212 protein-coding genes, 2 tRNA genes, 1 rRNA gene, 7 pseudogenes and 2 riboswitches (1 of these 224 running past the window's edge) are annotated in these 201,892 nt (G+C 50.8%); of the genes and pseudogenes, 61 read left to right on the top strand and 161 right to left on the bottom strand.

Annotation, left to right across the window (positions count from 1 at the left end; all coding sequences use genetic code 11):
• The 4 genes from KQI75_RS09590 to KQI75_RS09575 all read right to left on the bottom strand — a co-directional run.
• Nucleotides 1–101 (bottom strand): 16S ribosomal RNA (locus KQI75_RS09590); the annotation flags it as partial.
• A gap of 637 nt (nucleotides 102–738) precedes the next feature.
• Nucleotides 739–1,473, bottom strand: a complete 735-nt coding sequence (locus KQI75_RS09585; protein ID WP_216470552.1) for an ABC transporter permease — start codon at nucleotides 1,471–1,473, stop codon at nucleotides 739–741.
• A 4-nt stretch (nucleotides 1,474–1,477) separates the two neighbouring features.
• Nucleotides 1,478–2,227 carry an ABC transporter permease gene (locus KQI75_RS09580; protein ID WP_216470551.1) on the bottom strand — a complete coding sequence of 250 codons (750 nt, stop codon included), beginning with the start codon at nucleotides 2,225–2,227 and terminating at the stop codon, nucleotides 1,478–1,480.
• A complete protein-coding gene (locus tag KQI75_RS09575; protein WP_216470550.1) occupies nucleotides 2,224–3,147 on the bottom strand; it encodes an ABC transporter ATP-binding protein in 924 nt (307 codons plus the stop codon). The genes KQI75_RS09580 and KQI75_RS09575 overlap by 4 nt, the downstream gene beginning before the upstream one ends.
• A gap of 160 nt (nucleotides 3,148–3,307) precedes the next feature.
• Between KQI75_RS09575 and KQI75_RS09570 the strand changes: the two genes are divergently transcribed.
• The gene (locus tag KQI75_RS09570) at nucleotides 3,308–4,021 is read left to right on the top strand and encodes a response regulator transcription factor (RefSeq protein ID WP_216470549.1); all 714 of its coding nucleotides are present in this window, start codon (nucleotides 3,308–3,310) and stop codon (nucleotides 4,019–4,021) included.
• Between the two features lies 1 nt (nucleotide 4,022).
• Complete coding sequence (locus tag KQI75_RS09565; protein ID WP_216470548.1) at nucleotides 4,023–5,387, top strand: sensor histidine kinase; 1,365 nt, start codon at nucleotides 4,023–4,025, stop codon at nucleotides 5,385–5,387.
• A gap of 33 nt (nucleotides 5,388–5,420) precedes the next feature.
• On the opposite strand, the gene KQI75_RS09560 is transcribed toward KQI75_RS09565, so the two are convergent.
• Complete coding sequence (locus tag KQI75_RS09560; protein WP_216470547.1) at nucleotides 5,421–6,089, bottom strand: DUF6198 family protein; 669 nt, start codon at nucleotides 6,087–6,089, stop codon at nucleotides 5,421–5,423.
• A 129-nt stretch (nucleotides 6,090–6,218) separates the two neighbouring features.
• Between KQI75_RS09560 and KQI75_RS09555 the strand changes: the two genes are divergently transcribed.
• Nucleotides 6,219–7,124, top strand: coding sequence for a LysR family transcriptional regulator (locus tag KQI75_RS09555; protein ID WP_216470546.1), 906 nt, complete (start codon nucleotides 6,219–6,221; stop codon nucleotides 7,122–7,124).
• Between the two features lie 64 nt (nucleotides 7,125–7,188).
• Here the strand turns inward: KQI75_RS09555 and KQI75_RS09550 are convergent, their stop codons facing one another.
• Entirely contained in the window at nucleotides 7,189–7,551 is a 363-nt protein-coding gene (locus KQI75_RS09550) for a YccF domain-containing protein (RefSeq protein ID WP_216470545.1), read from the bottom strand.
• A 324-nt stretch (nucleotides 7,552–7,875) separates the two neighbouring features.
• On the opposite strand from KQI75_RS09550, the gene KQI75_RS09545 reads away from it, so the two are divergent.
• Together KQI75_RS09545 and KQI75_RS09540 are read left to right on the top strand one after the other, a co-directional pair.
• Nucleotides 7,876–10,416 carry a YhgE/Pip domain-containing protein gene (locus KQI75_RS09545; protein WP_216470544.1) on the top strand — a complete coding sequence of 847 codons (2,541 nt, stop codon included), beginning with the start codon at nucleotides 7,876–7,878 and terminating at the stop codon, nucleotides 10,414–10,416.
• The gene (locus KQI75_RS09540; RefSeq protein WP_216470543.1) at nucleotides 10,413–12,593 is read left to right on the top strand and encodes a YhgE/Pip domain-containing protein; all 2,181 of its coding nucleotides are present in this window, start codon (nucleotides 10,413–10,415) and stop codon (nucleotides 12,591–12,593) included. The genes KQI75_RS09545 and KQI75_RS09540 overlap by 4 nt, the downstream gene beginning before the upstream one ends.
• Before the next feature lie 66 nt (nucleotides 12,594–12,659).
• Here the strand turns inward: KQI75_RS09540 and KQI75_RS09535 are convergent, their stop codons facing one another.
• The 4 genes from KQI75_RS09535 to iolG all read right to left on the bottom strand — a co-directional run bounded on the left by KQI75_RS09535 (nucleotide 12,660) and on the right by iolG (nucleotide 16,564).
• Nucleotides 12,660–13,490 carry a sugar phosphate isomerase/epimerase family protein gene (locus KQI75_RS09535; protein ID WP_246566551.1) on the bottom strand — a complete coding sequence of 277 codons (831 nt, stop codon included), beginning with the start codon at nucleotides 13,488–13,490 and terminating at the stop codon, nucleotides 12,660–12,662.
• A 17-nt stretch (nucleotides 13,491–13,507) separates the two neighbouring features.
• Complete coding sequence (locus tag KQI75_RS09530; protein WP_216470542.1) at nucleotides 13,508–14,884, bottom strand: MFS transporter; 1,377 nt, start codon at nucleotides 14,882–14,884, stop codon at nucleotides 13,508–13,510.
• 1 nt (nucleotide 14,885) lies between these two features.
• A complete protein-coding gene (locus tag KQI75_RS09525) occupies nucleotides 14,886–15,485 on the bottom strand; it encodes a cytidylate kinase-like family protein (protein WP_216470541.1) in 600 nt (199 codons plus the stop codon).
• A gap of 62 nt (nucleotides 15,486–15,547) precedes the next feature.
• Nucleotides 15,548–16,564 (bottom strand): inositol 2-dehydrogenase, encoded by a 1,017-nt coding sequence (gene iolG, locus KQI75_RS09520; protein ID WP_246566549.1) that lies wholly within the window; start codon nucleotides 16,562–16,564, stop codon nucleotides 15,548–15,550.
• 617 nt (nucleotides 16,565–17,181) lie between these two features.
• Between iolG and KQI75_RS09515 the strand changes: the two genes are divergently transcribed.
• Nucleotides 17,182–18,045: a helix-turn-helix domain-containing protein gene (locus tag KQI75_RS09515; protein WP_216470539.1), complete on the top strand. Its 864-nt coding sequence runs from the start codon at nucleotides 17,182–17,184 to the stop codon at nucleotides 18,043–18,045.
• Nucleotides 18,046–18,199: 154 nt separating this feature from the next.
• Here KQI75_RS09515 and KQI75_RS09510 read toward each other — a convergent pair whose 3' ends face one another.
• The 7 genes from KQI75_RS09510 to KQI75_RS09480 all read right to left on the bottom strand — a co-directional run bounded on the left by KQI75_RS09510 (nucleotide 18,200) and on the right by KQI75_RS09480 (nucleotide 25,670).
• A complete protein-coding gene (locus KQI75_RS09510; RefSeq protein ID WP_216470538.1) occupies nucleotides 18,200–19,171 on the bottom strand; it encodes a transketolase family protein in 972 nt (323 codons plus the stop codon).
• Nucleotides 19,172–19,185: 14 nt separating this feature from the next.
• On the bottom strand, nucleotides 19,186–20,037 hold the full coding sequence (locus KQI75_RS09505; protein ID WP_216470537.1) for a transketolase: 852 nt from the start codon (nucleotides 20,035–20,037) through the stop codon (nucleotides 19,186–19,188).
• A gap of 25 nt (nucleotides 20,038–20,062) precedes the next feature.
• Nucleotides 20,063–21,070, bottom strand: coding sequence for a Gfo/Idh/MocA family oxidoreductase (locus KQI75_RS09500; protein ID WP_216470536.1), 1,008 nt, complete (start codon nucleotides 21,068–21,070; stop codon nucleotides 20,063–20,065).
• A gap of 10 nt (nucleotides 21,071–21,080) precedes the next feature.
• Nucleotides 21,081–22,526, bottom strand: a complete 1,446-nt coding sequence (locus KQI75_RS09495) for a 4-hydroxyphenylacetate 3-hydroxylase family protein (RefSeq protein WP_216470535.1) — start codon at nucleotides 22,524–22,526, stop codon at nucleotides 21,081–21,083.
• A gap of 42 nt (nucleotides 22,527–22,568) precedes the next feature.
• Nucleotides 22,569–23,876 (bottom strand): acetyl-CoA hydrolase/transferase family protein, encoded by a 1,308-nt coding sequence (locus tag KQI75_RS09490; protein ID WP_216470534.1) that lies wholly within the window; start codon nucleotides 23,874–23,876, stop codon nucleotides 22,569–22,571.
• A 324-nt stretch (nucleotides 23,877–24,200) separates the two neighbouring features.
• Nucleotides 24,201–24,851 (bottom strand): HAD family hydrolase, encoded by a 651-nt coding sequence (locus KQI75_RS09485; protein WP_246566547.1) that lies wholly within the window; start codon nucleotides 24,849–24,851, stop codon nucleotides 24,201–24,203.
• Between the two features lie 72 nt (nucleotides 24,852–24,923).
• Nucleotides 24,924–25,670 carry a carboxymuconolactone decarboxylase family protein gene (locus KQI75_RS09480; RefSeq protein ID WP_216470533.1) on the bottom strand — a complete coding sequence of 249 codons (747 nt, stop codon included), beginning with the start codon at nucleotides 25,668–25,670 and terminating at the stop codon, nucleotides 24,924–24,926.
• Between the two features lie 172 nt (nucleotides 25,671–25,842).
• On the opposite strand from KQI75_RS09480, the gene KQI75_RS09475 reads away from it, so the two are divergent.
• Nucleotides 25,843–26,283: a MerR family transcriptional regulator gene (locus KQI75_RS09475; RefSeq protein WP_216470532.1), complete on the top strand. Its 441-nt coding sequence runs from the start codon at nucleotides 25,843–25,845 to the stop codon at nucleotides 26,281–26,283.
• A 40-nt stretch (nucleotides 26,284–26,323) separates the two neighbouring features.
• On the opposite strand, the gene KQI75_RS09470 is transcribed toward KQI75_RS09475, so the two are convergent.
• The 6 genes from KQI75_RS09470 to KQI75_RS09445 form a co-directional block, all read right to left on the bottom strand.
• Nucleotides 26,324–27,790: a sodium-dependent transporter gene (locus KQI75_RS09470; RefSeq protein ID WP_216470531.1), complete on the bottom strand. Its 1,467-nt coding sequence runs from the start codon at nucleotides 27,788–27,790 to the stop codon at nucleotides 26,324–26,326.
• Between the two features lie 126 nt (nucleotides 27,791–27,916).
• Nucleotides 27,917–29,380, bottom strand: coding sequence for a sodium-dependent transporter (locus tag KQI75_RS09465; RefSeq protein ID WP_216470530.1), 1,464 nt, complete (start codon nucleotides 29,378–29,380; stop codon nucleotides 27,917–27,919).
• Between the two features lie 87 nt (nucleotides 29,381–29,467).
• Nucleotides 29,468–30,316 carry a serine hydrolase domain-containing protein gene (locus KQI75_RS09460; RefSeq protein ID WP_216470529.1) on the bottom strand — a complete coding sequence of 283 codons (849 nt, stop codon included), beginning with the start codon at nucleotides 30,314–30,316 and terminating at the stop codon, nucleotides 29,468–29,470.
• Between the two features lie 59 nt (nucleotides 30,317–30,375).
• Nucleotides 30,376–30,714 carry an ethanolamine utilization protein EutH gene (gene eutH / locus KQI75_RS13785; RefSeq protein ID WP_330655549.1) on the bottom strand — a complete coding sequence of 113 codons (339 nt, stop codon included), beginning with the start codon at nucleotides 30,712–30,714 and terminating at the stop codon, nucleotides 30,376–30,378.
• 112 nt (nucleotides 30,715–30,826) lie between these two features.
• Complete coding sequence (locus KQI75_RS09450; RefSeq protein ID WP_216470528.1) at nucleotides 30,827–31,690, bottom strand: fumarylacetoacetate hydrolase family protein; 864 nt, start codon at nucleotides 31,688–31,690, stop codon at nucleotides 30,827–30,829.
• Nucleotides 31,691–31,699: 9 nt separating this feature from the next.
• Complete coding sequence (locus tag KQI75_RS09445; protein WP_216470527.1) at nucleotides 31,700–31,924, bottom strand: hypothetical protein; 225 nt, start codon at nucleotides 31,922–31,924, stop codon at nucleotides 31,700–31,702.
• A 177-nt stretch (nucleotides 31,925–32,101) separates the two neighbouring features.
• Between KQI75_RS09445 and KQI75_RS09440 the strand changes: the two genes are divergently transcribed.
• The 3 genes from KQI75_RS09440 (at nucleotide 32,102) to KQI75_RS09430 (ending at nucleotide 34,625) form a co-directional block, all read left to right on the top strand.
• Nucleotides 32,102–32,593 (top strand): HD domain-containing protein, encoded by a 492-nt coding sequence (locus KQI75_RS09440; protein ID WP_216470526.1) that lies wholly within the window; start codon nucleotides 32,102–32,104, stop codon nucleotides 32,591–32,593.
• On the top strand, nucleotides 32,590–33,390 hold the full coding sequence (locus tag KQI75_RS09435; protein WP_216470525.1) for a putative ABC transporter permease: 801 nt from the start codon (nucleotides 32,590–32,592) through the stop codon (nucleotides 33,388–33,390). The genes KQI75_RS09440 and KQI75_RS09435 overlap by 4 nt, the downstream gene beginning before the upstream one ends.
• 146 nt (nucleotides 33,391–33,536) lie before the next feature.
• Nucleotides 33,537–34,625 (top strand): zinc ribbon domain-containing protein, encoded by a 1,089-nt coding sequence (locus tag KQI75_RS09430; RefSeq protein ID WP_216470524.1) that lies wholly within the window; start codon nucleotides 33,537–33,539, stop codon nucleotides 34,623–34,625.
• Nucleotides 34,626–34,703: 78 nt separating this feature from the next.
• Here the strand turns inward: KQI75_RS09430 and KQI75_RS09425 are convergent, their stop codons facing one another.
• The 7 genes from KQI75_RS09425 to KQI75_RS09395 all read right to left on the bottom strand — a co-directional run bounded on the left by KQI75_RS09425 (nucleotide 34,704) and on the right by KQI75_RS09395 (nucleotide 41,202).
• Nucleotides 34,704–34,871 carry a DUF1540 domain-containing protein gene (locus KQI75_RS09425; protein ID WP_216470523.1) on the bottom strand — a complete coding sequence of 56 codons (168 nt, stop codon included), beginning with the start codon at nucleotides 34,869–34,871 and terminating at the stop codon, nucleotides 34,704–34,706.
• A gap of 54 nt (nucleotides 34,872–34,925) precedes the next feature.
• Nucleotides 34,926–35,615 carry a peptidoglycan recognition protein family protein gene (locus tag KQI75_RS09420; protein ID WP_216470522.1) on the bottom strand — a complete coding sequence of 230 codons (690 nt, stop codon included), beginning with the start codon at nucleotides 35,613–35,615 and terminating at the stop codon, nucleotides 34,926–34,928.
• Nucleotides 35,616–35,694: 79 nt separating this feature from the next.
• Nucleotides 35,695–37,203 (bottom strand): O-antigen ligase family protein, encoded by a 1,509-nt coding sequence (locus KQI75_RS09415; RefSeq protein ID WP_216470521.1) that lies wholly within the window; start codon nucleotides 37,201–37,203, stop codon nucleotides 35,695–35,697.
• 105 nt (nucleotides 37,204–37,308) lie between these two features.
• On the bottom strand, nucleotides 37,309–38,763 hold the full coding sequence (locus tag KQI75_RS09410) for an O-antigen ligase family protein (protein WP_216470520.1): 1,455 nt from the start codon (nucleotides 38,761–38,763) through the stop codon (nucleotides 37,309–37,311).
• A gap of 18 nt (nucleotides 38,764–38,781) precedes the next feature.
• Entirely contained in the window at nucleotides 38,782–39,384 is a 603-nt protein-coding gene (locus tag KQI75_RS09405) for a stage II sporulation protein R (protein WP_216470519.1), read from the bottom strand.
• A 45-nt stretch (nucleotides 39,385–39,429) separates the two neighbouring features.
• Nucleotides 39,430–40,314: a 4-(cytidine 5'-diphospho)-2-C-methyl-D-erythritol kinase gene (gene ispE, locus KQI75_RS09400; RefSeq protein WP_216470518.1), complete on the bottom strand. Its 885-nt coding sequence runs from the start codon at nucleotides 40,312–40,314 to the stop codon at nucleotides 39,430–39,432.
• Nucleotides 40,315–40,323: 9 nt separating this feature from the next.
• Entirely contained in the window at nucleotides 40,324–41,202 is an 879-nt protein-coding gene (locus KQI75_RS09395) for a histidinol-phosphatase HisJ family protein (protein WP_216470517.1), read from the bottom strand.
• A gap of 132 nt (nucleotides 41,203–41,334) precedes the next feature.
• Between KQI75_RS09395 and KQI75_RS09390 the strand changes: the two genes are divergently transcribed.
• A complete protein-coding gene (locus KQI75_RS09390; protein ID WP_216470516.1) occupies nucleotides 41,335–41,538 on the top strand; it encodes a DUF378 domain-containing protein in 204 nt (67 codons plus the stop codon).
• A 68-nt stretch (nucleotides 41,539–41,606) separates the two neighbouring features.
• Here the strand turns inward: KQI75_RS09390 and KQI75_RS09385 are convergent, their stop codons facing one another.
• Nucleotides 41,607–42,812, bottom strand: a complete 1,206-nt coding sequence (locus tag KQI75_RS09385; RefSeq protein WP_216470515.1) for an acetate/propionate family kinase — start codon at nucleotides 42,810–42,812, stop codon at nucleotides 41,607–41,609.
• Nucleotides 42,813–42,945: 133 nt separating this feature from the next.
• On the opposite strand from KQI75_RS09385, the gene KQI75_RS09380 reads away from it, so the two are divergent.
• On the top strand, nucleotides 42,946–44,124 hold the full coding sequence (locus KQI75_RS09380) for a tRNA(Met) cytidine acetate ligase (RefSeq protein WP_216470514.1): 1,179 nt from the start codon (nucleotides 42,946–42,948) through the stop codon (nucleotides 44,122–44,124).
• A 213-nt stretch (nucleotides 44,125–44,337) separates the two neighbouring features.
• Nucleotides 44,338–44,820, top strand: a complete 483-nt coding sequence (locus KQI75_RS09375; protein ID WP_216470513.1) for a DUF2798 domain-containing protein — start codon at nucleotides 44,338–44,340, stop codon at nucleotides 44,818–44,820.
• A 35-nt stretch (nucleotides 44,821–44,855) separates the two neighbouring features.
• Here the strand turns inward: KQI75_RS09375 and KQI75_RS09370 are convergent, their stop codons facing one another.
• Nucleotides 44,856–45,071: a hypothetical protein gene (locus tag KQI75_RS09370; protein ID WP_216470512.1), complete on the bottom strand. Its 216-nt coding sequence runs from the start codon at nucleotides 45,069–45,071 to the stop codon at nucleotides 44,856–44,858.
• Nucleotides 45,072–45,221: 150 nt separating this feature from the next.
• On the opposite strand from KQI75_RS09370, the gene KQI75_RS13780 reads away from it, so the two are divergent.
• On the top strand, nucleotides 45,222–45,578 hold the full coding sequence (locus KQI75_RS13780; RefSeq protein WP_216470511.1) for a helix-turn-helix domain-containing protein: 357 nt from the start codon (nucleotides 45,222–45,224) through the stop codon (nucleotides 45,576–45,578).
• 71 nt (nucleotides 45,579–45,649) lie between these two features.
• Here the strand turns inward: KQI75_RS13780 and obgE are convergent, their stop codons facing one another.
• From obgE to yfmF, 8 genes are all read right to left on the bottom strand, one after another.
• Nucleotides 45,650–46,936 carry a GTPase ObgE gene (gene obgE / locus KQI75_RS09360; RefSeq protein WP_216470510.1) on the bottom strand — a complete coding sequence of 429 codons (1,287 nt, stop codon included), beginning with the start codon at nucleotides 46,934–46,936 and terminating at the stop codon, nucleotides 45,650–45,652.
• A 79-nt stretch (nucleotides 46,937–47,015) separates the two neighbouring features.
• The gene (rpmA, locus tag KQI75_RS09355) at nucleotides 47,016–47,300 is read right to left on the bottom strand and encodes a 50S ribosomal protein L27 (protein WP_216470509.1); all 285 of its coding nucleotides are present in this window, start codon (nucleotides 47,298–47,300) and stop codon (nucleotides 47,016–47,018) included.
• Between the two features lie 3 nt (nucleotides 47,301–47,303).
• On the bottom strand, nucleotides 47,304–47,633 hold the full coding sequence (locus tag KQI75_RS09350) for a ribosomal-processing cysteine protease Prp (protein WP_216470508.1): 330 nt from the start codon (nucleotides 47,631–47,633) through the stop codon (nucleotides 47,304–47,306).
• A gap of 3 nt (nucleotides 47,634–47,636) precedes the next feature.
• The gene (rplU, locus tag KQI75_RS09345) at nucleotides 47,637–47,948 is read right to left on the bottom strand and encodes a 50S ribosomal protein L21 (RefSeq protein ID WP_216470507.1); all 312 of its coding nucleotides are present in this window, start codon (nucleotides 47,946–47,948) and stop codon (nucleotides 47,637–47,639) included.
• A 194-nt stretch (nucleotides 47,949–48,142) separates the two neighbouring features.
• Nucleotides 48,143–49,000 carry a bifunctional methylenetetrahydrofolate dehydrogenase/methenyltetrahydrofolate cyclohydrolase FolD gene (gene folD, locus KQI75_RS09340; RefSeq protein ID WP_216470506.1) on the bottom strand — a complete coding sequence of 286 codons (858 nt, stop codon included), beginning with the start codon at nucleotides 48,998–49,000 and terminating at the stop codon, nucleotides 48,143–48,145.
• The gene (gene lgt / locus KQI75_RS09335; protein WP_216470505.1) at nucleotides 48,997–49,842 is read right to left on the bottom strand and encodes a prolipoprotein diacylglyceryl transferase; all 846 of its coding nucleotides are present in this window, start codon (nucleotides 49,840–49,842) and stop codon (nucleotides 48,997–48,999) included. The genes folD and lgt overlap by 4 nt, the downstream gene beginning before the upstream one ends.
• A gap of 3 nt (nucleotides 49,843–49,845) precedes the next feature.
• Complete coding sequence (yfmH, locus tag KQI75_RS09330; protein WP_216470504.1) at nucleotides 49,846–51,111, bottom strand: EF-P 5-aminopentanol modification-associated protein YfmH; 1,266 nt, start codon at nucleotides 51,109–51,111, stop codon at nucleotides 49,846–49,848.
• Nucleotide 51,112: 1 nt separating this feature from the next.
• The gene (yfmF, locus tag KQI75_RS09325; protein WP_216470503.1) at nucleotides 51,113–52,387 is read right to left on the bottom strand and encodes an EF-P 5-aminopentanol modification-associated protein YfmF; all 1,275 of its coding nucleotides are present in this window, start codon (nucleotides 52,385–52,387) and stop codon (nucleotides 51,113–51,115) included.
• A 220-nt stretch (nucleotides 52,388–52,607) separates the two neighbouring features.
• On the opposite strand from yfmF, the gene KQI75_RS09320 reads away from it, so the two are divergent.
• From KQI75_RS09320 to trmD, 7 genes are all read left to right on the top strand, one after another.
• Nucleotides 52,608–53,129 carry a VanZ family protein gene (locus KQI75_RS09320; protein WP_216470502.1) on the top strand — a complete coding sequence of 174 codons (522 nt, stop codon included), beginning with the start codon at nucleotides 52,608–52,610 and terminating at the stop codon, nucleotides 53,127–53,129.
• A gap of 101 nt (nucleotides 53,130–53,230) precedes the next feature.
• Entirely contained in the window at nucleotides 53,231–53,596 is a 366-nt protein-coding gene (ylxM, locus tag KQI75_RS09315; RefSeq protein ID WP_216470501.1) for a YlxM family DNA-binding protein, read from the top strand.
• Between the two features lie 9 nt (nucleotides 53,597–53,605).
• Nucleotides 53,606–54,985, top strand: coding sequence for a signal recognition particle protein (gene ffh / locus KQI75_RS09310; protein WP_216470500.1), 1,380 nt, complete (start codon nucleotides 53,606–53,608; stop codon nucleotides 54,983–54,985).
• Nucleotides 54,986–55,038: 53 nt separating this feature from the next.
• On the top strand, nucleotides 55,039–55,278 hold the full coding sequence (gene rpsP / locus KQI75_RS09305) for a 30S ribosomal protein S16 (RefSeq protein ID WP_216470499.1): 240 nt from the start codon (nucleotides 55,039–55,041) through the stop codon (nucleotides 55,276–55,278).
• 23 nt (nucleotides 55,279–55,301) lie between these two features.
• The gene (locus tag KQI75_RS09300) at nucleotides 55,302–55,532 is read left to right on the top strand and encodes a KH domain-containing protein (protein WP_216470498.1); all 231 of its coding nucleotides are present in this window, start codon (nucleotides 55,302–55,304) and stop codon (nucleotides 55,530–55,532) included.
• A 62-nt stretch (nucleotides 55,533–55,594) separates the two neighbouring features.
• The gene (gene rimM, locus KQI75_RS09295) at nucleotides 55,595–56,104 is read left to right on the top strand and encodes a ribosome maturation factor RimM (RefSeq protein WP_216470497.1); all 510 of its coding nucleotides are present in this window, start codon (nucleotides 55,595–55,597) and stop codon (nucleotides 56,102–56,104) included.
• Nucleotides 56,094–56,840, top strand: coding sequence for a tRNA (guanosine(37)-N1)-methyltransferase TrmD (trmD, locus tag KQI75_RS09290; RefSeq protein ID WP_216470496.1), 747 nt, complete (start codon nucleotides 56,094–56,096; stop codon nucleotides 56,838–56,840). The genes rimM and trmD overlap by 11 nt, the downstream gene beginning before the upstream one ends.
• 342 nt (nucleotides 56,841–57,182) lie before the next feature.
• On the opposite strand, the gene KQI75_RS09285 is transcribed toward trmD, so the two are convergent.
• From KQI75_RS09285 to KQI75_RS09210, 16 genes are all read right to left on the bottom strand, one after another.
• Nucleotides 57,183–58,223 carry a lysylphosphatidylglycerol synthase transmembrane domain-containing protein gene (locus tag KQI75_RS09285; RefSeq protein ID WP_216470495.1) on the bottom strand — a complete coding sequence of 347 codons (1,041 nt, stop codon included), beginning with the start codon at nucleotides 58,221–58,223 and terminating at the stop codon, nucleotides 57,183–57,185.
• Nucleotides 58,201–58,893: a polysaccharide deacetylase family protein gene (locus tag KQI75_RS09280; protein WP_216470494.1), complete on the bottom strand. Its 693-nt coding sequence runs from the start codon at nucleotides 58,891–58,893 to the stop codon at nucleotides 58,201–58,203. The genes KQI75_RS09285 and KQI75_RS09280 overlap by 23 nt, the downstream gene beginning before the upstream one ends.
• Nucleotides 58,890–59,969, bottom strand: coding sequence for an MGDG synthase family glycosyltransferase (locus KQI75_RS09275; RefSeq protein WP_216470493.1), 1,080 nt, complete (start codon nucleotides 59,967–59,969; stop codon nucleotides 58,890–58,892). The genes KQI75_RS09280 and KQI75_RS09275 overlap by 4 nt, the downstream gene beginning before the upstream one ends.
• A gap of 183 nt (nucleotides 59,970–60,152) precedes the next feature.
• Nucleotides 60,153–61,145, bottom strand: coding sequence for a tRNA 2-thiocytidine biosynthesis TtcA family protein (locus KQI75_RS09270; RefSeq protein ID WP_216470492.1), 993 nt, complete (start codon nucleotides 61,143–61,145; stop codon nucleotides 60,153–60,155).
• A complete protein-coding gene (locus KQI75_RS09265; RefSeq protein WP_216470491.1) occupies nucleotides 61,142–62,263 on the bottom strand; it encodes a cysteine desulfurase family protein in 1,122 nt (373 codons plus the stop codon). The genes KQI75_RS09270 and KQI75_RS09265 overlap by 4 nt, the downstream gene beginning before the upstream one ends.
• Nucleotides 62,260–63,027 (bottom strand): tRNA threonylcarbamoyladenosine dehydratase, encoded by a 768-nt coding sequence (locus tag KQI75_RS09260; protein ID WP_216470490.1) that lies wholly within the window; start codon nucleotides 63,025–63,027, stop codon nucleotides 62,260–62,262. Before KQI75_RS09260 ends, KQI75_RS09265 begins: the two co-directional genes overlap by 4 nt.
• Before the next feature lie 21 nt (nucleotides 63,028–63,048).
• Entirely contained in the window at nucleotides 63,049–64,227 is a 1,179-nt protein-coding gene (locus KQI75_RS09255) for a MalY/PatB family protein (RefSeq protein WP_216470489.1), read from the bottom strand.
• A 179-nt stretch (nucleotides 64,228–64,406) separates the two neighbouring features.
• Entirely contained in the window at nucleotides 64,407–66,101 is a 1,695-nt protein-coding gene (locus KQI75_RS09250) for a sulfate adenylyltransferase subunit 1 (protein ID WP_216470488.1), read from the bottom strand.
• Nucleotides 66,101–67,000: a sulfate adenylyltransferase subunit CysD gene (cysD, locus tag KQI75_RS09245; protein WP_216470487.1), complete on the bottom strand. Its 900-nt coding sequence runs from the start codon at nucleotides 66,998–67,000 to the stop codon at nucleotides 66,101–66,103. Before cysD ends, KQI75_RS09250 begins: the two co-directional genes overlap by 1 nt.
• Before the next feature lie 15 nt (nucleotides 67,001–67,015).
• Nucleotides 67,016–67,327, bottom strand: coding sequence for a 4Fe-4S dicluster domain-containing protein (locus KQI75_RS09240; RefSeq protein WP_216470486.1), 312 nt, complete (start codon nucleotides 67,325–67,327; stop codon nucleotides 67,016–67,018).
• Nucleotides 67,311–68,984 (bottom strand): adenylyl-sulfate reductase subunit alpha, encoded by a 1,674-nt coding sequence (locus tag KQI75_RS09235; protein WP_216470485.1) that lies wholly within the window; start codon nucleotides 68,982–68,984, stop codon nucleotides 67,311–67,313. Before KQI75_RS09235 ends, KQI75_RS09240 begins: the two co-directional genes overlap by 17 nt.
• A gap of 14 nt (nucleotides 68,985–68,998) precedes the next feature.
• On the bottom strand, nucleotides 68,999–70,075 hold the full coding sequence (locus KQI75_RS09230) for an ABC transporter ATP-binding protein (RefSeq protein ID WP_216470484.1): 1,077 nt from the start codon (nucleotides 70,073–70,075) through the stop codon (nucleotides 68,999–69,001).
• Between the two features lie 3 nt (nucleotides 70,076–70,078).
• On the bottom strand, nucleotides 70,079–70,897 hold the full coding sequence (gene cysW / locus KQI75_RS09225; RefSeq protein WP_216470483.1) for a sulfate ABC transporter permease subunit CysW: 819 nt from the start codon (nucleotides 70,895–70,897) through the stop codon (nucleotides 70,079–70,081).
• A 14-nt stretch (nucleotides 70,898–70,911) separates the two neighbouring features.
• Nucleotides 70,912–71,754 carry a sulfate ABC transporter permease subunit CysT gene (cysT, locus tag KQI75_RS09220; RefSeq protein ID WP_216470482.1) on the bottom strand — a complete coding sequence of 281 codons (843 nt, stop codon included), beginning with the start codon at nucleotides 71,752–71,754 and terminating at the stop codon, nucleotides 70,912–70,914.
• Between the two features lie 21 nt (nucleotides 71,755–71,775).
• The gene (locus tag KQI75_RS09215) at nucleotides 71,776–72,855 is read right to left on the bottom strand and encodes a sulfate ABC transporter substrate-binding protein (protein WP_216470481.1); all 1,080 of its coding nucleotides are present in this window, start codon (nucleotides 72,853–72,855) and stop codon (nucleotides 71,776–71,778) included.
• Between the two features lie 236 nt (nucleotides 72,856–73,091).
• The gene (locus KQI75_RS09210; protein ID WP_216470480.1) at nucleotides 73,092–73,421 is read right to left on the bottom strand and encodes a hypothetical protein; all 330 of its coding nucleotides are present in this window, start codon (nucleotides 73,419–73,421) and stop codon (nucleotides 73,092–73,094) included.
• Between KQI75_RS09210 and KQI75_RS09205 the strand changes: the two genes are divergently transcribed.
• Complete coding sequence (locus tag KQI75_RS09205; RefSeq protein WP_216470479.1) at nucleotides 73,399–73,599, top strand: hypothetical protein; 201 nt, start codon at nucleotides 73,399–73,401, stop codon at nucleotides 73,597–73,599. The two genes, KQI75_RS09210 and KQI75_RS09205, sit on opposite strands and share 23 nt — an antisense overlap.
• Before the next feature lie 74 nt (nucleotides 73,600–73,673).
• On the opposite strand, the gene KQI75_RS09200 is transcribed toward KQI75_RS09205, so the two are convergent.
• Complete coding sequence (locus KQI75_RS09200; protein WP_216470478.1) at nucleotides 73,674–73,985, bottom strand: DUF6506 family protein; 312 nt, start codon at nucleotides 73,983–73,985, stop codon at nucleotides 73,674–73,676.
• Nucleotides 73,986–74,145: 160 nt separating this feature from the next.
• Here KQI75_RS09200 and KQI75_RS09195 point away from each other — a divergent pair, with 160 nt between their 5' ends.
• From KQI75_RS09195 to KQI75_RS09170, 6 genes are all read left to right on the top strand, one after another.
• Nucleotides 74,146–75,513, top strand: coding sequence for an alanine/glycine:cation symporter family protein (locus KQI75_RS09195; protein ID WP_456237093.1), 1,368 nt, complete (start codon nucleotides 74,146–74,148; stop codon nucleotides 75,511–75,513).
• A gap of 257 nt (nucleotides 75,514–75,770) precedes the next feature.
• The gene (locus KQI75_RS13835; RefSeq protein ID WP_407927188.1) at nucleotides 75,771–76,022 is read left to right on the top strand and encodes a hypothetical protein; all 252 of its coding nucleotides are present in this window, start codon (nucleotides 75,771–75,773) and stop codon (nucleotides 76,020–76,022) included.
• A 25-nt stretch (nucleotides 76,023–76,047) separates the two neighbouring features.
• Nucleotides 76,048–76,716, top strand: a complete 669-nt coding sequence (sdaAB, locus tag KQI75_RS09185; RefSeq protein WP_216470477.1) for an L-serine ammonia-lyase, iron-sulfur-dependent subunit beta — start codon at nucleotides 76,048–76,050, stop codon at nucleotides 76,714–76,716.
• Entirely contained in the window at nucleotides 76,713–77,597 is an 885-nt protein-coding gene (gene sdaAA, locus KQI75_RS09180; RefSeq protein ID WP_216470476.1) for an L-serine ammonia-lyase, iron-sulfur-dependent, subunit alpha, read from the top strand. Before sdaAB ends, sdaAA begins: the two co-directional genes overlap by 4 nt.
• Before the next feature lie 95 nt (nucleotides 77,598–77,692).
• The gene (gene bioB / locus KQI75_RS09175; RefSeq protein ID WP_216470475.1) at nucleotides 77,693–78,679 is read left to right on the top strand and encodes a biotin synthase BioB; all 987 of its coding nucleotides are present in this window, start codon (nucleotides 77,693–77,695) and stop codon (nucleotides 78,677–78,679) included.
• 81 nt (nucleotides 78,680–78,760) lie between these two features.
• Nucleotides 78,761–78,836: transfer RNA gene (locus KQI75_RS09170), tRNA-Pro, on the top strand.
• A 52-nt stretch (nucleotides 78,837–78,888) separates the two neighbouring features.
• Here the strand turns inward: KQI75_RS09170 and KQI75_RS09165 are convergent.
• The 5 genes and pseudogenes from KQI75_RS09165 to KQI75_RS09150 all read right to left on the bottom strand — a co-directional run bounded on the left by KQI75_RS09165 (nucleotide 78,889) and on the right by KQI75_RS09150 (nucleotide 81,818).
• Complete coding sequence (locus KQI75_RS09165; protein WP_246566571.1) at nucleotides 78,889–79,041, bottom strand: hypothetical protein; 153 nt, start codon at nucleotides 79,039–79,041, stop codon at nucleotides 78,889–78,891.
• A 10-nt stretch (nucleotides 79,042–79,051) separates the two neighbouring features.
• Nucleotides 79,052–79,120, bottom strand: a pseudogene (locus KQI75_RS13600) (hypothetical protein); the annotation flags it as partial.
• Between the two features lie 13 nt (nucleotides 79,121–79,133).
• The gene (locus KQI75_RS09160; RefSeq protein ID WP_216470474.1) at nucleotides 79,134–80,843 is read right to left on the bottom strand and encodes a recombinase family protein; all 1,710 of its coding nucleotides are present in this window, start codon (nucleotides 80,841–80,843) and stop codon (nucleotides 79,134–79,136) included.
• Between the two features lie 91 nt (nucleotides 80,844–80,934).
• Nucleotides 80,935–81,078: a hypothetical protein gene (locus KQI75_RS09155; RefSeq protein ID WP_165860255.1), complete on the bottom strand. Its 144-nt coding sequence runs from the start codon at nucleotides 81,076–81,078 to the stop codon at nucleotides 80,935–80,937.
• Nucleotides 81,079–81,395: 317 nt separating this feature from the next.
• Nucleotides 81,396–81,818 carry an RNA polymerase sigma factor gene (locus KQI75_RS09150; protein ID WP_216470473.1) on the bottom strand — a complete coding sequence of 141 codons (423 nt, stop codon included), beginning with the start codon at nucleotides 81,816–81,818 and terminating at the stop codon, nucleotides 81,396–81,398.
• A gap of 221 nt (nucleotides 81,819–82,039) precedes the next feature.
• Here KQI75_RS09150 and KQI75_RS09145 point away from each other — a divergent pair, with 221 nt between their 5' ends.
• Nucleotides 82,040–82,300, top strand: a complete 261-nt coding sequence (locus KQI75_RS09145) for a hypothetical protein (RefSeq protein ID WP_216470567.1) — start codon at nucleotides 82,040–82,042, stop codon at nucleotides 82,298–82,300.
• A 1-nt stretch (nucleotide 82,301) separates the two neighbouring features.
• Here the strand turns inward: KQI75_RS09145 and KQI75_RS09140 are convergent, their stop codons facing one another.
• Nucleotides 82,302–83,051, bottom strand: a complete 750-nt coding sequence (locus KQI75_RS09140; protein ID WP_216470561.1) for a helix-turn-helix domain-containing protein — start codon at nucleotides 83,049–83,051, stop codon at nucleotides 82,302–82,304.
• A 276-nt stretch (nucleotides 83,052–83,327) separates the two neighbouring features.
• Between KQI75_RS09140 and KQI75_RS09135 the strand changes: the two genes are divergently transcribed.
• Nucleotides 83,328–83,687 carry a helix-turn-helix transcriptional regulator gene (locus KQI75_RS09135; RefSeq protein ID WP_216470472.1) on the top strand — a complete coding sequence of 120 codons (360 nt, stop codon included), beginning with the start codon at nucleotides 83,328–83,330 and terminating at the stop codon, nucleotides 83,685–83,687.
• A gap of 185 nt (nucleotides 83,688–83,872) precedes the next feature.
• On the opposite strand, the pseudogene KQI75_RS09130 reads toward KQI75_RS09135, so the two are convergent.
• Nucleotides 83,873–85,119: pseudogene (locus KQI75_RS09130) on the bottom strand (relaxase/mobilization nuclease domain-containing protein).
• A 233-nt stretch (nucleotides 85,120–85,352) separates the two neighbouring features.
• Here KQI75_RS09130 and KQI75_RS09125 point away from each other — a divergent pair.
• On the top strand, nucleotides 85,353–85,907 hold the full coding sequence (locus KQI75_RS09125) for a hypothetical protein (protein ID WP_216470471.1): 555 nt from the start codon (nucleotides 85,353–85,355) through the stop codon (nucleotides 85,905–85,907).
• Nucleotides 85,908–85,958: 51 nt separating this feature from the next.
• On the opposite strand, the gene KQI75_RS09120 is transcribed toward KQI75_RS09125, so the two are convergent.
• Nucleotides 85,959–86,246, bottom strand: a complete 288-nt coding sequence (locus KQI75_RS09120; protein WP_216470470.1) for a CD1845 family protein — start codon at nucleotides 86,244–86,246, stop codon at nucleotides 85,959–85,961.
• A gap of 168 nt (nucleotides 86,247–86,414) precedes the next feature.
• On the opposite strand from KQI75_RS09120, the gene KQI75_RS09115 reads away from it, so the two are divergent.
• Nucleotides 86,415–87,245, top strand: a complete 831-nt coding sequence (locus tag KQI75_RS09115) for an HNH endonuclease (RefSeq protein WP_216470469.1) — start codon at nucleotides 86,415–86,417, stop codon at nucleotides 87,243–87,245.
• A 154-nt stretch (nucleotides 87,246–87,399) separates the two neighbouring features.
• On the opposite strand, the pseudogene tnpA reads toward KQI75_RS09115, so the two are convergent.
• Nucleotides 87,400–87,834: pseudogene (gene tnpA, locus KQI75_RS09110) on the bottom strand (IS200/IS605 family transposase); the annotation flags it as partial.
• Nucleotides 87,835–88,886: 1,052 nt separating this feature from the next.
• Between tnpA and KQI75_RS09105 the strand changes: the two are divergent.
• The gene (locus KQI75_RS09105) at nucleotides 88,887–90,107 is read left to right on the top strand and encodes an MFS transporter (protein WP_002584949.1); all 1,221 of its coding nucleotides are present in this window, start codon (nucleotides 88,887–88,889) and stop codon (nucleotides 90,105–90,107) included.
• Nucleotides 90,108–90,187: 80 nt separating this feature from the next.
• Here the strand turns inward: KQI75_RS09105 and KQI75_RS09100 are convergent, their stop codons facing one another.
• Together KQI75_RS09100 and KQI75_RS09095 are read right to left on the bottom strand one after the other, a co-directional pair.
• Nucleotides 90,188–90,988 (bottom strand): helix-turn-helix domain-containing protein, encoded by an 801-nt coding sequence (locus tag KQI75_RS09100; RefSeq protein ID WP_002575858.1) that lies wholly within the window; start codon nucleotides 90,986–90,988, stop codon nucleotides 90,188–90,190.
• 78 nt (nucleotides 90,989–91,066) lie between these two features.
• Complete coding sequence (locus KQI75_RS09095) at nucleotides 91,067–91,330, bottom strand: hypothetical protein (RefSeq protein WP_002575859.1); 264 nt, start codon at nucleotides 91,328–91,330, stop codon at nucleotides 91,067–91,069.
• 228 nt (nucleotides 91,331–91,558) lie between these two features.
• On the opposite strand from KQI75_RS09095, the gene KQI75_RS09090 reads away from it, so the two are divergent.
• The 5 genes from KQI75_RS09090 (at nucleotide 91,559) to KQI75_RS09070 (ending at nucleotide 95,399) form a co-directional block, all read left to right on the top strand.
• Nucleotides 91,559–91,972, top strand: coding sequence for a cysteine-rich VLP domain-containing protein (locus tag KQI75_RS09090; RefSeq protein WP_002575860.1), 414 nt, complete (start codon nucleotides 91,559–91,561; stop codon nucleotides 91,970–91,972).
• A gap of 111 nt (nucleotides 91,973–92,083) precedes the next feature.
• Nucleotides 92,084–92,479, top strand: coding sequence for a replication initiator protein A (locus KQI75_RS09085; protein WP_002575861.1), 396 nt, complete (start codon nucleotides 92,084–92,086; stop codon nucleotides 92,477–92,479).
• Nucleotides 92,480–92,652: 173 nt separating this feature from the next.
• On the top strand, nucleotides 92,653–93,597 hold the full coding sequence (gene mobV, locus KQI75_RS09080) for a MobV family relaxase (RefSeq protein WP_002575862.1): 945 nt from the start codon (nucleotides 92,653–92,655) through the stop codon (nucleotides 93,595–93,597).
• A 4-nt stretch (nucleotides 93,598–93,601) separates the two neighbouring features.
• A complete protein-coding gene (locus KQI75_RS09075) occupies nucleotides 93,602–93,793 on the top strand; it encodes a hypothetical protein (protein WP_321118048.1) in 192 nt (63 codons plus the stop codon).
• Between the two features lie 94 nt (nucleotides 93,794–93,887).
• Complete coding sequence (locus KQI75_RS09070; protein WP_002575864.1) at nucleotides 93,888–95,399, top strand: recombinase family protein; 1,512 nt, start codon at nucleotides 93,888–93,890, stop codon at nucleotides 95,397–95,399.
• Nucleotides 95,400–95,614: 215 nt separating this feature from the next.
• Here KQI75_RS09070 and KQI75_RS09065 read toward each other — a convergent pair whose 3' ends face one another.
• The 15 genes and pseudogenes from KQI75_RS09065 to KQI75_RS08995 all read right to left on the bottom strand — a co-directional run bounded on the left by KQI75_RS09065 (nucleotide 95,615) and on the right by KQI75_RS08995 (nucleotide 107,509).
• Nucleotides 95,615–95,854 carry a hypothetical protein gene (locus KQI75_RS09065; protein WP_456237092.1) on the bottom strand — a complete coding sequence of 80 codons (240 nt, stop codon included), beginning with the start codon at nucleotides 95,852–95,854 and terminating at the stop codon, nucleotides 95,615–95,617.
• Complete coding sequence (locus tag KQI75_RS09060; protein WP_216470468.1) at nucleotides 95,835–98,210, bottom strand: VirB4-like conjugal transfer ATPase, CD1110 family; 2,376 nt, start codon at nucleotides 98,208–98,210, stop codon at nucleotides 95,835–95,837. The genes KQI75_RS09065 and KQI75_RS09060 overlap by 20 nt, the downstream gene beginning before the upstream one ends.
• Nucleotides 98,146–98,514 carry a PrgI family protein gene (locus KQI75_RS09055; RefSeq protein WP_216470467.1) on the bottom strand — a complete coding sequence of 123 codons (369 nt, stop codon included), beginning with the start codon at nucleotides 98,512–98,514 and terminating at the stop codon, nucleotides 98,146–98,148. Before KQI75_RS09055 ends, KQI75_RS09060 begins: the two co-directional genes overlap by 65 nt.
• A complete protein-coding gene (locus KQI75_RS09050; RefSeq protein WP_216470466.1) occupies nucleotides 98,514–99,089 on the bottom strand; it encodes an MT-A70 family methyltransferase in 576 nt (191 codons plus the stop codon). Before KQI75_RS09050 ends, KQI75_RS09055 begins: the two co-directional genes overlap by 1 nt.
• A gap of 9 nt (nucleotides 99,090–99,098) precedes the next feature.
• A complete protein-coding gene (locus KQI75_RS09045; RefSeq protein WP_216470465.1) occupies nucleotides 99,099–99,965 on the bottom strand; it encodes a VirB6/TrbL-like conjugal transfer protein, CD1112 family in 867 nt (288 codons plus the stop codon).
• An 11-nt stretch (nucleotides 99,966–99,976) separates the two neighbouring features.
• A pseudogene (locus KQI75_RS09040) lies at nucleotides 99,977–100,057 on the bottom strand (Maff2 family mobile element protein); the annotation flags it as partial.
• Between the two features lie 90 nt (nucleotides 100,058–100,147).
• The gene (locus KQI75_RS09035) at nucleotides 100,148–101,818 is read right to left on the bottom strand and encodes a recombinase family protein (protein ID WP_117504561.1); all 1,671 of its coding nucleotides are present in this window, start codon (nucleotides 101,816–101,818) and stop codon (nucleotides 100,148–100,150) included.
• The gene (locus KQI75_RS09030; RefSeq protein ID WP_117504559.1) at nucleotides 101,819–102,016 is read right to left on the bottom strand and encodes a hypothetical protein; all 198 of its coding nucleotides are present in this window, start codon (nucleotides 102,014–102,016) and stop codon (nucleotides 101,819–101,821) included.
• A 241-nt stretch (nucleotides 102,017–102,257) separates the two neighbouring features.
• Nucleotides 102,258–103,595 (bottom strand): virulence-associated E family protein, encoded by a 1,338-nt coding sequence (locus KQI75_RS09025; protein ID WP_117504557.1) that lies wholly within the window; start codon nucleotides 103,593–103,595, stop codon nucleotides 102,258–102,260.
• Nucleotides 103,564–104,208 carry a CHC2 zinc finger domain-containing protein gene (locus KQI75_RS09020; protein WP_117504555.1) on the bottom strand — a complete coding sequence of 215 codons (645 nt, stop codon included), beginning with the start codon at nucleotides 104,206–104,208 and terminating at the stop codon, nucleotides 103,564–103,566. The genes KQI75_RS09025 and KQI75_RS09020 overlap by 32 nt, the downstream gene beginning before the upstream one ends.
• A 64-nt stretch (nucleotides 104,209–104,272) precedes the next feature.
• Entirely contained in the window at nucleotides 104,273–105,853 is a 1,581-nt protein-coding gene (gene mobQ, locus KQI75_RS09015; RefSeq protein ID WP_117504553.1) for a MobQ family relaxase, read from the bottom strand.
• A 191-nt stretch (nucleotides 105,854–106,044) separates the two neighbouring features.
• Entirely contained in the window at nucleotides 106,045–106,368 is a 324-nt protein-coding gene (locus KQI75_RS09010) for a hypothetical protein (RefSeq protein ID WP_004613237.1), read from the bottom strand.
• A gap of 325 nt (nucleotides 106,369–106,693) precedes the next feature.
• On the bottom strand, nucleotides 106,694–106,990 hold the full coding sequence (locus tag KQI75_RS09005; RefSeq protein WP_097786106.1) for a DUF3847 domain-containing protein: 297 nt from the start codon (nucleotides 106,988–106,990) through the stop codon (nucleotides 106,694–106,696).
• Nucleotides 106,983–107,324, bottom strand: coding sequence for a DeoR family transcriptional regulator (locus KQI75_RS09000; RefSeq protein WP_117504551.1), 342 nt, complete (start codon nucleotides 107,322–107,324; stop codon nucleotides 106,983–106,985). Before KQI75_RS09000 ends, KQI75_RS09005 begins: the two co-directional genes overlap by 8 nt.
• Nucleotides 107,321–107,509: a hypothetical protein gene (locus KQI75_RS08995; protein WP_117504549.1), complete on the bottom strand. Its 189-nt coding sequence runs from the start codon at nucleotides 107,507–107,509 to the stop codon at nucleotides 107,321–107,323. The genes KQI75_RS09000 and KQI75_RS08995 overlap by 4 nt, the downstream gene beginning before the upstream one ends.
• 483 nt (nucleotides 107,510–107,992) lie before the next feature.
• On the opposite strand from KQI75_RS08995, the gene KQI75_RS08990 reads away from it, so the two are divergent.
• Entirely contained in the window at nucleotides 107,993–108,799 is an 807-nt protein-coding gene (locus KQI75_RS08990) for a helix-turn-helix domain-containing protein (protein ID WP_002584331.1), read from the top strand.
• A 118-nt stretch (nucleotides 108,800–108,917) separates the two neighbouring features.
• On the opposite strand, the gene KQI75_RS08985 is transcribed toward KQI75_RS08990, so the two are convergent.
• From KQI75_RS08985 to KQI75_RS08900, 19 genes and pseudogenes are all read right to left on the bottom strand, one after another.
• Entirely contained in the window at nucleotides 108,918–109,409 is a 492-nt protein-coding gene (locus KQI75_RS08985; protein WP_009266803.1) for a nucleotidyltransferase domain-containing protein, read from the bottom strand.
• 51 nt (nucleotides 109,410–109,460) lie between these two features.
• Nucleotides 109,461–109,838: a TnpV protein gene (locus KQI75_RS08980; RefSeq protein ID WP_002584333.1), complete on the bottom strand. Its 378-nt coding sequence runs from the start codon at nucleotides 109,836–109,838 to the stop codon at nucleotides 109,461–109,463.
• On the bottom strand, nucleotides 109,798–110,160 hold the full coding sequence (locus tag KQI75_RS08975) for a helix-turn-helix domain-containing protein (RefSeq protein ID WP_007887891.1): 363 nt from the start codon (nucleotides 110,158–110,160) through the stop codon (nucleotides 109,798–109,800). The genes KQI75_RS08980 and KQI75_RS08975 overlap by 41 nt, the downstream gene beginning before the upstream one ends.
• Nucleotides 110,161–110,350: 190 nt before the next feature.
• A complete protein-coding gene (locus KQI75_RS08970; RefSeq protein WP_006773196.1) occupies nucleotides 110,351–111,961 on the bottom strand; it encodes a recombinase family protein in 1,611 nt (536 codons plus the stop codon).
• A 111-nt stretch (nucleotides 111,962–112,072) separates the two neighbouring features.
• Nucleotides 112,073–112,261, bottom strand: coding sequence for a transposon-encoded TnpW family protein (locus KQI75_RS08965; protein WP_118736848.1), 189 nt, complete (start codon nucleotides 112,259–112,261; stop codon nucleotides 112,073–112,075).
• A 12-nt stretch (nucleotides 112,262–112,273) separates the two neighbouring features.
• The gene (locus tag KQI75_RS08960; RefSeq protein WP_118760167.1) at nucleotides 112,274–113,113 is read right to left on the bottom strand and encodes an ATP-binding protein; all 840 of its coding nucleotides are present in this window, start codon (nucleotides 113,111–113,113) and stop codon (nucleotides 112,274–112,276) included.
• Nucleotides 113,110–113,855, bottom strand: a pseudogene (locus KQI75_RS08955) (phage replisome organizer N-terminal domain-containing protein). The gene KQI75_RS08960 and the pseudogene KQI75_RS08955 overlap by 4 nt, the downstream one beginning before the upstream one ends.
• Nucleotides 113,845–114,039: a hypothetical protein gene (locus KQI75_RS13595; protein ID WP_005932484.1), complete on the bottom strand. Its 195-nt coding sequence runs from the start codon at nucleotides 114,037–114,039 to the stop codon at nucleotides 113,845–113,847. Before KQI75_RS13595 ends, KQI75_RS08955 begins: the two are co-directional and overlap by 11 nt.
• A gap of 185 nt (nucleotides 114,040–114,224) precedes the next feature.
• The gene (locus KQI75_RS08950; RefSeq protein WP_216470464.1) at nucleotides 114,225–115,841 is read right to left on the bottom strand and encodes a relaxase/mobilization nuclease domain-containing protein; all 1,617 of its coding nucleotides are present in this window, start codon (nucleotides 115,839–115,841) and stop codon (nucleotides 114,225–114,227) included.
• Entirely contained in the window at nucleotides 115,813–116,211 is a 399-nt protein-coding gene (locus KQI75_RS08945; RefSeq protein ID WP_117510506.1) for a plasmid mobilization protein, read from the bottom strand. The genes KQI75_RS08950 and KQI75_RS08945 overlap by 29 nt, the downstream gene beginning before the upstream one ends.
• Nucleotides 116,212–116,649: 438 nt before the next feature.
• Entirely contained in the window at nucleotides 116,650–117,075 is a 426-nt protein-coding gene (locus KQI75_RS08940; protein WP_005946134.1) for a hypothetical protein, read from the bottom strand.
• A gap of 42 nt (nucleotides 117,076–117,117) precedes the next feature.
• Nucleotides 117,118–117,315, bottom strand: a complete 198-nt coding sequence (locus tag KQI75_RS08935; protein ID WP_008818017.1) for a helix-turn-helix domain-containing protein — start codon at nucleotides 117,313–117,315, stop codon at nucleotides 117,118–117,120.
• The gene (locus tag KQI75_RS08930) at nucleotides 117,293–117,751 is read right to left on the bottom strand and encodes an RNA polymerase sigma factor (RefSeq protein WP_246566542.1); all 459 of its coding nucleotides are present in this window, start codon (nucleotides 117,749–117,751) and stop codon (nucleotides 117,293–117,295) included. Before KQI75_RS08930 ends, KQI75_RS08935 begins: the two co-directional genes overlap by 23 nt.
• Nucleotides 117,752–117,865: 114 nt before the next feature.
• On the bottom strand, nucleotides 117,866–119,221 hold the full coding sequence (locus KQI75_RS08925) for an MATE family efflux transporter (protein WP_216470462.1): 1,356 nt from the start codon (nucleotides 119,219–119,221) through the stop codon (nucleotides 117,866–117,868).
• A 22-nt stretch (nucleotides 119,222–119,243) separates the two neighbouring features.
• Nucleotides 119,244–120,584, bottom strand: a complete 1,341-nt coding sequence (locus tag KQI75_RS08920) for an MATE family efflux transporter (RefSeq protein ID WP_216470461.1) — start codon at nucleotides 120,582–120,584, stop codon at nucleotides 119,244–119,246.
• A gap of 368 nt (nucleotides 120,585–120,952) precedes the next feature.
• Nucleotides 120,953–121,285 (bottom strand): hypothetical protein, encoded by a 333-nt coding sequence (locus KQI75_RS08915; protein ID WP_216470566.1) that lies wholly within the window; start codon nucleotides 121,283–121,285, stop codon nucleotides 120,953–120,955.
• 12 nt (nucleotides 121,286–121,297) lie between these two features.
• Nucleotides 121,298–122,125 (bottom strand): MerR family transcriptional regulator, encoded by an 828-nt coding sequence (locus KQI75_RS08910; protein WP_216470460.1) that lies wholly within the window; start codon nucleotides 122,123–122,125, stop codon nucleotides 121,298–121,300.
• A gap of 3 nt (nucleotides 122,126–122,128) precedes the next feature.
• On the bottom strand, nucleotides 122,129–123,487 hold the full coding sequence (locus tag KQI75_RS08905; RefSeq protein ID WP_118736874.1) for an MATE family efflux transporter: 1,359 nt from the start codon (nucleotides 123,485–123,487) through the stop codon (nucleotides 122,129–122,131).
• A gap of 289 nt (nucleotides 123,488–123,776) precedes the next feature.
• A pseudogene (locus KQI75_RS08900) lies at nucleotides 123,777–123,905 on the bottom strand (Maff2 family mobile element protein); the annotation flags it as partial.
• Between the two features lie 199 nt (nucleotides 123,906–124,104).
• Between KQI75_RS08900 and KQI75_RS08895 the strand changes: the two are divergent.
• Nucleotides 124,105–124,725: a hypothetical protein gene (locus tag KQI75_RS08895; protein WP_216470458.1), complete on the top strand. Its 621-nt coding sequence runs from the start codon at nucleotides 124,105–124,107 to the stop codon at nucleotides 124,723–124,725.
• 70 nt (nucleotides 124,726–124,795) lie between these two features.
• Here KQI75_RS08895 and KQI75_RS08890 read toward each other — a convergent pair.
• From KQI75_RS08890 to KQI75_RS08865, 6 genes and pseudogenes are all read right to left on the bottom strand, one after another.
• Nucleotides 124,796–126,630, bottom strand: a pseudogene (locus KQI75_RS08890) (VirD4-like conjugal transfer protein, CD1115 family).
• Nucleotides 126,617–127,051, bottom strand: coding sequence for a PcfB family protein (locus KQI75_RS08885; protein ID WP_216470456.1), 435 nt, complete (start codon nucleotides 127,049–127,051; stop codon nucleotides 126,617–126,619). Before KQI75_RS08885 ends, KQI75_RS08890 begins: the two are co-directional and overlap by 14 nt.
• A gap of 97 nt (nucleotides 127,052–127,148) precedes the next feature.
• Nucleotides 127,149–127,856, bottom strand: a complete 708-nt coding sequence (locus KQI75_RS08880) for an antirestriction protein ArdA (RefSeq protein ID WP_216470455.1) — start codon at nucleotides 127,854–127,856, stop codon at nucleotides 127,149–127,151.
• Nucleotides 127,843–128,928, bottom strand: a complete 1,086-nt coding sequence (locus KQI75_RS08875) for a DNA cytosine methyltransferase (RefSeq protein WP_216470453.1) — start codon at nucleotides 128,926–128,928, stop codon at nucleotides 127,843–127,845. Before KQI75_RS08875 ends, KQI75_RS08880 begins: the two co-directional genes overlap by 14 nt.
• Nucleotide 128,929: 1 nt before the next feature.
• Nucleotides 128,930–129,271: a DUF7768 domain-containing protein gene (locus tag KQI75_RS08870; RefSeq protein WP_117473715.1), complete on the bottom strand. Its 342-nt coding sequence runs from the start codon at nucleotides 129,269–129,271 to the stop codon at nucleotides 128,930–128,932.
• A 279-nt stretch (nucleotides 129,272–129,550) separates the two neighbouring features.
• Nucleotides 129,551–131,017, bottom strand: a complete 1,467-nt coding sequence (locus tag KQI75_RS08865) for a ParB/RepB/Spo0J family partition protein (protein ID WP_216470451.1) — start codon at nucleotides 131,015–131,017, stop codon at nucleotides 129,551–129,553.
• A gap of 237 nt (nucleotides 131,018–131,254) precedes the next feature.
• Here KQI75_RS08865 and KQI75_RS08860 point away from each other — a divergent pair, with 237 nt between their 5' ends.
• From KQI75_RS08860 to KQI75_RS08845, 4 genes are all read left to right on the top strand, one after another.
• A complete protein-coding gene (locus KQI75_RS08860) occupies nucleotides 131,255–132,547 on the top strand; it encodes a hypothetical protein (protein WP_216470450.1) in 1,293 nt (430 codons plus the stop codon).
• 393 nt (nucleotides 132,548–132,940) lie between these two features.
• Complete coding sequence (locus KQI75_RS08855) at nucleotides 132,941–133,351, top strand: DUF262 domain-containing protein (protein WP_216470449.1); 411 nt, start codon at nucleotides 132,941–132,943, stop codon at nucleotides 133,349–133,351.
• Between the two features lie 202 nt (nucleotides 133,352–133,553).
• Complete coding sequence (locus tag KQI75_RS08850) at nucleotides 133,554–134,048, top strand: hypothetical protein (protein ID WP_216470447.1); 495 nt, start codon at nucleotides 133,554–133,556, stop codon at nucleotides 134,046–134,048.
• A complete protein-coding gene (locus KQI75_RS08845) occupies nucleotides 134,042–134,215 on the top strand; it encodes an HNH endonuclease (protein WP_216470559.1) in 174 nt (57 codons plus the stop codon). Before KQI75_RS08850 ends, KQI75_RS08845 begins: the two co-directional genes overlap by 7 nt.
• Before the next feature lie 65 nt (nucleotides 134,216–134,280).
• Here the strand turns inward: KQI75_RS08845 and KQI75_RS08840 are convergent, their stop codons facing one another.
• Nucleotides 134,281–134,499: a helix-turn-helix domain-containing protein gene (locus KQI75_RS08840; protein ID WP_216470446.1), complete on the bottom strand. Its 219-nt coding sequence runs from the start codon at nucleotides 134,497–134,499 to the stop codon at nucleotides 134,281–134,283.
• A gap of 112 nt (nucleotides 134,500–134,611) precedes the next feature.
• Nucleotides 134,612–135,796 carry an MFS transporter gene (locus KQI75_RS08835; RefSeq protein WP_216470444.1) on the bottom strand — a complete coding sequence of 395 codons (1,185 nt, stop codon included), beginning with the start codon at nucleotides 135,794–135,796 and terminating at the stop codon, nucleotides 134,612–134,614.
• A gap of 111 nt (nucleotides 135,797–135,907) precedes the next feature.
• Between KQI75_RS08835 and KQI75_RS08830 the strand changes: the two genes are divergently transcribed.
• Both KQI75_RS08830 and KQI75_RS08825 read left to right on the top strand, forming a co-directional pair.
• Entirely contained in the window at nucleotides 135,908–136,816 is a 909-nt protein-coding gene (locus KQI75_RS08830) for an AraC family transcriptional regulator (RefSeq protein ID WP_216470443.1), read from the top strand.
• 361 nt (nucleotides 136,817–137,177) lie between these two features.
• Nucleotides 137,178–137,741, top strand: a complete 564-nt coding sequence (locus tag KQI75_RS08825; protein ID WP_216470441.1) for a hypothetical protein — start codon at nucleotides 137,178–137,180, stop codon at nucleotides 137,739–137,741.
• 43 nt (nucleotides 137,742–137,784) lie between these two features.
• Here the strand turns inward: KQI75_RS08825 and KQI75_RS08820 are convergent, their stop codons facing one another.
• The 34 genes from KQI75_RS08820 to KQI75_RS08655 all read right to left on the bottom strand — a co-directional run bounded on the left by KQI75_RS08820 (nucleotide 137,785) and on the right by KQI75_RS08655 (nucleotide 174,161).
• On the bottom strand, nucleotides 137,785–138,552 hold the full coding sequence (locus KQI75_RS08820) for a DUF134 domain-containing protein (protein WP_216470440.1): 768 nt from the start codon (nucleotides 138,550–138,552) through the stop codon (nucleotides 137,785–137,787).
• A 129-nt stretch (nucleotides 138,553–138,681) separates the two neighbouring features.
• Nucleotides 138,682–139,197 (bottom strand): anaerobic ribonucleoside-triphosphate reductase activating protein, encoded by a 516-nt coding sequence (nrdG, locus tag KQI75_RS08815; RefSeq protein WP_216470439.1) that lies wholly within the window; start codon nucleotides 139,195–139,197, stop codon nucleotides 138,682–138,684.
• Nucleotides 139,198–139,212: 15 nt separating this feature from the next.
• Nucleotides 139,213–141,384 carry an anaerobic ribonucleoside-triphosphate reductase gene (nrdD, locus tag KQI75_RS08810; RefSeq protein ID WP_246566541.1) on the bottom strand — a complete coding sequence of 724 codons (2,172 nt, stop codon included), beginning with the start codon at nucleotides 141,382–141,384 and terminating at the stop codon, nucleotides 139,213–139,215.
• A gap of 301 nt (nucleotides 141,385–141,685) precedes the next feature.
• A tRNA-Arg gene (locus KQI75_RS08805) sits at nucleotides 141,686–141,762 on the bottom strand.
• A 133-nt stretch (nucleotides 141,763–141,895) separates the two neighbouring features.
• Entirely contained in the window at nucleotides 141,896–143,317 is a 1,422-nt protein-coding gene (locus tag KQI75_RS08800) for an alanine/glycine:cation symporter family protein (protein WP_216470437.1), read from the bottom strand.
• 114 nt (nucleotides 143,318–143,431) lie between these two features.
• Nucleotides 143,432–143,525, bottom strand: a riboswitch (glycine riboswitch).
• A gap of 98 nt (nucleotides 143,526–143,623) precedes the next feature.
• Nucleotides 143,624–144,190 (bottom strand): hypothetical protein, encoded by a 567-nt coding sequence (locus KQI75_RS08795; protein WP_246566539.1) that lies wholly within the window; start codon nucleotides 144,188–144,190, stop codon nucleotides 143,624–143,626.
• Nucleotides 144,191–144,201: 11 nt separating this feature from the next.
• Nucleotides 144,202–144,933, bottom strand: a complete 732-nt coding sequence (locus KQI75_RS08790; protein ID WP_216470435.1) for an ABC transporter permease — start codon at nucleotides 144,931–144,933, stop codon at nucleotides 144,202–144,204.
• A 4-nt stretch (nucleotides 144,934–144,937) separates the two neighbouring features.
• Nucleotides 144,938–145,783 (bottom strand): ABC transporter ATP-binding protein, encoded by an 846-nt coding sequence (locus KQI75_RS08785; RefSeq protein ID WP_216470434.1) that lies wholly within the window; start codon nucleotides 145,781–145,783, stop codon nucleotides 144,938–144,940.
• Nucleotides 145,776–146,468: a precorrin-2 C(20)-methyltransferase gene (gene cobI / locus KQI75_RS08780; RefSeq protein WP_216470433.1), complete on the bottom strand. Its 693-nt coding sequence runs from the start codon at nucleotides 146,466–146,468 to the stop codon at nucleotides 145,776–145,778. The genes KQI75_RS08785 and cobI overlap by 8 nt, the downstream gene beginning before the upstream one ends.
• Nucleotide 146,469: 1 nt before the next feature.
• The gene (locus KQI75_RS08775) at nucleotides 146,470–147,582 is read right to left on the bottom strand and encodes an ABC transporter ATP-binding protein (protein ID WP_216470432.1); all 1,113 of its coding nucleotides are present in this window, start codon (nucleotides 147,580–147,582) and stop codon (nucleotides 146,470–146,472) included.
• A gap of 10 nt (nucleotides 147,583–147,592) precedes the next feature.
• The gene (locus tag KQI75_RS08770; protein WP_216470430.1) at nucleotides 147,593–148,606 is read right to left on the bottom strand and encodes a FecCD family ABC transporter permease; all 1,014 of its coding nucleotides are present in this window, start codon (nucleotides 148,604–148,606) and stop codon (nucleotides 147,593–147,595) included.
• A 29-nt stretch (nucleotides 148,607–148,635) separates the two neighbouring features.
• Nucleotides 148,636–149,784, bottom strand: a complete 1,149-nt coding sequence (locus KQI75_RS08765) for an ABC transporter substrate-binding protein (RefSeq protein ID WP_216470429.1) — start codon at nucleotides 149,782–149,784, stop codon at nucleotides 148,636–148,638.
• Nucleotide 149,785: 1 nt separating this feature from the next.
• Nucleotides 149,786–150,703 (bottom strand): hypothetical protein, encoded by a 918-nt coding sequence (locus KQI75_RS08760; protein WP_216470428.1) that lies wholly within the window; start codon nucleotides 150,701–150,703, stop codon nucleotides 149,786–149,788.
• A 72-nt stretch (nucleotides 150,704–150,775) separates the two neighbouring features.
• Complete coding sequence (locus tag KQI75_RS08755) at nucleotides 150,776–151,801, bottom strand: sirohydrochlorin cobaltochelatase (protein WP_216470426.1); 1,026 nt, start codon at nucleotides 151,799–151,801, stop codon at nucleotides 150,776–150,778.
• 169 nt (nucleotides 151,802–151,970) lie between these two features.
• A riboswitch (cobalamin riboswitch) is annotated at nucleotides 151,971–152,172 on the bottom strand.
• 208 nt (nucleotides 152,173–152,380) lie between these two features.
• Nucleotides 152,381–152,899, bottom strand: coding sequence for an energy coupling factor transporter S component ThiW (thiW, locus tag KQI75_RS08750; RefSeq protein WP_216470424.1), 519 nt, complete (start codon nucleotides 152,897–152,899; stop codon nucleotides 152,381–152,383).
• Between the two features lie 131 nt (nucleotides 152,900–153,030).
• Entirely contained in the window at nucleotides 153,031–153,846 is an 816-nt protein-coding gene (locus tag KQI75_RS08745) for a Cof-type HAD-IIB family hydrolase (RefSeq protein WP_216470423.1), read from the bottom strand.
• Nucleotides 153,833–154,756 (bottom strand): RluA family pseudouridine synthase, encoded by a 924-nt coding sequence (locus KQI75_RS08740; protein WP_216470422.1) that lies wholly within the window; start codon nucleotides 154,754–154,756, stop codon nucleotides 153,833–153,835. Before KQI75_RS08740 ends, KQI75_RS08745 begins: the two co-directional genes overlap by 14 nt.
• The gene (gene lspA, locus KQI75_RS08735) at nucleotides 154,753–155,223 is read right to left on the bottom strand and encodes a signal peptidase II (RefSeq protein WP_330655538.1); all 471 of its coding nucleotides are present in this window, start codon (nucleotides 155,221–155,223) and stop codon (nucleotides 154,753–154,755) included. Before lspA ends, KQI75_RS08740 begins: the two co-directional genes overlap by 4 nt.
• An 86-nt stretch (nucleotides 155,224–155,309) precedes the next feature.
• Nucleotides 155,310–158,099: an isoleucine--tRNA ligase gene (gene ileS / locus KQI75_RS08730; protein WP_216470421.1), complete on the bottom strand. Its 2,790-nt coding sequence runs from the start codon at nucleotides 158,097–158,099 to the stop codon at nucleotides 155,310–155,312.
• A 100-nt stretch (nucleotides 158,100–158,199) separates the two neighbouring features.
• Nucleotides 158,200–158,943, bottom strand: a complete 744-nt coding sequence (locus tag KQI75_RS08725) for a DivIVA domain-containing protein (protein ID WP_216470418.1) — start codon at nucleotides 158,941–158,943, stop codon at nucleotides 158,200–158,202.
• A gap of 87 nt (nucleotides 158,944–159,030) precedes the next feature.
• Complete coding sequence (locus tag KQI75_RS08720; protein ID WP_216470416.1) at nucleotides 159,031–159,294, bottom strand: YggT family protein; 264 nt, start codon at nucleotides 159,292–159,294, stop codon at nucleotides 159,031–159,033.
• Nucleotides 159,295–159,324: 30 nt separating this feature from the next.
• A complete protein-coding gene (locus KQI75_RS08715; RefSeq protein ID WP_216470414.1) occupies nucleotides 159,325–159,825 on the bottom strand; it encodes a cell division protein SepF in 501 nt (166 codons plus the stop codon).
• Between the two features lie 35 nt (nucleotides 159,826–159,860).
• The gene (locus KQI75_RS08710; RefSeq protein ID WP_216470412.1) at nucleotides 159,861–160,571 is read right to left on the bottom strand and encodes a YggS family pyridoxal phosphate-dependent enzyme; all 711 of its coding nucleotides are present in this window, start codon (nucleotides 160,569–160,571) and stop codon (nucleotides 159,861–159,863) included.
• On the bottom strand, nucleotides 160,571–161,851 hold the full coding sequence (locus KQI75_RS08705; protein ID WP_216470410.1) for an HlyD family efflux transporter periplasmic adaptor subunit: 1,281 nt from the start codon (nucleotides 161,849–161,851) through the stop codon (nucleotides 160,571–160,573). Before KQI75_RS08705 ends, KQI75_RS08710 begins: the two co-directional genes overlap by 1 nt.
• Before the next feature lie 27 nt (nucleotides 161,852–161,878).
• Nucleotides 161,879–162,121 (bottom strand): RNA chaperone Hfq, encoded by a 243-nt coding sequence (hfq, locus tag KQI75_RS08700; RefSeq protein ID WP_216470408.1) that lies wholly within the window; start codon nucleotides 162,119–162,121, stop codon nucleotides 161,879–161,881.
• A gap of 36 nt (nucleotides 162,122–162,157) precedes the next feature.
• Nucleotides 162,158–163,102, bottom strand: coding sequence for a tRNA (adenosine(37)-N6)-dimethylallyltransferase MiaA (gene miaA / locus KQI75_RS08695; RefSeq protein WP_216470407.1), 945 nt, complete (start codon nucleotides 163,100–163,102; stop codon nucleotides 162,158–162,160).
• Complete coding sequence (gene mutL / locus KQI75_RS08690; protein WP_216470406.1) at nucleotides 163,102–165,051, bottom strand: DNA mismatch repair endonuclease MutL; 1,950 nt, start codon at nucleotides 165,049–165,051, stop codon at nucleotides 163,102–163,104. Before mutL ends, miaA begins: the two co-directional genes overlap by 1 nt.
• Nucleotides 165,052–165,104: 53 nt before the next feature.
• A complete protein-coding gene (gene mutS, locus KQI75_RS08685) occupies nucleotides 165,105–167,702 on the bottom strand; it encodes a DNA mismatch repair protein MutS (RefSeq protein ID WP_216470405.1) in 2,598 nt (865 codons plus the stop codon).
• Nucleotides 167,695–169,140 carry a tRNA (N6-isopentenyl adenosine(37)-C2)-methylthiotransferase MiaB gene (gene miaB / locus KQI75_RS08680; protein ID WP_216470403.1) on the bottom strand — a complete coding sequence of 482 codons (1,446 nt, stop codon included), beginning with the start codon at nucleotides 169,138–169,140 and terminating at the stop codon, nucleotides 167,695–167,697. Before miaB ends, mutS begins: the two co-directional genes overlap by 8 nt.
• A gap of 15 nt (nucleotides 169,141–169,155) precedes the next feature.
• The gene (locus KQI75_RS08675) at nucleotides 169,156–169,827 is read right to left on the bottom strand and encodes a TIGR03936 family radical SAM-associated protein (RefSeq protein WP_216470401.1); all 672 of its coding nucleotides are present in this window, start codon (nucleotides 169,825–169,827) and stop codon (nucleotides 169,156–169,158) included.
• Nucleotides 169,820–171,661 carry a TIGR03960 family B12-binding radical SAM protein gene (locus tag KQI75_RS08670; RefSeq protein WP_216470399.1) on the bottom strand — a complete coding sequence of 614 codons (1,842 nt, stop codon included), beginning with the start codon at nucleotides 171,659–171,661 and terminating at the stop codon, nucleotides 169,820–169,822. The genes KQI75_RS08675 and KQI75_RS08670 overlap by 8 nt, the downstream gene beginning before the upstream one ends.
• 89 nt (nucleotides 171,662–171,750) lie before the next feature.
• A complete protein-coding gene (locus tag KQI75_RS08665) occupies nucleotides 171,751–172,632 on the bottom strand; it encodes a hypothetical protein (RefSeq protein ID WP_216470398.1) in 882 nt (293 codons plus the stop codon).
• Between the two features lie 241 nt (nucleotides 172,633–172,873).
• A complete protein-coding gene (locus tag KQI75_RS08660) occupies nucleotides 172,874–173,320 on the bottom strand; it encodes a hypothetical protein (RefSeq protein ID WP_216470396.1) in 447 nt (148 codons plus the stop codon).
• On the bottom strand, nucleotides 173,277–174,161 hold the full coding sequence (locus KQI75_RS08655; RefSeq protein ID WP_216470394.1) for a recombinase family protein: 885 nt from the start codon (nucleotides 174,159–174,161) through the stop codon (nucleotides 173,277–173,279). The genes KQI75_RS08660 and KQI75_RS08655 overlap by 44 nt, the downstream gene beginning before the upstream one ends.
• Before the next feature lie 94 nt (nucleotides 174,162–174,255).
• Between KQI75_RS08655 and KQI75_RS08650 the strand changes: the two genes are divergently transcribed.
• Nucleotides 174,256–174,741 (top strand): NUDIX hydrolase, encoded by a 486-nt coding sequence (locus tag KQI75_RS08650; protein WP_216470392.1) that lies wholly within the window; start codon nucleotides 174,256–174,258, stop codon nucleotides 174,739–174,741.
• Here KQI75_RS08650 and KQI75_RS08645 read toward each other — a convergent pair.
• Nucleotides 174,668–175,207 carry a hypothetical protein gene (locus KQI75_RS08645; RefSeq protein WP_216470390.1) on the bottom strand — a complete coding sequence of 180 codons (540 nt, stop codon included), beginning with the start codon at nucleotides 175,205–175,207 and terminating at the stop codon, nucleotides 174,668–174,670. The two genes, KQI75_RS08650 and KQI75_RS08645, sit on opposite strands and share 74 nt — an antisense overlap.
• A gap of 87 nt (nucleotides 175,208–175,294) precedes the next feature.
• Between KQI75_RS08645 and KQI75_RS08640 the strand changes: the two genes are divergently transcribed.
• The gene (locus KQI75_RS08640; protein ID WP_216470388.1) at nucleotides 175,295–175,789 is read left to right on the top strand and encodes a phosphatase PAP2 family protein; all 495 of its coding nucleotides are present in this window, start codon (nucleotides 175,295–175,297) and stop codon (nucleotides 175,787–175,789) included.
• A gap of 131 nt (nucleotides 175,790–175,920) precedes the next feature.
• Nucleotides 175,921–176,679, top strand: coding sequence for a type I 3-dehydroquinate dehydratase (gene aroD, locus KQI75_RS08635; protein WP_216470387.1), 759 nt, complete (start codon nucleotides 175,921–175,923; stop codon nucleotides 176,677–176,679).
• A 57-nt stretch (nucleotides 176,680–176,736) separates the two neighbouring features.
• On the opposite strand, the gene KQI75_RS08630 is transcribed toward aroD, so the two are convergent.
• Nucleotides 176,737–177,705 carry a hypothetical protein gene (locus KQI75_RS08630; RefSeq protein ID WP_216470385.1) on the bottom strand — a complete coding sequence of 323 codons (969 nt, stop codon included), beginning with the start codon at nucleotides 177,703–177,705 and terminating at the stop codon, nucleotides 176,737–176,739.
• A gap of 268 nt (nucleotides 177,706–177,973) precedes the next feature.
• On the opposite strand from KQI75_RS08630, the gene queD reads away from it, so the two are divergent.
• The 6 genes from queD (at nucleotide 177,974) to KQI75_RS08600 (ending at nucleotide 181,588) form a co-directional block, all read left to right on the top strand.
• Nucleotides 177,974–178,405, top strand: a complete 432-nt coding sequence (gene queD, locus KQI75_RS08625; protein WP_216470383.1) for a 6-carboxytetrahydropterin synthase QueD — start codon at nucleotides 177,974–177,976, stop codon at nucleotides 178,403–178,405.
• Nucleotides 178,402–179,070, top strand: coding sequence for a putative 7-carboxy-7-deazaguanine synthase QueE (gene queE, locus KQI75_RS08620; protein WP_216470381.1), 669 nt, complete (start codon nucleotides 178,402–178,404; stop codon nucleotides 179,068–179,070). Before queD ends, queE begins: the two co-directional genes overlap by 4 nt.
• 24 nt (nucleotides 179,071–179,094) lie before the next feature.
• On the top strand, nucleotides 179,095–179,676 hold the full coding sequence (gene folE, locus KQI75_RS08615) for a GTP cyclohydrolase I FolE (RefSeq protein ID WP_216470379.1): 582 nt from the start codon (nucleotides 179,095–179,097) through the stop codon (nucleotides 179,674–179,676).
• Between the two features lie 10 nt (nucleotides 179,677–179,686).
• Nucleotides 179,687–180,373: a 7-cyano-7-deazaguanine synthase QueC gene (gene queC, locus KQI75_RS08610; protein ID WP_216470378.1), complete on the top strand. Its 687-nt coding sequence runs from the start codon at nucleotides 179,687–179,689 to the stop codon at nucleotides 180,371–180,373.
• A gap of 3 nt (nucleotides 180,374–180,376) precedes the next feature.
• On the top strand, nucleotides 180,377–180,874 hold the full coding sequence (gene queF / locus KQI75_RS08605; protein WP_216470377.1) for a preQ(1) synthase: 498 nt from the start codon (nucleotides 180,377–180,379) through the stop codon (nucleotides 180,872–180,874).
• A 132-nt stretch (nucleotides 180,875–181,006) separates the two neighbouring features.
• Nucleotides 181,007–181,588 carry a HEAT repeat domain-containing protein gene (locus KQI75_RS08600; RefSeq protein ID WP_216470376.1) on the top strand — a complete coding sequence of 194 codons (582 nt, stop codon included), beginning with the start codon at nucleotides 181,007–181,009 and terminating at the stop codon, nucleotides 181,586–181,588.
• A 45-nt stretch (nucleotides 181,589–181,633) separates the two neighbouring features.
• On the opposite strand, the gene KQI75_RS08595 is transcribed toward KQI75_RS08600, so the two are convergent.
• From KQI75_RS08595 to KQI75_RS08570, 6 genes are all read right to left on the bottom strand, one after another.
• Entirely contained in the window at nucleotides 181,634–182,257 is a 624-nt protein-coding gene (locus KQI75_RS08595) for a peptidase C39 (protein ID WP_216470374.1), read from the bottom strand.
• A 6-nt stretch (nucleotides 182,258–182,263) separates the two neighbouring features.
• Nucleotides 182,264–183,388, bottom strand: coding sequence for a M20/M25/M40 family metallo-hydrolase (locus tag KQI75_RS08590; RefSeq protein ID WP_216470371.1), 1,125 nt, complete (start codon nucleotides 183,386–183,388; stop codon nucleotides 182,264–182,266).
• A gap of 21 nt (nucleotides 183,389–183,409) precedes the next feature.
• Nucleotides 183,410–184,441 carry a [FeFe] hydrogenase H-cluster radical SAM maturase HydE gene (hydE, locus tag KQI75_RS08585; protein ID WP_216470369.1) on the bottom strand — a complete coding sequence of 344 codons (1,032 nt, stop codon included), beginning with the start codon at nucleotides 184,439–184,441 and terminating at the stop codon, nucleotides 183,410–183,412.
• 126 nt (nucleotides 184,442–184,567) lie between these two features.
• The gene (cysK, locus tag KQI75_RS08580) at nucleotides 184,568–185,497 is read right to left on the bottom strand and encodes a cysteine synthase A (RefSeq protein WP_216470365.1); all 930 of its coding nucleotides are present in this window, start codon (nucleotides 185,495–185,497) and stop codon (nucleotides 184,568–184,570) included.
• A gap of 90 nt (nucleotides 185,498–185,587) precedes the next feature.
• Nucleotides 185,588–186,883: an O-acetylhomoserine aminocarboxypropyltransferase/cysteine synthase family protein gene (locus tag KQI75_RS08575; protein ID WP_216470363.1), complete on the bottom strand. Its 1,296-nt coding sequence runs from the start codon at nucleotides 186,881–186,883 to the stop codon at nucleotides 185,588–185,590.
• A gap of 285 nt (nucleotides 186,884–187,168) precedes the next feature.
• Nucleotides 187,169–187,693 carry an NUDIX hydrolase gene (locus KQI75_RS08570; protein ID WP_216470361.1) on the bottom strand — a complete coding sequence of 175 codons (525 nt, stop codon included), beginning with the start codon at nucleotides 187,691–187,693 and terminating at the stop codon, nucleotides 187,169–187,171.
• 136 nt (nucleotides 187,694–187,829) lie between these two features.
• On the opposite strand from KQI75_RS08570, the gene KQI75_RS08565 reads away from it, so the two are divergent.
• Nucleotides 187,830–188,744 (top strand): alpha/beta hydrolase, encoded by a 915-nt coding sequence (locus tag KQI75_RS08565; RefSeq protein WP_216470359.1) that lies wholly within the window; start codon nucleotides 187,830–187,832, stop codon nucleotides 188,742–188,744.
• Between the two features lie 60 nt (nucleotides 188,745–188,804).
• Here KQI75_RS08565 and KQI75_RS08560 read toward each other — a convergent pair whose 3' ends face one another.
• The 5 genes from KQI75_RS08560 to KQI75_RS08540 form a co-directional block, all read right to left on the bottom strand.
• Complete coding sequence (locus tag KQI75_RS08560) at nucleotides 188,805–191,099, bottom strand: hydratase (protein ID WP_216470357.1); 2,295 nt, start codon at nucleotides 191,097–191,099, stop codon at nucleotides 188,805–188,807.
• 263 nt (nucleotides 191,100–191,362) lie between these two features.
• Complete coding sequence (locus KQI75_RS08555; RefSeq protein WP_216470355.1) at nucleotides 191,363–191,743, bottom strand: thioesterase family protein; 381 nt, start codon at nucleotides 191,741–191,743, stop codon at nucleotides 191,363–191,365.
• A gap of 90 nt (nucleotides 191,744–191,833) precedes the next feature.
• On the bottom strand, nucleotides 191,834–192,250 hold the full coding sequence (locus KQI75_RS08550; protein WP_216470354.1) for a YjdF family protein: 417 nt from the start codon (nucleotides 192,248–192,250) through the stop codon (nucleotides 191,834–191,836).
• A gap of 239 nt (nucleotides 192,251–192,489) precedes the next feature.
• Entirely contained in the window at nucleotides 192,490–192,834 is a 345-nt protein-coding gene (locus KQI75_RS08545) for a P-II family nitrogen regulator (protein ID WP_216470353.1), read from the bottom strand.
• A gap of 22 nt (nucleotides 192,835–192,856) precedes the next feature.
• Nucleotides 192,857–194,098, bottom strand: coding sequence for an ammonium transporter (locus KQI75_RS08540; RefSeq protein WP_246566534.1), 1,242 nt, complete (start codon nucleotides 194,096–194,098; stop codon nucleotides 192,857–192,859).
• Between the two features lie 282 nt (nucleotides 194,099–194,380).
• Between KQI75_RS08540 and KQI75_RS08535 the strand changes: the two genes are divergently transcribed.
• Nucleotides 194,381–195,100 (top strand): YoaK family protein, encoded by a 720-nt coding sequence (locus KQI75_RS08535; RefSeq protein WP_216470352.1) that lies wholly within the window; start codon nucleotides 194,381–194,383, stop codon nucleotides 195,098–195,100.
• A 131-nt stretch (nucleotides 195,101–195,231) separates the two neighbouring features.
• Nucleotides 195,232–196,290 carry a LacI family DNA-binding transcriptional regulator gene (locus KQI75_RS08530; protein ID WP_216470350.1) on the top strand — a complete coding sequence of 353 codons (1,059 nt, stop codon included), beginning with the start codon at nucleotides 195,232–195,234 and terminating at the stop codon, nucleotides 196,288–196,290.
• Between the two features lie 49 nt (nucleotides 196,291–196,339).
• On the opposite strand, the gene KQI75_RS08525 is transcribed toward KQI75_RS08530, so the two are convergent.
• Entirely contained in the window at nucleotides 196,340–196,891 is a 552-nt protein-coding gene (locus tag KQI75_RS08525) for a nitroreductase family protein (protein ID WP_216470348.1), read from the bottom strand.
• A gap of 146 nt (nucleotides 196,892–197,037) precedes the next feature.
• Here KQI75_RS08525 and KQI75_RS08520 point away from each other — a divergent pair, with 146 nt between their 5' ends.
• Both KQI75_RS08520 and KQI75_RS13830 read left to right on the top strand, forming a co-directional pair.
• Entirely contained in the window at nucleotides 197,038–197,472 is a 435-nt protein-coding gene (locus KQI75_RS08520) for a ribonuclease Z (RefSeq protein ID WP_216470346.1), read from the top strand.
• 2 nt (nucleotides 197,473–197,474) lie between these two features.
• Nucleotides 197,475–198,926, top strand: a complete 1,452-nt coding sequence (locus tag KQI75_RS13830) for an S-layer homology domain-containing protein (protein ID WP_216470344.1) — start codon at nucleotides 197,475–197,477, stop codon at nucleotides 198,924–198,926.
• A gap of 33 nt (nucleotides 198,927–198,959) precedes the next feature.
• Here the strand turns inward: KQI75_RS13830 and KQI75_RS08510 are convergent, their stop codons facing one another.
• Nucleotides 198,960–199,514 carry an ANTAR domain-containing response regulator gene (locus KQI75_RS08510; RefSeq protein WP_216470342.1) on the bottom strand — a complete coding sequence of 185 codons (555 nt, stop codon included), beginning with the start codon at nucleotides 199,512–199,514 and terminating at the stop codon, nucleotides 198,960–198,962.
• 5 nt (nucleotides 199,515–199,519) lie between these two features.
• Nucleotides 199,520–200,455: a radical SAM protein gene (locus tag KQI75_RS08505; RefSeq protein ID WP_216470340.1), complete on the bottom strand. Its 936-nt coding sequence runs from the start codon at nucleotides 200,453–200,455 to the stop codon at nucleotides 199,520–199,522.
• 133 nt (nucleotides 200,456–200,588) lie between these two features.
• Between KQI75_RS08505 and KQI75_RS08500 the strand changes: the two genes are divergently transcribed.
• Nucleotides 200,589–200,912 (top strand): winged helix-turn-helix transcriptional regulator, encoded by a 324-nt coding sequence (locus KQI75_RS08500; protein WP_216470338.1) that lies wholly within the window; start codon nucleotides 200,589–200,591, stop codon nucleotides 200,910–200,912.
• 62 nt (nucleotides 200,913–200,974) lie between these two features.
• On the opposite strand, the gene KQI75_RS08495 is transcribed toward KQI75_RS08500, so the two are convergent.
• A protein-coding gene (locus KQI75_RS08495) for a glycogen/starch/alpha-glucan phosphorylase (RefSeq protein ID WP_216470335.1) crosses the window boundary here: on the bottom strand, nucleotides 200,975–201,892 show its 3' portion. 1,464 nt of this gene lie beyond the right edge of the window; only the last 918 of its 2,382 coding nucleotides appear in the window; its start codon lies beyond the right edge, outside the window; it ends in the stop codon at nucleotides 200,975–200,977.

The raw sequence follows: 201,892 nt of genomic DNA, 5'->3' as shown, positions 1-201,892 counted from the left end.
CCACTAAGCACAAAAACCGAAGTCTCAGTGCTTCGTTCGACTTGCATGTGTTAGGCACGCCGCCAGCGTTCATCCTGAGCCAGGATCAAACTCTCTAAAAAATTGTATTATCACGAGCAAAGCTCGTTATAATCAAAAATTTCAGCTATATGCTGGCTTGCTGTCATTTCTATACCGGTTTTACAGCGCCCGGTTCTCTTTCTGAGTATAAACTTCAAAAGAATTTCAGGTTTGTAATTCGTTCAAGTTACGTTGTTTAATTTACAAGGTACAATGTTTCGCTCATTTATGTGAGCTTTTTTATTATACATCAGACATTCAAGCTTGTCAAGAACTTTTTTCATTTCTTATCAAAACTTTTCGTTTGATGTCGTCGCTGTTTTGAAGCAGCAACTTTATTAGTTTAACACAAGCATTTCATTTTGTCAAGAAGTTTTTCCAACCTCTTTTCAAACATTCTTGTGTTTTGCGCTGATTCCTCAGCGGCAACTCAATTAGAATACCATAAACGTGTCATCCTGTCAAGCACTTTTTTCTTCCGATCAGTACTTTTTTCATTCCTCTGACTGGTTTGTGATGCCCTCTCGTTGAGTGCCTGAATAGAATACACCTTTTTCGACACAAAGTCAACACTTTTTTCGCGTTTATTTGCGTTTTTTTGTGTAACTATACCGTTTTTTCTTATTTTATACACAAGACAAGCTCTTCTGCACACAAATGCAAAAGAGCTTGTCTATATTATGATTGAATCTCCCGTTTTTTCAGCAATATGCTCGCTGCAACAAATAATGCTGCAAGCCAAGCAATGCATATAACAAGGAATATCGCATACTGTCCCGCCAGCATATCTGCCTTTTGATTGGAATTCATACCAACCTGCATAAGTGAATACGGCCACCATAATCCATGCCCTCTACTCGCCATAATGGTTCCGCAGACGCCACCAAACAAGGCGATAAACACCGGCACAGCGAAGCTGCGAATCAGCATGGACAAGATCATTTGTGCCGCAATGACTGCCAATCCGCCGATAATACCCCGCAGCAAAAAAATAAGCGTATCAATCGGAGGAAGTCCAGAAAAATGTGCAAATACTTTTCCGCAAAAAATATACAGCACAAAAGTGAATACCTGCGTCAGCAATACCATCTTGACGATAACCAGAAATTTCGCAAGGAAAATATCCATCCGATGAACCGGCGCGGAGACAAGCAAATTCCAATTATGCCCAAGGTGCTCCAATCTCCACAAGTACGCCGCATAAATTCCCACCATGGTCGGAAAGAAAAACAGAGAATAGAACAAGGTGTGCTGTGTCCACAGGCTATACCAACGTTCGTGCAAAATCGAAAGGTTTTGCAAATAATTAAACGTTCCATATGCTGCTGAAATCACCGGCAAAATAAAAAAAAGAATCCAGATCGGCGAGGCATGCAGCTTTCGATTTTCCGCAAGAATACACCGTTTGAGCATCGGATTATACCTCCTTCTTTTGAATCACGCGCCAGGTAACAATAAACAGCACGCTCATGAGTACGAATACCCAGATCAACAAGGGCCATTGATAACCTTGTGCGCCATAAATGACCGTATGTGTATCTCGGCTCCAATCTTTTATATAATACCTGCTGAGCGGAATATAATATCCCCACGGCACAAACAAGCTGAATCCTTTGGGCATAAAAGCAGAAAAGAGTCCGATAAGTGCACCCGCTATGCCCACGCACACGGCTGGCAATGGATTCTTCAGTAAGATTGTCAACAGAAATTCAAAGAAAAACAACATGATATTTACAGATACGGTACACAGCAGATAGTACGCAATTTGCCCAGCCGGCAAAACGTCAGCATATTGCTGCAAGTGTCCATTTACAGCAAACAACGTCATTTCAATTCCTGTAATCAAGAATATCTCCGCGATGCCGAGCAAGGATTTCGCAGCAAACAAACTGCGTCTGCTCTGCAAAGTATATAATAATTTCGGTGCATTTCCTTTGATTTCCACATCCCACAGACGACTTGCCAGCATTGCCATGGCAACCGGCATAATGACAGCGTGCATGAGCGTTGATGTAAACAGCAAAGAAGTATATGCCATCGCCGCCTCTTGCGCTGTTTTGGGTGCGGCCTGATACTCCCACACAAATGCAACAAGCGAAACCAACACGCAAATTAAGAAATCATGCCGTCTTTTTGCCTTGTGCAGTTCACAACGAAAGCTGTTCATTTTTCCCGCACCTCCTGCGCCGATTGTGTTAAGCTCAAGAAAATATCTTCCAGCGATTTTGTGTGTCGAATGAGTTCTACCACGCCCGCGCCGCTGTCCGCCAATTCCTGCACGATTTCCGCCAAACGAAAATCCGGCATCGGCGGCAGTGTCAGCACACCGTCTTTCTGCACAGTCGGCAGTCCCTTTTCCCGCAAGATCGGCATCGCTTTCAGCACATCCAGCACGCGAAGATTCAAATCACCTTGGCTATGTTTTCGCAATTCCTGCAGTGAGCCATCAAACAATGTCTTTCCATGATTGATAATGCCTACCCGATTTACCATTTGCTCCATTTCTCCGAGCAGATGGCTGGAAATCAATACAGTAGCACCGGTTTTCTCCGGCATTCCCGCAATCAACGCACGCATTTCCTGCATGCCCGCCGGATCTAATCCATTGGTCGGTTCATCCAAAATTAAAATTTCCGGATTTCCCAGCAGCGCCATGGCAATCCCCAGACGTTGTTTCATGCCCAGCGAATACTGTCCGACCTTCTTATCTTTATCCTGCGTCAGATGAACAACGTCCAACACATGTGCAATTTCTGTATGCTTGACATCTTTTAAGTCTGCAATAATTTGCAAATTTTCCTGCGCTGTCAAATGCAGATAACCAGACGGAGATTCGATGAGACTTCCGGTATGACGTAATAGTCGAATCCGATTTTGTTCTGTCATTTCTTGTCCCATCAACCGCACACTGCCGCTCGTCGAATGAACAAGCCCCAACAGCATTTTCATGCTTGTCGATTTACCCGCGCCGTTTGGTCCAATAAAGCCGTATACACAGCCTTTTGGCACACAAAGATTTAAATGATCTACCACAGTATGATTGCCGTACATCTTGCAGAGATCTTTCGTTTCTATCATGTTTTGCATAACATTCGCTCCTTTTCTCTCGCTGTTTCTTGGAACGATGTCAGTATAACAAACGATTCTTAATCTCCGCCGTGTCCTGCCTTAAGAATACCTTAATTTTGCCGCCGCTTTCTGGCGATGCCTGCGCAGACACAGTATAATAATCATGAGGTGAACCACAGTGAGAACAATTTACGAAGCAAAACTTCTTTTGATAGATGACAATCCGGATTTGATTCAATTGTTATGCGAGCAATTGAATCACGCAGGCTATACATGGATTCAAACAGCATCCAATTGCGAAGATGCCCGCACGGCATTTTCCAAGCAGCGTCCAGACTGTATGATATTGGACATCAATTTGCCGGACGGAGATGGATTTTCTCTTTTTCGGGAGCTGCGCGCGCAGGCAAATATTCCCACCTTATTTCTCTCAGCGCGAGATGCCGATGCCGACCGGCTGTTTGGTCTCGGTTTGGGTGCAGATGACTATTTAACGAAACCGTTTTTGATGCAAGAGCTTGTCCTGCGCATCCAGCATCTATTACAGCGCACCTATCGGGCAGAATTGCGCAGAAGTATGTCCGGTTCGATACAAATCGGCTCTCGAAACATCTTATTGTCCGATGCTTTGATACAGCTGCCGGACGGCAGCACGCTGTCCTTGACAGCAACCGAACGCACCATTCTGCAAAAGCTCATCGAAAATCGCGGTCATATCGTCACATACGATGCTTTATGTGAAGCGGTTTGGGGCGAGGGATATTATGGATACGAGAACAGCTTAAATGTACATATCCGCCACTTGCGCGAAAAAATCGGAGAAAACGTCGGCAAGCCCCAGTATCTTATTACGATGCGCGGTATCGGTTATAAATTGACGGAGGCTCGCTGATATGCATACATTTGCACGGTTGATTCGGCGATATGTTCTTGCCGCTATCAGCATTTTACTATTTCTCGTCGTCCTTTTTATCACATCATTATTTTGGTTTGGATACCACGCCGGTTTCGACTGGCAAAGCCATATGGCATATGGCACTGGCGAAATTGCCGACGCCATGATACAGAAAAACAATTCCTTACAGTTAGACGATGTGCACACGCCGGAGCAATGGATGGAAGGATATTCTTGGGCGATGGTATTGGATGACAGTGGCCGAATTATTTGGCAGTATCAATTGCCGGAGCATCTAAACCATTCTTATACCACACGCGAAGTTGCCGGATTCAGCCGATGGTATTTGGACGGTTATCCGGTATTTTGTCACGCAAAATCTTATGGTCTGTGTGTCATTGCGCTGCCGCCGAACAGTATCTGGCGATACAGTGTTTCCTGCTCTCTCAGTCTCATGACCGCTGTGCTGCATGGCATGTTTCCCGCCGTTCTCACGATTGTATTTGCTATTTTATTCTGCTGTCTGCTGTTTAGTTGGCAGGGCGCGCGTTCCTTACAAAATATTGAGCGCGGGCTGGACACGCTTTCGGAAGGCGAACCGGTTTCTCTGCCGGTATCCGGATTTACCAGCGATCTGGCGAAAAAACTCAACCAAACCAGTGCGCAGCTGCAAAAGCGCAATGAAATTATCTCTCGCAGGGATACCGCCCGTACCAATTGGATCGCCGGTGTCAGCCATGACATCCGCACACCACTTTCTCTCATTCTCGGTTGGGCAGAGCAACTGGAACATGATACCGCACTTTCTGCGAAAACACAGCAAAAAGCACAGAGAATTCGGATACAAAGCGAAAAAATCCGTTCTCTCATCGAGGATTTAAATCTGACCAGCAAATTACAGTATGGAGCTCAGCCGCTTCGCTGCCATTCTGTCATCCTCGGGCCATTTTTACGCCGCATTGTTGCAGAATTTTATGATTCGCCGCTTGCAAACGGCTGTACCATGGATTTACAGCAGGCAAAAGACACAGAAAATTGCTCTCTTTGCATAGACTCCGCTCTGATGACGCGAGCCATCGAAAATCTATTCAACAACAGCATTCGGCACAATGCCGCGCCGGTACATGTCACCGTGCAAACCCAGCGTTCCCACGGCATTGTGCAAATCATCATCACAGACACCGGCACCGGTTATCCTCCCGCCGTCCTGCACGCGCTCGTGCACGGCGAGGGAGAGAACACGCCGCACATTTTAGGGCTTCACATCGTTGAGCAAATCATGGAAGCACACGGCGGCGAGGTGCGATTCACGCAAAACGTACCCAACGGTGCCAAAACCATTCTAACGCTGCCGCTTACATAACAAAAAGCCCCTGTGCAGGGGCTTTTGTTATGTTCAACCGTTTTGATGCAGCGTTCGATACGTTGCAAATTGAAAATGACGATCCATCCAATCGCCAACGATGCCAACACCTTTTCCCATTGTCAGGGCTGCAGCAACCGTGCCGATGCCGAGACCGTCCAGATGTCCCAAGAAACACACCGTCATCACGCCCGTGACCAGCAAACAGGTTGCATCAAAGCCAATCTTAATCTTCGGATAACCAATTTTCGTAATGTCCTCCAGTTCTCGCGGAAACAGGTCGGTCGGAACAATCGGCATCTGACAGCGATTGGACAGCGCAATGCCAACGCAGATAATCAAATAGCTGAGGATAAAATAGATGATTCTCCAGTGCAGCGCCGTCGGCAGAATGTCAATCCAAAGCTCATGGAAATCCAGCAATTCGCCGAAAATAAAGCCGACGACAAAGCTAAACAGATATGGCAGCACAAACCGCTTGCGCATTACCATCAAACTAAAAATCAGCAGTCCCTGAAATAAATATGTCCAAGTACCTAGCGTCAAAGCCGGCAGCACTTCGGAGAAAGCAAACGGCAAGCTGGAAATTGCTGAAATGCCCGCGCCGGAATACAGCATCAGCACAACGCCGAATGCATCAATAAAGACGGCAAAAATCAGCGCCAGCTCTCCACGAATTAAAATTTTATCTTGTGTCACCATAATATGAAAACCTCCTGCGTGTACTGTATCGCAGGTAGTCTAAAAGAGCAAATGAATAGTTTGAATAGAACGATAGTTTTTATCTATGTTTTATGGTATACTACTGTCATGCTATAGGAGGAACCGCGTATGAACTTAGATTATCTCCGATATTTTGTAAAGCTCGCAGAGGTTCGGCACTACACCAGAGCCGCGGAACAGCTATGTATTTCTCAGCCCAGTCTGAGCCACGCCATCCGGCAATTGGAAACCGAACTCGGCGTCCCGCTGTTCGAAAAAAACGGCCGCAACACGACGTTAACTCGTTTTGGCACAGATTTTTTATCCTGTGCACAGCGAACACTCACCGCATTAGATGACGGGGTAACCGCACTGCAAAAAAGCGCACGCGGCGAAGGTCTGATCCGTTTGGGATTTCTGCGCGTCCTCGGCATTCGTTATATTCCGCAGCTTGCCGCACAGTTTTTGGCTGCAAATCCAGACAAGCACATTCAGTTTGATTTCCACAGCGATCGCACACAGGCGCTGCTCGACGGGCTTTCCGCGCAGGCGTTTGATTTGGTATTTTGCTCCAAACCTGCACCCAACATGCATATGACGGCAATTCCGGTCACACAGCAGGAACTCGTCCTGATTGTGCCGCCCAATCATCCACTTTCTCATCAGCACAGCATTGATCTCTCCGAAGCGCTGCCATATCCGATGATTTATTTCGCCAAAGGCTCCGGTCTGCGCGAAGTCGTGGATGATTTGTTCGCTTCTTTCGGCGCAGTCCCGCGTATCGCGCTGGAAACAGAAGAAGATCAGGTCATTGCCGGTCTTGTCGCACAGGGATTTGGCATTGCCGTGGTTCCGTACATGGATTTGCTGCTCAAGCTGGATCTCTGTATTTTAAAAATCAGCGCGCCGCCGTACAAACGCGAATTTTTCATGATTCATAACACCGATGTGTTTCTCTCTCCCGCAGCCGATGCCTTTCGACGCTTTGTGCTCGCGCACGGACAAAGCGATCCCAGTCATGCAGTCAATCTATAATTTTATACATACAATTGATACAACAAAATCCACCGGCGTGCACCGGTGGATTTTGTTTTGATCGTCATGATATCACATCTGCGCCGAACGGCATCAGGGACAGCTTTGCCATCTTAAAGCACTGCATTCCCACCGGAATGCCAACAATCGTAATGCACCAGACCGCACCCAATGCCAGATAACCCAACGCCATTTCCCATCCGAAGAAAATCAGCCAAACGATGTTGGCAAGAAAGGAAATGCTGCCTCCGCCATATACGACATCTTTGCCAAACGGAAAAAATGCCAGCGAGGCAAATTTAAAACACTGTAATCCAAACGGTATGCCGATAATCGTGATGCACCAAATGCACCCCGCCAGCGTCCATGCCAGACCGCCGATCAGACCGCCAAATAGAAACCACAAAATATTTCCCAATGTACGCATAATTTTCCCTCCTGTTCCTGATTTGTTTTGGTATCGACAGCATACCACATCTTTCTCCCGCCTGTAAATACATCCGAAAAATTTTACAGATTTGTCATCTGAACCGGTCGGCAATCCGCGTAAAAAGTGAATAAATTATGAACAAACGCCAAGAAAACTAGCCAAACCGTCTCATTTTAAGCACTTTGATTTCCAACACTTGCTTTCTATCCAACACTTTTATGCATATTGATATTGAATTGCGTCAAACAAATACAGTATAATATGTATTACATATTATCTTCCAATCGAAGAAAGTTTTAGATACACACGAGGAGGGAGTCTATGCGATCTGTTTTTCAGATTTTTCGGCGGGATCTTCGCCGCCTGCTACGCAACCCTGCCGCAGCACTGGTCATGGCAGGCGTGTGTCTTTTGCCGTCATTTTATGCATGGTTTAATATTGCGGCCAACATGGACCCATACAGCAATACGCAGGGCATCAAGGTGGCTGTTGCCAACAATGACACCGGCGCAGACACAAAGATGCTGTCACTCAATGCAGGTGACGAAATCATAAAAAAGCTAAAAGACAACGACCAGCTCGGCTGGACATTCGTTGACACCAAGGACGCAAAAGAAGGCGTAAAATCCGGTGAATATTACGCCGCCATCGTCATTCCAAAGGATTTCAGCGAATCGCTGGTCAGCGTGTTATCCGGAAAGCTGGAACAGCCGGAGCTTGACTACTATATCAACGAAAAGAAAAATGCGATTGCGCCGAAAATCACCGACACCGGCGCATCGACCATTCAGCAGCAAATCAATGACACGTTCTCCGCTGTCGCATCGGAATCTATTTCGGATGCGATTCGCTCGTCTGTCACCAATCTCGAGGGCGATGTAAACAGCACCAACCAAGAACTGACCAGTTCCATTTCCAGCGTGCAGAACAACCTGTCGCAGTATCAAACGGCGGCACAAAACTTTCAGAACACGGTGAAACAGTCCAATTCCGTCATTGATGACACCATTGCCGCGCTGGATCAGGTGGATAAAACCGCACAGACCAGCTCGAACGCGCTGTGCAATGTTTCTGCCCAGCTGTCAAACAGCAGAACAGCCCTCGGCACGCTCTCCGGACAAATTTCTCAAAATCTGTCTAGCGGCGAGACACAGCTCAACACCATTTCTATTGCCACTTCTACCAAGCTCGGCATTTTTGAAACCAATGCAAACGATGTGCTGACTACCGTTGGAAACGGCATTGACTCCGCCACACAGCTCAACCAGAAAAATACGCAGATTATCAACGATTTATACGCCCTGCATCAGAGCATTCAGAACGATTCCTCGCTTTCCAATGCTATCACAGAGCAAATCCAAAAGCTGCAAACGCAAAACGCCTCTCTGCAGGAATTGCTGGATTCCCTGAATTCCAGCAACTCCGCCATGAAAGAGGCCGTCAGCACAGCTAAGACAACGCGCACGTCTCTGGAACAGATTGCATCCAACGGAAAATCGTCCCTGCAAAAATCGCGCGACAAGTTAAACGCACAGGTTTTCCCGCAAATCAACCAGTCTTTGGATGGTCTCTCCACCGTAAACGGCGATTTGACGGCCGCACTGTCCGGCATTCCATCGACAACCAAGCAAGTCAAGCAGGTATTGACACAGCTGAAAACCACGATGAACGACAGCGCCGATATGCTCAGTCAGGCAGGCAAAACCCTCGATTCTGTCAATGAGAAGCTGGGGACAATCTCCACCGATTTGAAATCTCTGCAAAGCTCTTATGCGTATCAGAAGCTGCTCTCTCTGGAAGGCATTGACGCCGATGCTGTTGCCGATTTCATGTCCTCTCCGGTCTCCATCCAGTCGGATGTACAGTATGATGTGAAAAATTACGGTTCCGGCATGACACCGTTTTACACAAACCTCGCGCTTTGGGTCGGCGGCTTGATTCTGGTGTCTATTCTCAAGCAGGAAGTAGACACCGACGGACTGCGCCGACGCTTTACTCCAACACAGGGATATTTCGGCCGCTGGCTTCTGTTCATCGTCTCTGGTCTCATCCAAGGCGTGATTGTCTGTGCCGGTGATCTCGTCTTGCTGAAGGTGCAATGTGTGCATCCGATTGCCTTTGTTTTCGCGGGCATGGTATGCTCCTTTGTATATGTCAACATCATTTATGCACTCGCCGCAACCTTTAAGCACATCGGCAAAGCGGTTGCCGTTGTGTTAATCATCCTGCAGATTCCGGGTTCTTCCGGCACGTACCCCATCGAAATGATGCCGGAGTTTTTCCAAAAGCTGCATCCTCTGTTCCCGTTTACCTATGGCATCAACGCCATGCGCGAATGCATCGCCGGATATTACGGCAATCTGTATGTCAAGAATCTGCTTTTCCTGTCCATCTTTGTCGCACTGTCGCTGTTTATCGGTTTGGTTTTGCGGCCGCTGCTGCAGAACCTCAACCATTTGTTTGACAGACGATTGGACACAACCGAACTGATGCTGTGCGAAACGGCCACCGCCGAGTACCAGCGTCCGACCATGCGCATGCTGATCCGGACGCTTGCCCGCGACGAGGTCGCCAAACAGCGATACTTGGATCGCTCTGTAAAGTTTGAGCGAAATTACTCCAAGCGCATCAAGTACGGCTTCCTGTGTATGTTAATTATCCCGCTCGTCTTTTTGATTTTGATGTTCAGCTTGGATTCCAAGCTCGTCTTTTTGGTTCTGTGGATTGTTTCTTTGATTGCTCTGTCGGTATATTTGATTGTCGTTGAATACATCCACGATAAGATTCAGCGACAGATTGATCTCAACGGACTGACATCGGATGAACTGATGCAGGCAATAAAGGAGAACAAGAGCAGATGAAAAATATATGGCAAATATTCAAACGGGATGTTCTGCGCATCCGCACAAACGTCATTGCCATGATTGTTATCATGGGAGTTACTGTCGTCCCCTGCCTGTACGCATGGTTTAACATTGCGGGCAGCTGGGATCCGTATTCCAACACCGGCAATCTAAAAGTAGCCGTAGCCAGCGTCGATGACGGTTACGAAGGCAGTTTGATTCCCATTCGCATCAATATCGGTGATCAGGTGTTGTCTTCCCTGCGCGAAAACACGCAGATGGATTGGGTGTTTACCAGCCAAGAAAATGCCGTGTCCGGCGTGCAGTCGGGTGAATACTACGCCGCGATTGTCATTCCAAAAGATTTCAGCAACAAAATGATGAGTATTTTTTCGGATGACATTCAAAAGCCAGACATTATTTATTATTCCAATGCCAAGGAAAACGCCATCGCGCCGAAGGTCACAGACAAAGGCGCTTCTGCGATTCAGAAACAAATCAATCAGACCTTTATCAAAACGGTTTCCAGCACTGCGCTGACTGCGTTCCAGTCGGTTTCCAACATGGCAAAAGCAACCGGTTCGGAGTCGATTGCAGACAATCTGTCCAACAATCTCAATCAGATTGCCGCTGATTTGTCCTCTGCGAGTGCCACCACGCAGTCGTTTTCCAATTTGACCTCCTCGGCGCAGCAATTGCTCACGGCAACCTCCGATTCGCTGGATCAGGCGAAAACCCAGACTTCCAGCGGCAAGAAGGCGCTGAACGACACAAAAAAGTCATTTTCCAGTCTAAGTAGCGCACTGGGCGGTGCAACGGACAGCATCAACGACGCGCTCAGCTCCGGTGCAGACTTCTACAGTCAAGTCTCTGCGACCTTGGATTCCGCCTTTGACACGCAGTCCAAGGATGTCTCCGCCGTTGCAGATACGCTTCGCACGCTTGCCAAAAAGATAGACAATGTCATTGATGCGTATACGTCTCTGCGCGATTCCATTTCTTCGATAGAAACCTCCCATCCGGAACTGGCTTCTTTGACACAGCCGATTGTCGCAAAGCTCAACAGCGCTATCACCACGCAGACCGATTTGCGCGACAAGCTCAACAGCACAGCGACTTCGCTGCAGGATTCCAGCACCGACCTCAAAACCGCGAAATCCGAGCTGGATGCTCTTGTAAAGCAGAGCACGCAGGATGTCAAGAGTGTGCAGTCGGATTATGAATCCAATCTGAAACGTTCGCTCGACAGCCTTTCGGCTTCTGTCTCAGATGCCGAGGGCAGCCTGAGCAGCTTGATGTCTCAAATCGGAAAAAGTGCAGACGGCGTGTCCGGACTGGCGAAATCGGCAAACTCTGATTTGTCACAAATCCAGTCTGCACTCAACAATTCCGGCAGCCTGCTTTCGGATGCCGCAAAGAAAATCACCGACACCACCGCCAAGCTGGATGAGATGAAACAGAGCGGCGATTATTCCGAATTAAAGACGCTGCTCAGCGACAACCAAGACGCGCTCACTGCCTTTCTTGCAACGCCGGTTTCTCTGAAAACCCATCAGGTTTACAAGATTGACAACTATGGCTCGTCAATGGCGCCATTTTATTCCACGCTTTCTATCTGGATTGGCGGCATCGTCCTCGTTGCCATGTTGAAAGTAACCGTATCGAAAAAGTGCCTTGAGGGACTGCACCGCGTCAAAACCCATCAGATTTATTTGGGACGATATATTATCTTTCTGATTGTCGGCCTCATGCAAAGCACCTTGATTGCAGCCGGTGATCTGTGGTATTTGGGTATTCAATGCGAGCATCCGTTCCTATTCTTACTCGCTTGCTGGTTCTCCAGTATTGTGTATGTCAATATTATCTACACGCTGACCGTGTCCTTCGGAGACATCGGCAAAGCCATCAGCGTTGTCCTGCTCGTCATGCAGGTAGCTGGTTCTGGCGGCACCTTCCCGATTGAAGTTGCGCCGAAGTTCTTCCAGATGGTGTATCCGCTGCTTCCGTTCGTCCACAGCATGGCTGCCATGCGCGAGACAGTCGGTGGCATGTATGGCATGACCTATTGGATCGAGCTGGGCAAGCTGGGTATTTTCCTGATTCTCTCTCTGATCGTTGGTCTGCTGCTGCGCAAACCAATCATTCGACTCAACGATGCTTTCACAGAAAAGCTGGAAGAAACCAAAATTATGTAACGCAAAAGCCGCCGCATTCACAAAACGTGAATGCGGCGGCTGCTTTATTGGAAATACAAAGAGAGATTACAGAAACGGTCGCGTGGTATCTGCGCCCATCTTGATAACGTCTTCTGCGTCCATCTGCCAATATTCCGGACGGAACAACTCCAAACAAGCTGGGCCATCATAACCGACTGCCTGAACGGCATCGGAAACTGCCTGTACCGGAATGGCACCCAGACCCGGCATCAGACGATGGCAGTGGTCGAGAATGCCAAGCGGCAGGTCTTCGCAGTCATTGATATGGAAGACAAACAGCTTCTCTTTCGGAATCTTTTTGATGTACTCGACATCTGCGCACTTATCATGCAGATACACGTTGATGCAGTCTACCGTCAAGCCTACGCTGTCGCGATTTACTGCCTGTACGATTTCCAGTGCCTGCCGCACGCTGTTGCAGCACCACTTTTTATCGCCAATCGGTTCAAAGGACAGCTTGACGCCATACGGCTCCGCAATGTCTGCGAGCTGATTGAGTACCTTCACGGAATCGTCAAAGACTTCCTTCTCATTCTTAGTGCAAATCTCCGGCGTCACAGTCGGAACGACAATCATGTACGGGTTGCCGATCTGCTGTGCGATTTCGCAGCCGAACGTAAACAGCTCAACCAGTTCCTTCCACTCCAGCTCATTGCAAAAATTGATATTTTCAATCGAGTTGAATGCGAACGGCTTCAGGTGGCTCTTGGCAAAGAACGCCTTGAGGTCATCGACCGTATGGGTCTTGAGATAGTCCTTGAGCATATCCAGACGCAGCTCGATATAGTCATAGCCATACTTTTCGCAAAGTTCCAAATCCTTTTCTACCGTAGAATTTTCCTTACAGGTAGCTTCATTATAACCAAGTTTCAACATAAACGAAGGTTCCTTTCTTACATTTCTCCGCGTGCTTCACGCTCTGCCAGATCCTTCATAACCTTCGGATAAATCTTATCCAGCTTATAGAATACCAGAACGATAATTGCAACAATCCAAACAAAAATCGGGCCAAACTTGAAGATGGTCGTAATCATGCTGATTGCGGAATCCGGCTGTACAGCGCCGCCTGCTGTCGAGCTGAGGAAGCCTGCGCCCTCCAGCATCAGCGTCATTACCGCACTTGTGATACCGGTGCCGATCTTGAAGCCCATCGAGCCTGCGCCGAACACCAAGCTCTCCTGACGCAGATGGCTCTTCCACTGACCATATTCTACCACATCTCCCATCATTCCGAAAACAACAGAAGTAAGCGGAGCCTGACCGAGAGAACGGATAATTGTCATAGCGAGCAGCCAGCCAACATTGGTCGGGTTCACCATAATCAGTGCATGTGCAACAACGACTACGATACAGCCAAACAGCGACAAGTCGCGCTTGTTGAACTTCTTCAGCAGCATCGGGCACGCAATGGCGCCGACAATCAAAGATACAATCTCTGCCGTGTAAATCAAGCTGTAAATGTTATCATTGCCCAGTACATATTTGCAGTAATACGGCAGATCGGTGCCGATGATCGTGGTATGTACACAGGTAACGGTCCAGAGAATCAGGGTTGCCCAGAAGTACGGATTGCTCAGCAGCGCTTTAATCTGGCGGCCGGCACCAACCTTTTTGGTATTTGCTGCCTGCTGCTCCAGATTCACGGTTTCCTTGCACTGGAAGAAGCAGATAAACAGAAGAATCACGGCGATGACACACCAGATACTCATGGTCTTAATCCATGCTGCTTGGTCATTGCCCATCATCTTTACAACCGGCAGGGTAAATGTAACTGCGATAATCTTACCGACCGGAGACAGTGCCATGCGGAAGATGGACAGCAAGTCACGCTCGTGAGAGGAACGTGTCATCATGGTAGACAGCGTACCATACGGAACGTTGATTGCTGTGTAGCAAACGGTGGTGCACAGGTTGTAGGTGATAAAGATGTACCAGAACTGAATCGTGTTGCTGCTCTGCGGTACACAGAACATCGAAACCGCACACACAGCATACGGGATAGCCATCCACAAAATCCACGGACGCGCCTTGCCCCACTTTGTCTTTGTCTTGCTGACTAGAACGCCCATGATGACATCCGAGAAGCCGTCAAATACACGGGAAACCAGCATGGCAAGACCAACGGTTGCCACGGCTACGCCTGCATAGTCTGTATAGAACAGCGTCAGCAGGGCACTAATCATACCAAATACAATGTTGCAGGCGGTATCACCCAAGCCATATGAAATGCGGACACCTACGTTCAATCCGCCTGTTTTCGTTTCATTCATATTAAGTCCTTTCTCTTTCCTGCTGTACAGCTCGTACCACATCCGCCAGCACCTGTGCTGTCTTCGGCCCTAATGTGCTCGTATCCATGCACAGATGATAGTTGGAAGGTTTGCCCCATTCCTGACCGGTGTGATATTTATAGTAAGCCGCACGGCGGCGATCCATCTTGACGGTTTCCGTTGCCGGATTCTGCTCCGGATGGAACTTCTTGATATTTTCCATACGTGCCTTCAGGCTCGAATACAGAAAAATACTGTAGCGATTGGGATTATCCTGTAAAACGTAATCTGCACAGCGTCCAACGATAACACAGGGCTTTTGTGCAAGCTCTAAAATTGTCTGAGATTGTAAAATAAACATGCGGTCATCGGAATCCGCTACGGCGCCAAAGCCTCCGAGACCAAACGGGAGTGGATTTTTCGACTGATTTTCCATTTCATTCAGACGATCTTCATCCAAATTGTGCTGCCGTGCGGTCATCTTCACGATTTCGCTGTCATAAAAAGGCACATCCAGCAGAGCGGCCAATCTCTTGCCAATATCATGGCCGCCGGTGCCGTATTCACGGCTGATGGTAATCACCATATCCTGTTTTTTCATATTTCTTCTCCTTTTAGAAGTGGCCCGAATAGAGCTGATGCTCTATTCGGGTCAGTTGCTTATCAGCCAATCTCGTCCAGCTTAACCGGACGACCTTCCTTCAGAGACTTAGCAGCAGCCATAGCAATCTTAACCGGCTGGATGCCATCGAAACCGTTAACCGGCGTCTCTGTATCATTGAGAACAGCCTCAGTAAATGCCTTCGCCTCAGCGATAAATGCGTTGTTGTAGCGCTCCAGGAAGAACCAAGTCGGCTTGGAAACTTCTACGCCTTCTGCGCTGGAAATCATAGCGGTGTCGTTCAGGTCGTTGGATACCTGTACGCAGCCCTTGTCGCAATGTACTTCGGTGCGCTGATCGTAACCGTAATGAGCGGCACGGCTGTTGTCGATGACGCCCAGTGCGCCATTCTCGAACTTCATCATAACGATTGCGGTGTCTACATCGTCATACTGGTCATAGCCTGCACCGGACAGCGCTGCGCCGTAAGCGGTAACCTCGGTTACTTCGCTGCCTGCCAGATAACGAACCATATCGAAATCATGAATGGTCATATCCATGAAGATGCCGCCAGAAACCTTGATGTAGTCCATGGACTGATGGTCTGGGTCACGGGAAGTTACCTTGACAATGTTCGGCTTGCCCAGTCTGCCAGAAGCAACGGTATCACGAACCATCTTGTGGTTGTGATCGAAGCGGCGAACAAAGCCTACCTGCAGCTTGATGCCGGCTTCCTTGACTGCGTCCAGAGCTTCCTGAATCTTGTCCAGCTTGGTATCAATCGGCTTCTCACAGAATGCATGCTTGCCGGCCTTTGCAGCGCGGATAATAAACTCTGCGTGGGTGCTGGTGGAAGAGCAAATAAATACTGCGTCGATGGTCGGATCGGAGAAAATCTTTTCCGGATCATCGTAACACTTTTCAATGCCCATATTTGCAGCCCATGCGCGGGTTGCATCGTTCATAAACGGATCTGCTACAGCATACAGCTCTGCTTCCGGAACGGAATGCGCCAAATTTTCACCATGCAGCTTGCCGATGCGTCCTGCGCCCAACAAACCAATGCGTACCTTTTTCATAAGAAATCTCTCCTTCTCTTGTGACTTCATGATCGTATCAGATCATCTCATTTTCGTTTTTGCACGCAAATAAATATTGCATAATACAATTTATTTTTCTCACGTGCCATATTCTTTACTATGCCTTTATTATACGGAATTTTTCAAAAAATCGTTATCGGATTATTGTGTGAAAACCCGCCGGATTTCCGAGATTTTCCGTAATTTTTTCGTTTTTATTTCAGATTCTTGCTATTTCATCCTTGCTGTCCATCCGGCATTCCAATTCTTTGTGCAATTTTCCAGCGCAATATCCCGCTATTTTCAAAAAAATCATGCCAAAAATTCACTATTTGATAATTTTATAACGAAACAGCACGCTGTGTATTTGATTTCAGCTTTCCGGTTTTGATTTTTACCACAAGAATCCGCTATTTTTCTTTTTTGGCAGCGATTGTTCTGTTTCTGTCTGTTGTGTTTTGTTGAATTTTTCTTTGATTCTCCGCAAAACAGGCGAGTAAGCTGCATCCTATTTGCGTCTTTCGGCTGCAAATCAAAACATCTTTTCGCAAGATGTTGAAAGTTCCATCAAACAGACCGTGCTATAATAAGCAAAACAGAAAGAAAGGAGCAGCAGGATGAATTCCAACCGTTTTTTATCTACCCATTTGCGCAGTGATAAAATCCCGCAATTTTGCGGCAGCCACTTAATTACCGAAGATCACAGCGCCAAACACGCCGTTCTCCCTCATACACATGAAGACTTTCTCGAGCTCTATTATGTGTACAACGGAGAGGGGCGCTACATGGTCAACAACCAGTTTTACGATGTCAAGGAGGGCGATATTGTCATCTGCAATGCCGGCGTTCTGCACGGTGAGGATCCCAGCGAGTCGCGCCGCAGCCGTTCTTACAGCATTGCTATTTCCAACGTTTGCTTTCTGGGGCTTTCTGAAAATCAGCTATGCGATGCAGAAACCGTTCCCGTGATATCCTGCGGCATGCTGGCGCCGCAAATCGGCGAGCTGTTTCACTTGATTTATTTGCTGTCCTACGACACGAAAAATCTTCACGAGACCTGCAACGGTCTATCCTTATCCCTTCTGCTTCTCACATACGAAATGATTCTCAGCCGCAGCCGCCACACTGTCATTCGCCCGCGTTCTTCTTCCTCTGCCACGGCAGACCGCGTACAGCAGTATCTCGACGCACATTACCGCGAACCGATTACCCTCGCAGTTGTCAGCAAATCGCTGCACATCAATCCGTATTATCTATCGCATGTGTTTAAAAATGAATTTGGCGTCCCGCCCATGCAGTATGTCATGAAACGCCGCATCGGCGAAGCACAGAACCTTCTGGCCGACAGCACCGTTTCCATCGGAGATATTGCGGATCACTTGGGATTCAGCAGCATTTGCCATCTCAACACCATGTTTAATAAATACGTCGGTATGCCGCCCGGAAAATATCGGCAATCGCGCAAAAATATGCAGGAATAATACAATCGCTGCCTTCTCCAAAGAGAGGACAGCGATTTGTTTTGCTCCAGTTTTACATAAAAAGCATACAGGCAGCGTCCATGCGGACGCTGCCTGTAAACCAATTCAGAATGTATAGGAAATATTCAGAGAGACGCTTGATTAAAGAATGGTTTTACTTCTCCTTGCGTGCGATTGCCTTTTCTGCTGCTGCAACGATGTCAGCTGCCAGCAGATGATACTGCTCCATCAGGTAATCCTGCGGGCCTACCTGACCAAACTGCTCCTGAATGCCGATTCGTTCCAGCGGAACCAAGCACTGATCAGTCAGTACATTGGACACAGCAGAACCCAGACCGCAGGAAACCTGATGATTTTCAGCCGTTACAATCGCACCGGTTTCCTTTGCAGCCTTGAGGATAAGTTCTGCATCCAGCGGCTTCCACGTGTGCATATCAATGACACGAGCGGAAACACCCTTTGCAGCGAGCTGCTCTTCCGCCTTGAGTGCCTCATCAACCAGAATGCCCGATGCAATAATGGTAACATCGGTACCATCTCTCAAGGTGACACCCTTGCCAATTTCAAAATCCGAGCCGTCTGCATACACTGTGGTAAAGCCCTTGCGAATCAAACGCATATAGCTCAGACCCGGAACCTTTGCCAGCTTCTTGGTCAGCGCATAGGTCTGCGCATAGTCGCAGGAATCAATGACAACGGATTCCGGCACAGACATGTACAGCGCACAGTCCTCAAACGGCATATGCGTTGCGCCGTTGAATGCGGCACACACGCCAGGGTCAGAACCGATAACATGTACCGGCAGCTTGGAATATCCAGCGGCCAAAAATGCCTGATCAAACATGCGGCGTGCAGCAAAGCAGCCGAACGAGTGAATAAATACATCCAGACCAGTAGCAGCCATGCCAGCAGCTACGCCCATGGCATTCTGCTCGGCAATGCCAGCATTAAACGTCTGTCCCGGAAAGGCTTTCAGCAGCTTTCCGGTATTGATGCAGCCCATCAAGTCGCAGTCAATATGGATGAGATCTTTATTTGTTTCCATCATTTCCAGCATAGCAGAAACATAACCATCGCGGTTTGCGCGGCTGTCCTTTTCATGCTTTCCAATCAAAGTATAGCTCATTGGTTCGTTCCTCCTTACTGTTCTGCCCGAATGGCAGCAAGCTGTGCTTCCGATGCGGCGATTGCTTCATCCCACTGTTCCTTTGTCGGCTGGGAAGAATGTGCGCCGGACGGCTCTGCAAAGGTTGCTCCCTTGCCCTTGACGGTATTGAGAATCAAGCAGGTCGGCTGTCCCTTTACCGTATATGCTTCTGCAATGGCATCGGAAATCTGTTCTACATCGTTGCCGTCCTGCACATCAATGACATGCCAGCCAAATGCATCAAATTTTGCGCCGATGCCCTTGCCATGGCTCATGACATCTGCTACTGCACCGTCCAGCTGACGCTTGTTGTTGTCTACGAGGCACACCAGATTGTCGAGCTTGTAGTGCGCAGCAAACTGTGCTGCCTCCCAAACTTCGCCTTCATCACACTCGCCGTCGCCGACTGCTACGAATACATGGTTGGTGCGTCCCTTTACCTTGCTGCCCAGCGCTGCGCCGACAGCTTCACTCATGCCCTGACCAAGAGAACCGGTGGTCAGATCTACGCCAACCGTCTTGCGGCGGTCGGTGTGGGACGGAAAATCTGTGCCCGGCTGATTCAGCGTATACGCAGATTCCATCGGATAATATCCCTTGAGGCCGAGCGTTGCGTACATAACCGGGCCGCCATGTCCCTTGGACAATACAAACCAGTCACGATCTTCCCAGCGCGGGTTCTTCGGGTCAATGTTCATGACATCGCCGTACAGTACAGCCATGGCATCTGCCATGGACATCGAGCCGCCGACATGACCAAAACCGCGCGAACCAATGATCTTCAGTGTCTCCAGACGAATTTCCGCTGCAAACACACGCAGATCATGCAATTTTTGCTTGTTCATAGTGTTCTCCTGTCTTTGTCTTGAATTATTTGTCCAACTGTTCCTCATAAGCTTCGAGAATCATCTCTGCCAGCTTGACGGCACCCGTGCAGTCTGCCGCTGTAGCACTCTGCGATTGTTCTCCCGCCTGTACTTCATTGACAAACTGCTGCAATTCCTGATAGTACGCTTCGCCCCAGCGGTCAAGATAATGATCGATGCATTCATGCACTTCTCCCTGACCAGTGAACTGTGTCACTCGCGCTCTGCGCGGCGATTCACAGATGCGAAGGGTACCCTTTGTGCCGATAATTTCGCTCTCTACATGAGATCCATGCGGCGCCGTGCGTCCGCAGTAGAAAAAGGCTGCCGCGTTGTTGTCGAACTTGACGAGGGAAAATCCATTGTCTACATCATGATTTTTTGCAAAGCCATCAAATACATAGGCGCCGCCGCAGGCAAATGCCTGTTTGGGTTCTGCGCCAAGCAGCCAGCGTGCCAAATCATAGTCATGCACGCCCATATCGACAAACCACTTGCCGTTGGCCTCTGCCCGCGCCACTTGCGCTTCACCCTGCCAGATTGGGTCTAAGCTGTAGCCGCGGAAGAAGATCGGTGCGCCAATCTCCCCTGCTTCAATTCGGCGTTTAGCATCGGCATACGATGCATCAAATCGCCGCATAAATCCAACTGCAAATATTTTCCCGTTCTGTGCTGCCAAGCGTTCGATTTCTGCACATTCCGCCGCATTCATTCCTGTCGGCTTTTCAATAAAGATGTGCAGACCCTTCTCGACTGCCATGCGAACATGCTCCAAATGTACATTGGTTGGCGAAATAATCGCCACTGCATCCAACTGTGCTTTGTCCAGCATTTCTGCAAAATCCGTATAAGTTTCCGGTGTTTCCCAATCGCGCTGCACTTCATCCAGCTTGGACTGGGTGCGCGTGCAAACAGCTGCCAGCTGTGCATTCGGAATTCGGTACATCAAATTTTCTGCGTGAACCTTACCCAGCGGTCCAAGACCGACCAAACCAACGCGAACCTTTTTCATACTACTCTCCTTAGTCGATGCGGGCGATCGCCTTTGCCAGCTTCTTCTTCATCTCAATGTTACCCTGACGAGCAATCATGATGCGCTGAGCCTGCGGAGAACCTGCGCCATGCATGGACTCCGGCAGATAACCGACAGCTGCGGTACCCATCGTCATGTTTTCAATCAGGCGCAGTACACGCATACGATCTTCCGTCGGAACAGAAGCAACGCCCTTCAGATACTTCTCGATGTAATCATGGGTCTCCGGATTGCGATAATCTGCCTCGGACGGCTGGGTTACCATCAGGCCGCCTGCCAGATCCTGTGCCAGACGCGCAATATCATACGGGAAACGGGTGACGTTCTGCTTGCAGACGTTCGCCAGCAGCAGATCAATCAGATAGTTGCCGGACTTGGTCGGTGCGCCCTGAGAGGAACATGCAATGCCGCAGGCATACAGGGTCTCATTCAGGTGCGTCATCTCGATGATTTTATCCTTAACGTGAGAAGCCTTTGCACAGCCTGCCATCTCAACCGCCAGCTGCGTAGCGCCAATCAAAACGTCGCCTACACCAACCTTGCAGCCACCGTAAGACTGACGATGATAACCGGCAAAGCGCTCTACCATCATGCCGGCAAATGCGGTCTCGCCATTCAGGAAGATCATATCATTCGGAATAAATACGCGGTCAAAGATAACCAAAACTTCGTGTCCGCCGTACTGCTTGTTGCCGACATCAATGTCGTTGTACTCCTCGGTCTTGCGGGTATCGCAGGACTGACGACCCAGAATCAGTGTGATGCCTTCTGCATCTGTCGGGCAGGCAAACGAAACAGCGTAATCCTCATCACCCTCGCGCATCGAAATGGTCGGCATAACCAGAACATAATGGCTGTTCAGGTAACCGGTCTGATGTGCCTTAGCGCCGGTTACATATACGCCGTCCGGCGTGCGCTCTACAACATGCAGGAACAGATCCGGATCAGCCTGCTTGGACGGAGACAGTCCGCGGTCACCCTTAACGTCGGTCATTGCGCCGTCTACTGCCAAATCTTCATCCTGAACCATCGTCCAGAACTTCTTAAAGTTTTCGTGATACTTGGTGCCACATGCCTCATCGGTCTCATATGTAGTGGAGTAAACAGCGTTTGCTGCATCCATACCTACACAGCGCTGGAAACAAGCTGCGGTCTTCTGACCAAGCAGACGCTGCATCTTTACCTTCTTAATCAGATCATCAGTGGACTGATGCAGATGGGTAAAGCGGTTTACCTTCTTGCCTGTCAGATTAGAAGTTGCTGTCATCAGATCTTCGTACTGCGGATCCTCTGCCAGCTCATAAGTTGTTGCAAACGAATTCAGGGACGGACGAACGATCGGATCGTCTACCACGTTTTCTACTCGCTTGCCGAAGCGATACAGCTTCAGGTGCAGCTTGCGCAGAGATTCGATGTACTGTTCTTTGGTCATCATAATAAATTCCTTCTTTCTGCTCTTTACTATCGTATTTATGTTTTACACTTCCAGCGTTTCGCCGAAGCGCTTTGCATACTCTTCTGCCAGCTCTGCACGGAATTTCGGATGTGCAATGGCAATCAGGCGTTTTGCTCGCTCGCGCAGCGTCTGTCCGCGCAGCTGTGCAACGCCGTATTCCGTCACGATGTAATTGACGTCACAGCGGCTGGTTGTAACCGGACCGCCTGTCGTAATCGTTGTGACAATCTTGGATTCCGATTCGTCCTTTGTTGTGGAGTGCAGCGCGATAATGGAACGGCCGCCCTTTGACAGATTTGCACCGCGCACAAAGTCCATCTGACCGCCAATACCGGAAATCTGCTTCAATCCAATTGCCTCTGCACAAACCTGACCCTGCAGGTCGACCTGTACACAAGAATTGATGGAAACCACGTTGTCATTCTGCGAAATAATCGCCGGATTGTTGCAGACATCAACCGGCATCATCTGAATCATTGGATTGTTGTTGACAAAATCATACAGCTTGCGGCTGCCCATCAAGAAGGTCACGCAGGCGCGTCCAACATCGCGCTGCTTGCACGAACCATTGATAACGCCTTTTTCAAACAGCGGCAGCACACCGTCCGAGAACATCTCGGAATGCAGACCCAGATTCTTCTTATCGCCGAGGAAGGAGCAAACGGCATCCGGCACGGCGCCAATGCCCAGCTGGAGACAATCGCCATCGTGCACCAAGTCCGCAATGTACTTGCCGATTTTCTTGTCTTCTTCCGTGATGCGCGGCGGCTTTGCCTCCGGCAGCGGCTCCCAAGACAGCAAAAATCCGTCAATATCTGTGACATGAATAAAACTCTCGCCAAATGTGCGCGGCATATTCGGGTTGACCTCTGCAATGACCGTCTTTGCGGATTTTGCAGCCTGCCAGCCGTAGTCACACGACAGACCGATGGACACATATCCGCGCTCGTCCGGAGGCGAGCAGGTAAATGCAAACACATCTACCGGCAGTTCACCGTTGCGGAACATGTGCGGCACATCGGAAAAGAATGCCGGCGTATAATCTGCGCGGTTTTCTGCGATGGCCTTGCGGGCAGGACCGCCTACAAACAGCGCATTGTGACGGAAATGATCCTCCATGCCCGGCTGTAAATATTCGCCGGAGCCAAGATATACCATGTGCGCTACTTCGACATTGTGAAACTGCTGTGCCATCTGCGCCATGGTACGCTGAAAGATAATCGGTTCTCCGACTGCGTGCCCAAATACAACGCGGTCACCGTCCTTGATTACGGATACAGCATCTTCCGGTTTCATCGTATGTTCTTTATAATACGTTCTCCAATCCATGCTTGATCTCTCCTTATTTCATCGTATTTCCTTAATTTTGATGTTTCTGTTTTTGTTGGCTTTAGTCTATCATTTTGTCCAAAATTATTCTTTCAACTTCTTGTTTTTTCACATTTCGAACAAACTGAACCAATTTTTTATAGATCCTTGCTTTCTTTTTCTCCGTTTTCCTGTCAGGCATTTATATTTTTGTGTATTCTTGCTTTATATGCCCGCTGCACTGCACGAAAAAAAATGTGTGATTTCTCTTACATCCTGCGAAAGCCAATTTTTTTGCACAAAAAGGGCATCGGTTCGTAAACCGATGCCCTCACTCGTGACAGCTTATATCTCGTTGTCCGCAATCGCGTTCATGGCGTCCGACAAGCTCGGATAAATGCCGGCACACAGCTGTTCCAACTGTTCATTCGGCGGTGTCAAATCCGGAATCATAATGGTCGTGCATCCGGCAGCCGCGCCCGCCCGAATGCCGTTTGTGCCGTCCTCAAAAACATAGCAATTTTCCGGTTCGCATCCAATCTGCTGCGCGGCGAACAGAAAGATATCCGGCGCCGGTTTGCCGTGCGTCACTTGATCTCCGCTGACAACGGCGTCAAAATAGGAAAGAATGTCCGCCTGCTTCAAATTATGCAGCACGGTCGCCCGCTTGGAGCTGCTTGCAACGGCAACACGGACACCGTGCTGTTTGAAATACTGCAAAATGTCCCGAACACCGGTCTTTTCCGGTACGTGCGTCTCAAGCTCTCGTTCCACGCGCAAAATGCAGTCATCCGCAAATGCCTTTGCGTCTACCTGCGGATAATATTGTAAAATAATCTCTCGCATGTGCGCGCCGCTGGAGCCGCATACTGCCCGCGGAAAATCCGGATTGTGTACCAAGCCAAACTGCTGCGCAGATTGCTTCCAGCTATCCCGATACATCCGTTCCGTGTCGAACAGCAAACCATCCATATCAAAAATTGCGCCCTGTTTCATGATGCATTCCTCATTTCTGTAATGTCATACGCAGTATAGCACAAAATGAAGAACCTGCCAACAAAAAACAAGTCATGCTTCCAGCTGATTATAGATCTCGTCTGTGACTGCCTCCAGCCATTCATTCGATGTATTTTCTCCGGGGCATTCCACTGCCAGATGGCTGAACCAGCTGTCCGCCTTTGCGCCGTGCCAGTGCTTGATTTCTGCCGGAATGGTGACTACATCGCCCGGCTTCAGGCTGCGCGCCGGTTTGCCTTCTTCCTGATACCATCCTTCGCCATCGACACAAATCAAAATCTGTCCGCCGCCGGACGTCGCATGATGAATGTGCCAATTGTTGCGGCATCTCGGCTCAAAGGTAACATTTGCAATAAATACCGAAGCAGTTTTCGGGTCTGTCAGCGGCTTCAAATAGCTGTTGCCGACAAAGTACTTTGCATATGCCGTGTTCGGGTCGCCCTGACCAAACAATCCGCCGTGTTCTTGTGCCGCGCAGTCATCTGCATACACTTCCTTTGCCATGTGAAATGCAGCCCATGCATTCGGCCAGCCCGCATAAAATGCAACATGCGTCAAAATCTCTGCCATCTCGGTTTTCGTCACGCCATTTTTTCGCGCAGTTGTCAGGTGATATTTCAGGGAATGATCCACAATTCCCTTGCTGATGAGCGATGTAATGGTCACAATCGAACGGGTCTTGAGAGACAGCTTGTCCTCTCGGGACCAAACCTCACCAAACAAAACATCATCGTTGAGCTGCGCAAATTTCGGCGCAAAATCATTCAGAGCATCTCTGCCCGCTGTCTGCTTTACCATAACCAATGTCCTCCTTGTATATACTTATTTTTCAGTGCATATTTTGCCATTGCAGTCTCCTTTTTGGTTCATTGACTTTTTATTGACTCTATGATATGGTTATTGTAATACCTAAACTCAACTTTAGGTCAAGGTTATTTTTGAATTTTTTATCATTGGGAGCGTGATAACCATGTACACCATCGGTCAGGTTGCCAAACAGGTTAATATGCCGGTCTCTACGCTGCGATACTATGACAACGAAGGATTGTTTCCACATCTGGTGCGTTGCTCCGGCATCCGAAAGTTCAGTGACAATGAAATTGAAGCCCTGCACATCATTGAATGCTTAAAGAAATCCGGTCTGGAAATCCGAGAAATCAAAAAGTTTATGGAGCTGTGCGCCCAAGGCAGCAGCACATATCCGCAGCGGCATGCGCTATTCCTTCGGCAGAAAGCAGCCGTCGAGGAGGAAATGCGGCAGCTGGAAAAAACACTGGACATGCTTCGCTTCAAATGCTGGTATTACGAACAGGCTATGCAGGACGGAAGCGAAGAACGCATTCAAAAAATGCTGCCGGATCATCTGCCAAAAGATATTCAGCAGTTATATGACCACGCGCATGAGAAATAACAGCAAAAGCCCATCGATGTGAAACCGATGGGCTTGATTTTTACTGTTTTTTTCGATTAAATGTTGTAAAGCTGAAGATCAGCGCAAGGAATGCTGCGGCGACACACATCCAGAAAACCAGCGTTTTGGTTCCAAACGGCGCGAACATATCGTAGTATCCCTTGATGTAAATAATGATAATCAACAGCGGGACGCCAAAGCGAACATAGGGATAGACAACCTTCGGATAGCGGAGACCTTCTCCGCTATCGACTTCCTGCAGGAAGCTTTTCCAGCCCCAACCGTTTTTCTTGGTGCAGAACAGCACAGCGAGCAGACTGCCCAGCGGAAGCAGATTATACGAAACCAAAAAGTCTTCCAAATCCATAATTGTAGAGCCTACGCCAATCGGCTGCAAGCCGGACAGCACATTATATCCCAGCACAGCCGGCATAGACAGCAGAATAACCAGAACAATGTTGCGCTTGACTGCCTTTTTTCTATCCCAGCCAAAAATCTCCATCGTCATAGACAGGATGTTTTCAAACACCGCAATCACTGTAGACAGCGCTGCAAACGTCATAAAGATAAAGAATGCAGTGCCCCAAATGCGTCCGCCTGCCATGTGGTTAAAGACATTCGGCAGCGTGATAAACAGCAAAGACGGACCGGAATCCGGCTGCACGCCGTATGCAAAGCACGCCGGAATGATGATAATGCCCGCCATCAGAGCGACAAACGTGTCCAATCCCATTACGCTGAGTGCTTCTCCAGTCAGCCGTCTGGATTTGTCCAAATAGCTGCCAAAAATCTCCATCGAGCCAATGCCGACGCTCAAAGTAAAGAACGCATGCGACATGGCTGCAAACAGAACGTTGCCGTAGCCAATCTCCGCGAATTTGCTGATGTCCGGAATGAGATAAAACGCCAGACCCTCCTGCATGTTCGGCAGCAGCAGCGAGTGCACTGCCAGCACGATCATCAGGCAAATCAGCAAAATCATCATGACCTTCGTGATGCGTTCCACGCCATTTTGCAGACCCAGCACGCACACGCCAAATGCCAGCAGAACAGCAACAACCATAAAAATTGTCATCTGTACCGGAGAGAGCAGCATGGTGCTGAATTTATCGGCAATCTGATCCGGCTCTAAGCCGTGCAGATTGCCGGTCAGCATGCGCAGCGCATAGTTTATCATCCAGCCCGCAACCATGGTGTAAAACATCATGAGCAAATAGTTTCCGATGACGCTGAACCAACGGAATCTATGCCAATGCGTGTTTTTCGGCTCCAAATCATGAAACGCCAGCGCTTCACTGTGACGGCTGGCGCGGCCAATTGCGTACTCGCAAATCAAAATCGGCCAGCCCAGAATCGCCAGACAAATCAAATACAGTACAATAAATGCGGCACCGCCGTTTTGTCCGCAGATATACGGGAATTTCCATACATTTCCCAATCCCACGGCACAGCCGGCAGAAACCAGAATAAATCCCAGTCTTGTGCCGAAATTTTCTCTTTTTTCCATCTCGTTTTTATCCTTTCGTGGTATTTTTACAGTATAACACAGCTTGCAAAACATTGGAACACTTTAAAGCAAAAAAGAACTTGGAAAAAATTAGAACTGACCGAAATCAGTTCTAATTCGCTATGATTACTCTTTTGGTTTTCCCGATGCAAAGCTGTAAATCAGCGCAAGGAATACAGCGGCAACGCACATCCAGAAAATCAGCGATGTCGTGCCGTACTTGGAAAACATGTCGTAATATCCCTTGATATAAATGACAATGATGAGCAGCGGAAGAACAAAGCGTACATACGGCTTGATGAACACCGGATAGCGCAGACCCTTGCCAGTATCCACCTCACGGATAAAGTTATCCCAGCCCCAGCCATTCTTCTTTGCGCAGAACAGCACAAACAGCAGACTGCCCAGCGGAAGCAGATTGTAAGAGACAATAAAGTCCTCCAAATCCATCAGCGTAGAGCCTGCACCAATCGGCTGAATGCCGGACAGCACATTGAAGCCGAGAATTGCCGGCATCGACAACAGGATAATCAGCACAATGTTGCGGCAAACGGCGGTCTTTCTGTCCCAATCGAAAATTTCCATTGTCATAGACAGGATGTTTTCAAATACCGCGATGACCGTGGACAGCGCCGCAAACGTCATAAAGACAAAAAACGCCGCGCCCCAAATATCACCGCCTGCCATGTGATTGAATACATTCGGCAGCGTGATGAACAGCAGAGACGGACCGGAATCCGGCTGCACGCCGTAAGCAAAGCACGCCGGAATGATGATAATTCCGGCAGTCAGCGCCACAAAGGTATCGAGCAGCGTGACACTGACAGCCTCGCCAGCCAGACGATTGGTTTTATCCAAGTAGCTGCCGAAAATTTCCATGGCACCGATGCCAAGACTCAAGGTAAAGAACGCATGCGACATTGCCGCAAACAGAACATTGCCGAAACCAATCTCTGTGATTTTTCCCAGATCCGGCACCAGATAGAACGCCAGACCCTCACGCATATTCGGCAGAACCAGCGAATGCACGGCCAGCACAATCATCAGGCACATCAATAGCAGCATCATCACTTTTGTGATGCGCTCGACACCATTTTTCAAGCCCAGCGCACAGATGCCAAAGGCAATCAGCACAGAAATAACCATAAAAATCGTCATCTGCACCGGAGATGCCAGCATATTGGAAAATGCATTGGCAATCTCATCCGGATTTTTGCCCTTCAGATTGCCGGTCAGCATGCGCAGCGCATAGTTAATCATCCAGCCGCAGACCATGGTGTAAAACATCATGAGCAGATAATTGCCCGCCACGCTGAACCAGCGATACCGATGCCATCGCGTGCCCTTCGGCTCCAGCACATGAAATGCCTTGGCTGTACTGTGACGGCTTGCACGACCCACTGCGTATTCACAGATGAGAATCGGCCAGCCGAGCAGTGCCAGACAAATCAAATACAGCACAATAAATGCCGCGCCGCCGTTCTGTCCGCAGATATATGGAAATTTCCACACATTGCCGAGTCCGACTGCACAGCCGGCAGAAACCAGAATAAAGCCCAGTCTCGTACCGAAATTTTCTCTTTTGTCCATTGTTGTTTTCCCTTCTATCGCCGTCTAAGTTCCTCTTTTCGACGGCATTTGTTAAAAAATACAAATATTAGTATACCATAGATTCTCTCATATGCAAGCGCAAAGGCGTTGGAATGCTTGGATTTTTTCATCGGATTCGTGTCCTGTCCAGGCAATCGCGATGCGTTTTTCCTTGCTATACAGCAGGCTCTGTCCATAGATGCCATTTTTGACAAAAAAGCTGGTATTCTTGATTGGGTAAACATCAAATCGTTCGCGTTCCATTTGCTGTACCCAAGCCGGAGAGAGTATCTGCCGCCCAGCATATCTTCCCTGATTGACATACAGCCAGCCCAGCTTTGCGACGTCCTCCGCCCGCATGTAAGCGCCCGTTGCGCCAATGGTATGATTGTCGGGGCATCTTGTCCATGCAGTCGGCGGGCATTGCAGCGGCAGCAGCAGATTTTTGCAGATATACTCATCCGCCGGTTTTCCCGTCACAGTTTCCAGCAGCAGCGAGAGCAAGTAATGCGCGCAATCCGTGTATTTTCGATGTGTTCCCGGCTGAAATTTCGGCGGATACTGTAAAATATACGCCAAATAATCCTGTGTCGGGTACGCACGCGGATCATCTCGGTCTATATCAAAGATGCCGTCATCCAGTCCCATCCGGTGCGCAAGTGCCTGCCGAATGGTCACGGCATTCCATACATCCGGATAATCCTGTCGGATATATGGCTGCAAATACGGCAGCAGGTTGTCATCCAATCGGATGCTTTTCACATCGGCGAGCATGCCAATGCAGGTGTTTACAAACACTTTGGTTATCGAATAAATCGGCTGGCAGCTGCCGGCATCCTGTACCTGCGCAGTCTCTAGCCCTTGCTCCGTGTATACTGCCACTTGATATACATGCAGCGATTGCCGTTTTATTTCTCGTAATATATCTTGTATCATAGGGTATTCTCCATACAGCAAAAGAGCAGCCGCTCGGCTGCCCTTTTTCGCGTCACACATCAATCATTTTCTGCCGCCTTTTGCGCTTTGGAAAGCAGCTGTGGTGCGAGCAAATTTGCCAAAGCCAATGCACTGAGGCCGCATGCCAGCTTGGCAAAAATCATTGGAACAATCATATCGGCGTTGACACCGGCGACAAAACCCAAATGGTCTCCGAACATAAACGCCGCGCCATATCCGTGCTTATTGCCTCGCGCTTTATCTATTGCACCGAGAAGCATAAAAATCATCATGACGGTGACAATGACCGAATTGATGGAAAGATTGGATATATATGCGTCAATACTTTCCTTCCATGGTGTCAGATCTGTTATTTCTCTCAGCAGTTCCGAGAACACACAAATCCCCTCTTTTCCTGTGATTTTTTCACCTATTAGTATAAGAGGGAATATCCTGTGTATATCTACCGTTCGTCTGGTATTTTGCGCAAAATTTCTGATATCAGACTGGTTATGCGATGGTATTTTTCAGCGTGCCAATGCCTTCAATGGTCACTTCTATCGTGTCGCCGTGTGTCAGCCATTTTTTCCGGTCATCCGGCATGCCGAGAATGACGCCGTCCGGTGTGCCGGAGTAAATCATATCTCCCGGTTTCAGCGTCATGTACTGCGACAGATAGCTGACAATCTCCGCACAGGAAAAAATCATATTGCTCGTGTTGGAATCCTGACGCAGTTCTCCGTTGACACGGCAGCTAATATGTAAATGATCCGCGTCAAGCGCATCTGCCGGCACCAAAAACGGGCCCGCCGGTGCAAAATCATCACACGCCTTGCCGAGCAGCCACTGACCGGTTTTGAACTGCAAATCGCGGGCACTGAAGTCATTTCCCGCAGTATAACCAAAAATACAGTCCTGCGCCTGTTCTGTTGTCACTTCATGCGCCTCTTTGCCGATGACAATGACCAATTCCGCCTCATAATCAAACTGTTCTCCGGTTTTTGGCAGATGAATCAGCTGTTCATGTCCTGTCAGGGAGGACGGATATTTCGGGAATACCGGCGGGAACTCCCGCTCCCGTGCAAAGCCGATTTCATCCATATGTGCCTTATAGTTTAAGCCAATGCAGATGATCTTTTCCGGCGCGGAGACTGCCGGTGCAAAGGAAATCTCACCGGAAATGGCAACCGGCTCGATGGTCTGATACGCTTCCAAGACCGTTTTCTGATCCGCATGATGCAGCACATCGGTCAGTGTGGTCGGTATCTCTGCACCGCTTTTCTGCACGCTTGCCTGTGCGTCCGCCAGCAGTTCCCCGCGGCAGAAACCCAGACGCACCTCATGATTTTCATCATAGTACTGAAAGAATTTCATAGTTGCTCCTTATCTTGCCCGTTTTTCCTGTATCGTTTTCTTGAGATATTGCTGGGTCAGCTGATTCTGCTCCTGCAATCGCTGATTTTCTTTTTTCAAGTACGCAATGTAGTCGCGTGCCAAGCGCACGCCGCCGCGCACCTGCAGGTCTTCATGTGCCGCCATCTCATCCAACCATTGGTCAAGAGAATTTTCCCGCAAATCCCGATACGTTGTATCCTCCAATTGCCACATGTCAAAAACCTCCTCTGTCTTTGTTTCAAAGCACGATGCCATATATGTAGTATACCATTCTCAAAAGCAAAACGGTACATTTTATAAAAAATTCTTGAATTTTCTGCAAAGACGCCATCTTACTGTCCAATATATGGTATGATAGAATTAGAAAAATCGGCAGAAAGGAGCTGACATATGCCATTGACTTTGACTTGGCAGGAACGCCGCGAGCTATATCAAATGCTCCGTCCTTACCTAAAAAACGAGAAAGTGCAGCAAATGAACACGTACATACAGCACGGCTCGGTATCCACGCTGCAGCACTGCAAATATGTCGCAGAGGTAAGCTGCTGGCTCAATCGCCGCCTACACATCGGCGCCAATCCCCGTGCGCTTGTCGTCGGTGCGCTGCTGCACGACTTTTATCTCTACGATTGGCACACAGATGAGAACCACGAACATCCGCTGCACGGATTTCGTCATCCAGAAATTGCCCGCCAAAATGCGCGGCGCTATTTTCACGTCGAAAAGCAGACGCAGGATGTCATTCGCTGTCACATGTGGCCCTTGACACTCACACAAGTTCCCGTCTCTCGCGCAGCCATTCTCGTGTGCATCGCAGACAAAACCTGTTCTCTGTATGAAACGCTCTTTCTCCGCAGACGAAAGGAGCGTATACACGCATGATTATCAGCCGATATTTTGTATGGTTCATTGTATACAGCTTTTTGGGCTGGTGTTTTGAGACCGTATATTGTACCGCAACACAGCGACAATGGGCAAACCGAGGCTTTTTATACGGTCCCATCTGTCCCATTTACGGCTGCGGTGCCGTTTCCATTTCCATCATCATTGAGCTATTGGACTTCCGCCACGCGCCGGATTTAAAGGTCTGGCAGGTATTTCTCATTTCCATGGTCGGCAGCGCCATCATGGAGTATTTGACCTCTTGGGTGCTGGAAAAATGGTTTCATGCCTATTGGTGGGATTACAGCGACCTGCCGCTCAATGTCAACGGCCGCATCTGTCTGCCGGCCTCGCTCCTGTTCGGCTGTGCCGGTGTATTCATTGTATTCAAGCTGTATCCGCTGATCAGCTCGCACACAACCAGCATTCCGCCGCTTGCCATAGAGGGCATTTCCTTGGGGCTGATGGCGGTATTTGCCGCCGATTTTACGCTGACGCTATCCGCACTGACGCGTTTGGATGCCCTGATGAAAGCGGCAGAGGAAAGCGTCAATCAGCACATGGAGCTGTTTGTCTCCAATCTCACAGAACGCCAGTTGGGATTCAGCCAGCGCGTCGCTGAGGAAAAGCGCCGATTTGCCCGACAGAATTTTGAGCGCATGACGCGCTCGATCAATCCGGCGCATCGCCGCGCGTTGTCCCGCATCAAGGGCTTCCGCCCCAATGTACAAAAGCACCCGCGCGAGTACTGGGATACGCTGTTCGAGACACTCAAAAAGCAAAGAAAAGACAAGTAAGATACAAACCGAAGCTGAAGCACAGAGGTTTCAGCTTCGGTCTCTTTTTTCAAAAAAACTTGTGAATATGCACCATAGATTTTTACATGCACGGGTGCTACAATAGGTTGTTAATAACAGATATGGAATAGAAGGTGTTTTATTTTATGTATTGCAGAGAATGCGGAAAAAAAGTCGACCAATGGGTCAAGTTTTGTCCCTATTGCGGTGCAGAGACCAATTTTCCCGAAGAAGAAATAAAAAAAGAGGAACAGGCAAAAGAACAAAGCCGTTCCGAACAAAAAGACGAAAGCGACAACAAGCAGAAAAAGAGAAAGATTAAGCTTTCTATCAAAAAAGACAAATCCGGCACCGCGTCTTCCGCGGCGTACAGCGGCATCACGTCTATTTGGCTGCTGATTTGCACCATAGTCCACGCGCTGTTTGGCGTACAGGCATTGATGCATGTCGCACTGGTTTCCGTTTTGCTCAGCCTTGGCTCTGCCGCCTGTTATTTCTTGCTGCGCAAAACCGGCAAATTTCCGTTGTTTTACGCAGCTTGTGCGCTCGGTGTCGCCACACTGGTTCGTTCCGGCGGCGAGATGCGCGCAAACTTTGGCATTGCCGCGCTGATTATCACATATTTCCTGCTTCGCGGCAAGCTGAAACTTCCTTCCGGCGGTTCTTCTTCCAACAACAGACCGTTTTCCTCCGGAAAGTCCTTTTCCCTGCCAACCGGTTCTTCAATCTTTGGAAAAAGCGATTTGGGCTTGATACAAATTGTCATTTCGCTGATTTGCGCCGCGCTCATCTGCTTTTTCCTGTTTCAGAATTGGCTGGGACTGGATGTTGCCTCCGCGAGCGGCACGTTCAGCTTGACCAGCATGTCTGCGCTGTCCTCTGATTTAAATTCTCTGGTCAGCTGGCTGGTGCCGCAAAGCGATCCGGCTATCGTTGCTATGATTATCCGCATTGCGCTGTTTGTGCTGTCCATTGTCGGCTACATCGTCGTAGCACTGGAGGCTCTGCACGTGGTCGCACTGTTTATCCTGCGCCCACAGGCGCGCGGCTTCGGCCACATGGCAGCCGGTCTTGCCCTGCTCATCGCCGTGATTTTCTTTGCCTGCTACATCGGCAGCAACGTCTATCTCATCACACAGATGGGCGGCTCGTTCCAGTCCGTCATTCGCACGGAGTTGGCTCCGATTGTAGTATTTTTCGCCGCCATTGTGCAGAGAATCATGACTGCACGATAACATCACAAACATACACATCCCCCGTTTCAACCAATTGAAACGGGGGATGTTTTGCGTCATGTTCTATTCAGAGAGCACTCAGCCCAGCTTGAACGAATTGCAGTCCGTGCACTTTGTCTCCGTCGGATTCATCTCATGTGTGCCAATCTGCACCCGATCCAGAGAGCAGTAATCCGAGGTGCTGCAATGATTGGCGCACTGCGTTACGCTGCAGTGAATGCTCTTGTTTGCATGACATTTTTCCATGACCATGTCCTCCTCTTTGTTGATTCGGTACTAGCATTCCCTGTCCGGCGTATTTTATGCACCGGCTTGCTGTCTCTGTGCTTTTTGCGCCGTGTAATCCTCCTGCACCATGTTTAGAAAATCCTGCCAGCGATTGGTTTCAATGATTGTCGACGGGCAGATTTTTCCGGAAAAGTCCTGATGTTTTTTGACATCGTCTATCGTCAAGTGATATTGAAGGAGCAAATATGCGGTCAGCTGTGCCGCATTGCGCATAGTCTGTTCAAAGTTTCCGCCTTGATTGACACACAGCTCAATGCCGATGCCGTTTCGGTTGCCGCCTTCCTTCCAGCTGCTGTCTCCCGCATGATATCCCACTTCATTGTCTGGCAAATGATGCCAAATCTCGTGGTCGTCTACGGTATAATGCCAGCTCTTTTGTTCTTTCCAGCAATTTTCCTGTAAGTACGCACTGTGTGCTTTTGCTGTCGCATGGGCGCCGGTGTTGTCGGTCTCATGTATGACAATATAATGAATCGCGCGGGTGCGTCCCGAACGTGCCTGTGAATCTTGCGGAATGTATTTGGTATGCACTGGAATGCCTGCAATCTGTTCCGGCACATCGGAGGGTATCTGTGTCGCCTGCTGCCGAAATGCAAAATACAGCGCACAGGCCGCGACAGCCATCAAAAAAATAGTCAGCCGCAGCATTGCCTTTGTCTTTTGGGACAGCCGTTTGCGTCTGTGTGTTCGTTTCTTTGCCAATCCATTCACCTCTGCTTTCTATCTATATGCGCCTGTTTGACAAAAAATCCCGTCCGGAAATTCCAGGCGGGATTGATGTTTATCCGTTTTTGATGGTTTTCTTTTTGCCGAACAGGGCAAAAATGCCTTTTGGCTGTGTCTCCGGATACTGCTTGATGCGTGTCAGATAGAAAATCACTGCGAGGATAACGGACAGATAAAACGATGCATTGGGTCGGCGCAGAATACCCGCCGTGTTATACGCGTTGGCAAGCGCCAGCAAAAACGCCATGCCATACGCACCCGCTTCCATTGTGAAATACTTCTGCACGTTGCGGAACAGGGCAATGACAATCAGCACGGCAAAATATGCCAAGAAAATGATAAACAATCCCAAGCCAACGGCACCATACAGGAAGTAAATGCCATGGAAGTCATTTTCTACGTCATAGCTCTCGCCCTTATACGTCATCGCATCGCGCTCGATGCCGAACAGTCTTGAGGTTTCCGGCATCTCGTCCATGAGCAGCTCACAGAAAATAATCTTTGTCTTGCGCGCAGCGGTCATCTGCGAAACATCATTTGAGAAGCCGCATTTTTCCATGACGCGCTCAACGCCAAAGCGCTGCACCAGATCCGAGCGGTAATAGCAGTAAATCTGATTCATTGTGTGCAGCAGTTCCAGCTTGGCATTGCCCTCCTCTGCGTTCTGTACTTCCTCTTTTGTGACGGTCGTGCCGCGGTCTGCACTCATGGAATTGAGCACGGTCTGCTTTTCTTCCATAAACTGCGAATAGGTCTGCTGATGCTGATACATCGGCGACTGCTTCACGCCCAGCACGCAGACAACGGCGACAAGCAGCAGCATGCCGCAGCGCAGTTTTTTGACCTCTCCGCACAGCGCGGCTACAAGAATTGTGCCGAAAATCGAGACGAAAATCGCCATATATGCCAGCCGCGTGCCGAGAAAATACAGCTGCGCACATGCGAGAACCGTTGTCGCGGCAAACAGCCATGTCCGTTTTGATTTGTATGCCATACAAATCAAAATCGGCGTCATCATGCTGACAATCGAAGCCTGCGAGTTGGTCGTGGAGAACCAGCCCAGAATGCCCATCTGGTCATCGACATATGTATACGGATTGGTTCCGGTCACCACACTGAGCAGCACAACGGCTGAGATAATCGCAAACGATACCGCGAAGCCGACACTGACCCAGTGATAGCTCTGTGTATCCGCACGCAAAAACGTAATCAGGCACAGGGCAAAAATCGGAATCTGAATGACGCGAATATAGTTCGTCAAATCTGCAAACGGGCTGATATATCCGGCGCGCATGCAGCTGACCGCATGGCACACGAAAAACACAGCACAGATTGCCGCCAAGCCCCAATAATATCGTTTTTTATCAGATAAGCAGAAGCCAATCAGTGCCGTCAAAGCAAACACCAGCATGCGGAGCAGCAGCGTCGGCGCAGTGCTCATGCCCAGCTTATCCAGCCAAAAAGAACAGATATCCATCAGCGGCTGTACCGCAAACAAAAGTACAAGGATGGCCGCAAGATGGTTTTTTAACAGTTCTCTCCAGCGTTCCAATAATGCTATCATAGTATACGTCCTGTAAATCCTTTCCATTCCGCCCGCTGACGGAACTTTTTGTTACATTTCTCTCATATAGAACGCCACACATTATACCGTTTCATGCGGCAAAAGTCAAGTTTTCGACTGCACAGGGTACTTCCGTATGGTTATCAAATAGTAAATGACCGCCAGCACAACCGAAAGATAGAACGACGCATTGGGTCTGCGCAGGACGCCCGCCGTACAGTATACGTGCAGGAGCAGCAAGCACAGAGAAATGCCAAAAGCTCCTGCCTCCGGCGTCATGTACTGTTGGAAATTGCGCAAAAGCGCCCGCACAATGAGCTCGGCAAAATACAGCAGAAACAGCAAAAACAGTGCCAAGCCGATGATGCCGTACAGATAATACATGCCGTGAAAGTCATTTTCTACGTCAAATGTCCGGTTTTCCCACACCATATCCTGCAATTCCAGTCCAAACAGCTTTGCCGCCGTTCCGGCATCCTCCATCAAATAGGTACAGTATACAATCTTCATCCGGCGGGCGTCTTTGAGCTCTGACACATCGGTGGTATAGTCATACGTCTGCATCACACGCTGCATGCCGAACCGATCCGCCATCTCGCCGAGGTATTCTTTGTACAGCGGTGTCAGACACTGTTCCGGCGACTGTTTTACCGTCGTATGATACTGTTTTTCGGCAGTCTGAATCATTTGGTCTGCTTCCAGCTGTTTTTGCTGTAAAACACCCTGATGTGCCGACTGATTGGCATACATCGGCGATACCTTGATTGCCGCTGCGCAGACAACTGCGCCGAGCAGCACCACAGCCGCCGTGCGGGTATTCCATGTGCGGCTGAGCAGCATGACGAGAATCATACCCGCCGCCGTGACAAAGATCGCCAAATACGAAAGCCGCGTCGCAAACAGATACAGCACACCGAACCCAACGATTGTACTTGCAAACAGATAGCCCATCTTTTTCTTACGCATTCCCTGCATGACAACAACGGGGACGATGGCGCACAGAATGGCGCTCTGCGCATTGGTCGTGGCAAACCAACCCAGCACACCAATCTGTTTGTTCGCATAGGTGTGCGGATCGGTGCCGGTCACCGTGCTCAAAATCTCCACCAGCACAATCAGTCCAAAATTGATGACAAAGCCGCGTTCCACGGTCTGATAACCGTCCTCGCCCGTTTCACGCAAAAATGTAATAAAACACAGCGTGAACAACGGAATCTGTACCACACGGATATAATTAGTCAGGTCATATATTGGATTTTGCCAGCCGTTATATCCTGCGGACAAACAAGCCCAGCCATGCAGCACGGCAAATATCAGCACGATACCGCCCAAAGTCAAATACACTTTTTTGTGCCTGCTCAGGGCAAATCCCAGAGCGCCTGTCCCAAACAGCACCAAAAAGCGCAGGCATAGCGATACCGTATTGCTGACGCCGCATTGTGTCAATCCAAATGACAAAACATCCATCACCGGCTGCACCACAAACAGCAGCAGCATAATCGCCGGCAAATGCCGGCGCAGCCAGCTTTGCTTTGTTTGATGTTGTTGTCTATCCTCCATAGTTTCTATTCCTTCCCATCAGGACATCATGCCGCGCAGATTGCCGAGCAGCTCTGCGGTTCGAAATCGAATCTCACATGAAGTTCCCGATTGATGAATGAAATTTCTTTCATCCTCCGTCAATGTTGTCTCTCCTTCTGCCGCGTTGAAGCACAGCGAAGGATATACGACACACCACCAATTGTGTCCGCGCGCCGCGCCGATGCGCAGCTGCAATCCGTCATACCATCCCGCCGGAAGCGAAAACGTATCATACGTCTTTGTCGGATACCAATCGCGCGCCAATTGCGCCGTGACCAATTGTGTACCGCCGCAGGCATAGACTTCTCTTTGCGCCGCATTGGTGATTTCCTGCATATGCGCCTGTAGCAGCACGCGCATGTCATCCTGATTTGCCGCTTGCTTCTGCAGCGGCTGCACAACGGTAAGTACCCGATCGCGCACCCGCAATTTGACAGCTTGGTCGGTCTGCGTGTCAGAATTTGCGACAACGCGCAGACGCAGCACGTCCTCTGACAGGTTTTCCTGCTGCGCACTGCAAAATGCAGCATAACACAAGACAAAAAACAACGTGAGTGCCAGTGTCAGCTCCCATCTGTGCCGTACATATGGTTTATTCATACTATCGACTCCCTCCAGCTTGTGATACTGGAAGTATAGCCGCTTTTACGCCCGTTTAACCTGACCCGCCCGACAGAACTTTGTCAGGAACACTTCTGCGTAGTGCGCGGCGAGGAATTTTCTTGCCTTTTCTGCACGCTCTCTGTCTGCAAACAGTCCGAACACCGTCGGACCCGAACCGCTCATGATGGCATTCATGGCACCGTGCTCCCGCATAATCCGGCAGATGTCATCAATCTCCGGATGCATGTTCGCTGTGACCGGCTGCATGACGTTGTACAGCAGTGCAGAGACCGCTTGCAGGTCTCCGTCTTTCAGCGCGCGCAGCATCGCCTGCGTGTCCGGACGGCGTGCAATGTCTACGCTGTCGATGGCTCGATAAATGGCCGGTGTCGATACCGCAACTGGCGGCTTGCACAGCACGACAAACGCCTGCGGTGCATGCGGAAGCGGCGTGAGCACCTCTCCAATGCCCTCCGCCAGCATCGTGCCGCCCGCAATGCAGAACGGAACATCGGCGCCCAGTGCCAGTCCCATTTCCATGAGCTGTTCCTGTGTCAGTCCCGTCTGATACAGGTCGTTGAGCAGTACCAGCACCGCTGCCGCATCCGTGCTGCCGCCCGCAAGACCTGCGGCAATCGGATTGTGCTTTTCGATGTGAATACGAATGCCGTCCGATTGCTTGTTGGTGCGCTGCAAAAACAGCTGTGCGGCGCGATACGCCAGATTGCTGCTGTCCGTCGGCAAATTACAATGTGAAACCGTCAGTTCAATGTCATCTGCGCCGTTTTCCGTCTGCACCGTCACAATATCATGAATGCCGATCGATTGCATGACCATGCAAACATCATGATACCCATTCGGCCGTTTGCCTGTGACGTCCAGCGTCAAATTGATTTTTGCATATGCTTCTGTTGATGCCTGTTTCATGCTATTCTCCTATGCTATTGCGTGCTGGATGATGTTCTTGTTTTCAAAGTCGGTCACAGCACGGAATCCTGCCACCCGCAGTCTTTCCAGTGCCTGCGGGATGCCACGCGCCACGGTTTCCGGCGCATGAGAGTCCGAACCAACGGTAATCAATTCGCCGCCCAATTCTCGATACCGCGTCAGCACAAAGGCTTCCGGTCCCACTTCCTGCTGCCAGCCGTACAGCCCTTTTGTGTTGCTCTCCAATGCAATATCCTTTGCAATGAGAAGCTTGAGCACTTCATCGACATAATTCATATATCCTTTGAGTGAGGGCTGATTGTGCGGCAGCTTCATGACGCGCAGCGGGTAATCCAAATGTGCAAGAATTTGGATGTGTCCAAACGCAAGTAATTCCCGCACTTCCGCAAAATATTTCTCCCAAAATTCATCCGGATGTATGGTTTCATACCGATAAAAATACAAATCCATATCATCGGACAGCTGATGAATCGAGCCGATGACATAATCAAACGGGTATGTTTGAATCAGGGCGCGTGCCTGTTCCGGCGCTGCATGCGGCTGTCCAATCTCTACGCCCGCGCGCAGTGTAATTTGCTCGCCATACACTTCCTGTGCGGCAAAAATATCCTTCTGTTCGGATGCCAAATCCGGCATAATGGTTTTTCCGGTTCGGAATGGTTCGATTTCTTTCTGATAACCAACAAAATCTACCGTCCCAGATGCAAAGTCGGATGCCTGTATGTTGTCTTTGCGAAAAAATTCAACATGCTCGGTAAATCCCAAGATGCTGACGCCTTTTTGTACGGCATGCTGTACATGGTCTATGACCGGCCTGTCTTCCGCATCATAAGAATATCGAGTATGGGTGTGCAGATCCAAAATCATTCTGTCGTCCCTCATTTCTTCAAACAATATAGTTATTATACTGCCAGATGTCCCGAAACACAAGCATAGCATGTATAGCTGCAGGGAAAATTGGAGAAACTGCAAACAGCATGGAAAAGGAGGTTTCTATATATGGATAAATTTATCCTGACACTCGTCATCATCGGCGCCATCAACTGGGGATGCATCGGTTTTTTCGGGCTGGATGTTGTCGGCGTGTTATTCGGCGGACAAGGTTCGTTTGTCAGCCGCGTGATTTATGCGCTGGTTGGGCTTGCAGGCTTGTGGGCGCTCACATTTTACGCAAAGCTGCGCAGCGGCACATCCAATTCATAAATTCGCGGGGCACAAAAAAAGGGGCAGGAAACTTTTCCTGCCCCTCATTTGTGGATTCCTATATGGAATTACTTAGCCTCGTTTACCAGACGCTCGGTATCCTCTGCAATAACCAGCTCCTCGTTGGTCGGGATAACCAGAACACGAACACGTGCGTAGTCAATGGAAATATCCATCTGACGGCCGCGGAACTTGTTCTTCTCCGGATCAATCTTGATGCCCAGATATTCCATGTGCTCGCAAACGTCCCAACGAACGGAACGATCGTTCTCACCTACGCCAGCGGTAAATACGATGGCATCAACGCCGCCCATCTCAGCGATGTAGGAGCCGATGATCTTCTTTACGGACAGGTTGAACATGTCCTTTGCCAGCTTTGCACGCGGGTTGCCTTCTTCAATCGCGGTATCCAGATCGCGGAAGTCGGAGGACACGCCGGAGATACCCAGCATACCGGACTTCTTGTTCAGGATATCAATGATTTCATCTGCTTCCTTGTGCTCATGGTCGCACAGGAAGGAGATGATAGCCGGGTCGATGTTGCCTGCACGAGTGCCCATCGGCAGACCAGCCAGCGGGGTGAAGCCCATGGAAGTATCCATCGACTTGCCGCCCTTGATTGCAGCAATAGAGGAGCCGTTGCCCAGATGACAGGTAACCAGACGCAGGTTTTCGATCGGAATGCCCAGCATCTCAGAAGCCTGCTGAGAAACGTACTTATGGGAAGTGCCGTGGAAGCCGTAGCGACGAATCTTGTACTTCTCGTAGTACTCATACGGCAGAGCGTACATGTAATGCTCCGGCGGCATGGTCTGATGGAAAGCGGTATCAAATACAGCTACCTGCGGGATATTCTCGCCCATAACGTCCTTGCACGCGCTGATACCGATCAGGTTTGCCGTGTTGTGCAGCGGAGCCAGCGGAACGCAAGCCTCGATTGCCTTGATAACTTCATCATTGATGAGGACGGAATCAGCAAAGTACTCGCCGCCGTGTACGACACGATGACCAACAGCATCAATTTCGGACATGGACTCGATAACGCCCCACTCCTTGTCAATCAGGATGTTGATGACAGCGCGGATTGCATCGGCATGATCCTTCATCGGAACGTCTGCCTTGTACTTTTCTTCCTTGTTCGGGTTGGTGTGGGTCAGACGACCATCAATACCAATTCTCTCGCACAGGCCCTTAGCCAGAACAGCCTTGTTGTCCATGTTGAAGAGCTGATACTTCAGGGAAGAGCTGCCCGCATTGATTACCAAAACATTCATTTCTCTTTGGTCTCCTTTATCCAATGATTATTTCTTGCAAGAATATCGCCAAAATAGTACAATATACTTAATTCTATTTTACACCGCTTTATCAAATTTCTCAACTGTTTTCTCAAGAAATTTGGAGGTTTTTATGAAAGTTTGTGCTGTTATCTCAGAGTATAACCCATTTCACGCCGGACATCTGTTCCAAATCCGAGAAATTTTGCGCCGTATGCCGGATTGCTACATGATTTCCATCATGAGCGGCTGCTTTGTCCAGCGCGGCGAACCGGCGCTGTGGGACAAATATTTCCGCGCCGCGTGCGCCATTCGCGCAGGCGGGCCGGATTTGGTATTAGAGCTTCCCATCTCTGCCGCGCTTTCTTCGGCGGAAGGATTTGCAGAGGGCGGCGTGCGCCTTGCGGCGGCTTTGGGCTGTGTGACACATCTGTCATTCGGCTGCGAGAGCGGAACCGAACAGACGCTGATGCAGCTGGCGCAGTGGATGGACAATCCAATTTTTGATGACGCACTGCGAAGCAATCTCACCAGCGGCGTCAGCTACGCCCAAGCGGCACAGCAGGCGGCACAGGCGCTGTGTCCGGATTTGGCTCCGCTTCTCGCCTCCCCCAATGATTTGCTCGCCGTGCAATACTGCCGCGCCATTCGCAAATACTGCCCGCATGTGCAGCCGATTGCCGTTCGGCGCATCGGCGCCGAGCACGATGGCACGCCGATAGATAATATTCCCTCTGCGAGCTATATCCGTTCACAGTTCCACAGTGAAAACATCGAGAGCGCCGCGCAATTGCTTCCGGTGGCATACCGAGAGCAAGCCTTGCCCATGCGCCGCCACAGCTGGCAGGCGCTTGCACCTGCGGTTCTCCCTTATCTGCGCCGCTTGACACCGAAGTACATTGCCACACTGCCCGGCGTGTCAGAGGGATTGGAGCACCGGTTTTATGCCGCCTGTCAGACCGCCCAGAGCTTGGAGGAGCTTTGGGAGCGCACGCGTTCACGCCGTCATCCGCTCAGCCGTGTGCGCCGCCTGACGCTGTGCGCCTATCTCGGCTTGACGCAGGACATTGCCGCCCTGTCACTGGAATACATCACGGTTCTCGGCATGAACGCCCGCGGACAGCAGATTTTAAAAGCGATGAAAAAAACTTGTCCGCTCCCTGTTATTGTAAAGCCGACACAGGCGCGAAAGCTGTCTGATTCTGCGCAAAGGCTCTGGAATTTTACCGTCCGCGCCGACGATTTGTATTATTTCCCCTCTCCCGCCGGGCAAGACTGGAAGCAGACGCCATACATTGAAAAGCAGGCATAACTGCTGCAAATATCTTCGTCAGGCGGCGTCTGCGTTATACATCCTGACGAAATTTAAAAAATTTCAAAAAATCACTTATCATGCGTATCAACTTGTGCTATAATAAGCTCAATTAATGGTAGTCGCAGTGAGCTAAACGAGACGAAAGTTTCCCGTTTGGCTCTTTTTTATTGCGAAAAACATCAAATACGAAAAGATTGGAGAAATTCAAAAATGCCTCAAAACAAATTTCAGGACGCTATTTTCACAATTATCATGGCAGGATGTATGGTATACGGCATGATCTGCTATAACGTTGCACTCAACATGGGCGGCGTTACCAATGCAACCTTCGTTGCCGCTCTGCACGAGATGCCGATTATGTGGCCGATCGCTTTCATTCTGGAGTTCTTCATCATCGGCAAGATTGCACCGATGCTCGCGTTCAAGGTCATGCGCCCGACAGACCGCCCGCAGTTCATCACCTATGCGATTTCCTTCTGCATCTGCGCAATGATGTGCCCGATTATGAGCCTGATTGCAACGATTTTGTTTAAGGATAATCCGTCCTTCGCAACCTTCATCCAGACGTGGGGAATGAATCTTCCGGCTGCATTCCTGTGGCAGTTCTGCTACTGCGGCCCGTTCGTCCGTCTGGTGTTCCGCACCATCTTCCGCAAGCAGCTCGCAAACGTTGGTGCACCGGTGGAATCATAAATTTTATACGAAACAGAAAACCATCCGGCAGGAATCTATTCCCCTGTTCGGATGGTTTTTGCTATGATAGAAGCATTTTTAAAATGGCTTCTCTCTGGATTTAAACCAAATTGATAATCGAAAATATACTGATACATAGAATCTTTTCGTAGCTTAAAAATTCTATTATCTAAAAAAGATTCTATACAGACACCTTCTTCTCTGCAAATCTCTTTTATCATTGTTGCGAAAATTCTTGTTGTATGTTTCATGTGCTCACCATAAACGCAGCTATTCTCAGATTTATACAACATATATTGTATTTATATAATTATAATACCACGTTTATAGTATTTTTACAACATCATATGATGTATTACAGTATGATTGATACAAATCCTATCTAAAAAAGGAGTGTATCCATGCGTTACTATTCGCGTCTACGTGATTTACGTGAAGACCATGATTTGACACAGACACAATTGGTAGAGCAATTGGGAATTCATAAAACAACGTATACAAATTATGAGCAGGGAAAACGGGAACCTCCTTTTGAATTTATGATCCAATTAGCAGAATTTTACCAAGTATCCTTAGACTATCTCGCAGGCTGGACAAATGACATTCACATGCAGGCAAATGCTCCTATTAAAAATCCGTCCAATCTGGAACGGCAAGCCATTCATATCCTGCATTCTCTCGCACCAGCCGATCAATTGCTCTGGCTGGAACAAGGAAAATTACTTTCAAAATTTCACAAACAAAATAACGAGCAGTAAAAGCAAAGGCATCTAAGTATTTCTACCTAGATGCCTTATTTTTATGCTTTGTGAGCAATCAGAGCGCGGGATTATCTCTCGTACTCGAATTCCATCTCGCCGATGACAACCGGATCGCCGTCCTTGATGCCCATTTCTTCCAGCTTGTCAAAGACGCCCGCACCGCGCAGGCGGCGGTCGAGATACTGGCGGGACTCGTAGTCATCAAAGTTGATGGACGCGAACAGACGGTCAATCCACTCGCCCTCTACGATATAGTACTCGTTCATGCGGCGGTACGTGATGGACTCCTCCGTAACCGGCTTGTCCACCGGCTCCGGCACGAATTCCGGCTCGTAGACGAGTACCGGCGGCAGCTCTTCGAGCGCGTGCCATGTCATGTTCATCAGCTCGCGCACGCCCTGATTGGTCGCTGCGGACATCTCCGCATACGCAAATCCGTGATCCTCTGCCCACTGGCGGATTTCGTCCAGCTTGGAGTGATCGTCGTCGTAGAACAAATCAATCTTATTTGCAACAACAATCTGCGGGCGCTTTTCGAGATCCATCGAATACTGCGCCAGCTCATCGTTGATTTTGTTCAAGTCGTCAATCGGGTCGCGGCCCTCGCTGCCCGCTGCATCGACAACGTGCAGCAGCAGACGGCAGCGGTCGATGTGCCGCAGGAAGTCATGACCCAGACCGGCGCCTTCCGACGCGCCTTCAATAATGCCCGGAATGTCCGCCATGACGAACGACTCGCCGTCACCAATGCGCACCACGCCCAGATTCGGAACCAGCGTGGTAAAGTGGTAGTTTGCAATCTTCGGACGGGCAGCGGACGCCATGGACAACAGCGTGGACTTGCCGACGTTCGGGAAACCGACGAGACCGACATCCGCCAGCAGCTTCAGCTCCAGACGAATCTCCAGCTCCTGCCCCGGCATTCCCGGCTTCGCAAACCGCGGGGTCTGACGGGTCGGGGTCGCAAAGTGCACATTGCCCCAGCCGCCGCGGCCGCCCTTTGCTGCGACAAACGGCTCGGAATCTGACAAATCCTTGATGACCTGTCCGCTCTGCGCATCGCGCAGAATCGTGCCGCGCGGCACACGAATGACCAGATTTTTGCCATCCTTGCCGGTGCAGCGCTTGCTGCCGCCCTGCTCGCCCGGCTCTGCCTTATACTTTCTCTTGTATCGAAAATCCATCAGAGTAGACAAGTTGTCATCTACCTGAAAAATGACGGAGCCACCGCGACCGCCGTCGCCGCCGTCCGGGCCGCCGGATGCAACATACTTCTCACGGTGAAATGAAACCTTGCCGTCTCCGCCCTTGCCGGACTGGATCCAGATTTTGGCTGTATCAATAAACTGTGGCATGTGGATACTCCTTTCCCTGTCCGTTATAGAAAAAGCACCTCAGACGGACTGCCCGAGGTGCCTTTTGCAATCAAATATCTTACTGCTCGATTTCGTAAACAGAAACCTGCTTGCGGTCGCGGCCCAGACGCTCGAAACGAACTACGCCGGAAACCTTTGCATAAAGGGTGTCGTCGGAACCAATGCCAACGTTTACGCCCGGATGGATGTGAGTGCCGCGCTGGCGAACCAGAATGTTGCCTGCCGGTACAACCTGACCATCAGCACGCTTTACGCCAAGTCTCTTGGACTCGGAATCGCGGCCGTTCTTGGTGGAACCTGCGCCCTTATGATGAGCGAAAAACTGTAAGCTGATCTGAAGCATGACTTACACCTCCATTACTTCGATAAAATCCTGATAACGTGCCTTGAGATTGATAAAATACAGCATCAAGGCATTGAGTGCGTTCTGCGCCTGTGTCTCCTCCGCTTCTTCCAAGCTGTTTGGAAGCTCTAAGCGGATGCGAGCGTTTTCTTCGTCGACTTCCGTTCGGATCGCTAGACCCATAACATCCTCGAGCAGACAGCTCGTGAGATCCAGATTCGCAGATACCGCCGCACAGACAATGTCCTCTCCTGCCTCTGCATATCCTGCATGCTCGGAGACCTCCACTGCGTCAATGCGGCTGCCTGTTAAATAAAAACGGGCGGTAGTCATCTCTTACGCGTTGATAGCGCCGATGGTTACCTTGGTGTACGGCTGTCTGTGGCCCTGCTTACGACGGTAGCCCTTCTTCGGCTTCATCTTGTAGACGATAACCTTCTTCTGCTTGCCGTTCTTCTCAACAGTACCAGCTACAGTTGCGCCCTCAACATACGGAGCACCAACCTTCAGCTCAGCGCCTTCGCCAACTGCCAGAACCTTGTCAAATGTAACGGAAGCGCCGTCTTCAACGCCAAGCTTCTCAACGTAGATTACGTCACCTTCGGATACCTTGTACTGCTTGCCACCGGTTACAATAATTGCATACATTGCGGTAGCACCTCTCTTTCTATAATAGAGTCACGCTCTCACGGGGGACGTCCTGTCTCGGACATACTTCACCAACCCGGTCAATGCGGCTTCTTGTATGTTACCATATCCCGCCTATGCTGTCAACAGCATTTTGGTTTTTGTCCGTCAAAATTCCACGGCGTTTGCGCGGGATTTGTGCACAGATTTCACAATCAATCGACAATGCCGTGATGCAGCTTGGCTGCCTTCAGGGTGTTCTTCATCAGCATGGTGATGGTCATCGGGCCTACGCCGCCCGGAACCGGCGTCAGATACGATGCCTTCTCGTTGACCTCGTCAAATGCCACGTCGCCGCACAGCTTGCCGTCCTTGCGGTTCATGCCAACGTCAATGACAACCGCGCCTTCCTTGACCATATCTGCGGTCACGAAATCCGCCTTGCCGACAGCTGCCACCAGAATGTCAGCCTGTGCGCAGACTTCCTTCAAATTCTTCGTGCGGGAATGGCAAATGGTTACGGTGCCATTCTTGTGCAGCAGCAGCATTGCCATCGGCTTGCCGACGATGTTCGAGCGGCCAATGACCACGCAATTCTTGCCGTTCGGGTCAATGTCATACTCCTCCAGCAGCTGCATCACGCCCGCCGGCGTGCACGGCAGAAAATCAAAGTTGCCGACCATAATTTTTCCGACGTTGATCGGATGGAACGCGTCGACGTCTTTTTCCGGAGAAATGGCGTCAATGATTGCCTGCTCATTGATGTGCTTCGGCACCGGCAGCTGACACAGAATGCCATCAATGCGCGGATTGTGATTGAGCTCATCAATCAGACCGAGCAGTTCCTCCTGCGTGGTCTCCTCCGGCAGGGCATACTTTTCCGAATAGAATCCGCACTCCTCGCAAGCGCGCTCCTTGTTGCGCACATAGACCTTCGAAGCCGGATCCTCACCGACAATGATAACCGCCAGACCCGGGCGAACACCCTTGTCCTTCAGGCCGTTAACCTCTTCCAAAATGCTTCCGCGTACCTTTGCAGAAACCATCTTGCCATCCATACGAACTGCACTCATGCTGTTTCCTCCTTGTGCTTGCTATTCTGTGCTGCGTCTTTGAGAAACGGCATCTTCCGATTGAGGAAGAATCCGCCCAAACCGATGATGACACAAATCAGTGCCACTACCTGCGATACCCGAATGCCGGTGCCCCACAGATACAGGCTGTCTGTGCGCAGTCCTTCGATAAAGAACCGCCCCAGACCGTACCATCCGAGATATAACAATGTAATCTCGCCGCGATATTTGCGCTTTTTCGAGACAACATACAAAATAAAGAATCCTACCAAGTTCCATGCCGACTCATAAAAAAATGTCGGATGATTGCCGGTTGCGCCGGCTTCCGCCAGTGTTTTGCCGATGACCATGCGCCACGGCGCCGTCGTCGCACCGCCATATGCTTCGCAGTTAAAGAAATTGCCCCATCGACCCAAAATCTGACCAATGGGAACCGCCGCCGCAAACACATCCAGCATGTCCATCAATTCAATTTTCTTGAACCGGCACACGGCGGCAACGACAACAATGCCGCCCAAAACACCGCCGTAAATCGCCAGACCGCCGTGCCAAATGGCAAAAACCTCTGACAAATCATTTTTGTATTGCTCCCATTCAAAAATGACATAATAGATGCGGGCACACACAATTCCCAGCGGCACAGCAAACAGCACGCAGTCATACATGTCGTCCTGCTTGATGCCAAAGGCACTGCATCGTCTGGAGGCATACACGACCGCCAGAATCACACCGCACATAATAAGAATACCATACCAGTAAATCGGCTTGGATGCAATATGAAATGCAATATTTGACAGATGAAATTCCAGTCCCAAGCCCGGAAATGAAACGACTTGCTGCATGTGTTATCCCTCCGTCTGCGGTGCAACGACCGCCATTGCCATTCGATTCGGCTGCGCCCACGCCTGCACGCGCGCATCCACTTCCTGCTTTGTGATGTTCTGGAAAACCTCTGCAAAGTCAAACGCCATAGCGCCTGAAAATACCGCTTCTGCCTGCATCCGGCACACGCCGCTCGCATCGCTGCTGCAGCGGATATATTTTCCATACAGCGCCTTTTTGCTTCTGCGGAACACCGCTTCGTCCAAGCCTTCCGCCGCAACGCGCTGTATTTCCTGCTCCAGCGCCTCGCGCACTGCGTCCGGCTCGCTGCTCTCGCCGCTGAACAGCGCACACGCGCCGCCCGCAAACGTAAAGTAATCCGGATCAAACGTCCGATCTGCCAGCCCGCGCTTATATAATGTATCATACAGCACGGTAGACTTGCCTCCGATGCACTGCGCCGCCAGCTCACCCACGAGTTGCTGCCGATACATGTCGCGCGGTGCCTGATCTTTGCAGCCCACCATAAACATCGGACGGGACACCGCCATTTTTCGCTCCCAGCGCGGCTGCGCGACGGCCTCCGGTTCGACTCCATATGTGCGCGATGCAATCTCTGCCGCTTCCGCCGGCGTGATGCGCTGCGCCAGCTCCACCACGCGGTCAAATGCATACTGTCCGCACACAACCAGCACCAGATTCTTCGGAGAATAAAAACCGCGATGGCACAGACGCAAAACATCCGGATCAATCGGCGCAATGCTCTGCTTGCTGCCTGCAACCGAAATGCGCACCGGATGCACGGCGTACAGTGCCTGCAGCACGCCGACATATGCCGACCAGCCCGGCGTATCTTCCAGCATATCAATTTCTTGTCCGATAATGCCTTTTTCCTTTGCTACATTTTCGTCCGTGAAATACGGCGTCGTGACAAAGCGCAGAAGAATTTCCAAATCCTCATAAAACCGATCGGTACACGTAAAATGATATGCCGTCATGATATGACTGGTAAATGCGTTGGGATGCGCACCGCGTGCGGCAAACTTTTGCAGCGCATTGCCGTCTTGTTCTTCAAACAGCTTGTGCTCCAAAAAATGCGCAATGCCCGGCGTGACGTCATGCGCCTGTCCGTCAATGGTAAAATGGCAGTCGATGGAGCCAAAATCTGCCGCCAGCATCGCAAAGGTTTTTTCGCTGTCTGCGCGCGGAACGCAGTAAATGCGCAAGCCATTCGGCAGAACCGCCGCCTGTATCTGTTCGTCCAGCTGCGGATACGAATAGATCTCCATATTATGCTCCCACTCCCTTCAAAAAATAAACGGTATCCGGCACGGCTTTGTTTGCCGCCGCCGTCACCTGCTCGATTGTCACCGCTTCAATGCGGGCAATGAGCTGTTCCAAGGTTTCTGTGATGCCCAGCAGCGCCTGTGTCTGGTAAAAATTTTCCAGTGCGAACGGCGAGTCAAACATGGTGTGCAGCGACGCACAAATCGAGCGCTTGGCGTTGTCCACTTCCTCCTGCGTCAAGCCGCCCGCCTGAATATCCACCAATTGGCGCAAAATCTCTGTGCGAGCCTGTTCCTCGCTGTCGTTTTCGATGCCCGAGGTCACAGCCATGACGCCCTTGGTCTTTTCCGTCTGGGAAGAGGCATAATAACACAGGCTCATCTTTTCGCGCACATGGCAAAACAGCCGGGATGCCGTGCTGCCGCCGAAACAGGAATTGAATACAATCATCGCCGGATATTCCGGATCTTTTGCGGTGATGCCGGTGCGCAGGCCAATGGTCAGCTTGCCCTGCGCGACAGGCTCTTCTTCCGTGATATACCGCAGCTGCTCGTGCTTCGGCACGCGCAGCACCTGCGTTTTCGGCGTAATCAGCTGGTCAATCTCCGGCCGCTCGGCAAATGCCTGCGCGAGCTGCTGCGCCGCCTGGTCGGCATCCAGCGAGCCGCAGTAAAACAGCTCCAACGGTGCCGTTTGCAAAATCTTTTGATACTGCTCCGCCAGCTGTTCCGGCGCGGCGCGGCGAATCTCCTCGATATCGCCGAGTTCTACCAGCCGAAAGGCTTCTTCGTCACACAGGTACTGATACATCCGGCGAACCGCCCATGTCCGTTTGTCATCCGGCAGCGCCGCAATGCGTGCACACAGCTGTGCCGCTTCCCGCGCGACGTTTTCCGCCGTAAATTCACCCGGATGCAGCAAAATACGCGCCATCATCTGTGCAGTATTCGCAAACAAGTCGGTATCACCGCGCATGGCAAAGTGTTCATCTATGACATCTGCAGCAAAGCCAATCAGCTGCGCTTCGCCGCGCTTGCGGATAATCGGCTCTACCCGCGCGCCATACAGCTCATCCAGCTGTGCGGCAACCGCCTGCTGTCCCGGAAAATCCCGACAGCTCACGCGCAGCACGTACGGCAGCAATGCCGACAGGCTGCGTCCCTCGCTGTTCAGCGGCAGCTGAAACATCGCGCTGAGGCAGGAGGTCTTGCACTGCGTGTTCGTCACGCAGGTCAATCCCAATCCCCTTTTTAATAAGAATCTTTTTGTACTATGCATATTATGCTCCCTACTGTCCGGTCAAATGCCGTCCGGACGTTCAGATATTACGTATTCTATCACAAACGATAGGTTTATCGCAGAATCCTTTTCCATTATACCCGCACATGCTGCAAACCGCAACTTGGATTTTTTATTTCTGTTATGTTTCACATTGCATTTCCGCACGCCGCGTGCTATGATGAATAATCAATGAAGAACGGAAAGGAGAATGTCTGGATTGAAGCAAAAAAAACATCGTTCCCGCGCTGTGACCATTTTTTTATGGGTTTGTCTGATCGCCTATTTGGCGCTGCTGCTCAAGGTGATTCTATTTAAATTTGATTTTGACACCATCATCAATATTTTAAACGATCAGGACGAACTGAAGCTCACACGCGTCAATCTCGTCCCGTTTCAAACCATTCGATTTTATTTGTTCTCCGGCCGCGTGTCGGATACCATTGCTTTTCAAAACATCGTCGGCAACATCGTGGCATTTATGCCAATCGGCGTGCTGATTCCTCTGCTTCGCCGCGACCTGAGCCTCAAGTTTACCTTTTTCTTTAGTCTGGCGCTGAGCGGCGCCATTGAAATCACGCAGTATTTGACAGGACTCGGCTCCTGCGACATCGACGATTTGATTCTCAACGTGCTCGGCGGCATGTCTGTCTCGCTGATTTTACTGCTTCTGGATGTGATTTCCTTCGTCATTTTGAAAATCCTCAAGGCATCCCGAAAAAAATCTCGAAAAAGGTCTTGACAATCGCGGCGTTTTGCGGTAAAATAGCAACCGCAATGTAAAGGCAAACACCTTTACAAAGTGAAAAGCCTTTACAACCCGCAAGCATCAAAGGAGCTGTTATGAAGAACAAAACATTTGAGATGTGCATGCTCTTCGATTTTTACGGCGACATTCTGACAGACAAGCAAAAAGAACTGTTTGATCTGTATTACAACGATGATTTGTCTCTCGCGGAAATTTCCGAGCACATGGGAATTACGCGGCAGGGCGTGCGGGACGGCATCATGCGGGCAGAACACACCCTGCGCGCCACGGAGGAAAAGCTCGGTCTGGTATCCAAATACGGTCAGACACAGGCGAATCTGGAAAAGTTGGCGGATATTGTCTGGGATCTGCGCAGCATGAACAACACACGGTATCATGACCCGAAGATTGCAGAGTTGTGCGATCAAGCATTGCAGATCGCAAGACAGCTGTCTGAATAAGGAGAAATCATGGCATTTGAAGGTCTTTCCGAAAAAATTACTTCTGCCTTTAAGAAGCTCAAAAACCGTGGTCGACTGAGCGAAGCCGATGTCAAGAGCGCCATGCGTGAGATCAAGCTGGCTCTGCTCGAAGCGGACGTCAACTTTAAGGTCGTCAAGCAGTTCACCAAGACGGTGACCGAGCGCGCAACTGGTGCTGAGATTCTTGAAAGCCTTTCCCCTGCTCAGCAGGTAATCAAGATTGTAAACGAAGAACTGACCAAGTTGATGGGCGGTTCCAATCAGAAAATTAACATTTCCCCCAACCCGCCGACGGTTATCATGATGGTTGGTCTGCAGGGCGCCGGCAAAACGACAAACGGCGCCAAGCTCGCCGGTCTGCTCAAAAAACAGCAGCAGCGCAGACCGCTTCTCGTTGCCTGTGACGTGTATCGTCCGGCAGCAATCGAACAGCTCAAGGTTGTCGGCGGAAAGTTAGATATTCCCGTTTTCGAAATGGGACAGGGCGATCCGGTCGAGATTGCTAAGGCAGGTGTCGATTACGCAAAGAAAAATGCGTATGATCTGGTTCTGCTTGACACGGCAGGCCGCCTGCACATTGATGAAGCGCTGATGGATGAGCTGAAAAACATCAAAGCCACCGTAAAGCCCGCTGAAATCATGCTGGTTGTCGATGCGATGACCGGTCAGGACGCCGTCAACGTAGCTTCTGCATTTGATGAAGCGCTGGGTATTGACGGTATTCTCATGGCAAAAATGGACGGCGACGCCCGCGGCGGCGCTGCTCTTTCCACCAAGGCTGTCACCGGCAAGCCGATTAAATTCATCGGTACCGGCGAAAAGCTGGGTGATATTGAACCGTTCCATCCGGACCGTATGGCTTCCCGTATTCTCGGCATGGGCGATATGCTCACGCTGATTGAGAAGGCGCAGGAAAACTACGATGCCAAAAAGGCAGCGGAGCTGGAAAAGAAGGTTCGCGCAAACCGTTTGACCCTGACCGACTTTGCCGATCAGCTCGGACAGTTTGAAGATCCGGAAAAAATGCAGAGCATGCTCAAAATGATTCCGGGCATGGACGCAAGCGCATTGGCCGGCGCACAGGTTGACACCAAGGCTGTCGGTCACACCAAGGCCATCATTCAGTCTATGACGCCGAAGGAGCGCGACAATCCATCCATCATTAACTTCAGCCGCAAAAAGCGCATTGCAGCAGGCTGCGGCTTAAAAATTGAGGACGTCAACCGTCTGCTCAAGCAGTTTGAGATGATGCAGAAGATGACGCGTCAGTTTAACAACATGTCCAAGAAGGGACGCAAAAAGGGCGGCATGGGCTTCCCCGGTCTCGGCAATCTTGGCAAGCGCGGAGGCTTCCGCTTCCCGTTCTAACTTAATTTCGTGTAAAGATATTTACAATAATCAATTCACAGGAGGTGAAAACAATGGTAAAAATCAGACTTCGCAGACTGGGTGCTAAGAAGGCTCCTTTCTACCGTGTCGTTGTCGCAGATTCCCGTTTCCCGCGCGATGGTCGTTTCATCGAGGAAATCGGCACTTACAACCCGCTGACCGATCCGGTTGAAATCAAGATTGACAGCGAGCGCGCACAGCAGTGGATCAAGAACGGCGCACAGCCGACCGACACTGTTCGCGTACTGCTGAAGAAAACCGGCGTACTGTAAGAATCAAGTGAGGTTGTTTTTAGATGAAAGAACTTTTGACCTACATCGCAAAGAACCTTGTTAACGACCCGGACGCCGTCAATGTAACCGAAACCATGCAGGGAGAGGAGATCGTTTTTGAGCTTCGTGTAGCTCCCGACGACATGGGTAAGGTCATCGGCCGTCATGGTCGCATAGCGAAGGAAATTCGCACCTTGATGAAGGCGGCCGGTAATCGTCAAAATAAAAAGGTCACTGTCGAAATTGTCGACTGAATCTTTTCTAGAGCCGCTGCGCGGCTCTTTTTTTCTACTCTTTTCACCCTGGAGGATTCTCGATGAAAAAGCAATATCTTGAAATTGGCAAGATCGTAAATACCCACGGCATCCGCGGTGACATCAAGGTACAGCCTTGGTGCGACTCTCCTGATTTTCTGGCCGAGTTTGACACGCTGTACCGCAAAGATCAGTCCCCGATTGTCATTACCTCTGCCAAAGTTCACAAAGGCTGCGTGCTGATGCATGTAGAGGGCGTAGACACGGTGGAGCAAGCACAGGCTATGCGCGGCATGACGCTGTACATGAACCGTGACGATGTTGAGCTGGAAGAAGGCGCCTTCTTTATTCAGGACGTCATCGGTCTGCCGGTATACGACGAGCGCGTCGGACGCGAAATTGGTGTGGTCAAGGAAATCTCCGACGGCCCAGCTGGCGATTTGTACATCATTCAGGACGGCAAAACCCAGCACATGATTCCGGGCGTGCCGGAATTTTTAAAGGAAGTCGATTTGGAAAACGGCCGTGTGACAGTTCACACGATTGAGGGACTGCTGAGCGATGAAATTTGATATTTTAACGCTGTTTCCGGAAATGATTGACGCAGTGATGCAGACGAGCATCATCGGCCGCGCCCAGCAGGCGGGTCTCGTCAGCATTCAGGCGACCAATATCCGCGATTTTACTCTAGACAAGCACAACCGCGTGGATGACACGCCATACGGCGGCGGAAAAGGCATGGTTATGCAGGCAGATCCTCTGTTTCGCTGCCACCAGCATGTGACCGGCGGCAAGCATGTGCACACGGTTCTCATGAGCGCGCAGGGCAAGCCGTTTTGTCAGGAAAAAGCGCGCGAGCTGCTAGCGTACGAGCATCTTGTCATCGTATGCGGTCACTACGAGGGCATCGACCAGCGCTTTATTGACGAGTGCGTGGACGAGGAAATCTCTATCGGTGATTTCGTGCTGACCGGCGGCGAAATCCCTGCCATGGCGGTCACTGACGCCGTGTGCCGCATGGTTCCCGGCGTGCTGGCCGAGGAGGTTTGTTTCACCGACGAAAGCCACTGGAACGGCTTATTGGAGTATCCGCAGTACACCAAGCCGGCTGTCTGGCACGACCGCGAGGTTCCGGAGGTTCTGCTGTCCGGTCATCATGCCAACATTGACAGATGGCGCAGAAAGCAAAGCCTTGCCCGCACGCGCAAGCAACGTCCAGATTTGTTCGAGCAATTTGAACCGCAAGGCAAACAGGATCAGAAGATTCTAGATGAAATTTATTTGGAGGACGGCATCGTCCGGTTTTAACCGCATAGGATTCAGACCATTCAGTTTGCGCTGAATGGTCTTTTTTTGTGCGCAAAACAAAAAAACCACTCATTTTTTCAATGAATGATTTCATATCCCGTGTTTTGTTTACTTTTCGCTGTGCGGCTGCTCATCACCGAAAATCAGATCGTCAATATCCGGTGTGTCCGGCTCGCAATGAGAATAGTCCTGAATCTGGAACATACCTATCACCTCCCATATCTCTTCTCTTTTGTTCTCCTCTATTGTGCATCATGCGTGAGAAAAAGTCAATGCGTTTGGCTGAAACCTTACTGCATGCTTACAAAGAAATTACACAGAATAACAAACGCCCTCGTTTTTTTACGAGAGCGTTTGTTTGTTGGGCTGAAGCAGCTGCCGCACGGCAACCGCGCCGCCGCTGCATGCGACAAACAAATAGAAGCTGACGCCGCGGCTGAGCAGCATTGCATATTGCAGCGCACCGCTCGGAATAAACGCGCGAAACAGCAGCAGAAACGCCCCTTCGCTCGCGCCGACGGAACCGGGCAGCGGCAGCGCAGACACACTGACATACAGCACCGCTTCCATGGCCGCAATGGCGAAAAAGGAATGCGCCGCAGCCGGATGGAGCGCCAGCACAATCCAGCACGGAATCGTATAAAACGCGACGGCCTGTACGATGGTCAGACCGACGATACCGCACAAAACGTGTCCGTTTTGCCGCAGGTACTGTGTGCCGCGCTGATATAGCGCCAGCTGTTCCGTCAATTGCTGCTGCATCTGATTGGCTTTTTTATAGTGCAGGCACGTCAGCACACGGACGAGCAAATGCAAAATCTTTTCGCTCGCCCGCTTGGAAAAAATCATCGCCAGCGTGATGGCGAGCAGCGCCGCATTGACCGCCGTGCCGAGCAAAAACGCATAGCGAAACGCGCCGCCCTCCTGTACCAGCTGTGCATACTGTGTTCCAAACCCGACCGCCGCACACGCAATGGTCACAATCTGAAAGACGGAAAACTGTACCAGCAGAGCCAACGCAGCCGTCGGAACGGCAATGCGGTCGCGATGCATATAGTACAGCTGCATCGGCTGCCCGCCGCTTGCGGACGGCGTGACCGAGCTGAAGAAAAAGCCGACCAGCGCATAAAAAATGTTGTTTTTCAATCGGCTTCGGCAGCCAAACAGACGAAGGCACTGCCATGTGACCGCGCCTTCACTGAGCACAAAGACACACATACATCCAATCGCAATGCCAATCATCGACACACGCGCGCTGCGGATTGCCTGCCATAGCTCCCGCGGATTTTGTCCGCGCAGCAAAAGAAAAAAGGTAATGGCAATCAAACCGAAAAATAACAGGAGATTGCCGAGCAGTTGTTTACGAGTCAGTTTTGTTTTCATAATGATCCACCGTATCAAATCGATATCCGCGTTCCAGCCATAACGGAATGGTTTTGCGCAACGCGGCAATGGTACGCACCGGTGCTTCGTCTTTGCCGCGGCCGTCGTGCAGACAAATGATGCTGCCGCCGGTTGTTCGCCGAAGCAGCTTGCGCTGGATGCTTTCCGCAGTTTCACCGGCACTCCAGTCCTGCGCCATGACGTCCCACAGCATCGGTTTCATTCCTGCCCGATGCATTTGGTGCACAGAGATTAGATTCCAATGTCCCCACGGCGGCCGAACATACTTGACGTTTACGCCCAAATGCCGCATGGTCTGCCGCGCTTCTTGAAAATCGCTGTATGCCTGCCATGGTGTTTGCAGCATGCCGTTTTTGTGCGCCAGTCCATGGACACCGACCAGATGTCCTTCGTCCTGCATACGCTGGATGAGTGCCGGATTTTGTTTGGCAAACTGTGCCACGACAAAAAAGCTTGCTTTGATATCATACCGTGCGAGCAGCTGCAGCAGCTGCGGTGTATATAACAAATCCGGTCCATCATCAAACGTCAAATAAAGCGTATTACCCGTTCGCTTGCGGCGCACGCGGTGCAGCAGCTTCGCCGTATACGTAGGAATCACACTGTATCCCAGCAAAACAATCGCACCTGCCCAATACCAGATGTTCATGATGCTGTCGGCTCCCTTCTCGAATTGTATGCCACCACAGGACAAATTTCTTCCCAGCTCTGTTTCAGCATGTGCATGTTTCGTTTCATTTCGTGCAAACGCGATGGTTCCTGTGCCAACGCCAAAATATCCTGTGCAATCGTCTGCGATTTTTTCCACGCCACGCAGCCAATGCGGTGCTGTTCGATATAGCGCGCATTGGCAAATTCCTGCACGAGAAACGGCTGCAAAATATACAGCGGCGTTTCGCTATGTATCGCTTCAAATGTCGTTGCGCCGCCGGATTTTGTCACCAGCACATCCGCCCTCTGCATGTATTGCGCCACCTGCTCGGTATAGCCGATGACGGTAATTTCCGGATATTTCACGCGCAGCGTATCATACAGCGCTTGATTTTTTCCTGTTATCACGGTGACATGCATGCTGTCGCACCGGCTCAAGACGGACAGGCAGTCCTCCGCCGACGGAAGCAGTCCCAGACCGCCGCCCATCAGCAAAATTTCCGTTTTGCCGCTGTGTTCCTGCCGAACCGGATGTAAAAAATCCTGCCGAACCGGAATGCCGCACACATGAATGCTGTGCGGCGCAACGCCTTTGTACAGCAAATCCAATTTAGTTTCCTGCGCACCGACAAAATACAAATCTGTATCCGGCACAATCCATTCATCCTGTGCGCCAATGTCTGTGATGTAGGTGTACAGCGCAGTGGATGCGTGATACTTCCGCTTATACATCGCCGCAAACTGCGCACACAGCGGAAACGTGGACACAACGATTTCTGCATCTTTCAGCAATTCTTTCATTTTGTCCGCAATCCACGACTGCATCGGCAGGGTGCTGCATCTGCCTGTTATTTTGTTCAGCTGATTATAAAGACTCGGACAGTAATGCACCATCTGCGCAAATCCGCGGTACAGCAGGGCGCTGCTGTTTGGAAACAGCGCATCCATCAAATCAAGCACCTGAATCTGTGCATGGGTGTGCATGGCAGCAAGCTGCTGCCGAATGGCCTCCGCCACGCAGCGATGTCCCATGCCGAAATTACCGGTTAAAATCAAAATCTTTCTCTGCTCCATATGTTTCCCCTCTTTCACCTCGTTTTCCCTATTCTATCGCATAAATATTAGCAAACTATGGAACATACCTTAAGATCATCTAAAGAAGACCTTAAGATTTTCTAAAGATTTTCCCGCACAGCAAAAGCCGGTTTGACATTTGCAACGCATGCAAACGCCAAAACCGGCTTTTTTCATCTTGTATTATTTTTTCGGAACAGTCACGCCGATTTTCTGCATCAGCTTGCGGTAGGCTTCCAGTTCATCCGTGCCGCTCTGCACTTCCTCTGACAAAAAACGCTGCATTTCTGCACGATTCATGCCGACGGATTCCTTCATCGGGCCAATCGGGGTCTTTTCATCATAAGATTCCAAGAACGAGTGTTTGATGCCGCGGCTCTTGTAGCCTGCAAACGTATCAATGGATACCGAATGAATGCCGTTGAAGATACTTTTCTCAATGTACGAATTGTCGCGCTTGAGCCGGCGAATCAGCGTCTTGATTTCCTGCCGCTTGGAACCGCCGCCTCCGTTGTCGCACATCGTACAGTTTTCTGTAAATCGACAGGCGCACTGAATAAATTCCAAATCATTGTAATTTTTCCATGCGATAACGGCATCTTCCCGAATGCCATACATCGGCCGAATGACTTCCATTCCGGGAAAGTTGTCGCTGTGCAGCTTCGGCGGCATGGTCTGAATCATCGAGCTGTAAAACATGCCCATGACAACCGTTTCGATGACATCGTTGAAGTGATGACCAAGCGCTATCTTATTGCAGCCCAGCTCCCGCGCCTTGTTGTACAGATGACCGCGGCGCATCCGCGCGCACAGATAACACGGATCTTTCTCCGTCTTATTGGCAACCGCAAAAATATTGGTCTCAAAAATGGTAATCGGAATGTGCAGCAGCTTGGCATTGCTCTCAATCTTCTGCCGATTGATTTCGTTGTATCCCGGATCCATGACAAGATATACCACATCAAACGGTACTTCGCTGTGGCGGTGCAGCTGCTGAATCAGCTTTGCCATCAGCATGGAATCCTTTCCACCGGAGATACAGACGGCAATTTTATCGCCCGCCTGAATCAAGTCATAATCTCGAACGGCATGGGTGAATGGATTCCAGATTTCTTTTTTATATTTGGTGATGATACTGCGCTCAATGCGCTGATATGGCTCAAATTCTCGGCTCATTTCGTTAACTCCTTATAGCATGCTTCAAAAGCAGACAAAAACCCGTCTATGTCGTTCTGTGTTGTTAAATGACTCAGGCTGATGCGCCAGGAGGACATTGCCGTTTTCCGGTCATGACTGACGGCAAAGACCGCTCTGGACGGCGTATTCTCCACAGAACAGGCAGATTTGACGGATACACAAATGCCCTTGGCATCCAGCGCCTGCTGAAACGCAGCGCCCTTGACGCCGCGCACGCTCAAATTTAAAATATGCGGAATCGCCTGTTTCGGGCTGTTTATGCGCACCTCCGGATAGGCGGACAGCCGCTCTCTCAGCAGATTGTTCCACGCCTGCACGACAGCTTGTCTCTTGGGCAGCTGTTCCAATGCGAGCTGCAAGGCTGTTTCCATAGAAGCCGCCAGCGCCAGCGCCGGTGTGCCGCTGCGATAAATCGTCGTGCTCGCGCCGCCGTGAATGAGCGGTTCCAAAATCACGCCTTTGCGCTTGACCAAAATGCCGCAGCCGTTGAGACCATAAAACTTGTGTGGTGCAATGCTCATAGTATCTATTCCGTCAAAGCTGACCGGCATTTTCCCCACCGCCTGTGTCGCATCGACATGCAGCCGGCAATCCGGAGCCTGCTTGACAATCTCCGCAATTTCTGCAAGCGGCTGTACCGCTCCCAATTCGCTGTCCACGGCGCACACGGCAACCATGACGGTATCCTTCCGCATCAGCTCGCGCAAATGCTCCAAATCCACCCTGCCCTCGCGGTCGATGTCCACCAAATCTATCTCATATCCGCGTTCCTGTAAAGCGGTCAAGGTTCCGCTGACGGAAGAATGCTCCAGCGCCGTCGAGATGATGTGTTTTCCCACATGGCGGCTCGCGCGCGCCATGCCCTTGAGGGCGAGATTGTTTGCCTCACTCGCGCCGGAGGTGAAAATCAGTTCATCCGGCTGTACACCCAACAGCTGTGCCGTATGCGCCAAGATTTCATCCATGCGCGCATGCGCTGCCCGTCCGGCTGCGTGGGTGGAATTGGCATTGCCAATATAGCGCTGTTCTGTCTCCACAAAGGTGCGCAGAACCGCCGGATCTGCCGGCGTGTTGGCGGAGTAATCCAGATAGATCATGCGCGGCCTCCCACGCCGGAAAGATCTTTAATCACTTCTCCTGCGATAATCAAGCCGACAACCGACGGCACAAACGCATTGCTGCCCGGAATATCCCGACGCTCCGTGCACTTGCGCTCTGCTCCCGGCGGACAGATGCAGTTCGTGCGGCAGCTACTCGCCATATCGTCTACCGGACGCATGGGCGGCTCCTCGGAGTATACCACTTTGAGCTTTTTGATGCCGCGCTTGCGCAGCTCATGACGCATAACGCGCGCCAGCGGATCGACCGACGTTTTATAAATATCCGCAACACGGAAGGCAGTCGGGTCCAATTTGTTGCCCGCGCCCATGGAACAGATAATCGGCGTACCCGCTTTGTGTGCCTGCATGACCAGTTCCAGCTTGCCGGTAATGGTGTCAATCGCATCCACAACATAATCGTACTGCGAAAAATCAAATTGATGCGCGGTGTCCGGCATATAAAACGTCTTATATGTATTGACTTGGATATTCTGATTGATGTCGCGCAGACGCTCCGCCGCCACATCCACCTTGTATTTTCCAACCGTGCTGCGCAGGGCAATAATCTGACGGTTGATATTGGTCAGACAAACCTTGTCGTCGTCAATCAAGTCAATGGCGCCGACACCGCTGCGCGCCAGTGCTTCCACGGTAAATCCTCCGACACCGCCAACACCGAACACGGCAACGCGAGCGTTTGCCAGTCTATCCATTCCGTCTTGTCCCAATAAAAGCTGTGTTCTTGAAAATTGATTTAACATAACTTCCTCACTCTGCATGATTTATCTTGTTTTGTGCACAGCGTGCTCCAGCCGCTGCATTGCTTGCTCGATCGTCGTGCGCGGGCAGGCGATATTGATGCGTTCAAATCCCTCGCCGCCCTGTCCAAATAGGGTTCCGGTATCCAGCCAAAGCTTGGCATCCTGCACGATGAGCTGCCGCTGCTGTTGTTCGGTCAGCCCGAGCTTTCTCAAGTCCAGCCAGACCAGATAAGTGCCTTCCGGCTCGATAAGCGCAATGTCCGGCAGTTTTTCGCGCAAAAATTGCCGGACATACGCCAGATTTCCGGCAAGATATTGTTTGAGCTGTTCCAGCCAGTCCGCTCCCGCCTCATACGCAGCCTGACATGCCGCCATTCCCATACAATTGGTGCCGCCGCAGCCGCAGGCGGACAGCTCTTTTTTATATGCATGCCGCAGCTGCCGATTGGGGATAAAAATGTTGGAATTTTGCAGACCTGCCAAATTAAACGTCTTGCTCGGCGCCGTACAGGTAATGGTAAAATCCGCAAATTCCGATTTTACCGACGCAAAAACATGATGTGTGTGTCCTGCATAGGTAAAATCCGCATGGATTTCATCGCTGACAACCAGCACGCCGTGTTTTTGACAGATTTCACCGACGCGAAGCAATTCTTCTTTTGTCCAGACGCGCCCGACCGGATTGTGCGGACTGCACAGCAGCAGCATTTTCACGTGATAATCCACAATCTTGCGCTCCATATCGGCAAAATCCATTTCATATCTGCCGTTTTTCAAAACCAGCGGATTGACTACCAATTGCCGGTCATTCTCTGTGACTTTATTGGCAAACGGATAGTACACCGGCTGCTGAATCAAAATCGCGTCTCCCTTTTGCGTAAATGCCCGAATCGCAATCGCAATGGCAAATACAACGCCCGGCGTGGTAACCAGCCAGCTTCGCTGTGTCTCCCAGCCAAACCGCTGCGCATACCAGTTGTGCACGGCGGAAAAATACGCATCCTTGACACCGGTATAGCCGAAAATTCCATGTTCTGCCAGTGCGTGCAGCCGTTCGAGGACTGCATGCGCCGTCGGGAAATCCATATCAGCTACCCACAGCGGGAGTACATCTTCCGGCATACCCATTTCGCGCGCAAAATCGTATTTGAAACAATTGGTTCCCCTGCGGTTCGGAACCGTGTCAAAATCAACTGGCATGGCGTCCACCTCTCCCGAAAGTCTAATGTATATAGTATACCATAATTCCCACCGCTGCAATAGGTTACTTTTCCACAAAATCCAATGTCTGTCAAAAGCGGTTTTTCACCGATGCAAAACCGGCAGCCCATCCGATCTCTCGGGCGGGCTGCCGGCAAGGAAAACCATATGATTTTCTATTAAATGACGTAATCTTCCTGCTCTCCGCTGCGGAAAACAATCTTGCGGAAGGTCTCAAAATGCAGCAGCTCGTTGAGCTTTGCTTCATCCTGTGCAACAGTGGTCAGATACTCCTGCAGTCCGTCCTGTGTCGATACGGCGATGGCATTGCCGCGTGCATCGACCAGCGGCACACCGTCCACCTGATACTGCGCGAGCGGCACAACCTCTGCGTAAATGCCGTTGATGATGCGGACAACCTGCTTGCTCTCACGAGCAATGATGTCGAAGCTGTCCGGATATGCATAGCCCTCACCGGTCAGCGGCAGCTTGTCGCCGATTTTGAACTGTACGCCCTGCGGGTCATAGCGTCCAACCAGACCGGAATCCAGCTGCATGTAAACCGTCTCAAACAGATGCGTCTTGACCGTGCCGTCCTCACTCTGGAACTGTACGGTACGATCTGCGGAAGAATCCTGTACCAGTGCTTCTACCACGCCGCACGCGGAAGTCATATTCGTCACGCGGTCGATAAACAGCACTTCACCCAGTGTCTTGTGCTTTTCAAAGGTGTCAACCGGAATTTCTTCTGCCACGGTAATATCGCAGTATGCAATTTCGTTTTTCTTGAGGCTGTGTGCCTGCACCTGCTCGCCGGTATTCACATCGGTCTTATAGCGAATTGAGCGAATCTCGCCTGCGATGGTGCGGGTGCCTACCTTGACAAAGTATTCCTTGCCTTCGGTGAGCGGCTCGTCATCCATCCACAGCAGGGTTGCCTGAAATGCCTTTGCGCAGGTGATGTGGCTGTCCTTGGTCAGCACGCGGCCGCGGGAGACGTCAATCTCTCGATCCAGCTGAATGGTTACCGGCTGACCGGCACGCGCGGTCTGTGCATCCTTATCGCCGACCAGAATCGACTTGACATGTGCGGTCTCCTCGCTCGGCTGTACATGAATCTCATCACCGACGGAAATTTCTCCGGCTTCAATTTGACCTTGGAAGCCGCGGAACGTATGATTCGGACGGCATACGCGCTGTACCGGCATATAGAAGCCTTCCTCATGTGATGCTTCGTCAATATCTACATTTTCCAGATAATTCAGCAGCGTGGTGCCGGTATACCACGGCATTGCATCGGAATGCTGGGTCAGGTTGTCGCCTGCTGTCGCAGATACCGGAATAATCTTGACGCTGTACAGCTTGAGCTCCTGTGCCAGTGCCTGAATATCCGCCTCAATCTTGCGGAACTTCTCCTCGCTGTAATCGACCAAGTCCATCTTGTTGAGCGCAAAGACGAAGTAACGAATGCCCATCAGTGCACAGATGCGTGCGTGGCGGCGGGTCTGCACAAGCACGCCCTGCGAAGCATCGACCAAAATGATTGCCAGATCGGCAAACGATGCGCCGACCGCCATGTTTCTGGTGTACTCCTCATGTCCCGGCGTGTCAGCAACGATAAAGCTGCGGTTGTCCGTGGTGAAGTAGCGATATGCGACGTCAATCGTGATGCCCTGCTCTCGTTCTGCCATCAGACCGTCCAGCAGCAGCGAATAGTCAATCTCGCCGCCGCGGCTACCAACCTTGCTGTCCAGCTCCAGCGCCTGTTCCTGATCCGTGTACAGCTTCTTGGTATCGTATAAAATATGTCCGATCAGTGTGGATTTACCGTCATCCACGCTGCCGCAGGTAATAAACTTTAACAGATTCTTCATTAGAAATAACCTTCTCTCTTTCTACGCTCCATGCTTCCGGCTGCTTCTTTATCAATCACGCGGCTGGTTCGTTCAGAGGTAACGGCGGATAATGTTTCAGAAATAACTTCGTCAAGGGTGGTTGCGGTGGATTCTACACCGCCAGTCAGCGGATAGCATCCCAAGGTACGGAAACGCACGTTCTTCATCATCGGCTTCTCACCCGGCAGCAGTCTCATGCGGTCATCATCAACCATGATGAGATTGCCGTCGCGCTCGACAACCGGACGCTCTGCCGCGAAGTACAGCGGCACAATGTCGATGTTCTCACGCTGGATGTACTGCCAGATGTCTTTTTCCGTCCAATTGGACAGCGGGAACACGCGAATACTCTCTCCCTTGTGAATCTTGGTGTTGTACAGCTTCCACATCTCCGGACGCTGGTTCTTTGGATCCCAAGCCTGTGCCTCGTTTCGGAACGAGAAGATTCGCTCCTTGGCACGCGACTTTTCTTCGTCTCGGCGGCCGCCGCCGAACGCTGCGGTAAAGCCGTACTTCTTGAGCGCCTGCTTGAGTGCCTGCGTCTTCATGATGTCAGTGTATGCAGAACCGTGGTCAAACGGATTGATGCCCTTTGCAACGCCGTCCTGATTGGTGTAAACCAACATGTCAATGCCGAGTTCCTTTGCCTTGCGGTCGCGGAAGTCAATCATTTCCTTGAACTTCCAAGTGGTATCGACGTGCAGGAATGGGAATGGCGGCTTTTCCGGATAGAATGCCTTCATTGCCAGATGCAGCATAACCGAACTGTCCTTGCCGATGGAATACAGCATAACCGGACGCTCACATTCGGCTGCCACTTCTCTCATAATATAAATTGCCTCTGCCTCTAATTGGTCGAGGTGGGAAAATTCACTCATCGTCTTCAACTCCAATCAATATTGATTCGCATTGCGGCTATCTACGGTAATGGTCTCCTCCGACGCATCCGGTCGGCTGACAATCCAGTGCAGCAAATTGCCGTCTTTGTTTACTGTCATGCGGCATCCTGCGCCGCCAATGTCTGCTCCTAAATACAGGGAAATCGCATGTGCCGGACATTCCTTGACACAGGACGCGCAGCCCCAGCATTCCATCGGATATCGCATCTCCGCCTTTTTCTGCGTCATGCGAATCAGGGTCCCGGGACAAATCTCCGCACACTGACCGCAGCCAACGCATTTTGTTCGGTCAATTTGAATGCTCATAGGTATCATACCTCCCTGTTAATTCTCGATGAATCATATGAATTTCTCCGTTTTCATATCGAGAATTGACATATTTCAGCCATCTGTCATCTGTTTCCGGATAATCCAGATTTTCCGCGAAGCAATGCCAGCGCGTTTCCTTTCGATCTGCGAGATGGGCAATGACCACGCGGCACACAAGCAGCCGTTCTTTGAGTTCAAACAAACGGGTCAGCTCCTGCATGTCCGATACCTGCACGCTGTCGCTCAGTGCAAGCAAACGCTGTATTTTTTTGTCCGCCAGCTCCAAACCGGATTCTGTAAATCCATAGTCGGTTCGAATGCCGCCCGCATACTGATCCATGACGCCCTGCATGGCTTCTTCCAATTCCTCTGTGGTAAACAGCGATGTATTGGAAAAATACGATGCAATTTCCGCCTGCTTTTCCCGAACATCCTGTTCCGGAATTTCGCCCTGTTTGCCGGCAAGATATGCAGCAGCCGCTTCTCCGGCAATTTCGCCTTCCGCCAGCGCACCGGTTACATATTTCTGCGGGCTGCCGCCTGCAACATCACCGGCGGCAAACAAGCCGTGCACGGTTGTCATGCGCTTTGCATCGACCCAATAGCCGCTCGCCGTGTGTCCGCCGATGATATACGGCTCGGTGCCTTCAATCTCTACGTTTTCTTCATCCGGTGAGCTGCCGTTTTCCAGCCACTTGAGTGTCTGGGACGGCGCCATGTTGAGATACGCTTTTTTCAGGCTGTCCGCCTGTTCCTTGGTAATTCCCTTGGTGCGCAGGTAGCAGGGACCGCGGCCCTCTCGGTTTTCCATGACCGTGCCGTACACGCGCTGTGAAGTCGTCAGACCATATTTCTGCTCGTACACTTCACCGTGCGCATTGACCTGCTTAGCACCGACGCCCTGCGCCAGTGTGCCGGTCGGTGCAATGGTGTCCTTGCATCGCAGAGCAATGAACCGCATTTCAAATGTCGTCATCTCTGCGCCGGCGCGAATGCCCATCGCATAGCCTGCGCCGGTGTTAAACGGCGGGTACCACATCTTGTGACGGGAAAATCCCGGATTGTTCGGCCGGTACAGGCCCGCTGCACCGCCTGTCGCACAGATACATGCTTTACAGCGAATGGCGTACAGCTTTTCTTCCAATACGCCGTTAGCAAACACGCCTTGTATCGTGTTGTCTTTTACAATGTAGTCTATGGCGTTGACGTGATTGAGCACCGTGACATTCGGACAATGCCGCACGGCATCCGCCAAAATCGTCTTGATGTTCTCGCCGTTGATTTTGATGTTTCGATTGCCGCGCGTGACGTAATTTCCATTCTCATCCTTCAGAATGACCAAACCCAATTCTTCCAGATGATGGGTCACCTTATTGAGACGCTCACTCATGCTGAGCAGCAAATCCTCCCGCGCAATGCCATGCGCGTCTTTCTTCGCGTAATCCACGTAAAATTCCGGCGTTTTTCCCGGAACAATATATGCGTTGAGCGCATTGACGCCCGCTGCCAAGCAGCCGCTGCGGCGGATGTCCGCTTTTTCCAGAATTAAAATCTTCGCATCCGGTGCCTGCTTCTGTACAGTCATCGCCGCGTAGCATCCCGCCGCGCCGCCGCCAAGAATCAGAATATCTGTTTCCAATTGTACTGTTGTCACAAAAACACCTCCTGTTAGATAAATACGGAATCCGGCGAAGTCAGCGCCGCATTTTCAATGACGTATGCCTTTTCTTCATCGAAGGCATAGACGCGATAAATAAATACCTTGACTTTTTCTCCCACTTCAACCGGCGTTTCATCCAGCAGTCTCTTTGCCGTCAAAACGGTATCCTTTACGCGAATTTTGAGTTCGATTTCGCTTCCGCGGAATGCCGTAGCTTCTACTGTGCCTTCCTCCGAACCAATCGGGTACTTGAGATATTCGCCCTGCTTTGTCACGGAGATGTATTCCGGACGGACCGCCGCATGGCGCGCATGAATATCCGCGTTTTCGAAACCGGAGAGTTTTTGGAAGTTCTCCACAACCGAGGACTGTCCGATAAACTGTGCCACAAACGGCGTGTGCGGGGTTCGATAAATGTCTTTTGGAGAACCAATCTGTTCAATCTGACCCTGATTGGTAATGATAATCTGGTCAGCAACTTCAATCGCCTCGTCCTGATCGTGCGTGACGAAAATGCTCGTCACACCAACGGAAGAAATCATCTCACGCAGCCAGCTGCGAAGCTCCAAGCGTACCTTTGCGTCAATCGCCGCAAACGGTTCATCGAGCAGCAGCAGCTGCGGCTGCGGCGCCAGCGCACGGGCAAAGGCAACTCTCTGCCGCTGTCCGCCGGACAGCTGATTCGGATAGCGGTTTTCCAAGCCTTCTAAGCCGACCAGCTTCAGCATCTCATACACGCGCTCTTTGATGCGCTTTTTCGGCCATTTCTGAATTTTTAAGCCAAACGCAATGTTGTCATAAATCGTCATGTAGCGAAACAGTGCATAGCTCTGGAACACAAAGCCAATGCCGCGCTTGCTCGCCGGCACATCGTTGACTACGCTGCCGTCTATCAGGATGTCACCGCTGTCCGCAGTCTCCAAGCCCGCCAGCATGCGAAGAATGGTTGTCTTACCGGAACCGGACGGACCGAGCAGACCGACGAGCTTGCCTTTTTCAATTCCAAAATTGATATTTTTTGATGCCTGAAAGCTGCCAAAGCTCTTATTAACATCTTTCATCTGCACGTAATATTGTTTTTCCATTGCTTACTCCTCGTTCTTCTTTCCTCGGTACTCCAGCACGCTGCGCAGAACCAAGATAATGATTGCCATGACAACCAAAATTGCCGACATCGCAAATGCACCGGTGAAATCATAGCCCTGATACAACAGCTCAATGTACAGCGGCATCGTGTTGGTCTTGCCTCTCAGATGTCCGGAAAGAACGGATACGGCGCCAAACTCGCCCATTGCACGAGCCGTACACAAGACGATGCCATACAACAGCGCCCACCGCATATGCGGGAACGTCACCTTGCTGAAAATAGTCCAGCCCTTTGCGCCCATCAGCGCAGCGGCTTCTTCTTCTTCGGTTCCCGCCGCAGTTAGCACCGGAATAATCTCGCGGGAAATAAACGGAAACGTGACGAATACCGTTGCCATGATAATGCCCGGAACCGCATAAATAATTCTGATGTCCAAGCTCTTGAGAAGCGGATACAAATCGCTCTGTCTGCCATAGGTCAGCACGAAAATCAAACCGGCAATAATCGGAGACACGGTGAGCGGAAGATCAATCAGCGTAGAAATGACTTTCTTTCCGCGAAACTGAAACTTTGTAATGCTCCACGCCGCGAACAATCCGAAAATCGTGTTGAGCACGACCGCGAACAGCGTCGCTTCAATCGTTAATTGCACAGATTTCAGTGCATATTTATCCGTAACGGCTGCCAGGAACGGCTGCATGCCCTGACGGAACGCCGTAACCAGCACATATACCAGCGGCAGTACCAGCATCACGGCGAGAAACAGGACGCTCACTGCGATCAGAAGCCATTTGACAGCTCCGGATGATTGTTTTTTCACAGCTTGCTTCCTCCTTACTCGATACCGCTGATAATTTTAGACGAACGGCTTTGCAAAACCGCATTGATAAACAGAATCAGGAATGCTGCCGCCAGCATAACCAGCGCGATAGACGTTGCACTTGCATAGTCAAATTCCTGTAATTTCAACATGATAAGCAGCGGGGTAATCTCTGTCTCATACGGGGTGTTGCCTGCGATAAAGACAACGCTGCCGTACTCGCCGAGGCTGCGGGCGAATGCCATCGTAAAGCCTGCAATCAGCGCCGGAAGAATTTCCGAAAAGATGACATGGCGGAATGTGTATCCGCGTGTTGCGCCCAAAATGCTCGCCGCCTCTTCAAATTGCCCGTCCAGCTTTTCCAAAACCGGCTGCACCGAGCGCACAACAAACGGAATGCCGATGAATACCAGCGCCAGCGTGATGCCCGTTCGGGTGTAGGCGATGTCTATGCCAAATGTGTGGTGGAAAAATCCGCCGATGACGCTGGTATCTACGGTCATGTGTGTCAGCGCAATGCCCGCCACCGCTGTCGGAAGGGCAAACGGCACTTCAATCATGCCGTCTATGATGCGTTTTCCCGGAAATTCATACCGCACCAGCACCCATGCAACGATGAGTCCCATCACCGCGTTAATCAGCGATGCCGTGAGTGCTGTCAGAAAGCTGACTTTATAGCTCGCCAGCACACGTGGACTGGTCACGGTCTGAATAAACTCAGCGGGAGAGAGGTGTGCGGAAAACACAACGAGGGAACACAGCGGGATGATGACGATGAAACTGAGGATCGCCACTGTGATGCCGAGCGACAATCCGAACCCCGGAATGACCCGCAATTTTTTTCTTCTTTGCTTCATAATCAAAATCCCTCTTGCTTCTTATTTTTCATAGATCTGGTCAAAGATGGCTCCGTCTGCGAAATGCTTTTCCGCCGCCTTTGTCCAGCCGCCGAAATGGCTGATGTTGGTTAAATCCAGATTGTTGGTGACAATCCACTTGCCATCCTCCGGAATTTGTGTAATCGTATTGCTGCCGTTCTGCGAGGTATATTCTTTCAAAATATCCTGATTGGACGGGCGATAGAAATTTTTCGTCTCAATGCGCTGTGCTTCATCCGAGTACAGATAGTTGAGATACTCGGTTGCCACATCGCGCGTTCCGCGGTCATCCACCACTTCGTCAACAATGGCGACCGTCGGCTGGCACAAGATGGATGCGGACGGAATGACGACTTCGTAATCATCCGGATACTCCTCCAGCGAGAGGAACGCTTCGTTCTCCCAAGCAATCAGAACATCGCCCTGCTGGTTCTCAACAAAAGAAGTTGTTGCGCCGCGCGCGCCGGAGTCCAGAACCAGTACATTCTGATACAGCTTTTTGATGCTCTGCTCAATTTGTTCCTCGGTCTGTCCCTGCTTTTCAAAATAGTACCAAGCGGCGAGGTAATTCCACCGCGCACCGCCGGAGGTCTTTGGATTCGGCGTGATAACACCGACGTCATCGCGGAGCAAATCGTTCCAATCGTGAATGTTTTTCGGATTGCCCTTGCGAACCAGGAACACAATGGTTGAGGTGTACGGTGCGCTGTCGTTGTCAAATTCAGAGGTGTAGCCGTCCTCAATAAGACCTGCATTTTTCACCGCGTCCACATCGCCTTCCAATGCCAGCGTGACGACATCGGCTTCCAGACCGTTGGCAACCTCCAACGCCTGTTTGCCGGAGCCACCGTGCGACTGAATAATGTCAACGCTCTGACCCGTCTTTTGCTTCCAATGCTGTTCAAATGCTTTGTTGTACTGCTGGTACAGCTCGCGGGTCGGGTCGTACGAAACGTTTGTAATCTCTACGGAATCACCGGAAGCGGAACCGCTGTCGCTGTTTCCGCCGCAGCCTGCCAGAAGGCCAACGCTCAGAGCCGATGCCAGAAGAATGGCAGAAATTCTTTTCTTATAATTCATGTTTCTTCTCCTTTGTATCAAATCGAATGTGTTTTGTCTCTTGCTTCGCTGTCAACAGCAACACATTCGTTTGTACAAGCTCTTGCAGCGGTGTGAATAAATCAGTTTCATGATTTATCGCCTCCCATATTCTATATATCCTATTTGTCTAATGGGATATATATGTTTTGTATGTTTGTTATTATAGCCATTCTTTCCGCATAGTGCAAGTGTTTTTTTCCAATTTCGAAAAAAAATCATGATTTTTTTTGAATCCGAGAAAATTTGCGGGAAAAATTGGCCGTTTTGTTACTTTTTATGCGCATTTTATGTGATTTTTTCCCACATTTTTCGCAAGAAGTTGATTTGACGCAGGGCTCCATCACCCGCGCCATGCTGCTGTTTGCGCTGCCGCTGTTGTCATGCGTCTGTTTTCCAGCAATGCGGCAGTCATTGATTTGAGCAGCAAAATTGTCGTGCGCCTGTTTCCCCTGTACTTTATCTATTGTATTTGTCGAAATCTTTGCCGGTGCCATCCGCGGCGCAGGAAAATCGGCTACAATTATGTGCATCACACTGCTCAACATGTTCGCCATTCGCCTGCTGTTCCTGTACATTGCCATGCAGATATTCGATACCGTATATGATGTGGCACTCATCTTCCCTGCAACTTGGGTGACAACCGCTCTGTGCGTTTCTATCTATTATTTCTCCGGAAAATGGAAGCGCGATTGGAGCGAGTCCGCCTCCCCGCGTACAGCGTGAGTGATACAGATATAACAAGAAAACGGCTCTCCCGCCAGCACACGCCGACGAGAGAGCCGTTTGTATTCTGCTGTTTACTTTCCAAAAACAGTATCGCCGCTCTTGAAGCCAAATGCCGGATGGAGATCAAACTTCACCGCTCCGACTGCAACATCCGGACCGACAACCTTCTGAATACGCGCAATGCCGTCGTTGCCAAAGCCTGCGCAAAGCTCAATGGCAGTGCATCCCTTTTCTTCGGCCAAGCTCTTCGCAACGACTTCCGCCTGACTGTATGTAGAGCAGCCATACACGTACAAATCAATGGATTCGCCCGGAATCACAGCGTTCTGCTGCTTCGGGTCGCAATTCGGCGCTACATAAATAAATCCTGCATTGAATTTCATCGTATTTGCCTCCTATAGCATTTGATACCTTGATTATACGAAAAAATTTTTTCCATTGCAACAAGATATTTGCATTTTGTTTGACCCCTCCGTCAAATCGTGTTATAATTTTTAACGCTTATATGCGTTCCAATTTATTTTTCTTTGTGAGGGGAGGCACATTGTGTCAATTATTGTTTCAATCAATTCATTTGTCAACGGCATTGTCTGGGGACCGTACATGCTGGCTCTTTTGGTCGGCACCGGTATTTTTCTGACAGTCCGTTCCGGTTTTATGCAGTTTCGCCACTTCGGTACCATCTTTAAAAACACGGTCGGCATTCTGCACACGCCGGAGGCGCACAAAAAGAACGAGTTCGGTGTATCGCCGTTTCAGGCTGTAATGACCGCACTGGCATCCACGGTCGGCACGGGCAACATCACCGGTGTTGCCACGGCAATCGCTCTCGGCGGTCCGGGCGCGGTCTTTTGGATGTGGATCAGTGCCGTTTTCGGTATGATGACCAAATTTTCTGAGGTCGTTCTTTCTGTGCATTTCCGCGAAAAAAATCAACGCGGTGAAAACGTCGGCGGCCCGATGTATTATCTGGAAAAGGGTCTGCATCTCAAGTGGCTGGCTGTTCTGTTCGCCATTTTCGCTGCCTTTGCATCGTTCGGCATCGGCAACATGACGCAGTCCAACGCCATTTCCACTGCTTTGCAGTCAACATTGGGCATCAATCCGTATCTGACCGGTGCGGTGATTGTCGTCATTGCGGCGATTGTGCTGCTCGGCGGCATCCAGAGCATTGCGAAGGTCACCTCCACACTGGTTCCGATTATGGGATGTGCATACGCCATCTTCGCTATTTTGGCGCTGATTGCCAATGCACCGGAGATTCCGCACGCATTTGCCGTCATCTTTGAGGGCGCGTTTCATCCGCAGTCCATTGCCGGCGGCGTTGCCGGTTACACCGTCCTGATGGCGATTCGCTTCGGCGTTGCCCGCGGCGTATTCTCCAACGAGGCCGGTCTTGGTAGCGCACCGATCGCACATGCCGCCGCTGTCACGGATAGTCCGGTCAAGCAGGGCTTCTGGGGAGCATTTGAGGTATTTTTCGATACATTGGTCATTTGCACGCTGACTTCTCTGGTTATCGTTTCTTCCGGCCTGTACAACAATGGCATGCAGGGCGCCGACCTGACCATTGCCGCATTCGGCAAGGCAATCGGCCCGTTCGGTACGTTCGGCGTCACGCTGGCAACCGTGCTGTTTGCCATCTCTACCATTCTCGGCTGGTCGTATTACGGCGAAAAGTCAATTGAGTACTTGTTTAAGGGCAAGAGCTATACGGAAAAACTGACCAAGGGCTATCGCGCAATCTTTGTGTTGCTGGCATTTGTCGGCGCTGTCAGCAGCCTGACGCTGGTATGGAGCATTGCGGACACGCTCAACGGTCTGATGGCAATTCCGAACCTGATTGGTCTGCTCGGTCTGAACGGCGTAATCATTCGGCTTGTTCGGGAATTTTTCAAAGAAAAACACTAACCGGCAAACGCCGGTTCACGCACACAGGGAATCCGATATTCGTATCGGGTTCCCTGTTTTTTATTTATAAAAAAATTTACATTCACGCGCCGCCGCGTATTCCGCCTGTATCATGTTGTTCAAATGTTTGTAAATTGCATTGAATCGCCCAAAATCCGGGTGCTGTACAATATGGCAGGCAAGCCGGAAGTTTCCGATACTTCCTCCTTCCGCGATGTCGGCGCTGTACAACTTTTTCAAGTAACCGACACCCAACCATGACCGCCCGCCAGCTGTTCCGCTCCGGCATGACAGTCGGACGCGACATGATGGGCACCATGTCCAATGGGTGTGATTTTGACAGTTCCGCTTGTCTCGTTCATCGGCGCATGGATGATTGCAAACCGCCGCAGGGATATTTCCTAGAACATTGCCGAGATGCATTGCTTTTTGGGTTGTCCGGCGCTATAATGTCTAATAACATATTTTGCTGCGCGTTTTTCGTCCAAAATGCGCCAAAAGTGGTATAATTCATGCACGTTAAGGAGGATTTTCATGCGTTTGTTTGATATTCTGGGACCCATTATGGTAGGGCCTTCCAGCAGTCACACCGCCGGTGCCGTGCGCATCGGATTGACCGCCCGCAAGCTGCTCGGTGAAGCTCCCGTACACGCAGATATTTCTCTGCACGGCAGTTTTGCACTCACAGGACACGGACACGGCACCGACTGCGCGCTCATTGCCGGTCTGCTCGGTATGCAGCCGGATGACCTGCGCATTCCAAACAGCTATGCCCTCGCCGAACAGGAAGGGCTGTCGTTCACCTTCTCCACCGTGCAGATACGCAACGCACATCCCAACACCGCCCGTTTGCAGCTGACAGGAGCCAGCGGCCGCACGCTGGATGTCGTTGCCGAGAGCATTGGCGGCGGACGCATCCGCGTCAGCTCCATTGACGGCATCGAAGCAAATTTTTCCGGCGAGCACAACACACTCATCGTGCACAACCAAGATACGCCAGGACACGTCGCCGCCGTCACGTCTGCCCTCATGCAGCGGCATGTGAACATTGCGACCATGCAGCTGTTCCGCAATGCACAGGGCGGCTACGCCGTGATGATTTTGGAGTGCGACCAGCCAATTCCGACAGATATTGAACAATGGCTGTCTCACATTGACGGCATTCAAAAAATTACAATTTTCAATCAGGAGGACCCGTCATGAGCTTTTCCAGTATCGCTTCCATGCTGGAAGCTGCAAAATCGGCTGACAAGCCGCTGTACACCGTCGTCTGCGAGGATGATTGTCAGGAAAACAATTATACCGAAGAAGCATCGCATCGGCAGATTCAAACGCTTTGGGAGGCGATGCAGCAATCGAGCAAGCAATATTGCGCATCCGACCGCTCCAACAGCGGATTTATCGGCGGCGATGCGGAAAAGCTGCGTCTGGCGGCACAGGCGGGTGCGCTCATCGGCGGCACGTATCTTCTCCGCGTCATAGAAGAAGCCCTCAAAGTCGCGGAGTGCAACGCCTGTATGAAACGCATTGTCGCGGCACCGACTGCCGGAAGCTGCGGCGTGCTCCCCGCCGTTCTGCTTCCGCTGACGGAAGAAAAGCAGCTGGACACGGAGGTGATCTTGCAGGCACTGTACATCGCCGCAGGCTTCGGACAGATCACGGCGATACGTGCCAATGTCGCCGGAGCGGAGGGCGGCTGTCAGGCGGAAATTGGCACTGCCAGCGCCATGGCAGCTGCCGCACTGACGCACTGCATGGGCGGCACTGCCGAACAATGCGCCCATGCGTTTGCGATGTCTCTCGGTAATTTGCTCGGCTTGATTTGCGATCCGGTTGCCGGACTCGTAGAAATCCCGTGCGTCAAACGCAATGTAGTCGGTGCGGTCAACGCAGTCAGCGCCGCCAACATGGCGCTCGCCGGCATCACGTCTCATATTCCGGCAGACGAAGTCATTGACACCATGGGAGAAGTCGGCGATACGCTTCCGGCAAGCCTGCGGGAAACCGGCTTGGGCGGTCTCGCCGCCACACCGACCGGAAAGAAAATCACCGAGCAGGTGCTGCATCACGAGCAATCGTTGTAAACCGCATTGTGAATTTGGTTGACATTCAATCGCATCGCTCGTATAATAGGAAACTAGTAGGATAAAAACAGGTTACGAACATAGGAGCGAAAGATATGGACGCATTGACACTGGCACAGGAAATTATCAACGGCAGACGAATCACACGGGAGGACGACCTTTCTTTCTTCCTCACCTGCGATCTGGATGCATTATGCAAAGGCGCAGACCAAATCCGTGCGCATTTTGTCGGAGACAAAGTAGATCTCTGTTCGATTGTCAACGGCAGAAGCGGCCGCTGTCCGGAGGACTGCAAATACTGTGCGCAGTCGGCGCATCATCACACCCAGTGCGAAGTCTATGATTTTCTGCCGGAACAGGAAATTATCGAGGCCTGTCAGATGAACGAGCGCGAGGGTGTTGACCGCTTTTCCATCGTCACTTCCGGCCGTTCGCTGACCGGAGAAGAATTTGACAAAGCGATTCATGCGTATGAGACCATGCACAAGCAGTGCAAGATTGACCTGTGCGCGTCTATGGGCTTTCTCTCCGCGGAGCAGCTGCACCGTCTGCACGAAGCAGGTGTGACGAGCTATCACCACAACATCGAGACCTCCCGCCGGAACTTTCCAAACATCTGCACCACACACACCTATGACATGAAAGTAGAAACCTTGAAAAAGGTCAAAGCCGAGGGCATGTGCGCTTGCTCCGGCGGCATCATCGGCATGGGAGAAACGTGGGAGGATCGCTTGGACATGGCCGTCAGTCTGGCAGAGTTGGGCATTGATTCGATTCCGCTCAATGCGCTGATGCCGATTGCCGGCACGCCGCTGGAGCATCTGCCGCGCCTGACCGAGCAGGACATTCTGCGCACGGTCGCTTTCTTCCGCTATATCAATCCGACGGCAAACATTCGCCTCGGTGCCGGCCGCGCCCTGCTCACCAATGACGGCGAAACCGCCTTCCAGTCCGGCGCGTCTGCGACAATTACCGGCAACATGCTGACCACCGTTGCGTGCGCAACCATCCGCAGCGACCGTGAGATGCTGCAAAATCTCGGCCGCGATGTCACGCCGGAGTATTGGGACGAAACACACTAAATCGCACTTGTTCCCCTCTGTCGAAGAATTTTTCTTGCATTTTCGGAAACTGTGTGCTATGATAGATAAGCTAAGTTGTTTCCGGGTGTAGCGCAGCTGGTAGCGCGCTTGACTGGGGGTCAAGAAGCCGCAGGTTCAAGTCCTGTCACTCGGACCATGCAGAGTGTCCTTATAGGATCTGAGTATCCTGTAATGGACACTCTGCTTTTTTATGTAGAGAATAGTGAAACGCCGGAGCTGTCGCTGCTCTCCCGTTCCCGCAGGCACAGCAGCTTGACCTTATGTTCGGTCAGCAGGGCGATGTACTGCTTTGTCATGCTCGGCGGCAACACCAACGATGGTGTACCCGGCTTGTTCCGCATAGCGGCGAAGCTCCTCGGCCTGCCGTTCCAAAGAAAAGCTATCATCGTGAGTGACGCGGCAATAGAAATAGGCTTTCATCGTGTCGTACCTCCTATACCGCAACCTGTTCCGGGGCGTAGCTGAGTGCTACGCCTTTTCTTGTTTCCATGATAATGTCGGCCTCCGGGATCTTCCGGCGATCCGGCACATCAAAGGCACCGATGCAGTTATAGTGAATAACGACGCGCTGGTTGGTAACGCCGTCCTGCTTTTCAGCGTGGTACACCTCAATATGGTCGATCAGCTCTGCAACCATCCGCTTTGTAATGGTGGTCGCGTCCGTGTATCGCCGTACCGTTTCAAGAAAATCGTCAATGTCCATGCGCTTGCTCTCGTCCTTTTTCAGTTCCAGCCGCAGCGCCTTGATCTTCTTTGCGTTCTCGCCCTGCTCCTGTTCATAGCGTTTGGACATTTTGGCAAACCGGGCATCGTCAATCTTTCCCGCTACATTGTCCTCATAGAGCCGTTCAAAAAGCATATCCAGCTCCCGGTCACGGGCGGTCAGAGCGTCCAGCTCCCGCTGCTTGCGGAGCGTAGCATTTTCCGCCACCTTTGCCGAGCGTCCGATCATGGCCTTGATAAAGTCATTTTCGTATTCGCTGGCAAAGCAGGCCAGCCGCTTGACCTCGTACAAAACGACTTGCTCTAAGAAGTCCAGCCGGATATAGTGCGTCTTGCTGCACTTGCGATAGCCGGAGTTGTGATTTTGACAACTGAAAAACTTGATGTCGTGGTTGTTCTGGTTGAAGTGGAAATTGAGGTTGCCGCCGCACTCCGGGCATTTCAGCAGGCCGGAGAATACGCTGGGTTCCTGCGTGACCGTAGGCTTTTTGCGGCGTGTCCCTTTTTGGAGCGTCTGCACCTTTTCCCAAGTCTGGCGGTCAATAATAGCCTCATGGACATTGAGGAAGATCGCCCGGTTTTCCTCCGGGTTTTCGATCCGCTTTTTCATCTTGTAGGACTTGGAGTAGCTTTTGAAGTTGATCACATCGCCGCAGTATTCCTGCAAGGTGAGGATCTTCTTGACGGTGGTGTGTCCCCATTTGGTAGGCTCTACGGTGCTTTTCGATCCGCCCCGGCTTGTCCCACGGCTGCGCCAGTAATAGGTGGGATTGACCACACCATCGGCGGCAAGGCGGGCGGCAATTTCCGCCAGCCCGTACCCCTCCAGCGCCATGCGGTAGATCCGGCGTACGACCTCGGCAGCCTCCGGCTCTACGACCCAAAAGCGGGGATCGTCTGGGTTTTTGATGTAACCGTAGGGCGGCGGAGAAAGCGGAACGCCTGCATTTCCTTTCATCTTGTTCACGATCCGGCGCTTCTTGGAAATGTCTTTCGCATAATACTCGTTCATAATATTTTTGAACGGAGTAAAATCGTCCTCGCCCTCGTCGCTGTCCACGCCGTCGGAAACGGCCACCAGCCGTATATCGTGGAGCGGGAAAAATTCTTCAGTCAGTTTGCCGACCTCAATGTAGTTGCGCCCCAGCCGGGAAAGGTCTTTGACGAACACCGCCGAGATGTACCCGGCCTCGATAGCGGTCAGCATTTTCTGAAAACCGGGACGCTTCATGGTCGTACCCGTGATGCCATCGTCTACAAAGAAAACCGTGTCGGTGTACCCCTTGTCCTTGGCGGCCTTTTGGAGTATCTTCCTCTGATTTTGGATGCTGTTGGACTCGCTGTCCATATTATCGTCACGGCTCAGTCGGCAGTAGAGAGCGGCTGTGCCGAGTTCGTGTTTTTTGCTTGACTGTTTCATATAACCTCCTCTCTGGCAGTCAAGCAAGAGGTCATTCATCCTGACTATATTATACCTCGCCTGACCACCCATGTTAAGGATGTCGATGGGGTTATACCGGCTCCAAGTCAGCCAGCATCAGCTTCAAAAGGATGTCACGCATCAGCTCTCCCGTTTCCTTATAAACAGGCGTGACGATGAAACGGATTTTTCCAATATGGTACACATATTCTTCCGCAGCGGGCTTTTCAGTCATGGCGCCCTCCTTTCACAGATGCAAAACAAAATCACAGCTCTCCCTGTTGTCCATTGGGAAAGCAAACAGGCCAGCACTCTTGCCGGGTGCTGGCCTGCGGCGTATGACCTTGGGACGAAATGTCCCAAGGTATTTTTGAAAGGTAGGAGCGCCGCACCCGCTCCCGTTGGCCTGTCATAAGACAGCTCATATTCAATGCGGCGCTCCCTCACAGCGGATAGCGACGATCCGTCACGGAGCATCAACTACCCTGCTGCGGAGAAGTGAAAACTACCTCTCATATACCAAGGACAAAAATCGGGCAAATGGAGCCTCGCTCACAGAACTTTTTTCAAATATTTTTTCATAGCAGCCATGCCGCGCTTCACCGAACGCCGGACAACGCTTTTGTCCACGCCCTGTTCCCGGGCAATCTGACGGTAGCTCTTGCCGAAAATCAGATGCGCCTCCACCCGGCCGCCCTGCACCTCCGGCAGAGAATTGAGGGCGTTCCAGAGGTGAACGAACAGCTCCATGCGCTCCAGAAGCTCCTGCGGGGTCGGCTCATGCAGGCAGGCCAAGTATTCGATCCCATCGTCACAGTCGAGGGAATACTGCGCCTTGTTGCGGGTCGTGCGCCGCTGATAGGCTGCCTCATACAGCTTGTCCGCCTTCAGCTCGGCGGCCACTTCGTCGGAAACTTCGATGTATTCATCATGGGTGTACCAAGCGTAAAAGTCCTTCAGATTGATGGTCGTCATTTGTATTTCCTCCATTCAGTTCATGTGTGGGTGGGTGAACAGAACGGAGGAGCGGCGGGGATCGACAGCCGGGACTATCTGCTTTGGGACAATTTGTCCCAAGGTGCAGGCACATAAAAACGCCCGCACAGCATGACGCTATGCAGACGCAAGCAAATAAAATTCGTGTTACATGATGTTTAGTTTCACTTTCGAGGCCGGACTGCTCCGATGGAGGGGCTATGCTTTTTTTAGCTGGTGCAGATCATGAACGCTATGGAAAAGTAAAATGGACACGGCAGATTAACCTCCAATCGGCTACCGTGTCCCTGCAAGTCGTCATCAGTTTGTGCAAGCGCAGAGAAACGGCGGCTCTGAAATTCAAAGCCGCCGTTTCATATAGGCGTGTTGATGGGACTGCTGCACGACGGCTTTTTTTCTTTTGCCGTCGTGCAGCAGATTTGGCAGAGTTAGTGCAACGCTTTATTACAGGTTATAGTTAATTTATTCATACTTCTTTCCAACCACATATATTGGCAACAGCACACCGCAAAGGAACATAGCCAAGAAAACATATTTCCCTATGTTTTCCCATACATCTGCTACAATGCTGCCCGCCACGATGTTGATAATCGGGAACAGTATCATACACAGGCACAAACTCAAGCGGAGAGTTCTCACAATATGTGGCCAGTTGCGATTATTGAATTTTACTCCCGGCACATTCATGCGGAATGGGCCATCATAAAAAATGTTTACACTGTTTTCATCATAAAAGCTTGATAACTTAGTGCGGACGAAGCAGCAAAAGTACGCGCCGAATACCGCACTTAGAAGCGCAAGTGTTTCCAAGGTCTCCATGCAGGGCTGCGCCGTTGTATAGTTCAGAAATGTACCGATACAACAAATCAAAAGGGAAAATCCGTAAAAGACAATCCACTTGCTCTTTACATGATATGCCCTTTCAGGGCTTTCGTCCGCATAAGTGATTGCCGTCTTAACAATATCCTCAACCTTATCAGGTTTTAGTACATCATTGTTCGGCAATCTCTCACACATTAAAAGTTCCGTAACGGAAACATCCAACAGATTTGCCAGCGGGATCAATAGAACGGTATCGGGCAAGCTAACTCCCGTTTCCCATTTGCTTACAGCCTTATCAGATATACAGAGTTGTTCTGACAACTCTTTTTGAGTGATTCCTTTTTCTTTGCGAAGTGCGGCGACAAATGCGCCAAATTTCTTCTTGTCAATATTGAACTTTGATTTTGGCCTCCTGTGATTGCTAAGAGCATTATCGCTCTAACGCTGCCATTTAGCAACCGAATGGCAAGCGAGTATATCATTTTGGATGTTGAATAATAGTAGAGTTGTGATATTTCTTTCGTGAAAGGTACACTATTGTTTATTTTATCATTACAGTATCACAAGTTCAACTGTGTACATGAAATGAAAAATGAGTACGAATGAAATGTAACACCGTTCAAATACTATCACCCGAAATGTAAAATTACATTAGGTGGTGATGACATGAAGAACGAAAAAAGCGAACGCAAATTTGATTTTCGTCCGATGGGGCTTGCAATCAAGAAAGCTCGCGAGAAGAAAGGCATGACACAGGAGCAATTGGCTGACATCATCGGGCGGGACACTCGTACTGTCATGTACCACGAAAACGACGGTCAACATCCGAGCTTAGATATTTTCTATCAACTGGCAACCATGTTCGACCTGTCAGTAGATGAATACTTCTACCCCGATATGGGAGCCGATGAAGCCACAAAGAAGCGGATCAACATTCAACTTAATTCTCTCAACGAAAGCGAACTGCGGCTCGTTGAGGGTATTATCAATGCAATCATAGAAAACCGTGAAACGGAGGGAGCGTAAGAAACGGCGCTGCCTCCGTTTTTTCGTGGGGTTTCCGGGGTACGCACTAACGGCAAGCAGGGCAAGTGTAGCCACACTTGCTATTTTTGCATCCCGGCGGGCTGCAAAAACGCTTGTTGGGGAGCCTCCCCAAACCCGGCTTTGGGACTTTTTGTCCCAAAGTAATTTGTCTGCGTCACCGTGCGCTATCGCTCCTGTTCCTTTTGGCGCTGGCTGTCCGTAACGCCCAGCAGATGGTCAATGTTGGCCTTAACCGCCACGGCCTGCCGCATTTTCTCCTGCGCCGAGCGGTACTCAATATAGAGCGCCTTTTTCCGCGCCGCCAGTTGGCGGCGTTTTTCTTTTAGCTCTGTCATCGTGGGCAGTTTCTCTCCGCCCAGCAGCTCTCCCATTGTGGCCTTGGCCGCCCGGTAGTCCGCCAGCTCCGCCTCATGCTCGGCAAGGTATTTCCGGCTGTACTTGGCGGCCTTGTACCCATCAAAGACAGGGCGGGTCTTGGCGTACCGCACCACGGCTCCCATCAGTTTGGATGTTGTGGACAGGTCAGCCTCCGTCCGCCGGAGCTGCTCGGTCAGGGAATGAAAACGGGAAACGGCGTCCTCGGCCTTGGCAGAGAGCTGGTCATACTCGGTGATATTCTGCTCCTGCATGAATTGAAGCGCCGCCGCCATCTGCTTGAGGTTATAAACCTTTGCCCACCGCGCATAGGCCGCGCCTTTGCCGGATCGTAGCCGTCCCCGAGGGTGGATGCCCGCAACCGGGTAGCCCGCTCCTGCCCCGGAACAAGAAAAGAGATCGTACCGCCGCGCCCATGCTTGACCGTGAAGCCGGACGCCTCCATGAGCCGGAGGAAAGCGTCAAAATCGGCGGGGCGTTTTGCAAGAGCTTCATTTATGGCACGCCGCAGCTGTTTCTTGTATGAGGGCTTCTGCTCTGTCCCCAGCCATGCCCCATAATGGAGAAAGCGTCCCTTGCTGTGCAACTTAGGATCGGTGATGACGGACAGATCATTTTCAAGGCAAATGCGGTCAGAGAGCCGCCGCACCGCACGGCCAGAGCCGATGAAGTCCCGGAACTTCCGGGTGCAGTCCAGCGAGGTCGAGTTATAATAAATGTGATTGTGGATGTGTGCCTTGTCCGTGTGAGTGGCAACGAAAAAGGCATACTTGCCCTTTGTCCAGCGCATCGCCGTTTCATAGCCAATGCGGTTGGCCTCCTCCGGCGTGATTTCCCCGGGCTTGAATGACTGGCGGATCTGATAGCATAGCACATCCGCATCCCGCCGCTGCTCCCGGCCTGTGGTGGCCTTGTACTTGGCCTTGCTTAATAGGAACTCAGCATCGGCGGTCATGTGGTCGCAGCCGTAGGACGAGATCAACTCGCCGCCCTCGGTCTTGTCCGGGTTTTGCCCGTAGTCAAACCGCTCTTTCAAGGACTGCGCGATGGTTTCGCCCTTGCTGATTTTGTGCTTCTTGTAGTAGGTCGTGGCCGTAGGCAGCCCTCCTTCCGATATGACAAACGGCGGCTGTGGTCAGCCGCCGTCGTTTCAGCTTTGGGACATTTTGTCCCGAAGTTATAACACGATGAGAACAAATACTATTTGTTGAAAGTATTGATTAATTGTGGTATGCTTTTGTTAAAAGTCAATCTATGGAGGGATGAATAATGCCTAATATAAGTGCGGAAGAATCGTTATTGTTACAATGTTTGGCTACAACTTCTCTTTTAGGTGAACTGAGTAATGCTAAATTTCTTGAAAGCGATTATTATAAAAGGTTAGCGTTTGGCAACGGAGAAATAAAAAAGGTTCTTACAATATCCGGGCTTGGGAATCCGGCAACAATGCAAATGATGTTGTATGCATTGCTGACCATTCCAAGGGAAATCTTATCAAGAACAGCGTATAGCGTGTTAGAGACCTATATCGAGAGAATAAATCCCCTTGTTTGCCATTTAGTTGAGGAAGATACTTCTTCAAGCTATGATGGCGAAGAAACTCGTGCGAATATAGATTATTTTCGCCATATAAGGAATGCTATTGCACATTCCAAATGTAGTTATCTTAGTAAAGGTGGCAAGAACTTTGTCGTTTTTAGTGACAGTAATCCAACAGAATCCAAGGCTTGCTTCATAAAAATGGAATGCTATAAAGTTGGCCTTATTTTAATGGAATTGCAAAGACTCATCATGGAGTATTACAATCATAAGCACCCAGAATAACCTCCAACATATCTCGATTTTTACGCCTTTAGGCTATTTTGTCCCAAAGTATCAGCCGGTGATGAAATCCCGCAGGGCAAAATTGGCCGTGTGCAGCTTGTCCACCAGCCACTCAGCGATGGCAGGAACGCCAAAGGGAGAAACGAGGAACGCAAGGACGAGGAACACGATTCCGCCCACCGTTTGCCCGCCGATGAACAGGATCAGGGAGAGCAGCGTCAGCACAATGCAGCCTAGCTCGCACACGGCGGATGCCACACAGAACAGAAATGTGACCATAGCGGTCAGCAGGGACAGCGCCACCATCACGGGGGCGGCAAGGATTTTGAGAACGATCATAGCAACTACCTCCATTAAAAAATCGGGTTAGTTTGTCCTTCTACCCATATTTTACCGCTGGGGAAATAGGCACGCAAGGATGTCGAACAAGCTATGTTTTGAGAAACAATTATAGCCATTCAAGCACATAAGTGATATAATTCTAAATAGTGAATTGGAGGTGTGACAATGGCAAGCAATCGAGATGACTTCAAGGCAAAAACCATCGATATTATGGCTAAGCGCGTCGGCTATCGGTGCAGTAACCCTAATTGTAGGAAACTGACTTGTGGTGCAAATGATGATCCCGAAAACTATTCTAACATTGGTGTAGCAGCTCATATTTGCGCTGCGGCTCCCGGCGGAAAGCGTTACGATACGAATATGACTTCTGCGGAACGCAAGGACATTCAAAACGGCATTTGGCTGTGCCAGTCATGCTCCAAGCTGATTGATAGCGATGACATTCGATATACAGTTGACTTGCTTCATAAATGGAAACAGCTCTCCGAAGAAGCCGCTATTTTAGAGCTGGAATCTGCTTCACCCGCCCAAAATACAGAACAGGATATTTCATTGATTAAATTCTATGTGCAGTGCTTTGACCGCCCAGCCTTCCAAGATGATATTCGGCAGGAAGGGCGTATGGAGGACTTTGACCGAGCAATCGAAGATACAATTATTGCTCTAAATACAGGTGTTCTCCGCACACGGGATGGTGACATAATTAAGCAAGCAGATGGAAAGGCTTTTGTGCAGAACCCGGAATGGCGAGAAAAATTGTATAATGTAGTGGATATTTTAACGGCTATTCGCAGGCGGTTAATGATAGCGGAGCATGACCATGTTTACTCGTTTTATAGTGACAACGGCTATGATGGGATGTATTGCTTTAATGACCGGGAACTGGAAGAATGGTTTAATTCTTCGCGGGAGGAAATCTTAAAAATAATGTCCTCGATTTGCCGAGAAATCGGAGTGCATGAGCTTCGCTTTTCACGCCGCTGCTATCGTTGGTAAAAGAATCAAAACCACCGGTTCAACCGGTGGTTTGACCAGGCCCTATAAGGGCCCCATACTTGTGGTAACCCTCTAAAGAGGGTGTTGAATAGTCTGACAACCACATCATTATTTCTGCAGTTCCCTACTCGGGGACTGTTTTTTTTACAGCTTTTTACTCGCTGCTTTTACCCGTAAACGGGTCTACAAATTCCTTTATGCTTAACTGGTCATTCATAATATCATCCTGCAATTGATTATGAATGTACTCTTTAATCGCACCTTCGTACTTTCCAACTGTATCTACATAATATCCTCTAGCCCAAAAGTGTCGATTTCCATACTTATACTTAAGATTTGCATGTCGATCGAATATCATCAAGGCACTTTTGCTCTTTAGGTATCCCATAAAGTATGATACACTTATATGCGGTGGAATCTCCACCAGCATATGTATGTGATCTGGGCAGCACTCTGCTTCTATAATTCGTACTCCCTTCTGATCACACAACTGCCGTAATATCTTCCCTATATCAGCTTTCACCTGCTTATATATCGCCATTCTTCGATATTTCGGTGCAAATACGATATGATATTTGCATCTCCATTTAGGTCAGTTTACAAGGAACTACACGCAGACCGTGAAACGGGCTGCTGACAACAAACGGCGCTATGCTCCCGGCTGGGTGCATAGCACCTGTTTGTTGCGGGGGTTTCCAAAGGGGGCAGCGCCCCATTTGGCACACGACTTTGCGGAGCAAAGTGTAGTGTGTTATACGCTCTGTCGGCGTTGCCCTGAAAATACCGTTGCCGCCGGGGAGGGCAAGGGCATTTGACGCGGCAGGAAAGCAGGGCTTTGTTTGGGGCTGGTAAGCCGGAAACAAAGGGCTGATTTCAGCAGCAGACAGGGCGTATTATGAAAGCCCCCGTCCCTCGTCCTCCGCCCCCGGCCTATGGGACAAAAAGTCCCAAAGCTCTGGACACCGTGACCAGATGTGTGGCCACACTCCGGGAAAAGTAGCAGGACGGCAGGAAACCGTCAAGGCTGAAATGAATGGGCTGACGCCCGGCCTTGACCGTTCCCCGCCGCCCCGCTGGATGGGTGGACAAGGTGGCCAATCCCTAAAAGTGTTTGGCCGCACTCGTTCATTTTGGGGCCTTTCTTCTCCCAAAATTGAAATGGGCGGGAAAGCCCTAAAATGGCTTTCCCGCCTTGATTACCCATTAGCAAAGACGGGCGAGACTGTCAACGGCGGCGCTGAAAGCGCCGTTCATCTTGACCGTTGACTGGCTCGCCTGGCTTTGCTACTGCCCGTAAGAGATGGAAAAACAAGATGGAAAACAAGGTTAAAAATGGTTGACAAGTCTATCGGATGTGTGTTATACTGTGCGACAGTTTGAGATTGGAAGGAGGCTTACGTGTGTTAATTTGTGTACGCTAATAAGCAATAAAAAGTAGAAGTACCTTTCCACATGATGGTGGGCTTTTTTTGCGTGCGTATGCAAAGGAACACGTAGGTTTGACACGAGCAGTCTTTGAACTGTATCGTGGTGTTTTTTCGTGCTTTGTTGTTATGCAGGCGTCTGCCCTCTCTGTGGGACAACGCCTGCTTTTTATTGCAGAAACAAAGGAACAATGCAATAAAAAAGGAGGTTCGCATTATGACCCAAAACAACAATTCATGGAGAAAAACTTATTTTACACTTCTTGCCGGACAAGCAATATCCTTTATTAGCAGCGGTATTTTGCAAATGGCCATTATCTTTTATTTGGTTGCGAAAACTAATTCTGCAATCATATTGACGGCGGCAACACTGATTGGATTTTTGCCGCAAGCCTGTTTAGGCCCGTTTGCAGGTGCTTTTGTTGACCGGCACAGCCGTAAAAGCGTAATGATTGGTGCGGATTTGATAATTGCCGCCGCTGGCGGTATTCTGGCGCTGGTGGCGTTTTACATGGAATTGCCCGTATGGTCTATTATGGTTGTCCTGTTAATCCGAAGTGCGGGAACTGCTTTTCATTCTCCAGCATTCAGCGCAGCAACACCTATGATTGTGCCAAAAGAGGAACTTACAAAATGCGCTGGTTACACGCAGACCATGCAAGCAGTAAGTGCGATTATCAGTCCAGCTGCCGCAGCGTTTTTATATGCTGTTTGGCCTCTTAATGCAATTATATTGTTAGATATTGTGGGTGCAATCCTTGCCTGTGTGACTGTTGCGATTTCGTCCATACCAACGCCTGAACTATGTCCAGAAACGAAAAGACAACAGTTTTTACAGGATATGAAAGAGGGGTATGTGGTATTAAAGCAAAACAGGGGCCTCTTTGCTCTGCTCTGGATTGGTGTAATTTATATGTTCTTTTATATGCCAATCAGTACGCTTTTTCCTCTCATCTGTATGTCATACTTCAAAGGAACACCGGCCCATGCCTCTGCCGCTGAAATTGCTTTTGCGGTTGGTATGCTGCTTGGCGGAGTCATTCTGAGCATTTGGGGCGGTTTTAAGAAACGGCGGTACACCATCGGTCTTTCCGTTCTCCTGATGGGCGTTAGCAATATGCTCTCCGGGCTTTTGCCGCCAGACGCATTTCTTGTCTTTGTTGTGTGCTGTACTGTTATGGGAATTTCCGCTCCATTTTACGGTGTGCAAAATGCGATTTTTCAAGAAACGGTCAAACCAGAATATCTGGGGAGAGTTTTTTCTCTACTGACAAGCGCCGCTTCCCTCGCCATGCCGTTTGGCCTTGTCATTTCCGGGCCTCTGGCGGAGCGGCTGGGAGTTGAGAAATGGTTTGTCATTTGCGGAATTGGCATTATCATCGTTGCGCTTGCCGTATTTTTACTACCCGGTTTGAGAGAGATTGACAATACGCAATAATCAACTGCACCTTTTTCTATTACTAAACAAAATGCCTGGATGGTGGTTCTGAAAAACCAGAACCGCCGTTCAGGCATTTTTTATCTTCGTCCTCTCTGCGGTTTTGGATTCTTCAGCAAGTCGGATTTTTCCGCAATCTTTTTCAGCCACTTCCGTTCTTCTACTGACAGCTTCCTAAAATTCAGCTTGAGCCGTTTGCAGATAAACGCCAAGTACGCTTGTTCCGTGTCGCTGTCCTGGCTGACGATTTCACCAGCAGTTTCCAGCATTTCTTTTAGCGGGTTATCCTCTGGGACGCTGAAAAAATCGTCCTTGTGTGTTTCCCGCAGAGCAAGGGCAATCCCGTTTATGTCCCGTTGTATCACATAGCGGCAAAACTCGTCCTCATCAATATGGGCGGTGATAAGCTGTCTTAACTGCGTATCACTCATGCCAGGATTATGCTTTTTTATAACAGTTGCGCTCATCGTGTCCACTATGGCGTTTGCACCCTGCGCCTGTTTCAGTGCCGTTCCGTTCACATAGATTTCAAGGTCAGCCATCAGCCGGGGGAAATCCGGGTGCGCCGCCAGCTCACACAGCAGGGTATTGTCTATCCTCCCGCTTTTCAGCAGGTCAATCATTTCATCACTCAAACGCAGGTCTGCAAGATCGGCGTTTGGGTGATTTTTCATTTCAGACAGCCCCAGCAGATAATCAGCGGTCACACCGTAAAACTTCGCCAGCCGGATAAGGGCATAGTGGCTGATGTCCTTGAAGTCTTCCGTTTCGTAACTGCCCAGCGCAGACTTGGAAAGCCCGGTCTGCTCCGCAAGCTGCCCCAGCGTCAAGCCACGCTCCACACGTAGGTCTTTTAATCGCTCTTGTATGGATAAAGACATATTCACCCTCCTTGCTAGCTCAACGAAAGAGAAGCCGTTATGCTATGTACTATGCTCATAGCATAACGGCATAGGCATTTACAGTTTTATTTTACCATTTGCTACATCTTCACGAAATTTATCAACAAGCTTCGCTGTCAGCTTGGATTTACCGTAGTGTTCAAGTACAAAAGTACGATAACTTTTTCCATCTACAAGCACATCACTTTTTCTGGTCAACAACCAATTTCCGTTACCTCCTCCCTGTTCTCTAATATTCCAGTCTTTCCCATATCTTTTATAGATTTCATCTTTTTTACCTTGAACAGACATTGATTCGCTTGGAATATAAACAATTTGCATAATAGCTCCTCCTTTATTTTGTGCAAGAAGACCAGAAACCTGAATTTGTCTTTTATCTTTTTTTGATTATATCACAAATCCGAGAGCGTGGAAATAGGGAGTTTTTCAGGCTGATTTCCTACCTCTTGGATATACGGCACAGGCGGTCAAAAAGGTGTAGACTTGGGATAGTTCATCGATGGACAAGCACCTTGGAAACAGAACACGCCAAAGAAAACGGAGGGACGCATGAGCAAAAGACCCTATCAACACCTGCCGCCGCTGGAACACAGGCCGGACGGCTCCCCCTACCGCATAACCCCGCCCCAGAAGAGACGAGCCAGCGGCCTGATACGCCGGGAGTGCTGCAACTGCGAGGACGGAAACTGCCTTGCGCTGGACGATGGCGACACCTGCGCCTGTCCGCAGATGATTTCGTTCTCCGTCTGCTGCAAGTGGTTCCGCTGGGCGGTCTTGCCGCTGGACAGGACGCTGGAAGCGGAGATTTACCGGGACAGGGACTTGAAACGCTGTGCGGAGTGCGGCGGTGTGTTCGTCCCGAAGTCCAACCGGGGCAAATACTGCCCGGACTGCGCCGCCAGAGTTCACAGGCGGCAGAAAACAGAAAGTGAACGGAAAAGGAGGTCTGCTGTGGACAGTTAAGAGCGGGAAAAGCCTTGATTTGCAAGGCTCCGCAAGCCCTCAACCGGGGCGGCTGGTATCATTTATCATTCGCCCCGGAAAACGGGCCTCTAACCGTCCACAAAACACGCTATGACAAACACGATTTATATTCACCAGCCGGAAAAGGCGTTCAGTTTCACCCGGCTCCCCAATTTCCTTTTTGAAGCACCCACATTCCAGCCCTTGAGCAACGAAGCGAAGGTGCTGTATGCCTTTGTCCTGCGCCGGGCGGAGTTGTCCCGGAAGAACGGCTGGGCGGACGAGTACGGGCGGGTCTACCTGTACTACCCCATCTGCGAGGTGGTCGCTTTGCTCCGCTGCGGGCGGCAGAAAGCGGTCAACACCCTGCGGGAGTTGCAGTATGCGGGGCTGGTGGAAATCCAGAAACAGGGCTGTGGAAAACCCAACCGCATTTACCCGAAATCCTATGAAGCGGTTCCAAACACCGACTTCAAGAAATCCGGTTATGGTACGCCGGAGGGCTGAAAACCGTACTTGGCGAGTACGAAAATCAATCCTCTTGAAGTACGGAAATCTGACGGTATATAGAAATACAGAGATTAAAACCATCTATTTACATTCATTCCATTCCAATCCTATCAGAGATATTTTCGGCGGGAAAACCCGCCGGAAAGGAATGGAATGGGGAAAGGAGTTCAATGGCACAACACGCAATTTTGCGATTTGAGAAGCACAAGGGCCACCCGGCGGGGCCGCTGGAAGCCCACCATGAACGGAAAAAGGAGCAGTACGCCAGCAACCCGGACATTGACACCAGCCGGAGCAAGTACAATTTCCACATCGTCAAGCCGGATGGCCGCTACTACCATTTCATTCAGAGCCGCATCGAGCAGGCCAGATGCCGCACCCGCAAGGACAGCACTCGGTTTGTGGACACGCTGATTACCGCCAGCCCGGAGTTTTTCAAGGGCAAGTCCCCAAAGGAGATAGCGGCCTACTTCCAGAGGGCGGCGGACTTCCTCATTGACCGGGTGGGCCGGGAGAACATCGTTTCGGCTATGGTACACATGGATGAAAAAACGCCCCATCTGCACTTGGTCTTTGTGCCGCTGACAAAGGACAACCGCCTGTGCGCCAAAGAAATTATCGGCAACCGGGCCAATCTGACGAAGTGGCAGGACGATTTTCACGCCTGTATGGTGGAGCAGTACCCCGACCTGGAGCGTGGGGAAAGCGCCAGCAAGACGGGCCGGAAGCATATCCCCACCCGGCTGTTCAAACAGGCGGTCAACCTCTCCAAACAGGCGAGGGCCATTGAAGCGGTTCTCTCCGGCATTACCCCGCTGAACGCCGGAAAGAAGAAAGAGGAAGCCCTCTCCATGCTGAAAAAGTGGTTTCCGCAGATGGAGAACTTCTCCGGGCAACTGAAAAAATACAAGGTCACAATCAATGACTTGTTAGCGGAAAATGAAAAGCTGGAAGTCAGGGCAAAGGCCAGCGAAAAAGGCAAGATGAATGACACGATGGAACGGGCGAAGTTAAAAAGCGAACTGGACGATATGCGGCGGCTGGTTGACCGTATCCCGCCGGAGATTTTAGCGGAACTGAAACGGCAACAGCGGCAGCATGGAAAGGAAAGGTGATCTTATAAGTAATATCAGATACAAAAAGGAAATCGAAATCGTGACTTTTCAGGGAAAGGAAATCACACTGGAAAATCTCTCCCCGGTGTTCACGCCGGAACAGGAAGCAGCCAAACGCCGGGAACTGGAACAGCAGCTTTATGAGGTGTTCCGCAAGTACGCCGACAAGCGGGAGAGTGAGGAAGCCGGGACATAAGGTTTTCCAAACCCATCATTGATTTGCGGGGCTGCTGGCGGTATAATAGAACTGTCAGCAGCTCCGTTTCTTTTTTAAGAAAAGGAGCGACAATATGAACAATCGGATAGACGCAATCTATGCAAGACAATCGGTAGACAAAAAGGACAGCATTTCCATTGAAAGCCAGATTGAATTTTGCAAATACGAGTTGAAAGGCGGTAACTGCAAGGAATACACAGACAAAGGGTACAGCGGCAAGAACACAGACCGTCCGAAGTTTCAAGAACTGGTGCGGGACATCAAGCGGGGCTTGATTGCAAAGGTCGTGGTTTACAAGCTCGACCGTATCAGCCGTTCCATTCTGGACTTTGCCAACATGATGGAGCTGTTCCAGCAGTACAATGTGGAGTTTGTGTCCTCTACGGAAAAGTTTGATACCTCCACGCCGATGGGACGGGCCATGCTGAATATCTGTATCGTGTTCGCCCAGCTTGAACGGGAAACGATACAGAAGCGGGTAACGGACGCTTACTACTCCCGCAGTCAGCGGGGCTTTAAGATGGGCGGGAAAGCCCCTTACGGCTTCCATACGGAGCCTATCAAGATGGACGGTATCAACACAAAGAAGCTGGTGGTAAACCCGGAGGAAGCGGCCAATATCCGGCTGATGTTTGAGATGTACGCCCAGCCCACAACTTCCTACGGGGACATTACCCGGTACTTTGCCGAACAGGGGATTTTGTTCCATGGCAAAGAGCTGATACGCCCCACGCTGGCGCAGATGTTACGCAATCCTGTCTATGTGCAGGCAGACCTTGATGTGTACGAATTTTTCAAAAGTCAAGGTACAGTCATTGTCAATGACGTTGCCGATTTTACGGGCATGAACGGCTGCTATCTGTATCAAGGGCGAGATGTAAAGGCCAGCAAGAAAAACGACTTAAAAGACCAAATGCTGGTACTGGCTCCCCATGAGGGTATCGTCCCCTCCGACACCTGGCTGACCTGCCGCAAGAAGCTGATGAACAACATGAAAATCCAGTCTGCCCGGAAAGCCACCCACACATGGCTGGCAGGAAAAATCAAGTGCGGGAATTGCGGGTATGCTCTTATGAGTATCTACAATCCCTCCGGCAAACAGTATCTCCGCTGCACGAAACGGCTGGACAATAAAAGCTGTCCTGGCTGTGGGAAAATCATCACTTCGGAACTGGAAGCGGTTGTTTATCAGCAGATGGTAAAGAAGCTGGCAAGCTACAAGACGCTGACAGGAAAAAAGAAAGCGGCAAAGGCAAACCCGAAAATCACCGCCCTGCAAGTGGAACTTGCCCATGTAGACAGCGAGATTGAAAAGCTGGTGGACAGTCTGACGGGGGCAAACAATGTCCTGTTCTCCTATGTGAATGTGAAGATAGCGGAACTGGACGGGCGCAAGCAGGAACTTCTGGCAAGGATAGCGGAGTTGACTGTGGAGGCCATCAGCCCGGAACAGGTCAGCCAGATTTCCGGCTACCTCGATACCTGGGAGAATGTATCTTTTGATGACAAGCGGCGTGTGGTGGATTTGATGATCACCACCATAGCCGCCACAAGCGACAGCTTGAACATCACATGGAAAATCTGACTGGCGGCACCCCTCCCGTCAGATACCTACCCTGTGTAGTCCCTTGTAAACTGTACTTTAGAATGTGATAAACTATTCACATCGTTCATAACGACGAAACCTCCTTTGCTTTCTGTTGTGGTTGCCAGACCTTTTCTAGTATAGCACAGGAGGTTTCGACTTTTCTTTAAGATTTTTTTATCAACCACTCGTTGAACGAGTGGTTTTTATCATGCCTATTCGGCGCCAACAAAACCGTGGACGCCGTGTCCGGCGGTATGGGCAAGACGCTTGACCGCACCGGGCTTTTTCGGCGGCTTCTGCTTTGCCAGCTTCTCCCGGTCGGCGTCCAGCTTCTCACCCCGGCGCTCCATCCGTAGCTTGGACGCCGCCGTCTGCTCCTGCCGGCTTTTTCTGCGGAACTTGGACTTCGGGACATTTTGTCCCGAAGTGGGGTTACTCGTCTGTTCGCTCATGGGCAAGATCCTCCGGGCGGGTCGTCAGCAGGTCATAGATCTCCCCACGGGGGAAACGGTCTACAAACGGGATGGTGACATTTCCATAGAACAGCAGGCCCTCGCCGGAATTGGAGTGCGTGATATAGGAGAGCTGATGCTCGGAAATGCCAAGCTGCTTTGCCAAGATCGCACGGTCGCTCTGCGCCTGCGACAGCAACACCATGAAATCCGTGTTGTCCAGAATGTTCTCGATCTCCCGGCTGGCCAGCAGGTCTTTCACATTCTGCGTCAGCGCCGAGGGAACACAGCCCTTTTTGCGGAGCATTTTCCAGACCGCCACAAAGTAGCTGGCCGTCAGCGGATCACGGAGCAGAATGTGGAACTCGTCAAAGTAGCACCAAGTCGCCACGCCCTCGGCGTGGTTGGCGTTCACCGCCGCCGTGACAAATTCGTTGGTGGTGTGCATGGCAATCTTGCGGAGGTTTTCACCCAAGCCCTTTAGGACAATGCAGACCACACGGGAATTGAGGTCAACATTGGTGGGATGATTGAACAGGTTGAGTGAGCCGGTGCAGTAAAGCTCCAGCGCCGTCGCCACCCGCCGCGCCTCCGGCTCGGGCTGGTGCAGCAGCTCCTCATACAGATCTTGCAGCAGCGGCGTTTTGGCCGTTTCCAGTCCCAGCGCCATCTCCCGGTACACCAGCCGCACACAGCGGTCAATGACGGTTTTCTCGATGGGCTGCAAGCCCTCCTTGCCGCCCACGATCAGCTCACACAGGGACAGCAGAAAATCCGCCTTCATGGAAAGCGGACTGTCCTCGTCGTTGATGTTCATTTGCAAATCCATAGGCGAAATGTGGTGCGGGCTGTCCGGGGCAATCTCAATGACCTGTCCGCCCAAGCGCCGCACCAGCGGGGCATATTCACCCATCGGGTCGACCACGATAATACGGTCATTGGTAGCGAGGAACACATTGATCAGCTCCCGCTTGGCGGCAAAGCTCTTGCCGCTGCCCGTAGAGCCGAGATACATTCCGTTTGCGGACTTCAGCTTTTTGCGGTCAGCCATAATGACATTGTTGGAAAGCGCGTTCATACCGTAGTAAAGCGCCTGCCCGTCCATGCGAAGCTCCCGGGTCATAAAGGGAATGAAGATGGCCGTGGAGCTGGTGGTCATGCCCCGCTGAATCTCAATGCCGTTATAACCCAGCGCCAGCGAGGACACAAAGCCCTGCTCCTGCTGCCAGTCCAGACGGCGCAGAGCGCAGTTGTATTTCTGTGCGATGCCGCTCACCGTGAACACATCGTTTTCCAGCCGCTGCCGGGTGGGAGCGAGGTTCACCACCGTAAAGGTCAGCAGGAACATTCGCTCGTTGCGGCTTTGCAGGTCGGAGAGCAGCTCGGCGGCGTCCTTGGAAAAGGTAATGAGGTCGGGCGGCAAGATCTCCATGTCGTACCCGGCACGGACGGCCTTTTTCTGCTCCTCTGCCTTCATGCGGCCTATGTCGGAGATCTTTCCCTTGATCGTCTTAATGGCCTTGAGCTGGTCTACCGTCTGAATGTGCATGGTGACGGTCAGCTCGGCGTCCAGCTCCAAAATCTCCGCCAGCAGCTTATCCGAAAGCTCCGACGCCATGATCTGCAAATAGGACGCCGCGCCCCACATCTGGCCGACACGGAAAGTCCGGCTCTGCCGGAAATCGAAGCTGTCCGGGGCGATGTAGTCCTTCGTCCCCATGCCCGTCTTGGGAATGTCTTTCCACGCAAAGCGGAACGGCTCACGCCCGCCGGGATGCATCTGCCCATGCAGCACCGCCAGCCGATCCCGGCCATCCAGCGGGCGGGACTGGACGCCCAGCCGTTTCAGATTGCCCATGACATCCACCTCCACGCGCCCCAGCCGTGGACGCGCCTCTGCCACGCCCTCGGCGGGTAGGCCAAAGGTGATGTACTTATACCGTTCAATGCCGTTATTACTCTTGGCGATCTGGCCTTTGAGCATTTCCACATACTCACCCCGGATACTGTTGAAGGCATCCTCCTGTGCCGGGATATTCACCTTGTAGCGGTTGGCGTTGCGGCTGCGGCGGTTGACAAAGGAAAGCTGGAACGGCAGGGAGCTGTCAAAATAATTCAGGCACGCGCTCCACCCGCTGATAATGGCAGTCTGATCCTCCGTGGACGCCACGGCATAATTGATGTCCTCATATTCCAGCGTCTTTGTGTAAAGCCCGCCGGGGATTTGGCAGATCCCGTCTGGGTGCATGGCGATATAGGGAATGGTCTGCTGGGCGGACAGCGCCCGGTGCTTATTTCCGTTTTTCTGCTTTTTTGCTTTGCTCAATAGGCTCCTCCTTTCGTGCAAATGGGGCATAGATATTTTCCGTTCGGTACGGTCGGATGCCGGGGCGGGTAAACTTGACCCGGATGATGTTGCGGATCACCTTTTCAAAGGGCAGGCCGTCCTTTTCGTACATGGCAAGCAGAAACGCCGGGAGCATGATCGCCAGCATAGCGAACAGCGCCCCGGTGTTGCCGATGGCCTGCCGGGTCAAAAGGTAGGTGGGAACGCCGATAGCCGCCCCAATGCCGAAGCAGATAAGCTGGCGCTTGGTGAGGTTGAACGCGATCTTTGTCTTGATCTTGGAAAGGTCGTTCGGGACATTCACATAGGGCATCAATCTGTCACCTCCAGTTTGGGACAATTTGTCCCAAAGTCCGGGATTGTCGGCTCCACCTCGTTGCCCCACACATCCCAGCCGGAAGAGGTCTGCCGTGCGAACAGCTCCACGCGGGGCAAATCGCCCATGAGGGCAACGATCTTATCACGGGTTTCGTCCGGCTTTTTGCTGTGGGCTTCGATGGGCGAAATGATAAACTGGTGGATGTCGGCGGCCTGCCGCTTCGGATGTCCCTTGGTCGCCAGCAGGCAAACCTCGGCGTTGGCCCTCGTCCAGAAGCCCAGCCCATAAAACCAGCTATCCGCCTTGCGGTTTTTCTTCAGCCAAACGAACGCCACGGATTTATAGGTGAAGCCCCATGCACGGATGAGCCGCAGAGCCTCCGGGAGCTGGGGAAAGGTTGCCCACATAAAAAGGGCGCTGTCCTTGGCCGCAAGTTCGGCCACAGGCAGCGCACACAATTCATCAATGCTCATGGTGGGGTAGTGATTTTCCGCCGCGCCCTGTACCTTCTTTGCAGAGTAGCGCCACGGCGGGTCAGCGTAAATGATGGGGTATTTTCCGATAGACACACACCTCCTTTAATGTGCGCTGAACACGCTGCGGGCGATGGAGCCGGTTTTGAACAGGCAAAAGCAGAGCAGCACAGAGTAGCCCATGCAGCCCCATATCGCGCCGATGGGGTCGCCGCCCGTGGCGATGCCCTGTATCAGCACCGCATAGATGGCAACGCAGACGAGAATCAATAGCCCTTGAAAGCCCACGGCAAACAGGGACTTCAAGTAGTTCTGTCCAGTATTGCCAAGCTCCCGGTTGGAGAGCGTGGCAACGGGGATGGGTGCTAAGCTGGTCAACAGGTATATTTCGATCATGCGGCCATAGACGATCACGAAGATCACAATATTGACCGCCCTCATGGTCACATGAATGAGCAGGGATTGCAGCCACAGCCCCAGCAGAGAGCCAAGCCCCAGCGTTTCCAGCGTGGCCTCCAAGTCGGCAAGCATGGCCTCCGAAATGTCCGTTGAACCTTGCACGATCCCGGCTGCGCTGGCGATCACGCTTTGGGACACATCGAACACGGCCATGACGATATTGAAGGTGTTGGACAAAATCAAAATGGCGCAGGCCGTTTTGAATATCCACTTGAAAAAGATCCAGTAGTCCAGATCATGCAGGTTGTTCTTCTCGATAATGAGCTGGATCAGCTCATAAGTGGCAACAAAGGTCAGCACCATTCCGGCAATCGGCAGGATCACCATTTCGGAAAGCTGTCGGATCAGGGAGAAAACCCCGGCGTGCCACGCCGCCGGGGTAGTCCCTACCTGTGCCGCAATCTCTCCGACCTGGGTATTGACGGTATCAAAAAGACCTTCGAGGTTTCCCATGATCCCGCCAATCAGAAGCTCTTTGAGCCAGTTTGTGAGCCAGTCGGTGAGAAAATCCATAAGCGCCTACCTTAAAACAGGCCAGACAGCAGAGGAATCAGTGTAGTGCCAATGACGATGATGCCGCCACCCGCCATGAGCTGTTTTATCCCCAATTAGGTGTAAAACTCTGCTCGATGGCGGGCGGCGGCGTACAAGAAATCTATATGGTGTTTTTAAGAGAACCGTCCCGGCGGGACAGGTCAGGCAGTGACCTGTTCCACCTCCGGGATGGGTTTGAGATTAAAATGAATTTCGATAGAAATGTGTCTTGTTTTATCTTCGTCTATGCGCTCATGCACGACGATTTCTTTGATTAAGCGGTTGAGGGTGGCTGCGTCCAGCTCTGTGATATTGGCGTATTCCTGAACGGCTTCCACCCATTGTTTTGCGTCATTGGCAAGCTGGACTTCATCGGACAGCCGCTTTCTGCCCTCGGACACTTTTGTTTTAAGCTCCGTCTGCTCGGTCTGTGTCTTTTCCAGCATGGTGTTGAAATTCTGCTCACTGATACGCCCTGCAATCATATCCTCATAAAGCCGCATTACCATTTTGTCCAGAACCTCAATCCGTTCCTCGTCCCTTGTAAGGGAGCGTTCCATTGCTTCCCGCTGTTCCCGCTGCTCGGCTTCACAGGTATTGGTCAGGCGGTCGGCAACCGCTTCCCCGTCCATCAGGGCAGCTCTGGCACATTCCCGGATTTTCCGCAGCACATGGCTGTAAAGGGTGTCATAGTCAATCCGGTGCTGGGTGCAGTGGTTCTTTCCAAAGGCATTGTAGGTCTTGCAGGAGTAAATCCGCTGGGGATGTTTTGCGTTTGTGTAGCGTATCGTCAGCGACTTCCCACACTCGCCGCATTTTATCAGTCCGGCAAACAGGCTGATTTCATTGGTCTGCCCCGGACGCTGGCGGGATTTCAGCTTGTTCTGCACAATATCAAAGCTCATGCGGTCAACCAGCGGTTCATGCTGTCCCTCCACCACAATCCAGTCCTCCGGCTTCTTTTCCCCAATCGTGCCGATTTTGAAACGGTAGTCCTTTTTCTGGGAAGCAATCGCCCCGGTGTAGACGGGATTCATCAAAAGGTCTTTGATAACGGAGAAGTCCCACATATACCGCCCGTTTTCCGGGTCTTTCTTTTCCCATTTGGTGCGGGTATTGCGAAGCCCCCGTTCCCGGTTCCACCATGTGGGGCAGGGGATTTTTTCTTCCTCCAGCCGTCTGCGGATATAGTTCGGACCATGACCGTTTAGGGCATATCCGAAAATCAGCCGCACAATCGGGGCGGTTTCCTCGTCAATAAGCAGATGGTTTTTGTCCTCCGGGTCTTTCCGATACCCAAACGGGGCAAGACACCCGGTAAACTGTCCTTTCTGCGCTTTCAGAAGATAAGAGGAATGGACTTTCTTGGAAATATCCTTGCTGTACATCTCGTTCAGGATATTCTTGAACGGGGCAATATCGTTGTTATCCCGCAGGGTGTCGATACCGTCATTCATGGCGATATAGCGGACACCGTTTCTTGGGAAAAAGTCCTCAATCAAATGCCCGGTTTGCAGATAGTTACGCCCCAGTCGGCTGAGGTCTTTCGTGATGACAAGGTTGATTTGCCTGCGCTCAATGGCTCTCAACATTCTCTGTAAATCAGGACGCTCCATATTAAGACCTGTGAAGCCATCGTCCTGATAGACTGCCACAACCTCCCATCCCTGCTTTTCGCAGTATTTTTCCAGCATATCACGCTGGTTTGCGATACTGGCACTTTCGCCTTGCAGGTCATCGTCCTTTGACAGCCTGCAATAGACCGCCGCACGATAGCCCCCGGCAAGTACCGAACCGATTGTTCTGTATTCCATTTCGTTCATCATAGCCATTTACCCACACAATCCAGACGGTATCTGGCTCTTTTGAACCTCATCTTCATTATACTTCAAAACTTTCTTTTTAGCAAGATATTCTTTCGTATTTGTCCTTCCATATTTCTGGGAAATCAGGCTGACGAACACATCGGTTGCGTCCAGTTCCCCGTCAAACACCGTTGTAACATGAATCTCTGTTTTGTTTTTTGCCATAGGCAGTTATCCTCCATACATGAAAATAACCAGACAGAGGGTGTCGGCAACGAAGTCCGGCAACGGGCTTCAAAAGACCTTGCAAACAATCTCAATCTGGCGATGGTTACTATTTATACTTTTCTTTTATTTTTCTGTTGTTTTGGTTGTCATAGGGGAGAAAAGCCGATAGTTTCGGGATTTTCCACGGCAACCGGCTCGGCAACGGGATAGCAACAGGGGGTGCAACGGGCTGTCATTTTCAGAATGGAAGCTCCATCTGTTCTGTGACCTCCACAAAACCGTCCATCGTTTTTTCAGACGGGTTGCCGAAGTCCGTTGCCGGGTTTTCACGCTCCCAGCCCTTTTGTCTGCCATATTCTGAAAACATTCTTGGGTTCGTGAAGTACCGCCAGCCGGAAATGCACTGGTTCATAATCTCGTTGATTTCCCGGATTTCCCATTGCTTCGGTTCGTCAAAGGCATGGTTCAAGGCTTCCTTGTAGAGCTGCTTGGAGCAGACCATGCTCCCGGTGTACTTATCAAGATACGCCTGTATCATTCCGGCTTTGGTGTCCTCCGGCATAAAATCCCGCTGGTGTTCTTTGAGATACCGCTGCATGGCGGGGCTGAAAGCCAGCTTGAACCTGCCGCTTCGGTAAATCTCCATCGCTTCCGCCCACATCTGCTCAATATAGGCTCTGGAAGCAGCTTCATCCTCCAAAATGTGAACCTCGGCTTGCTCCGGGTACACCATGACGGGGATAAAGCGGCGGTTGCCGGAACGGTCAAGGGGCAGGAAGTCAAGGGCATTGGAAGTGCCGCCAAACACGCACTGACGGGGGCGGTCTGCCGGGTGGGTTTCATAGGGTATCTTGTAAACCTCTTTCTGCCGGCTTAAAAATGACTTGATTTCCTCAATGCTCTTGGCATTGGCGGTTGCCATCATTTCCGACATTTCGATAATCCAGTGACCTTGCAGCTTGCGGTACACATTGTCATCGTCCAGCTTCCGCAAATCATCGGAGAACCACTCGTCCCGGATTGCCAACAGACGGAAGAAAGTGGACTTGCCAGCCCCCTGACCGCCGACCAGACAGAGCATGATTTCAAACTTGCACCCCGGCTGAAAGGCTCGTGAGATTGCACCCAGCAGGAACAGCTTCAACGCTTCATAGGTGTAATCGTCTGCGTCAGCCCCCAGAAAGTGCCGCAGGCAGAAACGGATTCGTTCTGTCCCGTCCCACACACGGGTATTGAGATAGTCCCGGATGGGATGGTACTTGTTTTCATTTGCCACAATCCCGATGGCGTTATCAATCTTTTTCTCATTGGTAAGCCCATAGGTTTCTTCCAGATAGAGAAGCAGATACTTCATGTCCGTATCGTTCAGGGCTGTGCTTTCCCTGTGGAAGCCGATGGGCTTTATGATGTCCTTGCGGTCGGTCAGGATGTTGTATGCGATAGCCCCGGAAAGCAGCGGGTCATGCTGGAATACGGTCAGGCAGTTCCGTATGCTCTGACGGACACCGCCTTTCTCGGTAGTTTCCAGTCCCACCTTGATTTCCTCAACGCTCTGGGGCGGCTGTATGGTGTTCATGGTGTTTTTTAGTTCTTGCTGCGTCTGCGGCTGCAAGCTCTGCCATTCGCTGTTCAAGCTGTATCACATCCTTTCCGTAGTCCGTAATCAAAGCCGCTTTTTCCTCCGTTTCCCCGAACAGCAGCACATCCAGCAGATATTCCACTTGGTCTTGCTTCTGTAAGGCTTCCACAAACCGGGGATGAAAGGCTTCCTCCGGGGAGTGCGGGGCATATTCCTTTCTCCATGCCCGGAGCAGGTGGAGATAGTCGGCAAGAATACGGAAGCAGCGGCTCTTTGCTTCCTGAAACTGTTCCTCCGGGGATTTCTGCCGGGGCTTTGGTTTTTTTGCCTTTCCCGGCGGTTTCCAGTCCTCATAGGAAAGCCCGAAGTCCTGTGCCAGTTGTACGGCGGCTTCTTTCTTTCCCAGCCCATACAGGGCGGCGGCAAAATCAATCACATCCCCATCAGCACCGCAGCCGAAGCAGTGGTAACGCCGATCCAGCTTCATGCTTGGGGTTTTATCGTTATGGAACGGGCAGCAAGCCATCCCGTTCCGACCTACATGGATTCCATAATGCTCCGCAGCCTGTCTTGTTGTGACGGACTGCTTCACAGCTTCAAATACATTCAAATCTATCCCTCCTTGAAAACAAAAAAGCACCTGACATTCTCTGATTGAAAATGGCAAGTGCCTGTTAAAGTTCCATATCCTGTTGTTTGTGTTTCGTCTGTGCCGGGACAGTTCTTTGTGCTTTTTTCTCGTCAGCCTTATCCTGCAAGACTTCCTTGATAAGCTGCTTCTTGGGCGGCTCTTTGCTTTCTTCTGTGCCGGGTGTAGCTTTCCGTACCCAGTAGCGGATGTCCCGCAGCTTCTTCAAATCAGCCTGTACCTCGGTCAAAGGTTCTTTCAGCTCTGCGATTTCGCTGAGAAGTTTTTCCTGCTCCTCTTGCAGCTCATTTTGGGTACTGTCCTTATCGTCCGGGTGCTTGGCAAGGTAGGCGGCGGCTTTCTCATACCGGGCAACCTCCGGGTGTTCCTGTTTGAATTTCTCCTTTGTTTTCTTAAAAAATATCTTCTGGTACTTCTCATAGACAGGTTTACATTCCTTGCAGTCCGTTCGGGCAGCAAGAATCCCGTCAATCACTTTGCTGCGGGCTTCCTTTGGCTTCATCTGACTGCGGTAATCGGAGGCTGATTTCCCGGAAGATTCCAGAAATGCTTCTAAGTCCTCCACAGTGGAAAGCCCCTTTTGCCGGAGATAGGACAGTGCTTCGCTGACTGCCTTTAAGTCCTGTGAAGTCCCCCGGTTCTGTCCAGCCCTTGTCCAGTCTTTCCGTTCTTCCTTTCGTATCTCCATATACTTCATCAGCAGATTAGGAAGAAGTGTCGCTTCCTCCGCCGCTTTTTGTGCAAGCAGCTCTTTCCGTTTTTCGCCCAGCTCGGTAATCCAGCCTTTGAGGTTTTGGATGAGCTGACGGATAGACTTCATCAGGCGGTTGGCGGCTTTGATTTCCCGGTTCAGGTTGCCGATATTCGTTTGGATACCCCGCTTTTCCATCTGCCGGACAGCAGCTCCCTCATGGACAGTAGGGATAATATCAAGCCCCTGTCTGGCATAAGAACGCAAGTCCACACGTTCCGGGCGGTCATTGGCTTCCAGATAGCGGTTCTGGATGACCTCCCATTTATGCCGCCAGATTTCGCAATACTTCTGGTCGTTCCAATCAACCGTATCCTCCTTGTGGCTTTTCCACCTGCCGGACGGAAGTTTTATCCGTTCCCCGTTTTCGTCAAGGTCATAAACCTTGCGGCTCTTGGGAAGCCATTTTCCATGTTCGTCCATTGCCCTCATAGTCAGCAGGACATGGGCGTGGGGATTGTGTCCCGGCGGATGGGGGTCATGGATGGCAAAGTCAGCAATCATGCCTTTGGAAACAAACTGCTGCTGGCAGAACTCCCGGACAAGGACAGCGTACTGGTCGGGCGGTATCTCTCTGGGGATGGTAAGCACCCACCGCCTTGCAAGCTGGGAGTTCCATTGCTTCTCCATCGCTTCGACTGCGTTCCATAAAATATTGCGGTCTGCATACTCCGGCGGGGCATTAGGTGGGAGCAGGATTTCATTGTGGACGATACCACGCTTTTCCGGGTAGTGCTTCACTTGCTGGTCGTATTCACAGAACAGCTTTTCGCCGCTTTGGTAAGCAGCGGCGGCAACCGCAGACTGCCGCTGGCTTCGCTGAACAATTGTGATTTCGTTGTGTGGACAGGGCATTTCGTGTCCCTCCTTTCTATGCTTGGCAGATGGGGTGGCGTTTTACCACCTCATTTTGGGCAGAAAAAAAGCAGGAGACCTTTTTCAGATTTCCTGCTCGGTGTGCCGCTGTGTGGGCGGCGGGTATTTAGTTGTAAAAGTTCGGGACAAGTTGACCCGATGTAAAGCTAACAAACTGAAATTTGACTTGCCTATTTTCTTAAAATCTCATGTGGAGCTTCTATTTCATTTGCCAAGGTATGCTCTGTTAATTCTGACATCAATTTCAATTTTTTATTAATCAATGGTCGCATACAATTAGGAACATGTTCCTGATGCGCTCTGTGGATTGCTACACATTCCTTACAGTTTCCGTGATAACGACAGGCTTTCAGGCAAGGACAGTGATCTTTGTCTTTATACTCCTTACGAAATTCCGCTGCAAATTCTTCTTGCAGTCTCAGCCCCTCGACACGGTTTCCCTTATGAAATTCTACCATTGCATCCAGTTCTTTCTGGTTCCCTTCAATCTTCATGTTATTATAGCGCCTCCATTTCAACTATTCCTCATTTTCTGATAAATTACGATTTATTGCTGACTTTATTATACTTTATTGCCTATCAAAAAGATAGCATATTTTATGAAACTTGTCGGCTGGGAACAGCTTGCAACGCAAGGTGTCCCCAGATGGCAAGTCCACAAAAGGGTAGCTGGCGAAAGCCAGCGCAGGGGAAGCGTAGCGTCCCCTGTTTGATTTGGAGCAGACCATGACTGCGGAAAATCACAGCCCTCCGGCGAGGAGCCTTCGGAGAACGCAATGCACCAACCTCTGGGTGGTGTATAATTGCGCCCTTAGTAAACTAAGGGGTTTCCGGCTTCTTCCGTTCCAGCAGTTTTTTCAATAGTTCCTGCGTGTCCTGCCTGTGAAAAATGAGTTTTAACAACAGCATGACATCATCGTCTGTCAGGCGTTCCGGCTCTTGCAGAAAACTTTCCAGCATACCGCCACGAGTGCAGAGCCGGTGCGTCCGTTCCTTTCGGGTAAGCTGCTTCAACTGGTGTTGTAATGCCTTTTCATCATTGATAGCTTTCCGCAGTTTCTTTTCGCTTTTTTCCAGCTCCCGGTTGAGTTTTTCCAGCTTTGAGGTATCAGGCAAGGGCAGCGTCCTCCTTTCCCGGTATCAGCACATAAATTCGGTTCGGTTCTCCAACACCCTGATGCACCCGCATGATAAGTCCGGCGGCTTCCAGTTCATTCAAAGAACGCTTGACCGTCATGGGACTGCGGGACAGGACTGCGGCAATGGCTGTGACAGGGAAGCAGACAAACAGGATTCCGTTCTCGTCCTCCTGTCCTTTAGAGAGTATAGCATCCAACATCCGGCAGTACATGACCTTTGCGGTGCTGCCGACTGGAAATCCTGTCAACGCTCTGGGAAATGGCATACATGGCGGCAATGGTGTGTCTATCGTCATAAATTCAAAATTCATTCGGTGTGTCCCTCCTTTTTCTTTGCTCGTTTGGATAAATAACGGGGGCAGTCAATCACAACCGCCCGGAAGCTCTGCTTGCACCCATGCTGGCATTTCCGGCATAATTCGTTGTAAGTGACACGCCCCCGGTCATTAAGGTAAAAGGAAAGCTCATGCTTCCTCTTTTTGCTCATTCTCGGCATATTGCACTTCCTCCCGTTTTAGTGTATGGTTTCGGGGCGATTTTCGGCAAAATTACAGCCATAGAGCCGCCTAAAATCTCCCGAAGTATCAGCGATAGGGTAGACTATCCCCCTATCAGATTGTCGTGTTTCGGTATCATTTCGGTATCAGTTCGCCAGTTCTCCCCGGTGTCGTTCCTCCCCTGAATCTCACAGCGGCGTATCGCTCCCTTTGGTACGCTCGTTTCGGTCAGGGTTCCTCCATATCCCTGCCAAAAGTCATGGCGCTACATCGCCGGGGAAGCATATCCCACACAGGCTGGTCATTCGATTGGAATAATCCATCGATGAACTACCTGTATCATAGAACATTTTTGTGCCCTGTGCCGTATGTCCACAAAGTAGGAATTAAGGGTAAAAATCAGAAATTTCCACGATTGCGGAAAGTATGATATAATCCAGTTAAGCGGCAGTAATGAAACCGCCGGAAAGGAGCGTGCGCCCATGAAAGGAGCGACAAGCATACAGGAACGCCTTTGGGAACTCCGCAAGGACAAAGGCTTAAATCTGGAAGAATTATCAGAGCTGACGGGCATTTCCAAATCAGCTCTTGGCAGTTATGAAAAAGAGGATTATAAGGAAATCAATCATGGCAACCTTATCACGCTGGCAGACTTCTATGGGGTTTCCGTTGATTATCTGCTGTGCCGGACAGAGAACCGGGAGCAGATCAACACGCCACTAACAGAGCTGCATTTGAATGATGAGATGGTGGCACTTCTGAAAGGCGGTCGGATTAACAACCGTCTGCTCTGTGAGCTTGCCACTCATAAGGACTTTATCAAGTTTCTTGCGGACATTGAGATTTATGTAGATGGGATTGCCACCATGCAGATTCAAAACCTCAACGCCCTTGTCGATACTGTCCGGCATGAAATCATTGAACGGTATCGCCCCGGCGAAGACGACCCGCATTTGAAAGTGCTGCAAGCCGCCCATATCAGCGATGATGAATATTTCAGCCACATGGTTCTTGATGACCTCAATCTCATTATCCGGGATATTCGGGAAGCCCACAAAAAGGACAGCGAGAGTGCGCCCCAGACCACCGTTGCCGATGAATTGAAAGAAAATTTGGAAGCGGTTGAAAATTTCAAGGGCAGTCGGGATGAAAAGCTGGTTGTCCTTTACTGCAAGCAGCTCGGCATCAACTATAAAAATCTGTCAGACGAAGAATTTCGCTGGCTCATTCGGATTCTACAAAAATCAAAGAAAACAGGAACTCCTATCAGTCAAAGGAAAAAACGGTAAAGAAAAACCGCTGTTGCATGGTTGTGTTTGCTTCCATGTAGCAGCGGTTGGTGCTATACTTATTCAGTTAAAATTTCAAAGCGATAAAGTGGAATTTATCTTAGAAATTACAGCAATGTTATTTTGATAAACTTTCAAGAATTGAAATATCATGCTTATCTTTATCTCTTAATTCATAACCTGAGTGGAAAACTCTTTGGCCTTTTAAGGATATACAAGGAATTGTTTTTCCTTCAAAAAAAGCACTACCAAAGTAATCTTTTTCAAACTCATACCAGCCACCCTCTAAATCAGCTTGTTTTGAAGTTCCGTCCTCATTTAAAACGAACGGGTGAATGTCTAAGTAACCAAGTTCATCACTATATAACTCTATTCTAACCGGTTTCCAGTCTGTATCAATTTTATAGCCCAGATTCAAAAGCACATTTAACAATTTTTCCGTATGTTGAGCATCAAAATTTATATCTATATCTCTATGAATTCTTGTTTGTTTACCAGCTAAAATATCTACACCCCATCCGCCATCCAACCAGTATGTAATTCCAGTATTTTCGAATAATTCTATTACTTTCATTAAATCTTCTTTTGTTGTTATTTCTTTTCTACCCATACAAAGTCTCCTTTACAACTTCTAATTTGTAATAATCATTCTACCATACCGTTATGAATAAATCATCTCATGTAAAACAATTTCTTCTGCCCGGTTGTGAATGTTATTGCAACGCTGCACCCATTCCATTTGACGGGTACGCTTCAATTCCTCGGTCACGCCCTCGGCAGCTTTCATCTGCTCCATGATGGTGTCTAACCGTTTCTGTGCCTGTTCGTTCAGGTCTGCAAGATATGTCCACAATTCCCCGGTCAGGGTCAATGTGTGTAATCTGGCTGGGCAGACTTCTCTTAAATATTCCCGGTGCATCCGTCCGTACTTTCCGATGGGGCGGTGTTCCTCCGGCAACTTCAAGTCCGGGATGTAGTAATCTCCAACAAGGATATAATCAATTCCGTTTTCTTTTATTCTTGGTTTCAATTCGCTCATGTTCCTTACCTCCTGTGGAAGCAGGCTCGTCTGGTACTAACTCAATCACATCGGTAATCTCACAATTCAGCGTTTCGCAGATACGGGCTAATGTATCCATGCTGATGTGCTTTCCCTCTTTGCTCATGTTGGCAATCATATTTGTTGTCATACCAGCAGCAAGCCTTAAATCCTCTTTTCTCATATCACGCTCTAACAGTGTGTGCCAGAGTGGTTTATAGCTGATGTGCATATTGTTTTCCTGCCTTTCTATCCATACCACCGGAGCGGCTGCCCCGGCAGGCACTTTTCTCTTATTATAGCACCAATCTTGTGAAATCACAATTTATTCTTGTAGCCTGCCGCTGATACCGTCTGGATTGGCTTTTCCTTTCTTTTTGTTCCCTTTAATTAGCCATGAACTGCTTCATGCCCTGGGACTTTACTGATGTGCGATAAAGAAGTAATAGAAGTGTAAAAAATTTTGCCGTTCCTATCCAGCACTTGCGCATTGTGTCGGACAGGTCGGGCGGTTATTCGGGCAAGTCCACCTTGCCAACAAAAGAATAATAAATCTCAATGTCCTGCCTACGGGTCTTGTTCTCGTCATAGCTGCACTCATGCACAACGATTTTCTCTACAAACTCCCGCAACAGAGTAGGGGTAAGTTCTTCAAAGCTGGTATGCCGCCGGACAACATTCATAAACTTTTCTGCGTTCACGGTGGCTTCCTGTGCTTTGGAAAGCTCCGCTTGGATAGCAGCGGCTCTTTCTTTCAGCTCCCGTTGTTCTGCTTCATAGTCTGCCGACAGCTCTGTGAAACGCTCGTCTGATATGCGCCCGGTCACGCTGTCCTCATACAGCCGCTTGAAGATAGCGGATAACTCGGCTATGCGTTTCTCGGTGGCTTCCAGCTCCTTTTTCTTGGCGGCGTTCCTGCGCTTGCCCCCGTCCTCGTTCTGCTCAATCAAGAGCTTCATAAACCGAGCTTCATGCTTTGCCGCATAGCTTGTCACTTTCCGCAGATTGGAGAGTACGCCAGCGGTCAAGAGGTCGGTGCGGATAAAGTGCGCCGTACAGTCATGGGTGCGTTTCTTGTAGTTGCCGCAGATATAACAGTCCTGCTTGCGCTTGTCCGTCTGGTATCGCTGCTGATACATGACACTGCCGCAGTCCGCACAGAACAGTATGCCGGAGAACAAGCCCACTTCATCATAGCGGTTGGGGCGTTTGCGCTGCTTGCGAAGTTCCTGCACCCGTTCCCATGTCTGGGTGTCTATGATAGGCTCGTGGTGGTTCTCGAAAATCACTTGCTTTTCCAGGGGATTTTCTACACTGTGCTTGACTTTGTAAGAGAGCTTTTCTGTCTTGAAGTTTACCAGACAGCCTGTGTATTCCCGGTTTTCAAGGATATGCACAACGGTATTGGTCGCCCACTTGCACTCATAGCCGGGGTGGTAGCGGCGGGTGCTGCCCGTCCTACGGTATTCCAGCGTCCCCGGCGTGGGGATTTGCTGCTCTGTGAGCATACGGGCTATCTTAGTCGGACCGTTCCCGGCAAGGCAGAGGTTGTATATCTGCTTGACTACGGGTGCAGCTTCCTCGTCAATAATGAAATTTTCGTCCTCGTCCATGAGGTAGCCATACACAGGCTTGCTTGTGATGGGCTTGCCACTCATGCCTTTTGAGCGTTTTACTGCTTTGATTTTCTTGCTCGTATCTCTCACCAGCCATTCGTTAAAGATATTCCGCAGCGGGGCAAAGTCATTGTCGCCCTGTGCGCTGTCCACTCCGTCATTGATAGCGATGAAGCGGACACCTTTCTGTGGGAAAATCATTTCCGTGTACATTCCCACTTGCAGGTAGTTTCGCCCTAACCTCGACATATCCTTTACGATAACTGTCCCGACTTTTCCGGCTTCAATGTCCGCAAGCATGGCTTGAAAACCGGGTCTTTGAAAGTTCGCACCAGAATAACCGTCGTCCGTGTACCAGCGCAGATTGGAAAAGCCGTTCTGCTTTGCATAGGTTTCAAGAATACGCTTCTGGTTGGAAATGGAATTGCTCTCGCCTTGCAGCTCGTCCTCATGGGAAAGTCTTGGGTAAAGGGCGGTAATTGGTTGTTGGTTGGTCTGTCTTAACATAAAATCCTCCGTTTCCGACAGCCAGTCCCACTATTCCGTACCTTGATTGTACCACATGGGGCGGCTGTCTGTATAGCGGCAAAAGCGTCAAATCTGCTTCTTTATGGTCGGTCAAATCGCTGTTTTTTGTGTGGCAGCTTCCGCTTCCAGCACTTTCATCATCTTGTCGGCTGCGGTATCGGTTGCGCCCTGCTTGAAGAAGCCGGAAACGGTAAGGACGGAGTTGCCCATGCGGATTTCCGTCACACAGTCCGGGCGGCGGTCGGTGCGGTCATTGTTATTCTGTTTGTTTTCTGTCATAGGCAACTCCTTTCACTTCAACAGTTCTTTTAGTCCATTGAGCTTGGCTTGTGCCGTTTCCTTTCGGAAGTTCTCGCCTGTAAAGAGGATAGGCAGACACATTTCAAGCACTCGGTCATAGATACGGGCGTGGGCGGTGTCCTGTGGATTCTGCAGTTCCGTAAGGCTTAGATTGGTGGTGACAATCAGCGGCTTTCGGCTGCGGTATCGGCTGTCAATTACATTGTAGACCTGTTCCAAACCGTACTCTGTGCCACGCTCCATACCAAAATCATCAAGTATCAGCAGAGGGAAACGGCAAAGACGCTCGATATATTCGTTTCGCCCCTCAAAGCTGGCAGTTAAATCATTCAGTATCGCAGAAAAGTTTGACATGCGGACGGAGATTTCCTGTTCCATAAGGGCATTGGCAATGCACCCGGCAAAATAGCTTTTTCCTGTGCCTACCTTGCCCCACAAGAGCAGACCATAGTTGTTTTCTCTCATCTGCTCCCAATGCTCCACATATAAATGTGCCTTGCTCATCTGCGGGCATTTGCCGTTGTCATGTGCAAAAGTCCATTCCTGCATGGTGAGGTCGGTAAAGCCCCGGCGTTTCAGTTCCATAACGGTGTCAAGGTGTCGTCTGCGTTCCTCGGCGGATTCACATTCCAAACGCTTCTCCCGTTGGCAGTCACATTCTGTCGGGTGCTTGTCATGCCCCAACCATGCGGCGGTTTCTTTGGGAAAGTAGGCTTCTTTCGCCGTGCGGCACTTGCCGCAGTAAAGCAGACCGTCCTCGCCCGTGTAGTCCTCCGGCTCTGCGGTAGTAGTCATCATATTCAAAACGGTATCGGTAAAAAGTTCAGTCATAAACTCTCGCCCTCCTTAAAGGTGTAATCGGGTATGCCTTTTTTCGGCGGTTTCTTGGCTTCGTCCTCCTGCGCCCACTTGTATATCGTGGCTGCATGACTGCGGTATTTCGTTCCTTTGGACGCTATATGAGTAGATAAGCGGTCAATATAATACTCCCATTTGTCGGGCAGTTCCGCTTTCAGCTCGTCCAGTTCCGTATCGGAAAGAAAAACATTGTTGTATCTGCCATAGCTGCGGGCGGGGGCTTGTCCCGTTTCTAACTCTCTCTCTTTTTCTATCTCTATATCTATCTCTTTCTTTATCTCTATCTCTCTGGTGGACGAATGTCGGACAAATGTCCGCCGTTTGTCCGGGGTGGTGGCAAAGCCTTGTTTGCAAGCCTTGCCGCCCGTTTTCGTTCCGCTTCGGTAGAGGATTGCCCTATCATCAGTTCAATATCGGTCATGTAGAGCAAGCCGCCGTGTAGCTGCTCCACAAGCCCCAACTGCTGAAAAATCCCTAACGCCCGTTCCACCGTGCCTACCTGCTGACGGGTAAGAGTGGCGATCATCTGTGCTGTGTAAGGGATATTCTCGTCAAGCTGCAACTTGCCGCCGTTTTTCAGCGATTTTAAGTACAGCTTCAAGAGAATGTTGGAATAGAGAATACCGTCCGGCATACTCTCCAACAGCACGATAGCGTCATCATCAAAATAGCTTTCTTTCAGTTTGAGGTAGTAATATTTGCGGTTATCTGCCATAGGCGGTGTCCTCCTTTGGTTTCCAACGCTTGGAGTAATACCGGTGGCAGAGGATAATCACGGCTCGGAAACTCTGCTTGCAATCGTGGGTGCAGCCCCGGCAAAGGTCGTTATAGGTAATTCGGTTTCGGTGGTTGAGGAAAAAGCTCCATTCAAGCCGCCGTTTGTTGCTCATGCGTGGCATTGGTACGCTCCTTTCTGCCGTTTCCGTGGGTATCACGGATAGGGCGGGAAAACTGTATCTTCTCGGTATCATTTTCGGGGATTTTTTGCCCTGTACGCCCTGTTTTGAGGTCGTGGAGTATTGCGGATAGGGGTAAGGGCATATCCCTGTTTTTGTTTGGTTTCGGTATCATTTCGGGGCGGTTTTTAACGCTCCTGTTCATGCTTTTTCTGTCGGCTCGGCTCGCCGTGGTGCATTTGGGAAAGATTGCTTTTCATGGTCTGCAATTCCCGGACACGCTCTTTATTTGCCCGGTACTCGTTGTAAAGGGCGTTCTTCTCGGCGGTAAGCTGCTCGATTTCAGCCTGCAACGATTTATAGGTGGGCAGCTTGGTAATGCCTTTTTGCCGAAAATATCTTACGGCTGCGTCTGCTATGATAAAGTCGCTTTCATGCTTTTCCCGGTAGGCTTTGCGTGCCTTATCGGTTTTCTGCTTTTTCAATCCGTCACGCACATCTCTTGTCTTGGCATAGGCAAGCACCTGTTTCTGCAAGTCCTTTTTCTCACGGATAGCCGTTTCAATGGGCTTCAGCTTGGCGGTGCTGCTGTGTAAATCCGCATTGGCAGACACAAGGGCTGCGTCCAGTTCATCCGGGGTAAAGCCGTATTGCTCCATAGCGGCAACGGTAGCCGCCATCTGTTTGAGATTGTGGACAGCCGCCCAACGGTCATAGCCGATACCTTTTCCCTCGGCTCGCTTCGCCGCACGGTCAACCATTCTCTGAATGCTGCCTGTCGGGGCGATTTTCTGCGTTTTTCCTCGCTCTGTGCGGTTTGTTTCAGCGGTATGGTATTGGGGTATGGGTGCGGTCTTTTCGGCGGCTCTGTGGGCGTTCTGCTCCAAAAGGGCAAGAACGGCGGCACGGTTAAAATCATCTCCCAGTTTTCGGGCAGTAATGGGTTTCGTCCTGTCCGGGGTAAGGTAGGACAACCGCCCTCGGCTCTCTTTGACGATCACACCCTGCCGCAGAAGTAAAGCGGAGAACTCGTCAAAAGTAGTAGCTTCGCTCATGGCGTTCCGTATGGTCTGCCGCAGCTTCGCCTTGTCGGTTTCAAACTTGGTCTGCTTTGCAGGCTGCCCCTCGGCTGCAAGGGTGGCATTTTCCTTGTCAAGTTTGGCTTGTCCTTTCTTCTGCGCCCAATACTCACGCTCGGTAATGCGGTTTTTACTGCCATGGAGCAGGTCGATTTGATAGAGATTTTCCCGGTAGCACATCTCCATGACCTCGGCTTTGAAGTATTCCATAGCAGCGTCCGTGCAGCGATGTTTGCACCCGGCACGGGTATCTGCCGGTCTGTCCATGTAGGGCAGCAAGGGTACTTCCTCAATACGCAGAGAATTGATAACGATATGAACATGGATATTGCCGCTGTGGTTGTGTCCGTCCGGGTGGGTGCAGACAATGGCTTGGTGTCCGGGGAAATGCTCGGCACAAAATTCCTCTCCCAATGCTTGCGCCCGGTCTACGGTCAAGCCGTTGTCCGCTGCGTCCCGTGGGTCAAAGGAAATGATATAGTGGTGGCTTTTCACATCTTCCCGTTTTTGGTTTTTACCGTATCGGAGATTTGCCCGCATACAGGCAACGGTAAAATCTTCCTTGCCGCAGTTCAGCGTGGCTATCCGATAATCCTCCCGGAGTATGAGCCGCCCGGTTTCGTCAAGGGTGGGCTTCATGGTAAACTCGTCATGCTCAAAGGTTAGATACTGCTCGGCTGCACCGTAGTCCGCATTTTTAGAGCTGATATGCTTGAATGTTGCCAACAGCGTCACCTACCTTTCGCAAGACTTCAAACTTCAAGGCGGCAAGGTCGGAAACCGCCGCCCGTACCTCCCCGGCAAGCTGCGGGTAGGGGCTGTGCCACTCGTTCAGCGTCCGGGCTATCTGGTTTAAGTTGCCGCCGATCCTGCCGTATTCGGCGGTTAGCTTCCCGACGGCGGCAAGCAGCTCGTCGTTGACGGGGGAAACGGTTATGGTGGGGCGTATGGCTGCCCCGGTTATGGCTTGCCGGATAAACTCGGCTTGGCTCATGTGGTAAGCAGAAAGCCTTTCCGCAAACTCGGCGTATTCTTCCTCGGTCATGCGGGTTTTGACCACATGGCAGCGGTGGGGTGTGTTGTATTTTTTCTTCAAGCGTTGACCTCCTTTCTCGCCCGACAGGGCGCATGAGCAGGGTTTGGGGAAGGCACTCCCCAACAAGATTTACCAAAGGGGCAAAACCGCAGATATGCGGATTTTGGCACCGTGGTAGAATCTTGCTCTAAAAAACTACCGCTTTCCTCGGCGGCTCTGGTTTGCGGATATACTGGCTTGCTCCACCAATATAGCGATTGCGGCGGCGTGTTCTGCCCGCTGTTCACCACTACAACGGTGAAAAGGGGGCGTTTTGGCAAACGCACGGAAATTTTTTTGTTTTCCCTGTCTGCTCCCTACAACAATCCGGCGGTGTGGTTTGCCAAAGATTTTTGAAAATGGGCGCAAAAAAAGCAGTAAACCTTTTCAAGATTTACTGCTTATCTGCCGCTGTGATGGGCGGCGGTATTAAATTGTCAGCCGTTTTTCAAATGGAATTTATCTGCAATCGCTTTCTTTCCGCTTTCCAATTCCTTTTCTGTAATCTTCCATAATCCTAACGCAATGATCTGCTATCTTTTGCATTCCGAGTTCTTCAAAAAAGGCAATTTGTATTTTCATCAGTTCTTCACAAACAGTCAACTTCTGCTCATCCATATTGCTAATAGCAAGCCATGGGAACGCTTTATATTTCTTAGTGTCCCCAATGAGAAAATTGTACCCTATCAACTCATTTTCACGGAAAACGAAATAGAATTGTGGGCCTGAACCTGGAACTGACTTTTCCATAATTTGCTGCATTGTTTTCACGCCGCCGTATGCCGGAAAAAAACCTATTCGCTCAAGAGCATTTAATATGTCAATCCTTTTATCTGTGGGTATGTCTCTATAATTGATAATCTGTTCCATTTGCTCTACCCTCATTGAAGTTTAATTTGTCAGGCTCTAATTATACAACTTTTCTGTTTAGCGGTCAAAGCGGAACTTCAACAGGCTTTCTATCAGTTGCCTGACGATATGCTCCTGCATATCCGTGTTAATCTGTCCGTCCATTTTCGCACAAGAGCGGATATATCCGGCATAATGAGATAGAACGGCGGCAACAGCTTCCGGGTCCCCCTCGCTTGCCTTAACGATTGTTTCATAGGGAAGTAGCTGGTTCATAGGACAAGCCCTCCAACTCTGCCCGTAGCCGCCGTAAAATCATCTGAATACGCCGCCCGGTTGTGTTGCCAGCCCGTCCATATCTCCTTCCAATCTCCCTATGCGTCAATCGTTGGAAGTAGTACAGGAAAATGATTTCCTGTTCCATCTGTGATAGTGCGGACAGCGCTGCGGCAAGCTCTGGACTTTCCAAAAGCACCATCTGACCACAGACGAAAAGCGGATAGCTGTTCATGGCAGCTTGCTCCGCAAAGTATTTATCTGTGGTGCTGAATGGATAGTGTTTTTCTTCTATTAGATATTCAAGCGAGATTTCCCGCTTGCGGCGGCTGCGTATGCTCCGGGCTGCGTCTATGGCAGCGTGGCGAATAACGGTCTTGCAAAAGGCATCGTGTGTATGCCGGATATGTTCTTGATACTTTTCGTGTTCGGTCATGGAAAATCCCCCTTTCTGAATAATGGCAGAGGGCGGCAGCACTCCGTGCTGTCGCCCCTTGATTGCCTATCTGCAAAGGCAGACGGGGCTGTCAACGGCGGCGCAAAGCAACGTTCATTTTACTGTTGACTGGCTCAGCTGGCTTTGTACTATTGCCTTGTAGTAAACACAAATAGAAATGATTGCAGTAATCGCTTCCGTGATCCAAAACGCATTCCAGACGCCAACCGCTCCGAAAAACCTGCTGAGTAAAAACGCAGCCGGGATGATGACCACTACATACCGGCAAAGGGAAATCAGTAAGGAGGGAGTTCCTTTCCCAAGTCCCTCCAATGCGCCGGAAGATGTAACAGAAACCGCCGAGACGATAAACCCGGCCCCGATGATGCGTAAGGCGGTTTCCCCGGCCTGAATCGTCGCTTCTGTGTGGGTAAACAGCCCCATAAGCTGGCCGGGGATCAGCAGACATATCACTGTCCCAAGCACCATAATGATACCACTCATGCACAAAACGATCTTAAAGATCTGGCTGACCCGTTGGTGTTCCCCCGCGCCGTAGTTATAGCCGATCAGGGGGCGCATCCCCTGCACAATGCCATTCGCTGGAAGATAGACAAATGTCTGCAATTTGTAATAGATTCCCAAAACCAGAATATACACTTCGGAATATGCCGCCAAAATCGCATTGAGCGCCGAAATCAAAAGAGACGGAAGCGCGAGATTCAGGGTTGCGGGAATGCCAATGGAGTACAGCTTTATTACCATCTTTTTGCTGGGGAGAATGTACTGCCTGCGGATATGCACACGAATTGGCCGCGCAAGATAGACTACAAGGTAAATCGTCAGCGTCAGAACCTGTCCGATGCCGGTCGCCAGCGCAGCGCCTTTGATTCCCATTTCCGGGAATGGGCCATAGCCAAAAATCAGAACGGGATCTAAGACAATGTTTGTGATGCACCCACACATCAGGCTTATCATGGTCGTTTTCATGTTTCCTACTGCCTGGAACAATTTCTCAAACGCCATGCTGACGGTAACAATGAGTGTAAAGGCGAACGCAACGACAGAATAGCGAACGCCAAGTTCAATGACCGCTTCGGATGAAGTGAACATCCGCAGGAAAACCGGCATGATTGTAATACAGCAGACTGTCATAACAACGCCATGAATCACGGCAAGCACAAGTCCCTGCGTGGCTGCCTGATCCGCTTTTCTGTGATCCCCAGCGCCCAAATGAAAGGCGATTACGGCGTTGATTCCAACGCCAAATCCAATTCCGGCAGCATTGATAAAATTTTGAACCGGGTAAACCAACGATAATGCCGTCATAGCCTCCTCGCTGATCTGCGCGACGAAAAAACTGTCCACAATGTTGTAGAGGGAATTGACCAGCATGGATAACACCATAGGCAATGACATGGATAAAATCAGCGGTAATACCGGTTTCTCTTTCATGAAAGTGTCGTTCATCATTTTTCCTCCCTGGAACACGTTATGAGATATTTTTGCGGCGATGCCATGCCATCATCACAAGAGCAACGAGCAAAGTGGCAGTTTCGGCAACCGGAAATGCAAGCCAGATTCCGTTCAGATGGAACAATTTGTCCAGGCACCATAAGGCGGGAACAAGGAAAAGCATCTGTCTGCATAATTGGATCGCCATGCTGGAACCTACTTTTTCCGTAGCCTGAAAATAGGTGGAAATCATAGTAGAGAGACCGCAAAACAGATAGCTTGCCGCCATAATCCGCATAGCGGATATCCCAAAGGAACGCATAGCTTCCGACGCCGTAAACAATCCCAAAATCTGTGCTGGAAAAAGGATGACGGCCAATGTCCCCAGTATCATCATACCAGTGACCAAAGCGGTTCCGTATCGGAAAGCGGAATGCAGCCGTTCGCTGTTGCCTGCGCCGTAGTTAAACCGCATGACAGGCAAACAGCCTTGAATCAAGCCGTTTACCGTCATAACAATCAGCTGCTGCACCTTAAAATATGCGCCGAAGAAAGCGATCGCCGTATCGGAATACGCCACCAAAAACAGATTGACAAAGGTCACCATAAACGAGCTGAGGGCGTTCATGATAAAAGATGGCAGGCCAAAGGCAAAAATACGGTGGATCATCTGTTTTTTCAAATGAAAGCCTTTGATTTTTACCTGCACTTTCTGCTTTTTGCCCAGCAGTAAAGCAAATGCCAAAATCATGGACATCAGATAGCCTGCAACGGTAGCTACCGCGGCGCCGCGGATTCCCATAGCTGGGAAAATACCAATTCCAAAAATCAGAATGGGGTCGAGCACGAAGTTGACGACCACGCCCGCGATCTGGAACCACATGGGAGCGACCATGTTCCCGGTGGCCTGTATCATCTTCTGGATGGCGATATGCACCATATTGGGAATTTGCATGAAGGAGCACACACTCATATAGGCGATGCTCAGCTGATAAATTTCTTCATTATTGGTGAATGCCCGAAAATAGGGTTTCATAATCAGTAATGACATAAGGTTGAGCAAAGCACCAATTCCAAAGGCCAGCAACAATCCATGTGTGACAGTTGCATTTGCCTCATCCTGCTTTTTCTGTCCAAGATATCCTGCTATCAGCACATTCACGCCGACACCGATCCAGATAGACGCTGCATTCATCAATGTTGTAATCGGGAATGCCAGAGAAACAGCGATCAGTGCATTCTCACTCAACCGTGCCACAAACGCGCTGTCTATCAGGTTATAGGAATATTGCAGGAACATGGAAATCAGCGGCGGTATCGACATTTGCCAGATGAGCTTTCCAACAGGAGCGACCGCCATTTTATTATTGGTCTGCATACTTTCCCTCCTCTCCACAAAGTGTCCGGCGCAAAAAATTGCGCCGGACAGCAGGATCATTAAATCCGAACGATATAGTTTTGTTTGCGTGCTGCGGGTTGACTGGCTTCCCGGGCCGGATACCCCAATGCAACCGCCCCGACACCGCGCAAGGTTTCCGGCAGCCTCCATCCTCCGTTCTGCCAGATTTTCCAGGATGCAGACAACAAAAAAGCCACACGGCTATCACAAGATAGCTGTGTGGCAAAAAGATGACCGAATCCGGAAAAGTCCACTCAAATTTTACGCGCATTATTATAGCATTCTTTCAGAAGACTGTCAAGCATCAATCATTATGGAATTGTGGCGGCTGTCTGTTGTTTTTCGTGTTACTTTATGGCACATGAGAAATTCTGTCTGGTTTTGTACTCGTAGTGAGTGGGCATGTTCTCCCATTGGGAGGCCACCCACCAGTCCAATTCATTCAGTACGATATTGGATAGGATATTCAAGGCTCGGAATGCTTCTCGATATGGTAAAATATCCGGATCTTCCTTGACTTTTCTTCCCTCAAAACGCTGCATTGCAGCTTGGATACTTTCATCTAAAAATTGTTCAATCTCTGGGTATGCGTTATTATTATCAATGCCTTTTGCCATAACAACACCAAAGCAGGCACTCGGCAGTTCTTCAAAAATTTCTTTTTTAACAACGAATCTCATTTTATGCCCTTCTTATCTGCACTTGACCGGAATACATATTTCAGTCACAAATTTTCCACTGTCATTAGTAATGCCATAGTCTATGAGCGTGATTTCTCGCGAAAAACCAGCAATCTGTATCTGTTCTTTTGTGATGTAGTCAAGGAGCTTTTCATAGTGCGCTGGAGCTTCTATATGACTGCCTCGAAAACGCAGCCGTACACAAAGTGTTTTGGGAAGAGTAATGGTTTCACCTGTATAAATGTCCTCTTGATCCAGTATTAGAAAAATGCTGTCATAACGATTTACTTTTGATTGCTGCAAATGTTCCGCGGAAATGCCAAGTCCGACCTTTCCAAGAAATACAACGGCTTCGGCATCAGATTGATCCAGCTTTCTAATCGGCACTTCCATATCATGAGAGCCATGTACTTTCAGTGGAGCGTCTACCCAAACAATGCGACAGGACGGAAGCTCTATTAAGGAAACGGTATCCAAAGGCACACTTTGTGCGTCTCGCAGCCAATTTAAGCGGTGGTTAATCTTTTGTTCTATACGTTGTAATTCTTGTTGCTTTTTCAGGACTGCATGCTTTTGCTGTAACAACTTTTCCTCAATACAGCTGATATCCTTATTTTTGAGAAAGTCCTCAATCTCGGACAAAGGCATATCCAATGCCCGCAAATACCTGATTGTGTTGAGTACTTCAAATTGTTCGGTGCCATAGTAACGATAGCCAGAATCTGAGGAAATGTATTCTGGTGTAAGCAAACCGATATGTTCATAGTGCCGCAAACTACTAACACTGATATGAAACAATTTTGACACTTCACCTATTGGGAAGAGATTTTTCCGATCCATATCTTACTCCTCCACCAGAACAAGCGTTGATTTGCGCCGTATGACTCCAAAGGCGATTAGGCAGATCACGACCGATAGCAGTGAGCCTGCCGCGGTAGCCAGTCCCATCGGGAGAAGCGTTGCCGGGAATAATTTTGAGGTCACATAAACGCCAGGCACACGCATCAATACAATGGCGAGAATATTGTGTAAAAACGACAGGCCGGATTTCCTGCATGCGCAAAAAAAGCCGCTAAAACTAAAATGAATGCCAGCAAAAATACAGTCAAAAATGTAACCACGCAGATACTGGCCGCCGAAACGGACCACCGCCGCTCCGTCCGCAGTGCTGGGATCAGTGAACAGCGAAACGATGCCTTCCGCTGTAAACTGGATCGCGATAGAAGCAAGCACACCAAAGCCTGCGGCGAGCATCACCGCATAGCGCAGCGTTTGAATGGCCCGCTCCGGTTTGCCCGCACCGATATTTTGCGCTCCCAAGGCAGAAACGGTAGACAGCATAGAGGAGGGGACCAAAAAGAGAAAACTGATCACTTTCTCCACAATCCCGACTGCCGCTGCGTCATTCAGTCCACGCTGATTGGCAATAATCGTGATAATAATAAAAGCAACTTGAATCAGGCCGTCCTGAAACGCAATCGGGATGCCGATCCCCAAAATTTTCCCCATGACCGCACGGCAAGGCTTGAAGTCGCTTTTTTTCAGAACGATGCTCCTGCGTTTCAAAATAACGGTAAGGGAAACAACTACACTGATTGCCTGAGAGAGAGTTGTACCAAGGGCTGCGCCCGCAGGCCCAAGGTGCAGCACACCCATAAAAAGATAGTCTAAAGCGATGTTGGCAGCACAGGCTGTGGCAATAAAGCACATCGGGCTTTTGCTGTCGCCCAACCCTCGAAAAATAGAACTGATAATGTTGTAGGATGTAATAAACGGAATCCCGATAAAGCAGATGGTCAAATAGGTGATCGTACCACTCACCGCATCCGTTGGCGTAGACATGGCAACGACAATGGGATGAACAAGGGATAACAGGATGGCCGTAAGCGCAATGGAAACCACCAGAAACAATATTACCGTATTCCCGATGTTATGCGCTGCCTGTTTTCGATCTCCTGCCCCCACCGCCTGGCCGACGCTGACGGTTGTTCCCATCGATAACCCTACAATCATAACCGTAATCATGTGCATCACTTGTGAGCCGATAGAAACAGCGGTAGTACTGGCTACACCCTCGAACTGTCCGATGATAAATAGGTCAGCCATGCCATAGAGCGTTTGAAGAAAATACGAGAGCAGATACGGCAATGAGAATAATACAACATTTTTGAACACACTGCCGGTAGTAAGGTTCTTTTCCATATTGCCTAATCCTTCTTTTTTGTTAAACTACCAATATTATAATATCTACAACAGATGTAGAGTCAAGCGCTTTTTCTCATTTTGTAGTACCGTTCAAATGACTTTTTATAAGTTTATTTTTTTCACGCAAATTCTTGAGAATATCTCGTGTTTCCATGTCTGTCCCTCCTAAGGAATATGTTATTATTTATTATAAAACTGCAAACCTTATTTTAACAAGCAACTCGCTGTTGCTATGGAATAGTGGATGCTGTCAATCAAATTCTTGCGTGTTTCTTTATGGCACATGAGCATTAGCGCCGGGGTTGTCCGAGCCATAGCCCTCCAGCAGATTGACCACGCCCCACACGCCAAGGCCAGCGCCGAGGGCAATCACAAGGGTCTGCAAAGTGGTGATGGCAGAAGCGAAAAACTGCATATAGCCTCCTATTCTCCGGGATATACCCGGCCATGAAAAAAGCCGCCCTTGCGGGCGGCAGCCTACTAACTGGTTTTTATACAAGGTTTCTTTTTTGCGGGAGGAGCTCTTGGTAACATAAAAAGGACTCCTTTCTCATTGCTTGGCAATTTGAATTGCGGTATAATGTAGATAAAAACAATTAGTGAGGTGAAAATAAATGACTGATTGGGCAATGGTTGTGTTAACCGCAATCTATGTTTTAGCTACAATTCTTATTTGCTACTATAACTATGGGGCAACCAAGGCTTCAAGAGATCAAGCTGCTGAGATGCGCCGTCAATATGAAGAAGATAATCGTCCATATATAACCGTTGAGCTTATTTATGAGCGAAAAGCGTTTTACGGGCTGCGTTTTTCAAATCATGGAAAACGTCTTGCCAATCATGTACGCATACAACTTGACCAAACTTTTTTAGACAGCCTCAAAGAGCCTTCATTTAGCGAAATGTTAAAGCGAGCAAACGGCAAAGAATGTATTATTGGAATTGGGCAACATTATGATCTCTACTTCGGCTCAAACAAATTCCGTGAAAACACAGACAAATATCCTCTTTCGGGGCAAGTGGTCTACCAAGATGGTGAGCGTACATACAAAGAAGCGTTTAACATTGATTTTGACTCCTATGCAACATTCTTTTCCGTGAACTGCGATTTTGATGATTTTTTGAAAGAAATGAAAGCCCAGACCAGAGAATTGCACGGAGTAGGGGAGAAGTTGCGACAGTTGGTTACAGTCTGCCAAGTGAGTGCCGATAACACAGACAGCAAATCAGAATAATTCTTCTAACTCACACTTTCGTCGTAAGACAGAGTGTGAGTTCTTCTTTGGGACAAAATGTCCCAAAGCGCTATACAAAAGCGTCCGGGTCGTCGAGGTCGTCATAGTTGAGGATGTCCTCGTCCTCGTCTGTGAGCGCCTCGTCCGGCACGGACACTTCGTACACCTCACATTCCTCGTTCATGCCCGGTCGCCTGCGGCGGTCAATGAGCCTGTCGAGGTCAAAGGCGTTTTTCACTTTATCGGCCTCCGCCGTAAAGCGATAATTGGGGTGCTGTTTCAAATCGTATTTCTTGGAATAGAACGGCGGCAGCCCTCGGAGCTGCAAGATGCACCGATCTCCGGGCATGGTGGCAAGCTCGCTTGGGGTCATCAGCTCCCGCCCGAGCCGCTGGGTGTTCTGGCTGTAACTTTCGGACTGCCCACGGGAGCGCCCCTCGGTCTGCATGGAGATGGTGGCCTTGCCCAGCCAGTTCTCGGAAATTTCCTTGATGGTGGAGCTTTCGCGCCCGCCGAGGAACAGAACACTATCCATGTTGCCGAGGATGGTTTCCGCGTTTTTATCGTAGATAGCCTTACATTGGGCAAGCTGCTGATACAGCAGGCACAGGCTGATCTCACGGGAACGGATGACCGCCACCAGCTTTTCAAGCTGGGGCACCTGCCCGGTGTTGGCCGCCTCGTCCCACAGCACCCGCACATGATGGGGCAGTCTGCCGCCGTGAACATTGTCCGCCCGTTCACACAGGAGATTGAACATCTGCGAAAAGGCCAGCGCCACAAGAAAATTGTAGGTGCTGTCGGTATCGCTGATGCAGAAAAATGTTGCCGTGCGGCGATCCCCCATGCGGTCAAGCTCCAGTTCGTCATAGGACATGATCTCCCGGAGCTGGGGAATATCAAAGGGAGCAAGCCGCGCGCCGCAAGAGATCAAAATACTTTTGGCCGTCTTGCCGCTGCTGAGCTTGTATTTTTTATACTGCTTCACCGCAAAGCAATTCGGTTTGCGCTGTTCCAGCCCCTTGAACATATAGTCCACGTCGTTGAGAAAATCCTCGTCATCCTCCTTGACCTCCATGCCGGAGATCATGTCCACCAGCGTATTCATGTTGCGATCCTCCTCGGCTCCCTCAAAAATGATGTAGCCCAGCAGGGCGCAATACAAAAGCGTTTCCGCCTTCGTCCAGAACGGATCGCCCTCCTTGCCCTCGCCCTTGGTGTTGGAAATAAGGGCATTGACAAACTTTAGAATGTCCGCCTCGGTCTTGATGTACGCCAGCGGGTTATAGTGCATGGATTTTGAAAAATCAATGCTGTTGAACACCTTAATTTTGTAGCCCCGTTTTTGCAAAAATGAGCCCACCTGTCCCAGCACGCCGCCCTTGGGGTCACCACCACATAGGAAGAATGGGCTTGCAGGAGTTGGGGCGTGAGCCAAAAGCGGGTCTTACCTGAGCCGGACGAGCCGATCCCGCAGAAATTGAGGTTGCGGGCGTTAGCGGGATTTTTCGGGCGAGTGTTCATGGTGAGCTGTTCTGTGGCGGTCAAGATCATATTGTTTTCAAACTTGGGATCGACAAAAGGGCGTATATCTTTTTCAGATCCCCAACGGGCTGAACCGTACTCTTCATCACGCCGGAATTTCTTTGCGTTCTTGCTTTTGAAGCAGATCAGCAGACGGAACGCCACCGCCCCCACAATGCCCACCAGCCAGTCAAAGGGAGCAAGGCCGGGGGCAAAGTCGGCAAAGGCCGCGCCGACGGCCTGTCCCAGTCCCAGCAGCTTATGGGCAAAATCGCCGCCCGCCGCCAGACGGTAGGCCGTCCCCAGCTTGAGAAACACCCAGCCGATGAACACATAGGGAATGTTGGGCAGCACATATTTACGGAGCTTATCTGTCACCATGCACGGCCTCCTTAATGTGTTCTTTCTGCGGCTTTTCCTTGGCAAGCTGCTGTTCCGCCTGCTTCATCTGTTCGGGGATCGTGGGCTGGCGGGACTTAGCCTTGTCCAGCACCTTGCGGGAATATTCCGAAAAGCAGGCGGTCATAGCGTCCGCCTGCCCGGACTTGAAGAACAGCAGGTATTTCCCCGGTTCAGTCTGATAAAAGGCATAGTCCACATTCCACTTCCAGGCTACCCGGTCAAAGAGCTTTGTATCCCCGGACAGTTCAAGACTGTCGGTGGATGTGCCATGCGCCATGAGCTTTTTCACGGTCTGCTTGCCGTGGGGCGTCTGCTTTGCCCGGTGTGCCTTGGCAATTTTGCGCCCCACCGCCCGGACAACATAGGCAAGCCCCCGGGCGGTCAGCTTCGACGCTTTCACCGATACGGCAATCGTGCGCCGGGAAATATCCTCGTCTACCAGCCGTCATCGCCTCCTCTCTGATAGAAATATGACCTCGGGACAAAATGTCCCAAGGTCAGCGGTCATCATGCTCCTTTCTCGGGTGCAGGTGCTCGCCCTCCAAAGAGGAACGGTCTATGACCTCCTTGTAGGCCGCCATCTGCTCCCGGATATTTAACTTGGGGTACGCAAAAATGCGGTGTTCGGCGGGAATGTCCTCGATCCCGTGGTACACCTCCTTGAAATCGCCGCTGCGGGTCAGATAGCCCGTGGGGGCGAAGTGGCCGCCCTCGTTGATCCGCATATCCCGCCCATAGGCTTCAAAATCGAAGTAGGGCAGCACATTGTCCGGCACATCCAGTAGTTCCATGTCCTCCACATAGATGCGCCCCAGCGTTTCATCGTCGGTCACGCCGGGGTGCAGATCGTAGCAGTCCAGATTGTGAACGAGGTTGATGATGTCCGCCACGCTGGAAGTATGGTCGCCCTTATTGAGTACGGCCTCCAGCGTTTCGATCTCGTCGCTGTCCAGCTCGGAAATGAGATGCGCCAGATGGTTCAGCTCGTCCAAGTTTTCATACTCGGTGAGATAGTCGTATAAGCCCATCACATCGCCGTCAAAGGCGGTGATGAAAAACTCCTCATACCGCACACCGTTCACGCCGATGTTCTTTAAGAGCGATTGCACCTCCTCCGTGGTAGCCGGAAATTTCAGCGTTTCGCCCACAAGCTGCCCCTCGGCGTATTTGCCGAGATTGGTAATGTAGGCTTCAAATACCGTCATTTGCACCTCCTTTTGTCAGCGCCTCCGCGATCCCCGCCATGATATACTCGGCGCAGGGCAGCGCGATGGCATTTCCCAATGCCCGGTAACGGTGGGAGGATAGAATTTCCTCGCCGTCCGCACCGCACCTTGTCCAGCCCTCCGGCAGCCCCATGAGCCGCTCACATTCCGTTTCCGTGGGAAAGCGGACGCAGCCCCCGGCGGGATCGTCCTCATACCAAAAGGCAAAGGGCGAAATGCCGCCCGCTAACAGAGTGGGAAAAGGGTCAGTTGGCAGTCCGAAGCTGTTTCGGAACGCTGTTTCCGTCCGCTCCTTGGCGGACGCCCGCATACGGAAGCATTGAAAGGGTCGGGTGACTGGTACGCGCCGCCCTGCTTCAATAAAAGAGCCTCGATCTCCGCAGGCGGCGGGCAGCCCGCTATCTCTGCCAGATGCAGAAAGTGACTGCATTGTGCGGGGCTTAAAAAGTATTTCGTGGGAGCGCCGTCCTCCAAAGTCTGCCACAAGAAAGATACGCTGCCGTCGTGCCAGTCGGGGGCTTGCCCAATACTGGGCATCCATGAGCCGCCAAGAGAGGTCAGGCGTTCGCCCTCGCACCATTCCGGCTCCTGCCCATCTTCCAGAAGCAGGCATTGAAACATCGGCGTCTGTGAAAGCAGATAGGACGGCTCTAAAATCCATCCGGTCATTTGATGAAAACGCTCCCATGACATTTTCCCAAACAGCGATTGCTGGAAATAGACCATTTGTCGCCTCCCTCATTTCACGGATAATGCGGATGGCTTGAAAAAACAGACTGGATTTTTCTCCCGCAAGCCCCTTGCGGTTGCCGATCTGCGAAAGATTTTGGCACGGTGAGCCAAAGGTGATAATATGGACGGGCGGAAGTTCCCGCCCGTCCAGCTTCGTCACATCTCCCAAGTGCGCCATATCGGGAAAGTGGCATTTCGTGATGGAGATAGGGGCTTTTTCGATCTCGCTTGCCCATATCGGCTCAATGCCGCAGCGCACCGCCGCCAGCGGAAACACGCCGATCCCGTCAAACAGGCTCCCCAGCCGGAGCGCCGTCATCTTATCTGCGCCCCTGTCCCTTGACGGTCAAAATGCCCTCAAGGGTGGTGGCGGTGATCCCGAGCCGCTGGGCAACGGCGATGTCGTTCTTCATGGCCTCGGTGACGGTATGACCGCACACCACCAGCACATGAGAGCGGCGGAGCAGGTCGCGCCCCATGTCGATGCCGCTCTTATGTTCCTCTGGAACGGCGTCATTGAGGAAAAGGGGCTGATAGAGCGTCGGGCAGATAGGCGAAAAGCCCGCCTCATACACCGTGCGGCAATACTGCGCCGCCAGCTTCGTGTTTTCGTGATCGCTGCCGCACCATGCGGCGGTAATGTACGCAAGGGGTCGTTTCATTGTAAAATACCTCCGTTTTGTAATGTAGTAGTTCAACCCAAACCCCACGCCCTTTCCCATTCTTGGGAAAGGGGGCGGCTCTGGAGGATATACCCCCGCCGCTTGCCGGAGAAAAAGCATAGCCGGGACAGGCGGTCAAGGGCTGGCCGCTGAAAACAGCGGTGCGATGCACCCTTGACAGCCCGCTCCCGGCCATGCTGGAATACGGGCGGCGACGGGGGATATAACCACAAGAGCCATTCGGGGAAACGAAAGACCTCGGGACAAAAAGTCCCAAGGTCACTTTTCCAAATCCATTTTCTTTTCGGGCTTGCCCAGCTCGGGCGGCTGCTTGGCCTTCCAGTCATCCAGCAGAGAAATGATCTTGTCTTTCATTTCCCTCGGGGACTTGTCCTTGCCGAAATACTTTTCCAGTTCCGCACTATTGATGATCACCTTGTCTACCTCCTTTTTCTCCTGCGACAGAATACCGTCGATCACATCGCCGTTGAGCTTGCCGTCCTTGTCCAGCTCCCGCATTTTCTGTGCCTGCGACAGCGAGGGCGAGGACTGCTGCCCCTCAATGGACACGGCGATATACCTCTGATTTTTGGGACGGATGAATGAGATCTCCACCGCCGGGGTGAACGCCAGCTTTTTCTCGTCCACCATTTTCTGCAAATCCGGCACAAACTCGGTCAGGCGGATATACCGCTGCACCTGTTTATAGTTCATACCGTTGCGATCTCCCACGACCTGCGTAGAGCGTTTTCCGGCGTCCTTGTCCTCCTCTCCGGGACGGGAGCCTTGGTGCTTGATGGCCTCCACCTGCATTTTGAGCGACTGCGCCTTTTCCGTGGGCAAAATGCGCTCACGGTGGCGGAGGTTGTCATCCGTCATGGCGAGGATGGCTTCATCGTCCGTCATGTTGCGGACGATACACGGCATATTCGCAAATCCGGCGAGTTCACTTGCCCGCTGGCGGCGGTGGCCTGCGATGATCTCATAGCCGCCATCCTCACGGGGACGCACCAGCGCTGGCTGATTGACGCCCGCCGCCTTGACCGACTCCACAAGCCCCTGCATCTCCGCATCGTCCCGGACACCAAAGGGATGATTTTTGAACGGGTGCAGATCAGACAGGTTGAGATAAACGATCTCCTCTTTTTTGGCACGGGTGGCGTCACGGGACGCAGACGGCTCCGGCGTGACCTCCGCACCAGTGGGAGCACCGCCCTTATCCACGGCAGGCTTCTCCGGGGCGGGCTTGCTTTGGGAATTTTTGTCCCGAGGTTTGGGCTGCTTAGCCTTATCGGGAGCAGCCTTGCCATCCTTGGGCGGACGGCCTCTGCCGGGCTTGGCAGCCTTATCCTTTTCCGTGGGCGGCTTCTGCTTGACCGCCTTTTTCTCCTCCTTGGCCGCCTCGTCACGGGCGGCGGCAAAATCCACTACCTTGTCGGAATATGCCGGGGCGGGATCGTCCTTGCCGGGAGCGGGCGGCTGCTCCTGCTCCTTTCCAGCCTTGGGGACGTCGGGAGTGGCAGGCTCCTCCACCTCAGTGCGGGTAACAGCGTCGGCGGGATCAGGCACGGCCTCGCCCATTTCAAAGAGCGCCGCCTGCCCCTCGTGTTCCAGCATGACCGCCTCTGCGTCGGTCAGCGCAGACTTGGGAGCAGATTGCTCCGGCACGGCGGCATTTTCTACCGCAGGAGCGGGAGCCTCGGCGGGCGGGGCTACATCGGGAATATTTTTCTTATCATCTGCCATTTGCAAACCTCCTTTTCGTGGCATAATAAAAGCCAGTCCGCAGACTGGCCGGGTGGAAGTGACCTCCCTTCATGGTTTATATATGAAAACGCCGCCCGTTGTCCTGTTGGGCGGCGTTGTTCTCAATAGTTTAAACATATTCTTAATTTACAACCTCGAATAATTGTGGGAAATGTCGAGTTGTTGTGATATAATTATAATAGTCGTAGCTACTTAGAATAATGGAGGGTATTTAGCATGAGCGCTGGAATTTGTATAATGAACAAAAACGCCATAGCTTTAGCTGCCGATAGTGCAGTTACTATAGGGCAACATTTAGCTATTCATAATTCTGCAAATAAACTTTTTGCACTTTCAAAAGTAGCGCCTATTGGAGTTATCATTTATTCTAATGCTGAATTGATGGGCATTCCGATGGAATTGATTATTAAGCAGTATAAATCAGAGCTAAGAAACAAAGTGTTCCCAAATCTCTCCGACTATGTGACTGATTTTTTGCAGTTTCTCATACTGAAATCTAATCTATTTCGTTTCCCGGCTAACGAGAAAGCATATGTTACAAATGTATATGTTGATTTGCTAAATGGCTTGAATGGAGATTATCAACTTTCTATTAAGCGAAAAATAAATGAAATCAAACGCGACCTCACAGCAGAAGAACTGCAAGAAATACAGGTTGAAACTGTAAGAGCAACACTCATGTTTGTTGATCAGTTGGCTACGATACCGAATTTAGAACTCCATGATTATATTAAGAATACATATAGCGGGGAAATTAGGCAATACATATCAGTACAATTTCCTTGGATTGGAGAGCCTTTACTTGCCGAACTTGTGGAAAAAATATGTTCCGTATTCAACAAGGACTTTATGCGTAATGGCTATGTTGGATTGGCTTTTGCTGGCTACGGAGAAAACAATATATTTCCTCAAATGTTGCATTTGCACATATCTGGAATAGCAAATAATATAATAAGATATACCACTATTGAGAATGTCGCAATTACAGAGGAACAAATGTCAACTATCACCCCGTTAGCACAAACAGATGTAATGCAGACTTTTCTATTTGGCATTAATGATAGCTTTATAAACGACATCGGCAAAGAACTTCCAAGACAAATCCAAAGCGGAGTTAATAGCATTGATGATACTTTTTTTGCAGAGAATAAAAAGCAATTGGTTCAGCAGGAACTTAGTAGAATTACATCAAATGTTATTAATCAAATTGTTCAAAAAGCCCAACAACAGTATTTGTTCCCTATCACACAATCTGTAGCAACGCTCCCCATTGAAGAATTAGCCTTATTAGCAGAATCGATGATTAATATCACTTCTCTGCGGCGCAAGGTTGCATTGGATAATAATATAGGGACTGTTGGTGGGCCCATTGATGTTGCGATTATCTCGAAATGCGATGGCTTTATTTGGCTAAAAAGAAAGCATTATTTTGACCGTGCTTATAATCCTCAATATTTCTATTCACACTATATGTTATCAGAAAGTGAGGATATAAATAATGGAGAATAAACCAACCGAACAGTATCTCGATTATCTCATCTCAACATATACTGATACATCGGATACCGGAACAAGCGGAAAAGCATTTAATATTTTACAACTTAATGTCAAACAATCAGAGTTCCAGCATAGTGCTTCATCGCAGGCTATTCAGACGAACCGATGCGCAAAGGACAACATGGAAAGTAATAATAGCATTTAGCTATGCCTAATGTAGTAGGTTCCCATTACCTATAAAGATTTAGGCATCAAGAGCTTTTTCAAAAGAATGAATACCTCTTGCCAACTACCAGCAAACTGTTGATATATCTGCGTTTTCTGAGATCCTATAATTACACTCCGACCATAGAGCGGACTATTCAGTTCGCTCTATTTTTTTACAAATAATAAAAGTGGTTGATTATGTACGAATCAGAAATAAATACTAGTATTGTACATACTCGTCAAATTAATTATTCTTTAGGTGAATTGCAAAATGTAGTTGAAGCAAACGATATTATCACCGACCCTGATTATCAGCGCAACTATGTTTATGATAATAAACACGCTTCACTTTTAGTCGAATCGATTTTAATAGGTATTCCGATTCCTATTATTTATTTAGCTGAGGAAGATGATGGTGTTTTATCTGTAATAGATGGTCAACAACGAATTACGTCCTTTGTACGTTACTTAAGAAATGAATTTCAATTGGTTGGTCTAACAAAATTGCAATCGTTGAATGGATTATTTTTTAAGGATTTAGAAAAAAGTATCCAACGAAAATTGCGAACTTTAACAGTATCTGCCGTCTGCATAGAAAAAGGATTCTGAAGATCTTAAATACGAAATATTTTCACGTTTAAATCGTGGCGCTATTAAATTAAAAGATCAAGAGGTTCGTAATTGTATCTATCGCGGGCGATTTAACGATATATTAAAAGATGTCGCAAATAATAATCAAATTTTAAAAGATTTATTTCATGACTCTAATACTCGATTTGTATACGAAGAAAGAATCCTAAGATTTTTTACTTTGAGAGATTATATGCATCTTAAAGGGACATATAAAACAGCAATGAATCGATATATGCAACAGCATTCATCAGATAGTGATGAACAATTAGTTGCAGCGAAGAAGCAATTTAATAGCACAATAGAATTAGTTAAAAATGTTCTCGGAGACGATGCATTTTTTAATAGTCGACATAAATTTAACGGAGCTGTATATGATTCTATCATGATTCCATTTTCATATTTCTCCAAAAAATCGATTATGAAATATGCAGATGAAATACGCAAAGAAATCCATCTTTTAAAAACTACAAATAAAGAATATCAGGACTGGGTTTATGCTGGAACTAATGCTGGAACTAAGGTTCGCTGTCGAATAAACGCTGTTATGAGTATTTTAAACAAAATAATATCTTCCGATCAACCACTCGACTCGTCAAGAACTTTTGATCCCGATATTAAAAAAAGCTCTTTTATCCTGGATATAAATGTGATTATTGTGGAAATCAAATTTTAAGCATTGACGATTGTGAAATCGATCATATTATTGCTTACTCATTAGGTGGTTCTACAAGTATCGAAAATGCCCAACTACTTCACAAAACCTGCAATAGAAGCAAAGGTTGTCAGCTATCTGAGTCTGATGAATTTATTGATGACCGTGACGATTTATCTGAAGACTAATTAAAAAAGCTATCTAGAATGATTTTTTAATCATTTTAGATAGCTTTTTCTCTATCTGTCACAACTTAGTGACAGCCGTGATTGCCGCAGCCACGCCGTTCGATGGCAAAGCCTTCTGGACCCTCCGTCAGATAGATTCGTTCCCAGTCTTGTACTCTGTGATGATTGCTGATTTCAAATTGTCGAGCCGTTTCTCTGTAACTGATCTTTTCTTTCATCATGGTTTCCACGACCAGCTTCTTGAATTCCGGCGTGTATCGTTTGTTTGGTACTCCCTTTGGCATTAAAATCACCCCACCTGTTAGACATTATATCATACTGTCTAACAAATGGGGTGCAGTTCATTTAATACATGGTGCCTTTTTATTATATTTTTGCACAAACCGTCCGATACAATCAGTTATTTCTGTGTCTGGCTCTGTTCAGCAACAGGAGCGATATCATAAGTATCAAGGGAAATGCACAACCTGAAAGCATACCTTTCTGCATATCGTCACCTGCATTCTGGGTGATATTTCCTACAATAGCAGGACCGAGCGCTCCGCCGAGGTCGCCTGCCATGGCGAGAAGTGCAAACATTGCAGTTCCACCGGTGGGTATTTTGCCTGAGCAGATGCTTATAGATCCGGGCCACATGATACCTACCGAGAACCCGCACATTATGCAGCCGAAAAGTCCGATTATAGGTATTCCCGACAGGGAGGCGGTGATATAACAGATCAGACACAGCAGCGCCGAGCCTATCATGAATTTCATAAGATCGAGCTTTTCGCCGTACTTCCCGTAGAGCGTACGGCTTATGCCCATCGTCACCGCAAACATACACGGTCCTGCAATATCACCGACTGATTTAGTCATCCCGAGAGCGGATTCTGCAAATGCTGACGCCCACTGCGCCATTGAAAGCTCCGAGGCTCCCGCACATACCATAAGCAGTATCGCAAGCCAGAACAGTGGTACTCTGAGCAGGTCACGGATACGCATTCCCTCGCCGTCCTCGACAGGATGTTCAATGGGACATACTGAAAAATTGTATATGTTCACAAGTGGAATTATCGCCCAGATACAAGAGAGCCACTTCCAGTTTTCTATGCCGAAAACAGTAAAAAACAGTGTTGAAATGAGTATAACTCCGACCGAACCCCAGCAGTAGAATGAATGCAACAGACTCATTGCGGCTTTTTTGTGCTCAAATGGGCAGGCTTCAACTATCGGACTTACAAGCACCTCGGTCAGACCGCTTCCCATTGCGTATATGATTGTGCTTACGATTATTCCTGCGAACGGGTTGGGAAACAGTTCAGACAGAAAGGCAAGTCCGATAAGTCCCAGTGCCGAAAACGCCTGCGAACCGATAACGCATTTCCGATAACCGATTTTGTCGGCGAAACGTGCGCACAGCACGTCTATGATAAGCTGAGTAACAAAAAATACCGATGAGATAAGGGCAACTTTCCCAAGAGGGATACCATAGCCATTGTGAAACGTGAGAAATAGAAGCGGGGCGAAATTAGCTGCTATTGCCTGTGTGATGAATCCAAGATAGCAAGATATAAGTGTTTTTTTGTAATTCAGAGCCATATTGACAAACTCCTTGACAATTAATACAATTAGATTATATAGCAAATATTATAACATTTCGATGCACAAAATCACATTTTTATTACATAATATCGTAAATCAGGTGAGAACATGCGTGATGAAATCAAAAAGGACAGGATCACAACAGACGAAACCTTGCGTGAAACCGCAAATCACGGCAGCGAAGAATATCCGTTCAGCTACTATTATGAGGACATCTGGGGTTTCGACTTTCACTGTATCGACTGGCACTGGCACCCGGAGGTCGAATTTGTTTATGTACAGCAGGGCAAGGCTGATTTTCTGGTGGGCGGAAACAGGTATGTTCTAAGCTCGGGCGATGGAATCTTTATAAACTCTCAGGTGATACACAGATTTGAAGCCAGAGGCAGCGCCATCATTCCTAACATTGTTTTTTCACCTGTTCTGCTTGCGCCGCAGGGCAGTCTGATATACAGCAGATACATCAGACCGATAATTGAATCAACTACCGAATGTGTGATTTTTTCCGCCGAAGCAACAGCGCACCACAGCATTATCGAAACAATGAGGTCGATATTTGCTGTGCAGGGTTCAGGCACAGCGTCTGAAATGAAAACGGTAGAACTGTTACTTAAACTATGGCGCCTGTTATATGAAAGCATACAGATAACAGACTGCAGCCCTGTTGTGTCCGTGCATTCCGCACAGACGCAGGCTAAGCTTCAGATAATGATGCAGTATATTCATGATAATTACAGTAGTCGGATAACACTGGACGATATTGCCCGAACAGTTCTTGTAAGCAAAAGCACTGTTCTCAATATTTTCAGGACTTATCTGCACACATCACCGATAAATTACGTTGTGGAATACAGACTGAAACGAGCGTCAAAGCTGCTTGTTGATACCGAACACAGCGTTTGTGCCATAGCGCATGAAACAGGATTTGAGAATATCGGCTATTTCTGCCGTAGATTCAAAACACTGTACGGCGTTACACCGATATATTACAGAAATCATTGCCACAGTGCAGAGTAAAAATCAAGTTACGCTCCTATTTATCCCTGTATAATGACAGAGTAAGCATTGCACATTTCAAAGAAAGGTGAACCTTCTAATAAAAGGTCCGTACCGTGTGCATTTCGTATCAAAATAGGTCTTTACTTTCATAAACCCGCCTTTTCGTTGGAAAGGGCGGGTTTTTTCTGTCTCAAATTGACAGGCGCAAACAACCATGATACCATACGAGTATATATAACATGTTTGATGTGCAAACGGGGTGATTTTGATGAGAAAGCAACTATGCGGTATGCTTGCAGGGATATTTTTTGTTTTCGCGCTGTCTGCGTGCACAAATTCCGCGCCATCGCCGGAAACCATCCCTTCGGAAACACAAGCGGTGCCCAACTCATTTTCTCAGGTTGCATCCATCACCCGCCAAGCGCGGGATGCCGCGAATGCTGCGACTGAAAATGATATTTCCACTGCGTATGAATACATAAAATCCAATTATACCGACTGTTTCAAGGACAATGCCACGATGGAGCAGATGATGTACTATGGTTGGTTATTGGAGTACAAATATGTGGGCAATCCCGAGAAAGAAGATTACTGTAATCTTGGTCAGGACGCAGAGCAGCTTGTCAAATATGTCTACCGCGGGACGGATACCGCTGACAGCGACCACTCCAAGTCCAACATAGAACAGATCAGAAAATCTATTGATGCCATTGAGCAAGCGAAAGCCGCTGCTGCCGAACAAGCTGCCGCTGAACAATCGGAAACCAGCAACAGTTCGGATACTGCTTCCTCAAAAGAAAACAGCCGAACGGTTTATGTCACCAAAACAGGCAAAAAATATCACTACGCCAATCCTTGCGGCAAAGGCACCTATTATCCCTGCAGTTTGGCAGAGGCACAGTCCCGCGGGTTAGAGCCTTGCGGAAAGTGCGTACTCCGTTAAATAAGCAATCCCCTGCACAGCATGCAGGGGATTGTTTTCGTATTTAGTGACAGCCGTGATTGCCGCAGCCATGCTGTCCGCATGTATGGCCTTCGCCGTGCTCGTGATCGTGATGCGAACAGCGCACGTTCGGATTGTAACCCAGTGTGCCCGCCAGAAGCGCCTGTACGGCTTCATCTGCATCGCCTGCCACACCGCCATACAGCTGGATTCCTGCCGTTGCCAGCGCCATCTGTGCACCGCCGCCGATGCCGCCGCAAATCAGCGTGTCAACACCGTTTTCCGACAGAAAACCTGCCAGTGCACCGTGACCGCTGCCGTTGGTCGGAACAACAGCCGCGTTCTGCACCGCGCCGTTCTCTACATCGTAAATCTTAAATGCTTCCGTGTGTCCAAAGTGCTGAAAAATTTGTCCGTTTTCATACGTTACTGCAATTCTCATTGTTTGTCTCCCTTTCTGAGGCAGTACTGCCTGTGTTTGCTGCCGTGCTCTGCACGAGCCTCTCCGGCAGCAGCCATTTTTCTGACACAGCTGATACGGCCCGCCCGCAATGCGCAATTGCTTGCCGTTGACGATGCAATCTGCCAGCTTAAACCGCGCCGATTCATAAATTTCTGTCACCGTGGTGCGGGAAATTTGCATCTGCCGTGCCGTTTCCTCATGTGTTTTCTTCTCAAAATCCACCAGACGAATCACTTCGTATTCATCGACGGACAGTATGATTTGCTCCGATGGAGAGATACCGTCCGGCTGAAAATGAATATAGTCCGGCTCCCAACATACCATTCGTTTCCGCTTGGGTCGCGCCATCCCATCACCTCGTTTTCGTCATATGTCGATAATAACACACAGCTGCCGTTCTGTCAAGCAGCCGACAGTGCCCAATCCACAGCAAAAAAGATGGCAGCCATGACTTGTGCCATGTCTGCCATCTTTCATTTATTCACAGCTTTCAATCTGTGTACAAATTCCGTTTTTCAGCGTGAGAATGCGCTGATTTCGGCTTCCGCGGAACCGCAGCGTCAAATCTCGTTGTTCTTCGATAAATTCGCCATCTACAAGAATGTCAATATACGAGAGCATCTCGCGCGTGACGTCTGTAAACACAGAGCCGCCCTCTGCCAAATCCGTGTCATAGGTATAGCCGGTATAGCACCAAACCGTCTTTTCCGGCAGTTGCGTCTTAACCCGCCGCAGCAGCGCCGTCAGGGCGGGCTGATTCTCCGGTTCAAACGGCTCTCCGCCGAGCAGAGACAAGCCCGTGATATAATCTGGTTTTAAGCCGTCTATGATGCTGTCCTCTGTTTCCTGCGTGTACGGTTCGCCATAGGAAAAGTCCCATGTCTCCGCATTAAAGCAGCCCTTGCAGTGATGGCGGCAGCCGGAGACAAACAAGCTGACGCGGACACCTGTGCCATTCGCCACATCATAAAATTTTATCGTCGCATAATTCATTGGCAGCTCCCACGCTTACAGATGCAGCACGCGGTCTTTGATTTCCTGCGTTCTGCCCTGATTCCAAAACTGCGTACCGATGTAACCGCAGGTTCTGCGGGCAACAAACAGCTTATTCTGGTCGCGATTGCCGCAGTTCGGGCACTCCCATACCAGCTTGCCCTCGGCATCGGTGATAATCTGAATTTCACCGTCATAGCCGCACTTTTCACAGTAATCGCTCTTGGTGTTCAGCTCCGCATACATGATATTATCATAGATAAAGCGCATGACAGCGAGCACTGCATCGGTATTATTCTGCAAATTCGGAACTTCTACATAACTGATTGCACCGCCCGGAGACAGCTTCTGGAATTCCGACTCAAACTTCAGCTTATGGAATGCATCAATGTGCTCGGCAACATGCACATGATAGCTGTTTGTGATGTAATTTCTGTCTGTGACGCCCGGAATGATGCCAAAGCGCTTTTGCAGGCACTTGGCGAACTTATATGTCGTGGATTCCATCGGCGTGCCGTATACGGAATAGCTGATGTTTTCCGCTTCCGACCATTCCTTGCACTTGTCATTGAGCTTCTGCATGACTTGCAGCGAAAATTCTCTGCCCTCCGGCGAGGTATGCGTCTTGCCAATCATGCGCACGCACATCTCACACAGACCGGCATAGCCCAGTGAAATCGTCGAATACCCGCCAAACAGCAGCTTGTCAATGGTCTCGCCCTTCTTCAGGCGTGCCAGCGCACCGTTCTGCCACAGAATCGGCGCAACGTCAGAAATCGTGCCGAGCAGACGCTCATGACGGCAGCGCAGTGCACGATGACATAAATCCAGCCGTTCTTCGTAAATTCTCCAGAACGCATCCATATCGCCGTGAGACGAACAGGCAACGTCAACCAAGTTGATGGTGACAACGCCCTGATTAAATCTGCCGTAATACTTGTGAGAGCCATCCGGTTTGCGCTGGCTGTCCTCTACCGTCAGGAACGAGCGGCAGCCCATGCACGGATACACATCACCCTGCTTGAGCGAACGCATGACCTTTGCGGAAATATAATCCGGCACCATGCGTTTTGCCGTACACTCTGCGGACAGCTCCGTCAGATACCAATACTTGGAATCCTTGGTGATATTGTCTTCATCCAGCACATAAATCAGCTTCGGGAATGCCGGCGTAATCCAGATGCCCTTTTCATTCTTGACGCCCTGCATGCGCTGACGCAGTACCTCTTCGATAATCATCGCGAGGTCATCGCGCTCCTGTCCCTCCGGCACTTCGTCCAGATACATAAACATTGTGACAAACGGTGCCTGACCATTACAGGTCATCAGGGTAATGAGCTGGTACTGAATGGTCTGAATGCCGCTCTTTACTTCGCTTCTCAGGCGGCTTTCTACCACTTTATTGACAATGCGGTCATCCAGCGAGTCGCCGCATGCCGTGCGCTCTTCAATAACCTGCTTACGAATCTTTTTGCGGCTGATGTCTACAAACGGAGCCAAGTGCGACAGCGTAAACGTCTGACCGCCGTACTGATTGCTTGCAACCTGCGCGACAATCTGCGTCGTGACATTGCAGGCGGTAAAGAAGCTGTGCGGCTTTTCAATCATGGTTTCACTGATGACCGTGCCGTTTTGCAGCATATCCTCCAGATTGATGAGGTCACAGTTGTGTTCCTTCTGCGCAAAATAATCGGAATCATGGAAATGAATGATGCCCTCTTCATGTGCCTTGACAATATCCTCCGGCAGCAGGACACGCATGGTCAAGTCCTTGCTCACCTCACCCGCCATATAGTCGCGCTGGGTCGAGTTGATAACCGGATTTTTGTTGGAATTTTCCTGCTTGACGTTCTCATTGAGATGATCAATCAAAGCCAGAATTTCATTATCTGTCGTGTTCGATTTACGAGCCAGTTCCCGCTTATACCGATAGCGCACATACTTCTGTGCCACCTCATAGCCGCGCATCTCCATGATGCCGATTTCTACCATATCCTGCACATCTTCGACATGTGTGATATGCGGCAGCGATTCCAGCTTCTTTTCTACGGTATCTGCTACCGCCTGAATCTGGTACTCATTCAATCTATGAATCGGCTCAACCTCAAGATTGGCAGCCTTTACAGCATTGACGATCTTCGATAAATCAAATGGAACTTCTTCACCATTTCTTTTGATAACTTTCATCGTAAATCCCTCCATACGCGGCAAATGATTGGCCGCCTATCTATTATAAGCCCACGGACTTCCACTGTCAATATATAGTATGATAAGTGCACGCATCATACTATATATTGGCCGTAAAATCGTGTCCTCTGCGGCGAACATCTACTATTATATAATTTCTCTTTGCAATCCGCAACCGAACCGGTACATAATTTTCCCGAAAATCCGAGCGCATATTTATGATGAATCACCAAAACACAACAAGCGCAATACAGGCGACGATAAAAAAACACCGCCGTTTCTCACGAAACAGCGGTGTTTTTGGTACGCCCGGTGCGATTCGAACGCATGGCCTTTGGAGTCGGAGTCCAACGCTCTATCCAGCTGAGCTACGGGCGCATATCTCTGTTATCTTCTATTATCCGATAACCGTTAAATAGTATACCAGAATCCGCAGCAAAAGTCAACGAGTAAAAATGCGCAAACAGCAAAAGAGTCTCCCGCAGGAGACTCTTTGTGTATATCAAAGCTATCATTCGCGAATGGAACCTTCGCTCAGACGCTTGAAATAATGGCGCGTTTCGGCAACGACAACACCGCTCAATGCCAGAATTGCCACCAAGTTCGGCAGAGCCATCAGCGCATTGAAGATGTCCGCAATCGTCCATACAGCGGATACTGTGAGGAACGGGCCGATAAATACAGCCAAAATGTACAGCCAGCGATAGACCTTCATCGTCAGCTCATGCTTGCCGGTCAGATACTCCAAGCAGCGCTCCGAGTAATAATCCCAGCCGAGAATGGTCGTAAATGCAAAGAAGATCAAGCACAGCATCAGAATGCCCTCGCAAACCTTTGCACTGAACGGCAGGCCTGACTGGAAGGCATAGGCAGTGACAGCGACACCTTCTAAGCCCTGTGTATATGCACCGGTCAGTACAATCGAGAAGCCGGTCATGGTACAAATAACAATCGTGTCGATAAACGTGCCGGTCATGGAAACCAAACCCTGACGAACCGGTTCGTTGGTCTGTGCTGCAGCTGCCGCAATCGGCGCACTGCCAAGGCCGGCCTCATTCGAGAAGATGCCACGGGCAATACCCTTCTGCATAGCAAGGATAATAGCGCCCAGCGCGCCGCCTGCCACTGCACGCATGCCAAATGCACTCTGAATAATCAAAACAAAGGCTGCCGGAATCTTTGTCACATTCATAATCAGCAGCAGCACGCAGAATGCAACATAAATACATGCCATAAACGGTACGATAACCTGCGATACGCTTGCAATGCGCTGAATACCGCCGATGATAACCAGTGCAACGCACACAGTGACAATAATTGCCGCAATCAATACGGTATACGAATAGTCTTTTCCGAACAGCTGGAATGTCCATGCATTGTTGCTGTCAAAGAAGTTGTTGACAGCAGAGGCAATACCATTTACCTGTGTAATGGTACCGATGCCCAGAATACCAACGCCGACACCAAAGAATGCAAACAGCTTTGCCAGCCATTTCCACTGCTTGCCCATGCCGTTTTCGATATAATAGAATGGGCCGCCCAGTGCATGACCGGTTTCGTCCAGCACGCGGTACTTGATCGCCAGCACGCCCTCGGCAAACTTGGTTGCCATGCCGAACAGGGCTGCCATCCACATCCAAAACAGGGCGCCAGGGCCGCCTGCAACGATAGCTGTTGCTACGCCGACAATGTTGCCGGTACCGATGGTTGCGGACAGAGCCGTACACAACGCACCGAATGAAGTAACTTCTCCTTCGCCGCCTTCCTCATTGTGCACCATATATTTGAGTGCTTTGGGAAGCTTTCGAATCTGTAAACCTCGCAGGCGAATGGTCAAATAAATGCCAACCGCCAAAATCAGGACGATAAGCGGGACACCCCACACCCATCCGTCAATCATTTCTAAAAATCGAGTAAACTGCTCCACGTTCATTTCTCCTTTCGTCGTGCATCAAGCGGTTGGCATATCAGCTTTTTTTGCCCTGCACCACATAAAAATGCAAACAAAAAAGAGTTGATATTTCTACCAACCCTCTAAAGAGAATACATAGTTTCATCTGTCCTTTTGCCTGAGAGATTGGTACATGGCTGTACCGTACACCTTCGGCGCTCGTTCTGTGAGACTCTCCAGAGTTTATCAATTTTTAATCACAAATATCAATATAACACAACCATATTGTGAATGCAACCCTGCGGATGAAAAATGTAAATTTTTTGTTTATCTTTTTGTTTTTCCGTATTATTTTCGGAGTCGTCTTTTTTTGACAAGCGATACGGCGGCGCAGACAGAAATAATGCCCACAGCCATATATACCACGCGCTGCGCAGCGGCCTGCGGCGTCTGGTTTCCTGCCATAATGTCATCCGGTGACAGGGTCAGCGTATATTCGACCTCATGCGGAACGCTCATTGCGGTTGTGTCCGCGATGACGGTCATCGGCTGTGTGAAGCTCGTGACCGGAATCTCAAAGGTGGAATAGCCCTCCTCATTGACGCGCTGGTATTTGACGCCGCCGGAAATCATATAGTCATAATTTTCACTGCCCCAAACCAGCGTCATGACCGCTGTACCATCTTTCACTTTAAGTGCCGCTGGTGTGGTCACAGACGCTTTGCCCGAGCCGCCTTCCAGCGAAACCGGAATCGCATAGTCTCCGTCATCCATTTCAATAAACGCAGGCGGTGCCGGTGTATTGGCGGCGCTGTCCGGCAGCTTCGTGCCCTCGCTGTCTGCCGCAAAACAGACGGACGATGCCAGCAGCATCGTGAGTATCACCAAAATTCCCTGTCTGATTCGTTTTTTCATGATGCTGCACCTCACAGATTTTCTTTCTTATAGACAAAATATAAACCGGCAACGATAAAGACAATCAAATAAGCCAGCAATACGAGAATCCCGCGAAAATCTGCAGCTTCACCGGTTGCAATCGCACGAATCATCGAGCTGGTCTGCGACAGCGGCAGAGCTGTAATCACCTCGCGCGCGCCATGCGGAATTGCCGCTGTCGAGAAAAATGTATTACACAAATAGGACATCGGCATGATGATATAATTGGAAAACCGCGGCACATCCGCATGATTTTTCGCCAAAAAAGACACGACAATGCTCAGGCCCGCAAACACGGCACCGTTCAAAAACAAAATAACAAAAGACTGCCAGTTGAACACCAATCCGGTATGAATCGGCAAAATCAGCAGCAGAATAATGCCCGCAGAGTACAGGCCGCGCAGCGCACCGGCAAGAACTTGTCCGACGATAAACTGCCACAGCGGTGTCGGAGAAATAATGACCTGATCAAACGCTTTTTCATACAGGCGCTGAACATTTAGATTTTGCGCAATCGCACTAAAGCTGCCGTTCATCGTCGTCAGCGACACAACGCCCGGTATCAAATAATACAAATACGGCTGGCCGTTCATTGTCGTGCGAATGCCCCAGCCAAAGACAATCAAATACATGAGCGGAGCAATGAGCGCCGCGAGCGTGATTTTGGAAAAGTCCCGCAGGAATTCACGCCATTTTTCCCACAGAATCGTTACAATACCCATAGCTTCAAATACCCTTTGTCAAATGCTTGCCCGCCTGTTCCACAAAGACGTCCTCCAATGTCGTATCGCGCAAGGTGCAATTACCTGTCAGCTCGGACAGATAGGCAATCGCCTGACTGCGCTCGGCAAAATAGCTGCTGTGCACACCGTCCGGATGCATCTCATCGACCGCATACGCGCCCAGCTTGCAAATGAGATTTTCCGGTGTGTCCAAATCCTCCAGCTTGCCGCCATCCATCAGTGCCACACGGTCACACAACGCCTGTGCTTCCTCAATGTAGTGCGTAGTGAGCAAAATCGTCAGCCCCTTCTCATTGAGCTGGCGCAGCAAATTCCACATCTGTCTGCGAGAAAGCGCGTCCATGCCTGCCGTCGGCTCGTCCAGCAGCAAAATCTCCGGCTCAGTCAGCAGCGCGCGGCACACCATGAGCTTGCGCCGCATACCGCCGGACAGCTTGCGAATGGTCTTTTTTCTGTGGCTGGTAAGACCGGCAAAGGCAAGCAGATGTTCTGTCTTTTCACGGATATCCTTGCGCTTCATAAAATACAGCCTGCCCTGATATTCCATGATTTCGTCCATATTCATGTCCTGCCGCATGGAATATTCCTGTGTGACCACGCTGACTTTGCGTTTGATGTCCTTGCGCTGACGGGTCAGCCGTTCGCCGTCAATATAAATCTCCCCGCCGCTCGGCAAAAGCAGCGTGGAGATCATGCTAATCGTTGTGGTTTTTCCCGCACCGTTTGGGCCAAGCAGCGCAAAAAACTCTCCCGTCTCAATGCGCAGACTCAGGTTTTCCACCGCTTGGAAGCCTTCAAACTGCTTGGAAAGATTTTTTATTTCAATCATGCTTCGGCTCCCGCGCAATAATCAGCGAATAATAGCCTGCATCGTTCGGAATTTCTTCCACGCCGTGATAAATCTTCTCCTCCGGCATACCGCAGTTTTCTACCATAACGACATCTCGGCCGCTCTGTGCGAGCTGTTGCTTGACGCGATCCATTTTTCTTCCCGACTTCATCAGCACGCAATTGCCGGAATAATTCAAATCATCCTCCAGATTATGACGCGCCGGCAAAATATGCAGCGGTTCATTCCACTCGGACAGCGAAACATTCATGCGAGCCGCCGCCGCGCAAAACGACGTGATGCCGCTGACGGTTGCCGTCTGATAGCCGTGTTCTTCTACCAGCTTCTTGACATAGCTGAACGTAGAATAAACAGTCGGATCGCCCAGCGTCAGGAATACGACATTCTTTCCCTGTTCGAGCTGTTGCTCCGCTGTATCTGCGGCAATTTTCCAATTGTTCTCGCGCTCCTCTGCGTCCATGGTCATCGGCATGTACAGCGGCAGCAGCGTTTTATCCGCCAGCTCCGGTGCGGCCTGCACGGCAATCTGATATGCCACGGTTTCTTTCGGCTGCTTTCCCGGCACGGCAATGACTTCATTTTCCCGAATCATGCGCACCGCCTTGAGTGTCATCAGTTCCGGATCTCCCGGTCCAACACCAACGCCAATCAATGTTCCCTTCATGTTATAATCCTCTCTTATGATTGAATAATTTTCCTTGTTTCTGCGCCAGTTGCATCAGCTGCTGATTGCCCGCATTCATGGTTCCAAACCGCTCCGGACAGCAAATGACACGTGTGCACGTCTCCATGCAGGCCTTTGCCTGTGCAAGTGCCTGTTCACCGATGGGTTCAAAGGCTCGCTCGGTAATAATCTGCGCGGCAAGTGCCTGCGCCGCGGGCAAATCCATGTCATTTTCATGCAGCACTCCCGCTGCAAACGGGATGCCTTTGCGCTGCAGCTGCCGATAAATCGGGATGCCGCTGCCGCCTCCGCCAATGACGAAAACCTCCGGTTTTCCCGCCGGTTTTTCCAGCTCCATAAAGCCGTATACTGTGTGATAGCTGCCGCAGGAGACCTGATACAGCTGCTCAATATACGCGTCCGTAAAGATTTCATCCGGCGTGCCGCATTTGTCAATGCGGTCTCCCCTGACGCACACCACGCGGTCTGACAGCTTTTGTGCCAAATCCAGCTCGTGCATGGAGATAATGACAGCGATCTGTTTTTCCAGTACAAGCCGTTTGAGAATCGCCAGCAGCTCCAATTTGTGACGAATATCCAAAAAGGATGTCGGTTCGTCCAAAATCAGAATTTCCGGTTCCTGACAGATGGCGCGCGCCAGCATGACGCGCTGCCGCTGTCCGTCACTGATGCAGGTAAAGCTTTTGTCCGCCAGCTCTCGAATATGCACCAGCTCCATCGCCTCGCGCACCTTTTCGCGGTCTGCATCGGACAGCACGCCGAATCGTCCGGTGTACGGAAATCTGCCCGCCTCCACCACTTCTTCACAGCTCATGAGCTCCGGTTCCAATCGTCCGGTCATCATCACGGATACTTTTTGCGCCAGCTCTCTGCTGCCGGTCTGCGAGAGCGGCTTTCCCGCCACGCAAACCGTGCCGCCCAAAATTTCCAGCTGTTTGGTAATGCTTTTAATAATTGTCGATTTTCCCGCGCCGTTCGGACCGATCAACGTCAGAATCTCGCCCGGACACACGGCAATTTCAATTCCCTGAATGAGAACTTTTTTGTCATAGCCAACAGACAAATTGTGTGTTTGTAACATTGCGTTGTTCATGCTCAATCCCTCATTGCCGTTTCTTGTCCCGATGCAGCATCATCCAAATAACGATTGGCGCGCCAAACACAGCGGTCACAGAGCCGATGCTCAACTCTGTCGGCGCGAACATCGTCCGCGCCAGCAAATCACAAAACAGGCAGAACACCGCGCCGCCCAAAAACGAGGCTGGAATAATAAACAGCGGTTTTGACGTGTGAAACAGGCTCTTTGTCAGATGCGGCACCGCAATGCCGACAAAGGAAATCGGACCCGCAAACGCCGTAACCGTCGCAGACAGAATGCTGGACAGCAAAATCAACTGGACACGGAACAATTTCACGTTGACGCCCATGCTCTGCGCGTACACTTCACCGAGGCGGAATGCATCCATCGGCTTGGACAGCAAAATCGTCAGCACCATACAGAAAACAGTCACAACCGTCATCGTGCCGACATTGTCCCAGCTGACGCCGGAAAAGCTGCCCATCGACCAGTTGTGCAGATTGACAATGTTGGAATCATCCGCAAAGGTCACGGCAAAATCCGTAATCGCCGAGCAGATATAGCCGATCATGATGCCGCAGATGATGAGCAGCGACATTTTTTTGACTTTGCCGGAGATCAGCAGAACAAAGCCCATCGAAATCATTGAGCCGACAAACGCTGCCAGAATCATGCTGGTAGAGCTCATCACCCATCCGCGGCTCAAAAAGCCGATCATGGTCATCGCAACGACCAATTTGGCACCGGACGAAATGCCCAGCACAAACGGCCCCGCAATCGGGTTGGAAAAAAAGGTTTGCAGCAAAAAGCCGGATACCGATAACGCGCCGCCCAAAATAACCGCCGCAATCAAACGCGGCAGACGAATCTCCCAGATAATGGCGGTGTTCGCCGATGTCTTTCCCGCTAAGATGCCGAACACCTCGGAAGGAGACAGCGACACGGTTCCGATATTCAAATTGAGCAGTATCAAAGAGCACAGCAACACCGCAAGAATCCCATATCCTATCCAGCACCGCATGGCTGTACGCTGTTTCATCTCTGTCTCCTTCCTATAAATGTTTCGTTTCATTTCAGCCGATGCAAAAAGGTCAATTGGTCGGTCTGATCCGCCTGTCCCGTCACAATGCGGTTGAGGTCTGCAATCATATCCGCCGCGCCGGTCGTCTGCTGAAACATGTTTTTCTCTGTGCACCAGACATTTCCGGTCTGCACCGCTTTGAAATCTTTGAGCAGGCTGCTTTTTTGCGTCAGCTGGCTGATGGTCTGCAAATCTCCCTCAATCGTGCTGTTGTAGATGATATAATCGGCATCTTTTGCCGCCGCATAAAAGGCTTCCATCTGCATATTCATCGTGGACAGCGCGTTGTCATCCACTTTGAGCTGCTGTGCCGTCGGCACATACGAGCCGCCCGCCATGTCAATCATCTTGGAGACATAGTCTCCCGGCTTGCGGACATTGACAGAGCCCGTCGAGCTGATGTAGAAAAACGCAACCGTTTTGCCGGTATCCGCCGCCTGCATCTCGTTCAGCTGCCGGACTTTTTCATCAAAAAACTTTTCTGCTTCGTCCGTCTTTCCGAGCAGCAGGCCATACAGCTTGATCCATTCCATGCGTCCCATCGGATGCGATTCATAGCTGGAATGCTCGACAAGCACCGGAATATTCACCTTTTCCAGCTGTTCCTTCACTTCCGGATTGTGGGTAATCATGGTCGATTCTATGGCAAGCTGACAGTTTTTCGTCAGCAGCGTCTCATAATCCGGCGCATTGTACTTGCCGACATACTGCAGCCTGCCCTGCTGCATCGCCTGCGTCACATGCGGCAGGCTCCAATCCTTTTCCGCGGTGCTGGTCATGGCAATCGCGGGCAGCGCATCCAAGCCGTCAAACAAATCCATCGCAGACGATGCCGCCAGATAGATATTGTCCAGCGGCTGCTGCAGCACCGTAATGCTACTGCTCAGTCCCTGCGGCGCCTGCTTGCCTTCCGGCACGAGCAAATACTGATTCTGTTTTGCAATGGTAATCAGCGCGTAACCGCCGTCATAGTAATCGACGGAAAATTGGTTCGCATACTGCAGCTCCATGCTTCCGGTCGGCTTCCAGTCGGAAAAATCGGAAGCGGACTTCTGCGCACTGCTGCCGCAGCCGGTCAGCAAAAAACACACGCCGAGCAGCAAAAAGCCGAACAAATAGTTCAATCTTCGCATCATATCACTTTGCCTTGACGGAATCCGCGTCAAAAGTCAGCGTGTAGTCAATCAGATACGGCTGGCTCATCGCCGTGGTATCCGCCTGCACGGCAATCTTTTTTCCAAATGCTGCGACCGGAATGTTAAAAGTAGATGTCTCTGCGCCAGCAACCGGCTCATACTTATTGTCTCCGACCATCATGTAATCATAGTTGGAGCTGCTCCAAACGATTTTGGCTGTCGCTTCGCCATTGGCAACCGTCAGTTCTGCCGGAGACTGGATACTTGCTCTGCCAGAGCCGCCAGCTAACGTAACGTTGACAGTATAGGTGCCATCCTGCAAGCCAAGCTCTGCAACCGTCTTGCTGCTGCCGCCCGTCACAGCGCCGTCCGGCAGGGAATCTGCGCGGAGCAGAATGGTTCTGTCATACCACTGCTGCTTATTTTTGCTGAACGCTGCGCAGGAAATCCCCTTGTCCAGTGCCTCCACCGGAATGGCAAAAGTATCTGCGCCGTCTTTATTGGTCTCAGGGAAAATATAATCCTCCGGCTTTGCCTTGGACGCCTGTTCACCGGTGCCCAGATAAATGCAGCGGTATCCGGTGCCGCTCATCGTCATCACGGCGGTCATTTCGCCGTCTTTGACGGTCAGCTGACAATCTGTCACGTGGAACATTTTGGAGCTGCAGTCTACAGAAACCGAATAGGTACCGTCCTTGACCTGCTTGCCGGAAACGGCTTCCATGCCGTCTTCTCCGACAGCCTGCACACTGCTCATATCTGCGGAGCTGGCAACCTTGCTGTAATCCGTCGTATCCTTGCTCTGTTCCTGCGCAGCGGCCGTGGTGTCGGAGCCGGTATTGGCCGTGCTGCCGCAGCCGGTCAGCACACCTGCGAGCAGAGCCGCACACAGTGCCGAAGCCAAAAATGTCTTTTTCATCTGATTTCACCCTTTCAAAACGAGAGCGGCACGAAAATACGCGCCGCTCTGCCTTTGTTTTTTGTATTAGAATTACTGATTCAGCGAATCAATGGCTGCCTGTGCATGCTCTACGTAGATCTGACGAATGGTTTCGTTTTCGCCCAGACCGCGCAGCAGGCACTCAACCTGATAGCCGGCTGCCTCAAACTGAGACTTCCAAGAATCCTTGTCGTCGCCTGCCATATCGTTGTTTGCATGGTCACCCGCAACTACCATCAGCGGCTCCAGAACAACGCGCTTGTAGCCACCCTTCTTGACAGCAGCCAGAACGTCATCCAGAGACGGAGTTGCTTCAACGGTGCCTACAAAGTAGTTGGTGTGACCGTCCTTGGTCAGCAGATCCTGCATCTTCTGATATACACCATTGGAATCCGCAGATGTACCATGACCCATGAACACGATAGCGGTCTCGCCATCATCGTAATCCTTGGTCCAATCAACGATGGCATTCTCTACGCGGGAGAAATCGTCATCGCTGGACAGCAGCGGCTGACCAATTGCAATCTTATCAAACGCATCGGAATACTGTGCAATGTCGCCCTTCAGTTCTTCATACTCCAGACCGTTCATCAGATGAGTCGGCTGAACAACCAGATTCTTAACGCCATTGTCTACCGCCCGCTTGAGCGATGCATCGATGTCATCAATCTTTTCGCCGTCGCGCTTTGCTACATGGTCAATGACGATATTGGCAGTGAAGCCGCGGCGTACCGAGTAATCCGGGAACGACTTCTCCAGCTGATCCTCGATGGCGCCGATGGTCAGACGTCGGCTGTCATTAAAGCTGGTGCCAAAGCTGAGTACCAGCAGTTCGTTTTCACCGATGTTGTCCTGATTGCGCGGGTTGTCCTTAGACGCATCACCGGTGTTGTAGTTTTCTTCTTCCTCTGCTGCTTCGCCGGAACCGGAGCCGGTATTCGCCTTTGCGGAAGTCGTTGCAGAGCCGGTGTCCTTTGCTGCGTCCTTGCTGTTGTCGTTGGAAGAACCGCAGCCTGCCAGCATGCCTGCAGCCAGCACACCTGCCAGCAGCATCGCCGTCAACTTTTTCATTTTCATTTTTTGTACCTCCTGTGGTATCTTGGGGAACGCTCGGATCGCAGCCTGAGAAATATATTCGCATACACGATACCGGCGCCTCTCTCGATAGAGAAAAAGCGTCGACCTTCCCCGCAGCCCACAAAAGGCTGGCAGATGGTACGATCAAGAGCTCGTGATCCGGAAATATTTCCTGTACCAGCATCCGGCAGGTTTCCTGACTTTGGCTCATCGCACAAGAACAGCCTTACCAGTCCACAGACCAGTGACCGCGCCGAAACGCATCGTTCTCCGCTCCCCGTTCACAGTGACGAGATCGCACAGGATTGTTCACCTGTTTCCCTTTTACCCTCTTGCTAGATGCAGGAGGCACCGCATGCTTTGATTCAATTGTTCCAATTCTGCCTATTTTAGCATTGACAATATTGTATCATTTGCCCTATGCCTTGTCAACCGTTCCAATGTGCATTTTCCCGGCCGCACAATCCGCAGAATCTTGTTTTACCGTTTTTATTGTACCGCATTTTATGTGCGGTGTAAACAAAAAGAACCCATTTACCGAGAAGTGGGCAAATGCGTCCTTATTGTTGGAATATTGTATTATTTGTCGAGCAGATACTGCATGTGCTCGAACGCCGTGGAGCGCTTGAGTCCCATCAGCACCAGTCCCGCCGCAACAGAGCCCACAACCGTGGAAATCAGGAACGGGATAATATACGCATAAAAGGCGACGGCTCCGGCATCGGTTCCCATAAACAAAACAGCTACCGGATAGGCGCACAGACCTCCGAGAATGCCGGTGCCGAAAATTTCCGCTGCAACCGTCAGCAGCAGCTTCTTGGTTTTCCAGTACATCAATCCGCAGCACAGCGCACCGATCATACTGCCCGGAAACGCCATCAGGCTGCCCAGTCCAAACAGGTTTCGCAGCAGGCTGGCGAGAAATGCACACGCCACGCCGTAACCGGGTCCCAGAAAAACCGCACAGATGATATTGACCATGTGCTGAATCGGCGCACAGCGCGAGCCCAAAATGGGAAACGAGAACATGCTGCCGACCACGGCGATATCCGCCAAGACTGCACAAAGAACGATTTTTTTAATACGAGCACGATTCATAATTTTCCTCCATTAAAAACGAGAGCATCACAAAGAATCATACCCGCGGTGGTATGCCCCTTCGTGACGCTCTCGCGTTACTCTGACTGAAAGAATAGCATATGTTACACGGCTTGTCAACCGACAAGGCATTATCCAAACTGCTTGTCCAGATATTCTACCACGCCCTGCAGTGTATTGTGGTTATTGTCTGCCACAACGACATCGACCGTGTCGAGCACCTCTTGTCTTGCATTTTCCGGCGCAAAACTGATGCCGGCACCGCGCAGCATCGGCAAATCGTTTTGGCTGTCTCCCACAGTACAAACCAGCGACGGCTCGACACCGAGATAGCTTGCCGCTCTTTGCACGCCATCGCCTTTGTGTCCGCCCTTGCAGGTCATCTCATAATAAACCGGCGTGGAAAACGTCAAATTATACTTGTCTTTGACGCGGTCGATAAACGGACGCGCCGCGAGTACCTCGTCATGCTCTCCGGTAAAATTGATTTTTCCCCATTCCTGTGTCGGCTCCGGAATTTCATCCAGACCGCACAGCGTATACGGAATGTCAAGATTGACAAAATGCTGCCGCGTCACCTCGCACATCCGGCAGACATACGAGTGATCGAGCAAAAATACTTCAATGCCCAAATGTGGATATGCTTCCATCACTTCCCGCGCCAGCTGCTTTGCGCCGTCATCCAGACCTTCCATATATATCACTTTTTCCAGCGCCTCATCACAGATAATCGCGCCGTTCAGGTAAACGCCGGGTCCGTTGCACGGCAGCAGCTTTCGATACGCAGCCGTTGCCGGACGCGTTCTTCCGGTCGCCAGAGAGAAATATCCGCCGTTTTGCGTAAAATACTCCAGTGCTTGGATCGTCTCCCGCTGAATCGCATGCGTATCGTCCAGCAAGGTTCCGTCCATATCCGAGGCGATAAAAATACCGTCAAACTTGCCCATACTGATTCCTCAATTTCTGTAAGACTTTTTCAAAATATTCCGGCAGCGGCGCCTCAAACAGCATGCGCTCACCGGTCACCGGATGCGTCAATTCCAGCTCGCCTGCGTGCAGGCACTGTCCCTGTAACTTCCACTTGTCTTTCGCCGGTCCATACAGCGGATCACCGATAATCGGATGGCCAATGTGCGCCATGTGCACGCGAATCTGATGCGTGCGTCCGGTCTCCAGACGAAATTTCATCAATGTATAGCCCTGATAGTGCTCCAGCACCTGATAATGCGTAATCGCTTCCCGACCGCCTGCGAGAACCGCCATTTTCTTTCTGTCGACCGGATGGCGGGCAATCGGCGCTTGTATTGTGCCGGTTTCCTCCCGCGGGCATCCATAGACCACAGCAAAATAGCGACGTCCCGCGCTGTGCACTTGAATCTGTTCCGCCAGCGACTGATGCGCGCGGTCGTTTTTCGCAACGACAAGCAGTCCGCTGGTGTCTTTGTCAATGCGATGGACAATACCGGGACGGATTTCTCCGTTGATGCCGGACAAGCTGTCTCCGCAATGATACATCAGCGCATTGACCAGGGTTCCGCTCCAATTGCCCGGTGCCGGATGCACAACCATACCCTTCGGCTTATTAACAACGATGATATCCTCATCTTCATACACAATATCAAGCGGAATATTTTCCGGTTCGATGGAAACCTCTTTGGGCTCCGGCACTTCGACTGCAATCACATCTCCGGCAGCTGCTTTCGCATTTTTTTTGACCGGCTGTTCGCCGATGGTCACGCAGCCATCCTGCATCAAGTGCTGAATGGCTGACCGCGTCAGCTCCGGCAGCTGCTGCGAGAGTAGCTTGTCGATGCGTTGGCCGGAATCCGTCTCTGTCACCTGAATGATTCGTCTCATTTGTCCGCTTCCTCCGCATCTTTGTGGATAAAGAGATAATAAAAGGCAAACAAAGCAACGCCGACACAGACGTAAATATCCGCAATATTAAAAATCGGAAATCTGATAAATTCCAGCTGAATCATATCCACAACATAATGATTGACCACGCGGTCAATGACATTGCCAATTGCTCCCGCCGCAATCACCAGCAGGCTGATTTTTCCAATCGGCGCTTGAATCTTATCTGTTTTCAGTGCATATACAATGCCGCACAGAATCACCACTGCCAGTGCGACAAACAGCCAAATTTGGTTTTCTAAAATGCTGAACGCAGCGCCGCGGTTCTCCACATAGGTCAGCGACAGCACGCCCGGAATGAGCGGAATCGTGCCGATGGATGCCAGCATCGTCACCGCCCAATATTTTACCGCTTGGTCTACAATAACCATCATGAGAACTGCCAGCAAATACATAACAATAGACACAGGAGATTCCTCCCTTCACAAAGAGAGGCAGAGGACAATTCCTCTGCCTCTTTTTTTACGAATGTTTCATTCGATACGATTTGATTTTACTTGTTGCCCAGTACAGAAGCACAACGCGCACACAGCGTCGGATGCTCTGCATTGCTGCCAACAGTCGGATCATAGATCCAGCAGCGCTCGCACTTCTCGCCTTCCATATGGCTGACGGCAATCTTCACGCCGCCCAGTGCTTCGTAGCTGTCGCCTTCGCCCTCGCCGGTCTGTACATCGACAGCAGAAACGATAAACAGCTTTGCCAGATCCTGACCGCAGCCGTCCAAGAATTCCTTGGCGTTCTCAGAAGCCGTGATGGTAACCTTTGCTTCCAGCGGCTTGCCGATGAGCTTGGAACCGCGTGCCTGCTCCAATGCCTTATTGACATCGTCGCGGACAGCAATGATCTTCTCCCACTTGATTGCCTCGGCATCGGTAAAGGTCAGGGCAGAATCGTACTCCGGCATGTCGTTGAGGACAACGTTGCGCTCGTCGTCGCCTGCTGCGTGCGGCATTGCGTGCCAGATTTCATCTGCGGTGAAGCAGAGAACCGGCGCCAGCATGCGAACCAGCGAATCCAGAATGCGGTAAATCGCAGTCTGTGCGGACAGGCGGCTCAGACCGTCGTCACAGTACAGACGATCCTTGATGACGTCCAGATAGAAGTTGGACATATCGACAACACAGAAGTTGTGGATTGCGTGAATAACACCGTGGAACTCGTAGCTGTCGTATGCTGCGCGAACGCGGCCGACCAGCTCATTGCACTTCATCAGTGCCCACTTATCCAGCTCGAGCATCTGGTCATACGGCACCATCTGATCCAGCGTGAAGCCGTTCAAGTTGCCCATGATGTAACGCGCGGTGTTGCGGATTTTCAGGTAGTTCTGAGACAGCTGCTTGAACATCTTCTTGGAGATCTTCATATCAGCGCGGTAATCAGAGGAAGATACCCACAGACGCAGAATATCTGCACCGTACTGCTGGGTGATTTCCTGCGGGCTCATACCGTTGCCCTTGGACTTGGACATCTTCTGACGCTCTTCGTCAACAATCATGCCGTGGGTGATAACCGTCTTGTACGGAGAAACGCCCTTGGTAGCGATGGAGGTCAGCATGGAGGACTGGAACCAGCCGCGGTACTGGTCGTTGCCTTCCAGATACAGATCTGCCGGATATGCCAGCTCGTCGCGCTCTTCCAGAACCGCTGCATGAGAAGAACCGGAGTCGAACCATACGTCCATGGTATCGGTCTCCTTGGTAAATTCAGAGCAGCCGCACTCGCACTTGGTGCCTGCCGGCAGAATGTCTGCGGCATCGGTATCGAACCAAGCACTGGTGCCCTTCTCGCGGAACAGTGCAGCAACAGCGGAAATGGTATCGTCGTTAATCAGCGGCTTCTTGCACTTCTTGCAGAAGAAAATCGGAATCGGAACACCCCATGTGCGCTGACGGGAAATGCACCAGTCAGAACGCTCCTGAATCATGGAGGTCATGCGATCCTCGCCCCAAGCCGGAATCCACTTGACGCCGTGGCAAGCCTCTACGGCCTTGTCCTTCATCGCGTCTACGGAGCAGAACCACTGCTCGGTTGCGCGGAAGATAATCGGCTTCTTGCAGCGCCAGCAATGCGGATAAGAGTGCTCAATAGTCTCAACAGCCAGCAGCGCGTTGTTCTCGGTCAGGTCGTGCAGGATAATCGCATTGGTATCTTCATAGAACATACCTGCGTACTTGCCTGCATCAGCTGTGGTCATGCCCTTGCTGTCTACCGGAACGATCATCGGAATTTCCGGATACTTCTGGCACACAACAAAGTCTTCTGCGCCAAAGCCCGGTGCCGTGTGTACACAGCCGGTACCGGCTTCCAGCGTAACGTGGTCGCCGACGATAACCAAAGACTCGCGATCCATCAGCGGATGCTGCGTGGTCACATACTCCAGCTCAGAGCCCATGATGGTGCCCAGAACCTCATACGATTCAATCTTTGCAGCAGCGATGACAGACGGAATCAGATCGGTAGCCAGCACGTAAATCTCGCCGTTCGGTACCTTTACAAAAGAATACTCAAAGCGCGGATTCAGAGAAATTGCCAGGTTGCCCGGCAGTGTCCACGTAGTCGTCGTCCAAATCACGAAGTATACGTTTTCTGTTGTGCCGATGACAGAGCTGATCTTGCCCTGATCGTCCTTGACTGCGAACTTGACGTAGATGGACGCACACTTGTTGTCCTTGTACTCAATTTCAGCCTCAGCCAGAGCAGTCTCATCGTGCGGGCACCAGTATACCGGCTTCATGCCGCGGTAAATATAGCCCTTCTTTGCCATCTCGCCAAAGACGGAGACCTGCTTTGCAACAAAATCGTTGGTCAGCGTCAGATACGGGTGCTCCCAGTCACCGACAACGCCCAGACGCTTAAACTGGGTTCTCTGGGTGTCTACGTGCTCCAGTGCGAACTCCTTGCACTTGTCGCAGAAGTCCTTGTTGCTGACCTTATGTCTGTCCAGACCAAAAGCGGCAATTGCCTGACGCTCGATCGGCAGACCGTGGGTGTCCCAGCCCGGCACATACGGCGCCTTGAAGCCTGCCATATTCTTGTAACGCACGATGAAGTCCTTGAGGATCTTGTTCAGTGCGTGACCCAGATGCAGATTGCCGTTTGCGTACGGAGGGCCATCGTGGAGAATAAAGAGCGGCTTGCCCTCGTTTTTCTCCATCATTGTATGGTAAATATCCTCTTTCTCCCACTTCTCCAAAAATTCCGGCTCGCGCTTCGGAAGACCCGCGCGCATCGGAAAATCGGTCTGCGGAAGATTGATTGTCTTGTTGTAATCCTGCGGCATGTAACCGTACCATCCTTTCTGATTCTCGACGCCGTCCTCTTTTTTGAATCGGCGCCGTCCCGCCGGTTCGGCGGGATTCTATCCTAAACAGCCTCGCTGTTTATTCTCCAATAAAATTGTTATGATTTTGCGAGCCGCTCACTTCCACCGTGTAGGCATCCTGTTCTATTCCATCAAGATGCGATGTGTGCTGGGCATCAGCAAAAATTTTTAAAATATCTGCGGGAATATCGGTTCCCGGATTTTCTTCCGGCGACTTCGGTATCTTCAGCTCTGCCGGACCTTCCACGTGCCCCTCAATCGTTTCGCTTGTCGCGTCACTGTGCACTGTGTGATCCGAGATAGAGGTAAACTCCACACCTTCTTTTTGCGGAATCGCAGCGATTCTCTCGCTCTCCTCGCGGAAGGCGCGGGTCATTTTTTCTATAAAGGAAGCGGCTTCCTTCTGCGCCAGCCGCAGACGCGCCTGCTCCTGAGAAGCCTGCACCTGATACCGTCTGACGATCGCTTCGCATTGTTCTTTTGTTTCGCGCTTGAGCTGTTCCGCATCCTCCTGCGCTTGGGTGCGCGTCTGGTCGGCCTGCTCACTCGCTTCTTTTTTGGTTTTGTCCGCCATGCCCTGCGCGGTCATCAGTGCCTGCCGAATTCCGCTCTCAATGCGGCGGTATTCTTCGATTTTGTCCACCATAACCTTGAGCTTCGCCCGCAGTTCTGCATTTTCCCGTTCCAGAGCTTCCATGTCATCCGCCGCCTGATCCAGCATCATGTCGACGCTTCTGGCATCATAGCCGCCAAATACCGCTTTCTCCGGTGTGAAATCTCGGATTTCCTTAGAACCTAACATGTTACCTCCCTGAAATCAAACGACCGGCAAGAACCGGAAAATGGCCGGGATAAACCCGGCCGGACGAATCCCACGAAAACCTGCACGTCACAGCAGCGCATAAACTATCCGCCGTGCAAATTCCAACAGCAGAAAAACAATCAGCGGTGAAAAATCCAGCATCATGCCCCGTCCTACCTGAAATCTGCTCAAAAGATTGCGGCATGGCGCAAGCATCGGTTCCGTCACGGTGTACAGAAACTCTCCCACTGCGGACTGCTGTACCTGCGGAAACCACGAACACAGCGCCCGAATGATAATGAGCCACTGCAATATGCCAAGAACTCGAATCGTAATGCTTGCAAGAATCATATGAAATCCATACCTCTCAGCCGGAAACCATCAGAACTTCATTCCGCTGTTTTCCAGTTCGCTAATCAAATCATCACCGACAATTTCCACATCCAGCGGGGTAATCAAATACGTGTCGTTCGCCACGCGCTTGATTTTGCCCTCAATGGCATATGTAACGCCGCTCATAAAGTCCAGCATGCGCTTGGATGTTTCTTTATCTGTGGTTTCCAGATTGAGAACAACCGTCATCTTATTTTTCAGATGATCTGCGATGTCCGCAACGTTGTTAAACTGATCTGCCTTTACCAAAACAACCGCGAGCTTGGTTGTCGCGTTGATGTTGACCACCTGATTATTTCTGCGCGGCTCAACCTGCGTGTTCTGCCGTGCATCAGATGCAGCAGCTGTTCGCGCCGGTTCCCGATAGCTGTAGTGCGAAGATGCCTCTCTGGCTTCCGACTCTTCTACCGGACCCTCGTCCATGTCGAAATCGTCATCGTCATCGACCTCGCCGCTAACCCAGCGTTTAAAATCATTTACTAAACCCATTTCTGCTTCCTCCTGAATGGAACAAATCTAATTTCTCAGTAGTGGCGGGCGCCGAACAGCGCCGTACCCAGCCGGACAATTGTTGCCCCACAGGAAATTGCCTCGCAATAATCAGCACTCATTCCCATCGACAAGCAGTCCATGGTGATATTATCGTATTTTTTCGCCGATATGTCAATAAATAGTTGAGACATTCTGTCAAAATAAAGAGTTTTTTCTTGATTGGGCTGCGTTTTTGGCGGAATTGCCATCAGTCCGCGCACATGAACATGCTCCAGTTGAGCAACCTGTTCGATCACCGAATCAATCTCGTCCGGATCAATACCCAGTTTGCTCTCCTCTCTGCCGATATTCAGCTCCAGCAGAATGTCCTGACAGATTCCGGCCTTGGCAGCCTCCTTGTCAATGACCTTTGCCAGCTTTACCGAGCTGACCGACTCAATCATGGACACCTTGCCGATTAAGTATTTCACTTTATTGGTCTGCAGCGTGCCAATAAAATGCAGCGGCTTGCCGTCATACGCATGCTGCTCATACTTTTCCAACAGCTCCTGCACGCGGTTTTCGCCGCAGACATCCACGCCCGCCGCAATGGCTGCGCGGACGCGCTCTGCGTCATTCATCTTTGTCGCAGCGACCAGCGTAATGTCCTCCGGCTTGCGTCCGGAAGCAATGGCGGCCTCCGCAATGCGTTTTTTTGCGGTCTGCACCGCTTGTGTGATAGTCTTGCGTTCTTCCTCTGTCATTATTTCATTACCTTCTTGTCATTCACATCTTTGGCTTCCACAATAATATCGTCATTGACAACCAACGAATCATTGCCGGTTACATTTTGCTTTACAATGTAGAAATCGCTTCCTTCGTACAGCGGGTCAATCTTTTTATAGCTTGCCACAGAATTAGACAGAACATAGACGCCCATCTCGTCATTTTCCATGCGCACCGCAGATTTCGGCACCTTGAGGCCTGCATACGAATCCACAACAACCGTTGCCACCTGCTCCCGCATGGAAACCAGCTCCACATCCATATCCTCCGACTGGAAAATAACCAGCGTGCTGTCATTGCTCTCATCGTCCCGCACCGCTTGTATGGTTGCGGAGACATCTTGGCTGATCTGTGAAAAGCGCAGCTTGACGCTGTTGCCCTGCTTGAGATTTTTGGCGTCGGCATCGCTGACCTTTGCGGCGTAATACCAGGCATAGCCCGATACCACTTTTCCCTTGCCGGACGTGGATGCCGGATTTTTCTTCGACAGCTTTTCCAGCGAGGACAAGGTCAGCTCGTCCACGACATCCGGTGTAAAAATGCTCTCGTATCCATCTGCGGACTCACAAAAATAGCCGGCACAGGGAGAATAGATATTGGTCGTCTTGCCGTCCAAGCGGGATTCCAGCGAAGCTGCCTGCTGTTTCAGGTTGGCAAGCTCTTTTTTGATGTCTTTGCTGTTGTCGGAGACCGAGCCGCTTTTCAAAACCAGCTGCCGCAGCTCCGAGGCAATCGACGCAACCTGTCCCAGCGAACCGTTGTCTACCTGCTCGCTCAGCAGATTCATCTGGTCGATGATTTTTTGGTTGAGTCGGCTGGAATTTGTCGTTGTAGACGATGTAGAACTAAACGTCTCCAGCTGCTCAATGTTGTCATTGATGCTTTTCAGCTCGCGGCTGACCGTCAGCGCATCTTGGTTGGAATACTCTGTGACGAGCGCTGCCCCCTTGGACACTTTGTCGCCGTCAGAATAATTGTACTCCACTGTGTTGCCTTCTGCAATATCTACCGTCTGCTCCTGCCGGATAAAGTATCCGCTCGCAGAAAAAGAGTCATCCAGCGACACCTGCTGTGCCGGTGTCGTTTTGACCGGATTGTAGTGACTGATGGCAAAACCGACTATGCTGTATACAAAAATAATTCCAAAAATAATGATCGGTATGCGAAGCGCGCGGTTAATGCGCAGTCCGCCGACCTGCCACACATTGGATGTTTGATTGGAACGCTTCCGCCGAAACGGATTTCCTTTGAATGCCATAGAAAGTACTCCTCCGAACAGAGGGTCTTATGCCGTGACTGCTTCCCTTCTTCCGTTCATTTCCAGCTTGCGCTGCGGAATCACTGTGGAGATGGCGTGTTTGTAAATCATTTCCTGCTTGCCATCACAGTCAAACAGGATGACAAACGTGTCAAACCCGCGCACTACGCCGCGCAGCTGAAATCCATTGGTGAGAAAGACAGTCAGCGGAACTCTGTCCTGCCGTGCCCTGTTTAAAAAAGTGTCCTGTAAGTTGATTTCTGTTTTCATTATAAAAGAATCCTCCCGTGATGTATAGAGATACTTTCAATATGTTACACCACGTTCAGATAAAATTTCTGTCACTTGCTGAAGAATTCCGGAAAAATCTTCCGGTGCGTCGTACTGCAGCCAGTGCACACGGCTGTCACGCCGCAGCCACGTCAACTGCCGCTTGGCATAGTTGCGCGATGCGCGCTTGAGCGTGTCCAGACAGATTTCCAAGCTCTCCCGTCCTTCCAGATACGGCACCAGCTCTTTGTAGCCGATGGCTTGTCCCGCCGTGCCGATGAGCTTTCCGCTCTTCCACAGGCGCTCGGTCTCTGCAACGAGTCCTTGTTCCGCCATCTGATCCACGCGGCGGTCGATGCGGTCATACAGCATCTGCCGATCTGACGGGCACAGGGCAAACAAAATTGCATCGTACTTTGGCTCCGGCCGCTTATTTTTCGCGTTCCATTCGTTGATGGTCATGCCAGTCTGGTCGTACACCTCCAGTGCCCGCACCACGCGCTTGACGTTGTTTTCATGGATGCGCTGCGCCGATACCGGATCAACAGCACGCAGCATTTCATGCAGCGCATGCGCGCCCTGCTCCCGTGCAATGGCATTGTATTTTTCCCGCGCTTCCAGATTGGTCTCATCGCCGGAAAACACGCTGCCCTCAATCAGGGCATCCAGGTACAGTCCTGTGCCGCCGCACACGATGGGAATTTTGCCGCGCGACAAAATATCCTGTGCGCAGGCATCCGCCATCTGCTGATACTTTGCCACCGAAAACGTCTCTCCGGCATCCGCCACGTCAAACATGTGATGCACAACGCCGTCTCGTTCTGCGGCATCCGGCTTTGCCGTGCCGATATCCATGCCGCGATACAGCTGCATGGAATCCGAGGAAATGATTTCGGTATCCAATTGTTTCGCCAGCGCGATGGACAGTGCCGTTTTGCCGGAAGCTGTTGGACCGGCAATGCAAATAAGTTTTTGTTTCATCACTGATTCACCCGCTTGAACATTTTATCCAGCTCATATTTGGTCAGCCGAACCGTTACCGGTCTGCCGTGCGGACAGCAGGTCACTTCCGGATCCGACAGCACGCGGTCACACAGCGATTGCAGCTCTTCCATGCTGGTTTTCCAGCCGCCCTTAATTGCCGCTTTGCACGAAACCGTATGAATCAAATCATCCAAACGATCCGGCACCGGTGTGCGGCGATCCATCAGCTTCTGCGCCATCTCCGACACGGTCATGGGCAAATCTCCCGCGTCAATGTACGCCGGTGCTTCGCGCACGGCAACACTGTGCTGACCAAACGGCTCCATGACAAAGCCAATGGATTGAATCTGTTCCATGCCGTCCATCATTGCCGCGTATTCCTCGCCGGACAAATCGACAACGACCGGCTGCAGCAGCATCTGTGTCGGAATGTCCACTTGCTTTCTCAGCTGATTGAACAAAATGCGTTCGTGTGCCGCATGCTTGTCAATCAAAATCAGCCCGCTCTCGTCCTCTGCCAAAATATACGTGTCAAAGCAGCTGCCGATGACATGTGCCTTTGGCATATCGTCGATGAGCGTTTCTTTTTCCTTCGCTTGCTGCTGCGCGGGCTGCAGGGCAGGCATCGGCTGCGCAGGCCGAACCGGCTCCTTCACCGGCTCTTTCACCGGCTTCGGCGCACCGACATGTTCCAGCGCGCGCTCGTCTCTGGCGTCTACATCAACAAACGGCAGAAAGCTCGCGCGTTTGGGCGCTCCGACACAAGCCCCACTGCGATAGGCGCTTGCCTGCTGCAAGGTGTCTGTGCTGCGCTTGGGCTCGTCCGACACGCGCGGTGTTAGGCGAATGGCGGAACGCGCAAGCACTTCTGTTTTTTCCTGCGGTTCCGGTTGCGTGCTCGGCAGGACATCTGCCAGCGGCTTGCATGGCTTCGCCTCAATCTCCGGTATGTTTTCTTCGCCCGCCAGTGCATTTTTCACTGCGGCATACACCGCGGAGAATACTTTTTTCTCCTCCGCAAATTTCACCTCGGTCTTTGCCGGATGGACATTGACATCCACCAATCCCAACGGCAAATCAATGCAGACACAGCCGTATGGGAATTTTCCCGTAATGATGCTGTTGCGGTATGCTTCTTCCATCGCCGCCTGCACCAGCTTGGATTTGATAAATCGCCCGTTGACAAAGAAATGCTGATAGGTTCGATTGGCGCGCGGCGCATGCGGTTTGGAAATGTAGCCCCACACGCGAATGCCGTTGAGCGTATTTTCCGGCATCTCAATGAGATTTTTGGACAGCTCCTTGCCGAACACACTGAACACGGCGTTTTGCAGGCTGCCGTTTCCCGGAGCATGAAACACGCGTTTGCCGTCTCGAATACACTGAAAATTGATTTCCGGATGGCTCTCGGCGGCGTGCTCCACCACAGACAGGATATATCCCGCTTCGGTAAAATCCTTTTTTAAAAACTTCATGCGCGCCGGTGTGTTATAAAACAAATCGCGAATGATAAACGTCGTGCCGTCCGGACAGCCTGCCGGCTCGTTCGCCGTCATTTTTCCGCCCTCCAGCGACACATGCACGCCCTCCATGCATCCGGTCTGCTTGGTAAACAGCTCCACGCGCGCAACGGCGCTGATTGCGGCGAGTGCCTCGCCGCGGAATCCCAGCGTACCGATGGCGCTCAAATCCTCCCGCGTGCGAATTTTGCTCGTCGCGTGGCGGCGGAACGCAATCGGCGCGTCCTCCGGCGCCATGCCGCAGCCGTTGTCGCAAACGCGAAGATATGTAATGCCGCCGTTTTCCAGCTCCACTGTGATCTGTGATGCACCGGCGTCAATTGCATTTTCCACCAGCTCTTTGCACACAGAGGACGGGCGCTCGACCACTTCACCGGCGGCAATCAGATCCGCCATGTGAGAATCCAGTTCATGAATCACTGCCATGCAGCACACCTCCCAGTTGATTTGTGTTTTTTATTATACACGTCTTGGCGGGATTATTCCACCATCTTCTGCAGCTCAAAGACAAGATTGAGCGCTTCAATCGGCGTCATCGTATTGACATTGACGCCGCGCAGCTTTTCCGCCACATCGTCCGAGCGGTAATTCGTCAGCGACATCTGCGGTTCTTCTTCCTCCTCGACCTCACGCACCTCGATTTTCGGCGCATGTGCCTCCAGATCCTTCAAAATCGCCTTTGCGCGGCGCAGCACCGGCTTCGGAACGCCCGCCAGCTTTGCCACGGCAATGCCGTAGCTGTCATCCGCACCGCCCGGAACAATCTTGCGCAAAAACGTAATGTCCTCGCCGCGTTTTTTCACCGCGATGTTGTAGTTCTTGACGCCGTCCATCAAGTCTTCCAGCGCAGTCAGCTCATGATAATGCGTGGCAAACAGGGTGCGCGCGCCGATTTTCTTCGGGTCTGCGATGTATTCCACAACCGCACGCGCAATGCTCATGCCGTCAAACGTCGACGTGCCGCGGCCAATCTCATCGAGGATGACCAAGCTGAATCGGGTTGCATGCGTCAAAATATCCGCCACTTCGCTCATCTCGACCATAAAGGTCGACTGTCCGCTCGCCAAATCATCCGATGCGCCGACACGCGTAAACACACGGTCTGCGATGCCGATGCGCGCCGATTTTGCCGGAACAAACGAACCCATCTGCGCCATAATCGTAATCAAAGCGACCTGACGCATATACGTCGATTTGCCCGCCATATTCGGTCCGGTGATAACGGCGATGCGATTGGCTTTGTCATCCAGCAGTGTATCATTGGCGATAAACATGGTATCGCGCAGCATGCGTTCGACAACCGGATGTCTGCCGTCCTTGATGTCAATGACCGGAGAATATTCTACCTCCGGACAGCAATACTGATACAAATCCGCCACTTCCGCCAGCGCGCACAGCACATCAGTCTGTGCCAGCGTCTGCGCGGTAATCTGAATGCGGTGCACCGCGGCGGAAATCTGTTCCCGCACCTCGGTAAACAACTGATATTCCAGATCTGTGATGCGCTCCTGTGCCTGCAGGACGGTATTTTCGTACTGCTTGAGCTCGTCTGTAATATATCGCTCCGCGTTGGCGAGCGTCTGCTTGCGCACGTAATGTGCCGGCACTTTATCCGCCAGCGAACGCGCAACTTCAATATAATAGCCAAAGACGCGGTTATAGCCCACTTTCAGCTTGGCGATGCCGGTTGCCTCGCGCTCGCGCTCTTCAATCGCCGCAATCGAGCCCTTGCCGCCGGACGCGATGTCGCGCAGCTTGTCCAGTTCTTCGCTGTATCCGTTCTGAATAAAGCCGCCCTCACGCAGAGAAAACGGCGGATCGTCTACAATCGCCGCGTCAATGAGCTGTTTAATATCCTGCAGCTCATCCATCGACTCGCACAGCACCTGCAGCATCGAGGACTGGCACTGTGCCAGCTGGATGCGAATTTCCGGCACATGCTCCAGCGTGGCAAACATGCTGCGCATGTCGCGGCAGTTGGCTGTTCCGTACACAATGCGTCCAATCAGACGTTCGATGTCAAACATCTGGCGCAGCTCATCGGCAAGCGCCGTGCGGCGCACCAGATCGTCCTTCAGCTCGCCGACTGCCTTTTGTCTCTGTGCAATCTGGTTGGGACTGCGCAGCGGCTTGCTCATCCACTGGCGCAGCATACGTGCGCCCATCGCCGTCTTGGTGTGATCGAGCACCCACAGCAGCGAGCCGCGCTTTTCCTTGGTGCGCATGGTCTCAAACAGCTCCAAATTGCGTCTGGCATTGAGATCCAGCTCGAGATACTGTCCCTGATAGTACAGCTGCAGCGTGTCCAAATTGGACAGGTCCGACTGTTGGGTGTCCATCAGATAGCGCAGCAGGGCACCAACGGCACACACAATCATCGGATGGTCGGTAAAAATCGTCGGCTCTGCGCTGGCGGCAAACTGCCTGCGCACCAGCTGTTCGCATGCCGCATAATCATACTGCTCCTCCGTCATGCGCTCCAAGCCGGAATCCATGTGTTCATGCAAAAAATCGACCAATGCGCCGTCATCCGCCGCTGCCGGATTGAGCAGCACTTCTTTCGGCGTAAACCGACCGATTTCGTTCATTGTGTAAATGGTCATCTCTTCTCCGGACATATCGGTTGCGAGTATCTCGCCGGTTGTAATATCCGCAAAGCAAATACCCACGCCCCCGACGCCGAAATAAACCGACGCAATATAATTGTTGCAGTCCTCCTGCAGCATAGACGCCTCAATGACCGTGCCCGGTGTAATCGTGCGGATGATTTCGCGCCGCACAAGTCCCTTTGCCTTTTTGGGGTCCTCGGTCTGCTCACAGATAAATACCTTGTGACCGTTTTTTACCAGTTTGGCAATGTAGCTCTCGCAGGAATGAAACGGAATGCCGCACATCGGCGCCCGTTCCTCCTGTCCGCAGTTTTTTCCGGTCAGAACCAAGTCCAGCTCTTTGGATGCAATCTTGGCGTCATCATAGAACATTTCATAGAAATCACCGAGGCGATACAATAAAATGCCGTCTTTGTTCTGATTTTTAATTTCAAAATACTGCCGCATCATCGGCGTAAGTTCAGCCATGATACCCCTTTCTAACCGCTCTGCCGTACAGCGCGCGCAGAGAAGTCTTTGTAATGACCACATCGACAAAATCGCCTACGTGCAGATCCTCTCCGGAAACCAGCACCAGCAGTCCGCCGTCCGTGCGGCCGCAGTGCGTAAACTCGCTGTCATCCTTGCCGTTGGACAAGCCGTCAATCAGCACGCTCAGTTCCCGATCCTGATAGGCATCCTGCCGCACCTGATTGATTTCCTCCTGTGCCGCCAGCAGACGGTTGAAGCGATCCTGTTTTTCCTCCTGCGTCGCCGCATCCGGCATTTCTGCCGCCGGTGTGCCGCTGCGCTTGGAATACAAAAACGTGAACAGCTGGTCATACTGCCCCTGCCGAACGACGTCCAGCGTGCCCTGAAAATCTTCCTCGGTCTCACCGGGGAAGCCAACGATAATATCCGAGGACAGCACGAGATCCGGCATGTATGTCTTTGCCGCCGCAAGCAGCGACAGATACGCCTCTTTGGTGTAGCCGCGGTTCATGCGCTTGAGGATTTCATTGGAACCGGACTGGAACGGCAAATGCAGCTGATGGCTGATATGCGTTCCCTCCGCCATCGTGCGGAACAGCTTTTCCGAAGCATCCTTCGGATGGCTGGTCATAAACCGCAGACGATATTCGCCCGGCACGGCATCCAGCCGCGCCAGCAAATCGGAGAAATCCATGCCGATGCCCAAATCCTTGCCATACGAATTGACATTCTGTCCGAGCAGCGTGATATCTTTATAGCCTTCTTCTACCAAGCAGCGCAGCTCTGCCTCGATGTCCTCCGGCTGCCGGCTGCGCTCTCTGCCGCGCACATACGGCACGATGCAATAGGTGCAGAAATTGTTGCAGCCGTACATAATGGACAGCCATGCATGGCAGCCCTCGCCACGCTGTACCGGCAGACCCTCGGCAATTTCGCCTTTCGAGTCACCGGAAATCTCAAAAATGCGCTTGCTTCCGCTCAGACGATGCAGCAGCAGCTCCGGAAAGCGCCACTGCATATGCGTGCCAAACACAATATCCACGCGCGGATAGCTCTTTTTGATTTTTTCCGTGATGTGCTCCTGCTGTACCATACAGCCGCACATGCAAATGACCAAATCGTCGCGGCTGTCTTTCAGATGCGTGTACTTGCCCATCATGCCGAACACGCGCTTTTCCGCATGCTCCCGCACGGCGCAGGTGTTGACAACGATCACGTTCGCCTTGGTATAATCCTCGGTTCGCTGATAGCCCATGTCGCGCAGCATACCGGCAATGCGCTCGGTATCCGCCTCATTCTGCTGACAGCCGAAGGTTTGGCAGAAAAACCACTGCTGCTCCGGCAGCAGCGCATTGCGGCGGCTCACCTGTTCGATATACTCCAGCTGATGCGCAATCTGTTGTTTTGGAATTTGTCTTGAAGTTGTGTTTTTCATGCTATATCATCCAGTTTATCGAAATTCGTTGAGTTCTGCATCATATACCATCAGATGATGATAGTTTGCGCCGTCCGGCGTCAAATCCGGCAAATCGCGTGCGATGGTCTTGGTGAGATACTCCGGACTCAGGTTGTTGTTGCCCGCGCCGAGAATTGCATAGCACCGCACGCAGTCGGTATCCGGCTCCAGCGTGAGCGCCTTTATATAGTCCTTGATGTTGACTTCTTTTTCGCCGCGCTTGGATTTCTTCATGATGAGAAGTTCTTCCTGTGCAAACAGCGCCTGTACGCGCTCACAAAAATCTTCCGGCACGCCGTTGTCAAACTCCCACGTAATTTCAAACTTGGAATACGCAATATCGCGGACTTTTCGGCCTGCGCCGTTTTCAATGGAATACATCTCCTGCACGGAAATGCCGGACGGGCACACCGCATTCATGCGCTGTACCGCGTCCTCCGGCAGCTGTTCCGCCGTACAATTGAAATCCAAAAATTCCCACTCACCGGAGTATCCGGTGGACAGCGGCAGAGCGATGGAAATATAAATGTGCTGGTTGAAGCCCTCGGTGTACCACACCGGCAGCTTTGCACGGGTGATGATGCGCTGCATACAGTGCATCAAATCCAGATGAGAAATATATGCCGCTTCATCGGTCTTGGAAAATCGCATTCTTGCCTTAAACACTGCACGCACATCCTTTCAACAAGCCGGCCGCACCGCAGCCAGCGCATTTTTCGAGACAAGACGGAGTCGGTTCCGCTCTGCGCGAGCGCTCCCACTCTCTCTTGAGGTGTTCTTTTGTCGTTCCGCAGCCGATGTGATCCCACGGGAACACCTCATCCAGCGGACGCTGCCGGTTTGCATAAAACGCCGGATCCAGTCCGACGGTCCGGAATGCATCCATCCACTTCTCCAGCGAGAAGCAGTCCTCCCAGCCGTCCATCTTGCAGCCCGACTTCCATGCCGTATACAGCACCTCTGCCATGCGGCGGTCGCCGCGGGCAAAGGCGCCCTCCAAGAAGCTGGTATCCGACGCATGCCAGCGGAACGTCACGTTCTTGGTCTTCATGACCTGACGCAGATATGCGGTCTTTTCATCCAGTTCTTCCTTGGTCGCCTGTGCATCCCACTGGAACGGGGTCTGCGGCTTCGGCACAAAGCAGGAGGTAGACGCCGTAATCTTGACGCCGCGCGCGCGGTTTGGCGTCGTCATGCGCCAGCGATACGCGATGTTCTTGCACAGCTGAGACATCTCGTCAAAATCTGCGTTGGTCTCGGTCGGCAGACCCATCATAAAGTACAGCTTGACGTTGTTCCATCCGCCCTCAAAGGCATAGGTGCACGCCGTGAGCAAATCTTCTTCTGTGATATTTTTGTTGATGACATCACGCAGGCGCTGACTGCCCGCCTCTGCTGCAAAGGTCAGACCGCTCTTGCGCACCTTCTGCACGCGCTCCATCAGCTCCATGCTGAAGGAGTCTGCGCGCAGCGACGGCAGCGACAGGCTAACGCGGCGCTCTTCGCAAATATCCAGCAAATCATTGGCGAGCTTCGGCAGCTCGGAATAGTCACTGGTGGACAGCGAGGACAGCGAAATTTCTTCATAGCCGGAATTGTCCAGCACGGCCTTTGCCTGCTTGAGCAAGACATCTGCGCTCTTTTTGCGCAGCGGGCGATAGGTATGACCCGCCTGACAGAAGCGGCAGCCGCGCGGACATCCGCGGAACAGCTCGACCATCGCGCGGTCAAAGACAATCTCCGTAGACGGAACCACAAAGGATTCCGGATAGTACATGTTGTCCAAGTCGCGTACAATGCGCTTTTGGATAAATGCCGGTGCGCCGTCCTTCGGCGTGACAGCCTCCACGGTTCCGTCCTCGTGATACGTCACATCGTACAAAGACGGCACGTACAGACCTTCGATATGGCACGCCTTGCGCAGAAATTCGTCTTTGCTCCAATTTTCCCGCTTTGCCTGACGGTAGAGATCGGTAAACTCAATCATAATCTCCTCGCCGTCGCCAATCTGGAACGCATCGACAAACGGCGCGAGTGGCTCCGGATTGTACGCACACGGACCGCCGCACACAACAAAGTTTTTCAGCGTCTTTCTGTCGCAGGCGCGCACCGGAATGCCGCCCAAGTCCAGCATGTTGAGCACATTGGTAAACGACAGCTCATATTGCAGCGTAAAGCCCAAAATATCCAGTTCGGTAATCGGGTCTCCGCTTTCCAGTCCATACAGCGGAATACCGGCGTTTCGCAGCTCTGCTTCCATGTCAATCCACGGCGCAAAGACGCGCTCACACCAAATGCCGCCCTGATGGTTGAGCAGGCCGTATAAAATGCGGCTTCCCAAATGGGACATGCCCACCTCATAGGTATCGGGAAAACACATACCAAAACGCAGGTCAACGTTTTCCTTATCCTTGACAATGGAACCCCATTCGCCGCCGACATATCGCGCAGGCTTTTGCACGCGCGGCAGGATTCGTTTCAGCTTCCGAGAGAGCTTCATAAAATTCGTACCTCATTTTTTCGTAGTCGTTGATTCAAAAGAAAGGAGCTCTCCGACCACTTGGACCGAAGAGCCCGCTCGTGCAGGGTTCAGGTAGCTGCGTTTTGTGCATCCGTTTCATCCGGATCACCGAAAATGCGCTTGTGCTTTTCGTAATCCGACTGACGCTCCAAATAGGTATGTTCCAGACGCAGGGTCTCCTTGAGCAGCACTTCCAGTTCGGAAGCATATGCCGCCAATTCATCGGTAGACGGCAGCTTGCCAAAGGACACGATTTTCATGTACTTGTTCACAGCCAGATGCAGCCGCACCTGTGCACGGCTCAGTTCTCCGTAGGTCAGCTCACTGATAATCTGCTGAAGCTCTGCACGCAGCCCCAGTGTCATGAGCTGGAATACCACGCGGTCGGTCGGCATGCTCAGGCGCATTTCATACCGCGCCAGCAGCTGTTCCAGAAGCGTGTTGTTTGCCTCATGCATTTTGTGCAGATCTTCCATCTTGTAGGAGTGCATCTTGAGACCAACAGATTCCTCTGTCAGACGAAGCTCCTCCATCTCTTCCGGCGTGATTGCGATGTCCTCCGGCACGGAGGACAGGCTGTAGCGGGAAATGGCTGCGCGCATCGCCTTGTACAAATTCGCCATGCAGTATACCTGCCGCTCGCAGTCCTCAAAATGCGTCTCCGCCTTCTTGAGCAAATCCTCCGTCTTGTCCAGCTTGCTGTGCGCCGCTTTTTCCAGCTTGTCATAGTGGTCGACAATCTTTTGCCGTTCTTCTGTCGTCTGCTTGTGAATCGCAATGACAATATCATCCTTCTTTGCGATGGTATCATTGCGTGCGGCAAGTTCTGCCTCAGCATCCTTGAGCTGCTCCTGCAGCTCCTGCAGTTTGGCTTCGGACTCTGCGATTTGTTCCTGAACCGTCTCCAGCGTTTCTCTTGCGCTAAGCAGTTCTTTTACACTCTCAAACATGCTGTCTCTCCTATTCCATCCGGATAAAACCGTCATATCGTAAAAATCAAATCATAAAGCGAAACCTTCTTCGTACACTTTGCCGTAAACCCGCAAAGCATTCCTCGTTCCCATCTGATTCCGCAAATAAAATCAAACTTATTGTACTACGAATGCACCATTTTCGCAATAGTTTTGCGGCGTACAAAGCAAAAAAGCCGGAAATTTCTCTCCGGCTTTCCCGCCCACTGGCGCGGTTTGTTTAGCTGCGGCAGCCGCGGCATTCGTCCTTTTTGGGACGGCATCCGCAATCCTTGTCGAAATCACTCGGCGCGCCCCGCCCGTCCTTCGGGAAAAATTCCTCAACCGGAAATTCAAATCGGCTGAACATCTCGCACGGGTCCTCCTGTTTGCAGCAGCCGCCGGAACAGCTGCAGTCCTTGGCAGGCATGCAGATGTCGTATGCCGGCATGAGCAGCTGAATGTCGCGCTCCAAACGGATAATGGAAAACTGTCCCAGCGTGACAAACAGCTTTTTCACGCCGGTGTCCAGAATGATGTCGTCACCGAACAGGCAGCTCAGCGGTTCCGGCACCTCGCTCAAATCACAGCAGCAGCCGCACCGGCACTCCGGCTCCATAATCTTGGCGGACAGCACCAGCGGGTCAAGTGTTTCTGTTTGTGCCGCAGGCTTTTCCCTGTGCAGCAATCGCCCGCCGACGGCGGCGCTCGCCCTGCACGGCTTCAAACAGCTCCCGCGAGACAATCGCCCATTCCGGCCGCGCATGCACATACCAATCCTGCTGCGGCAGCGCCTGCGTCTTTCCCTCCAAGTAATCAACCACGGTGCTTTTATGATTGACGAACACGCCGCAGTAAATCGAATTGTCCAGACAGCGCCGCACGCCGCGTGCATCCCATCTGTTTCCGCGCTTTGTGAAACGTCCCGCATGATTTAAGTGTGCCGCGATGCCCGCTGCACCCATGCCCGCGAGATACAGCCGAAACATCTCCCGCACCGTCTCCGCCTCTCTCGGCTGGATGCGCAGGGAAAACAATCCGGTGCGCGTATACCCGAAAATCACCGGCGGCACCCGTCCGCGTCTGGCATTGATGTCCTTGCCAAATTTGATGCGCTTGGACAAATGCGCGCTCTCCTCCTGCGCCAGTGACGCGTATACGGTCAGAATAAATTCCGAATCCCCCATGCACGCCTGTCCTTCCGACAAAAATCGAAGCTGTACGCCGCATTGCTTGAGCTGGCGCACCGCCTGCAGGCAGTCGACCGTGTTGCGCGCAAAGCGCGAAATATCCTTGACGCACAGCACATCAAACGCACCCGCCTGTGCATCGTCCAGCATGTGTAAAAATTCCGTCCTGTTGCGCATTTGTCTGCCGGAAATGCCCGCATCCGCGTAAATATGCGTCAAGTGCAGCTGATTGCTGCGCGCATACGATGCAAAAAACAAGCGCTGATGGACAAGACTGTCGAGCTGTGTCTGTTTTTGGGTGGATACGCGGCAGTATGCCGCCATGCGCAATGGAATCATGTTCTTCCCTCCTATCCGACAAGTATATGCAGAAATTCATTGCGTTTTTCCTCCGAATCTTTTACAATAACAGACAGAAAGTCAGGTGATTTTGATGCGCAATACAACGCTGATTTATATTCAGAAAAATGACAATTATTTGATGCTGCACCGCACGAAAAAGAAAAATGACCAGAGCCATGACAAATGGCTTGGCATCGGCGGCAAATTTGAAGACAAAGAGAGTCCGGAGGACTGCGTTGTGCGCGAGACCAAGGAGGAAACCGGTCTGACCTTGACGCACTACAAATACCGCGGCATTGTGACCTTTGTTTCCGACATCTGGGAGACCGAGTACATGCATTTGTTCACGGCGGACGGCTTCACCGGCAATCTTATCGAATGCGACGAGGGCGATCTGGAATGGATTCCGCGCGAACAGCTGCTCTCTCTGCCCGCATGGGAAGGCGACAAAATTTTTCTAAATCTGCTGTTTGACGAAACGCAGCCGTTTTTCTCCCTCAAGTTCATCTATGAGGGCGATACGCTGACCTTTGCGTCCAAGGACGGCGTGCCGCTGCCCTTGGCATCCTCGCATTGAGCGGGGCAAATGGTTCAACAACTGCCTCCGGCTTGTTCGTGCGCTCGATGGTCTGTGCGTTCGGCGCACCGGCCTGTGAGGTAAAGATGCGCGCCGTGCCCTCACTGCCGTACAAAATCGTTCGCTTGTCAAAATATGCCAGACCGCAAATGTCCTGCATGCGGCCGCAGCCCGCACTGATTTCCGCGAATACCTTGTAGTAATAGCGGACATCCACATGGAAAAAACCGCGGTTAAAGTCCACCGGCTGTACGTCAATGTCTACCCACAGCAGCTCTGCGCGGCGCGGCTTGACACTGGACGAGCGTTCCAACAGCTCCTGCGACTGCCGCGTCAGATAAACTCGCAAATCGCGGATGCATTCCTTGGAGCGGCAGGCGTCATAGACTTTTCTAGTATGCGTGCAGACCGCCTCACGGATGGGCTTTTCTCCGCAGATTGGGCCGGGTGTTACGCGTTCACTCATATGTTTTCCCTCCATCTCAGATGTTCTGTTGCATTCTATGCCGCAGATGCAAAAAGGTGATTTCGTTTGACCAAAGGAGTGTTTTTTATGACTGCTCAGGATTATGAAGTCTGGACGCGCCCGCTGCGCAGGCATCCGAGCCTGACCAAGGCGCTGCTGTGTATCAACAAGGTGCTGACGCTGCTCGTCTACCTTACATATCCGCTGCTGCTGCTCACGCTGCTGCTGCAAAAGGACGCGAGACTGGCAACCGTTTTTCTGACGCCCGCCATTTCGTTTGTGCTGGTGTCTGTCTTTCGTGACCGCGTCAATATGCCGCGCCCCTATGAACAGCTGGACATCCGGCCCCTCATCCACAAAGACACGCGCGGCCACTCGTTTCCAAGCCGGCATGTGTTTTCTTCCGCCGTTATCTCCTGCGCCTTTTTGTACACGGTTCCCTGCCTCGGCGCAATCGGCTTGCTCATCACGGTATGGCTTGCCGTCATGCGGGTGCTGGGCGGCGTGCATTTTCCGCGCGATGTCATCGCGGGCTTTTGCATCGGCCTGCTGTCCGGTTGGGTCGGTTTTGTTCTTCTGTAATATCTGTCTGTTCTTTTTTGCGCACGCCGCAATTTTTTACACAGAATGCATAGTATTTTTTGCGAAAATATGATAAACTTGAAAAAGCAAGAGTTCCACCACTTGGTTAGAAATAGAAAGAGGAAGATAGCATGAGCAATGTTTGTGTAAAGAACTGCTGCATCGGCAGCGGCATTCCGAAAATTTGTGTTCCAATCGTTGCCACCAACCTGCGCGAGATTTTCTCTCAGGCACGCGGCATGCAGCGCAAAAATTTCGATTTGATTGAATGGCGTATTGACCGCTTTGCGGATTTCCATGACATCAACATGGTTCGCCGCGCCTCCCGCATCCTGCACGGCATTCTGGACGACCAGCCGTTTATTTTGACCTTCCGTACCATCGGTGAGGGCGGCAAGCAGCCGATTGAACCGGAATACTACGTTGAGCTGTACCGCACCGCCATCGAGGAGCATCTGGTCGACATGATTGATGTCGAGCTGTTCATCGGTGACGAGATTGTCAAGGAGCTGACGGATCTGGCACACAGCCACGGCATGCCGGTCATTATCTCCAACCACGATTTTGACCGCACCCCGCCGCATGAAGAGCTGATCGCCCGCATGAAGCATGCGGAGAGTGTCGGCGCGGATATTTTAAAAATCGCCGTCATGCCAAAGGACAAGCACGATGTCTTGGAGCTGCTGTACGCCACGGAGCAGATGTCGCGCGAGAGCGACTGCCCGCTCATCACCATGTCCATGGGTCAGAGCGGCATCATCAGCCGTCTGAGCGGCGAAATTTTCGGCAGCGCTGTGACCTTCGGTACGATTGGCGCAGCTTCTGCACCGGGACAGATTGATCTGGATTCCCTGCGCATGGTTCTCCAGCTGCTGCACAAGCACATTTGATACAAAGACATAAAAAAGCCCTGATTCGATGATTTTCAGTCGAATCAGGGCTTTTGCTTACTTGTCCAAATAAATCGTTCTGTCCGGATATGTCCGGTCGGCGCTCGGTGTATCTTCGGTATACTTCTGTGTGCAGGCACTGTCTGTGTACGCGGTATAGCCGCTCGGTGCCTGTACCAAAACCGGAATGCCGTTCGGAACAGAAATCGTCTGCTTTCCGGCATCGGATACCAGCGTGATGGTGCGGGACCATGCCGGCACAACCAGACTTTCTTCAATGAAGTCCGCCGGTTTTACAACACCGTCACTGTTGTACGTCATGCTGCGCGACATGGTGCAGGTTTTTTCCTCTCCATTGGCGCTCTGCATGGTATAGGTGCGGAAAATATCCAAAATGCGCAGAGATTTTTTCTCCACATCGTATTCCTGTGTGGTGTACGTATACGTTCTGCCGTTGTCGCCCGTGCCGGACAGCGCGGAAATGTCCGTCACAATATGATAGGTCTCGCCGCAGTCCTGCATCGAGGTGACGCGCTCTTTGCTGTTATACGAACCAAATCCGTATTTCTCAAACAGCTGCTCGGCATAGGACGCGCTGTTTTCCTGTTTTTCTGCCGCGTTTGCCTGTATGACGAGTGCTTGTTCCTTGATGCTGCCGTCTGTATTGGCTTCTGCATAGGTGTAAAAATCCTGTCCGTCGTGCTGGAAATAGTATTTGAACAGCATTCCCGTCTCTGTCTTGCGGTAGCGGCAAATGGTTCCCAGCACGTCATCATAATACAGCGTCAGCAGCGCATTGGATTCTTTTTTCTCCTTGCCAACGCGCATACACGTACTGAACGACGGCTGAATGTCATCCGCCTGATAGGCCTCCAGCGTATTCGCGGCATAAATCTGTTCCAGCGTCGGCTTTTCGGACTCCTGTCCGCTGCCTGTGCCGTCCTCTGTCGATGCTGTACCGCAGCCTGCCGCTGCCAAAGTCATGCATCCGGCGAGCAGGACAGCTGAAATTCGTTTCAAAAGCATGTGCGATAATCTCCAATATTTTGCTCGAAATTCCCGCAGTTTTTGCAGGTCTTTGTCTATACTATCACATTTTCCGCCGCGATTCAAGGAAACGTGCAAGATTCAATTGACAGCCGCGCGGGCAAGGTGTATCATATACTCAATATGAAACTCAGACAGTTCGTTTGCACCATCCTGTCTTTAAATAAAACCAGGGCTGATGAATCATTTTTTTGTGTATTCTGCAGCAGGCTGGCATGCCTGCTGTTTTTTCTTGAAAGGAAGTTTTATGTATTATTTAAGAGCGGAGGCAAGTTTTGACGCCGCGCATTTTCTCGCACACTATCAGGGCAAGTGCAGCAATATCCACGGCCATCACTGGATAGTACAAATTCGCATCAGTGGCAGCGCACTGCAAACAACCACGCAGGAACGCGGCATGCTGGTCGATTTTTCTCAGCTGAAATCCGATCTCAAGCGCATTGCCGATGAGCTGGATCACACCCTTATTTATGAGACCGGCACCCTGCGTGAGGCAACGCGCAGCACCTTGGCGGAGGACGGCTTTGCGATGACGGAAGTGCCGTTCCGTCCGACAGCCGAACATTTTGCAGAATATTTCTATCAGCGCATGACCGCCTGCGGCTACACAGTCGCAGAGGCCACGGTATATGAAACGCCGAACAACTGCGCGTCGTACACCGGAGAGGAGCAGGCATGACAACCTTTCATGTAGCAGAGACCTTTACCAGCATCAATGGCGAGGGCACCCATGCCGGACAGTTGGCTGTTTTTGTCCGGTTTTGCGGCTGTAATTTGAACTGTTCGTTTTGCGACACCACTTGGGCGAACGAGCCGGATGTGCCGTATGTCTGTCAGACCACAGAGGAAATCTGTGCATCCGTCGATGCCGCTGGCGTACACAACGTCACACTGACCGGCGGAGAACCGCTGCTGCGCGGCGGCATGACAGAACTGCTCACGGCGCTCTCGCAAAAAGAAAACCGATATATCGAAATCGAAACCAACGGCAGCGTGGATTTGACACCGTTTGTCGGCATCTCCCCGTCTATCGCCTTCACGATGGATTACAAGCTGCCCGGCAGCGGCATGGAAGCGCACATGCGCACGGAAAATTTCGCACTGCTCCGCGCACAGGACACCGTGAAGTTTGTCGCCGGCAGTCAGGAGGATTTGCAGCGCGCATTGGAGGTTATTCGAACCTATGATCTGACACACCGCTGTCACGTATACCTCAGTCCGGTTTTCGGTTCCATTGAACCGGCTGAAATCGTAGATTTTATGCAGGCGCACACGCTCAACGATGTCACCTTGCAGCTGCAGATGCACAAATTTATCTGGGACCCAAATAAACGCGGCGTATAACCCGCAGAACAGGACGAAAAAATTATGGCTATTGATACCAAAGCAATCAAAGAACACATCCGCGGTATCCTGATCGCGCTGGGGGATGATCCAGACCGCGAGGGCTTAAAAGATACGCCGGATCGCGTTGCCCGCATGTACAACGAAGTATTTGAAGGCATGAACTACACCAACGAACAAATCGCGCAGATGTTCGGCAAGACCTTTGAGGACGAAATGGATTTTGAGAGCGACTCCAAAGACGTCGTTGTCGTCAAAGACATTCAGCTGTTCAGCTATTGCGAGCATCACATTGCGCTGATGTACGACATGACCGCCACCGTCGCTTATGTGCCAAACGGCAAGGTCATCGGCCTGAGCAAAATTGCCCGCATCGCGGACATGGTGAGCAAGCGCCTGCAGCTGCAGGAGCGCATCGGCTCGGACATCGCACAGATTATGCAGATGGTCACGGACTCCGAAGATGTCGGCGTGCTGATTCAGGGCTGCCACAGCTGCATGACCGCGCGCGGCATTCGCCAGACCAACGCAAAAACCACCACGACTACCCTGCGCGGCAGATTCCGCACCGATGCCGATTTGCAGCAGCGGTTATATCAGGCATAAGGAGAACAGCATGAGAGCACTTGTTTTATCCAGCGGCGGCGTGGACAGCACAACCTGTCTGGGTCTCGCCATTGAGAAATACGGAAAAGAAAATGTCACCGCCCTGTCCATCACCTATGGTCAGAAGCATGACAAGGAAATTGAGGCGGCGGAGGCAGTCGCTCGTTATTATGGTGTCGAGCTGATTACACTGGATCTCGCCAAGATTTTCCAGTACGACACCAAATGCACGCTGTTACAGGGCTGTGCCGAGGAGATTCCGGAGGAATCCTATGCCGACCAGCTCAAGAAAACCGACGGCAAGCCGGTTTCTACCTATGTACCGTTCCGCAATGGTCTGTTTCTTTCCTCTGCTGCCAGCATTGCGCTGTCCAAGGACTGCTCTGTGATTTACTACGGCGCGCACAGCGATGACGCGGCTGGCAACGCCTATCCGGATTGCAGCGACGCCTTCAACGAGGCAATGAAGTCTGCGATTGAGCTGGGCAGCGGCAATCAGCTGACCATCGAAGCTCCGTTTGTCAACTGGACAAAGAAGGATGTTGTGCGCGAGGGCCTGCGCCTGCACGTACCGTATGAGCTGACATGGAGCTGTTACGAAGGCGGCGACAAGCCGTGCGGCAAGTGCGGCACCTGTCTGGACCGCGCAGCGGCATTCGCCGCAAACGGCGTAAAAGACCCTGCATTGGAGGATTGACACATGGAAGGAAGAACTACAGAAGAAAAGCAGGGCATTACCCTGCTCGGAAACCAGCACACGCAGTACAAGGATGACTACGCACCGGAAGTGCTGGAGACCTTTGTGAACAAGCATCCGGACAACGATTATTTTGTCAAATTCAATTGTCCGGAGTTTACCAGTCTGTGCCCGATTACCGGCCAGCCGGATTTCGCCACCATCACCATCTCATATGTACCGGACGTCCGCATGGTTGAGAGCAAATCGCTCAAGCTGTATCTGTTCAGCTTCCGCAACCACGGCGATTTCCATGAGGACTGCGTGAACATCATCATGAAGGATCTCATCAAGCTCATGGGGCCGAAGTACATCGAGGTCTGGGGCAAGTTCACGCCGCGCGGCGGCATCTCGATTGACCCGTACTGCAACTACGGCAAGCCGGGCACCCGCTGGGAGGAAGTCGCTTGGAACCGCATGGCAAACCACGACCTGTATCCGGAGAAGATTGATAATCGGTAAGATTTTTATATGAAGCATTCCAGGCAGGATATATGATGAAAAAAATGTCTTTTCAAGAGAAATGGGTTCTTTTGACCAAATACGAGAACAAGCCTGCGTTAACAAAAAAAGAACATCAAGAGCATTTGTGTATTGGCAAATGACAAAGATGCTCTTATTCGAGGTAGGTGCGCAGGGCTTCTTGTACATGCTTCTGTGTCAAAAGCAAAGCGTGTTTTGCTCACTCTGGCATGTGACAAAGATGCACTTGTCCGCACAGAAGCGTATGATTCCCTCTCTGCGTTCCCATCAAAGCATGTGCAGAAGGTTTTGAAACAAGCCATTGTTCATGAACCGAATGCGCTCGCCCGTTCCTATGCCATACTGTCATGGGCTGATATCACACAAGCTCTGGGTGTACATAAAAAGCAGAAAAAGTTCTTAAAACAGCTCAAAAAGCTGCCAAAAATCAAGAAATCCGAACACTGTATGCTGAGTTTTTACTATGCAAAGTATGTGCTCTGGCATAAAAAATCTCTCAAAAAGCTGCTTGCTTTTCTCAACAGCTCGGATTATCAAATCTGCTGTTGTGCGGTCAATTTGTTATGGGATATTATGTCACCGGAAAACAGACAATCCATAAAGCAGGCGCTGGAACAGCTGCTTCAGCGGGAAGTCTGCGCTTCTGTCAGCGAAAATGCAGCGGAACTGCTGCAATACATAAAAACAGCATAAACCACAAAATCCCCAACTGACATCAGCTGGGGATTTTGCTATATCTTAGATAAAATACTCAATTGTCTTTTCTTCGGTCAGGCGGGTGTTCTGGTTGAACAGCAGGATGGCTTCTCTGCCTTCTTTGGGGCCAAGGGCATACAAGCCGTCTTTCTGTTTGGCGTTGAGCCGGTCAATGGTCACGATGCGATTGCGCTTAAACGGTTCGGAATCAATCAGTGCGATATCTTCTTGAATAAACGGACGCTTGCGGAAATACGGGTCAAACATCGAAACCTGTTCGCCCTCCTGTTCCGTCAGCAGGACATAGTGATCGCCGCCGTAATTTAAGCGGACAATTACCGCGCCATGACAGCGCAGCGTCTGTGTCAATTCGCTATCTCCGCCCAAATATACCGCATCTTGGCTCAGGTACTTGCATGCAACAGGAAACTGACAGGCTTTTCCGAACTGTGTCAGCCAATTGGACAAAAACATCATCGCCATGCGCGAGGTACCGCTTCTGCCGGTCTCTCCCTTGGCATTGTAAGCATCCAAGCTGTACAGCATAATGTGCTGGACAATCTCCGGCAGCAGCTGTTCGCGCGTGAACAAAAAGCTCATCGCATTCATCATGGTGGTCGGGCCGCAGTCGTATTCGGAAATCTGATAATGCATTGGTGTTTTCATGTGCGTTTACTCCTCCGAACACATCAAATCGACGGTGATGGCGGCAATTTTTTTCAGCTCATCTACATGGCTGTATTCGCTGCACGAATGGCAATTGTTCATTGCCGTTGCCAGCACGATGCCCGTCAATCCGTGCTCAGACAACGGATTGTTGTCGCTGCCGCCCATCGTGCTGCACAGATTGCTGGGTATGCCATGTTTGGCACAAACGCGCTGAAACCGCTGCACAACCAGATGCTGCTCCGGTGTCTTGTAGGCGTGAATATGTACCGTGTGTTCCGCCTCGACGTCTGCGCCCAAGCTGCGCGCTTCTTCTTCAAATACGTGCTTGGTTTCCTCCCACGTGCGCATCGCCTGTTCGTGGTCAAAGCTGCGAATTTCACCCGTGACAACACAGCGCTCCGGCACAATGTTGGTCTGTGTGCCGCCGTGAATCGTGCCGATGTTGCGGGTGGTGTTTTCGTCCAGCCAGCCGTTTTGTAATCTGCGTGCCGCCGATGCCGCTACACAAATGGCATGAATGCCCTGCTCCGGATGAAATCCGGCGTGGCTCGCCTTGCCTTGCACCGCAATGCGGAACGAGAGCAGCGTCGGCGCCTGCACCGCTGCGCCGCCGACCGCACCGGTTAAATCCAGCACATACGCCTCTTTCGCCCGAATTTTTGAAAAATCAAACACACTCGCGCCAATACAGTAGGTCTCCTCTGCCGCAGAAAATAAAATCTCAATGGCGCGGTGCGGCAAATGATTTTCCTGCATGACAGTCAGCGCTTCCAAAATCGCCGCCAGCGCCGCGCAGTCATCCGCGCCCAATACCGTGCTGCCGTCCGAAGTGATAGTTCCATCGGCATGAACAATTGCTTTTTTGCCCTTGGACGGTTCTACCGTGTCCATATGGCCGGAAAACAACAGCGGCGGCAGCTGCTCCATGCCTTGGGTCGCCGGAAGATAGGCATAGAGATTGCCTGCCGTTCCGTGTATGCGCTGCGCGGCGTCGTCCTCCTGTACCCGCAGCCCCAAAGCTGTCAAATGCTCTGTTAAAAAATCACAAATCTCTCGTTCTCCATACGACGGACTGTCGAACGAAACCATCCGACAAAAGGTCTGCACCAGCCGCTCTGTTTGTACCATGCCAATTGTCCCTCCTTCTATTTATCTGCGCACATCGCCGCGGTCGCTGACAATTTGATACCCGACGGAACGCACGCGCCCTTCTTGGCAAAGTCGGCACTTTGCCGCTTCTTCATCCATGCAAATTTTGTTGTCGTACAGGTCATAATGCTTCCGTGCATCTGTCGGTGTCAAATTCGGCATCATGACATTCGCACCGGCTTTCAAGCCCAATTCGCGCCCGATGGGGCTGATGGTGCCCAGCGCCGTTGTCGCCGGAAGCAGCACATACGGAAACAACAGCCGCAGAATCGACAGCATGCGCAGCGTCAATTCCAGTGTTCCCGGCTGTTTGTCCGCAAACGGCGTCTCATGATGCGGAATAAATGGACCAATACCAATCATATCCGGCTGTAATTCCTGTAAAAAGCGCAAATCTGCAACCAATTCTTTGGGCGTCTGCCACGGAGAGCCGACCATAAAGCCCGCACCGACCTGATAGCCGATTTCTTTGAGGTCAAACAGGCAGCGCTTGCGGTTTGCAAGGCTCATTTCTTTTGGATGCAGTCTGCGATAATGGGCATCACTCGCGGTCTCATGGCGCAGCAAATACCGATCCGCTCCCGCTTCAAAATACGCCTGATAGCTGGCACGAGACTGTTCTCCGATGGAGAGCGTGACGGCACAATCGGGATGCGCCGTCTTGATTTTATCAACCATAGAACAAACCCATGCGTCCGTATTGCGCGGGTCTTCGCCGCCCTGCAAAACAAACGTGCGGAATCCCATCCGGTACCCGTTTTCACAGCTGTGTAAAATCTGCTCCTGCGTCAGCCGGTACCGCTGTGCCTGCGCATTGCTCTTGCGAATGCCGCAATAATAGCAGTCATTTTGACAGACGTTGGTGAACTCAATGAGTCCGCGCAAAAAAACATCGGTTCCGTAGTGCTCCCGCCGGACAGCGTCCGCCGCCGCAAACAAATCTTTGTCATCGCTCTCGCGTGTAATCAGCGCAGTCAGTTCTTCGTCAGAGAGATCGCGCTGTGTCCGAAGTGTCTCAATTAGCTGCTCCATGTGTCATCCTCTCGCATTTCTTATCATTACGCAGTAGTTATTATAGCACAAACAATGTCTCAAGAAAAGAAGGGCAGAATGGCGGTTTTCCGCACATTCTGCCCTTGCAATTTTGTATGAACAAACTTAGTCTGCAAACAGTGCCGTAGACAGGTATCTCTCACCGGTATCCGGCAGCAGTGCTACGATGGTCTTGCCTGCATTTTCCGGCCGCTTTGCCAGCTCAGCGGCAGCATAAACAGCTGCGCCGGAGGAAATACCAACCAGAATGCCCTCGCGGCGAGCAATCTCGCGGCCTACTGCAAAAGCAGCCTCATTCGGTACCGGAAATACTTCGTCATATACCTTGGTGTCCAGCGTATCCGGAACAAATCCCGCGCCGATGCCCTGAATCTTATGCGGACCAGCCTTGCCCTCCGACAGGACCGGAGAGGTAGCTGGCTCGACAGCAACGACCTTGACATTCGGATTCTGTGCCTTCAGGTACTCGCCGGTGCCGGAAACGGTGCCGCCGGTGCCAACGCCAGCAACAAAGATATCAACCTTGCCCTCGGTCTGCTCCCAGATTTCCGGACCGGTGGTGTCATAATGCACCTTCGGGTTGGCAGGATTGACGAACTGACCCAAAATCACTGCGTTCTCGATGGACTTTTCCAGTTCCTCCGCCTTTGCAATCGCGCCCTTCATGCCGGCGGAACCGGATGTCAGAACAACTTCTGCGCCATAAGCAGCAACCAGCTTGCGGCGCTCAATGGACATGGTTTCCGGCATGGTCAGGATGACATGGTAGCCCTTCGCGGAACCAACGGCAGCCAAGCCAATGCCTGTGTTGCCGGAGGTCGGCTCGATGATGGTTGCACCCGGCTTCAAAACGCCCTTTGCCTCTGCGTCCGCGATCATTGCGTTTGCAACACGATCCTTGACGCTTCCTGCCGGATTGAAGTACTCCAGCTTTGCAACGATTTTTGCGTTCAGGTTGTTTGCTTTTTCAAAATTTACCAGTTCCAGCAGCGGCGTATTGCCGATCAGTTCTGTAATGCTCTGCTTGATAGCCATAATAAAAATGCCTCTTTTCATTTTTTCCTGAGCTGTCGGGGCGGCTAGGTCCCGACAGCCGATATATCATATGGTACGATGATTTCTAATTTATGCGTCAGCCTTGACAGCTTCGAATGCCTGATCCAGATCCCAGATGATATCATCTGCGTGCTCGGTGCCGATGGACAGGCGGATGGTGTTCGGATGGATGCCCTGCTCCTCCAGCTCCTCTGCCGTGCACTGGCTGTGCGTGGTGGTAGCCGGATGGATAACCAGAGACTTTACGTCTGCAACATTTGCCAGAATGGAGAAAATCTGCAGAGAATCAATGAACTTCTTTGCTTCCTTTTCGCCGCCCTTGATGTTGAAGGTGAAAATGGAGCCTGCACCGTTCGGGAAATACTTGTTGTACAGATCCTGATACTTCGGGTTCAGGGATGCATGGTTGATAGACTCAACCAGCGGCTGCTTCTGGAGGTATTCCAGAACCTTCTTGGTGTTCTCTACGTGACGTTCTACGCGCAGAGACAGGGTTTCCAGACCCTGCAGCAGCAGGAATGCGTTGAACGGAGAGATGGTAGCGCCGGTATCGCGCAGCAGAATGGCGCGAATCTTGGTGGTGAACGCTGCCGGTCCGCAGGCATCTACAAAGCTGATGCCGTGATAGGACGGGTCCGGATCTACCAGATCTGCAAATCTGCCGGAAGCCTTCCAGTCAAACTTGCCGCTCTCTACGATGACGCCGCCCAGCGTGGTGCCGTGACCGCCGATAAACTTGGTAGCGGAATGAACCACGATGTCTGCACCGTACTCAAACGGGCGAAGCAGATACGGAGTCGCGAACGTAGAGTCAATAACAACTGGAACGCCCTGTGCATGTGCGATGTCTGCAACCGCCTGAATGTCGATCAGGTTACAATTCGGATTGCCCAGCGTCTCAAAGAACACAGCCTTGGTGTTTTCATCAATGGCATTCTTGAAGTTCTCAATGTTATCCGGATCTACGAACTTGGTGGTCACGCCGTCCTTCGGCAGAGTGTGCTCCAGATAGTTGTAGGTGCCGCCGTAAATGGTCTTGGCAGCTACGATGTTGTCGCCCTGATGTGCCAGCGTCTTAAACGTGTAGGTCAGAGCTGCTGCGCCGGAAGCAACTGCCAGTGCAGAAGAACCGCCCTCCAGTGCTGCGATACGCTTTTCAAAGACGTCCTCCGTCGGGTTGGTCAGACGGCCGTAAATGTTGCCGGCGTCAGCCAGACCGAAGCGGGCAGCTGCGTGGTCGCTGTTGTGGAACACATAAGAAGTGGTCTGATAAATCGGCACAGCGCGTGCATCGGTTGTCGGGTCAGCCTGCTCCTGACCAACGTGTAACTGCAGGGTTTCAAAGTGGAATTTCTTGTCGCTCATTGTATATTCTCCTTATTCTATAGACGATGTTGTATAACTTGTGCTGGTATTCTTTCTGTGTGTCAAAAAAATCTTCAACAGCAGCACATTCGTCCGTAGAAGGTATATTCTTTCGTAATGAAGATACGATGGTTCATGTCGCTTCTCCTTTTCCCATAAAACCTACTGTGTAAGTAGGCTTTTCGTTTAACTGAATATAGAATAGCATGTTTGCCATCCGGTGTCAAGTGCTTTTTCCCAAATTCCTATAAATTTTATATGATTTAAATTTCCGTCCGCAAGCCCTCAATATCCCGCGCGCCGAAAACTGCCGTATTGTTCGTGGGTGTCAAACAAATACGCAATCCAGCCGGGATAATACGGGATAAAGGTATCATTCTCAATCATGTGCAGCACCTGCTCCCGATTCGCCCAGCGAACCGCCTGTACTTCTTCCGTCTGCAGCGTCAGCCGAGAAAGGTTTACTTCCCGATTGAGAATATAGACATCCGTGAAGCCCTCGGCAAACGTTGAGCACACATGCGGGCGCACGCCGGTGAAATTCACTGACAAGCCCAGTTCCTCCCGCAGTTCGCGCTGCGCCGCCTGCTGGCTGGTTTCGCCCGCCTGCACGCTGCCGCCAGCGGACACGTCCCAACGATTCGGCCAGCCGAGCTTATGCGCCTGCCGCTGCTGAATGAGCATCTGTCCTTTTGTATTGAACACAATAACCTGCGCCACCAGATAATAGCCGCCCTCCGGCTTGGTGCCGCGCACAAAGGTGCGTCCGGTCGGCATGCGGTTGCTATCATATATATCCAGAATTTCCATACTTCTCGTTCCTTTTCCATAGCTTATGTTTATTTTACCGATAATTCTTCCATTTTTCAAGCGAATCTTTTCTTTGACAACGCATCCTCCGCATATTATCATAGATAACGAACAAAAAAGAAGGAAGTCTGTATTTATGAAAACCGTCATTCACCCGCATATTCAACGCAGTACGCTTACCCTGCTTGATAATATTACATACTCTCACGCCAAACAGCCGGACGGCTCTGTGCTGGATTTGAAGTTATCCATTCTGCTGCACCACGGCAATCAGGAGCTGCGTTTGGCTTCGGGTTTGACAACGGATGTTCCGCCCGAACCGCTGCCCGCCATCATCTGGGTGCCCGGCGGCGCGTGGCGCGGGACGGACAAAAACCAAAGCATTGCGGAGATGCAGTTTCTCGCGGAGCGCGGCTTTGCACTGGTCTCTATGTACTACCGCAGCAGCGCACAGGCGCACTATCCGGCACAGCTGATTGATGTAAAGACAGCTGTGCGATTCCTTCGCGCACATGCCGAGCAGTATCACATTGACCCGCATCGCATCGGCATGATTGGCCGCTCCGCAGGCGGTTATCTCGCCTCGATGGCTGCCATGAACAACGATTTGGGAGAATCCGACGAATGGAGCGGCTATTCTTCGGACATTCAGGCGTGCTGCGATTTGTTCGGGCCGGTCGATTTGTCTCAGCTGCTGCAAAAGACAACCGCAGAGGTCAACAGCGGCCGCAGCCGCTGGAACAGCATCAAAAAAAGCCACGAGGGCGCGCTGCTCGGCGGCTCGGAGGAGACCTTGCCCAAGCGAGCATATGAGGCAAGCCCCATTCATTATATCAACGATGCGATGTGTCCCATCGCCATTTTCCACGGAGATCAGGATCCGATTGTTCCGCTCAAAATCAGCGAGGATTTTTATGACGCCATGGTATCTGCGGGTCTGGAAAATCGGGCGGAATTTTATGAAGTCACCGGCGCCGGACACGGTACCCGCGAGTTCTTTCAGGACAGCACCAAACAGCTGATTGCCGATTTCTTCACCCGACAATTATAATCTGATACAAAAGCAGAGGGCCTTCCCGACGGGAAAGCCCTCTGTTTATTTTCGTGACAATTACTTGTCCTTGTTGCGGTTGCGATTGTAATTAATCAGGCAGCCTGCCTTGACAATTTTCTTCTCGTCCTCCGTCATATCTGCGATATACAGAGAAATTTCCTTGACGGTGTCGCCGAGCACATATGCCTTGATGTCGTTCATGTCGCCATCCAGTGCAGCCTTTGCGTTCGGGATGTAGATGTAATCGCCGATTTCAAAGTTCGGCTCATCCTTCATCTGGAACGGGAGCATGCCCCAGTTCATGACGTTCGAGCGATACCGCTTGGTTGCGTACTCGCGGCAGATGTTTGCCAGACCGCCGATGACGCGCTGGCAGGAAGCAGCCTGCTCACGTGCGGAGCCGTCACCCGGCTTGACACAGTAAATCATGCTGCCGATTTCGGTTTCTGCCGGTACCATAGACGGGTCGATTTCCTTGATCTGCGCATAGATCTTAGACAGCTCCGGCTCCAGCTCTACCGGATCCTTGCCCGCAACGCGCGCCTTCTCCAGCTTATCCACAACCTTGGATCTGCCGACATATTCCGGATCGCGGCGGGACAGTGTAAATTCTGCCAGACCCAACGGGTTGGAACGGTACGAGGATGTCTCGCCGGACGGAATCAGCTCATCGGTCGTGGTGACATCATCCATAATCTTGGTGCACACTTTGAGCAGAATGTTGTCAGCAAGCGGGCTCATCTCCGGCCAGTCCTTGATGTTCGGGCCGTATACTAGCTCTGCGCCGTCTACCGGTGCATTGTAGCCCTGATATACGCGCGCGCGGTAGGAAGAATCATCGTACTCGTATTCCGGTACAACGTAATCATCCGCAAAATCGGTTGCCGGTGTCAGCACGCCGCCATTTGCCGCGGAAGCCGCAATCGAACGTGCGTCCATCAGAGCGACAGCTGCCAGCTGACCATTGCCCGGCTTGGAGCCTTCGCGGTTCGGGAAGTTTCTGGTCGTGTGGCGGATACTCAGTGCGTTGTTCGCCGGCGTATCGCCTGCGCCGAAGCACGGGCCGCAGAACGCGGTCTTGATGACAGCGCCCGCCGTCAGCAGCTGCGTAAACGCGCCCTTCTTAACCAGATCCATGTAAACCGGAATCGAGGACGGGTAAACGGACAGCGTAAATTCATCCTGACCCAGATGCGCATTGCGCAGAATATGTGCTGCCTCCATGATATTGGAATAGGTACCGCCTGCACAGCCAGCGATGATGCCCTGCTGTACCTGCAGCTTGCCGTCAACAATCTTATCTGTCAGGCTGAAGCCGAGCTGCGGATTGTCTGCAATCAGCTGTTCGGTCTTTTCTACCTCGCGCAGGATGTCGCCGAGATTTGCATTCAGCTCGTCAATCTCATAGGTATGCGACGGATGGAACGGCAGCGCGATCATCGGCTTGACGGTGCTCAGGTCAACATAAACCATGCCGTCGTAATATGCGACATCTGCCGGATTCAGTTCCTTGTATGCGTCCGGTCTGCCGTGCATGGTGAGGAACTGCTTGGTGTCCTCATCGGTACGCCAGATGGAAGAAAGACATGTGGTCTCGGTGGTCATAACATCCACGCCGTTTCGGTAATCGGTGTGCATCGATGCAACGCCCGGGCCGACGAACTCCATGACCTTGTTCTTGACATATCCGTTTTTAAATACTGCGCCGATGATTGCCAGTGCAATATCCTGCGGGCCGACACCCGGCTGCGGCTTGCCGTCCAAATAAATGGCAACAACTCCCGGATACGCGATGTCATAGGTATCGCACAGCAGCTGCTTTACCAGCTCGCCGCCGCCCTCGCCGACTGCCATCGTGCCTAGTGCGCCATAGCGGGTATGGGAGTCAGAGCCGAGAATCATGCGGCCGCAGCCTGCCATGGTCTCACGCATATACTGGTGAATGACTGCCATGTGCGGCGGAACATAGATGCCGCCGTACTTCTTTGCAGCGGACAGTCCGAATACATGGTCATCCTCATTGATGGTGCCGCCGACAGCACACAGGGAGTTGTGACAGTTGGTCAGCACGTACGGAATCGGGAAGCGCTCCATACCGGAAGCCTTCGCTGTCTGCACAATGCCGACAAAGGTGATGTCATGGGATGTCATGGCATCGAACTTGATGCGCAGCTTATCCATGTTATCGGATACGTTGTGTGCCGAAAGAATGGAATACGCGATGGTACCCTTCTTGGCTTCTGCCTTGTTTGCTGCCTGACCGGTCAGTTCCTGCACTTTGGCTGCATCTTTTTCTTCGACAATCTTGTTGCCGCCGACCAGATATACGCCGCCGTCATATAATTTGACCATTTTTGTAGCTCCTTTCGCTGCCTGTTTTTCCCTCGCGCATGGTTGTGCGCGAAAAATTTTTTGATGCATTCCGCTGCCATCCTGCCTCTATGATAAAAAAAGCATGTTTTGAATGTTTGCAGCTTCTCTCATGCATATCATTATAATCTATTCTGCCGCATTGTTCAATCATTCTCTTGCGGAATTCTCTCAAGGAAACGAAAAAAAATGGTGCAATTTTGCTAAAAATCGCACCATTTTCACGAATCAGACCGCCGCAAGCCTTACAACTTGCTCTGTGCCTTGTTCAAAAACTTCTCGTTTGCGATGATGAATCGCTCATGAATTCCTTCACCGATGCAGCCGCCCTTGTCGAAAGCCTTCACTTCAAACACCAAACGCTTGCGGTCTACTTCGATGAGCTTGGTCTCACAGGTCACTTCCATGCCGACCGGAGATGCCGCCAGATGCTTGACATTCATCAGCGTTCCGACCGTGCCCTGTCCTTCCTCCAGCTCGCCGGCAACGCTGGTATATGCCGTGTTTTCCATCAGCGCAATCATGCTCGGCGTTGCGTATACCGGCAGCTCGCCGCTGCCCATTGCCTTCGCCGTCATTGCCTCTGTAACCGTAATCGTCTGCTTGCCGCAAATTCCAACTTCCATGTTATGTACCTTCGCTTTCTGTCTCTAGTTAGGTGGGAACAATTTCCCGTTTCAGTATACCGCATGAGAATCAGCGATGCAATAAAAAACTCATCTGCCGCGGTGTTTTTCTCGTTTCTTCTGCTGACGCAGCTGAAACATCCGCTCCGCTTCCGCTTGCTGCTGCTCTCGCTGTTTGACTTTTCGTTCCTGTTTATTTTCTTCCTGCCGCAACTTCAACGCCTGCTGGGATTTTGTCCCAATTCCAATATTCTGTACTTGTTTTTTTGCTTCACGCTGAAGTCGCTTCGGATTCTTCTTTCTTTCCACCGTACTTGCTGTCACAGCCGGACTAAACTGCAAATTTTCATAGTATTTTAACAGAAACGCATATACCTCATAATCTTTCGGTTCTGCGCCGAAGGTTACTTTCGCCGCGGATAGTTTGCCGTCTTCTATCCGTTCAAAAACACCTACCCAGAATGGTTTCTCAAAATACACGGTTAATTTGCCGCTCACTTTGCTCATGACAATCCCTCCTACACGATTGCTGAGCAAAGAACGGACAACCCGGAGGGGCAGGTTACTTACCACAGATGTTCTGTGACGGCCGGGCTACCTACCGGCTCTAGCATACAAAACTGTATACATTGCGTTTTTATCTTTGCTGTTATGATAATATATATGTATATTTTCAGTATACCGCATGTTTCAACCGGATGCAACCAAAAAATCCTTCCCGCGCGCGGCGGGAAGGACTTTGCGATTCAATTCAATGCTTCCAGACCGATTTCGCGGGTGCGGATACGCACGGCGTTGTCCAGATCATAGCTAAAGATCTTGCCGTCACCGATTTCACCGGTGTATGCCGCATTGCAAATGGCATCAATCGTGATGCGCGCCCACTCCTCGTCAGAAACGACAATTTCAAACTTAATCTTCGGAATCAGGTTGACCTGCACAGCGTGACCGCGGACGTTTTTGGTGCCGCCCTTCTGCGCACCGCAGCCCATGACCTGATACAGCGTGATGCCGTGTACATTGATCATGGACAGGGCATCCTTGACGTCCTCCAGCTTTTCCGGCCGGACAATGGCTTCAATCTTAATCATATAACAGTTTCCTCCCAAACAATCAGTCCAAACCGGTGAAGGTCGGATATGCACGCTCGCCATGCATCGCTTCATCCATGCCGATGCGCTCTGCGTGTTCATCGACACGCAGCGGAACAATCAGCTTGACAATGCCCGCGCAAACCAGCGTGCCGACAATCGCAATCGCAATGGTGACAACAATGCTGAGAACCTGTGCGACAAACAGATGATAGTCGCCAAAAACCAAGCCATCCCACTGTGTAACCGGATTGATGGAGCTTTTTGCAAACAGACCCGTCGCAATACCGCCCCAGATGCCACCGACGCCGTGGCAGCCGAACGCATCCAGAGCATCATCATAGCCAAACTTTGCCTTGATAACCGAAACGGCAAAATAGCAAATCGGGCTGACCAAACCGCCGATGATAAACGCCGCCCACAGCGGTACAAAGCCTGCGCCCGGCGTGATGGCAACCAGTCCCAGCACACCGCCTGTGCACGCACCGACCAACGACGGCTTGCCGTCTCGAATCATATCAATGAGCATCCATGTCAGCATTGCCATTGCCGCAGAGGTGTTTGTGGTCAGGAACGCATGCGCTGCCAGACCATTCGCCTCCAGTGCACTGCCGGCATTGAAGCCAAACCAGCCAAACCACAGCAGCGATGCGCCGAGCACAACAAACGGAATATTGTGCGGCAGGAAATTGCCCTGCTCGCTGCCCAGACGCTTGCCGAGAATCAGGGACAGCACCAAGCCGGAAACACCGGAGCTGATGTGCACAACATTGCCGCCCGCAAAGTCAACCGAACCGATTGCCGCCAAGAAGCCGCTCTCGCCCCATACCATGTGCGCCAGCGGATAATACACGACCAGTGACCACAGAATAATGAACAAAAACAGGGCTTTGAAATTCATTCTGCCGACGACCGAGCCGGTGAGCAGTGCCGGTGTGATAATCGCAAACATCATTTGGAACGCAACGAAAACCAATCCCGGTATCTGATCCGAATACGCGCCCGGTTCCCATCCCACGCCGTTTAGAAACGCGTTCTGGAAGGTGCCGATGACGCCTCCAACATTTCCGCCGAACGACAGAGAATATCCGATTGCCACCCAGAGAACTGATGCAAGACCCATGATGAAAATTGAGGACATCATGGTATTGACCACGTTCTTTCTGCGGCACAGGCCGCCGTAAAAGAACGCCAGACCCGGTGTCATAAAAAAGACATATGACGAGCAAATCATCATAAATCCCGTGCTGCCAGTGTCTATCATTTGTTTCCACTCCTATCATACTACATTTTGCGAACTGCGTAAATAAAAAATAGGCGCCAGTGACCTTTTTGGATCACTGACGCCTTCGTCTTGTTTAGAATACCACGCCTTGCCAGAAAATGCAAGTACTATTTTTGAATTATTCATTTTTTTCAAAATCCCCTGCGCAATAATTCACAGAAGAACCGACAAAATCTCCAAATAGATGGGATGTTTTGTCCATTTACATTCTTTTCTTCTCGTCTTATAATGAAGACAAATCAATCCAAAGGAGTGTGTTCTATGATTGACCGTGAAGATCTCACTTGCTGGATTCATCATTCTATGGCAATTACAGGCGGATATTTGGGCGTGTACGCATTGCTGTGCCGCGATGATTTCTTCGGCAACGCCTTGACATCCAATATGATTTATATCGTCACCAGCTTGTTCGGACAAAATCTCATGGATGTACTCATTCGCATTGCCGCCGTCTTATTATATGTGGCCGGCTGTGCGTCAACCATTGTTTTGTCCAAGAAATACCACAAAAAGCTGTACCCGTATTCTTTGGCAGTAACCGGACTTGCAATTATCATTCTTGGCTTTCTCCCCGAGCACATGAATGCGGTTGTCGGTCTATATCCTATCTTTTTTGCAATGGCATTCCTGTGGAACTCTTTCCCTGGTGCGTACGGCTATAATGCCTCCTGCATCTTTTCCACCAACAACTGCCGGCAAATCGCCAATGCCCTGACGGAGTATTCCATTACCCACGAAAAAAAGCTGCTCAAAAAGGCTTGGTTTTTTTTCGGCACGGTTCTCTGTTTCCATCTGGGCGTTGCTTTTTCTTGGCTGACTCACTATTTTATCGGCATTCGCAGCGTTTGGCTGTGTGCCATTCCGCTTGCTGTCTCCGCGGTTCTGATTTTTTGGGAGGCACAGCTGGAAAAACAGCCGGAACCATCTGTTTGTAAAAAAATACCTGCTGCTATGTGCGTACAGGTAGCGAAAAAACATTGACCGAACTCTCTCCCCCGCTTCGGTCTCCGTATGAATCAAAGGCACTGTCGAACTGGTATGAGTCATCCGGAACGACAGTGCCTGCTTTTCTCACATGATTTCCTATTGTAATGCAAAGGAGGCAGTACGCTATGGCTGTCACGCTAAAAATGTTATCCGAGCAAACCGGCTTTTCCCCAGCCACGATTTCCCGCGTCCTCAACAACGATCCGTCTATGACGGTCGGAGAGGATACACGGCGCATTATTTTTGATGCCGCGCACCGGCTCGGCTATTCTGGCAGCTCCGGTCGCCGCAATCAGCGCACCTTAACAGATACCCTGTTTATCGGCATCGCAGAAATGCTCTCTCCCGCCGAGCAGATGACCGATCCGTACTTTTTATACCTCAAAAATTTTATTGAACAGACGTGTTATGAACACAAGCTGCAAACCGTTCCGCTGCGTCTCGTCGATGGCGAATGTCAAATGCTGTCCGCCTCCGGTGTGGACGGCGTCATTGCCATCGGCTATTTTACCGACAAACAGATTCAATCTCTGTGCAGCATCAGCAGCAATATTACGTTTTTGGATTCTTCCCCCAACGAACTGCTGTATGATTCCGTTGTTCCGAATTTCGAGCTGGGCATGAAACAAGCGCTGGACTATCTGCGTTCTCTCGGCCACACACGCATCGGATATCTCGGACCCAAGCGCCTGCTGGACGAGACACAGCGCGTTGTTTTAGAGCCGCGCCGCCGCTATTACGAGCATTATATGCGCGAAGCCGGTCTGTTTGAGCCGAATTTCGTTTTGGAAACACCGCTGCGCGACCAAGCACTCGTGGAAAACGAACTGTCTCTGCGTCTGCGCTCGCTGGACAGCGGCAGCCGGCCGACTGCGCTGGTCGCCGTGAACGAGGAAACGGCAATCGGCACCATCCATGCGCTGCGCAGTTTGCAGCTCAAAATTCCGGAAGATGTCAGCGTTGTCAGCTTCAACAACACCGTGATGTCCTCCGTTGTAGAACCGGCACTGACCAGCATCAGCCCGCATCTCGACTACATGGCGGCAACCGCTGTGCAGCTCGTGCGCCAGCGCGCTGCCACGCCCACACATCAGCCGGAACGGCATTTTCCGCAAAAGGTTGTCATTCCGCCGTCTCTTGTCGTGCGCAGCAGCACCATGCCATATGAAAAATCTACAGATTGAGAAAAAAGCGGACAGCTGAAATTCAGCTGCCCGCTTGCTTTTTGTATGGTTACCACTGATTAAAGCTGCAAACTTCTTCCAGCGGCTTGCGAACCTTCTTGCGCGGTTCCTTGCTTTCTGCGCTGTATCCAACAGCCAGCACCATGCGAACCGTATGTCCTTCCGGAATGCCGAAGAATTCTTCCATCTTGCTCTGATCGCTCATGCCCAGCACACAAGTAGCCAAGCCGAGATCATCCGCTTCGTACATCATGTTCATAGCTGCCATGCCGATATCACCCTGTGCAAAGCGCTGCGAATCACCATAGTAATCCAAAACTGCCGGCATGACATTGGCATGCTGCTCGACCAGTGCGATAAATGCCGGTACGGAATCTCTCCACGGGCATCCGGTTGCGCCGCCCTCTACAACGAGTGCTTCGCACATTTTCTTTTTTGCCTCCGGCTCATCAATGACGAGGAATTTCCACGGCTGTGCATTGCAGCCGCTCGGTGCCAATCTGCCCGCCTCGACCATCTTAGTCAGCAGCTCGCGGGAAACCGGCTTGTCCTGATACGAACGGCAGCTCTCGCGCTGATATACCATATCCATAAAACTCATACTTCCAGCCTCCTATGTTGGTTTTTCGCTTTCAGTATAGCATCAGCCAGCCGCAACGTCAACGTGGTTCTCCTGCATGAAATGCAGCGGCATTTTGCTTTTTCCCTCAAAATATGGTACGATGTTGCGAGAAAGGAGGCTGCAGGATGATTGTAATCTGTGTCATGGATGACCACGGCGGCATGCTGTTCAACCATCGGCGGCAAAGTCAGGACTGTATCTTGCGCGCGCGTATTTTACAGCGCACCAAGGGAAAAAAGCTGTGGATGAACGCCTATTCCTATGAGCAATTTGCCGCCGAATCCGCGCCGCACATCGTGGTTTCTCAGCAATTTCTGTACGAAGCTGCCGCAGGAGACTACTGCTTTGTGGAGACCTGCTGCCTGAAGGCGGTCGAATCGCGCATCGAAGCGATGATTGTATACCGCTGGAATCGCAGCTATCCGACAGATTTCCGGCTGGATCTCGCGCTGGCGCCGCCGCATTGGGTACAGACGCACACCGCAGAGTTTGCGGGAAATTCTCACCCGTGCATCACAGAGGAGATTTATTTTCCTGCAGCTCACGGAGAGGAGACATAATTTTGAAACACAAGAAACGATTGGCGGCTTGCCTGTTGACAGCTGCCCTCACAGTGAGCACCCTTTGCACCGGTGCTTTTGCATGGAACACACCGACAAAAGTCGCGCACCGGTTTGCAGACGTCAGTTCCTCTGATTGGTTCTGCGGCGCCGTACAAACCGCCTTTGACAAGGGCTACATGAGCGGTACATCCAATACGACGTTTGTTCCTCGCGGTGCAACCACCCGCGCAGCATTTGTTCAGACGCTGTACGCCAAGGCCGGCAGTCCATCGGTGAGCAGTACCAATCCATTCCACGATGTAAAATCCGGAGACTGGTATTATTCTGCGGTGCTCTGGGCGAGCCAAAATGGCATCACAAACGGCACTTCTGCGACAACATTTAGCCCGAACGCCAACGTGACGCGGGAACAGCTTGCTGTTTTTCTGTATGCAGACGCAGGCAAACCACACACCACCGGCAGTCTTTCGGATTTTGCAGACAGCAGCCGCGTAGACAGCTGGGCATTGCCGGCGATGCGCTGGGCAGTACAAAACGGCGTGATTTCCGGCTCCACATCCAACGGCAAACGATATTTGAAGCCATTGGACAATGCAACGCGTGCGGAAACCGCAACTATGCTGGTTTATTACACCGGCGGCATACAAACCAAGCCCGCAGCAATCTCCCCGACCGGTTTTTGTTACGATGACGTGTCAGATTATTCCGGCGCGGCATATGCAGTCGTCAACAACAATATACCGTTTTTTACCAGCGCAGACGCATCCACAACCTCATTTGAGCGATACAGCGCACTGGATGGGATGGGACGCTGCGACACCGCATATGCCAATGTCGGCACCGATCTCATGCCGACAGAACATCGTGGGGACATCAGCAGCGTCAAGCCCACCGGCTGGCACTCGGTCAAATATGACATTGTAGACGGCAAGTATTTATACAATCGCTGTCATTTAATCGGCTACCAGCTGACCGCAGAAAATGCAAACAAATTAAACCTTATCACCGGCACGCGATACCTCAACATACAGGGCATGCTGGATTTTGAAAACATGGTTGCCGACTATGTAAAGGAAACCCAAAACCATGTATTATACCGCGTCACGCCGGTCTTTGAAGGTGACAATGCAGTGGCGAACGGCGTCCTGATGGAAGCACAGTCGGTGGAGGATCACGGTGCGGGCGTCACGTTCTGTGTTTACTGCTATAACGTGCAGCCCGGCATTGTCATCGACTATGTGACCGGCGACAGTTATCAGACCTCCACGCCGTCTCAGCCAAGCGGCGAGACGACAGCCACGTACATTTTGAACACCAGTTCCAAAAAATTTCACAAGCCAAGCTGCTCCAGCGTCAACAAAATCGGCGCGGCAAACAAGAAGTCATTTACCGGAAAGCGTTCGGATTTGATTTCACAGGGATATTCTCCGTGCGGCACGTGCAAGCCGTGATATGAAACAAAACCGCCCTTCGGGGCGGTTTTGTCATGTCTGATAATGATTCAGAATATTTTGCGCAATGGCTCTTTTGGCTTGATGCTGATTCATTGCCTGATTTTTGATATACAAATAGGCTTCCGATTCGCTCATCTGTTTTTTCTTCATCAGCAAACGCTTCGCTCGACTGACAATGCAAATATCCGATAACCTTTGTTGCAGTTCTTCCTTCTCTTTTTGCAGAGAAAGTACCCAATCTATCAAACGCAGTACCTGCGCAAAGGTCACACGGGAAATCGGTTTTTCCACTGCCATTCCTCGAAAATGTCCATTCTGTACAGGAGTCGAAAATTTTTGCGGAACAAGAATCAAAACGAATGCGCTTGTCTGTTTATATATTGTATGTGTAATTTGATATTCCCAGGAATTCACGGAAGATATATCAACAATCACGAAATCGAAGCTGTTATTTTGTAAAATTCCACGTGCTTGTTCGGCAGAATATGCTGAATCAATTCGTTTTTCTGCATATACATTGTAGACAATCCGTTTCATATCATCCATGTGCTTTGCAGAGGTACCGACAAGTAAAATTCGTTTCATAAGCTCTATAAATGCCGAAGGTGTGTTCGGTACTCTCTCAACTGCTCTTCTCCAATCTGCGTGATAATATGCTCTAATGTCATAAGAAGTTTTTCTTTATCCTGCGGCAGGCTTCCGTACATAGGAATTGCATTGGACGCACCCATCGCAGCAAACTGTACCGGAATATTTAATCGTTTTATCAACACCTGCAATTCCTGATATTTTTCCACCTCACGTTCTTCCTTCCAATTTCCACGCTGAATTTCTTGATACAGTTCGGAATTTGGATAAATCGTCAGCATATTGGCTCCAATCAGCTTCGGGTGCAGCTGGTTGCAAATATCCGCCGTTCGTGTTGCGCCAAACACTCCTTTTCCCGCACCGGAGATTCCTGTCAGATAGAAAAACGCATAGCTGATATTGGCAGCATCTAAGCGCTTGCACTGTTCGAGAATATCTTGTGCCGTGTAGCCTTTATTCATAAACTGTAAAGCGTCCGTATCTCCCGTTTCCATGCCAATAGTCAAACTCGTATAGCCTGCGTCTCGTAAAGCAAGCAATTCTTCCTCTGTTTTTTGTTTTATATCTGTGATTCGCGCAAAACAACCAATTGTTTTGACCGTGGGAACGTACTCATAAATACGTGCAGCGATTTTCAATAAGCGTTCAGATTGCAAAACAAACGGATTGGCTCCCGTCAAAAATGCTCGTTTGAACCCTTCTCTCTGTGGTTGCCCTGTCAGCTTGTTCGCTTGACTCGTCATCGGATGATAATACAGTGTCTGAATTTCCAGCAGATCACTTGTTATATCCTGCATCGGAGACATCTTGAACGGAAACGGAATATCATCATACAGCGTACAAAATTTGCACTTGTGATGGGTACATCCTGCCGTCACCTCCAGCAGCAGTGAATCCGCCTCATATGGCGGTCTCCAAACGGTTCCCGTAAAATGCATTTGCCTCACTCCTCTGTGTTTTGATGTTCTCAGTATAACAGAATGTCTGGATTTGAACAGTACGGTACTTTTTTGCAGTACCTTGCCAAATCCTTCTCCGCGCGATATACTAAAAACAAAGGAGAGATTTCTCATGCGAAAAAGCAATGCCGCAATAAAACGGTGCAAAACCATGTCTACGCTGCAAAAGATTTTAGGCGGAAAGTGGAAACTGGAAATTTTATATTATATCGGCGTAGAAGATGTGCACCGATTTGGCGCCCTCCGCCGCCATTTGGTCGAGATTACGGAATCCTCTTTGACCAAGCAGCTGCGCGAATTAGAGGCAGATGGATTTTTGCATCGACACGACTTCCACGAAGTCCCTCCGCATGTCGAATATACATTAACGGAATTGGGAGAAAGTTTTCTCTCCGTTCTGCACTATATGAAAGCATGGGGCGAGAAAAATCTATAACTAGACGCAAAAAGGCGACAGGAAAAATCCTGCCGCCTTTTGTTTTATCTGATTGTCAGCAATCAATCGAACTCAATCGGATCAATGTGCCAAATGTTGTCCGCGTAGTCCTTGATGGTACGATCCGAGCTGAACTTACCTGCGTTGCAGATGTTTCTCCAGCACTTTTCTGCGAATGCGTACTTATCCTTGTAGTCGCGGTTGAGCTTGAGCTTGGTGTCCACGTAGCTCTGGAAGTCATACATCAGGAAGTACTTATCCGGATGGCTCTGACCCCAATCGACGTTGTGGATGATGGAATCGTACAGCTCCTTGAACATGCCGGTGCCGCCATCGTCCAGCGTGCCGTTTACAAGAGCTTCCATGACGCGCTTGATCTTCGGGTCGTTGTTGTAGATGTGATACGGAATGTAGTTGTTGTTCTCTTCCTTCTCAATCTCGTCAACGGTTGCACCAAAGATGTACTCGTTCTCCATGCCGGCTTCCTGTGCAATCTCTACGTTTGCGCCGTCCAGCGTACCCAGCGTAACCGCGCCGTTGAGCATCAGCTTCATGTTGCCGGTGCCGGAGGCCTCGGTGCCTGCGGTAGAAATCTGCTCGGATACGTTTGCAGCCGCCACCAGCTTCTCAGCGTAGGATACGTTGTAGTTCTGTACGAAGATAACGCGCAGCTTGTCGCGAACCTGACCGTCGTTTTCTACGAGACGAGCGATTTCGTTAATCAGCTTGATGATGCCCTTTGCACGAACATAGCCCGGCGCAGCCTTTGCACCAAAGATGAAGGTGGTCGGATGGAAGTCCTGAATGGAGCCGTCCTTCAGGCCGTAGTAGATATACAGAATGGACAGTGCGTTCAGGAACTGACGCTTGTACTCATGCAAACGCTTGATCTGGATGTCATAGATAGAATCCTTGATCGGAGCGGTGCCGTCATGCTTGAGCATGAACAGACCCAGCTGATGCTTTTTCTTGTGCTTGAT

The organism is Butyricicoccus intestinisimiae (assembly GCF_018918345.1).
GTDB classification, from domain to species: Bacteria; Bacillota; Clostridia; order Oscillospirales; family Butyricicoccaceae; genus Butyricicoccus_A; species Butyricicoccus_A intestinisimiae.
This window is presented reverse-complemented; position numbering and strand designations above follow the sequence as displayed.

What these genes read in the sequence shown, in the direction of transcription:
- KQI75_RS09585 (WP_216470552.1), bottom strand. Translation starts at nt 1,473, where the DNA reads ATGCTCAAACGGTGTATTCTTGCGGAAAATCGAAAGCTGCATGCCTCG.
- KQI75_RS09580 (WP_216470551.1), bottom strand. Translation starts at nt 2,227, where the DNA reads ATGAACAGCTTTCGTTGTGAACTGCACAAGGCAAAAAGACGGCATGAT.
- KQI75_RS09575 (WP_216470550.1), bottom strand. Translation starts at nt 3,147, where the DNA reads ATGCAAAACATGATAGAAACGAAAGATCTCTGCAAGATGTACGGCAAT.
- KQI75_RS09565 (WP_216470548.1), top strand. Translation starts at nt 4,023, where the DNA reads ATGCATACATTTGCACGGTTGATTCGGCGATATGTTCTTGCCGCTATC.
- KQI75_RS09560 (WP_216470547.1), bottom strand. Translation starts at nt 6,089, where the DNA reads ATGGTGACACAAGATAAAATTTTAATTCGTGGAGAGCTGGCGCTGATT.
- KQI75_RS09555 (WP_216470546.1), top strand. Translation starts at nt 6,219, where the DNA reads ATGAACTTAGATTATCTCCGATATTTTGTAAAGCTCGCAGAGGTTCGG.
- KQI75_RS09550 (WP_216470545.1), bottom strand. Translation starts at nt 7,551, where the DNA reads ATGCGTACATTGGGAAATATTTTGTGGTTTCTATTTGGCGGTCTGATC.
- KQI75_RS09545 (WP_216470544.1), top strand. Translation starts at nt 7,876, where the DNA reads ATGCGATCTGTTTTTCAGATTTTTCGGCGGGATCTTCGCCGCCTGCTA.
- KQI75_RS09540 (WP_216470543.1), top strand. Translation starts at nt 10,413, where the DNA reads ATGAAAAATATATGGCAAATATTCAAACGGGATGTTCTGCGCATCCGC.
- KQI75_RS09535 (WP_246566551.1), bottom strand. Translation starts at nt 13,490, where the DNA reads ATGTTGAAACTTGGTTATAATGAAGCTACCTGTAAGGAAAATTCTACG.
- KQI75_RS09530 (WP_216470542.1), bottom strand. Translation starts at nt 14,884, where the DNA reads ATGAATGAAACGAAAACAGGCGGATTGAACGTAGGTGTCCGCATTTCA.
- KQI75_RS09525 (WP_216470541.1), bottom strand. Translation starts at nt 15,485, where the DNA reads ATGAAAAAACAGGATATGGTGATTACCATCAGCCGTGAATACGGCACC.
- iolG (WP_246566549.1), bottom strand. Translation starts at nt 16,564, where the DNA reads ATGAAAAAGGTACGCATTGGTTTGTTGGGCGCAGGACGCATCGGCAAG.
- KQI75_RS09515 (WP_216470539.1), top strand. Translation starts at nt 17,182, where the DNA reads ATGAATTCCAACCGTTTTTTATCTACCCATTTGCGCAGTGATAAAATC.
- KQI75_RS09510 (WP_216470538.1), bottom strand. Translation starts at nt 19,171, where the DNA reads ATGAGCTATACTTTGATTGGAAAGCATGAAAAGGACAGCCGCGCAAAC.
- KQI75_RS09505 (WP_216470537.1), bottom strand. Translation starts at nt 20,037, where the DNA reads ATGAACAAGCAAAAATTGCATGATCTGCGTGTGTTTGCAGCGGAAATT.
- KQI75_RS09500 (WP_216470536.1), bottom strand. Translation starts at nt 21,070, where the DNA reads ATGAAAAAGGTTCGCGTTGGTTTGGTCGGTCTTGGACCGCTGGGTAAG.
- KQI75_RS09495 (WP_216470535.1), bottom strand. Translation starts at nt 22,526, where the DNA reads ATGATGACCAAAGAACAGTACATCGAATCTCTGCGCAAGCTGCACCTG.
- KQI75_RS09490 (WP_216470534.1), bottom strand. Translation starts at nt 23,876, where the DNA reads ATGGATTGGAGAACGTATTATAAAGAACATACGATGAAACCGGAAGAT.
- KQI75_RS09485 (WP_246566547.1), bottom strand. Translation starts at nt 24,851, where the DNA reads ATGAAACAGGGCGCAATTTTTGATATGGATGGTTTGCTGTTCGACACG.
- KQI75_RS09480 (WP_216470533.1), bottom strand. Translation starts at nt 25,670, where the DNA reads ATGGTAAAGCAGACAGCGGGCAGAGATGCTCTGAATGATTTTGCGCCG.
- KQI75_RS09475 (WP_216470532.1), top strand. Translation starts at nt 25,843, where the DNA reads ATGTACACCATCGGTCAGGTTGCCAAACAGGTTAATATGCCGGTCTCT.
- KQI75_RS09470 (WP_216470531.1), bottom strand. Translation starts at nt 27,790, where the DNA reads ATGGAAAAAAGAGAAAATTTCGGCACAAGACTGGGATTTATTCTGGTT.
- KQI75_RS09465 (WP_216470530.1), bottom strand. Translation starts at nt 29,380, where the DNA reads ATGGACAAAAGAGAAAATTTCGGTACGAGACTGGGCTTTATTCTGGTT.
- KQI75_RS09460 (WP_216470529.1), bottom strand. Translation starts at nt 30,316, where the DNA reads ATGATACAAGATATATTACGAGAAATAAAACGGCAATCGCTGCATGTA.
- KQI75_RS09450 (WP_216470528.1), bottom strand. Translation starts at nt 31,690, where the DNA reads ATGAAATTCTTTCAGTACTATGATGAAAATCATGAGGTGCGTCTGGGT.
- KQI75_RS09445 (WP_216470527.1), bottom strand. Translation starts at nt 31,924, where the DNA reads ATGTGGCAATTGGAGGATACAACGTATCGGGATTTGCGGGAAAATTCT.
- KQI75_RS09440 (WP_216470526.1), top strand. Translation starts at nt 32,102, where the DNA reads ATGCCATTGACTTTGACTTGGCAGGAACGCCGCGAGCTATATCAAATG.
- KQI75_RS09435 (WP_216470525.1), top strand. Translation starts at nt 32,590, where the DNA reads ATGATTATCAGCCGATATTTTGTATGGTTCATTGTATACAGCTTTTTG.
- KQI75_RS09430 (WP_216470524.1), top strand. Translation starts at nt 33,537, where the DNA reads ATGTATTGCAGAGAATGCGGAAAAAAAGTCGACCAATGGGTCAAGTTT.
- KQI75_RS09425 (WP_216470523.1), bottom strand. Translation starts at nt 34,871, where the DNA reads ATGGAAAAATGTCATGCAAACAAGAGCATTCACTGCAGCGTAACGCAG.
- KQI75_RS09415 (WP_216470521.1), bottom strand. Translation starts at nt 37,203, where the DNA reads ATGATAGCATTATTGGAACGCTGGAGAGAACTGTTAAAAAACCATCTT.
- KQI75_RS09410 (WP_216470520.1), bottom strand. Translation starts at nt 38,763, where the DNA reads ATGGAGGATAGACAACAACATCAAACAAAGCAAAGCTGGCTGCGCCGG.
- KQI75_RS09405 (WP_216470519.1), bottom strand. Translation starts at nt 39,384, where the DNA reads ATGAATAAACCATATGTACGGCACAGATGGGAGCTGACACTGGCACTC.
- ispE (WP_216470518.1), bottom strand. Translation starts at nt 40,314, where the DNA reads ATGAAACAGGCATCAACAGAAGCATATGCAAAAATCAATTTGACGCTG.
- KQI75_RS09395 (WP_216470517.1), bottom strand. Translation starts at nt 41,202, where the DNA reads ATGATTTTGGATCTGCACACCCATACTCGATATTCTTATGATGCGGAA.
- KQI75_RS09390 (WP_216470516.1), top strand. Translation starts at nt 41,335, where the DNA reads ATGGATAAATTTATCCTGACACTCGTCATCATCGGCGCCATCAACTGG.
- KQI75_RS09385 (WP_216470515.1), bottom strand. Translation starts at nt 42,812, where the DNA reads ATGAATGTTTTGGTAATCAATGCGGGCAGCTCTTCCCTGAAGTATCAG.
- KQI75_RS09380 (WP_216470514.1), top strand. Translation starts at nt 42,946, where the DNA reads ATGAAAGTTTGTGCTGTTATCTCAGAGTATAACCCATTTCACGCCGGA.
- KQI75_RS09375 (WP_216470513.1), top strand. Translation starts at nt 44,338, where the DNA reads ATGCCTCAAAACAAATTTCAGGACGCTATTTTCACAATTATCATGGCA.
- KQI75_RS09370 (WP_216470512.1), bottom strand. Translation starts at nt 45,071, where the DNA reads ATGAAACATACAACAAGAATTTTCGCAACAATGATAAAAGAGATTTGC.
- KQI75_RS13780 (WP_216470511.1), top strand. Translation starts at nt 45,222, where the DNA reads ATGCGTTACTATTCGCGTCTACGTGATTTACGTGAAGACCATGATTTG.
- obgE (WP_216470510.1), bottom strand. Translation starts at nt 46,936, where the DNA reads ATGCCACAGTTTATTGATACAGCCAAAATCTGGATCCAGTCCGGCAAG.
- rpmA (WP_216470509.1), bottom strand. Translation starts at nt 47,300, where the DNA reads ATGCTTCAGATCAGCTTACAGTTTTTCGCTCATCATAAGGGCGCAGGT.
- KQI75_RS09350 (WP_216470508.1), bottom strand. Translation starts at nt 47,633, where the DNA reads ATGACTACCGCCCGTTTTTATTTAACAGGCAGCCGCATTGACGCAGTG.
- rplU (WP_216470507.1), bottom strand. Translation starts at nt 47,948, where the DNA reads ATGTATGCAATTATTGTAACCGGTGGCAAGCAGTACAAGGTATCCGAA.
- folD (WP_216470506.1), bottom strand. Translation starts at nt 49,000, where the DNA reads ATGAGTGCAGTTCGTATGGATGGCAAGATGGTTTCTGCAAAGGTACGC.
- lgt (WP_216470505.1), bottom strand. Translation starts at nt 49,842, where the DNA reads ATGCAGCAAGTCGTTTCATTTCCGGGCTTGGGACTGGAATTTCATCTG.
- yfmH (WP_216470504.1), bottom strand. Translation starts at nt 51,111, where the DNA reads ATGGAGATCTATTCGTATCCGCAGCTGGACGAACAGATACAGGCGGCG.
- yfmF (WP_216470503.1), bottom strand. Translation starts at nt 52,387, where the DNA reads ATGCATAGTACAAAAAGATTCTTATTAAAAAGGGGATTGGGATTGACC.
- ylxM (WP_216470501.1), top strand. Translation starts at nt 53,231, where the DNA reads ATGAAGAACAAAACATTTGAGATGTGCATGCTCTTCGATTTTTACGGC.
- ffh (WP_216470500.1), top strand. Translation starts at nt 53,606, where the DNA reads ATGGCATTTGAAGGTCTTTCCGAAAAAATTACTTCTGCCTTTAAGAAG.
- rpsP (WP_216470499.1), top strand. Translation starts at nt 55,039, where the DNA reads ATGGTAAAAATCAGACTTCGCAGACTGGGTGCTAAGAAGGCTCCTTTC.
- KQI75_RS09300 (WP_216470498.1), top strand. Translation starts at nt 55,302, where the DNA reads ATGAAAGAACTTTTGACCTACATCGCAAAGAACCTTGTTAACGACCCG.
- rimM (WP_216470497.1), top strand. Translation starts at nt 55,595, where the DNA reads ATGAAAAAGCAATATCTTGAAATTGGCAAGATCGTAAATACCCACGGC.
- trmD (WP_216470496.1), top strand. Translation starts at nt 56,094, where the DNA reads ATGAAATTTGATATTTTAACGCTGTTTCCGGAAATGATTGACGCAGTG.
- KQI75_RS09285 (WP_216470495.1), bottom strand. Translation starts at nt 58,223, where the DNA reads ATGAAAACAAAACTGACTCGTAAACAACTGCTCGGCAATCTCCTGTTA.
- KQI75_RS09280 (WP_216470494.1), bottom strand. Translation starts at nt 58,893, where the DNA reads ATGAACATCTGGTATTGGGCAGGTGCGATTGTTTTGCTGGGATACAGT.
- KQI75_RS09275 (WP_216470493.1), bottom strand. Translation starts at nt 59,969, where the DNA reads ATGGAGCAGAGAAAGATTTTGATTTTAACCGGTAATTTCGGCATGGGA.
- KQI75_RS09270 (WP_216470492.1), bottom strand. Translation starts at nt 61,145, where the DNA reads ATGAGCCGAGAATTTGAGCCATATCAGCGCATTGAGCGCAGTATCATC.
- KQI75_RS09265 (WP_216470491.1), bottom strand. Translation starts at nt 62,263, where the DNA reads ATGATCTATCTGGATTACTCCGCCAACACGCCGGCAGATCCGGCGGTT.
- KQI75_RS09260 (WP_216470490.1), bottom strand. Translation starts at nt 63,027, where the DNA reads ATGTTAAATCAATTTTCAAGAACACAGCTTTTATTGGGACAAGACGGA.
- KQI75_RS09255 (WP_216470489.1), bottom strand. Translation starts at nt 64,227, where the DNA reads ATGCCAGTTGATTTTGACACGGTTCCGAACCGCAGGGGAACCAATTGT.
- KQI75_RS09250 (WP_216470488.1), bottom strand. Translation starts at nt 66,101, where the DNA reads ATGAAGAATCTGTTAAAGTTTATTACCTGCGGCAGCGTGGATGACGGT.
- cysD (WP_216470487.1), bottom strand. Translation starts at nt 67,000, where the DNA reads ATGAGTGAATTTTCCCACCTCGACCAATTAGAGGCAGAGGCAATTTAT.
- KQI75_RS09240 (WP_216470486.1), bottom strand. Translation starts at nt 67,327, where the DNA reads ATGAGCATTCAAATTGACCGAACAAAATGCGTTGGCTGCGGTCAGTGT.
- KQI75_RS09230 (WP_216470484.1), bottom strand. Translation starts at nt 70,075, where the DNA reads ATGGAAAAACAATATTACGTGCAGATGAAAGATGTTAATAAGAGCTTT.
- cysT (WP_216470482.1), bottom strand. Translation starts at nt 71,754, where the DNA reads ATGAAGCAAAGAAGAAAAAAATTGCGGGTCATTCCGGGGTTCGGATTG.
- KQI75_RS09215 (WP_216470481.1), bottom strand. Translation starts at nt 72,855, where the DNA reads ATGAATTATAAGAAAAGAATTTCTGCCATTCTTCTGGCATCGGCTCTG.
- KQI75_RS09205 (WP_216470479.1), top strand. Translation starts at nt 73,399, where the DNA reads ATGTGCATCACACTGCTCAACATGTTCGCCATTCGCCTGCTGTTCCTG.
- KQI75_RS09210 (WP_216470480.1), bottom strand. Translation starts at nt 73,421, where the DNA reads ATGTTGAGCAGTGTGATGCACATAATTGTAGCCGATTTTCCTGCGCCG.
- KQI75_RS09200 (WP_216470478.1), bottom strand. Translation starts at nt 73,985, where the DNA reads ATGAAATTCAATGCAGGATTTATTTATGTAGCGCCGAATTGCGACCCG.
- KQI75_RS13835 (WP_407927188.1), top strand. Translation starts at nt 75,771, where the DNA reads ATGACCGCCCGCCAGCTGTTCCGCTCCGGCATGACAGTCGGACGCGAC.
- sdaAB (WP_216470477.1), top strand. Translation starts at nt 76,048, where the DNA reads ATGCGTTTGTTTGATATTCTGGGACCCATTATGGTAGGGCCTTCCAGC.
- sdaAA (WP_216470476.1), top strand. Translation starts at nt 76,713, where the DNA reads ATGAGCTTTTCCAGTATCGCTTCCATGCTGGAAGCTGCAAAATCGGCT.
- bioB (WP_216470475.1), top strand. Translation starts at nt 77,693, where the DNA reads ATGGACGCATTGACACTGGCACAGGAAATTATCAACGGCAGACGAATC.
- KQI75_RS09165 (WP_246566571.1), bottom strand. Translation starts at nt 79,041, where the DNA reads ATGCGGAACAAGCCGGGTACACCATCGTTGGTGTTGCCGCCGAGCATG.
- KQI75_RS09160 (WP_216470474.1), bottom strand. Translation starts at nt 80,843, where the DNA reads ATGAAACAGTCAAGCAAAAAACACGAACTCGGCACAGCCGCTCTCTAC.
- KQI75_RS09155 (WP_165860255.1), bottom strand. Translation starts at nt 81,078, where the DNA reads ATGACTGAAAAGCCCGCTGCGGAAGAATATGTGTACCATATTGGAAAA.
- KQI75_RS09150 (WP_216470473.1), bottom strand. Translation starts at nt 81,818, where the DNA reads ATGACGACCATCAATCTGAAGGACTTTTACGCTTGGTACACCCATGAT.
- KQI75_RS09145 (WP_216470567.1), top strand. Translation starts at nt 82,040, where the DNA reads ATGCTTTTTTTAGCTGGTGCAGATCATGAACGCTATGGAAAAGTAAAA.
- KQI75_RS09135 (WP_216470472.1), top strand. Translation starts at nt 83,328, where the DNA reads ATGAAGAACGAAAAAAGCGAACGCAAATTTGATTTTCGTCCGATGGGG.
- KQI75_RS09125 (WP_216470471.1), top strand. Translation starts at nt 85,353, where the DNA reads ATGCCTAATATAAGTGCGGAAGAATCGTTATTGTTACAATGTTTGGCT.
- KQI75_RS09120 (WP_216470470.1), bottom strand. Translation starts at nt 86,246, where the DNA reads ATGATCGTTCTCAAAATCCTTGCCGCCCCCGTGATGGTGGCGCTGTCC.
- KQI75_RS09115 (WP_216470469.1), top strand. Translation starts at nt 86,415, where the DNA reads ATGGCAAGCAATCGAGATGACTTCAAGGCAAAAACCATCGATATTATG.
- KQI75_RS09105 (WP_002584949.1), top strand. Translation starts at nt 88,887, where the DNA reads ATGACCCAAAACAACAATTCATGGAGAAAAACTTATTTTACACTTCTT.
- KQI75_RS09100 (WP_002575858.1), bottom strand. Translation starts at nt 90,988, where the DNA reads ATGTCTTTATCCATACAAGAGCGATTAAAAGACCTACGTGTGGAGCGT.
- KQI75_RS09095 (WP_002575859.1), bottom strand. Translation starts at nt 91,330, where the DNA reads ATGCAAATTGTTTATATTCCAAGCGAATCAATGTCTGTTCAAGGTAAA.
- KQI75_RS09090 (WP_002575860.1), top strand. Translation starts at nt 91,559, where the DNA reads ATGAGCAAAAGACCCTATCAACACCTGCCGCCGCTGGAACACAGGCCG.
- KQI75_RS09085 (WP_002575861.1), top strand. Translation starts at nt 92,084, where the DNA reads ATGACAAACACGATTTATATTCACCAGCCGGAAAAGGCGTTCAGTTTC.
- mobV (WP_002575862.1), top strand. Translation starts at nt 92,653, where the DNA reads ATGGCACAACACGCAATTTTGCGATTTGAGAAGCACAAGGGCCACCCG.
- KQI75_RS09070 (WP_002575864.1), top strand. Translation starts at nt 93,888, where the DNA reads ATGAACAATCGGATAGACGCAATCTATGCAAGACAATCGGTAGACAAA.
- KQI75_RS09065 (WP_456237092.1), bottom strand. Translation starts at nt 95,854, where the DNA reads ATGAGCGAACAGACGAGTAACCCCACTTCGGGACAAAATGTCCCGAAG.
- KQI75_RS09060 (WP_216470468.1), bottom strand. Translation starts at nt 98,210, where the DNA reads ATGCCCCATTTGCACGAAAGGAGGAGCCTATTGAGCAAAGCAAAAAAG.
- KQI75_RS09055 (WP_216470467.1), bottom strand. Translation starts at nt 98,514, where the DNA reads ATGCCCTATGTGAATGTCCCGAACGACCTTTCCAAGATCAAGACAAAG.
- KQI75_RS09045 (WP_216470465.1), bottom strand. Translation starts at nt 99,965, where the DNA reads ATGGATTTTCTCACCGACTGGCTCACAAACTGGCTCAAAGAGCTTCTG.
- KQI75_RS09035 (WP_117504561.1), bottom strand. Translation starts at nt 101,818, where the DNA reads ATGGCTATGATGAACGAAATGGAATACAGAACAATCGGTTCGGTACTT.
- KQI75_RS09030 (WP_117504559.1), bottom strand. Translation starts at nt 102,016, where the DNA reads ATGGCAAAAAACAAAACAGAGATTCATGTTACAACGGTGTTTGACGGG.
- KQI75_RS09025 (WP_117504557.1), bottom strand. Translation starts at nt 103,595, where the DNA reads ATGAACACCATACAGCCGCCCCAGAGCGTTGAGGAAATCAAGGTGGGA.
- mobQ (WP_117504553.1), bottom strand. Translation starts at nt 105,853, where the DNA reads ATGCCCTGTCCACACAACGAAATCACAATTGTTCAGCGAAGCCAGCGG.
- KQI75_RS09010 (WP_004613237.1), bottom strand. Translation starts at nt 106,368, where the DNA reads ATGAAGATTGAAGGGAACCAGAAAGAACTGGATGCAATGGTAGAATTT.
- KQI75_RS09000 (WP_117504551.1), bottom strand. Translation starts at nt 107,324, where the DNA reads ATGAATTTTGAATTTATGACGATAGACACACCATTGCCGCCATGTATG.
- KQI75_RS08995 (WP_117504549.1), bottom strand. Translation starts at nt 107,509, where the DNA reads ATGCCGAGAATGAGCAAAAAGAGGAAGCATGAGCTTTCCTTTTACCTT.
- KQI75_RS08990 (WP_002584331.1), top strand. Translation starts at nt 107,993, where the DNA reads ATGAAAGGAGCGACAAGCATACAGGAACGCCTTTGGGAACTCCGCAAG.
- KQI75_RS08985 (WP_009266803.1), bottom strand. Translation starts at nt 109,409, where the DNA reads ATGGGTAGAAAAGAAATAACAACAAAAGAAGATTTAATGAAAGTAATA.
- KQI75_RS08980 (WP_002584333.1), bottom strand. Translation starts at nt 109,838, where the DNA reads ATGAGCGAATTGAAACCAAGAATAAAAGAAAACGGAATTGATTATATC.
- KQI75_RS08970 (WP_006773196.1), bottom strand. Translation starts at nt 111,961, where the DNA reads ATGTTAAGACAGACCAACCAACAACCAATTACCGCCCTTTACCCAAGA.
- KQI75_RS08965 (WP_118736848.1), bottom strand. Translation starts at nt 112,261, where the DNA reads ATGACAGAAAACAAACAGAATAACAATGACCGCACCGACCGCCGCCCG.
- KQI75_RS08960 (WP_118760167.1), bottom strand. Translation starts at nt 113,113, where the DNA reads ATGACTGAACTTTTTACCGATACCGTTTTGAATATGATGACTACTACC.
- KQI75_RS13595 (WP_005932484.1), bottom strand. Translation starts at nt 114,039, where the DNA reads ATGCCACGCATGAGCAACAAACGGCGGCTTGAATGGAGCTTTTTCCTC.
- KQI75_RS08940 (WP_005946134.1), bottom strand. Translation starts at nt 117,075, where the DNA reads ATGAGGGTAGAGCAAATGGAACAGATTATCAATTATAGAGACATACCC.
- KQI75_RS08935 (WP_008818017.1), bottom strand. Translation starts at nt 117,315, where the DNA reads ATGAACCAGCTACTTCCCTATGAAACAATCGTTAAGGCAAGCGAGGGG.
- KQI75_RS08930 (WP_246566542.1), bottom strand. Translation starts at nt 117,751, where the DNA reads ATGACCGAACACGAAAAGTATCAAGAACATATCCGGCATACACACGAT.
- KQI75_RS08925 (WP_216470462.1), bottom strand. Translation starts at nt 119,221, where the DNA reads ATGAACGACACTTTCATGAAAGAGAAACCGGTATTACCGCTGATTTTA.
- KQI75_RS08920 (WP_216470461.1), bottom strand. Translation starts at nt 120,584, where the DNA reads ATGCAGACCAATAATAAAATGGCGGTCGCTCCTGTTGGAAAGCTCATC.
- KQI75_RS08915 (WP_216470566.1), bottom strand. Translation starts at nt 121,285, where the DNA reads ATGAGATTCGTTGTTAAAAAAGAAATTTTTGAAGAACTGCCGAGTGCC.
- KQI75_RS08910 (WP_216470460.1), bottom strand. Translation starts at nt 122,125, where the DNA reads ATGGATCGGAAAAATCTCTTCCCAATAGGTGAAGTGTCAAAATTGTTT.
- KQI75_RS08905 (WP_118736874.1), bottom strand. Translation starts at nt 123,487, where the DNA reads ATGGAAAAGAACCTTACTACCGGCAGTGTGTTCAAAAATGTTGTATTA.
- KQI75_RS08895 (WP_216470458.1), top strand. Translation starts at nt 124,105, where the DNA reads ATGACTGATTGGGCAATGGTTGTGTTAACCGCAATCTATGTTTTAGCT.
- KQI75_RS08880 (WP_216470455.1), bottom strand. Translation starts at nt 127,856, where the DNA reads ATGACGGTATTTGAAGCCTACATTACCAATCTCGGCAAATACGCCGAG.
- KQI75_RS08875 (WP_216470453.1), bottom strand. Translation starts at nt 128,928, where the DNA reads ATGACGGCGCTCCGGCTGGGGAGCCTGTTTGACGGGATCGGCGTGTTT.
- KQI75_RS08870 (WP_117473715.1), bottom strand. Translation starts at nt 129,271, where the DNA reads ATGAAACGACCCCTTGCGTACATTACCGCCGCATGGTGCGGCAGCGAT.
- KQI75_RS08865 (WP_216470451.1), bottom strand. Translation starts at nt 131,017, where the DNA reads ATGGCAGATGATAAGAAAAATATTCCCGATGTAGCCCCGCCCGCCGAG.
- KQI75_RS08860 (WP_216470450.1), top strand. Translation starts at nt 131,255, where the DNA reads ATGAGCGCTGGAATTTGTATAATGAACAAAAACGCCATAGCTTTAGCT.
- KQI75_RS08855 (WP_216470449.1), top strand. Translation starts at nt 132,941, where the DNA reads ATGTACGAATCAGAAATAAATACTAGTATTGTACATACTCGTCAAATT.
- KQI75_RS08840 (WP_216470446.1), bottom strand. Translation starts at nt 134,499, where the DNA reads ATGCCAAAGGGAGTACCAAACAAACGATACACGCCGGAATTCAAGAAG.
- KQI75_RS08835 (WP_216470444.1), bottom strand. Translation starts at nt 135,796, where the DNA reads ATGGCTCTGAATTACAAAAAAACACTTATATCTTGCTATCTTGGATTC.
- KQI75_RS08830 (WP_216470443.1), top strand. Translation starts at nt 135,908, where the DNA reads ATGCGTGATGAAATCAAAAAGGACAGGATCACAACAGACGAAACCTTG.
- KQI75_RS08820 (WP_216470440.1), bottom strand. Translation starts at nt 138,552, where the DNA reads ATGGCGCGACCCAAGCGGAAACGAATGGTATGTTGGGAGCCGGACTAT.
- nrdG (WP_216470439.1), bottom strand. Translation starts at nt 139,197, where the DNA reads ATGAATTATGCGACGATAAAATTTTATGATGTGGCGAATGGCACAGGT.
- nrdD (WP_246566541.1), bottom strand. Translation starts at nt 141,384, where the DNA reads ATGAAAGTTATCAAAAGAAATGGTGAAGAAGTTCCATTTGATTTATCG.
- KQI75_RS08800 (WP_216470437.1), bottom strand. Translation starts at nt 143,317, where the DNA reads ATGAACGTGGAGCAGTTTACTCGATTTTTAGAAATGATTGACGGATGG.
- KQI75_RS08795 (WP_246566539.1), bottom strand. Translation starts at nt 144,190, where the DNA reads ATGAAAAAACGAATCAGACAGGGAATTTTGGTGATACTCACGATGCTG.
- KQI75_RS08790 (WP_216470435.1), bottom strand. Translation starts at nt 144,933, where the DNA reads ATGGGTATTGTAACGATTCTGTGGGAAAAATGGCGTGAATTCCTGCGG.
- KQI75_RS08785 (WP_216470434.1), bottom strand. Translation starts at nt 145,783, where the DNA reads ATGATTGAAATAAAAAATCTTTCCAAGCAGTTTGAAGGCTTCCAAGCG.
- cobI (WP_216470433.1), bottom strand. Translation starts at nt 146,468, where the DNA reads ATGAAGGGAACATTGATTGGCGTTGGTGTTGGACCGGGAGATCCGGAA.
- KQI75_RS08775 (WP_216470432.1), bottom strand. Translation starts at nt 147,582, where the DNA reads ATGAACAACGCAATGTTACAAACACACAATTTGTCTGTTGGCTATGAC.
- KQI75_RS08770 (WP_216470430.1), bottom strand. Translation starts at nt 148,606, where the DNA reads ATGAAACAGCGTACAGCCATGCGGTGCTGGATAGGATATGGGATTCTT.
- KQI75_RS08765 (WP_216470429.1), bottom strand. Translation starts at nt 149,784, where the DNA reads ATGATGCGAAGATTGAACTATTTGTTCGGCTTTTTGCTGCTCGGCGTG.
- KQI75_RS08760 (WP_216470428.1), bottom strand. Translation starts at nt 150,703, where the DNA reads ATGAAAAAGACATTTTTGGCTTCGGCACTGTGTGCGGCTCTGCTCGCA.
- KQI75_RS08755 (WP_216470426.1), bottom strand. Translation starts at nt 151,801, where the DNA reads ATGAAAATGAAAAAGTTGACGGCGATGCTGCTGGCAGGTGTGCTGGCT.
- thiW (WP_216470424.1), bottom strand. Translation starts at nt 152,899, where the DNA reads ATGAATCGTGCTCGTATTAAAAAAATCGTTCTTTGTGCAGTCTTGGCG.
- KQI75_RS08745 (WP_216470423.1), bottom strand. Translation starts at nt 153,846, where the DNA reads ATGGGCAAGTTTGACGGTATTTTTATCGCCTCGGATATGGACGGAACC.
- KQI75_RS08740 (WP_216470422.1), bottom strand. Translation starts at nt 154,756, where the DNA reads ATGAGACGAATCATTCAGGTGACAGAGACGGATTCCGGCCAACGCATC.
- ileS (WP_216470421.1), bottom strand. Translation starts at nt 158,099, where the DNA reads ATGCCGCAGGATTACAACAAGACAATCAATCTTCCGCAGACCGATTTT.
- KQI75_RS08725 (WP_216470418.1), bottom strand. Translation starts at nt 158,943, where the DNA reads ATGTTAGGTTCTAAGGAAATCCGAGATTTCACACCGGAGAAAGCGGTA.
- KQI75_RS08720 (WP_216470416.1), bottom strand. Translation starts at nt 159,294, where the DNA reads ATGATTCTTGCAAGCATTACGATTCGAGTTCTTGGCATATTGCAGTGG.
- KQI75_RS08715 (WP_216470414.1), bottom strand. Translation starts at nt 159,825, where the DNA reads ATGGGTTTAGTAAATGATTTTAAACGCTGGGTTAGCGGCGAGGTCGAT.
- KQI75_RS08710 (WP_216470412.1), bottom strand. Translation starts at nt 160,571, where the DNA reads ATGACAGAGGAAGAACGCAAGACTATCACACAAGCGGTGCAGACCGCA.
- KQI75_RS08705 (WP_216470410.1), bottom strand. Translation starts at nt 161,851, where the DNA reads ATGGCATTCAAAGGAAATCCGTTTCGGCGGAAGCGTTCCAATCAAACA.
- hfq (WP_216470408.1), bottom strand. Translation starts at nt 162,121, where the DNA reads ATGAAAACAGAAATCAACTTACAGGACACTTTTTTAAACAGGGCACGG.
- miaA (WP_216470407.1), bottom strand. Translation starts at nt 163,102, where the DNA reads ATGAAACAAAAACTTATTTGCATTGCCGGTCCAACAGCTTCCGGCAAA.
- mutL (WP_216470406.1), bottom strand. Translation starts at nt 165,051, where the DNA reads ATGGCAGTGATTCATGAACTGGATTCTCACATGGCGGATCTGATTGCC.
- mutS (WP_216470405.1), bottom strand. Translation starts at nt 167,702, where the DNA reads ATGGCTGAACTTACGCCGATGATGCGGCAGTATTTTGAAATTAAAAAT.
- miaB (WP_216470403.1), bottom strand. Translation starts at nt 169,140, where the DNA reads ATGAAAAACACAACTTCAAGACAAATTCCAAAACAACAGATTGCGCAT.
- KQI75_RS08670 (WP_216470399.1), bottom strand. Translation starts at nt 171,661, where the DNA reads ATGAAGCTCTCTCGGAAGCTGAAACGAATCCTGCCGCGCGTGCAAAAG.
- KQI75_RS08665 (WP_216470398.1), bottom strand. Translation starts at nt 172,632, where the DNA reads ATGTTTGAGAGTGTAAAAGAACTGCTTAGCGCAAGAGAAACGCTGGAG.
- KQI75_RS08655 (WP_216470394.1), bottom strand. Translation starts at nt 174,161, where the DNA reads ATGATTCCATTGCGCATGGCGGCATACTGCCGCGTATCCACCCAAAAA.
- KQI75_RS08650 (WP_216470392.1), top strand. Translation starts at nt 174,256, where the DNA reads ATGCGCAATACAACGCTGATTTATATTCAGAAAAATGACAATTATTTG.
- KQI75_RS08645 (WP_216470390.1), bottom strand. Translation starts at nt 175,207, where the DNA reads ATGAGTGAACGCGTAACACCCGGCCCAATCTGCGGAGAAAAGCCCATC.
- KQI75_RS08640 (WP_216470388.1), top strand. Translation starts at nt 175,295, where the DNA reads ATGACTGCTCAGGATTATGAAGTCTGGACGCGCCCGCTGCGCAGGCAT.
- aroD (WP_216470387.1), top strand. Translation starts at nt 175,921, where the DNA reads ATGAGCAATGTTTGTGTAAAGAACTGCTGCATCGGCAGCGGCATTCCG.
- KQI75_RS08630 (WP_216470385.1), bottom strand. Translation starts at nt 177,705, where the DNA reads ATGCTTTTGAAACGAATTTCAGCTGTCCTGCTCGCCGGATGCATGACT.
- queD (WP_216470383.1), top strand. Translation starts at nt 177,974, where the DNA reads ATGTATTATTTAAGAGCGGAGGCAAGTTTTGACGCCGCGCATTTTCTC.
- queE (WP_216470381.1), top strand. Translation starts at nt 178,402, where the DNA reads ATGACAACCTTTCATGTAGCAGAGACCTTTACCAGCATCAATGGCGAG.
- folE (WP_216470379.1), top strand. Translation starts at nt 179,095, where the DNA reads ATGGCTATTGATACCAAAGCAATCAAAGAACACATCCGCGGTATCCTG.
- queC (WP_216470378.1), top strand. Translation starts at nt 179,687, where the DNA reads ATGAGAGCACTTGTTTTATCCAGCGGCGGCGTGGACAGCACAACCTGT.
- queF (WP_216470377.1), top strand. Translation starts at nt 180,377, where the DNA reads ATGGAAGGAAGAACTACAGAAGAAAAGCAGGGCATTACCCTGCTCGGA.
- KQI75_RS08595 (WP_216470374.1), bottom strand. Translation starts at nt 182,257, where the DNA reads ATGAAAACACCAATGCATTATCAGATTTCCGAATACGACTGCGGCCCG.
- KQI75_RS08590 (WP_216470371.1), bottom strand. Translation starts at nt 183,388, where the DNA reads ATGGTACAAACAGAGCGGCTGGTGCAGACCTTTTGTCGGATGGTTTCG.
- hydE (WP_216470369.1), bottom strand. Translation starts at nt 184,441, where the DNA reads ATGGAGCAGCTAATTGAGACACTTCGGACACAGCGCGATCTCTCTGAC.
- cysK (WP_216470365.1), bottom strand. Translation starts at nt 185,497, where the DNA reads ATGGCTATCAAGCAGAGCATTACAGAACTGATCGGCAATACGCCGCTG.
- KQI75_RS08575 (WP_216470363.1), bottom strand. Translation starts at nt 186,883, where the DNA reads ATGAGCGACAAGAAATTCCACTTTGAAACCCTGCAGTTACACGTTGGT.
- KQI75_RS08570 (WP_216470361.1), bottom strand. Translation starts at nt 187,693, where the DNA reads ATGGAAATTCTGGATATATATGATAGCAACCGCATGCCGACCGGACGC.
- KQI75_RS08565 (WP_216470359.1), top strand. Translation starts at nt 187,830, where the DNA reads ATGAAAACCGTCATTCACCCGCATATTCAACGCAGTACGCTTACCCTG.
- KQI75_RS08560 (WP_216470357.1), bottom strand. Translation starts at nt 191,099, where the DNA reads ATGGTCAAATTATATGACGGCGGCGTATATCTGGTCGGCGGCAACAAG.
- KQI75_RS08555 (WP_216470355.1), bottom strand. Translation starts at nt 191,743, where the DNA reads ATGGAAGTTGGAATTTGCGGCAAGCAGACGATTACGGTTACAGAGGCA.
- KQI75_RS08550 (WP_216470354.1), bottom strand. Translation starts at nt 192,250, where the DNA reads ATGAGCAAAGTGAGCGGCAAATTAACCGTGTATTTTGAGAAACCATTC.
- KQI75_RS08545 (WP_216470353.1), bottom strand. Translation starts at nt 192,834, where the DNA reads ATGATTAAGATTGAAGCCATTGTCCGGCCGGAAAAGCTGGAGGACGTC.
- KQI75_RS08540 (WP_246566534.1), bottom strand. Translation starts at nt 194,098, where the DNA reads ATGATAGACACTGGCAGCACGGGATTTATGATGATTTGCTCGTCATAT.
- KQI75_RS08535 (WP_216470352.1), top strand. Translation starts at nt 194,381, where the DNA reads ATGATTGACCGTGAAGATCTCACTTGCTGGATTCATCATTCTATGGCA.
- KQI75_RS08530 (WP_216470350.1), top strand. Translation starts at nt 195,232, where the DNA reads ATGGCTGTCACGCTAAAAATGTTATCCGAGCAAACCGGCTTTTCCCCA.
- KQI75_RS08525 (WP_216470348.1), bottom strand. Translation starts at nt 196,891, where the DNA reads ATGAGTTTTATGGATATGGTATATCAGCGCGAGAGCTGCCGTTCGTAT.
- KQI75_RS08520 (WP_216470346.1), top strand. Translation starts at nt 197,038, where the DNA reads ATGATTGTAATCTGTGTCATGGATGACCACGGCGGCATGCTGTTCAAC.
- KQI75_RS08510 (WP_216470342.1), bottom strand. Translation starts at nt 199,514, where the DNA reads ATGAAACGAATTTTACTTGTCGGTACCTCTGCAAAGCACATGGATGAT.
- KQI75_RS08505 (WP_216470340.1), bottom strand. Translation starts at nt 200,455, where the DNA reads ATGCATTTTACGGGAACCGTTTGGAGACCGCCATATGAGGCGGATTCA.
- KQI75_RS08500 (WP_216470338.1), top strand. Translation starts at nt 200,589, where the DNA reads ATGCGAAAAAGCAATGCCGCAATAAAACGGTGCAAAACCATGTCTACG.